The organism is Caballeronia temeraria, from assembly GCF_001544795.2.
GTDB classification, from domain to species: Bacteria; Pseudomonadota; Gammaproteobacteria; order Burkholderiales; family Burkholderiaceae; genus Caballeronia; species Caballeronia temeraria.
The window spans coordinates 55,474-235,370 of record NZ_FCOI02000009.1; the positions used below are offsets into that span (position 1 = coordinate 55,474).

The 179,897-nt window shown below is 63.2% G+C and carries 188 protein-coding genes and 3 riboswitches (1 of these 191 running past the window's edge); of the genes, 113 read left to right on the forward strand and 75 right to left on the reverse strand.

All coding sequences use genetic code 11. The features are described 5' to 3' along the window. The 5 genes from uvrA to AWB76_RS15245 all read left to right on the forward strand — a co-directional run. Positions 1 to 4,276 carry the 3' portion of an excinuclease ABC subunit UvrA gene (uvrA, locus tag AWB76_RS15225; protein ID WP_096031306.1) on the forward strand. The gene continues 1,547 nt to the left of window position 1, outside the view, so only the last 4,276 of its 5,823 coding nucleotides appear in the window; its start codon lies beyond the left edge, outside the window; it ends in the stop codon at positions 4,274 to 4,276. Beyond that, a complete protein-coding gene (locus tag AWB76_RS15230; protein WP_061160963.1) occupies positions 4,273 to 4,692 on the forward strand; it encodes an ACT domain-containing protein in 420 nt (139 codons plus the stop codon). The genes uvrA and AWB76_RS15230 overlap by 4 nt, the downstream gene beginning before the upstream one ends. Positions 4,693 to 4,703: 11 nt before the next feature. After that, positions 4,704 to 5,984, forward strand: coding sequence for a DUF445 domain-containing protein (locus AWB76_RS15235; protein WP_061160964.1), 1,281 nt, complete (start codon positions 4,704 to 4,706; stop codon positions 5,982 to 5,984). A gap of 682 nt (positions 5,985 to 6,666) precedes the next feature. Beyond that, positions 6,667 to 8,601 carry an amylo-alpha-1,6-glucosidase gene (locus tag AWB76_RS15240; RefSeq protein ID WP_061160965.1) on the forward strand — a complete coding sequence of 645 codons (1,935 nt, stop codon included), beginning with the start codon at positions 6,667 to 6,669 and terminating at the stop codon, positions 8,599 to 8,601. A gap of 77 nt (positions 8,602 to 8,678) precedes the next feature. Next, positions 8,679 to 11,417, forward strand: a complete 2,739-nt coding sequence (locus AWB76_RS15245) for an MGH1-like glycoside hydrolase domain-containing protein (RefSeq protein WP_061160966.1) — start codon at positions 8,679 to 8,681, stop codon at positions 11,415 to 11,417. A 142-nt stretch (positions 11,418 to 11,559) separates the two neighbouring features. Here the strand turns inward: AWB76_RS15245 and AWB76_RS15250 are convergent, their stop codons facing one another. Beyond that, positions 11,560 to 11,763: a hypothetical protein gene (locus AWB76_RS15250; protein WP_157696131.1), complete on the reverse strand. Its 204-nt coding sequence runs from the start codon at positions 11,761 to 11,763 to the stop codon at positions 11,560 to 11,562. Between the two features lie 116 nt (positions 11,764 to 11,879). After that, positions 11,880 to 14,195: an FdhF/YdeP family oxidoreductase gene (locus AWB76_RS15255; protein ID WP_061160968.1), complete on the reverse strand. Its 2,316-nt coding sequence runs from the start codon at positions 14,193 to 14,195 to the stop codon at positions 11,880 to 11,882. A 150-nt stretch (positions 14,196 to 14,345) separates the two neighbouring features. Between AWB76_RS15255 and AWB76_RS15260 the strand changes: the two genes are divergently transcribed. Genes AWB76_RS15260 through pdxR form a run of 3 tightly spaced genes read left to right on the forward strand, consistent with a single transcriptional unit; the run spans position 14,346 to position 17,566 of the window. Next, positions 14,346 to 15,797 (forward strand): aminotransferase-like domain-containing protein, encoded by a 1,452-nt coding sequence (locus AWB76_RS15260; protein WP_061160969.1) that lies wholly within the window; start codon positions 14,346 to 14,348, stop codon positions 15,795 to 15,797. After that, the gene (locus AWB76_RS15265; RefSeq protein ID WP_061160970.1) at positions 15,794 to 16,066 is read left to right on the forward strand and encodes a helix-turn-helix domain-containing protein; all 273 of its coding nucleotides are present in this window, start codon (positions 15,794 to 15,796) and stop codon (positions 16,064 to 16,066) included. The genes AWB76_RS15260 and AWB76_RS15265 overlap by 4 nt, the downstream gene beginning before the upstream one ends. Before the next feature lie 48 nt (positions 16,067 to 16,114). Continuing rightward, positions 16,115 to 17,566 carry a MocR-like pyridoxine biosynthesis transcription factor PdxR gene (gene pdxR, locus AWB76_RS15270; RefSeq protein ID WP_061160971.1) on the forward strand — a complete coding sequence of 484 codons (1,452 nt, stop codon included), beginning with the start codon at positions 16,115 to 16,117 and terminating at the stop codon, positions 17,564 to 17,566. Positions 17,567 to 17,576: 10 nt separating this feature from the next. On the opposite strand, the gene AWB76_RS15275 is transcribed toward pdxR, so the two are convergent. From AWB76_RS15275 to AWB76_RS15290, 3 genes are all read right to left on the reverse strand, one after another. Beyond that, positions 17,577 to 18,716 carry a TAXI family TRAP transporter solute-binding subunit gene (locus AWB76_RS15275; RefSeq protein ID WP_082864449.1) on the reverse strand — a complete coding sequence of 380 codons (1,140 nt, stop codon included), beginning with the start codon at positions 18,714 to 18,716 and terminating at the stop codon, positions 17,577 to 17,579. Between the two features lie 195 nt (positions 18,717 to 18,911). Then, positions 18,912 to 20,813, reverse strand: coding sequence for a zinc ribbon domain-containing protein (locus AWB76_RS15280; RefSeq protein WP_061160972.1), 1,902 nt, complete (start codon positions 20,811 to 20,813; stop codon positions 18,912 to 18,914). A gap of 691 nt (positions 20,814 to 21,504) precedes the next feature. Beyond that, positions 21,505 to 23,088, reverse strand: a complete 1,584-nt coding sequence (locus AWB76_RS15290; RefSeq protein WP_061160974.1) for an aldehyde dehydrogenase (NADP(+)) — start codon at positions 23,086 to 23,088, stop codon at positions 21,505 to 21,507. Positions 23,089 to 23,252: 164 nt separating this feature from the next. On the opposite strand from AWB76_RS15290, the gene AWB76_RS15295 reads away from it, so the two are divergent. Continuing rightward, positions 23,253 to 24,188 (forward strand): LysR family transcriptional regulator, encoded by a 936-nt coding sequence (locus AWB76_RS15295; protein WP_061160975.1) that lies wholly within the window; start codon positions 23,253 to 23,255, stop codon positions 24,186 to 24,188. Positions 24,189 to 24,191: 3 nt separating this feature from the next. On the opposite strand, the gene tam is transcribed toward AWB76_RS15295, so the two are convergent. After that, positions 24,192 to 24,971 (reverse strand): trans-aconitate 2-methyltransferase, encoded by a 780-nt coding sequence (tam, locus tag AWB76_RS15300; protein WP_061160976.1) that lies wholly within the window; start codon positions 24,969 to 24,971, stop codon positions 24,192 to 24,194. A 102-nt stretch (positions 24,972 to 25,073) separates the two neighbouring features. On the opposite strand from tam, the gene AWB76_RS15305 reads away from it, so the two are divergent. Both AWB76_RS15305 and AWB76_RS15310 read left to right on the forward strand, forming a co-directional pair. After that, positions 25,074 to 25,994, forward strand: coding sequence for a LysR family transcriptional regulator (locus tag AWB76_RS15305; RefSeq protein ID WP_061160977.1), 921 nt, complete (start codon positions 25,074 to 25,076; stop codon positions 25,992 to 25,994). A gap of 191 nt (positions 25,995 to 26,185) precedes the next feature. Continuing rightward, a complete protein-coding gene (locus AWB76_RS15310) occupies positions 26,186 to 27,415 on the forward strand; it encodes a sensor histidine kinase (RefSeq protein ID WP_061161123.1) in 1,230 nt (409 codons plus the stop codon). A 62-nt stretch (positions 27,416 to 27,477) separates the two neighbouring features. Here AWB76_RS15310 and ahpF read toward each other — a convergent pair whose 3' ends face one another. Next, on the reverse strand, positions 27,478 to 29,064 hold the full coding sequence (gene ahpF / locus AWB76_RS15315) for an alkyl hydroperoxide reductase subunit F (protein WP_061160978.1): 1,587 nt from the start codon (positions 29,062 to 29,064) through the stop codon (positions 27,478 to 27,480). Positions 29,065 to 29,211: 147 nt separating this feature from the next. Then, positions 29,212 to 29,775, reverse strand: a complete 564-nt coding sequence (gene ahpC, locus AWB76_RS15320) for an alkyl hydroperoxide reductase subunit C (RefSeq protein ID WP_061160979.1) — start codon at positions 29,773 to 29,775, stop codon at positions 29,212 to 29,214. Between the two features lie 216 nt (positions 29,776 to 29,991). Between ahpC and AWB76_RS15325 the strand changes: the two genes are divergently transcribed. Further along, the gene (locus AWB76_RS15325) at positions 29,992 to 30,687 is read left to right on the forward strand and encodes an NADPH-dependent F420 reductase (protein WP_208606571.1); all 696 of its coding nucleotides are present in this window, start codon (positions 29,992 to 29,994) and stop codon (positions 30,685 to 30,687) included. A 140-nt stretch (positions 30,688 to 30,827) separates the two neighbouring features. Further along, complete coding sequence (gene ribA / locus AWB76_RS15330; protein ID WP_061160980.1) at positions 30,828 to 31,496, forward strand: GTP cyclohydrolase II; 669 nt, start codon at positions 30,828 to 30,830, stop codon at positions 31,494 to 31,496. A 17-nt stretch (positions 31,497 to 31,513) separates the two neighbouring features. Here ribA and AWB76_RS15335 read toward each other — a convergent pair whose 3' ends face one another. The 4 genes from AWB76_RS15335 to AWB76_RS15350 all read right to left on the reverse strand — a co-directional run bounded on the left by AWB76_RS15335 (position 31,514) and on the right by AWB76_RS15350 (position 36,690). After that, positions 31,514 to 32,248 (reverse strand): 2OG-Fe(II) oxygenase, encoded by a 735-nt coding sequence (locus AWB76_RS15335; RefSeq protein WP_061161125.1) that lies wholly within the window; start codon positions 32,246 to 32,248, stop codon positions 31,514 to 31,516. An 82-nt stretch (positions 32,249 to 32,330) separates the two neighbouring features. Beyond that, positions 32,331 to 32,825 carry a hemerythrin domain-containing protein gene (locus tag AWB76_RS15340; RefSeq protein WP_061160981.1) on the reverse strand — a complete coding sequence of 165 codons (495 nt, stop codon included), beginning with the start codon at positions 32,823 to 32,825 and terminating at the stop codon, positions 32,331 to 32,333. Between the two features lie 120 nt (positions 32,826 to 32,945). Continuing rightward, positions 32,946 to 35,267, reverse strand: coding sequence for an ATP-dependent DNA helicase (locus AWB76_RS15345; protein WP_061160982.1), 2,322 nt, complete (start codon positions 35,265 to 35,267; stop codon positions 32,946 to 32,948). A 19-nt stretch (positions 35,268 to 35,286) separates the two neighbouring features. Next, a complete protein-coding gene (locus tag AWB76_RS15350) occupies positions 35,287 to 36,690 on the reverse strand; it encodes an aminotransferase-like domain-containing protein (protein ID WP_061160983.1) in 1,404 nt (467 codons plus the stop codon). A gap of 134 nt (positions 36,691 to 36,824) precedes the next feature. On the opposite strand from AWB76_RS15350, the gene AWB76_RS42705 reads away from it, so the two are divergent. From AWB76_RS42705 to AWB76_RS15365, 4 genes are read left to right on the forward strand one after another with little or no spacing between them, the layout of a single operon-like run. After that, the gene (locus tag AWB76_RS42705) at positions 36,825 to 36,953 is read left to right on the forward strand and encodes a hypothetical protein (protein WP_268811676.1); all 129 of its coding nucleotides are present in this window, start codon (positions 36,825 to 36,827) and stop codon (positions 36,951 to 36,953) included. Then, the gene (locus tag AWB76_RS15355) at positions 36,950 to 38,518 is read left to right on the forward strand and encodes an FAD-binding oxidoreductase (RefSeq protein ID WP_061160984.1); all 1,569 of its coding nucleotides are present in this window, start codon (positions 36,950 to 36,952) and stop codon (positions 38,516 to 38,518) included. Before AWB76_RS42705 ends, AWB76_RS15355 begins: the two co-directional genes overlap by 4 nt. Further along, positions 38,515 to 38,865: a hypothetical protein gene (locus tag AWB76_RS15360; RefSeq protein ID WP_061160985.1), complete on the forward strand. Its 351-nt coding sequence runs from the start codon at positions 38,515 to 38,517 to the stop codon at positions 38,863 to 38,865. The genes AWB76_RS15355 and AWB76_RS15360 overlap by 4 nt, the downstream gene beginning before the upstream one ends. 54 nt (positions 38,866 to 38,919) lie before the next feature. Next, entirely contained in the window at positions 38,920 to 39,288 is a 369-nt protein-coding gene (locus AWB76_RS15365; protein ID WP_061161126.1) for a DOPA 4,5-dioxygenase family protein, read from the forward strand. A gap of 61 nt (positions 39,289 to 39,349) precedes the next feature. Here AWB76_RS15365 and phaP read toward each other — a convergent pair whose 3' ends face one another. Next, entirely contained in the window at positions 39,350 to 39,916 is a 567-nt protein-coding gene (gene phaP, locus AWB76_RS15370) for a TIGR01841 family phasin (RefSeq protein WP_063936355.1), read from the reverse strand. Between the two features lie 616 nt (positions 39,917 to 40,532). Between phaP and AWB76_RS15375 the strand changes: the two genes are divergently transcribed. Then, a complete protein-coding gene (locus AWB76_RS15375; RefSeq protein WP_082864450.1) occupies positions 40,533 to 40,748 on the forward strand; it encodes a helix-turn-helix domain-containing protein in 216 nt (71 codons plus the stop codon). A 14-nt stretch (positions 40,749 to 40,762) separates the two neighbouring features. Here AWB76_RS15375 and AWB76_RS15380 read toward each other — a convergent pair whose 3' ends face one another. Beyond that, entirely contained in the window at positions 40,763 to 41,701 is a 939-nt protein-coding gene (locus AWB76_RS15380) for a DMT family transporter (protein WP_061160988.1), read from the reverse strand. A gap of 298 nt (positions 41,702 to 41,999) precedes the next feature. Between AWB76_RS15380 and AWB76_RS40920 the strand changes: the two genes are divergently transcribed. Next, a complete protein-coding gene (locus AWB76_RS40920; protein WP_157696132.1) occupies positions 42,000 to 42,164 on the forward strand; it encodes a hypothetical protein in 165 nt (54 codons plus the stop codon). Between the two features lie 210 nt (positions 42,165 to 42,374). Next, positions 42,375 to 42,581 carry a hypothetical protein gene (locus tag AWB76_RS15385; RefSeq protein WP_074171357.1) on the forward strand — a complete coding sequence of 69 codons (207 nt, stop codon included), beginning with the start codon at positions 42,375 to 42,377 and terminating at the stop codon, positions 42,579 to 42,581. Positions 42,582 to 42,603: 22 nt separating this feature from the next. Here the strand turns inward: AWB76_RS15385 and AWB76_RS15390 are convergent, their stop codons facing one another. Next, a complete protein-coding gene (locus AWB76_RS15390; protein WP_061160990.1) occupies positions 42,604 to 43,035 on the reverse strand; it encodes a hypothetical protein in 432 nt (143 codons plus the stop codon). Between the two features lie 261 nt (positions 43,036 to 43,296). Between AWB76_RS15390 and AWB76_RS15395 the strand changes: the two genes are divergently transcribed. After that, on the forward strand, positions 43,297 to 43,674 hold the full coding sequence (locus AWB76_RS15395; RefSeq protein WP_061160991.1) for a hypothetical protein: 378 nt from the start codon (positions 43,297 to 43,299) through the stop codon (positions 43,672 to 43,674). A gap of 52 nt (positions 43,675 to 43,726) precedes the next feature. Here the strand turns inward: AWB76_RS15395 and AWB76_RS40925 are convergent, their stop codons facing one another. Next, positions 43,727 to 43,900, reverse strand: coding sequence for a hypothetical protein (locus AWB76_RS40925; protein ID WP_157696133.1), 174 nt, complete (start codon positions 43,898 to 43,900; stop codon positions 43,727 to 43,729). A gap of 293 nt (positions 43,901 to 44,193) precedes the next feature. Between AWB76_RS40925 and AWB76_RS15400 the strand changes: the two genes are divergently transcribed. Beyond that, entirely contained in the window at positions 44,194 to 44,484 is a 291-nt protein-coding gene (locus AWB76_RS15400; protein ID WP_061160992.1) for a hypothetical protein, read from the forward strand. Positions 44,485 to 44,547: 63 nt separating this feature from the next. Here AWB76_RS15400 and AWB76_RS15405 read toward each other — a convergent pair whose 3' ends face one another. From AWB76_RS15405 to AWB76_RS15415, 3 genes are read right to left on the reverse strand one after another with little or no spacing between them, the layout of a single operon-like run. Next, positions 44,548 to 45,585: a S1C family serine protease gene (locus AWB76_RS15405; RefSeq protein ID WP_061160993.1), complete on the reverse strand. Its 1,038-nt coding sequence runs from the start codon at positions 45,583 to 45,585 to the stop codon at positions 44,548 to 44,550. A gap of 54 nt (positions 45,586 to 45,639) precedes the next feature. Next, positions 45,640 to 46,515, reverse strand: a complete 876-nt coding sequence (locus AWB76_RS15410; RefSeq protein WP_061160994.1) for an ATP adenylyltransferase family protein — start codon at positions 46,513 to 46,515, stop codon at positions 45,640 to 45,642. Further along, on the reverse strand, positions 46,503 to 47,801 hold the full coding sequence (locus tag AWB76_RS15415; protein ID WP_061161127.1) for an L-fuconate dehydratase: 1,299 nt from the start codon (positions 47,799 to 47,801) through the stop codon (positions 46,503 to 46,505). Before AWB76_RS15415 ends, AWB76_RS15410 begins: the two co-directional genes overlap by 13 nt. Positions 47,802 to 47,934: 133 nt before the next feature. Here AWB76_RS15415 and AWB76_RS15420 point away from each other — a divergent pair, with 133 nt between their 5' ends. From AWB76_RS15420 to AWB76_RS15460, 9 genes are all read left to right on the forward strand, one after another. Further along, entirely contained in the window at positions 47,935 to 48,663 is a 729-nt protein-coding gene (locus tag AWB76_RS15420) for a GntR family transcriptional regulator (protein WP_061160995.1), read from the forward strand. Between the two features lie 51 nt (positions 48,664 to 48,714). Beyond that, a complete protein-coding gene (locus tag AWB76_RS15425) occupies positions 48,715 to 50,193 on the forward strand; it encodes an extracellular solute-binding protein (protein WP_061160996.1) in 1,479 nt (492 codons plus the stop codon). Between the two features lie 55 nt (positions 50,194 to 50,248). Continuing rightward, positions 50,249 to 51,397, forward strand: a complete 1,149-nt coding sequence (locus tag AWB76_RS15430) for a carbohydrate ABC transporter permease (RefSeq protein WP_061160997.1) — start codon at positions 50,249 to 50,251, stop codon at positions 51,395 to 51,397. Then, the gene (locus AWB76_RS15435; protein WP_061160998.1) at positions 51,397 to 52,434 is read left to right on the forward strand and encodes a carbohydrate ABC transporter permease; all 1,038 of its coding nucleotides are present in this window, start codon (positions 51,397 to 51,399) and stop codon (positions 52,432 to 52,434) included. Before AWB76_RS15430 ends, AWB76_RS15435 begins: the two co-directional genes overlap by 1 nt. 5 nt (positions 52,435 to 52,439) lie before the next feature. Continuing rightward, on the forward strand, positions 52,440 to 53,558 hold the full coding sequence (locus tag AWB76_RS15440) for an ABC transporter ATP-binding protein (protein ID WP_244173374.1): 1,119 nt from the start codon (positions 52,440 to 52,442) through the stop codon (positions 53,556 to 53,558). 87 nt (positions 53,559 to 53,645) lie between these two features. Beyond that, positions 53,646 to 54,155, forward strand: a complete 510-nt coding sequence (locus tag AWB76_RS15445) for a hypothetical protein (protein WP_061160999.1) — start codon at positions 53,646 to 53,648, stop codon at positions 54,153 to 54,155. A gap of 214 nt (positions 54,156 to 54,369) precedes the next feature. Next, a complete protein-coding gene (locus tag AWB76_RS15450; RefSeq protein WP_061161000.1) occupies positions 54,370 to 55,134 on the forward strand; it encodes a ParA family protein in 765 nt (254 codons plus the stop codon). Positions 55,135 to 55,150: 16 nt separating this feature from the next. Beyond that, positions 55,151 to 55,834 carry a methyltransferase family protein gene (locus AWB76_RS15455; protein WP_061161001.1) on the forward strand — a complete coding sequence of 228 codons (684 nt, stop codon included), beginning with the start codon at positions 55,151 to 55,153 and terminating at the stop codon, positions 55,832 to 55,834. Positions 55,835 to 56,022: 188 nt separating this feature from the next. After that, positions 56,023 to 56,925: a LysR family transcriptional regulator gene (locus AWB76_RS15460; protein ID WP_061161002.1), complete on the forward strand. Its 903-nt coding sequence runs from the start codon at positions 56,023 to 56,025 to the stop codon at positions 56,923 to 56,925. A gap of 3 nt (positions 56,926 to 56,928) precedes the next feature. On the opposite strand, the gene AWB76_RS15465 is transcribed toward AWB76_RS15460, so the two are convergent. The 3 genes from AWB76_RS15465 to AWB76_RS15475 all read right to left on the reverse strand — a co-directional run bounded on the left by AWB76_RS15465 (position 56,929) and on the right by AWB76_RS15475 (position 58,677). Continuing rightward, positions 56,929 to 57,093 carry an FmdB family zinc ribbon protein gene (locus AWB76_RS15465; protein ID WP_008353004.1) on the reverse strand — a complete coding sequence of 55 codons (165 nt, stop codon included), beginning with the start codon at positions 57,091 to 57,093 and terminating at the stop codon, positions 56,929 to 56,931. An 82-nt stretch (positions 57,094 to 57,175) separates the two neighbouring features. Then, on the reverse strand, positions 57,176 to 57,988 hold the full coding sequence (locus tag AWB76_RS15470; protein ID WP_061161003.1) for a mechanosensitive ion channel family protein: 813 nt from the start codon (positions 57,986 to 57,988) through the stop codon (positions 57,176 to 57,178). Positions 57,989 to 58,146: 158 nt separating this feature from the next. Next, a complete protein-coding gene (locus AWB76_RS15475; RefSeq protein WP_061161004.1) occupies positions 58,147 to 58,677 on the reverse strand; it encodes an Lrp/AsnC family transcriptional regulator in 531 nt (176 codons plus the stop codon). Between the two features lie 139 nt (positions 58,678 to 58,816). Here AWB76_RS15475 and mdeB point away from each other — a divergent pair, with 139 nt between their 5' ends. Then, positions 58,817 to 61,525 carry an alpha-ketoglutarate dehydrogenase gene (gene mdeB / locus AWB76_RS15480; protein WP_061161005.1) on the forward strand — a complete coding sequence of 903 codons (2,709 nt, stop codon included), beginning with the start codon at positions 58,817 to 58,819 and terminating at the stop codon, positions 61,523 to 61,525. Here the strand turns inward: mdeB and AWB76_RS15485 are convergent. Continuing rightward, positions 61,522 to 62,172, reverse strand: a complete 651-nt coding sequence (locus AWB76_RS15485; protein ID WP_061161006.1) for a phosphoribosyltransferase — start codon at positions 62,170 to 62,172, stop codon at positions 61,522 to 61,524. The two genes, mdeB and AWB76_RS15485, sit on opposite strands and share 4 nt — an antisense overlap. Before the next feature lie 362 nt (positions 62,173 to 62,534). Here AWB76_RS15485 and AWB76_RS15490 point away from each other — a divergent pair, with 362 nt between their 5' ends. From AWB76_RS15490 to AWB76_RS15500, 3 genes are all read left to right on the forward strand, one after another. Further along, complete coding sequence (locus AWB76_RS15490) at positions 62,535 to 63,737, forward strand: ammonium transporter (protein WP_061161007.1); 1,203 nt, start codon at positions 62,535 to 62,537, stop codon at positions 63,735 to 63,737. 60 nt (positions 63,738 to 63,797) lie between these two features. Further along, the gene (gene nadE / locus AWB76_RS15495; protein ID WP_061161008.1) at positions 63,798 to 64,655 is read left to right on the forward strand and encodes an NAD(+) synthase; all 858 of its coding nucleotides are present in this window, start codon (positions 63,798 to 63,800) and stop codon (positions 64,653 to 64,655) included. Between the two features lie 129 nt (positions 64,656 to 64,784). Further along, positions 64,785 to 66,983 (forward strand): hybrid sensor histidine kinase/response regulator family protein, encoded by a 2,199-nt coding sequence (locus AWB76_RS15500; RefSeq protein ID WP_061161009.1) that lies wholly within the window; start codon positions 64,785 to 64,787, stop codon positions 66,981 to 66,983. A 13-nt stretch (positions 66,984 to 66,996) separates the two neighbouring features. On the opposite strand, the gene AWB76_RS15505 is transcribed toward AWB76_RS15500, so the two are convergent. The 3 genes from AWB76_RS15505 to AWB76_RS41605 all read right to left on the reverse strand — a co-directional run bounded on the left by AWB76_RS15505 (position 66,997) and on the right by AWB76_RS41605 (position 68,963). Continuing rightward, positions 66,997 to 67,449, reverse strand: a complete 453-nt coding sequence (locus AWB76_RS15505) for a hypothetical protein (RefSeq protein WP_061161010.1) — start codon at positions 67,447 to 67,449, stop codon at positions 66,997 to 66,999. Continuing rightward, positions 67,450 to 68,721: a PQQ-dependent sugar dehydrogenase gene (locus AWB76_RS15510; RefSeq protein WP_061161129.1), complete on the reverse strand. Its 1,272-nt coding sequence runs from the start codon at positions 68,719 to 68,721 to the stop codon at positions 67,450 to 67,452. A 74-nt stretch (positions 68,722 to 68,795) separates the two neighbouring features. Further along, the gene (locus tag AWB76_RS41605; protein ID WP_167357757.1) at positions 68,796 to 68,963 is read right to left on the reverse strand and encodes a hypothetical protein; all 168 of its coding nucleotides are present in this window, start codon (positions 68,961 to 68,963) and stop codon (positions 68,796 to 68,798) included. Positions 68,964 to 69,188: 225 nt separating this feature from the next. Between AWB76_RS41605 and AWB76_RS15515 the strand changes: the two genes are divergently transcribed. Further along, on the forward strand, positions 69,189 to 69,371 hold the full coding sequence (locus AWB76_RS15515) for a hypothetical protein (protein WP_061161011.1): 183 nt from the start codon (positions 69,189 to 69,191) through the stop codon (positions 69,369 to 69,371). A gap of 65 nt (positions 69,372 to 69,436) precedes the next feature. On the opposite strand, the gene AWB76_RS15520 is transcribed toward AWB76_RS15515, so the two are convergent. The 6 genes from AWB76_RS15520 to ehuB form a co-directional block, all read right to left on the reverse strand. Next, the gene (locus AWB76_RS15520) at positions 69,437 to 69,817 is read right to left on the reverse strand and encodes a DUF3175 domain-containing protein (protein WP_061161012.1); all 381 of its coding nucleotides are present in this window, start codon (positions 69,815 to 69,817) and stop codon (positions 69,437 to 69,439) included. Next, on the reverse strand, positions 69,814 to 71,397 hold the full coding sequence (locus AWB76_RS15525) for an FAD-dependent oxidoreductase (protein WP_061161013.1): 1,584 nt from the start codon (positions 71,395 to 71,397) through the stop codon (positions 69,814 to 69,816). Before AWB76_RS15525 ends, AWB76_RS15520 begins: the two co-directional genes overlap by 4 nt. 85 nt (positions 71,398 to 71,482) lie before the next feature. Next, the gene (gene ehuA / locus AWB76_RS15530; RefSeq protein WP_374729930.1) at positions 71,483 to 72,337 is read right to left on the reverse strand and encodes an ectoine/hydroxyectoine ABC transporter ATP-binding protein EhuA; all 855 of its coding nucleotides are present in this window, start codon (positions 72,335 to 72,337) and stop codon (positions 71,483 to 71,485) included. Continuing rightward, complete coding sequence (gene ehuD / locus AWB76_RS15535) at positions 72,334 to 73,002, reverse strand: ectoine/hydroxyectoine ABC transporter permease subunit EhuD (protein WP_061161014.1); 669 nt, start codon at positions 73,000 to 73,002, stop codon at positions 72,334 to 72,336. Before ehuD ends, ehuA begins: the two co-directional genes overlap by 4 nt. Then, positions 72,999 to 73,682, reverse strand: coding sequence for an ectoine/hydroxyectoine ABC transporter permease subunit EhuC (gene ehuC / locus AWB76_RS15540; protein ID WP_208606572.1), 684 nt, complete (start codon positions 73,680 to 73,682; stop codon positions 72,999 to 73,001). Before ehuC ends, ehuD begins: the two co-directional genes overlap by 4 nt. A gap of 51 nt (positions 73,683 to 73,733) precedes the next feature. Then, entirely contained in the window at positions 73,734 to 74,588 is an 855-nt protein-coding gene (gene ehuB, locus AWB76_RS15545; RefSeq protein WP_061161016.1) for an ectoine/hydroxyectoine ABC transporter substrate-binding protein EhuB, read from the reverse strand. A gap of 239 nt (positions 74,589 to 74,827) precedes the next feature. Here ehuB and ehuR point away from each other — a divergent pair, with 239 nt between their 5' ends. From ehuR to AWB76_RS15575, 6 genes are all read left to right on the forward strand, one after another. Continuing rightward, positions 74,828 to 76,225 (forward strand): MocR-like ectoine utilization transcription factor EhuR, encoded by a 1,398-nt coding sequence (gene ehuR, locus AWB76_RS15550; RefSeq protein WP_061161131.1) that lies wholly within the window; start codon positions 74,828 to 74,830, stop codon positions 76,223 to 76,225. An 80-nt stretch (positions 76,226 to 76,305) separates the two neighbouring features. Next, positions 76,306 to 77,271: a hydroxyectoine utilization dehydratase EutB gene (eutB, locus tag AWB76_RS15555; protein WP_061161017.1), complete on the forward strand. Its 966-nt coding sequence runs from the start codon at positions 76,306 to 76,308 to the stop codon at positions 77,269 to 77,271. Positions 77,272 to 77,275: 4 nt separating this feature from the next. Then, a complete protein-coding gene (locus tag AWB76_RS15560; RefSeq protein ID WP_061161018.1) occupies positions 77,276 to 78,280 on the forward strand; it encodes a cyclodeaminase in 1,005 nt (334 codons plus the stop codon). Positions 78,281 to 78,291: 11 nt separating this feature from the next. Continuing rightward, positions 78,292 to 79,518, forward strand: a complete 1,227-nt coding sequence (gene doeA / locus AWB76_RS15565) for an ectoine hydrolase DoeA (protein WP_061161019.1) — start codon at positions 78,292 to 78,294, stop codon at positions 79,516 to 79,518. Positions 79,519 to 79,522: 4 nt separating this feature from the next. Beyond that, the gene (gene doeB / locus AWB76_RS15570) at positions 79,523 to 80,545 is read left to right on the forward strand and encodes a N(2)-acetyl-L-2,4-diaminobutanoate deacetylase DoeB (protein WP_061161020.1); all 1,023 of its coding nucleotides are present in this window, start codon (positions 79,523 to 79,525) and stop codon (positions 80,543 to 80,545) included. Between the two features lies 1 nt (position 80,546). After that, on the forward strand, positions 80,547 to 81,029 hold the full coding sequence (locus AWB76_RS15575) for an Lrp/AsnC family transcriptional regulator (RefSeq protein ID WP_208606573.1): 483 nt from the start codon (positions 80,547 to 80,549) through the stop codon (positions 81,027 to 81,029). A 556-nt stretch (positions 81,030 to 81,585) separates the two neighbouring features. On the opposite strand, the gene AWB76_RS40930 is transcribed toward AWB76_RS15575, so the two are convergent. Next, a complete protein-coding gene (locus AWB76_RS40930; protein WP_157696134.1) occupies positions 81,586 to 81,810 on the reverse strand; it encodes a hypothetical protein in 225 nt (74 codons plus the stop codon). Between AWB76_RS40930 and AWB76_RS15580 the strand changes: the two genes are divergently transcribed. From AWB76_RS15580 to AWB76_RS39200, 3 genes are all read left to right on the forward strand, one after another. Further along, positions 81,809 to 83,287 carry an NAD-dependent succinate-semialdehyde dehydrogenase gene (locus AWB76_RS15580; RefSeq protein WP_061161021.1) on the forward strand — a complete coding sequence of 493 codons (1,479 nt, stop codon included), beginning with the start codon at positions 81,809 to 81,811 and terminating at the stop codon, positions 83,285 to 83,287. The two genes, AWB76_RS40930 and AWB76_RS15580, sit on opposite strands and share 2 nt — an antisense overlap. Before the next feature lie 48 nt (positions 83,288 to 83,335). After that, complete coding sequence (locus AWB76_RS15585; protein WP_061161022.1) at positions 83,336 to 84,754, forward strand: aspartate aminotransferase family protein; 1,419 nt, start codon at positions 83,336 to 83,338, stop codon at positions 84,752 to 84,754. Between the two features lie 125 nt (positions 84,755 to 84,879). Further along, complete coding sequence (locus tag AWB76_RS39200; RefSeq protein WP_244173375.1) at positions 84,880 to 85,113, forward strand: hypothetical protein; 234 nt, start codon at positions 84,880 to 84,882, stop codon at positions 85,111 to 85,113. 64 nt (positions 85,114 to 85,177) lie between these two features. On the opposite strand, the gene pqqA is transcribed toward AWB76_RS39200, so the two are convergent. Beyond that, a complete protein-coding gene (gene pqqA / locus AWB76_RS42710) occupies positions 85,178 to 85,252 on the reverse strand; it encodes a pyrroloquinoline quinone precursor peptide PqqA (RefSeq protein WP_008353049.1) in 75 nt (24 codons plus the stop codon). Between the two features lie 264 nt (positions 85,253 to 85,516). Further along, on the reverse strand, positions 85,517 to 85,750 hold the full coding sequence (locus AWB76_RS15595) for a DUF2795 domain-containing protein (RefSeq protein WP_061161024.1): 234 nt from the start codon (positions 85,748 to 85,750) through the stop codon (positions 85,517 to 85,519). A 124-nt stretch (positions 85,751 to 85,874) separates the two neighbouring features. Between AWB76_RS15595 and AWB76_RS15600 the strand changes: the two genes are divergently transcribed. Then, on the forward strand, positions 85,875 to 86,114 hold the full coding sequence (locus tag AWB76_RS15600) for a hypothetical protein (RefSeq protein WP_061161025.1): 240 nt from the start codon (positions 85,875 to 85,877) through the stop codon (positions 86,112 to 86,114). Between the two features lie 14 nt (positions 86,115 to 86,128). Here AWB76_RS15600 and AWB76_RS15605 read toward each other — a convergent pair whose 3' ends face one another. Then, on the reverse strand, positions 86,129 to 89,044 hold the full coding sequence (locus AWB76_RS15605; RefSeq protein ID WP_061161026.1) for a sensor domain-containing phosphodiesterase: 2,916 nt from the start codon (positions 89,042 to 89,044) through the stop codon (positions 86,129 to 86,131). 177 nt (positions 89,045 to 89,221) lie between these two features. Then, positions 89,222 to 90,262 (reverse strand): GlxA family transcriptional regulator, encoded by a 1,041-nt coding sequence (locus AWB76_RS15610; protein WP_061161133.1) that lies wholly within the window; start codon positions 90,260 to 90,262, stop codon positions 89,222 to 89,224. A gap of 59 nt (positions 90,263 to 90,321) precedes the next feature. On the opposite strand from AWB76_RS15610, the gene AWB76_RS15615 reads away from it, so the two are divergent. Continuing rightward, entirely contained in the window at positions 90,322 to 91,011 is a 690-nt protein-coding gene (locus tag AWB76_RS15615; protein WP_061161027.1) for a DJ-1/PfpI family protein, read from the forward strand. Positions 91,012 to 91,071: 60 nt separating this feature from the next. Here AWB76_RS15615 and AWB76_RS15620 read toward each other — a convergent pair whose 3' ends face one another. Next, positions 91,072 to 91,494, reverse strand: a complete 423-nt coding sequence (locus tag AWB76_RS15620) for a GNAT family N-acetyltransferase (RefSeq protein WP_061161028.1) — start codon at positions 91,492 to 91,494, stop codon at positions 91,072 to 91,074. Positions 91,495 to 91,512: 18 nt separating this feature from the next. Next, positions 91,513 to 92,244 carry an ABC transporter substrate-binding protein gene (locus tag AWB76_RS15625; RefSeq protein ID WP_061161029.1) on the reverse strand — a complete coding sequence of 244 codons (732 nt, stop codon included), beginning with the start codon at positions 92,242 to 92,244 and terminating at the stop codon, positions 91,513 to 91,515. A gap of 89 nt (positions 92,245 to 92,333) precedes the next feature. Here AWB76_RS15625 and AWB76_RS15630 point away from each other — a divergent pair, with 89 nt between their 5' ends. Both AWB76_RS15630 and AWB76_RS15635 read left to right on the forward strand, forming a co-directional pair. After that, positions 92,334 to 92,843 (forward strand): cupin domain-containing protein, encoded by a 510-nt coding sequence (locus tag AWB76_RS15630; RefSeq protein ID WP_061161030.1) that lies wholly within the window; start codon positions 92,334 to 92,336, stop codon positions 92,841 to 92,843. Positions 92,844 to 92,904: 61 nt separating this feature from the next. Further along, positions 92,905 to 93,687 carry an IclR family transcriptional regulator gene (locus AWB76_RS15635; RefSeq protein ID WP_061161031.1) on the forward strand — a complete coding sequence of 261 codons (783 nt, stop codon included), beginning with the start codon at positions 92,905 to 92,907 and terminating at the stop codon, positions 93,685 to 93,687. A 14-nt stretch (positions 93,688 to 93,701) separates the two neighbouring features. Here the strand turns inward: AWB76_RS15635 and AWB76_RS15640 are convergent, their stop codons facing one another. Continuing rightward, on the reverse strand, positions 93,702 to 93,917 hold the full coding sequence (locus AWB76_RS15640; RefSeq protein ID WP_061161032.1) for a YXWGXW repeat-containing protein: 216 nt from the start codon (positions 93,915 to 93,917) through the stop codon (positions 93,702 to 93,704). A 219-nt stretch (positions 93,918 to 94,136) separates the two neighbouring features. On the opposite strand from AWB76_RS15640, the gene AWB76_RS15645 reads away from it, so the two are divergent. After that, on the forward strand, positions 94,137 to 95,816 hold the full coding sequence (locus tag AWB76_RS15645) for an FAD-dependent oxidoreductase (protein WP_061161033.1): 1,680 nt from the start codon (positions 94,137 to 94,139) through the stop codon (positions 95,814 to 95,816). Positions 95,817 to 95,824: 8 nt separating this feature from the next. Next, on the forward strand, positions 95,825 to 96,025 hold the full coding sequence (locus AWB76_RS15650) for a DUF2783 domain-containing protein (protein WP_061161134.1): 201 nt from the start codon (positions 95,825 to 95,827) through the stop codon (positions 96,023 to 96,025). Here AWB76_RS15650 and mobB read toward each other — a convergent pair. Beyond that, positions 96,004 to 96,546 (reverse strand): molybdopterin-guanine dinucleotide biosynthesis protein B, encoded by a 543-nt coding sequence (gene mobB, locus AWB76_RS15655; protein WP_061161034.1) that lies wholly within the window; start codon positions 96,544 to 96,546, stop codon positions 96,004 to 96,006. The genes AWB76_RS15650 and mobB overlap by 22 nt on opposite strands. Positions 96,547 to 96,730: 184 nt before the next feature. Between mobB and AWB76_RS15660 the strand changes: the two genes are divergently transcribed. After that, positions 96,731 to 99,253: an adenosylcobalamin-dependent ribonucleoside-diphosphate reductase gene (locus tag AWB76_RS15660; protein WP_061161035.1), complete on the forward strand. Its 2,523-nt coding sequence runs from the start codon at positions 96,731 to 96,733 to the stop codon at positions 99,251 to 99,253. Between the two features lie 43 nt (positions 99,254 to 99,296). On the opposite strand, the gene AWB76_RS41610 is transcribed toward AWB76_RS15660, so the two are convergent. The 3 genes from AWB76_RS41610 to AWB76_RS15670 all read right to left on the reverse strand — a co-directional run bounded on the left by AWB76_RS41610 (position 99,297) and on the right by AWB76_RS15670 (position 101,096). Beyond that, the gene (locus AWB76_RS41610; RefSeq protein WP_167357758.1) at positions 99,297 to 99,452 is read right to left on the reverse strand and encodes a hypothetical protein; all 156 of its coding nucleotides are present in this window, start codon (positions 99,450 to 99,452) and stop codon (positions 99,297 to 99,299) included. Positions 99,453 to 99,485: 33 nt separating this feature from the next. Beyond that, a complete protein-coding gene (locus tag AWB76_RS15665) occupies positions 99,486 to 99,851 on the reverse strand; it encodes a DUF4148 domain-containing protein (protein WP_061161036.1) in 366 nt (121 codons plus the stop codon). Between the two features lie 234 nt (positions 99,852 to 100,085). Next, a complete protein-coding gene (locus AWB76_RS15670) occupies positions 100,086 to 101,096 on the reverse strand; it encodes a LysR family transcriptional regulator (protein WP_061161037.1) in 1,011 nt (336 codons plus the stop codon). A gap of 218 nt (positions 101,097 to 101,314) precedes the next feature. Between AWB76_RS15670 and AWB76_RS15675 the strand changes: the two genes are divergently transcribed. From AWB76_RS15675 to AWB76_RS15695, 5 genes are all read left to right on the forward strand, one after another. Next, complete coding sequence (locus AWB76_RS15675; RefSeq protein ID WP_061161038.1) at positions 101,315 to 102,133, forward strand: alpha/beta hydrolase; 819 nt, start codon at positions 101,315 to 101,317, stop codon at positions 102,131 to 102,133. Between the two features lie 94 nt (positions 102,134 to 102,227). Next, complete coding sequence (locus tag AWB76_RS15680) at positions 102,228 to 103,424, forward strand: efflux RND transporter periplasmic adaptor subunit (RefSeq protein WP_061161039.1); 1,197 nt, start codon at positions 102,228 to 102,230, stop codon at positions 103,422 to 103,424. A 31-nt stretch (positions 103,425 to 103,455) separates the two neighbouring features. Next, positions 103,456 to 106,656, forward strand: coding sequence for an efflux RND transporter permease subunit (locus AWB76_RS15685; RefSeq protein ID WP_061161040.1), 3,201 nt, complete (start codon positions 103,456 to 103,458; stop codon positions 106,654 to 106,656). Between the two features lie 5 nt (positions 106,657 to 106,661). Continuing rightward, positions 106,662 to 108,161, forward strand: a complete 1,500-nt coding sequence (locus AWB76_RS15690) for an efflux transporter outer membrane subunit (RefSeq protein WP_061161041.1) — start codon at positions 106,662 to 106,664, stop codon at positions 108,159 to 108,161. Positions 108,162 to 108,317: 156 nt separating this feature from the next. Then, positions 108,318 to 108,557 (forward strand): hypothetical protein, encoded by a 240-nt coding sequence (locus AWB76_RS15695; RefSeq protein ID WP_061161042.1) that lies wholly within the window; start codon positions 108,318 to 108,320, stop codon positions 108,555 to 108,557. Between the two features lie 19 nt (positions 108,558 to 108,576). Here the strand turns inward: AWB76_RS15695 and ppk2 are convergent, their stop codons facing one another. Further along, positions 108,577 to 109,473 carry a polyphosphate kinase 2 gene (ppk2, locus tag AWB76_RS15700; protein ID WP_061161043.1) on the reverse strand — a complete coding sequence of 299 codons (897 nt, stop codon included), beginning with the start codon at positions 109,471 to 109,473 and terminating at the stop codon, positions 108,577 to 108,579. 232 nt (positions 109,474 to 109,705) lie between these two features. On the opposite strand from ppk2, the gene lhpI reads away from it, so the two are divergent. Both lhpI and AWB76_RS15710 read left to right on the forward strand, forming a co-directional pair. Continuing rightward, positions 109,706 to 110,644, forward strand: coding sequence for a bifunctional Delta(1)-pyrroline-2-carboxylate/Delta(1)-piperideine-2-carboxylate reductase (gene lhpI, locus AWB76_RS15705; protein ID WP_061161044.1), 939 nt, complete (start codon positions 109,706 to 109,708; stop codon positions 110,642 to 110,644). Between the two features lie 126 nt (positions 110,645 to 110,770). Continuing rightward, a complete protein-coding gene (locus AWB76_RS15710; protein WP_061161045.1) occupies positions 110,771 to 111,094 on the forward strand; it encodes a hypothetical protein in 324 nt (107 codons plus the stop codon). Positions 111,095 to 111,192: 98 nt separating this feature from the next. On the opposite strand, the gene hmuQ is transcribed toward AWB76_RS15710, so the two are convergent. The 3 genes from hmuQ to AWB76_RS15725 form a co-directional block, all read right to left on the reverse strand. Next, positions 111,193 to 111,507, reverse strand: coding sequence for a heme-degrading protein HmuQ (gene hmuQ, locus AWB76_RS15715; protein WP_061161046.1), 315 nt, complete (start codon positions 111,505 to 111,507; stop codon positions 111,193 to 111,195). 36 nt (positions 111,508 to 111,543) lie between these two features. Next, complete coding sequence (locus tag AWB76_RS15720; RefSeq protein WP_061161047.1) at positions 111,544 to 111,924, reverse strand: DUF1428 domain-containing protein; 381 nt, start codon at positions 111,922 to 111,924, stop codon at positions 111,544 to 111,546. A gap of 79 nt (positions 111,925 to 112,003) precedes the next feature. Next, on the reverse strand, positions 112,004 to 112,537 hold the full coding sequence (locus AWB76_RS15725; RefSeq protein ID WP_061161135.1) for a histidine phosphatase family protein: 534 nt from the start codon (positions 112,535 to 112,537) through the stop codon (positions 112,004 to 112,006). Between the two features lie 48 nt (positions 112,538 to 112,585). Further along, a riboswitch (cobalamin riboswitch) is annotated at positions 112,586 to 112,712 on the forward strand. A 29-nt stretch (positions 112,713 to 112,741) separates the two neighbouring features. Here AWB76_RS15725 and AWB76_RS15730 point away from each other — a divergent pair. Next, on the forward strand, positions 112,742 to 112,975 hold the full coding sequence (locus tag AWB76_RS15730; RefSeq protein WP_061161048.1) for a CbtB domain-containing protein: 234 nt from the start codon (positions 112,742 to 112,744) through the stop codon (positions 112,973 to 112,975). Positions 112,976 to 112,984: 9 nt separating this feature from the next. Continuing rightward, complete coding sequence (locus AWB76_RS15735) at positions 112,985 to 113,761, forward strand: CbtA family protein (RefSeq protein WP_061161049.1); 777 nt, start codon at positions 112,985 to 112,987, stop codon at positions 113,759 to 113,761. A gap of 36 nt (positions 113,762 to 113,797) precedes the next feature. Here the strand turns inward: AWB76_RS15735 and AWB76_RS15740 are convergent, their stop codons facing one another. From AWB76_RS15740 to AWB76_RS15755, 4 genes are all read right to left on the reverse strand, one after another. After that, on the reverse strand, positions 113,798 to 114,043 hold the full coding sequence (locus AWB76_RS15740; protein ID WP_061161050.1) for a DUF1289 domain-containing protein: 246 nt from the start codon (positions 114,041 to 114,043) through the stop codon (positions 113,798 to 113,800). Further along, entirely contained in the window at positions 114,040 to 115,338 is a 1,299-nt protein-coding gene (locus tag AWB76_RS15745) for a cobyrinic acid a,c-diamide synthase CobB (RefSeq protein ID WP_061161051.1), read from the reverse strand. The genes AWB76_RS15740 and AWB76_RS15745 overlap by 4 nt, the downstream gene beginning before the upstream one ends. A gap of 5 nt (positions 115,339 to 115,343) precedes the next feature. Further along, positions 115,344 to 115,946 carry a cob(I)yrinic acid a,c-diamide adenosyltransferase gene (cobO, locus tag AWB76_RS15750; protein WP_061161052.1) on the reverse strand — a complete coding sequence of 201 codons (603 nt, stop codon included), beginning with the start codon at positions 115,944 to 115,946 and terminating at the stop codon, positions 115,344 to 115,346. Between the two features lie 248 nt (positions 115,947 to 116,194). Beyond that, a complete protein-coding gene (locus AWB76_RS15755; protein ID WP_244173376.1) occupies positions 116,195 to 116,632 on the reverse strand; it encodes a cobalamin biosynthesis protein in 438 nt (145 codons plus the stop codon). Positions 116,633 to 116,666: 34 nt separating this feature from the next. Further along, positions 116,667 to 116,923: riboswitch (cobalamin riboswitch) on the forward strand. A 122-nt stretch (positions 116,924 to 117,045) separates the two neighbouring features. Here AWB76_RS15755 and cobW point away from each other — a divergent pair. The 4 genes from cobW (at position 117,046) to AWB76_RS15775 (ending at position 123,596) form a co-directional block, all read left to right on the forward strand. Next, the gene (gene cobW / locus AWB76_RS15760; protein WP_061161053.1) at positions 117,046 to 118,131 is read left to right on the forward strand and encodes a cobalamin biosynthesis protein CobW; all 1,086 of its coding nucleotides are present in this window, start codon (positions 117,046 to 117,048) and stop codon (positions 118,129 to 118,131) included. Between the two features lie 4 nt (positions 118,132 to 118,135). Beyond that, on the forward strand, positions 118,136 to 121,915 hold the full coding sequence (cobN, locus tag AWB76_RS15765; RefSeq protein ID WP_061161137.1) for a cobaltochelatase subunit CobN: 3,780 nt from the start codon (positions 118,136 to 118,138) through the stop codon (positions 121,913 to 121,915). An 8-nt stretch (positions 121,916 to 121,923) separates the two neighbouring features. Beyond that, positions 121,924 to 122,919: a magnesium chelatase ATPase subunit I gene (locus tag AWB76_RS15770; protein WP_061161138.1), complete on the forward strand. Its 996-nt coding sequence runs from the start codon at positions 121,924 to 121,926 to the stop codon at positions 122,917 to 122,919. 119 nt (positions 122,920 to 123,038) lie between these two features. Beyond that, positions 123,039 to 123,596: a vWA domain-containing protein gene (locus AWB76_RS15775; protein WP_061161054.1), complete on the forward strand. Its 558-nt coding sequence runs from the start codon at positions 123,039 to 123,041 to the stop codon at positions 123,594 to 123,596. Between the two features lie 10 nt (positions 123,597 to 123,606). Here AWB76_RS15775 and cobJ read toward each other — a convergent pair whose 3' ends face one another. From cobJ to cobG, 4 genes are read right to left on the reverse strand one after another with little or no spacing between them, the layout of a single operon-like run. After that, on the reverse strand, positions 123,607 to 125,262 hold the full coding sequence (cobJ, locus tag AWB76_RS15780) for a precorrin-3B C(17)-methyltransferase (RefSeq protein ID WP_061161055.1): 1,656 nt from the start codon (positions 125,260 to 125,262) through the stop codon (positions 123,607 to 123,609). Beyond that, positions 125,250 to 125,978, reverse strand: a complete 729-nt coding sequence (locus AWB76_RS15785) for a precorrin-2 C(20)-methyltransferase (RefSeq protein ID WP_061161056.1) — start codon at positions 125,976 to 125,978, stop codon at positions 125,250 to 125,252. Before AWB76_RS15785 ends, cobJ begins: the two co-directional genes overlap by 13 nt. Further along, positions 125,975 to 126,601 carry a precorrin-8X methylmutase gene (locus tag AWB76_RS15790; protein WP_061161139.1) on the reverse strand — a complete coding sequence of 209 codons (627 nt, stop codon included), beginning with the start codon at positions 126,599 to 126,601 and terminating at the stop codon, positions 125,975 to 125,977. Before AWB76_RS15790 ends, AWB76_RS15785 begins: the two co-directional genes overlap by 4 nt. Further along, positions 126,594 to 127,802 carry a precorrin-3B synthase gene (gene cobG, locus AWB76_RS15795; RefSeq protein ID WP_061161057.1) on the reverse strand — a complete coding sequence of 403 codons (1,209 nt, stop codon included), beginning with the start codon at positions 127,800 to 127,802 and terminating at the stop codon, positions 126,594 to 126,596. Before cobG ends, AWB76_RS15790 begins: the two co-directional genes overlap by 8 nt. Positions 127,803 to 127,929: 127 nt before the next feature. Further along, positions 127,930 to 128,118: riboswitch (cobalamin riboswitch) on the reverse strand. 76 nt (positions 128,119 to 128,194) lie between these two features. Here cobG and AWB76_RS15800 point away from each other — a divergent pair. From AWB76_RS15800 to AWB76_RS15820, 5 genes are read left to right on the forward strand one after another with little or no spacing between them, the layout of a single operon-like run. Then, positions 128,195 to 129,406: a bifunctional cobalt-precorrin-7 (C(5))-methyltransferase/cobalt-precorrin-6B (C(15))-methyltransferase gene (locus tag AWB76_RS15800; RefSeq protein WP_061161058.1), complete on the forward strand. Its 1,212-nt coding sequence runs from the start codon at positions 128,195 to 128,197 to the stop codon at positions 129,404 to 129,406. Positions 129,407 to 129,412: 6 nt separating this feature from the next. Continuing rightward, positions 129,413 to 130,510, forward strand: a complete 1,098-nt coding sequence (locus AWB76_RS15805; protein WP_061161059.1) for a cobalt-precorrin-5B (C(1))-methyltransferase — start codon at positions 129,413 to 129,415, stop codon at positions 130,508 to 130,510. Then, the gene (locus tag AWB76_RS15810) at positions 130,507 to 131,238 is read left to right on the forward strand and encodes a cobalt-precorrin-6A reductase (RefSeq protein ID WP_061161060.1); all 732 of its coding nucleotides are present in this window, start codon (positions 130,507 to 130,509) and stop codon (positions 131,236 to 131,238) included. The genes AWB76_RS15805 and AWB76_RS15810 overlap by 4 nt, the downstream gene beginning before the upstream one ends. Next, positions 131,235 to 131,960 (forward strand): precorrin-4 C(11)-methyltransferase, encoded by a 726-nt coding sequence (gene cobM, locus AWB76_RS15815; RefSeq protein WP_061161061.1) that lies wholly within the window; start codon positions 131,235 to 131,237, stop codon positions 131,958 to 131,960. The genes AWB76_RS15810 and cobM overlap by 4 nt, the downstream gene beginning before the upstream one ends. Before the next feature lie 7 nt (positions 131,961 to 131,967). Next, the gene (locus tag AWB76_RS15820; protein WP_061161062.1) at positions 131,968 to 132,372 is read left to right on the forward strand and encodes a DUF4186 domain-containing protein; all 405 of its coding nucleotides are present in this window, start codon (positions 131,968 to 131,970) and stop codon (positions 132,370 to 132,372) included. Positions 132,373 to 132,387: 15 nt separating this feature from the next. Here AWB76_RS15820 and AWB76_RS15825 read toward each other — a convergent pair whose 3' ends face one another. Next, complete coding sequence (locus tag AWB76_RS15825; RefSeq protein ID WP_061161063.1) at positions 132,388 to 133,128, reverse strand: TerC family protein; 741 nt, start codon at positions 133,126 to 133,128, stop codon at positions 132,388 to 132,390. A 300-nt stretch (positions 133,129 to 133,428) separates the two neighbouring features. Between AWB76_RS15825 and AWB76_RS15830 the strand changes: the two genes are divergently transcribed. From AWB76_RS15830 to AWB76_RS15835, 3 genes are all read left to right on the forward strand, one after another. Further along, complete coding sequence (locus tag AWB76_RS15830; RefSeq protein ID WP_061161064.1) at positions 133,429 to 134,583, forward strand: OpgC domain-containing protein; 1,155 nt, start codon at positions 133,429 to 133,431, stop codon at positions 134,581 to 134,583. A 162-nt stretch (positions 134,584 to 134,745) separates the two neighbouring features. After that, on the forward strand, positions 134,746 to 134,919 hold the full coding sequence (locus AWB76_RS38775; RefSeq protein ID WP_064506475.1) for a DUF1328 domain-containing protein: 174 nt from the start codon (positions 134,746 to 134,748) through the stop codon (positions 134,917 to 134,919). Positions 134,920 to 135,034: 115 nt separating this feature from the next. Next, on the forward strand, positions 135,035 to 136,891 hold the full coding sequence (locus AWB76_RS15835; RefSeq protein WP_061161065.1) for a sigma-54-dependent Fis family transcriptional regulator: 1,857 nt from the start codon (positions 135,035 to 135,037) through the stop codon (positions 136,889 to 136,891). Here AWB76_RS15835 and eutC read toward each other — a convergent pair. Together eutC and AWB76_RS15845 are read right to left on the reverse strand one after the other, a co-directional pair. Further along, on the reverse strand, positions 136,888 to 137,646 hold the full coding sequence (gene eutC / locus AWB76_RS15840) for an ethanolamine ammonia-lyase subunit EutC (RefSeq protein ID WP_061161066.1): 759 nt from the start codon (positions 137,644 to 137,646) through the stop codon (positions 136,888 to 136,890). The two genes, AWB76_RS15835 and eutC, sit on opposite strands and share 4 nt — an antisense overlap. Continuing rightward, positions 137,643 to 139,019: an ethanolamine ammonia-lyase subunit EutB gene (locus AWB76_RS15845; protein ID WP_061161067.1), complete on the reverse strand. Its 1,377-nt coding sequence runs from the start codon at positions 139,017 to 139,019 to the stop codon at positions 137,643 to 137,645. Before AWB76_RS15845 ends, eutC begins: the two co-directional genes overlap by 4 nt. A 133-nt stretch (positions 139,020 to 139,152) precedes the next feature. Here AWB76_RS15845 and mnmH point away from each other — a divergent pair, with 133 nt between their 5' ends. Together mnmH and AWB76_RS15855 are read left to right on the forward strand one after the other, a co-directional pair. Then, complete coding sequence (gene mnmH, locus AWB76_RS15850) at positions 139,153 to 140,217, forward strand: tRNA 2-selenouridine(34) synthase MnmH (protein ID WP_061161140.1); 1,065 nt, start codon at positions 139,153 to 139,155, stop codon at positions 140,215 to 140,217. A 34-nt stretch (positions 140,218 to 140,251) separates the two neighbouring features. Then, on the forward strand, positions 140,252 to 141,301 hold the full coding sequence (locus AWB76_RS15855; RefSeq protein WP_061161068.1) for a permease: 1,050 nt from the start codon (positions 140,252 to 140,254) through the stop codon (positions 141,299 to 141,301). 21 nt (positions 141,302 to 141,322) lie between these two features. On the opposite strand, the gene AWB76_RS41615 is transcribed toward AWB76_RS15855, so the two are convergent. The 3 genes from AWB76_RS41615 to AWB76_RS15865 are packed head-to-tail and all read right to left on the reverse strand — an operon-like array spanning position 141,323 to position 143,841. After that, complete coding sequence (locus tag AWB76_RS41615) at positions 141,323 to 141,460, reverse strand: hypothetical protein (protein ID WP_167357759.1); 138 nt, start codon at positions 141,458 to 141,460, stop codon at positions 141,323 to 141,325. Next, positions 141,438 to 142,439 (reverse strand): cytochrome d ubiquinol oxidase subunit II, encoded by a 1,002-nt coding sequence (gene cydB / locus AWB76_RS15860; RefSeq protein ID WP_061161069.1) that lies wholly within the window; start codon positions 142,437 to 142,439, stop codon positions 141,438 to 141,440. Before cydB ends, AWB76_RS41615 begins: the two co-directional genes overlap by 23 nt. 4 nt (positions 142,440 to 142,443) lie before the next feature. Then, complete coding sequence (locus AWB76_RS15865; RefSeq protein ID WP_061161070.1) at positions 142,444 to 143,841, reverse strand: cytochrome ubiquinol oxidase subunit I; 1,398 nt, start codon at positions 143,839 to 143,841, stop codon at positions 142,444 to 142,446. A 349-nt stretch (positions 143,842 to 144,190) separates the two neighbouring features. Here AWB76_RS15865 and ypfJ point away from each other — a divergent pair, with 349 nt between their 5' ends. The 3 genes from ypfJ to AWB76_RS15880 all read left to right on the forward strand — a co-directional run bounded on the left by ypfJ (position 144,191) and on the right by AWB76_RS15880 (position 147,338). Further along, positions 144,191 to 145,063, forward strand: coding sequence for a KPN_02809 family neutral zinc metallopeptidase (ypfJ, locus tag AWB76_RS15870; RefSeq protein WP_061161071.1), 873 nt, complete (start codon positions 144,191 to 144,193; stop codon positions 145,061 to 145,063). A gap of 196 nt (positions 145,064 to 145,259) precedes the next feature. Next, the gene (gene waaC, locus AWB76_RS15875; protein WP_061161072.1) at positions 145,260 to 146,255 is read left to right on the forward strand and encodes a lipopolysaccharide heptosyltransferase I; all 996 of its coding nucleotides are present in this window, start codon (positions 145,260 to 145,262) and stop codon (positions 146,253 to 146,255) included. 180 nt (positions 146,256 to 146,435) lie between these two features. Next, positions 146,436 to 147,338, forward strand: a complete 903-nt coding sequence (locus AWB76_RS15880; RefSeq protein ID WP_061161073.1) for a flagellar brake protein — start codon at positions 146,436 to 146,438, stop codon at positions 147,336 to 147,338. 21 nt (positions 147,339 to 147,359) lie between these two features. Here AWB76_RS15880 and AWB76_RS15885 read toward each other — a convergent pair whose 3' ends face one another. The 13 genes from AWB76_RS15885 to AWB76_RS15930 all read right to left on the reverse strand — a co-directional run bounded on the left by AWB76_RS15885 (position 147,360) and on the right by AWB76_RS15930 (position 154,375). Then, on the reverse strand, positions 147,360 to 148,013 hold the full coding sequence (locus AWB76_RS15885; RefSeq protein ID WP_061161074.1) for a DsbA family oxidoreductase: 654 nt from the start codon (positions 148,011 to 148,013) through the stop codon (positions 147,360 to 147,362). 64 nt (positions 148,014 to 148,077) lie between these two features. Further along, positions 148,078 to 149,205: a tyrosine-type recombinase/integrase gene (locus AWB76_RS15890; protein ID WP_061161075.1), complete on the reverse strand. Its 1,128-nt coding sequence runs from the start codon at positions 149,203 to 149,205 to the stop codon at positions 148,078 to 148,080. Continuing rightward, a complete protein-coding gene (locus tag AWB76_RS43055) occupies positions 149,195 to 149,455 on the reverse strand; it encodes an excisionase (protein WP_061161076.1) in 261 nt (86 codons plus the stop codon). The genes AWB76_RS15890 and AWB76_RS43055 overlap by 11 nt, the downstream gene beginning before the upstream one ends. Further along, the gene (locus tag AWB76_RS42715; RefSeq protein ID WP_279616410.1) at positions 149,403 to 149,528 is read right to left on the reverse strand and encodes a hypothetical protein; all 126 of its coding nucleotides are present in this window, start codon (positions 149,526 to 149,528) and stop codon (positions 149,403 to 149,405) included. The genes AWB76_RS43055 and AWB76_RS42715 overlap by 53 nt, the downstream gene beginning before the upstream one ends. After that, the gene (locus AWB76_RS15900; protein WP_061161077.1) at positions 149,525 to 150,022 is read right to left on the reverse strand and encodes a hypothetical protein; all 498 of its coding nucleotides are present in this window, start codon (positions 150,020 to 150,022) and stop codon (positions 149,525 to 149,527) included. The genes AWB76_RS42715 and AWB76_RS15900 overlap by 4 nt, the downstream gene beginning before the upstream one ends. Before the next feature lie 108 nt (positions 150,023 to 150,130). After that, positions 150,131 to 151,162, reverse strand: coding sequence for a hypothetical protein (locus tag AWB76_RS15905; RefSeq protein ID WP_063936352.1), 1,032 nt, complete (start codon positions 151,160 to 151,162; stop codon positions 150,131 to 150,133). 2 nt (positions 151,163 to 151,164) lie between these two features. Continuing rightward, entirely contained in the window at positions 151,165 to 152,028 is an 864-nt protein-coding gene (locus AWB76_RS15910) for a PD-(D/E)XK nuclease-like domain-containing protein (protein WP_061161078.1), read from the reverse strand. After that, entirely contained in the window at positions 152,025 to 152,225 is a 201-nt protein-coding gene (locus AWB76_RS15915) for a hypothetical protein (protein ID WP_061161079.1), read from the reverse strand. The genes AWB76_RS15910 and AWB76_RS15915 overlap by 4 nt, the downstream gene beginning before the upstream one ends. Continuing rightward, a complete protein-coding gene (locus AWB76_RS40935; protein WP_157696136.1) occupies positions 152,215 to 152,472 on the reverse strand; it encodes a hypothetical protein in 258 nt (85 codons plus the stop codon). The genes AWB76_RS15915 and AWB76_RS40935 overlap by 11 nt, the downstream gene beginning before the upstream one ends. A 286-nt stretch (positions 152,473 to 152,758) precedes the next feature. After that, positions 152,759 to 152,920, reverse strand: coding sequence for a hypothetical protein (locus AWB76_RS40940; RefSeq protein ID WP_157696137.1), 162 nt, complete (start codon positions 152,918 to 152,920; stop codon positions 152,759 to 152,761). Further along, entirely contained in the window at positions 152,917 to 153,231 is a 315-nt protein-coding gene (locus tag AWB76_RS15925; RefSeq protein ID WP_157696138.1) for a hypothetical protein, read from the reverse strand. Before AWB76_RS15925 ends, AWB76_RS40940 begins: the two co-directional genes overlap by 4 nt. A 100-nt stretch (positions 153,232 to 153,331) precedes the next feature. Next, positions 153,332 to 153,568, reverse strand: a complete 237-nt coding sequence (locus AWB76_RS40945; RefSeq protein ID WP_157696139.1) for a hypothetical protein — start codon at positions 153,566 to 153,568, stop codon at positions 153,332 to 153,334. 357 nt (positions 153,569 to 153,925) lie between these two features. Beyond that, positions 153,926 to 154,375 carry a hypothetical protein gene (locus tag AWB76_RS15930; RefSeq protein ID WP_061161082.1) on the reverse strand — a complete coding sequence of 150 codons (450 nt, stop codon included), beginning with the start codon at positions 154,373 to 154,375 and terminating at the stop codon, positions 153,926 to 153,928. A gap of 83 nt (positions 154,376 to 154,458) precedes the next feature. Here AWB76_RS15930 and AWB76_RS15935 point away from each other — a divergent pair, with 83 nt between their 5' ends. The 35 genes from AWB76_RS15935 (at position 154,459) to AWB76_RS16100 (ending at position 179,345) form a co-directional block, all read left to right on the forward strand. Continuing rightward, positions 154,459 to 154,764, forward strand: a complete 306-nt coding sequence (locus AWB76_RS15935; RefSeq protein WP_061161083.1) for a helix-turn-helix domain-containing protein — start codon at positions 154,459 to 154,461, stop codon at positions 154,762 to 154,764. Between the two features lie 194 nt (positions 154,765 to 154,958). Then, positions 154,959 to 155,804, forward strand: coding sequence for a hypothetical protein (locus AWB76_RS15940; RefSeq protein ID WP_061161084.1), 846 nt, complete (start codon positions 154,959 to 154,961; stop codon positions 155,802 to 155,804). Continuing rightward, entirely contained in the window at positions 155,791 to 156,429 is a 639-nt protein-coding gene (locus AWB76_RS15945; protein ID WP_061161085.1) for a DUF6475 domain-containing protein, read from the forward strand. The genes AWB76_RS15940 and AWB76_RS15945 overlap by 14 nt, the downstream gene beginning before the upstream one ends. Before the next feature lie 74 nt (positions 156,430 to 156,503). After that, on the forward strand, positions 156,504 to 156,749 hold the full coding sequence (locus tag AWB76_RS15950) for a hypothetical protein (RefSeq protein WP_061161086.1): 246 nt from the start codon (positions 156,504 to 156,506) through the stop codon (positions 156,747 to 156,749). Between the two features lie 359 nt (positions 156,750 to 157,108). Beyond that, positions 157,109 to 157,264, forward strand: coding sequence for a hypothetical protein (locus AWB76_RS41620; protein WP_167357760.1), 156 nt, complete (start codon positions 157,109 to 157,111; stop codon positions 157,262 to 157,264). After that, positions 157,261 to 157,701, forward strand: a complete 441-nt coding sequence (locus AWB76_RS15960; RefSeq protein ID WP_244173377.1) for a putative endonuclease domain-containing protein — start codon at positions 157,261 to 157,263, stop codon at positions 157,699 to 157,701. Before AWB76_RS41620 ends, AWB76_RS15960 begins: the two co-directional genes overlap by 4 nt. A gap of 1 nt (position 157,702) precedes the next feature. Continuing rightward, positions 157,703 to 158,095, forward strand: a complete 393-nt coding sequence (locus AWB76_RS15965) for a hypothetical protein (RefSeq protein ID WP_061161088.1) — start codon at positions 157,703 to 157,705, stop codon at positions 158,093 to 158,095. A 462-nt stretch (positions 158,096 to 158,557) separates the two neighbouring features. Beyond that, a complete protein-coding gene (locus AWB76_RS15970) occupies positions 158,558 to 158,761 on the forward strand; it encodes a hypothetical protein (protein ID WP_061161089.1) in 204 nt (67 codons plus the stop codon). A gap of 5 nt (positions 158,762 to 158,766) precedes the next feature. After that, a complete protein-coding gene (locus AWB76_RS15975) occupies positions 158,767 to 159,522 on the forward strand; it encodes a terminase small subunit (RefSeq protein ID WP_061161090.1) in 756 nt (251 codons plus the stop codon). Next, positions 159,512 to 160,966, forward strand: coding sequence for a phage terminase large subunit (terL, locus tag AWB76_RS15980; RefSeq protein WP_167357761.1), 1,455 nt, complete (start codon positions 159,512 to 159,514; stop codon positions 160,964 to 160,966). Before AWB76_RS15975 ends, terL begins: the two co-directional genes overlap by 11 nt. Next, entirely contained in the window at positions 160,963 to 162,999 is a 2,037-nt protein-coding gene (locus AWB76_RS15985; protein WP_157696141.1) for a portal protein, read from the forward strand. The genes terL and AWB76_RS15985 overlap by 4 nt, the downstream gene beginning before the upstream one ends. A gap of 8 nt (positions 163,000 to 163,007) precedes the next feature. After that, entirely contained in the window at positions 163,008 to 163,289 is a 282-nt protein-coding gene (locus tag AWB76_RS15990) for a hypothetical protein (RefSeq protein WP_157696142.1), read from the forward strand. A gap of 94 nt (positions 163,290 to 163,383) precedes the next feature. Next, positions 163,384 to 163,707, forward strand: a complete 324-nt coding sequence (locus tag AWB76_RS15995; RefSeq protein ID WP_167357762.1) for a hypothetical protein — start codon at positions 163,384 to 163,386, stop codon at positions 163,705 to 163,707. Continuing rightward, positions 163,704 to 164,867 (forward strand): hypothetical protein, encoded by a 1,164-nt coding sequence (locus AWB76_RS16000; RefSeq protein WP_061161095.1) that lies wholly within the window; start codon positions 163,704 to 163,706, stop codon positions 164,865 to 164,867. Before AWB76_RS15995 ends, AWB76_RS16000 begins: the two co-directional genes overlap by 4 nt. Before the next feature lie 11 nt (positions 164,868 to 164,878). Then, complete coding sequence (locus tag AWB76_RS16005; protein WP_157696143.1) at positions 164,879 to 165,391, forward strand: hypothetical protein; 513 nt, start codon at positions 164,879 to 164,881, stop codon at positions 165,389 to 165,391. Between the two features lie 61 nt (positions 165,392 to 165,452). Continuing rightward, positions 165,453 to 166,034: a hypothetical protein gene (locus AWB76_RS16010; protein WP_061161097.1), complete on the forward strand. Its 582-nt coding sequence runs from the start codon at positions 165,453 to 165,455 to the stop codon at positions 166,032 to 166,034. Positions 166,035 to 166,061: 27 nt separating this feature from the next. Continuing rightward, positions 166,062 to 166,208, forward strand: a complete 147-nt coding sequence (locus AWB76_RS40950) for a hypothetical protein (protein ID WP_157696144.1) — start codon at positions 166,062 to 166,064, stop codon at positions 166,206 to 166,208. Further along, on the forward strand, positions 166,205 to 166,417 hold the full coding sequence (locus AWB76_RS16015) for a hypothetical protein (protein WP_061161098.1): 213 nt from the start codon (positions 166,205 to 166,207) through the stop codon (positions 166,415 to 166,417). The genes AWB76_RS40950 and AWB76_RS16015 overlap by 4 nt, the downstream gene beginning before the upstream one ends. Before the next feature lie 130 nt (positions 166,418 to 166,547). Continuing rightward, entirely contained in the window at positions 166,548 to 167,669 is a 1,122-nt protein-coding gene (locus AWB76_RS16020) for a hypothetical protein (protein ID WP_061161099.1), read from the forward strand. A gap of 10 nt (positions 167,670 to 167,679) precedes the next feature. Next, the gene (locus tag AWB76_RS16025) at positions 167,680 to 168,609 is read left to right on the forward strand and encodes a hypothetical protein (RefSeq protein ID WP_061161100.1); all 930 of its coding nucleotides are present in this window, start codon (positions 167,680 to 167,682) and stop codon (positions 168,607 to 168,609) included. A gap of 53 nt (positions 168,610 to 168,662) precedes the next feature. Beyond that, entirely contained in the window at positions 168,663 to 169,193 is a 531-nt protein-coding gene (locus AWB76_RS16030; protein WP_061161101.1) for a hypothetical protein, read from the forward strand. Between the two features lie 65 nt (positions 169,194 to 169,258). After that, positions 169,259 to 169,765, forward strand: coding sequence for a hypothetical protein (locus AWB76_RS16035; protein ID WP_157696145.1), 507 nt, complete (start codon positions 169,259 to 169,261; stop codon positions 169,763 to 169,765). Next, positions 169,765 to 170,454 (forward strand): phage adaptor protein, encoded by a 690-nt coding sequence (locus tag AWB76_RS16040; protein ID WP_061161103.1) that lies wholly within the window; start codon positions 169,765 to 169,767, stop codon positions 170,452 to 170,454. The genes AWB76_RS16035 and AWB76_RS16040 overlap by 1 nt, the downstream gene beginning before the upstream one ends. Next, a complete protein-coding gene (locus tag AWB76_RS16045) occupies positions 170,438 to 171,058 on the forward strand; it encodes a hypothetical protein (protein WP_061161104.1) in 621 nt (206 codons plus the stop codon). The genes AWB76_RS16040 and AWB76_RS16045 overlap by 17 nt, the downstream gene beginning before the upstream one ends. A gap of 1 nt (position 171,059) precedes the next feature. Then, a complete protein-coding gene (locus AWB76_RS16050; protein ID WP_061161105.1) occupies positions 171,060 to 171,608 on the forward strand; it encodes a hypothetical protein in 549 nt (182 codons plus the stop codon). 2 nt (positions 171,609 to 171,610) lie between these two features. After that, positions 171,611 to 172,819: a collagen-like domain-containing protein gene (locus AWB76_RS16055; protein ID WP_157696146.1), complete on the forward strand. Its 1,209-nt coding sequence runs from the start codon at positions 171,611 to 171,613 to the stop codon at positions 172,817 to 172,819. After that, positions 172,819 to 174,465 (forward strand): hypothetical protein, encoded by a 1,647-nt coding sequence (locus AWB76_RS16060; RefSeq protein ID WP_061161107.1) that lies wholly within the window; start codon positions 172,819 to 172,821, stop codon positions 174,463 to 174,465. The genes AWB76_RS16055 and AWB76_RS16060 overlap by 1 nt, the downstream gene beginning before the upstream one ends. Positions 174,466 to 174,636: 171 nt before the next feature. Beyond that, a complete protein-coding gene (locus tag AWB76_RS16065) occupies positions 174,637 to 175,110 on the forward strand; it encodes a hypothetical protein (RefSeq protein WP_167357763.1) in 474 nt (157 codons plus the stop codon). Continuing rightward, positions 175,107 to 175,943: a hypothetical protein gene (locus tag AWB76_RS16070; RefSeq protein WP_157696148.1), complete on the forward strand. Its 837-nt coding sequence runs from the start codon at positions 175,107 to 175,109 to the stop codon at positions 175,941 to 175,943. The genes AWB76_RS16065 and AWB76_RS16070 overlap by 4 nt, the downstream gene beginning before the upstream one ends. 189 nt (positions 175,944 to 176,132) lie before the next feature. Then, positions 176,133 to 176,822, forward strand: coding sequence for a hypothetical protein (locus AWB76_RS16075; RefSeq protein WP_061161110.1), 690 nt, complete (start codon positions 176,133 to 176,135; stop codon positions 176,820 to 176,822). 10 nt (positions 176,823 to 176,832) lie between these two features. After that, positions 176,833 to 177,117, forward strand: coding sequence for a hypothetical protein (locus tag AWB76_RS16080; protein WP_157696149.1), 285 nt, complete (start codon positions 176,833 to 176,835; stop codon positions 177,115 to 177,117). After that, positions 177,110 to 177,619, forward strand: a complete 510-nt coding sequence (locus AWB76_RS16085) for a hypothetical protein (RefSeq protein ID WP_061161112.1) — start codon at positions 177,110 to 177,112, stop codon at positions 177,617 to 177,619. The genes AWB76_RS16080 and AWB76_RS16085 overlap by 8 nt, the downstream gene beginning before the upstream one ends. Then, positions 177,606 to 178,097, forward strand: coding sequence for a hypothetical protein (locus tag AWB76_RS16090; protein WP_244173378.1), 492 nt, complete (start codon positions 177,606 to 177,608; stop codon positions 178,095 to 178,097). Before AWB76_RS16085 ends, AWB76_RS16090 begins: the two co-directional genes overlap by 14 nt. Positions 178,098 to 178,441: 344 nt before the next feature. After that, positions 178,442 to 178,915: a hypothetical protein gene (locus AWB76_RS39215; RefSeq protein ID WP_157696150.1), complete on the forward strand. Its 474-nt coding sequence runs from the start codon at positions 178,442 to 178,444 to the stop codon at positions 178,913 to 178,915. Further along, a complete protein-coding gene (locus tag AWB76_RS16100) occupies positions 178,848 to 179,345 on the forward strand; it encodes a DUF4279 domain-containing protein (protein WP_244173379.1) in 498 nt (165 codons plus the stop codon). Before AWB76_RS39215 ends, AWB76_RS16100 begins: the two co-directional genes overlap by 68 nt. Positions 179,346 to 179,897 lie beyond the last annotated feature (552 nt).

Sequence of the window (179,897 nt, forward strand, 5' to 3'; positions counted from 1 at the left end):
TCTGACAACCGCGCTCGGCACGTCGCTCGTGAATACGTTGTTCGTGCTCGATGAGCCGAGCATCGGGCTGCATCCGCGCGATCTGAACCGCATCGTCGAGGCGATGCATCGTCTGCGCGATGCGGGCAACACGCTCGTTGTCGTGGAGCACGATCCATCGGTGATGCTCGCGGCGGATCGTCTCATCGACATGGGGCCGGGGCCGGGCGAGCGCGGCGGGCAGATTGTCTACGACGGCGCGCCCGACGACATCCAGACCACCGACACGCTGACCGGCGCGTATCTCGGCGGCCGCAAGCATGTGGCGCATGCGTCGAACTGGAATCGCCGCGTCGTCGATGCGAACACGCCGCGCCTCACGCTCGAAGGCGCGAGCGATCACAACCTGCGTGACGTGACGGTCGATATCCCGTTGCAGCGTCTCGTGTGCGTGACGGGCGTATCCGGCTCCGGCAAATCGACGCTGATCCAGGACGTGCTCGCGCCCGCGCTGATGCGTCATTTCGGCAAGGCCACGGAAGCGCCTGGCGCGTATCGCGATCTGAAGGGCGCGGAGCATCTGAGCGACGTCGTGTTCGTCGATCAGTCGCCAATCGGCCGCACGGCGCGCTCGAATCCGGCGAGCTATGTCGGCGCATTCGATGAAATCCGCAAGCTCTTTGCGAAGGCGCCGCTCGCGTTGCAGCGCGGCTATAGCGCGAGCATGTTCAGCTTCAATTCGGGCGACGGACGCTGCCCCACATGCGGCGGCTCGGGCTTCGAGCACGTCGAAATGCAGTTCCTGAGCGATGTCTATCTGCGTTGCCCGGATTGCGACGGACGCCGTTATCGCGCGGAAATCCTCGAAGTGAAGATCGAGCGCGGCGATCGTCAACTGAGCGTCGCCGATGTGCTCGAACTGACCGTCAGCGAAGCGGTCGCGCTGTTCGCCGGCGACAAGGAAGTGCTGCGCGTGCTGCAGCCGATCGTCGATGTCGGTCTCGAATACGTGAAGCTCGGCCAGCCCGTGCCGACGCTTTCCGGCGGCGAGGCGCAGCGTCTCAAGCTCGCGGGCTTCCTCGCGGAAACGTCGCAGGCGAGCAAGAGCGAAAGCCGTCTCTTCATGTTCGACGAGCCGACCACGGGCCTGCATTTCGACGATATCGCCAAGCTGATGCAGGCGCTGCGTCGGTTGCTCGAACGCGGTCATTCGCTGATCGTCATCGAACACAATCTCGATGTCATTCGCGCCGCCGACTGGATCATCGATCTCGGCCCCGAAGGCGGCGATGGCGGCGGGCAAGTCGTATGCGTCGGCACACCTGACGATGTTTCGGCGTGCGAACAATCGCATACGGGCCGCGCGCTGATCGAGTACGAAGAAGCGATGGCGCCGGGCGCGGCAGAAAAGCGCGCGGGCGTGCCGTTGCAGCTCGCGGCAGAAGTGGCGAGCGCGCGGCGCGCGTTGCAGGGCGAGAACGTCGTGCGCATCGTCAATGCGCGAGAGCACAATCTGAAGTCGCTCGATGTCGATATCCCGCACAACAAGTTCAACGTCGTGACGGGCGTGTCCGGCTCGGGCAAGTCGACGCTCGCGTTCGATATCCTCTTTCACGAAGGCCAGCGGCGTTACCTCGAATCGCTGAACGCGTATGCGCGCTCCATCGTGCAGCCGGCGGGCCGTCCCGAAGTCGATGCGGTATATGGCATTCCGCCGACCGTCGCGATCGAGCAGCGCCTGTCGCGCGGCGGACGCAAGTCGACGGTCGCGACGACATCGGAAGTCTGGCACTTCCTGCGCTTGTTGTACGTGAAGCTCGGCATCCAGCATTGCATCCACGACGGCACGCCGGTGCAATCGCAGAGTTCGGAGTCGATTGCCGCGCAGATCATGCGCGATTTCAAGGGGCAGCACGTGGGACTGCTTGCGCCGCTCGTCGTGAACCGCAAGGGCGTCTATACCGATCTCGCGAAATGGGCGAAGGCGCGCGGCAATACGCATCTGCGCGTCGACGGCGAATTCCTGCCCGTGAGTCCGTGGCCGAAGCTCGACCGCTTCCGCGAACATACGATCGAACTGCCGGTTGCGGATATCGTCGTGTCGGCGGATAACGAAGCGGAACTGCGGCGTCTGCTCGATGACACGCTCGAAATCGGCAAGGGCGTGATGCATCTTTGCGCGCCGCTCGATGACCTGCATGGCTCGTGGCAGGACGGCGCGCGCCGCGGCAACGAAGAAACGCGCGTGTTCTCGACAAAGCGCGCGTGCCCGGTATGCGGCACGAGTTATCCCGAACTCGATCCGCGCATGTTCTCGTACAACAGCAAGCATGGCTGGTGCAATACATGCGTCGGCACGGGCGTGAAGCTCACGCGCGAGCAGCGCGCCGCCTTCGACGACACGCTCTTCGCGCAGGACGATCGCGGACGCGAGCAGAGCATCGGATCGGTGGATCAGGAACCGGACGATATCGTCGATCAGCCGTGTCCGGATTGCGAAGGCACGCGTCTGAACGATGTCGCGCGCGCTGTCACGTTTGGCGATTATCCGATCACGGAAGTCGGACGCTGGACCGTCAGCGACACGCGCGAGTGGATTGCATCGCTGAAACTGAAGGGCCGCGATGCGGATATCGCACGCGACGTGGTCAGCGAAATCGAAGGGCGCCTACAGTTCCTCGAAGAAGTCGGGCTCGGCTATCTGAGCCTCGATCGCGCCGCGCCGACGCTCTCCGGCGGCGAAGCGCAACGCATTCGTCTTGCTGCGCAACTCGGCAGCAACCTGCAAGGCGTGTGCTATGTGCTCGATGAGCCGACCATCGGTCTGCATCCGCGCGACAACCTCATCCTGCTGTCCGCGCTCAGGAAGCTCAACGACAAGGGCAATACGCTCGTGGTCGTCGAGCACGATGAAGACACGATTCGCCGCGCGGATCACATCATCGATATCGGGCCGGGGGCGGGCAAGCGCGGCGGCACGGTGGTCGCGCAGGGCAACGTGACGGACCTCGCGGCGCACAAGGCTTCGCTCACAGGCCAGTTTCTCGCGAATCCGATCGTGCATCCGCTCCAGCCCCGACGCGACGTGCGCACGGGCACCGCGAAACGCGCTGCTGTTCCTGAGCAATGGCTGACCGTCGAAGGCGCGACGCTGCACAATTTGCGCAACGTGACGGCGAGCATGCCGCTGAATCGGCTCGTCGCGATTACCGGCGTGTCGGGCTCGGGCAAGTCGACGCTCGCGCGCGACGTGCTGATGACCAATCTGCTCGATGCCGTCGGCCGTTCGGTGCTGTCGTCGCCGGCGGTGCGGCGCGCGCGCAAGGCCGCGCAGGCCGCGGATACGGGCAAGCCCGGCACGAAATCGCGCGCCAGCGTGCTCGCACGCGAAGCGCCGCGTCCGAAGTTCGATGTCGCGCATGCGTGGCAGGGCTGCGCGGGCGTGACGGGCTTCGAGGCTATCGATCGCGTGCTCGAAGTCGATCAGACGCCGATCGGCAAGACGCCGCGTTCGTGCCCGGCGACGTACATCGGCATGTGGGACACCATCCGCAAGCTGTTCGCCGATACGCTCGAAGCCCGCGCGCGCGGCTATACGCCGTCGCGCTTCTCGTTCAACACGGGCGAAGGACGTTGCCCGGCGTGCGAAGGCCAGGGCGTGCGGACCATCGCGATGAGCTTCCTGCCCGACGTGAAGGTGCCCTGCGACGTATGTCACGGCCAGCGCTTCAATCCGGAGACGCTCGCGGTGACGTGGCGCGGCAAGAACATCGGCGAAGTGCTGACGATGGAAATCGACGAAGCCGTCGAGTTCTTCTCGTCGATGCAAAGCATCGCGCACCCGTTGCAATTGCTGTGCGATGTTGGCCTTGGTTATCTGACGCTCGGCCAGCCGTCGCCGACGTTGTCGGGCGGCGAGGCGCAGCGCATCAAGCTCGTCACGGAGCTGTCGAAGGTACGCGACGACATCACGCGGCGCGGCCAGAAGCCGCCGCATACGCTGTACGTGCTCGACGAGCCGACCGTCGGTTTGCACATGGCGGACGTCGCGAAGCTGATTCGCGTGCTGCATCGGCTGGTGGATGGCGGACATAGCGTGATCGTCATCGAACATGATCTCGATGTGATCGCCGAAGCCGACTGGGTCATCGATCTCGGGCCGGAAGGCGGCGTGAACGGCGGCACGATCGTCGCGCAAACGGACCCGGACACGCTTGCGACGCATCCGCGCAGTCATACGGGCGCGGCGCTGCGGCCGGTTCTGGGGCGCACGCGTCCCGCCGAGGATGCGGCATGATTTCCGATCTCGATACGCTCATCGCGTCGATGCAGCCCGAATTGCAGCCCGGCGTGTACGTGTTCGCGTCGCTGCCGCATGATGCGATGGTGACGGGCGCGGGCATCGTCGCGACGTTTCGCGAGCACGAGGGCTTGACGGTCGTGATGGAAGAAGACGCGGCGCGGACGGCGGGCATCGCGCCGCTGTTTCGCGCGGCGTGGATCACGCTGACCGTGCATTCGGATCTGAACGCGGTCGGGCTGACAGCGGCGTTCGCGCGGGCGCTCGGCGAGGCGAACATCAGTTGCAATGTGATCGCGGCGGCGTATCACGATCACATCTTCGTTCCGGTCGAAGAGGGCGCGCACGCCGTGCATGTCCTGCGAGATTTGCAACGCAGTGCTGGTAAGCTTTCGCCCTCATCAAAACCATGAAATCGACATAGATGGAAACGCAGGACAAAGCCGTCGCGCTGAAAAGAATGAAATGGTTCGCTGCCGCGCTGCTCGTCGCGGCGGGTGGCCTGTTTGCGCTCGCCAAAAGCCAGCACGATGCGGGCGTGTGGGCGTGGGTCTCGTCGTTCGCGGAAGCCGCGATGGTCGGCGCGCTCGCGGACTGGTTCGCGGTCGTGGCGCTGTTTCGCCATCCGCTCGGCGTGCCGATTCCGCACACGGCGATCCTGCCGGCGAACAAGGCGCGCGTCGCGGACAACCTCGCTGTGTTCGTGCGCGACCGCTTTCTCGGCACGGATGCGCTCGTCGCGCGCGTGAATGCGTTCGATCCGGCGAGCCGGCTGTCGATGTGGCTTGCGGAACCGAAGAACTCGGAGCTGCTCGGCAAGAAGGCGGTGACGGCGGTGGGCCAGTTGCTGTCTTTCGTCGACGACGAGCGCGTCAAGTCGATGCTCTACGACACGCTGCGCCGCCGCGCGGATACGTTCGATCTCGCGAGCGCGGCGGGAAGTGTGCTGTCGACGCTGACATCGGACCGGCGTCATCAGTTGCTGCTCGACGAGGGCCTGAAGCAGCTCGCCGGCTGGCTCGACAAGCCGGAAGTGCAGGAGATGCTGGCGACGCGCATTGTCGCGGTGGCGGGCGAGGAGTATCCGAAGCTCGTCGGCATGCTGGGTTTCGTCGGGCTGAACGCCGAGGATCTTGGCAACAAGTTCGCCGCTGGTCTGGTGCGCGGCGCGAATCAGTGGCTGCACGATGTGAGCAGCGACCCGGAGCATGAGCGTCGCAAGGCATTCGATGCGGCCGTCGAGCGATTTGTCGAACGGCTGAAGACCGATCCGGCGTTCAAGGCGCGTATCGATGAGCATAAGCGCGAATGGCTCGGGCGACCTGAGTTGCGGGGTTACGTGAACGGGCTGTGGGATGAGTTCATCGCGTGGCTCGATGCGGATATCCGGCGGCCGGATTCGTCGCTGCATGCGAAGGTCGTGGCGATGGCGGGTGGATTTGCCGAGGCGCTCGGCAGTGATCCGGCGTTGCGGGATTCGATCAACGAGCATATGCGGGATGCGTTGAAGGCGCTCGCGCCGGAGTTGCGCGATGGCATTGCGAAGCATATTGCCGCCACCGTCAAGCAGTGGGACGATGCTACGCTCGTCAGGGATGTTGAGTTGAATATCGGCAGGGATTTGCAGTTTATTCGCGTGAATGGGACGTTGGTGGGTGGGGCCGTCGGGATTTTGATTCACGCTGTGAGTGTGTTTGTGGGTTGAGTTTTTTTTGTTTTTTTCGCTGGGTCCCGTATTCGTGTTGGTCTATTAGCACTGCCCCTGTGCGGGGCGGCAGTCACTTTCTTTGCTGCTGCAAAGAAAGTAACCAAAGAAAGCAGCTCGTTCAGGCCCGCGGTCACACGTAGTTTGGGTAGTTCTCTCGTCCCCGATGGCACTCGCCTAAAGAGTGCCCTCATCACAATCACCGGGCTTGGCTCGCGCACGGTCTGCCGCCCAAAACCGTTCAGCGCGCTGGTTCAGCACCAAATGGCTCCTGCCCGCTTCGCGGCCGATGGGTCAATCGGGTCCGCGCGCGCTTCTTTGCTGATATCTCCATCTCATTGCAGGTGCCCTCCACTGGTTTCCCTTGTGGACTCCACGGCAGCGCGTAGCGCTGTGCCGGATGTATGATTGCTGAACCGGTGCCCTGAAACGACTAGCTAGTCAGACCGTGCGCGATCCAAGCCCGATGGGGCCTACGAGGGCACTCTTTAGGCGAGTGCCACTTTCAACGAGAGAACTACCCAAACTACGTGTGACCGCGGGCCTGAACGAGCTGCTTTCTTTGGTTACTTTCTTTGCAGCAGCAAAGAAAGTGACTGCCGCCCCGCACAGGGGCAGAGCTAATAGACCAAAAACAAACCGGGATCCGGCGAAACAACAAAGCCAAGAAACCAAAAAACCCATGACCCGCATCGACCGCACCGATCAAACCCCGATCGACGCCGCGCGTCTGGAAGACGAATGGCTGGAACCCGGTGCGAACGGCGGCTTCGCCTCCGGCACGGTGGGAACGATGCGCACCCGCCGCTACCACGCGCTGCTGCTCACCGCGACGCAGCCGCCCGCAGGACGCATGGTGCTGATCAACGGCATCGAAGCATGGCTCCGAACAGGCGATAAGCGCTTTCCTCTGACGATGCAGCGCTACGCCCCCGACGTGCTCTATCCGGACACATCAGCGAGCCTGCTTTCCTTCGATACCGACCCGTGGCCGACATGGCGCTATCGCGTCGACAACGATGCAGCGATCATCGTCGCCGAAGTATTCGTCGCGAAGGAAGCACGCCAAACCGTGCTGCGCTGGCGTCTCGAAGGCACATCGACAGCAGCGAAACTCGAAGTGCGTCCGCTGCTATCAGGACGCGACTATCACGCGCTGCATCACGAAAATCCGGCATTCTCCTTCGACGCCACCCTCGAAGGCGAACGCGTGCAATGGCAGCCCTATGCCGACCTTCCGACGATCTGCGTCACATCGAACGGCGCCTACGACCACGCGCCCGACTGGTATCGCAACTTTTGCTACGCACGCGAACGCGAGCGCGGACTCGATTTCACCGAAGACCTCGCGACACCCGGCGTCTTCACCTTCGACCTCTCGCGCGGCGACGCCATCATGATCCTGCACGACCACGCCGGCCACGACAAACCGTTCGAGGACAGCGCGCTCGCGCATGCATCGCATCTGGCATCGCGGGAAACGGAGCGCCGGGCGGCGTTCGGCTCGCGGCTCGCGCGCAGCGCCGATGCGTACGTCGTCACGCGCAACGTCGGCAAAACGATCATCGCGGGCTTTCCGTGGTTCACCGACTGGGGCCGCGACACCTTCATCTCGATGCGCGGCCTGCTGCTCGCCTCGGGCCGGCATCAGGAAGCGGAATCGATCCTGCTCGAATGGGCCGATACGATCTCCGAAGGCATGGTGCCGAACCGCTTCCCGGACAGCGGCGGTCTGCCGGAATACAACTCCGTCGATGCATCGCTGTGGTTCATCGTCGCCGTGCATGACTATCTCGCGACCGGCGACGCCCACGCCGCCACGACGAGCCGCCTGCAACGCGCCGCCGATGCCATTCTCGAAGGCTATTCGCGCGGCACGCGCTTCGGTATCGCCGCCGATACGGACGGTCTGCTGCGCGCAGGCGTCCCCGGCGTGCAACTTACGTGGATGGACGCGAAGGCGGGCAACTGGGTCGTGACGCCGCGCATCGGCAAGCCGGTCGAGGTGCAGGCGCTGTGGATCAACGCGCTGACGATCGCGAGCGCATGGAATCCGCATTGGCAGGCGCTGCGCGATCAGGCGCGGCTTGCCTTCGCGGCGCGTTTCGTCGATCCGGACACGCACACGCTTTTCGATGTCGTCGACGTGGATCACGAACCCGGCAAGATCGACCGCTCGATTCGTCCGAATCAGATCTTCGCGATCGGCGGATTGCCGTTTCCACTCGTCGATGGCGATATCGCGCGCGCTGTCGTCGGGCAGGCCGAAACGCAGCTTTTCACGCCGCTCGGCCTGCGCACGCTAGCGCCATCCGATCCGGCGTACAAGGCGCACTACGCGGGCGGCGTGCTGGCGCGCGACGGCGCGTATCACCAGGGCACCGTGTGGCCGTGGCTGATCGGCCCGTTCGTCGAGGCATGGGTGCGCGTGCATGGCGCGGACGGCGCGCGCGAGCGCTTTCTCGCGCCGCTCCATGCGCATCTCGATCGATACGGTCTCGATCACATCAGCGAAGTCGCCGATGGCGACGCCCCGCACACGCCCGGCGGCACGCCGTTCCAGGCGTGGTCGCTGGCGGAGCTGCTGCGCATCGACAAGCTGCTCGGGGACGCGTAGCCGCGCGTGCCGGCGTCAAAAACGCTAAATTACGAGTCTTGCCCGCCGTTCCGCACGCCGCCATCGAGGAGACGCCCATGTCGAAATCGCGCCCCGTCAACCAGCTCGACACCATCGAGGGCAAAAGGCTCCATTCGCCCGACTGCTCGCGCTGGCAGCGCTGGGGACCGTATCTGAGCGAACGGCAATGGGGCACGGTGCGCGAGGACTACAGCGAATTCGGCACGGCGTGGGAGTACTTTCCGCACGATCATGCGCGCAGCCGCGCGTATCGCTGGGGCGAGGACGGTCTAGCCGGCTTCGGCGACGACAAGCTCAACTGGTGCATCTCGCTCGCGCTCTGGAACGGCCGCGATCCGATCATCAAGGAGCGGCTCTTCGGCCTGACTAATCAGGAAGGCAATCACGGCGAGGACGTGAAGGAGCTGTACTTCTACATCGACGGCACGCCGACGCATTCCTACATGCGCATGCTCTACAAGTATCCGCATGCGGCGTATCCGTATGCCGATCTCGTCGATGAAAACGCGCGGCGCGGCGCCGACATGCCCGAGTACGAAGTGCTCGACACCGGTGTGTTCGACGACGAGCGCTACTTCGACGTTCAGGTCGAATACGCGAAGCACACGGCCGACGACATCCTGATGCGCGTGACAATCGAGAATCGCAGCGAGGTGTCGGCCGCGCTCGACGTGCTGCCGCAAATCTGGGCGCGCAATACGTGGTCGTGGAAGCCGACGCCGCTGAAGCCGTCGCTGAAGGTGGAGACGGTGCAGGGCGAGGGCACCTACGTACTCGCCGAACAAGGCGCCCATGAGCCGATGGTCGTCACCGCGTGGTCGCCGGATGCCGCGAATATCGAATGGCTGTTTTGCGAGAACGAGACCAACGTCAAGCGGCTTTTTCACATGGAAGGCACGGGGCCGTTCAAGGACGGCTTCAACGATTACATCCTTCAGGGCGACGAAGACGCGATCCGCCGCGACAAAGGCACGCGCGCCGCGGCGCATGCGCATCTCGAACTGGCGCCGCGCAGCAAGGCCGTGGTGTATCTGCGCTGGCGGCCCGAATCCGCGCCGGACGCGGTGCCGCTCGACGTCGACGGACTCTTCGCGCGCCGCCTCGCGGAAGCGGACGAGTTCTACGGCGCGCTGCAACACGATATCGCCGATGCCGATCAGCGGCTCGTGCAGCGTCAGGCGCTCGCGGGCATGTTGTGGTCGAAGCAGTACTATCAGTTCGACGTGACGCGCTGGCTCGACGGCGATCCGCTCCAGCCGAAGCCGCCGAAGCAGCGGCGCTCCGGACGCGATGCGGACTGGCGGCATCTGTGCAACGCGGACATCGTGTCGATGCCGGACAAGTGGGAATATCCGTGGTACGCGTCGTGGGATCTGGCCTTTCATGCGGCCGCGTTCGCGCTCATCGATCCGGAATTCGCCAAGCGCCAGTTGCTGCTGCTCGTGAAGGACCGCTATCAGCATCCGAACGGCCAGTTGCCCGCCTACGAATGGGCTTTCGGCGATGCCAATCCGCCCGTGCACGCGTGGGCGACGTGGCGCGTCTACGAGATCGATCGGGCGATCACCGGAAAGGGCGATCGCGATTTCCTCGAGCTCGTGTTCCACAAGCTGCTGCTGAACTTCTCGTGGTGGGTCAACCGCAAGGACGCCGACGGCAAGAACATCTTCCAGGGCGGCTTTCTCGGGCTGGACAACGTGGGCATCTTCGACCGCTCGTCGCCGCTGCCGACGGGCGGCCACATCGATCAGGCCGATGGCACCGCGTGGATGGCCGCCTATGCGCTCGACCTGATGCGCATCGCGCTCGAACTTGCGTACGCGAACAAGGTGTTCGTCGATATCGCCGTGAAGTTCTTCGAGCACTTCCTGTATATCGCGGAAGCGGTGAGCTGCGAGGACGACTGCGATACCGGCCTGTGGGACGGCGAGGACGAGTTCTTCTACGACAAGCTGCGCCTGCCCGATGGCACCAACGTGCCGATGCGCGTGCGCTCGATCGTCGGGCTGATTCCGCTTTTCGCGGTACACGTGCTGGAGCCGAAGGTGTATCGCTCGCTGCCGGAGTTGCGCGAGCGCCTGCACTGGTTCCTCGAACATCGCACGGATCTTTCGAGGCTCGTGTCGCGCTGGAACGTCTCGGGTCAGGGCAACAGCGTGCTGCTGTCGCTGTTGCGCGGACATCGCATGAAGGCGTTGCTCAGGCGCATGCTCGACGAAAGCGAATTCCTCTCCGATCACGGCGTGCGTGCGCTGTCGCGCGTGCATCTCGATAACCCGTTCGTCTTCTATCACAACAACGAAAGCTTCGGCATCCGCTATCTTCCGGCGGAATCGGACTCGCGCGTGTTCGGCGGCAATTCGAACTGGCGCGGCCCGGTGTGGATGCCGGTGAACTATCTGCTGATCGAATCGATTTACGAGTTCCATCGCTATTACGGCGACGATTTCCGCGTCGAATATCCGACGGGCTCGGGGCAGAAGTTCTCGCTCGCGCAGATCGCCGACGAACTCGCGCGCCGCGTGACTACGCTCTTTCTGCTCGACAAGAACGGCGAGCGTCCCGTGATGGCGGCGTATCCGCTGCTGCAGGCCGATCCGCGTTCGCGTGATCTCGTGCTATTTCACGAATATTTTCACGGCGATAACGGGCGCGGCGTTGGCGCATCGCATCAGACGGGCTGGAGCGGGCTGGTCGCGCTGCTGCTGCAACCGCATGCGACGGGACCGTCCGGCGTCGTGCCGCTCGCGGGCGAAGCCGATGCCGATATTCAGGAGTTCGCCGGGGCCAAGTAAGGCGTGGCGCGCGGTGGCGTTTCACGAAAGTCAAGAGTGAAACGCCTAAACCATAGTTCGGAATTATCTGGTGTTGTTGGCGGCGCTAACTGCGTAAGTTCGTTCAAACACGAACTCATGACAGTTTGGAGGACAACATGACTCACTCCATCAGCGCGTATTCCTTGAGCGGTTTCCAGATGGGCATGGGCGCCGGCGGCCGTGCCCGCGTCGAGCACGAACATTGCCCGCCGTTCGCCATCGTCATGTTCGTCTTCGCTCTCGCAATGCTGGGCGGCGTCTGGTCCAGCAGCCAGTTCGAGAGTTTCGCCGCCGGTTTGATCGCGTGGGCCGCGATCCTTACCATGCTGGGCGCATTCATCGACCGCCGGTTCAGCGGCGCGGCCGCGCTCGAGCGGCGCATTCGTCAGCGCGAGCGGGCGCGATGCCGCGCGCTGGGCGGCATTGCTTCGCGAAGCGGTTTCAGCCGGCAATGGCGCGACTGGAGGACGACAGCAACACAGGAATGGACTTCGATGTCGGCGTACCGGCGCCGTCCGCAACCGATGACAACGGCACGAGCGGGTTCGTCTCCGGATAGTACGCACCGAGGCAGCCGCGCGGAATGTCGTACTCGACCAGCTTGAATCCGTCCACGCGGCGCTCCACGCCGTCGTCCCATACGCTCGTGATGTCCACGAGTTCGCCCGGCTCGAAACCGAGCATGTCGATATCTTCGCGGTTCGCGAACAGCACGTGCCGTTGCCCGTACACGCCGCGATAACGATCGTCGAGGCCGTAGATCGTCGTGTTGTACTGATCGTGCGAGCGCGTCGTCATGAGCGTCATGAGGCGCTCGCCGTGCATGGCGCGGGCTCGGTGGATCGGCGTATCGACCGCGATCCGGTGCACGATGAATTGCGCCTTGCCGCTCGGCGTCTTCCAGACGCGGTCGCGCGAGGCCACGCCCAGATGGAACCCGCCCGGCTGCTTCAGGCGTTCGTTGTAGCGCTCGAAACCATCGAGCACTTTCTCGATGCCGTCGCGGATCAACGCGTAGTCGCCCGCCTGCGCGCGCCAGTCCACCTTGGCGGAGCCGAGCGTCGCATGCGCCATGCGCGCGACGATCGCCACTTCCGACAGCAGATTCGGCGAGGCCGGCTTGTTCATGCCGTAAGAGATGTGCACCATGCTCATCGAATCCTCGACGGACACGCCTTGCGGCACGCCGTTCTGAAGATCGATTTCCGTGCGGCCGAGCGTCGGCAGAATGAGCGCGTCGCGGCCATGCACGAGATGGCTGCGATTGAGCTTCGTCGTGATGTGCACGGTGAGGTCGCACGAGCGCATCGCTTCCCAGGTGCGCGGCGTGTCGGGCGTCGCGATCGAAAAATTCCCGCCCAGACCGATGAACACCTTCACCTTGCCTTCGAGCATCGCGTGAATGGTTTCGACGACGTCGTAGCCATGCTCGCGCGGCGGCTCGAAATCGTAGGCCGCGCCGAGGCGGTCGAGAAAAGCCTGCGTCGGCTTTTCCTCGATGCCGACCGTGCGGTCGCCCTGCACGTTCGAATGGCCGCGCACCGGGCATAGACCCGCGCCGCGCCGGCCGATATTCCCGCGCATCATCATCAGGTTCGAGAGCAACTGGATCGTCGGCACGGAGTTTTTGTGCTGCGTGAGACCCATGCCCCACGTCGAGATGACGGCGCGGCCTTGCGCGTAGATATCGGCGAGCTTCAGCAGATCGTCCATTTCCACACCCGATTCCGCGATGATCGCGTCCCAGCTTTCGGCGCGCAGATCGTCGGCGAAAGCGTCGAAGCCGGCCGTGTGCTCTGCGATGAAATCGACGTCGAGCACGCGCTCGCCGCCGTTTGCCAGCGCTGCATCGTCCAGTTCGATCACGCGCTTCGCCACGCCCTTGAGGAGCGCGAAGTCGCCGCCGACTTTCGGGCGGATGAACACCGAACTGATTTTCACGCCCTTCGGCGACAGCATGTCGAGCGTGTGCTGCGGGCTGGCGAAGCGTTCGAGGCCGCGCTCCTTCAGCGGGTTGATCGACACGATGGTCGCGCCGCGTTTCGCGCATTCGCGCAACTCGCCGAGCATGCGCGGATGATTCGTCGCCGGATTCTGGCCGAAGAGCAGCAGCGTGTCGGCGTGCTCGAAGTCGTCGAGCGTCACGGTGCCCTTGCCGATGCCGACCGTATGCGGCAGGCCGCGGCTCGTTGCTTCGTGGCACATGTTCGAGCAATCGGGGAAGTTGTTGGTGCCGTACATCCGCACGAACAACTGGTACAGAAACGCGGCCTCGTTGCTCGCGCGGCCCGACGTGTAGAACGCGGCGCGATCCGGATCGTCGAGTTTTTTCAGATGCGAGGCGATCAGTTCGAACGCATCGTCCCATTCGATCGGCACGTAGCGGTCGCGCTTCGCATCGTAGACGAGCGGATCGGTGAGCCGGCCATGCTGCTCCAGCTCGTAATCGGTCTGTGCCATCAGCGATGACACCGTGTGCTCCTCGAAGAACGCGGGCGTCACGCGCTTGCTCGTCGCTTCGGCGGCGACGGCCTTTACGCCGTTTTCGCAGAACTCGAAGGTCGAGCCGTGCTCGCGGTCGGGCCACGCGCAGCCGGGGCAATCGAAACCATCGGGCTGATTCTGCTTGAAAAGTGTCCTGTAGTTGCCGCCCGCCACCTTCTCCTTGACGAGGTTGATGGCGACCTGCTTCAGCGCGCCCCAGCCGGCGGCGGGATGCGTATAGGGTTCGATGCGCTCTTCGGGCTTTTTGAACATGGCGTGTCGGATGAGGCGATTAGCGTGCGATGTTCGAAGCGTACTGTGTTCCGAAACGCGTTCGGCACACAGAAAATGCGAAATAGAAGGGGTACAGTTGCGACGTTTTGCCCTAGACTGGGCGCATCGCGGTTAAAGGACGCCACTCACTTGAAGCTCTACGAGAAACTCGCCGATGAAATCGAGGAAGCCGTGCGGCGCGGCGTGTTCGCGGCGGGCGAGAAAATCGCGTCGGTGCGGCAGGCGAGTCAGCAGCACGGCGTGAGCATCAAGACGGTGCTGCACGCGTATGCGATTCTCGAAAGCCGTGGCATTCTCGAGACGCGTCCGCAGTCCGGCTATTTCGTGCGCGCGAAGCCGCAGGCGGGCGCGGCGCACAGCCAGCCGAAGCGCGTGATCGCGACGGCATTGGAAGTCGATGTGAGCCGCCTCGTGCTCTCGACGTTGCGCAGCATCCGCGCCCACGATGCCGTGCCGTTCGGCTCGCCGTATCCCGATCCCGAGCCGTTTCCGTGGCGGCGCATTAACCAGTACGCGAACGCGATCGCGCGGCGGCAAGCGAGCTGGAATCTCATCGACGATCTGCCGCCCGGCAATCCGCAGCTGATCCGCCAGATCGCGCGGCGTTACGCGGAAAACGGCGTGCCGGTCGATCCGGAGGAGATCGTCATCACTGTCGGCGCGACCGAGGCGATCAATCTGAGCCTGCAAGCGGTCGCGAAGCCGGGCGACACGGTCGCGGTCGAATCGCCGACGTATTACGCGATGCTGCACGCGATCGAGCGGCTCGGCATGCGCGCTATCGAGGTGCCGACGCATCCGGCGGAAGGCATCGACATCGAGGCTTTGGCGCAGATCATCGGGCAACAAACGATCGCCGCGTGCATGGTGATGCCGAACTTCCAGAATCCGCTCGGCTTTCAGATGCCGGACGAGCGCAAGCGTCAGCTCGTCGAGTTGCTGGCGGCGCACGAGATTCCCGTCATCGAAAACGATGTCTATCACGAGCTCTATTACGGCGATGCGCGGCCGTCGACGCTCAAGAACTTCGACACGAAAGGGCTCGTGCTGCATTGCGCATCGTTTTCGAAGAGTCTGACGGCGTCGTACCGGATCGGCTGGGCGATGCCGGGACGATTCCGCGCGCAGGTCGAAAAGCTCAAGTTCCTCAACACGCTGACGACGCCATCGGTGCCCCAGGTCGCGATCGCGGATTATCTGCGGCAGGACGGCTACGACCGGCATCTGCGACGCGTGCGCAAGCTGTATCGGCAGCAGTCGCGCATCATGAGCGCGATGGTCGAGCGCTTCTTTCCGGCGGGCACGCGCACCTCGGCGCCGCAGGGCGGTTACGTGCTGTGGGTGGAACTGCCGGAGCGCGTCGATTCGATGCGGCTTTATCGCGCCGCGCTCGACAGCGGCATCACGGTCGGACCGGGCTACATGTTCTCGACGCGCAATGCGTTCAGCCACTTCATCCGGCTCAATTACAGTTATCCGTGGACCGCGCAGAGCGAGGCGGCGTTGCAGCGGCTCGGCGAACTCGTCGGCGAGATCGGCGCGCGTCCGGGCAAGGATACGAACATGGGAGAACGCATATGAGCGATGACATCGATCCGGCGCTCGTCGCCGTGCTGACGCAGCTTTGGCGCGCGCGGACCGAAACGCCGGAGCGCGCGTGGTCGCTGGCGAAACTGGCGAAACAGTCCGGCTTGCCGATGAGCACGCTGCGGCGGCAATTGACGGGGATCGAGGACGCAGGGCTTGTGGAGGTGAGGGTCGGCGAGGATGGCGCGGGCAGCGCGTGGTTGACGGAGGAGGGCGCGGCGCTTTGCCGTGGCGTGTTCGGCGACGATGAAGCGGCTTCCTGAGTGCGCCGAGTGTGGTCATACTGAGGTAACCACTTCCGGCACGACACCTTGGACATCCACATCACCCTGCACGGCCGCCGCGACCTGACCGGCCAGATCTACGGCCAGTTGCGCGCGGGCATCATCGAAGGGCGGCTCGCCGCGAACGCGCGTCTGCCGTCCACGCGCGATCTCGCCGCGCAGCTCGGCGTCTCGCGCAAGACCACGCTCGATGTCTTCGAGCGGCTCATCGCCGAAGGTTTTCTGCGCACGCGCACGGGCGACGGCACGTTCGTCGCGGATGGCCTCACGCGGCTGCCATCCGCACGCGCCGAGCCGGTTTCAGCCCGCGCTCGCGCCACCGGCATCTGGCGCAAGATGCCCGAGCGCATGGCCATGCCGATGCCGCCCGCCCACGAAACGCTCGACTGCGACTTCCGTGGCGGCGTCACCGACAAATCGCTCTTTCCCTATGACGCGTGGCGTCGCTGTCTGAATCAGGCGCTGCGCACGCAGGCGCGCGCGGATGGCGGCGTCGCGGGCTATCGCGATCCGGGCGGCGAGCAGGCGTTGCGGCTCGGCATCGCGCGCTATCTCGCGTTCAGCCGCGCCGTCGTGTGCAACTGGCAGGACGTGATCGTGACGCAGGGCGCGCAACAGGCGCTCGACCTGCTCGCGCGCGTCACGATCCAGCCGGGCGATGTCGTCGCGGTCGAAGAGCCGGGTTATCCGCCCGCGCGGGCGCTGTTCGCGGCGCTCGGGGCGCGCATCGCGCATGTGCCGGTCGATGGCGAGGGTATCGTGGTGAAGAAGCTGCCGCGCAACACGCGGCTCGTGTACGTGACACCGTCGCACCAGTTTCCGCTCGGCATGCCGATGAGCCTCGATAGGCGCGTCGAACTGCTCGAATGGGCGGCGAAGCGCGGCGCGGTGATCGTCGAGGACGACTACGACGGCGAATTCCGCTTCGAAGGACGGCCGGTCGAATCGCTGAAAAGTCTGGATCGCGCGGGGCTCGTCGCGTATGTCGGCACGTTCTCGAAGACGGTTTTTCCCGATCTGCGGCTCGGCTACGTCGTGCCGCCCGCGACGCTCTCCAAGCCGCTCTGGAACGCGAAGCAGATTTGCGACTGGCACAGTTGCATGCTGACGCAAGCGGCGCTCGGCGCGTTCATGCTCGATGGCGAGTACGCGAAGCATCTGCGCCGCATGCACAAGGCCTACGCCGAACGCCGCGCGCTGTTGATCGAGCGTCTGCGAGGCGCGCTCGCGCCCTGGTTCGAGCCGCTGCCCGCGACGGCCGGCATCCATCTCGTCGCGCGGCTCGCCGGTTCGCTGCGGGAAGACGAAGTCGTCGCGGCGGCGCGCGCGGCATCGGTCGGGCTGTATGGGATTCGCGCGTTCTATGCGGGCGAGCCGGCGCAGCAGGGCGTGCTGCTTGGCTACGGCGGGACGAATGCCGATGCCATCGAGCGCGGCGCGACACGCCTCGCCGCGCTCATGCCGACGCTCGTCCGCTAGATTCGCGGCATCACTGATCGCACAGGAGCAGCAGCTTTTCCTGCGCGGAGCACGCCGCTTTCTTCGGCTTCTGCGCGGCCGCGTCCGGATCACGCGCGGCGACCTTGCGCGCCGGATTCTGCGACTGCTCGGCCGCCGCCGTGCGCTGCGCGATGCACGCGCGCAAGTGCTTTTCCATCGGCGGATAGTATTTCCAGCCCTTCGTGAGCGGCGGCAGTTCGAGATGCACCTGCTTCCACTTCGGATGGCCCTGCGCCTGCAGCGTGTCGAAGTTCGTACACAGCGAATCGGCGAACTTCGACAGCGCGCCGACCGTGCCGCGCAAGCCGTAATCGTAGGTCACGAGAAACGCTTTCACGGTGAGCGTCGGCGTGTCTTCCTGAATCCAGTTCGGATAGCTCGTCGTGCGGATCGTCGCCGGAAAGTAGGTCTGCTTCGCGCGCGCGGTTTCCTGCGCATTCGGATCGAGGCGCAGCAGCTTGATCTGCTTCAGCAGCTCGGGATTCATGTCCTGAAAGAGCTTCGCCGGCTGTCCCGCGACGATCACGGCCACGTCGATCTTGCCGACGATCAGCCGCGCGAGCGAATCCTCGTTGTTGAGGTGCTGCTCGCTGGCATCGGCGATCGGCTCGCCGAACATCAGCCGGTACAGCGTCTCCGCCGATTGCGCCGTGCCGCTGCCGATCGGCCCGACGCTGATGTTCTTGCCCTTGATCTCGTGGATGTATTTCATCGGCGAATCGGCGCGCGTGACGAAGTAAATCTCTTCGTCGTAGAGCGGCATGATGAGCCGCAGCGGCTTGATGATCTTGCCCGCATCGGCGTTGCCCGAGGTCGCCATGTCCATGTACGCCTGATACACGTCCGATTGCACCAGCGCGAACTTCACGCCGGGCTCGTAGCGCATGCGCTGCACGTTCTCCGCCGATCCCTTCGACGGCAGCACTTCCAGTTCGATGCCGGCCGGCTCGGCCACGTACTTCGACAAGTCCTGCCCGATCTGGATATACGTGCCGCGCTCCTGGCCCGTCGTGATCTTGTAGGGAATCGGATCGGCGGCGAAGCTCGATCCCGCTCCGATCAGCCCCGCGATGGCGAGAAGCGTCAGCGCGCCCCGTGCGGCGTTGCGCATGTATTTCGTGGTGAACATGATTGACCCTTAGTCTGAGTTGGACGGGTGCTTTTGAAACTCGCGCATTGCGGAAAACGCTCCGCGTCGCGCGCAATCTGCTCATGGCCGCTGACTGGCACGCCGCTCAAAACGCGAAGGTGCGTGGCGCGTGCTTGCCGTGCGTCGTTGTTGTCTCTGCGTGTTCTTGTACTTGCGTCGTTCTTATAGGTTTTTTCAGCGCGACGGCGGCTTCGAAGCCGAATCGCCGCCGCTCCAGCCGTATTGCTTGATGGCGCGCTCGAGTTCCTCGGACTTGTCGGAGTCGAGATGCGAGCCTGCCGGCATGTTGGCGAACTGGGGCGACGCGCCCGTGCTGGCAGTCGCCTGCGTGCTGCGCGTCGCGACGTTCGTCTGCGCGACCGGTTGCGCCACGGCGGCGGCGGGCGGACGTGGCACGGCTGCCTGCATCGTGGCCGTCGAGGGCGGCAACGCGCTGCTCTGACTGCTGCCGGATTGCGGCGGGCGCGGCACGGGTGTGCGCGTGGCCGGCGCCTGTGCCTGCGGCTGCGGCGGATCTTCGCCAAGGTAGTACGCGCCGCGCGGATTGGCCGGACGGGCGGCCTGCTGCGGCGGCTCGTCGCCGAGATAGTAGGGCGCGCGCGGGTTCGCGGCCCGCGTGCTGGGCGCGGCGGAAGGCTGCGCGTCTTCGTCGCCGATATAGTAGGGCGCGCGCGCCGCCTGCGTGACGGGCGCCGGAGCGGGTTTGGCGGCGGCGGCCGGCTGGGACGGCGCGGGCGCCGCCGCTTGCGTCGTCGTTTGCGGTGCGGGCGCGGGCTTCGTCATCGTCGTGGCGATGGCAGGAGCGGCCGGCGGCGGCGTGATCGTCGTCGCGGTGATCGCGGCGGTCGCCGCCTGGCCGCGCGCGATCTTTTCTGCACGCGATTCGTACGCGGCTTCGTCGTCGGCCTGACGCGCGGCCGCGGCACTGCGCTGCGTGGTGCGCCGGTCCTGTGCCGGCTTCTGAGCGAACATATTCGGCCTCGCGCCCGCTGCAACGTTTGCCTGAGCGGGCGGCTGAATGGGTGCGGCCGCGCCGGCTCTCGGCTGCGCGGTCGCCGCCGTGTTCGTCGTATCCGGCGTATTCGCCACGTCCGCGGCGGGCGCCGTGCCCGGCATCCGTTTGGCGAGCGCGGCTTCTGCCGTTGGCGCGAGCCAGCCCGCGTGCGCGATCACGCGTTCGAGCATCACTTGCGACTCCATGTTGCTGCCGTCGAGCGCGAGCGCCTCGCCTGCGTTCTGCTGCACGCAGGCCCATGCGGAGGTCCGCTCGCACGCACGCGCGAGTTGCAGCGCGGCGTCGCGTTGCGCCTCGCGCTTGACGAGCTCGTCCTTCAGCGCTTCGTATTCCGCCCGCGCCTGTTGCTGCGCGGGAAGTACCTTGAGCCGCGCGCGGGCCGTCGCGAGATCGTGCTGATTCAACGCGGCGCGCACGTCCTGCAGCCCGTTGCCGGATGCGGGCGCGCGGATATCGGCCGGCGCGGGGGTATCGGTTGCGCCGCGCATGAGCGCGCCGACCTTGGAATCGATGACGCCCGAAACACTGTGATCGGCGGATGGCGTGCTGCCGGAGCCGCCATCGGAATCGCCGAGCTGGTAATAGAACATCGCGCCGAGCACCAAGGCGAGACCGCATGCGCCCGCAATGACGGTTTTCTTCGTGTTCCAGCGTTCGGAGGGCAAGGCGTCGGAATCGTTGCTGGAATCGGCATAGGCGTTGCGCGCGGATTCCTCGGCGCGGCGCGCACGATATTCCGCCGCCTTCTGCGCGATGCGCTCGCTTGCGCGCTCCGTCCAGCGCGAGCGCATGCCCGGCTCGACGCGCTCGTCGTCGCCGGAGCCGATCGATGCCGAAGCACCCGATGCGGACGCCGCCGCCGAGGCGAGCGGCGCCGAAGCAGCCTTTTCGAAAACGTTCGCGCGGGACTTGCCCGGCGCGGCCTCGCGCGCGTGGCCGAACGCGGCGCTGCGGTCGGCGCCGCAATTGGGGCAGCTGTCGGCGTTTTTGCGCACCGTGCTGCCGCACCGCTGGCAGACGACGGAGAACATGGATGCGGGAAACGTCAGACGCGTGGTCATGCTGGAGCCCTCGAAGGACATGTGCGTGAGGTTGCCAAAATCGCGTGGCCGCCAATGCGCGCCGAGTCGTCGCGCCTGGTCGCGGGAACGTAGTCCCGCGGCAGCAATCCTTCGTATTCTGTTCCCGCGCGGCGTGCGCCTGCGGAAAACGACATTCCGACTATGGTTCAACCACTATCGGACGTCAATTGCCTTTCGCACCTAGTCCGGGCCGACAGTTTAAGCGACTACACCATTGTGTTTCGCCGCGCCTCGTTTGGCGTCTGGACCGAAGCGTCCGGCGCATGGCCCTGATATCGATGTGAAAGCGTCGGATCGATGCACGTACAACGCCGGATCGGCTCGCGCAGAGCGCTTCGCTTCTCTCGCTCACAATATTTCTGACATTTTGGGATCGCGCCGGCGGTTTTGAACCGCCAATCCTTAGCCGTTAAACGACAAGGGCGCGCGACCGCCGGATAAGCCACTGATGTCAAAGCGATTCGCGCGTGTCATGAAGCGTTGTAACGCGCCCACGCGGGGCGCTTAAACGCGGATTGGCCGCGATCTTCGGCAATTTTCGCGAGATTGATACGGATTCCGAAGCATTGTCCGAAACGAACGGCTTTCGTGTTTCGGGCGATGTCGCCAAGTACAAAAAGGCCGCGGCGCGAACGTCGCGCCGCGGCCTTCATCGGCCTGACAGGCGGCCTTACTCGGCCAGGTGCAGCTTGCCGTCGATACGGCGGTTCAGCCCGAGCGGATTGGCCGTCTTGAGCGCGTCGGGCAACAGCGCGTCAGGCAGATCCTGATAGCTCACCGGACGCAGGAAGCGGTTGATCGCGAGGCTGCCGACCGACGTCGAGCGGCCATCCGCCGTCGACGGGAACGGGCCGCCGTGCACCATCGCGTGACCGACTTCCACGCCCGTGCCGAAGCCGTTCACCAGCAGACGGCCCGTGCGGCGCTCGAGCGCGGGCAGGACGCGCTTGGCATCGGCGTAATCCGCTTCGTCGATGTGCAGCGCCGACGTCAACTGGCCTTCCAGCGATTCGACGAGCTCGAGCATCGTCGCGAGATCCGGGCAGCGCACGACGAGCGACGACGCGCCGAAAATCTCTTCCTGGAGCGCGTGGCTGTTGCGGAAAGCGTCGGCAGTGGTGACGAACAGCGCCGACTGGCCCTGATTGTCGCCCTTCGCCTCGACGCCGCGCGCGGCGGTCGTCACGTTGGCGTGTTCGGCGGCACGCGACACGGCGCCTTGGTATGTCTTGCAGATGCCCGGCGTGAGCATGGTCTGCGCGGCCGTTTCCTGCAATGCAGCCGATGCCGCCGCGATGAACGCGTCGAGATCCGGACCGTCGACGGCGAGCACGAGACCCGGATTCGTGCAGAACTGGCCGGCGCCGAGCACGAGCGACGAAACGAACGCCTTGGCGATGGCTTCGCCGCGATTCTTGAGTGCGTTCGGGAACAGCAGAACCGGGTTGATGCTGCTCATTTCCGCGTAGACGGGAATCGGTTCGGTGCGCGCTGCCGCGATCTTCATGAGCGCCGTGCCGCCGCCGCGCGAACCGGTGAAGCCCGCCGCCTTGATGCGGTTGTCCGCCACGAGACCCTGGCCGACGTCGCGGCCGCTGTCGAACAGCAGCGAGAACGTGCCTTCCGGCAGGCCGCAGTCCTTCACGGCCTTCTGCACCGCGCGGCCGACGAGTTCCGCCGTGCCCGGATGCGCCGAGTGCGCCTTGACGATGACCGGGCAGCCCGCGGCGAGCGCCGAAGCCGTGTCGCCGCCGGCCACCGAGAATGCGAGCGGGAAGTTGCTCGCGCCGAACACGGCGACCGGGCCGACGCCGATATGGCGCAGACGCAGATCGACGCGCGGCAGCGGCTTGCGCTCGGGTTGCGCCGGATCGATGCGCACGCCGAGGAAGTCGCCGTTGCGGACGACATCAGCAAACATGCGCAGCTGGCCGACCGTACGGCCGCGCTCGCCTTCGAGACGCGCGCGCGGCAGGCCGCTTTCGATCATGCAGCGCTCGATCAGGTCATCGCCGATATCGAGAATATTCTGCGCGATCGTTTCGAGGAACTTCGCGCGCGCTTCGGGCGCGGTTTCGCGATAGACGTCGAACGCGGCCCACGCGAGGGCGCAGGCGCGGTCGAGGTCGGCGAGCGTCGCGCCGCCGAAAGCCGGTTCGATGGCCGCGCCGGTCGACGCGTTGACGGCCTTGATCGAGCCGTTCGAGCCGAAGACCGATTCCTGACCGATGAGCAGGTTGCCAGTGAGTTGCATGATGTCTCGTCCTTGCTTGGAGTGATTCGCGGCAGCCGCGCGTACAGGTTGTACGATGACTGCATCATGCCCGACTATACGGCCTCGCGCGGGCGCCTGTATAGTGAAACCTTTCCATCGCTTGATCGCTTTTTGGAATCACCCGCCCTCCCGCAGGCCGAAGGATGAAGAACACGCTCGATGTATTGATGTCGCGGCTGCGCATGAAGCAGTTGCAATTGCTGATCGCACTGGACGACCACAAATCGCTGCACAAGGCGTCGAGCGCGATGGCGATGACACAATCCGCGGCGAGCAAGGCGCTCGCCGAACTTGAATCCATGCTGGAAGCGCCGCTGTTCGAGCGCGCGAAAAGCGGGCTGATTCCGAATCCGTTCGGCCGCTGCGTGGTGCGTTACGCGCGCGTTCTGGCCGCCGATCTGAATGCGCTCTGTCAGGAAGTCGCGCAGATTCGCGCGGGCACGGGCGGGCGGTTGACCGTCGGCACGATCATGGGCGCGGTGCCCGGCGTCGTCGCGCCGATCGTCAACGACATGCACGCGAAGCATCCGGATCTGGCCATCGAAATCGTCGAGGATACGAGCGCGCGCATGCTGCCGATGCTCGACGACGGCCGCGTCGATCTCGTGATCGGCCGCTCGAGCGTGTCCGATCAGCCGACGAAATATCACTATCAGCCGCTCGCGGACGAGCCGCTGTGCATCGTCGTCGGTCAGGGGCACGAGCGCACGGGCGAGCGCCAAGTCGGTTTCGCGGATCTCGCCCGTTACCGCTGGGTCACCTATCCGAGCTACATGCCGATGAGCGCGCTGCTCGAACGCGAACTCGATCTCGCCGGACTGCCGATGCCCTCCAATCCCATTTCCACCGCCTCGCCGCTCATGACGGTGACGCTGCTGCAGGAAAGCGCGGAACTCGTGTCGATTCTCCCGGCGAGCGTCGCGAAGGTGTTCGAGCGCCACGGCATGCTGCGGATTCTGCCGGTGCGCATGAAGTCGAAATCGCAGACATACGGCATCGTCACGCGCAAGGGCGGCGAGTTGTCGCCGGCGGCGCGGCAGTTCGTGCAGATGCTGCGCGAACAGAGCCGCCCGCATTGAACGTCAGCGCGTCGCGACGATGAAAAGTCGCGGGAAGGGCAGGAGCACGCTGCCGTCGTCGAAAACCGGGTATGCGGTTTTCAGGCCTTGGCGATAGCGGTCGAGAAACGCGGTCGTTTCCTGTGCGTCGAGCCTCGCGAGGAACGGCCGCAGCCCCGTGCCCTTGAACCATTCGATGAGCGCATCGACGCCGCCCGCCAGCGGATGATGGTACGTGGTGCGCCACACGTCGACGCGCGCGCACAGCGGCTTGAGCATCGCGTAATACCAGTCCGCCCGAAAACGCGTCGTCCGCTCCGCGCCTTTCAGTTTGTCGCGCCACGGGCCGTCGGCGGCGGCTTCGCGCATCAGCCGGTGCGCGGGCTCGTCGAGATTGTCGGGCATCTGCACGGCGAGCTGCCCGCCGTCCGAGAGCTTGCTGACGAGCGACGGGAACAGCGTCTCGTGATCGGGCACCCACTGCAGCGCGGCGTTCGCGAGGATCAGGTCGAACGGTCCATCGGCGCGCCACGCGGAAATATCGGCGAGCGCGAATTCGACTTGCGCGAGACGCTTCCTGGCTGCGTCGATCATGTCGCTCGAATTGTCGATGCCGATCACGCGCGCGTGCGGCGCATGCGCGGTCAGCGTTTCGGTCGAGTTGCCGGGGCCGCAGCCCAGATCGACCGCCGTGTGCGCGGCGGCTGCGTTCGTCGCGTTCAGAAGATCTCGGACCGGGCGCGTGCGCTCTTCCTCGAACAGCGAATATTGGCGGGCTTGCCAGTCAGCCGATGATGTCGTCATACGTGCTCCGTTCGTTGCGTGTGATCAGGACAGCCGCGATTCTGAACCCGGCCGTTGCCCCGCGTAAAACGAATTTATGCTGCGGATTATTTGGTTTTTCTTATGAAAATCGACACGCTGGGCGTGCAGGCGTTCGTCGCCATCGCCGATCAGGGTAGCTTCAGAGGCGCGGCCGAGCGCCTCAATATCACGCAGACCGCGATTACGCAGCGTTTGCAGAAGCTCGAGGAGTATCTCGGCGTGCCGCTGATCGAGCGCACGACGCGCTCCATGAATCTCACCGAAACGGGACGCATTTTCTTGCCACAGGCGCGGCGTCTGCTCGCCGAATTGTCTGCCGCGCTGATCGAAATCCGCGAGACGGGCATGGCGCAACGCGGCGATGTGTCGATCGCGTGCGTGCCGACCGTCGGCGTGCAATATCTGCCGCGCGTGTTGCGGGCGTACGCCGCGCGCTATCCGCACAACCGCATCCGGATTCTGGATCACGCGTCGTCGGCGGTTGCGCAGGCCGTGCTGCATCGGGAAGTGGAGTTCGGCATCAAGATCGCGGGCGAGCATCATCCGGATCTGCAGACCGAGCCGCTCGTTGCGGACAGCTACGTGCTCGTTTGTCATCGCGATCATCCGCTCGCGCGGCGCAGGCGCATTGCGTGGCGCGCGCTGTCGGACTATCCGCTGATCCTCGCCGGCGATATCAGCGGCAACCGCGCGCTGATCGATGCCGCGCTGGACGGCAGCGGCATCGAACTGCATTCGTTCTACGAAGTGCAGCGCAGTTCGACGGCGCTCGGACTCGTCGCCCAGCGCGTCGGGGCCGCGGTCGTGCCAGCGCTGGCGATCCAGAAGGACGCGTATCCGACCGTGCGCGCGATCGAACTCGTCGAACCGGCGATCACGCGCTCGCTTGTGCTCGTGACGCGCAAATCGGCGTCGCTGTCGCCCGCGGCTCAGGCGCTTTACACGATGCTCGCGAATTCGCGCGACGGCAATGTGAAGGAAATACTGAATCCAGCGGACTAGCGCGTTTTCGGGGGAAAGTCTCGGAAACTTCAAGAGAAAACTCGGGAATGCGCCTTCGACGAAGGCATCCCGCCTATACTGGCGAAGCATTCGCGGGCGGTTCCGGGTGACACCGGGAATTGATTTCGACTGCATATTACGATCACCATGCGCGCCGCGCGCCGGCGCCTTCAGCACTCGGGGATTCGCAGATGGGCGACACGTCAGTCGGCGGCTTGAAGGGTCTCGTGGCCGCATTGCGCGGCCAGCAAGACGCGCTCACCGAGCGGTGGATGAAGCTCGTGTTCGGCGATCAGGAAGTCGAACATTCGGACCAGCTCACCTACCGGCAACTCGCCGACCATCTGCCGAGCATCTTCGACGAAATCTGCATCGTGCTGGAATCGCGCAATCTGCGCGACCAGGAAGGCGCGATCGAGCGCGACGCGCGTCAGCACGGGCAATGGCGCTGGCAGCAGGGTTATCGCGTCGATGAACTGGTGCGCGAGCTCGATCTGTTCCGTCAGGTGCTGCTGCTTGCCATCGGCGAGTACGCGGGCGCGCACGCGGATTTTTCGCGTGAGGACGAAGAGCACGCACGCCTCATGACCGATGAAGTGGTGAGCTTCGTCACGCTCGCGTCGATCCGCGAGGCGATCGGCGAGCGCGATCGCAAGATCGACGAATACACCGGCATGCTGGAGCGCGCGAATTACGAGCTGACGTTGCGGCAGAAGCTCATCAGCGATCTGTACGAAACGCGCATGCAGATCACGCGGCGCGTCGCGCACGATCTGCGCAACTTCCTCAACGTGTTCTCGACAGCGCTGCAACTCGCCACGCGTTCGGCCGCGAAGCGTGAGACGGCGCTCGGTCTCGCGAGCCGGCAGGTGGCCGACATGGCCACGCTCGTCGATGAAATGGTCGAGTACTCGAAAGTGCTCGGCGACGATTCGGTGCTGATCGTCGAACCGTTCGATATCCTCGGTCTCTTCGACGAACTGATGCAGGCGTGCCGCGTCTCGACGGAATCGAAAGGTCTGAAGCTCGTCGGCCATCTCGATCCCGGGCTCGGCGCGGTGACGTCGAACCGGCTGAAGGTGAAGCAGGTCGCGCTGAATCTGCTGTCGAATGCGATCAAGTACACGTCGTCGGGCGAAATTCTGCTGTCGATCGCCACGGTGCCGGGCGATCGCTGGAAGCTGCTCGTCGCTGATACCGGCGTGGGCATCAGCGCGGCGGACCAGGAGCGCGTGTTCGAAGAATTCGAGCGCGCTGCCGATGACGACATTCCCGGCGCGGGGCTCGGGCTTGCCATCGTCAAGGAATTGTCGCGGACGCTGGGCGGCGAGTTGCGGTTCCAGTCGTCGAAGGGACACGGCAGCGTGTTCGAAGTGACGTTCCCGCTGGTGCTCGAACCGAAGGCCGCCGAAGGGCAATGAACAAAAAAAAGCGAACGGGTCGCCCCGTTCGCCTTCCGGTCACTACGACGCCTGATTGACGCTCAGGCCGCCGCTTCTTCTTCGACCACTGCTTCGTCTTCCACCGACGTGCGGATCAGATGATCGAACGCCGAGAGCGCCGCCTTCGCGCCTTCGCCGACCGCGATCACGATCTGCTTGTACGGCACCGTCGTCACGTCGCCCGCGGCGAACACGCCCGGCACCGAGGTTGCGCCCTTCGCGTCGACGACGATCTCACCGTGCTTCGACAACTCCACCGTGCCCTTCAGCCATTCGGTGTTCGGCACGAGGCCGATCTGCACGAACACGCCTTCCAGCTCGACGTGATGGCTCGCGCCCGTCGCGCGGTCCGTGTAGGTGATGCCGTCGACCTTCTTGCCGTCGCCGGAAATCTCCGTGGTTTGCGCGTTCGTGACGATCGTCACGTTCGACAGGCTGCGCAATTTCTTCTGCAGCACGGCGTCGGCGCGCAGTTCGGTGCCGAACTCGATCAGCGTCACCGCCGAAACGAGGCCGGCGAGGTCGATCGCCGCTTCCACGCCCGAGTTGCCGCCGCCGACCACCGCGACGCGCTTGCCCTTGAAGAGCGGGCCGTCGCAATGCGGGCAGTACGCCACGCCGCGTCCGCGATATTCGCGCTCGCCCGGCACGTTGATTTCGCGCCAGCGCGCGCCCGTCGACAGAATCACGGTCTTCGCCTTGAGCACCGCGCCGCTCGCAAGATGAATCTCGTGGATGCGGCCCGGCACGAGCTTCTCGGCGCGCTGCACGTCCATGATGTCGACTTCGTAGTCGTTCACGTGCTGCTCCAGCGCGACCGCGAACTTCGGTCCTTCGGTTTCCTTGATGGAGACGAAGTTTTCGATCGCCATCGTGTCGAGCACCTGGCCGCCGAAGCGCTCGGCGACGACACCCGTCGGGATGCCCTTGCGCGCCGAGTAGATCGCGGCTGCGGCGCCCGCCGGTCCGCCGCCGATGATCAGCGTGTCGAACACCGGCTTGTTCTCGAGTTCCTTCGCCGCACGCGCCGATGCGCCCGTGTCCAGCTTCGCGAGAATTTCCTTCACGCCCATGCGGCCGGAGCCGAAGCTCTCGCCGTTGACGAACATCATCGGCACGGACATGACCTGGCGTTCCTCGACTTCCTGCTGGAACAGCGCGCCGTCGATCGCGACATGCTTGATGCGCGGATTGATGATCGACATCACGTTCAGCGCCTGCACGACTTCCGGGCAGTTCTGGCACGACAGCGAGAAATACGTCTCGAAGGCGAAGTCGCCGTCGAGATTTTTGATCTGCTCGATGGTGGCGTCGTCGAGCTTGATCGGATGGCCGCCGGCCTGCAACAGCGCAAGCACGAGCGACGTGAATTCGTGGCCCATCGGGATGCCGGCGAAGCGGATGCCCGCAGCTTTGCCTGCCTCACCGATGGTGAAGGACGGACGACGCGCGCTGGCGTCCTCTTTCTCGACGACGCTGATCTGCGCAGACAGCGAAGCGATTTCGTCGAGCAGGCTTTTCAGCTCGCGCGACTTGTCGCTGTCGTCGAGGAAGGCGACGAGTTCGATCGGCCGGGTGACTTTTTCCAGATACGCTTTTAATTGATTCTTGAGATTGGCGTCGAGCATGGCGATGTCCGTTCCTTGACTTGGGGTGTTGCGGACGTGCCGCGCCACAGCGCTGCAAAAAAGCGCAGCGCTGGACGAACACGTTTTCTGGGTGAACCTGCCGCTGAACCGCGGCAGGTTCGATACAGCGCTCGTGAAGTACGAGACTTAGATCTTGCCGATCAGGTCGAGCGACGGGGTCAGCGTTTCTGCGCCCGGCGTCCACTTGGCGGGGCACACTTGACCCGGGTTCTTCGCGATGTACTGAGCAGCCTGTACCTTGCGGAGCAGTTCGCCTGCGTCACGGCCGATGCCGTTGTCGTGCACTTCGCACAGCTTGATCTCGCCTTCCGGGTTGATCACGAACGTGCCGCGCAGCGCCAGGCCTTCTTCTTCGATCAGAACGTCGAAGTTGCGCGAGATTGCGAGCGTCGGGTCGGCGAGCATCGGATACGTGATCTTCTGGATCGTGTCCGACGTGTCGTGCCATGCCTTGTGCGTGAAGTGCGTGTCGGTCGAAATCGAGTAGATTTCCACGCCAAGCTTCTTGAATTCTTCGTAGCGGTCAGCCAGGTCGCCCAGCTCGGTCGGGCACACGAACGTGAAGTCGGCCGGGTAGAACACGAACACCGACCACTTGCCCTTCAGGCTTTCATCGGTGACGGTCACGAATTCGCCATTGTGATAGGCGGTTGCTTTGAACGGCTTGACTTGACTGTTGATGATGGGCATTACCAGTTTCCTTTTGGAGTGGTGTTGAAGAAGTAAGTGAACTATACAGGAAAGCTATCGTACCTGCGAAGTGGATTGATTTTATTGTCGGGATAGCTTCGGCCTATCGCGCCGATATTTCACGTTTTCCCGCATGAGGCATTCTGATTGCGTTGGCCTTCACAGGTTCCTCAAAAGGACTTGGATGCTTTCACTTTCATTTCAAGAGAGGCAGTTATGAAAATAGGAATTATCGGCGCCGGAAATATTGGCTCTGTGCTCGCATTGCGCTTCGGTGAGAACGGACACGACGTGCGCATCGCCAACTCGCGCGGGCCGGCGTCGCTTGCGGATATCGAACGCGAAACCGGCGCGACGGCGGTCGAGGCGCGCGAGGCGGTCAAGCATGCCGATGTCATCGTGGTGACGATTCCCGAGGCGAAGGTGCCGAATCTGCCGAAGGACCTGTTCGCGGGCGTGCCGGCGAGCGTCGTCGTGATCGATACGGGCAATTACTATCCGCAGCAGCGCGACGGGCGGATCGACGGCATCGAGAAGGGCACGCCGGAAAGCCGCTGGGTCGAACAGCAGATCGGGCGGCCGGTCGTGAAGGCGTTCAACAATATTTACGCCGACCACCTGAAGAATCGCGGCAAACCTGCGGGCACGGCGGGGCGCATCGCGCTGCCGGTCGCGGGCGACGACGCAAAGGCGAAAGCCGTCGTGATGAAGCTCGTCGATGAAATCGGCTTCGATCCAATCGATGCCGGCGCGATCGACGATTCCTGGCGTCAGCAGCCCGCAACGCCCGTCTATACCGGCGATCTCGACGCCGCCGGCGTGCGCGCGGCGTTGCAGCAGGCCGATCCGGCGCGCAAGCCCGAATGGCGCGCGACGGACAAGAGCCCGGGCACGTTTGACCAACCCGCGTAAAAAGCGCAAGGCCGTAAGCGCGGGAACCCGCGCGCGCCATGAGACAATCTGCAAACTTTCCCGATGGGCTTTACCATGACGAACCGGGCTGGCGCGATTCGAATGCCGCCGCCCGGCGTCGTGGACTCGCAGATTGACCTATGAAAACCGCTTCTCCCCCGCAGGATGTGCAGGACCCGCAACACCGCTTCGGCGAATGCGACGAATGCGCGGATGTCGAACTCGTGGCGACCGCCACCATTCCGACGCGCTACGGCACCTTTGATTCGTACGTCTATCGCGTGAAGCATACGGACGTCGAACACATCGCGTTCGTGATGGGCGACGTGAGCAACGGCGACTCCGTGCTGACGCGCCTGCATTCCGAATGCGTGACCGGAGACGTGTTCGGCTCCTACCGGTGCGACTGCGGCGAGCAGCTCGATCTGGCGTTGCGCTATATCGCCGCGGAAGATCGCGGGATTCTGCTGTATCTGCGCGGGCATGAAGGGCGCGGCATTGGTCTCGCGAACAAGATTCGCGCGTATGCATTGCAGGAGCAGGGGCTCGATACCGTCGATGCGAACCTGCATCTCGGCCTGCCCGACGACGCCCGCGAATACGATTCCGCCGCCGCGATCCTGCGTTCGATGAACGTGAAGTCGGTGCGCCTGATGAGCAACAATCCGTCGAAATTCGACACACTGCTCAAGCACGATATTCCCGTCTCCGAACGCGTCGCGCTCGCCATTCCGATGCGCGAGGAAAACGAACGCTACATCAAGACGAAGCAGGCGCGCTTCGGGCATTACTTCGACGAGAACGAGTAAGCACGATCAAGGCGCGCTCACTGCGCGTCGTGAAAAATCACCCCGAGCATATGCCGCCGCCCCGCACGCAGACGGCTCACGCCATGCTTCATGTTCACGCGATACGGCCCGCGCGTACCCTGCACGGGCCGATGATGCACGGCAAAGAACACCGCATCGCCTTGCGCTAGCGGCACCACTTCCGCGCGCGACTGCATGCGCGGCCGCTGCTCGGTCATCACGAATTCGCCGCCGGTGAAGTCGCGGCCGGGCGCCGAGAGCAGGATCGCCATCTGAAGCGGAAAGACGTGCTCGCCGTACAGATCCTGATGCAGACAGTTGAAATCGCCGGGCACGTAGCGCAGCAACAGCGGCGTCGGCCGCGTCTGCCCGGCGCGATGACATCGCTCGATAAACGCTTCATGCTCGCGCGGATAGCGCGTCTCGATGCCCATCACCTCGTTCCACCGGTTCGCCACCGGCGCAAGATGCGGATAGACCGCGCGCCGCACATGCTCCAGCGTATCGGGCAGCGGATAAGCGAAGTATTTGTATTCCCCGCGCCCGAAGCCGTGGCGTTCCATCACGACGCGGCTGCGAAAGATGCCGTCGCGATCGTACAGCGCGGCGAGCGCTTCGCATTCGTCGCGTGAGAAAAGCGCGGGCGCCGTGGCGCAGCCGTCGCTGTCGAGCTGTGATTCGAGATCGGCCCAGTCGAGCGCGTCGATGCGTTCGCCGATATCGTCGGCCGTCGTGCGTTCGAGCACCTTCATGTCATGTCCCCGGATAAGCGTGAGTTCGACTGAAGTGTGCGCCAGCCGCGCCACGCACGCACTCCGCATCTTGCTGCGCAATTCAAAGTGCGATCGCGGGCTCCTCGAAGCGCGCCGCGAGCACGGCCTTGCGCGCGGACATCGTCGCGCCCATCGCGACGAGATCGATCTGCGTCGCGCGCACGGCCGGAAATAGCGTGGTTTCCTCTTCTACGATGTGATGCGCCGCGTTCTCCCTGAGCGATGTGAAGCTCGCGTCGAAACCGTCTTCGCCGGCGCTCAGGTTTGCGAGCCGTTCGATCATCGACGTCATCAGAAAATGTTCGACGTAGGCTTCGTCCACGTCGATACGGCGGTTCGCGGCGAGCGCCTTCTGCGCAACGGGATACAGCATTTCTTCCTCGACGATCGCATGGATCGTCAGCAGCGCGCACGCGCGTTGCACGAGCCTGTTCTTGCGTTCGAAATCGTTGCGATCGGTGCGTTCGAAGGCCTCGAATAATTGTTCGATGGCGCGGTGATCGGCTTCGAGCATGTCGAGCGCATCGGTGGGTCGCGGTGTCTGAGCGGCAGACATGTAGGTTCTCCAATTAGGGCTCTCTCGGCGCGGTGGGAACATCTGTGTGTTCGTTGAGGTGCCGGAAGCCAGCAAGACAAATGCCCGCGATTGACCAGTTAACGGCGGCGGCGCGCGCGTCTAAAGAGTCTGATCGTTCGATTCTTTCAGGTCACGTTGGCGCAGCACTTTCACCTGCCACCACGCGGGCAGCAGACGCCGCACTTCGGCGCGCGCGAAGCGGTCGTCGATCAGATAGAGCACGCCGCGATCGAGCGGCCCGCGGATCACGCGCCCGGCCGCCTGCACGACTTTCTGCAAGCCGGGAAAAAGATACGTGTACGCGTAGCCCTCGCCGAACGCCTCGTGCATGCGCGCTTTCATTTGCTGATTGACGGGGTTGAGCTGCGGCAGTCCGAGCGTGGCGACAAACGCGCCGATGAGCCGCGTGCCGGGAAGATCGATCGCCTCGCCGAACGCGCCGCCCAGCACCGCGAAGCCGATGCCGCGCCCATCGGCGACGAAGCGTTCGAGAAACTCGCGTTGCGCTGCCTCGCTCATGGCGCGGGACTGCTGCCAGCACGGAATCGACGGATGACGAAGCGCGAGCGCCGTCGCCACCTGCGTCAGATAGTCGAAGCTGCTGAAGAAGCTCAGATAGTTGCCCTCGGCGCGGAAGAACTGCGCGGCGATGAGATCGGCGATGCGATCCACCGAGCGTTCGCGGTCCCGATAGCGCGTGGAAAGATCGGCGATCGCGCGCACGTCGAGCTGATCGGCGGAGAAGGGCGATTCGACGTCGATCCGCACGCTCGATGCCGGCAAGCCGAGCGTATCGGCGTAGAAGTGCGCGGGCGTGAGCGTCGCGGAAAAGAGCGCGACGCTATGAGCGCGCGCGAATCGCGGCGCGAGATGCGGCGCCGGAATCACGTTGCGCAGGCATAGCGTGGCGTTGCGCTTCTTCGCGCTCGAACTTGCGCCGCTCAGCGTGATATCGAAGATCGAATGCGAACCGAAACGCTCCGCGATGCGCGTGAAATGCACCGCGTCGAAATAGAAGCGCAGGGTGTCGGGCGTAAAGGCGTCGGGCTGTTCGCCTAGCGTTTCCGTCATCAGCGAAACGGCTTGACCGAGCGCGGCCAGAAAGCGCGCGGGCGGCTCCGTATGCGCCGCGTATTCGATGCCCGTCGCGTGCTGCTCGCTGGCCGTTTCGCCCCAGCTTCGCGCGACGCGTCCGAGCGCGCGCTTGAGCACGGGCGGCGCGCCGCGGCGCATCGCGTTGAACGCGGCCTGATCGAGCGTCGCCGAATACATGCCGCGCGCGCGTTCGACGAGGTTGTGCGCTTCGTCGACGAGCACGGCCACGCGCCAGCGATTCGCCTCCGCGAGCGCGAAGAGCATCGCGCTGATGTCGAAGTAGTAGTTGTAATCGCCGACGATCACATCGCTCCAGCGCGACAACTCCTGGCTCAGATAGTACGGACAGACCGCGTGCCGGCGCGCGACCTCGGCCACCGCTGCGCGATCGAGCTGCGTGCATTCGAGCGCGTCGGCGCGCGCATCGGCTAAACGGTCGTAGAAGCCGCGCGCGAGCGGACACGATTCGCCATGACACGCGCGATCCGGATATTCGCAAGCCTTGTCGCGCGCGACGAGTTCGACGACGCGCAAGGGTTTCGCGGCGAGCGTCGTCAGCGCATCGAGCGCGAGTTGCCGTCCCGCGCTTTTCGCGGTGAGAAAGAAGATCTTGTCGAACTGCTGGCCCGGCCACGCCTTGAGCAGCGGAAAGAGCGTGCCGACCGTTTTGCCGATGCCCGTCGGCGCTTGCGCGGCGAGACACCGCTTCGACGCCGCCGAGCGATACACCGCTTCCGCGAGCGCGCGCTGGCCGGGGCGGAAATCGGCGTGGGGAAACGCGAGCGTTTTCAACGTTTCGTTGCGCGCCGCGCCGTGCGCCAGTTCCTGCCGCGCCCACGCGATAAAGCGCTCGCACTGCGCCTCGAAATGCGTGGCGAGCGCGGCGGCCGTCTGCGTTTCGACGAGCACGCTCTCGGTCTCGTCGACGATATCGAAATACACGAGCGCGATCTCGATGGCTTCCAGCCCGAGCTTGCTGCACATCAGATGCCCGTAGACGCGCGCCTGCGCCCAATGCAGATGCCGATGATTCTCCGGCATCGAATCGAGCTTGCCGCGATGCGTCTTGATCTCTTCGAGCCGGTTGCGCGCGGGATCGTAGCCATCCGCGCGGCCGCGCACGCAGAGCGGCCCCGAGGTTTCCGACAGCGAGATTTCCTTTTGATAGCCGGCCGGCCGCCGGTTCGTCACCGTCACATGGCCCGCGACGCCTTCCTGCGCGCTCGGCGTCGGCGTGAAGCGCAGATCGAGATCGCCCTGTTTCGCCGTGAACTCGCACAGCGCGCGCACGGCGACGGTGTAGGCGGGCTCGGGTACTGTATGCATGTACAGCAGTCTAGCAGCTTCAACACGCCGCGCGCAGCAGCGCTCCGAGCGTTTTCATCGCGCTTTCGATCTGCGGCGACCACGGATGACCGAAGTTGATGCGCACGAAATTTCCGTATGCGTGACGCGCGGAGAAGATCGGCCCCGGCGTCACGTTGATGCCGTGTTCGAGCCCGCGCCGATGCAACTGCATCGCGTCGACATGAGCGGCGAGTTGCAGCCACAGGAAGTAGCCGCCGTCGGGCCGCACGAACGCGACATCCTGCGGCAGCCAGCGCGCGATGGCGTCTTCCATCGCGTCGCGTTGCGTGAGAAGCGCGCCGCGCAGCTTGCGCAGGTGCTTGTCGAAGCCGCCGTGCTGCAAGTAATCGGCGACGCCCGCCTGAATCGGGATGCTGGTCGAAATGCTCGTCATCAGCTTGAGACGCCGGATCGCGCCGGCGAAGCGGCCCGCCGCGACCCAGCCGAGCCGGTAACCGGGCGCGAGCGTCTTCGAGAGCGACGCGCAATGCATCACGAGCCCGTTTGTATCGAAGGCTTTCGCGGGCGGCGGACGATCCTGCGCGAAATGCAGCTCGCCGTAGACATCGTCTTCGATGAGCGGAACCTCGTGCTTCGCGAGCAATGCGACGAGCGCGCGCTTCTTCTCGACCGAGAGCGTCGCGCCCGTCGGATTCTGAAAGTTGGTCATGAACCAGCACGCGCGCACCGGATGCTTGTCGAGCGCTTCGGCGAGCACATCGAGATCGAGACCGTCGTGCGGATCGACCGGAATCTCCACCGCGCGCAAGCCGAGATGCTCGACGGCCTGCAACGCGGCATAAAAGCACGGCGACTCGATCGCGACGACATCGCCCGGCTTCGTGACGGCCATGAGGCAGAGCGTGAGCGCTTCCATCGCGCCGTTCGTGACGATGAGTTCTTCCATCGGCTGCGCGATACCCATGCCGATATAACGCAGCGCGATCTGCCGGCGCAACGCCTCGTTGCCCGGCGGCATGTCGATCACGGTGCTCCACGGATCGAGCATGCGCGTCGCGTGCGCGAGCGACTTCGCGAGCCGCTGCAACGGAAAGAGCGACGGCGACGGAAACGCGGAACCGAGCGGCACGACATCCGGACGCTTCACGGCATCGAGCACGGAGAACACGAGACTGCTCACGTCGATGGGCGCGGGTTCCGCGAGCGTCGCGTTCTCTTTCGGCGCGACGGCGGCGCCAGGCGCGACGTAATAGCCGGAGCGTTCGCGCGCGCGAATCAAGCCCCATTCTTCGAGCAGGTAATACGCGCGAAAGACCGTCGATTGCCCGACACCGTATTGCGTCGTCAGATGCCGCACCGAAGGCAGCCGCGCGCCGACGGGCAAGCGGCCCGCTCGAATCTCGGCGGCCATCGTGTCGGCAAGGGCTTGGTAGCGCTTCATCGCGTGCGTGGGTGAGAGGGCGCGAAATTGTCTCATACGGATTCTCGAAGGAATATCCGCGCCTCGCCGCGCGTTTAATGGACAAGCGGCTTAATCGCCGCGCCTGGCTTTTCAATCCTTTCGGAGGTGGTTTCATGAAGCTCGCCAGAATCGCAACCGTCATGCTCGCGCTGCTCGCCGGTCTCCTTGCAGGCTGTCAGACCGATGGCTCCTCAGGCGCATCGGGCACGACATCGAACAGCGGCAGCAGCGGCGGCTATTGAGCACGCACACGCTGCCGCCGGGATTGCCGCCGGCGCAGTTTCGCGCGGCGCTCGCGGCGTTCACGTCGGCGCTCGGCAGCGATGCGGTGCGTGCGGACGATATCGCTTCGTATCTCGATCCGTTCGCGCCCGGCGATGCCTCCACACACGCGCCGTCCGCCGTCGTATTGCCGAAGGATGTCGATGGCGTGCGCGCGGCGTTGGCGGTCGCGAATCGATATCGCGTGCCGCTCTGGACCGTATCCACGGGACGCAACTTCGCTTACGGCGGCGCCGCCCCGCGCATGAACGGCTGTGTCGTGCTCGACTTGCGGCGGATGAACCGCATCATCGAAATCGACGAGACGCTGGGCTACGCGCTCGTCGAGCCGGGCGTGACGTATTACGACCTGCATCGCGCGCTCGGCACGCCGCGGCGTTTCTGGCTCGATCCGCCCGCCGCCGGTTGGGGCAGCGTGATCGGCAACACGCTCGAACGCGGCTATGGCACGACGCCTTACGGCGATCACGCGGCGAATCAGTGCGGCATGGAGGTCGTGCTCGCAAATGGCGATGTCGTGCGCACCGGCATGGGCGCGATGTCGTCGAGCCGCGACTGGCAGGTGTTCAAGGGCGGTTTCGGGCCGTCGTATGACGGCATGTTCATGCAGTCGAACTTCGGCGTCGTCACGAAGCTCGGCATCTGGCTCATGCCCGCGCCCGAGGGCTACATGATCTGCCGCTATGCGTTCGCAAGAGATGACGATCTTGAGCGCATCGTCGATACACTGCGGCCGCTCAGGATGGACGGCACGATTCAAAGCAACGCGGTGATCGAAAGCGCGGTGCGCTGGGCGGCGGGCGTGTCGACGCGCAAGCAATGGTTCGACGGCACCGGCGCGATGCCCGACGAAGCCATCGACGTCATGGCGCGCAAGATCGGCATCGGGCGCTGGAATCTGCGCTTCTGCCTGTACGGGCCGCATGCGCTCGTGCAGGCGCGGCGCGACATCGTGCATGCGCGCTTCGCGGCGATCGCGGGCGCGACGCTCTTCGAGATGCCGTATCGCGATGCATCGGTCGAGCCGGAAGGCGGCGGCGATCGCGCGCAAGTCGGCATCCCGGGTCTCGAAGCGTTCAGCTTGCTGAACTGGCGTGGCGGCTCGGGCGCGCATATCGATTTTTCGCCGGTTTGCCCGCCCATCGGACGCGATGCCGTGAAGCAGGTCCGCATGGTGCGCGAGCGCGCCGCGCAATTCGGCTTCGATTACTACGGCGGTTTCACGGCGGGCGAGCGCGCGATGCATCACATCTTCGCGGCGATTTTCGATCGCGACGATCCGAAACAATCGCACGATGCCGGCGCGCTGATCGAAACGCTCATCCGCGATGCGGGCGCGGCGGGCTACGGCCAATATCGCGCGCATCTTTCGTACATGGACCTTGCCGCCGCGCAATACGATTTCAACGATCACGCGTCGATGCGGCTTGCGAACACGATCAAGACGGCGCTCGATCCAAACGGCATTCTGTCGCCGGGCAAGCAGGGCATCTGGCCCGCAGATCGCGGGGAAAAAGACCGATGACGACGACACGGCGCACGTTTCTCATCGCGACGGGATCCCTGCCGTGGATGCCGTTCGGCGGCGCGATGCGGCCATCGACGCGCACGTGGGTCGTCGACGAAGGTTTGCCGCAAAGCCGCGTGCTCGTGCGGCGCGCGCATCTGACGGGCGCGCGTATCGCGTCCCTTTCGGGCGATGCGGGCTGGCTGTGGATCGAACGCCTGTCGTCGTCGCAGGCGATCGGCGGCATCACGCGATTTGCCGATGCATTCGTGCTGTCACAGCTCGGCGCGGACAACGGCATGCGCGCGACGCGTCATCGGGCCTTTGACAACGGCGCCGTGCTCTGGACGATCGAGCGTTGCTGAAAGCGGTTCGCTAAAATGGCACGCGTCTCAATATTGCCGCGCACGGATGAAACGATGAACGCCACGGACACACGCACGATCGCCGACTGGCACGCGCATATCTATTTCGATGCCGCGAGCCGCGACGCCGCGTGGCAGCTTCGGCTCGTGATCGAGCAACGGTTCGCGAGTGAATTGCAGGGCGGCGCGCTGCGTCTCGGCCGTTTTCACGAACGGCCGGTCGGACCGCATCCGATGTGGTCGTTCCAGCTCGGGTTCGGCGATGAACTGCTCGCGCCGATGCTCGCATGGCTCGCGCTGAACCACGGCGCACTCGATGTCTTCATGCATCCGAATACGGGAAACGCGCTCGTCGATCATCGCGATTCGGCGGTGTGGATCGGCCGTTCGCACGAACTCGTGCTGAAAAGTCTGGGCGGCTGAAAGCGTACGCAAAAAAGAAAAAGGCGGACCGCGTCCGCCTTTTTCCGAAACAGCGGGGCGCTTACTTTTTGGCGCTGGCCGTTTTCGGCGACACTGCGCGCACAGCCGTCTGGCTTGCGACGGTGGCGTCGTTCTGCGCGGCTTCGACCACTTGCTTCGCGGCTCGCTTCGCTGCTTCGTAAGCCGAATTCGCCGATTCTGTCGCGGCATCGATCGCGGTCCGCCACGCCGTCACGACGGCTTCGCTGCCGACGGGCGCGTTGCTCGCGAGACTTTCGACGAGCGCCTGCACATTGCGCTGCGACTTCTCGATCTGATCCTGCGCCGCTTCCATGTAGCCGCCGCGCACGCCCGCCGCGATTTCATAGACGCCGAGCCAGTACGCCTGCACGCGCTGGGCGCTGTCTTGCAGATGCTGGTTCTGAAGCGCGAAGAATTCCTGCGGATCGCGCACGGAAAGCGTTCTGGCGACGAGCGCCTGATGCTCGTCGAGCGCCGTCCTGATGGTGCGCACGTTCAGGTCGATCAGCTTCTCGAAACCCCCGACGGCTTGTGCGGCGACACCGAAGGTCGTGTCGACACCCGCCTTTTGTGACGCGATTACATTTTCCGGTGCAAGACTGCTCATGCTCGACTCCATAAGGAAGTGTCCAATTGATTGCCCGATGAATTTGTGCAATGCAGCGAACGACCCATTTTAAGGCAAGCGCGTGAAGTGTCAATTACGTTTTCCCGGCTTGACTTTAAATCATTCCACCGATTAATCAAAAATCGCGGTGATGCAAAGGCAAATGAGAAGGCCTATTAACGGCAATGAGTTTGTCCGGACATCACATAATCCGAACGATCATTTGATTTTCGGCAATATTGCCGAAAAAGAAAAATCCCGACCAGTCCGGAAGGCGAATGCCCGTTCGATAAAACCCCGCTCGCCCAATGGATATGCGCATCTCATCGTAAACACCTAAGCCAAATCGTCGCGAATGCGTTGTTTCCCCACTTGACGCATTGATGTGTCAATTGAAAGAATCTCGCACTGCAACACGCGCGATGGAGACACGGTATCACACGGTATTCCTGTCACTGCTCCGTCATCGTGAATCAGTAGGATTCACCTCGCGCGAAACAGCCGGCGCTGAACGGCATAAATATATAAATCGAGAGATTGAAAGAAAATGGGGCGACATTCCCAAACCCTTGGCCACCTTGAACGCAGTCACGAAGACAACGCTTTGCGGCGCGCCATGGCCGCACGACTCGACCGGGCCTTGCAGAAGGCCAACGTCAGTTCCGCAAAAGCCGCCGGCTGGCTCGACGTAAGCGAGCACGACGTGCAATTCTGGCGGCGCGGAATCACGGTTCCGCCGTTCGCGGCATTTAACCGCATCGCGAAGACGCTCGACATCGATCCGCACTGGCTCTGCACGGGCCAGGCGCAGCACGCGCATTCCGCCGACTGAGCGTTTTCCGAACGTCAGACTTCCGTCGATACGGCCGGCGCCGGCTTGCGTCCATGCAGGACCACGGTGCCGATGCCGCTCGCCGCGATCACGCACATGCCGATCGCCATCCAGAGGTCCGGCGCCTGTCCGAACAGCAGCCAACTGAAGAGCGCGGCGAACGCGAGCTGACCGTAGCCGAGCGGCGTCAACACGGAGAGCGGCGCGCGTTTCATCGCCTGCAACATGAGTCCGTGGCCGGTGGTCGCCATCGTCGCCATGAAGACGACCAGCAGCCAGCTTCCGAAGCGCACCTGCGCGATCGCGGGCAGCGTCTCCGCCTGATCCATCCACACGAGCACGCACAGCATGAGGGTCGCGACGAGCGCCGTGAGGAAGTTGGTCGTGATCGCATCGTCGACGCGTGAAAGATGGCTCGACACCACCTGAAAGCACGCGAACGACGTCGCCGCGCCGATCGGATAGATCACGGTCCAGCTGAACTGACTGCCGCCCGGGCGCACGACCAGCAGCATGCCGATGAAACCGACCGCGACCATCGCCCATTTGCTGCGCGGTACGTCGTCCTTCAGCACGAGCGCGGCGAGCAGCGTGGAGATGAGCGGCGCGAGCATCGCGAGAGACGTGGTGACCGGCAGCGGCAGATGCCGCAGGCCCGCGAACGTGCATGCGGAATTGGTCAGCAGCAGCACGGCGCGCACGATCTGCAGCTTCACGCTGCCTGTGCGAAAGAGCCCGAACGCACGGCGGCGCACTTGCCACACGCCCATCACGATCATCTGAAACAGATAGCGCACCGAGAGTAGCGCCAGCAGAGGGACCGCGGTGCCGATCAGCTTGACGGTGGAGTCGCTTGCCGCGAAGGTCGCCGTCGTCAGGATCATGATGACGATACCGGCGCCGCTGTTATCGGTATCAATCCGGTATCGCGCCTTGCCCTCTAAGGTTGCCATCGAACTCTCATGTAGTGAATGAACGGCTTTTTTAGGCCGTTGCTTCAATTCTCCCGACAACCCAGGGCGCTGGCAAGGCGACAGTAAAGTTCTTTTCCGCCGTGTTGTGCATAGGTCACGACGCTGTAAATGTACTAGACGGTTCGAACAATCGCGTGCTTCGCGCATTGGACATGATGAACCGGTCGTGCTATTCGACGCTGATTCTCATATCGATTTAAGACGCGGATTAGAGCTTTCCTAACGTCCACTCTCTACTATGACTTCAACGCCGAACAACACAGAACGAGCAGCCGCCATGCAGAAGAAACGTCTCTTCCTTGCCGCCGCGATCATGTCGATGAGCCTGATCGTGTTCATGTCGATGAATAGCGGTCCGAGCGCTGCCGGCATGTTTTCAATCACCCGTGCGGCGCCGCAGCAGATGTACGCGATCGATTCGATCGTGATGTTCGAGCAGTGAGGTGTCGGCGGTAAGAAAAGCAGTCGGGTAGCAATGCAGTACGAAAGAGCCGGACGCATGCGTGAGCATCCGTCCGGCTTTTTCATGCTCGTGTAAAACACGTTCGAACAAGCATGCGCGCCCGCACATTATTTCGCTCAAACGTCTTGCGCCCGAGGATTTGCGGCCTACACTTAAAGTAGTTTCTCAACTGCTTCGAAGGAGGCAACAATGAGAACGAGAACTCGCGAAGTGGTGCGCATGCTCGCGACCTTCCGCCATTCGGCGCATTGCCGAAGTTTGCGCGCGGCCGCGGCGGCGCAGGAAGCGCGCGATCTCGCCAACGAGCCTTCACCCGACGATGCCCCGGAAGAGGACGAGCGTGCCGAACCCGACATGCCGTCCCTCATCCGCAAGCCGCGTCCGGGGATGCATTGAGGCGCATCAAGGCGCGTTCGCTTCACACGCCTGCCGGATTCCTGAATGGCGAAAAGCGCCAGTGGCCGCTCGCATCCTTCACCGCGATCGCGCCATGCTCGTGCAGCACCTCGCCGACGGCGCCCGGTTTGATGTCATCGGTCATGCGAATGACGAGCAAGGTGCGCTGCGGCGTGGTGTCATCGGCGTACGGCGTGGGCGGGCGCTGTGCCACTGGCTCGTGCGGCACGAACCGGTTGCACGCGCCGATCACGCCCTGATGCTCGCCATGTGCGGCGTACTCGGCGTCATCCTCGTCGTGCGCGGGCGGCAGAAGCGCATCGATGTCGATTTCGCCGCGTCCTGCCCGGTAAAGATGCGCGTCGTCGCGTCGTAATCCTGCGAGCTGCAATGCGCGAAGCGCGTCGTGTCCATCCCGATAGGATGCGAACACCCCTACTATCACCTGATTCATCGTCGCCCCCTCTGTCGGTCAGCATCGATATACGCGGACCAAGCAACCGATGCCATCTGCGCGGTCTTTCATTTCGTGTTTCGCGCTCTTCGATTCTTCAGAAGAACTTCAGCAACGCGCGTTCCCGCATGAAGGTTTTGAAAGCGATGCCGGCGATGATCAAATCGTCCGCAGGTTGCGACCCTAACGGCTATCACCTAAAGTAACTGAGCTTCTATCCCGGATCCGCGCGTCACACGACGCGCTCTTCGCGAGGTTCGAATGACTGCCAAAGCCTGTGCCTGGGTTCTCGTGCTGATGGCAGGGTCCGCCGCAGCGGCGCCGTGCTACAACGACGGCGATGTCGTCACGCTCGAAGGCACGGCGACTCGCCAGGCCTCGCATGAAGCCGATGCCTCCGCGAAGCCCGCGTGGGTGCTTTCGCTATCGAGCCCGGTATGCGTAGTGAGTGCTAGCACGGGACAAGGCGGCGGGCGGCAGCAATCGAATGTGTCGGCGGTGCAGATCATCGATGCGACGCCCACCGAGAACGCACGCATCCAGCTGACGGGCAAGCTCGTCACGGGCAATGTCAGCAGCTACTACGCGGTGCCCACCGCGATCTGGGTGCTCAAGCAGCGGGTGCTGTCGGGACAATAGTTCCGCTCGCCCGCATGGGCGATGCATCGAAACCCGCGAGAAGTGCGAACGATCAGGCGGCTTTCGCGTGAGCCTGAGAGCGCCAGTATTCGGCGACGACAATATGCAGCGGCTGATTGTCGAGCTTGCGTTCCTCGGCGAACCGCATGATGGCGTCGAGCTGTGCGCCGGTGCAGCGGAATGCTTCGCGGCGCGTGGCCGTCTGGTTTTTCTTGTGCGTGGTCATGGCAATCCTTTTCTAGGACCTTCCCCGACAGGGCAGGCTCGTTCGACGGGGCGGCCCGTGCGCGCGAACACTGTCTGCTGCTTCCCTATTAAGCCGTAGCCGCGCATGCGCGACCGGCTGTTAGCGCACATAGCCGTCGAGACATCGCAAGAAGCGCAAAGCGCGGGCCAGATCGCGCCAGCGCTTCACTCGCTTCGTTTGCTTTCGCCGCTGGAATAAACCTTTCGGCTGCGCCGTTTAGCATGCGTGAACCCGCGCTGGAGTCGAGATGCGGGACGAGGGAGGAGGAGCCTGTGAGCGTCGATCAACACGCGCAGAAGGAGCTCGCGCACATTGGGCGGATGATCGCGGAACTGGAGCGGCTCGCGACCGACGCGCGCGGTGGGCCAACGCGATATGCCGTCATGCGGCAGGAGTACTGGCAGCGGCGCATCGATGCGCTGACGATCACGTCGACGAACGCACCGTTGCGTCGCGATGCCGCCGCGCTGCGCGAGCGTCTGGCCGACGTTTTCGCCGATGCGCACGAACGCAACACGGGGCACGCGGGAGACCCGGCGCGGGAGACCGGCAGCAGAAAATGAAGCGAAGCGATGCGCGTGGCGGCGCGTGTGCATGAAAGCATGAAAGCACGCGCCGCCTCCGCGTCAACCCGTCTGCTCGACGGGCGTCACGTCGATATCGAGCTTCTGCGTGCCGCGCAGCACGGCGATGTTCACCGGCTTGTCGATGCGAGATGCATCCAGCGTGCGCTGCAAACTATCGACGCTATCGACGGCGATATCATCCACCGCGACGATCCGGTCGCCCGTGCGCAATCCCCCGATTGCGGCCGGACTGCCTTTCACGATCTCCATCACATGCACGCCGCTCGGCGACGCGAGCGCGAAAAAGCGCTGCACGCGCCGCGAGATCGGCGTCGTCGTGCCCGCCACGCCGATATACGCGCGCCGCACGCGCCCGTGCGCGAAGATCTGCATGATGACCCACTTCGCCGTATCGATCGCGGTGGCGAAGGAAATGGCCTGCGCGCCGGAGATGATCGCGGTATTCACGCCGATCACTTGCCCTGCCGAATTGATGAGCGGCCCGCCCGAATTGCCGGGATTGAGCGCGGCGTCGGTCTGGATGACATCGTAGATCATGCGGCCCGATGTCGAGCGCAGCGTTCGCCCGAGCGCGGACACGACGCCCGTCGTGACGGTCTGCGCGAGCCCGAGCGGATTGCCCACCGCGATCGCGATCTGGCCGACGCGCAGGCTGCCCGAATCGCCCAGTTCGACATGCGGCAGCGGCTCCGGCGAGCCGATGCGCAGCACCGCGAGATCGCTCGCGGGATCGTCGCCGACGAGATCGGCATCGAAGCGCGCGCCGTCGGCGAGCGTGACGACGATATGCGTCGCGCCGTGCACGACGTGGCTATTGGTCAGCAGATAGCCGTCCGGCGTGAAGATAAACCCCGAGCCCGTGCCGCCGACATGGCGGCGCGCGCCGCGTGCGTCGGCGAGCTGACGCTCGACTGAAATGAATACAACGGCTTGCTGCACGCGCTCGAGCGCGCCGATGACCGTGCGCGAATACGCGTCGAGCAGGGCGCTATCGTCGATACGGCCGAGCGGGGCGGAGGGCGCGGCGTCCTGCGCGCCGCGCGCAAGATCGTCGATGAATTGAGGCCGGCTTCCCATGTTCCTTGAACTCCCGATGTCTGGAAGCCGACATGCGGGTCGCCGATGCCTATTTCAAGAGATCGTTGCGTTTGCAAGCAGTTTCATCGGCCCGAGCGTTTCGACGACATCGCGCTGCGCGTCGTCGCGCACGAAGAGCGAGCCCGCGAAGCCGAGCGCATTGACCGCGACGCCCTCGACATGCGACACGCTGCGCGGCACCGCAAGCATCCAGCGGCGTGTGACGAGCAGGTTATAAGGCGCGCTCTGATGCGCGATGCCCATGACATCGAGCGGATGCACGCCGATCGCGTCCAGCAGTTGCAGATAGGTTGCGTGCACGTTCGCGATGCTGTCGTCGTCGAGCCATGCGGCCGCGTGCGCGAACGCGAGTTGCGGCGCGCGAAAGATGCCGTGCGTGCGCGCTGCTTCGATAGCGGATTCGATCGGCAACGCGTGGCCATCGAGCGGCAGCGGCACCATCTGCAAATGCTTGTGCGGCTGACTCGATCCAGCGACCGTGCCGCCGTTATAGAAGCCGAGTCCATCGAAGCGATCGAGGCACGCAAAGAGCGCGGCGAAATCAGCTTCGCCGATGAGCGCTTCCTGCTGCTCGAAGTCCGTCGTCACGATCAGCAGATGATGCGCGAGCACGTTGAACTTGTTGAGCAGGAGAAAGTGCCGTTCGCCGATATCGCCGACACGCAGCGCTTCCTCGCATGGCGAAAACGGATCGCGCCATTCGCTCGCGGCATCGGCGGCGGACTTCGCCGCGAGCTTCGACGCCTGCTCCTTGCGCGCGATGTTCGCGGCCTGGCGCACGAGAAAGCGCACGCCGTGGTCTTCTATCACGCTTTGCGCCGTATCGAACGAACGCAGCGCGCCGCATGCGAGCGCGCGTTCGGTCTGCGCGGCAACGTCCTGCCATGAAGGGGCGTTCATGTGCGCCATGCTTCTCCTTTCTGGAATTCGTATCGTTCGAGCGATGCCGCGTGCATTTCGATGCTGTAGCCGGGCGCTTGCGGAGGCATATAGCGTCCGTTCCGGATGACGACGGGATCGAGGAAGTGTTCGTGCAGATGATCGACGTATTCGAGCACGCGCCGATCGAGCGAACCCGATACGCAGATGTAATCGAACAGGGAAATATGCTGCACATACTCGCACAAGCCGACGCCGCCTGCATGGGGACACACCGGCACGCCAAATTTCGCGGCCATCAGCAAGACGATGAGCACTTCGTTCAGACCGCCGAGACGGCAGCTATCGATCTGACAAAAGTCGATGGCTTGCGCTTGCAGCAGTTGCTTGAAGATCACGCGATTCTGGCAATGTTCGCCCGTTGCGACGCCGATCATCGGTGCAAGACGCTTGCGGATCGCGGCGTGGCCGAGCACGTCGTCCGGACTCGTGGGCTCTTCGATCCACCACGGATCGAACTCGGCGAGCCGGCGCATGTTCGCGATGGCTTCATCGACTTCCCATACCTGATTCGCGTCCATCATCAGCTTGCGCTCCGGGCCGATCTCTTCGCGCAGAATGCGCGCGCGGCGGATGTCTTCATCGAGATTGCCGCCGACTTTCTGCTTGAAATGCGTCCAGCCCGCCGCCACGCCTTCGCGTGCGAGGCGGCGAATCTTGTCGTCGTCGTAACCAAGCCAGCCGGCGGATGTCGTGTAAGCGGGAAAGCCTTGCGCGAGCATTTCCTTTTCTCGTTCGCCGCGTGTGGCATGCAGGCGCTTCAACAGCGCGAGCGCTTCGGATGGCGTGATCGCGTCGGTCACATAGCGGAAGTCGAGACACGCGACGAGCTGTTCCGGACTCATGTCGACGAGCAGTTTCCACACGGGCTTGTTCTCGCTCTTCGCCCGGAGATCCCAAACGGCGTTGACGACCGCGGCGGTCGCGAGATGAATCACGCCTTTCTCGGGGCCGATCCAGCGCAACTGACTATCCGATGTAACGGCACGCCAGAACCCGCCCATATTCGCCGCGATCGCTTCGATACTTTTGCCGACGACGAGCGGCGCCAGCGCCTCGACCGCCGCGACGACGACCTCGGTGCCGCGCCCGATCGTGAACGTTAGGCCATGACCCGCGAGTCCGGGCGCATCGGTTTCGAGTATCACGTAGGCAGCCGAATAATCGGGCGCGGCGTTCATCGCGTCGGAGCCATCTAGCGAGCGCGAAGTGGGAAAGCGGATGTCGCGTACGGAGAGCTTCGTGATGCTGGTCATGGTCATCTCCTCGGTTTCAACGGAGTCCTTCATACAAGCGCGAATATGCTGCAATGCAAGGCCCGAAACGACATTGACAACGCGTGTTTCACCTCCTAGCCTGCTAGCATGTTAGTGCGAAAACAAGGGCGGCGTGAGCTCATCGAGGAATGAAAACAGTCTTGCCGCCGACCCTTACCGCGCATTGCCCCGCTTGCACGGTTCGGAGCGTGGCAGCCTCACCGACGCGGTCGAGGAGGCGCTGCGCGCGGCCATCGTCAATCTGGCGATGGAGCCCGGCATGATGATCGACAAGCTCGCCGTATGCGAGCGCATGGGCGTATCGCGCTTTCCGGTTTCGTCCGCACTGGCGAAGCTCGCGGCCGCGGGTCTCGTCGAAGTTCTGCCGCAACGCGGCACGCGCGTCATGCCCATCGTCATGCACGACATACGACAGCATCTGTTCATTCGCAGCGCGCTCGAAGTGGAGACCGTGCGCTCGCTTGCGTCCGCTTGCGACGACAACACGCTCGACGCGATCGACGCCAATCTCGAACGCGAACACGATGCAGTGCAGCAAGGTCTGCGCCGCGAGTTTCATCTGCTCGATCTCGCGTTTCATGAGTTGCTTCTCGATGCGATCAATCTGCCGCGCGTGAAGGAGATCGTCGCGGCATCGCGCAATGCGCTCGATCGCGCGCGCCGTCTGATGGCGAGTCCCGAGCGCCACGCGCATACGCTCGCGGAGCATAGACGTATCGCCGCTGCGATTCGCGCACGAGACGGAGAAGCCGCTGCTCGCGCGATGCACGTTCATCTGGATGAAGTCGTCGCGGAGTTGCGGCGCTTTTCCATCGAAAGACCGGATTTGTTCAGGGAGTAGGAGACAAGGAAAGACAAGAAGCGCAGTCAACCGCAATGGAGGAGACAGACCATGAACCTGTTCAAGCAAGCGGGCGCCGTGACGGCGCTTGCGGCCGCATGTCTCGCAGCGACGCCTGCAATGGCGGCCGAGGACTTCAAGGGCGTGACCATCAACGTGATGACCTTCGTCGGACCGCAGATCGCCGAGCCGCTGCAACGCCGCGCGCCCGATTTCGAGAAGCTGACGGGCGCGAAGGTGAACGTGCTGACGGTGCCGTTCTCCGATCTCTATCAAAAGCTGTTGACGGACTGGGCTTCGGGCACGAACTCCGTCGATGCGGCCGTATTCGCGCCGCAGTGGATGGTCGATTACACGAAGGGCGCCTTCCTTGAAGACCTCACGCAGCGCGTTGCGAAGGACACGGCGTTGAAGGAAGACGACGTGATGCCCTTCTTCGTCGACTTCTCGCAGAAGTACAACGGCAAGACCTATCTCGTCGCGCTCGACGGCGATTTCCAGATGGTCTATTACCGCACGGATATTCTTCAGCAGCTCGGCAAGGAGCCGCCGAAGACCTGGGACGATTACCTCGACATCGCGAAGGCGGCCAATGGCAAGGTATTCGGCGGCGACGGCAAGCCGGTCGCGGGCTCGTGCATTTCGAAGAAGCGTAACGCGCAAGCGTATTGGGCGATCATCTCCATCGCGGGCGGTTATCTGCAATCGAAGGGCACGGCGCAAGGCGCGTTCTTCGATCCGCGCAATTTCAAGTCGCTCGTGAACAACGACGGCTTCAAGGAAGCGCTGCGTGTCTACAAGGAATCGACGACGTACGGGCCGCCCAACGAAATCAATCTCGATGTCGGCGATACGCGCAGCGCGTTCATCTCCGGTCATTGCGCATTGACGCTCGACTGGGGCGACGTCGGCGTGCTCGCCATCGATCCGAAGCAATCCAAGGTGATCGACAAGGTCGGCGCGGTGATTCTGCCGGGCTCGCGCAAGGTGGTCGATCGCGACACGGGCAAGCTCGTGCCGTGCGACAAGACACGCTGCCCCTATGCGATCGACGGCGTGAATCACGCACCGTTCGCGGCATTCGGCGGCTGGTCGGGCGGCATCAACGCGAAGGCGAAGCCGAAGGTGAAGGACGCAGCCTACGCGTTCCTGTCGTTCATGAGCCAGCCGGCGCAATCGAACGTGGATGTGACGATCGGCGCATCGGGCTTCAATCCTTACCGGCGCTCGCAATTCACGGATATGTCGGCGTGGAAGAAAGCGGGCATGAGCGACGCGGCCGCGAAGTCGTATCTCGGCGCGATTCAACAGAGCCTGCAAAGCCCGAACATGATCATCGATCTGCGCATTCCGCAGAATCAGCGCTATGAACAGGTCGTGCTCGATACGGCGGTCGCGCGCTTCGTCGCGGGTGAAATCGATGCGGACGCGACGATGAAAGCCATCGACAGCGGCTGGAGCGAAATCACCGACGATCTCGGCAAAGACACCCAGTTGCGCGCATACAAGGCGTCGATCGGCGCGAAGTAAGGGGCAAGGGCGAGCGCGCCGATTCGCTGCGCGCTCGCCTCATCATGGAGACAGGATGAATACGCAGTCGCACGCATCGTCCGTCATTGCGAACGAACAAGGCTCGCGCGCGCGCGTCGCGAACTGGCTCGACCGGCAGGCGCCCTTCGTGTTCGTGCTGCCGACCGTGCTGCTGATTCTCGCGTTCTCCATCTTTCCGCTCGTGACCTCGGCTTATCTTTCGCTCACGCGGTTCGAGCTGGGCGAGGGCGGCTATCAACTGACGTTCACGGGCCTGCGCAATTACGTGCGGCTCTTTTCAGGCAGCCAGCAATATCACTTCACCGGCGTTTTTCGCGCGCCGGGCATCGTCAGCATTGCCACGATGGTGGCGGCTGTCCTTGCGGTGATCTTGTGGTTCTATCGCTACTTCAAAAGCGAACATCGCTCGATAATGGGAACGCTCGGCCGTCTGATCGCGGCGGCCGCGTTTCTCGCGCTCGTGTGGCTCGCGGCGAACACGCTCGGTGGCGGCGGCGCGCTCGGCAGCCTCATGGTGACGATCTTCTATGTCGTGCTCGGCGTCGCACTGCAATTTCTTCTCGGGCTCGGCCTTGCCTATCTGTGCACGCTGCCGCTCAAGGGCGGGCGTTTCTTTCGCCTGCTGTTCTTTCTGCCGCTGATGGTGACGCCTGTCGGCATCGCATACATGTTCCGCATGATGGCCGATACATCCGTCGGCCCGCTCGCGCCGTTGTGGTCGTGGCTCGGCCTCGGCCAGATCGCGTGGGCGGCGGACCCGTGGCTCGCGCGGCTCGTCGTCGTGATCGGCGATACGTGGCAGTGGGTGCCGTTCATGTTCCTCGTGATGCTCGCGGCGCTAGAAGGCACGTCGCGCGAACAGATCGAGGCGGCGCAACTCGATGGCGCATCCGCGTGGCGCGTGTTCCGCGATGTCACATGGCCGTCGATCGCGCCGGTTGCTGCAAGCGCCGTGCTGATCCGTCTGATCGAAGCGTTCAAGATCGTCGACTTGCCGAACGTGCTGACCAACGGCGGACCCGGCATCGCCACTGAATCGATGACGCTGCATGCGTTCATCGAATGGCGCGCACTGAATCTCGGCGGCGCATCGGCGGTGGCTTACATGCTGTTCTTCGTATCGACGATCGCATGCGTGTCGTTCTTCCAGTTCGTCGTGCGGCGCGCGCGGGGAGATCAGTGATGAGTTCGCTGAAACGCTGGTTCGTGCCCGCGCGTCTGGACGAGTTGCCGGTCGGCGCGAAGGCGATCGCTTATGTGCTGCTCGGGATATGGTCGCTTGTCGTGCTGTTTCCGCTTTACTGGATGGCGATCACGTCGTTCAAGCTGCCGGTGGATGTATCGACGGGACCGTTCTACATTCCGTTCGTCGACTTCAAGCCGCATCTCGACGCGTGGCATTACATCTTCGTCGATCTCGGGCCGGACACGTATCGGCCTTATATGAATTCGCTGGTCATCGCGTCGTGCGGTACGGCGGCTTCCGTGTTTCTCGGTTCGATGGCCGCCTATGCGCTCGCGCGCATCGAGTATCGGCCACCCGTCGCGGCGGTCGGTCTCGGCGTGCTGTTGATCGCGTTGCTGATCGCGGCTGTCGCGTGGGGTCATGTCGATCTGCGCATTGCGCTTGCTGTTGCATTCGCGCTCTTCTTTCTGGTGTTGCGCCCGATCGTGCGGCGCGCGCGCAGACATTTGAACAACGACGACATTCTGTTCTGGGTCGTGTCGCAACGCATTCTGCCGCCCGTCGTCACGGTGATCCCGATCTATCTCATCTTCAAGGATGCCGGACTGCTCGACACGCATCTCGCGCTCATCATCACGTATGCGACCGCGAACTTGCCGATCGTCGTGTGGCTCATGTTCGATTTCTTCGATGGCGTGCCGCGCGAGATCGAAGAGAGCGCGCAGATCGACGGCGCGACGCGCTTCTCGATTCTCTTCGGCATCGTGTTGCCGCTCGTCGCACCGGGTCTCGTCGCGACGAGTCTGCTCGTGCTGATTCTCTCGTGGAACGAGTACCTTTTCGCGCTCTTTCTGACGACAGCGAAAGCGCAGACGATGCCGCTGCTCGTTGCCGCGCAGAATGCGACGCGCGGTCCGCAATGGTGGAACATGTCGGTGCTGATACTCATCATGATCCTGCCGGTGATGCTGCTGACGCTGACGCTGCAGCGCTTCATCGTGCGGGGCATTCTCGTGGGAGCCGTGAAAGGATGACGGTCATGGATAGCGAGGCGGTGAAGGTCGACGACGCCCGCCTGACGAAGATCGCGGCGGCGCGCCAGTCGAAGAGCGTGTCGTTGAGAAACGTCGGCAAGATGTTCGGCGATACGCGCGTGTTGCGAGACCTTTCGCTCGATGTGCAGGCGGGCGAATTCCTCGTGCTGCTGGGCGAATCGGGCTGCGGCAAGACGACGGCGCTGCGCATCGTCGCGGGGCTCGAGTCGGCGACGGAAGGTGCCGTGTTCGTCGGCGATACCGATGTCACGCATCAACTGCCGCGCGATCGCGATGTCGCGATGGTGTTTCAGTCGTATGCGCTCTATCCGCACAAGACGGTGTTCGAGAACATCGCGTATCCGCTCATCGTGAGAAAGCGCCCGAAAGCCGAGATCGCTGCCGCCGTGCGCGAAGTGGCCGCGAGCGTGCAACTGGAGCCATTGTTATCGCGCTTGCCGCGTCGGTTGTCGGGCGGACAGCGTCAGCGCGTGGCGCTCGCGCGTGCGATCGTGCGGCGGCCTGCTGCGTTTCTGATGGACGAGCCGCTTTCCAATCTCGATGCCAAACTGCGCGGCCATATGCGCGCAGAACTCAAGCACATGCAGCATGAGCTCGGCATCACGACGATCTATGTCACGCACGATCAGATCGAGGCGATGACGCTTGCGCATCGTGTCGCGATTCTCGACAAGGGCGCGCTGCAGCAACTCGATACGCCTGCGCGCATCTATTCGGATCCGGCGAATCTTTTTGTGGCGGGTTTCATCGGTTCGCCGCCGATGAACTTTCTGCGCGGCACGCTCACGCAGGGACGTTTCGATGCTTCCGGTATCTCGCTTGCCACGCCGGTTCGTCATGAAGGCAAGATGACGCTCGGCGTGCGTCCGGAGGAATGCTCGCTCGTGGCGGCAGGCGAAGGCGAATTGCAGGGGCGCATCTATTCGGTGGAGCTGATCGGCGATCATTCGCTCGTCACGATGAACGTCGGCGAGCAACAGGTGGTCGTGAAGGTGCCGAATACTTTCGCGGGTGAAATTGGCGGTGCTGCGGGTGTGCGTTTGAATCGCGAGCGCATTTATTTCTTCGATGAAAGCGGTGCGCGCATTCGCCAAACCGTTTGATATCCGTAAGCCTTTTTGCGTGAGGCAGAGCGTTCCTGTGCGTGTCGTCTATATTGGATTCATGGCGATCCGATAGGGAGGTGCGAGATGAGGCGCATCTATTTTCTGCTTCCGAGTGTGGCGAGCGCAAAGGGGATCATCGACGAGCTGTTGCTCAAGCGTATCGAATGGCGGCATATCCATGTGCTTGCGCGGCCTCACGAGCCGCCGGAGGACTTGCCGCAAGCGACGCTGGTTCAACGTAGCGACCTTCTGCCTGCGCTCGCGCGCGGAACGGCTGCGGGCGGGGTGACGGGGGTGCTGGCAGGACTCGTTGCGATGGCGTTTCCGCCGGCGGGTTTGACGATCGCGGGCGGTGCGGTTGTTTGCATGACACTGGCCAGCATGGGGTTTGGCGCGTGGGCCGCGACGATGATCGGAGTCGGGATTCCGAATACGCGGTTGCGGCGGTTTGAACATGCTATTGAAGATGGCGAATTGCTGATGATGGTCGATGTGCCGAAGGATCGTGTCGAGGAGATTGAAGCGCTCGTCAAGAGTCATCATCCGGAGGCCGATGTCGAAGGGGCCGATCCTACGATTCCGGCGTTTCCTTGATATTTTTTGTTTTTGCCGCCGGATCCCGTTTTCTTTGTGGTCTGTTAGCCCCGCACAGGGGCAGTGCAAATGGACCAAAACGAAAACGGGATCCGGCGAAAAAAACAAAAAGGGCGCAAATTCTGATGCGATAAGATCACACGCGCGAAAACCGATCAACGTACAGAACGCAATAAAAAGAACGAGCGTTCCAAATACCGAGGAAGAAACCCCGATGCGCCGTGTGGTCTTCAATCAAAAGGGTGGCGTAGGCAAATCCACCATCGTTTGTAATCTCGCCGCGATCAGCGCTTCCCGCGGTCTGCGCACATTGGTCATCGACCTCGACCCGCAGGGCAACGCAAGCCAGTACCTCCTAGGCGCAGAATCCCGCGAGGCCCAGCCAAACCTTGCAAGCTTCTTCGAATCCGCATTGAGCTACAGCTTTCGCGAGCCGGCCTTCGAGTCATTCATCCACTCGACGCCGTTCGAGAACCTCGACATCGTGCCGTCGCACCCGAGCCTGGAAGCGCTGCAGAGCAAACTCGAATCGCGCTACAAGATCTACAAACTGCGCGATGCATTGAAGGGCCTGCAACAATACGATGCCGTTTATATCGACACGCCGCCCGCGCTCAACTTCTTCACGCGCTCCGCATTGATCGCAGTCGAGCGCTGCCTGATTCCATTCGATTGCGACGACTTCTCGCGACGCGCGCTCTATTCCGTGCTCGATAACGTGCAGGAAATCCGCCACGATCACAATCCGGATCTGAGCGTCGAAGGCATCGTCATCAACCAGTTCCAGCCGCGTGCGAGCCTGCCGCAGCAACTCGTCGACGAACTGCGCGGCGAAGATCTGCCCGTGCTCAATTCGCACCTCTCGCTCTCCGTGAAAATCCGCGAGAGCCATCAGCACGCGCGTCCGATGATCTACCTCGAACCGCGTCACAAACTCGCGCAGGAATATGTCGCGTTGCACGAGGAACTGAACGGCTGACACGCGGCTTCTTTTCATGTCGGTCACAGCGAAAGTCGCGCTTGCGGCCATCGTCGAAGCCGCGTTGTTCATCGCGTTGCTCTTCGGCGCGGCAGGCACGCTCGAATGGGGCGCGGGCTGGGCGTGGATGGCCCTGATGTTCGGCGGTGGCGGCGTCGTGACCGTGCTCATCGCGCGGCGCGATCCCGCGTTGCTCGCCGAACGCATGCGCTCGCCGATGCAGCCCGATCAGCCGCTCTGGGACAAGGTCTTTCTCGTCGCGATGGGCGTGCTGTGGTGCGCGTGGCTCATCCTGATCGGCCTCGACGCCGTGCGCTTTCGATGGTCCGTCATGCCGCTGTGGCTCGCGTCGGTGGGATCGGCGCTCGTCGCGGTATCGTTCTGGCTCGTCGCGCGCGTGTTTCTCGAGAACACGTTTCTCGCACCCGTCGTGAAGATTCAGACCGAGCGCGGGCATCGCGTCATATCGAGCGGGCCGTATGCGGTCGTGCGCCATCCGCTTTATGCGGCCGCTGGCATCATGATTCCCGCGAGCGCGCTCGTGCTCGGCTCGTGGTGGGGCCTCGCGGTCTCCGCGCTTCTGCTCGCGGGACTCGTCTGGCGCACCGTGATGGAGGAGCGCGAACTCGTCGCGCATCTCGAAGGCTATGCGCAATACGCGCAACGCGTGCGCTATCGGCTCGTGCCTTTTGTCTGGTAAGCGCTTTTTGCACGAGGTTTCGGGAATAAATCGGCGTCATGCACGTTCATGCAGAAGACAGGCGCAATCCGTCGCGCCTTCCTTCTCGTTCGAACATGAATATGACGACCGTTCCATCGCAGGCTTCGCATTCGTCTCTCTCGGGGACTTCATCCGGAGCATCTCCATCGACAGAAAGTCTCTCCGGCATGGTCGCGTTCGTGCGCGCGGCGGAGTCGGGCAGTTTCGTGGCGGCAGGGCGCGCGCTCGGGCTGTCGGCGTCGGCGGTGGGCAAGAGCGTGATGCGGCTCGAAGCGAAACTCGGCGTGCAACTGCTCAATCGCACGACGCGCAGGATCGGCCTCACGCACGAAGGCGCGCGCTTTTTCGCGCGCTGCAAACGCATGCTCGCGGATCTCGAAGAGGCGGAGAGCGAGCTGTTTCATTCGACGTCGTCGCCACGCGGACGGCTGCGCATCAGCGCGCCATTGCTCGGCACGCGCCTCTTGATGCCGCTCGTGCCGGAATTTAGGCGGCGTTATCCCGACATCGAACTGGATATCGATTTCAGCGATCGCGTGGTCGACATCACGCAGGAAGGCTATGATGCCGTGATTCGCACGGGGCGTCTCGCCGATTCGCAATTGCTCGCGCGGCCGCTCGCGCAATACGGGCCAGTGGTGATCGGATCGCCCGCCTACTTCGCGGGTCACGGCGAACCCGCGACGCCCACCGATCTCGAAGGCCACGCGTGCATTCGCTTTCGTTCTCCGGCGAGCGGCCGTCCCGAGCCGTGGCGTTTCGCGCGCGACGATCACACGTTCGCGATCGATCCGCACGCGACGCTCACGTTCAACGACATGGAAGCCGTGCTCGCTGCGTGCATTTCTGGCCTGGGGCTTGCGTGCGTGCCGGACTTCATTGCGAAGAGCGCGATGGAAGGCGGCATGCTGCGCGCGGTGCTCGGCGCGCATATGCGCACGGAGGGCGTGTTCCAGATTCTATGGCCGCCGAGCCGTCACGAAGCGCCGCGCCTGCGCGCGTTCATCGATCACGTCGCGCAACGGCTGGGCGGTTTGCCATCGCACGAAGTCCGCTTTCGCGCGGCGTAGGAATCAGCTTTTCTTCGTGGTCTTTGCGACGAACGGCGCGGGCGCGTGCGCGACTTTCTCGCTGCCGCACTTGGGGCATTTGAGTTGCACCGTTGCGTGTTCGACGATGTGCTCCGCGTGCTCGAAGGTCTCGCCGCAATCCTGACAACGGTATTGATAAGTCGGCATGGCATCCTCCCGCGCGCGACCGGTGATCCGGCGCAAGCCACGCCGGTTCCACTCATTCTAGTTCAGCAATCGCGCGCGAAAATCAGTTCAGGACACGGCGCACGAGCGGCGTTTCCGGCGTCGGATAGCCGGCTTGCTTGAATGTTTCGATAATCGCGCGATTGGTGTCGAAATAGACCTGCCAGTAGTCGCTGGTATTGGTATAAGGGCGCACGCACAGGAGCGGTCCTTCCGGCGTGAAGGACAGCACTTCGACGTCCGGCGGCGGCGTCGTCGCGACGTTCGGGATCTTTGCGACCGCTTCCTTCAGACGCGCGATGGCATCGAGCGGATCGACGCCATTCGCGATCTTCGCCGTCAACTCGACACGCCGATGCGGCAGCGAGCTGAAATTCCAGATCGTGTCGGAGAAGATCTTGTTGTTGCCGACGATCGCCGCGACGTTGTCGGGCGTCGTGATCGTCGTGCCGAAGAGACCGAGCTCGGTGACGGTGCCGGTCACGCCGCCCGCGGTTACGAAGTCGCCTACTTTAAACGGGCGCAGCACTTGCATGAACACGCCCGCCGCGAAATGCGCGAGCAATCCGCCCCACGCTGTGCCGATGGCAAGACCGAAGCCCGCGAGCAACGCGGCGAAGGACGTGGTCTGAACACCGAAAACCTGCAGAATCGCGAGGATGAGCAGCAGATTGAGAATGACGCCGACGATCGAGCCGAGATAGTGCGCGAGTGTGGGATCGACGCGGCCATTGCGCGAAAGAAGCTTGCGCATCGCGCTCGTGACGAGGTTGATGAGCCAGCGCCCGATGATCCACAGCGCAATCGCGCCGATGACCATGATCGCAAAGTCGACGCCGCGCGTCATGATGAATACACGTACGGTTTCGAGGTTCATGTCTTTCTCGCGTGCGTGATACTTCGTCAGAGGAACACGTCAAGCCGGGAAAACATGCCGCATGGGCCACTCGAGTTATAGCCGATGCACCGCGTCATCGCAAGAATTACAGGAGCGTTTAGATTTAATCGGAAGGATCGACTATATCAGTCGCGCATTCACGTCCATTCGGCTTCGTCGGCATTCGGATCGGGCAGGGTAAGTCCGGATGCGGGCAAGGGCAGCGCCGTCTTGTAGCGCACTTGTTTGAGCGCGAAGCTCGAACGAATATTGGCGACGCCCGGCATCTTCGTGAGCCGCTCCAGAATGAATCGTTCGAGCGCGGCCACATCGGGCAAGACGACACGCAACAGGTAATCGGCATCGCCTGTCATCAGATAACACTCCATCACTTCGGGCCGCTCGCTGATAGCCTGCTCGAAGCGCGCGAGCGCATCTTTTATCTGCTTTTCCAGACTCACCTGAATGAACACGTTGATGGAAAGCCCGAGCGCTTCCGGGTTCAGCAGTGTCACGTGCTGCTTGAAAAGCCCCGCTTTTTCCAGTGCGCGCACGCGATTGAAGCAGGGCGTCGGCGAAAGATTCACCGCGCGTGCAAGTTCGGCATTGGTGATGCGCGCGTTCTGCTGAAGCTGATTCAATATGCCGATGTCGATGCGATCGAGGCGCTGCCTGGCGTTTGCCGTCATAGTCGAAAGATTCCGGTTTTTGGCGTTTTCGAAGAATAAACACACTACCGTAAAGCGCGGCGGCAGCCAAATGAGACGCACATTCTGCGCATCAATGGTTATGCTTGAACGAATTCTCTAGCCAACGCGGAGTCGCGCCATGACCGACTTGTCGAGCGGTACCAAGCAGCTTCTTTCTATTGCCAAAGGACGTGAGGACATCGATCCCGGCGAAACCGCCGAATGGCTGGAAGCGCTCGATGCGGTCGTGACTCACGTCGGCCGCGAACGCGCGCAATATCTTTTCGACAGGCTCGCGGAGCACGCGCTTTCGGTGGGCGTCGAATCGGCGCGGGCGCGCGCGACGCCTTATGCGAATACGATCCCCGTCTCGCAGCAGCAGCCTTATCCCGGAAATCTCGACATCGAGGAAAAGCTCGCCGCCGTGCTGCGCTGGAACGCGCTCGCGATGGTCGTGCGCGCGAATCGCGCCTATGGAGAACTCGGCGGTCATATCGCAAGCTATGCATCGGCGGCGGATCTTTTCGAAGTCGGCTTCAATCATTTCTTTCAGGCCGCGAATGAAAACAATGGCGGCGATATCGTCTATTTTCAGCCGCATTCGTCGCCGGGCGTCTATGCGCGCGCGTTTCTCGAAGGCTTTCTCAACGAAGAACATCTGAAGCACTATCGGCGCGAGATTGCGGGGCCGGGCCTGTGCTCTTATCCGCATCCGTGGCTGATGCCCGATTTCTGGCAATTCCCGACCGGCTCGATGGGCATCGGTCCGATCAATTCGATTTATCAAGCGCGCTTCATGCGCTATTTGCAGAACCGGAGTCTGCTGCGCACTGAAGGGCGCAAGGTGTGGGGCTTTTTCGGCGACGGCGAAATGGACGAGCCGGAATCGATCGGCGCGCTGTCGCTCGCGGCGCGAGAGCAACTCGATAACCTCGTGTTCGTCATCAACTGCAATCTGCAGCGGCTCGATGGTCCTGTGCGCAGCAACGGACGCATCGTCGATGAACTCGAAGCGCAATTCATCGGCGCGGGCTGGAATGTGATCAAAGTCTTATGGGGATCGGACTGGGATGCGCTGTTCGCACGCGATCGCAGCAATGCTTTATTGCGCGCATTCGCGAATACCGTCGACGGTCAATTCCAGACTTTCTCGGCGAATGACGGCCGCTATAACCGCGAGCGTTTCTTCGGACAGAATCCGGAACTCGCGGCGCTCGTCGCGCATATGTCGGATGAAGATATCGACCGCTTGCGCCGCGGCGGCCACGATGTGCGCAAGCTTCACGCCGCTTATGCGAAGGCGCTTTCGCACAAAGGTCAGCCGACCGTGATTCTCGCGAAGACGATGAAGGGCTTCGGCATGGGCACGGTGGGACAGGGCCGCATGACGACGCATCAGCAGAAGAAGCTCGATCTCGACGATCTCAAGCAGTTCCGTGATCGCTTTCGCCTGCCGCTGTCCGATGACGATGTCGAACAGCTCAAGTTCTATAAGCCCGCCGATAACGCGCCCGAGATGCGCTATCTGCATGAGCGTCGCGCGGCATTGGGTGGTTATCTGCCGCGTCGTCGCGCGAAGGCATCGCAAGGCATCACGCCGCCTGCGCTCGATACGTGGGGCCAGTTCGCGCTCGACGCTTCCGGCAAGGAGATGTCGACGACGATGGCCTTCGTGCGCATGCTCGGCAGCCTGTTGAAGGACAAGACGCTCGGGCCGCGCGTGGTGCCCGTGGTCGCCGACGAGGCGCGCACGTTCGGCATGGCGAACCTCTTCAGGCAAGTGGGCATCTATTCGCCGCTCGGTCAGTTGTACGAGCCGGAGGATATGGGCTCGATGCTCTATTACCGCGAGGACACGCGCGGGCAGATTCTCGAGGAAGGCATTTCGGAGGCGGGCGCGGTGTCGTCGTGGATTGCGGCTGCGACGTCATACAGCGTGCACGATTTGCCGATGCTGCCGTTCTACATCTATTACTCGATGTTCGGCTTTCAGCGCATCGGCGATCTGATTTTCGCGGCGGCGGATCAGCGTTCGCGCGGCTTTCTTATCGGCGCGACGGCGGGGCGCACGACGCTCGGCGGCGAAGGCTTGCAGCATCAAGATGGCACGAGCCATCTGTCTGCATCGACGATTCCGAACTGCCGCGCTTACGATCCCGCGTTCGCTTATGAAGTCGCGGCCATCGTCGATGAAGGCATGCAGGAGATGATGGAGCGCCAGAACGACGTGTTCTATTACGTTACCGTGACGAACGAAAATTATGCGCAACCGTCCGCGCCCGGCGGTTCACTGGATGCGCACACGCGCGAAGGCATTTTGCGCGGCATCTATCGAATCGATGGCGACACGGATGCGCAAGTGCAATTGCTCGGCTCCGGCGCGATTCTCAACGAAGCGATCGCCGCGCGCGCGATGCTGAAAGAAGACTGGAATATCGATGCCGCCGTGTGGAGCGTGACGAGCTATACGGAATTGCATCGCGATGGTGCGTCATGCGAGCGCGCGGCGCGTCTCAACGACGACGATGCAAACATGCCCTTCGTCACGCATGCACTCGAAGACACTCGCGGACCGGTGATCGCAGCAACGGACTACGTGCGCGCCGTGCCCGAACTGATTCGCGCCTATGTGCCGCGCCGCTATGTGACGCTCGGCACTGATGGCTTTGGCCGCAGCGACACGCGTCAATCGTTGCGCGAGTTCTTCGAGGTGGATCGCGTGTCGATCGTCATTGCCGCGTTGAAATCGCTCGTGGACGAAGGTGTCATCGAGAGGCAGACACTGAAGGCCGCGCGCGAAAAATACGGCAAGACGCAGGAAGCGCACGAACCGTCCTGGATGCGTTAAGCGTTCTTGCGCGCCGCATCGAGCAACTCGCGCACTTCGTCATCGCTCGTCTGATCGAAGTCGATATAGAACTGCCCGACGCCGAAGTATCGATGCGGCCGCATCACGCAGACGAATTCGTCGACGATATCTTCAACGCGCGCTTCTGAATCGAGCGGCGCAACCGGCAGCGCCGCGACGATCTTCGATGGATGCGCATGGCGTAAGGACATCGCCGCGGCTTTCATCGTTGCGCCGGTTGCCATGCCGTCATCGACCACGATCGCGACGCGGCCGCTCACGTCGAGCGGCGGCATGTCGCCACGATAAAGCGTCTCGCGCCGCGCGAGTTCGGCGCGTTCTTTCGCGATCACGCGATCCAGCTCTTCTTTTCCGACGCCCGCATATTCGACGATGCGCTCATCGAGATAAAACGCATCGCCAGATGCGATCGCGCCCATCGCGAGTTCCGGCTGCATGGGCACGCCGAGCTTGCGCACGACGAGCACATCGAGCTTCGCGCCCAACGCGCGCGCGACTTCATACGCAACGGGCACGCCGCCGCGCGGCAATGCGAGCACGGTCACATCGTTGCGGCCCGCATACGCGCGGAGATGCTGTGCGAGCGCGCGGCCCGCTTCTCTACGGTTCTCGAATACTGAATCCATGTCGCTTGTCCTTTCAGTCACGATGCGCGAGGAAACGCGTCGCGCCGTCGAGACCACTTCGTTTCACGCGAATCAGACTTCAGCATAGTCGCCGTACGATTCGAACGCGCGCCGCATCGCATGCTTGCTACTGCCATACGATCACCATTCGTATTGAAATATTTGGCTCATAACCGGTGCATTGAATGCGGTGAAACGGGGCATTGCACCAAGAACGGGCGAATCTAAAACGGTGCAAAGAAAACGTGTTGCACCATGCTAAGCCGCGTCATTCAAAGCGCTTGCACCGTTTCGATACTATTTGCGCCAACTTGGCCCGGAACTTGCAAATTAGCGCCTCTTTCAAACCGACCGCTCGAATCATGCAGGCACTCCAATCCGGACCCGATACTCTTTTTCTGCTGTTAGGCGCCGCAATGGTGCTTGCGATGCATGCGGGTTTTGCTTTCCTCGAACTTGGCACGGTACGGCGCGAAAATCAGGTGAATGCGCTCGTGAAGATCCTCGTGGACTTCGCAGTATCGACGCTCGCATATTTCTTCATCGGCTACAACATCGCGTACGGCGTGCAGTTCATGCATAGCGCCGATATCCTCGCCGAACACAACGGCTATGCGCTCGTGCGCTTCTTCTTCCTGCTGACTTTCGCCGCGGCGATTCCGGCGATCGTGTCGGGCGGCATCGCGGAGCGCTCCAAGTTCAATCCGCAATTGTTCGCGACCTGCGTGATCGTCGGCTTCATTTATCCCTTGCTCGAAGGCGTTGCATGGAACGAACGCTTCGGCATTCAGGGCTGGCTGACGCACGCGTTCGGCGCGCCGTTTCATGATTTCGCCGGCTCGGTGGTCGTGCATGCGTTCGGCGGCTGGGTCGCGTTGCCGGCCGTGCTGCTGCTCGGGCCGCGTCACGGGCGCTATCACAAGGACGGACGCATCGCCGCGCATCCGCCTTCGAGCATTCCGTTTCTCGCGTTGGGCGCGTGGGTGCTCGCGGTCGGCTGGTTCGGCTTCAATGTGATGAGCGCGCAGACCGTCGACAAGATCAGCGGCCTCGTCGCGGTGAACTCGCTAATGGCGATGGTCGGTGGCACGCTCGCCGCATGGGTGGCGGGTCGCAACGACCCAGGCTTCACGTACAACGGGCCGCTCGCGGGTCTCGTTGCGGTATGCGCGGGTTCGGACCTCATGCATCCGCTCGGCGCGTTGATCGTCGGCGCGGTCGCGGGCGTGCTTTTCGTACAGATGTTCACGTGCGTGCAGAACCGCTGGCGCATCGATGACGTGCTCGGCGTGTGGCCGCTGCACGGCATGTGCGGCGCGTGGGGCGGCATCGCAGCGGGCATCTTCGGGCTCAAGACGTTCGGCGGCATCGGCGGTGTGTCGATCTGGTCGCAACTCATCGGCACGGTGGGCGCGGTGGCGCTCGCGCTCGCGGGCGGCGCGGGGGTGTATGGCGCGATCAAGATGACGGTCGGTTTGCGGCTCGACCGCGAAGAAGAGTTCAATGGCGCCGATCTCGCGATTCATCGCATTTCGGCTACGCCGGATCGTGAAATGGCCGGCTGAGACAGAGACTCGCGCTTTGCTGTAGGGTAACGATTTCCTCAAGCCACGCGAGCACTCACGATGTCGAACGATCACGCGTCGCGCCAGCCCGGCATCATCGAAGAATTGAAGGTTGCGCCGGTCTTCGATATCGGCACGGATCGCGAACGCCGCATCGCGTTCCTCGCCGATTATCTCGAGGCGCAGAAGCTCAAGCGCTATGTGCTCGGCATCAGCGGCGGCGTGGATTCGTCGACGGCAGGGCGCCTTGCGCAACTCGCGGTCGAGTGTCTGCGCGCGCGTGGCGTCGATGCGCGCTTCATCGCGATGCGTCTTCCCTATGGCGAGCAGCACGACGAAGCCGATGCGCAACGCGCGCTCGCGTTCATTCGCCCCGATGAAACGCTCACCGTCAACGTGAAGCCCGCTGCGGACGCCATGCGCGAGTCGCTCGCGGCATCGGGTGTGCTGTATCGCGATGAAAAGCACGAGGACTTCGTGCTCGGCAACATCAAGGCGCGCCAGCGGATGATCGCGCAATATGCGGTGGCCGCGGCGCACTCGGGCGTCGTGATCGGCACCGACCATGCGGCCGAATCGCTGATGGGCTTCTTCACCAAGTTCGGCGATGGCGCCGCCGACGTGCTGCCGCTTTACGGCCTGAACAAGCGCCGCGTGCGCGCGCTCGCGGCATCGCTCGGTGCGAGCGACGAAATCGCAAGCAAGGTGCCGACTGCCGACCTGGAAACGCTCACGCCGATGAAGCCCGACGAAGACAGCTACGGCATCGGCTACGAGGACATCGACGATTTTCTCGAAGGCAAGCGCGTCTCCGATGAAGTCTATTCGACCATCTATCGCTTTTATGACGCGACCCATCACAAGCGCGTCCTGCCGATCACGCCCTATGACGACTGGCCCAGGCATGCGCTTCGCTGAATAAGAATGAAAGCCGGCGGCCACTGACGTGCTCGCCGCGTTAAAAGAGAACGCCGTTCTTATTCGTCATATCGCTCCGACGACGCGCCGGTTACGATATACCGGTCGACTTCTTCGGAGACGCGACGCTTGGACTCCACAGAGACCGCGACATTCGATCTGCCGCTGCCCGCGCGCAACTTCGCCTCGATGCGAAGGATGCTGCTGGTCGTATTGGGCGCATCGATCGTGATTCCGATCACGTGCCTTTGCATCTACGGCTATTACGATCATCAGCGCCGCTTTGCCGATGCGCGTGAACTGACCGAGCGCCTTACGCGCGTCGCCAACGAGCACGCACTTAAAGTGATCGATCTGAATCAGCAATTGGAGACGCGTATCGTCGATCTGCTCGGCGACACCGACGACGCGCTCATCAAAAGCCGCGAAGAAGGGCTGCATCGCACGCTCGACGACATGAGCGGCACGCTCGCGCAAATTGCGGCGATATCGGTGTTCGGCGAGAAGGGCGCGTTGCTCGCGAATAGCCGCTGGTTTCCCGCGCCTTCCGTCTCGATCGAGGATCGCGACGACTTTCAATCCGCGCGTGCGGTCGCACCCGTTACGTACTTCTCGCTGCCATTGCGCGGCAAGGTGACGCGCTCGGACGTATTCACGACGACGATGGGTCGCATCGGCCAGAACGGGCGGTTTATGGGCGTCGTGTCGATCGCGTTGAAGCGCAGCTATCTCACCGACTTCTATCGCGAGCTCGCGGCGGGTGATAGCGCGGTCGTCATCGGGCTTTATCGCCGCGACGGCAATATTCTCGCGCGCTTTCCGGCAAGCATGGACAGCACGCAGCCTGCAACGAACACGCCTTTTACCAGCGCATTCCGCAACAACGAGCTTTACGGCAGCCTACGCATGCGCTCGAGCGTCGATCACGTCGACCGGCTGCTCGCCTTCAGGCGCGTAGGCGATTATCCGCTCTATGTGTCGACGGGTTATGCCGTTTCCGCGGTCGACGCACGCTGGCGCAACAACCTCATGCTCGTCGCGACGATCGCGCTCGTGCCTTGCATCGCGGTGTGGCTGCTGATCCTCTTTTCGATTCGAAGGCTCGACGCCGAACAGGCCGCATGGGAGCGCTGGCAGGCTGAAGTCGCGACGCGTTTGTCCATCGAGGCATCGAGCCGGCAATGGCGGCGCATGGGCGCGCTCGGCAATCTCGTCGCGAACGTCGCGCACGACTTCAACAATCTGCTGATGGTGGTCGGCTCGAACATGGAGCTTGCGCGGCGCAAGCGCTTCAACGATGTCGAAAGTGAAGTGCTCGCGGTGGAGCGCGCCACGGCGGGCGCGGAATCGCTCGCCCGGCGATTGATGAGCGTCGCGCGCAAACAGCCGCTGAAACAGGAACTCGTCGATCCCGCCGACTGGCTGCGCAGTGTGCTCGATCTCGTGAAGAAATCGGTGCATCCGTCGGTGATGGTGACGCTGGAGCTGTCGCCCGATCTCTGGAACGTGATGGCCGATCCGGTCGAACTGGAGCTCGCGCTCGTGAATGTCGCGATGAATGCGAGCGATGCGATGCCACACGGCGGGCGCGTGCTGATCCGCTGTCAGAATGCGCGCGTGCGCGGCGCGGAAACGGATATTCCCGATGGCGAATACGTGCTCGTATCGATCACGGACAACGGAGAAGGCATGACCGAGCACGTGCGACGCCGCGCATTCGAGCCGCTTTTCACGACGAAGCAGCACGGCGCGGGCACGGGCCTCGGTCTCACACAGGTGCTGGCCGCATGCGAACAGGCGGGCGGCACGGCGCGCATCACGAGCGTGCCCGGCTCGGGGACGACCGTGCGTCTCTATTTGCCGCGCCATCATGGGCCGGTGCCGAAGGAATCGAAAGCCTATATGCCGCCCGATGTCGCGGTGCCGGTCATCGCGCCTCCGCCGGATGAGGAAGAGGACGAGCCGTTGCGCGGCACTTCGGTGCTGCTCGTGGAAGACAACGCGGACGTTGCTGCGGGCGTGACGGCGGTGCTCGAAGTCCTCGGCTGCGCGGTGCATCACGAGGAAAGCGCGGATGCGGCATTCGCGCTATTGGGCGAGGGCTACGGCTTCGATCTCGTGCTGTCCGACGTGCAGATGCCGGGCCGCATGAACGGCATCGATCTCGCGGAGCAGATCATGGCGCGTCTGCCTTCGCAGAAGCTCATGCTGATGACAGGCTATGCCGACGAACTCGAACGCGCGAAACATCTCGGCGTGCCGATTCTCGCGAAGCCTTTCGATATGGACGATCTGCTGAAGCTGATTGCGCCCGGCGTCGCGCATTGATCGCGAAGCATGGCTAGCCTTTAACGGCACGCGCGCCGACGAGCGGGTTGAACCCCGCGCGCTTCGGCTGCGCTGTTTGTGCGTTCTTCTTCGCGGCTCGCGTCTTCGAAGGCGGCGATAGTTGCGTCAGCAAGTCTGCATCGTCCTCGGCTTCTGTTTCTTCGTCATCGGCCTGAGACTCGATGTTGCCCGCGAGATGCTCGACCACGGATAGGAAATCCTTGCGCGCATTCTTCAGCGCGCGTCCCGGCATCATCACGAGCACGACGGCTTCATGCACCGTATGTCCATCGACGGTGTGCAGCGCGCCTTCCTCATACCAGTCGATGTCGCTAGCCGCGTAAGCCGCGACGACGTGATGCAGCACGGCTGGCGACATCACGCCTGCATCGTAAAGGCCGACGATCTGCCTTTCCATGAGCGCGAAGAGGCTCTGCGCGCGGTTTCGGGGTTTCCTCGCGGCCATTCACTTCGCGGCGGGCGCGACCCGCCACACTGTATTGCCGACATCATCGGCGACGAGCAACGCGCCTTTGCCATCGATCGCAACGCCAACGGGACGCCCGAGCGCATGGCCATCCGACGACAGAAAGCCCGTCAGAATATCTTCGGGCGGACCGGAAGGCTTGCCGTTCTCGAAGGGCACGAAGATGACCTTGTAACCGCTTCTCGGCTTGCGATTCCACGATCCATGCTGACCGATGAACGCGCCATTGCGATAGTGTTCCGGAAACGCGTCGGCATCGTAAAACGCGAGTCCGAGCGAAGCGGTATGCGCGCCGATCGCATAGTCCGGCGCGACTGCGGTTTGCACGAGATCCGCACGCTGCGGCTTCACGCGCTCATCGACATGCTGGCCGTAATAGCTGTACGGCCAGCCATAGAACGCGCCATCCTTCACCGATGTCAGATAGTCCGGCACGAGGTCGTTACCGAGTTCGTCGCGCTCGTTCACGACGGTCCATAGCACGCCGCTTTGCGGCTGCCATGACATGCCGTTCGGGTTGCGCAGACCTGTTGCAAAGAGGCGCGATTGTTTCGATTCGATATCCACTTCCATGATCGCCGCGCGGCCGTTCTCTGCACCGATGCCGTTTTCCGCCGCGTTGCTGTTCGAGCCGATCGTCACATACAGCTTCTTGCCATCGCGGCTCGCGATGATGTTCTTGGTCCAGTGATGGTTGATGTCACCCGCAGGCAGGTCCACGAACTTCTCGCCGGGCGTCGTGATCTGCGTCGCGCCGGTTTCGTATTTGAAGCGCAGAATCGCGTCGGTATCCGCAACGTAGAGATCGTCGCCGACGAGCGCCATGCCGAAGGGCGAATGCAGCTTGTCGATGAACACAGTGCGCGTTTCGGCGATGCCGTCGCCATCGGCATCGCGCAGCAGCACGATGCGATCCGGGCTAGCCACGCCCGCGCCCGCGCGCTTCATCACCTTCTTCATCACGAAGCCTTTGAGGCCGGCGTTTTCATCGTGCTGCGCAGGCGCATTGCTTTCGGCGACGAGCACATCGCCATTGGGCAGCGTCGCGAGCCAGCGCGGATGTTCGAGGCCCGCGGCGAACGCAGTTACATCGAAGCCGGCGGGCGCGATTGGCTTCTGATCTTGCCCCCAGGGTTTCGCCGGCGCGATGTTCACTGTCGGCATCAGCGATTTGTGCGGCGCGGGCAAGGCAGGATTCGGGCCGAAGTCCTGCGCGTAGTCGTCCGCAGTGGCTGCGCCGCTCGCGACCATCAGCGCGAGCGCGATCGTAGACGCACGGAACGTCGGATGTATATTCAAGCCTGACTCCTGAGCGAGAGGCCGATTCAGCCGCCGCCGATGCCCTGCGTCACCTTGCCGGTGCCGCCGCAGGTCTTGCAGTCGGCGCCGCCGAGTTTGCCCGAGCCATTGCAGTCCGGACACGTATCTTCGCCCGAACCGGGCACGCCGGGTTCGGCTTCGTCGCCGGGATTGAGGGGAGGGTCTTGCGACATGGCCATCTCCGAAGTTTGAACGGTTTGAATCGCTTTCACCCTGAGCAAGCGACGTTCCTCGCACCTTTGCAAGGCTTGCACTCGTCTGGCAGATTTTGCACGCACGCCGCGCTTATCGAAGCGCAGAAGGTTGCTTGATACGCGGATGTCCGTTCTGGTACGCGTGATGCTCCGATCAAGATCGTCACGCGATATTCTGCGCGACGATATAGCCAGGAGGACTTCATGAGCGGAAATCAAAAGCAAACGGGCAATCAGCCTTCGACGCCCAATCAAGCGAATCCTTCGCAAAAGCAGCACGGTCAGCAGGAAAGGTCGCCTGGGCAACCGCAGCAGGATCAGCAAAGCGGTCAACGACAGCAGAATCAGCCGTTGCCGCAGCACAAGGGCGGCCAGCGTCAACCTTGATTTTTTTCGACGTAGCAGGAAGCAACGCGCGCGGTTTCGTCTCGGCGAATCGGCGCGCGAATCGCTTACGGCTTGCGTCCGAACGCTTCGCGCAAGCGTTTTTTCGCGCGCTCCAGCGTACTTTTGCGAGACTTCGGCAGATTGCGTCCCGCGCGATTGATATAGAAGTTGAGCATCGACATCGCCGATTGAAACGGCGATCCCTTGCGGCGCGTGCTGCGTGTCGATGAGCGTTTGAGCGAATCGGCTATTTCCTGCGCATTGCCGGTCTTGAAGACATCGCGTTGAATGTCCATTGCATCGCTCGTTTCCATCACGTGATGCGACCAGCGACGCGCGGACCGCTCCGGCTTCTTGCGCCCGCTCGCGAGTGAATGCCGTTGCCGCGTGCTGGGCCGCTTGCCGCTGCTCTTCTTTTTTGCCGCTGTCTTTGCGCTCGTTGTCATAGCCTTTCCTCAACGCTCTTTCCGATGTTCGCGATGCGGCGCGCATCGTCGAGCGTGAGCGGCTCGCGCATCGCTTCGGCGAGGCGGCATATGGCGGCATCATGCTCGCATGCGACGACCGCGCCCACACGTCCATCCTTCAGCAGATACGCGATGAAATGCTGCGCATCGAGATCGCCGTCTATTTCGATGTTGTCCGGCTCCTGCACGTATCCAACATAGTCGAAGGTCTTCTCGTAGTGGTACGTCCAGAAGTAGGGCACGCCCACGTACGTGCGCGCGCTGCCGGCCATGTTGTAAGCAGCGACGCGTGCATGCTGTTGCGCGACGCGCCAATGCTCGATGCGCACGGTCTGGTTCGAGCGCGGCAACGGAAAGCGCGCGACATCGCCTGCTGCATAGAGCGCGGGCGCGGCGAGCATGGAACGATCGACGTTGATGCCGCCGTCGTCAGTGAGCGCGACGCCCGACAGAAACGACGTCGCGGGATCGACGCCCGTGCCGGCCAGCACAAGATCGGCTGCGATCTTTTCACCGGAATCGAGGATCACTTCGCTCACCACATTGCCGCCCCTGAATGCGCTGACATGCGCGTTCATATGAAACGTCACACCGTTTTTCTCGTGCAGCTTTTTGAACATCTCGCCGATGCGCTCCCCGAACTGCTTCGCGAACGGCACTTTGCCCGGCGCAACCACGGTCACGTCGACGCCGCGCTTCCTCAGACATGAAGCCGCTTCGAGCCCGATGAAACTCGCCCCGACGATCACCGCGCGCTTGCGTCCTTCGAGCGATGCGAGAATCGCGCGCGCATCGTCACGTGTGCGCAAGAGGTGTACGTGGTCGAGATTCGCGCCGGGCATCGTGAGTGGCTTCGGCACGCCGCCCGTGCAGATGAGCGCGGCGTCGTAATCGATCTTGTGTCCGCTCGCGAGTTCGACCTGCCGGGTGGCCACGTCGAGATGAACGGCCGGCGATTCGTTGCGCTCGATATCGTGCTTCGCGAAGAAATCGGCATCGAGCAAAGAGGGAACATCGTCGGGCGGCATATCGCCCGCGAGCGTGAACTTGCTGAGCGACGTGCGATCGTACGGCTCGCGCGCATCATCGCCGACGAGCACGACGCGCCCATCGAAACCGGCTTCGCGCAACGCCGAACATGCGGCCGCTCCCGCCGCGCCCGCGCCGACGATGAGCATGGTCCGGCTTTCATTGGCGCGCTTCTGCGATGTCTCGCCGCGCTCGACGGGCTGCGTGGAGACATACACGTCGCCGTCTCTGATCGTCGCTTCATAGCGTGTCAGGGCTTTCAATGGCGGCGGCTCGACGAGACTGCCGTCGCTGACCTCGAACGTGCCCTTGTGCCACGGACACACGATGCGCCCATTGCAGATCGCGCCTTCATCGAGCGGGCCGCCCGCGTGCGGACATTCGGCGGTATAGGCGCGCACGTTCTCGCCATCGCGCACGAGCAGGATGGGGACTTCCTTCGCGTGCTCGCCTTCGCCTTTGACGCACACGCGTGTGCCGCGCTCGGCGGACAGATCCGCGAGACGCGCGACTTTCTGGGTGGGGGACATCACACTCTCCGGTGACTGAAGCATCTGAAGCGTCAGGCCATGCGAAGAGCGCGGAGCAATTATCGGACCGCGATGAAACGCCTGGTCAAAGCGCTTCGGTCACCGCGCGCAGGAACTGCCGCGTGCGCTCATGCTGCGGCGCAGAGAAGAACTGCTGCGGCGGCGCCTGCTCGATGATCTTGCCTTGCGAGAAGAAGCACACGCGATCCGCGAATTCCTTGGCGAAGCCCATCTGATGCGTGACCATCAGCATCGTCAGATTGTGTTCCTCGCCGAGACGCCGAATCACGTTGAGCACTTCGCCGCATAGTTCGGGATCGAGCGCGGACGTCACTTCATCGAACAGCATGATCTTCGGCCGCATGGCGAGTGCGCGCGCAATCGCGACGCGCTGCTGCTGTCCGCCCGACAATTGTGAAGGATAGTGCTCGCACTTCTCCGCGAGGCCCACGAGCGACAGCAACTCACGCGCACGTTCGGTCGCTTCCTTCCTTGAGAGGCCGAGCACGCTCATCGGCGCTTCGATCGTATTCGCGAGCGCGGTCATGTGCGGAAAGAGATTGAAGCTCTGGAACACCATGCCGATCTTGCTGCGCACCTGACGAACATGTCGCGGCGATGCGGGTACGAGCTTGCCGCCGCGCATTTCGTGCGTGAGCGGCTGGCCGTCCACTTCGATGACGCCATCGGTCAACGGGTCGAGCGTCATCAGGACACGCAGCAGCGTGGACTTGCCCGAGCCGCTCGGACCGATGATCGCCACCTTCTCGTTGGACGCGACATCGAGATCGAGGCCGTCGAGCACGGTAAGCGCGCCGTAGCGCTTGGTGACGTTGCGAAAGCGCACCATCGGCGTGTTCGCACTGGCATCGGCCGCACGGCCAAGCGCCGGGTCGAGGTCTCGTTTCATCTGCTGCTCCTGATATTGAGTCGCGGTCATGGCAGCCTCACGCGCCGTTCGAGATGACGCACGCCCGAAGCGAACGTCACGCTGATGATGAGAAAGAAGATCCCGGTCATCGTGATCGGTTCGAGATAGCGAAAGGTCTCGGAGCCGATGTTCTTCGCCTGCTGCATCAGTTCGACGACAGTGATCGCGGAGAGCACCGGCGTGTCCTTGAACATCGCGACGAGATAGTTGCCGAGCGCGGGAATCACCGGGCGAATCGCCTGCGGCAGAATTACGCCCGTATAAGTGCGCCAGGGCTTCAACGACAGCGCGCACGATGCTTCCCATTGCCCGCGCGCGACGCCATTGAGTCCCGCGCGATACACCTCGGACACATAGCATGCGTAATGGACCGCGATGCCGAGCGTGCCGGCCATCAGCGCGGACATCGTGAAGCCGTAAAGCGGCGCGACATAGAAGAGGACGTACACCTGAATCAGCAGCGGCGTGCTGCGAATGAATTCGATGAAGAGCGCAGTGGTCTTCGCGAGCGGCGCGAAATCGCTGCGCCGCATGATCGCGAGAAGAAGGCCGAGCACGAGCGCGATGGCGAAGCCGACGAGCGTGATGCCGATCGTATACGCCGCCGCGCGCACGAGTTCGGGCAGGATATGCAGCGCATATTTCACATCGAAGAGTTGACCCAGCGACGTCATGATGCAGCCCTCGGAACAGTGCGGCGGATGGCGACATGACTGCTCACGCGCCGCTCGAACACGCGCATCACGGCGACGATCACTTGCGCAAGCACGAAGTAGATAAGGAGCGTGAGCCCGAAAATCTCCGCTGTCTTGAAGGTCGATTCGTCGAGCTGGCGCGCACGGAACGTGAGATCCGAAAGCGTGATCAGCGAGACGAGCGACGTGCCTTTCAACAGTTCGATCATCAGGTTCGTTGCGGGCGGCAGTGCGTTGATCATCGCCTGCGGCAGCACGATACGCCGCAGCCGCGCGCTGGCGGGCAAGTTCAGCGCGAGCGCCGCTTCGTATTGCCCGCCCGGCACGGAGCGCAGCGCACCGCGCAGAATCTCCGAGCCATACGCGCCATAGTGCAAGCCGAGACCGACGATAGCGACCGTGAACGGCGTGAGTTGCACGTTGAACGGCGGCAGCGGCAGCACGAAGAAGAGCCAGAACAATTGCACGAGCAGCGAGGTGCCGCGAAACACTTCGACATACACGTTGCCGATCCAGCGCACGACGCGATACGGCGCGGCGCGCAGCGCCGTCGCGACACCCGCCATGACGATCGCGAGCAGGATGCTGATGACGGCGATCTGGATCGTGACGAGCGTGCCCTTCATCATCAAGGGCAAAAGCTCATTGAGGTCACTCATGACGGTTCCTCGCTAATGGATGAACGCTGTGCGTCGCTTATACATGGATGTTTAGCCGGCGCACAGTTCCGGCGCTTTCTTCGTCGTCACATTGGACTTGTCGAAGCCGAAGGGCGCGACCGTCTTCAGATGATCGTCGGTGCCGAGCCACTGATGCAGTTCCTTGTTCACGGCATCGCGCAGGTCGGTGTCGTCGGGGCGGAACGCGAGCGCGCCATAGCCGGTGTGCTTCGGATCGTCGTTGAACTGCTTGAGCGCCTCGACGGTCGAGCCGCCCTTTTCGGCAAGACCCTTCATCGTCAATGCGGTGCCGACGGCTGCATCGGCGCGGCGTGCACGCACTGCTTGCAATTGCGCGGTGGTGTCCGGAACCTGCAGGATCTGGTCGTCCTTGATGCCTGCCTGACGCGCGTAACCCAGTTCGGCCGTACCTGCCATCACAGCAAGTTTCGTGTCCGGTTGCTTCGCGACATCGGCATAGCTGTGCAGGTTCCTTGGATTGCCCTTCATGGTCAGCAGCGTGTCGGGAATCTGATATTGCGGATCGGCGAACGCCACTTGCTTGCAACGCTCGGGCGTGATGTACATGCCCGCCGCGATCACGTCGAAGCGGCCGGCCTTCAGGCCCGGAATCAATGCACCCCATTCGGTCAGCACCGCATCGACCTTCTTCACGCCGAGCTTGGCGAAGACTTTCTTCGCGATCTCGGGCGATTCGCCGGTCACGGTGCCATCGGGCGTCGTATAGGCGAAGGGCGTTTCGTTCGCATAGCCGATGCGCACCTCGCCCGTGCGCTGAATGCGCTGCAACGTGGTTTCCGCGCTTGCGCTCGTGGCATAGGCGGCAAGGCTCGCAGCCGCGACGCACGCCGCCGCCAGCATTCCAGACAGTCGCTTCGTGTTCATATCGTTCCCGTAGTAGTGGTGGTTCTCAAGCGTGGTCGAGTCAGGGCCGTTCAATAGCGGCGAAACGTGCGAGAGGCAGCGGAAACCCTTACTCCGCAGGGCTTTGAAGCGACTCGCAATGCAGCCACCGACGCAGAATACAAAGCCATATATTTGTTCCGATTGCTCTAGGACAATTATTTTCACGCGCGCTTTTGGGCCACTATGGCGCATGGAACCAGGCATGCGAGGAGCAGGACGTGAATGAAAAATGGCGCGACGCCGTGCGCACGGTGCAGGGCGTGCAGTCCAAATACAAACGGCTCGTCAAGGCGATGGCCGCCGACATAGAAAGCGGCGCGCTCGCATCCGGCGAGCGTTTGCCGCCGCAGCGCGAAGTAGCGGCCGATCTCGCGATCAGCGTGCAGACCGTTACCAACGCTTATAAAGAACTCGAAAGGCAAGGGCTGATTCGTTGCGAGGTCGGACGCGGCAGCTTTGTCAGCGCGCGCGTGACCGAGACGATGTCCAATTACATGCTGGACACCGCCGAGCGCTCGGTTGTCGATTTTTCGATCGCGCGCATCGTGCATACGCCCGAGCATGACGCGATGTGGCGCAAGGTCTGCGCGACGTTATCGACCATCGAGGATCAGCCGTGGATACGTGCGTTCAGGCCCATCGCGGGCTTCGACAGTCATCGACAAGCCGGTGTCGAATGGCTCGCTTCGCTCAACATGCCCGCGAAAGTGGAGACGCTGCTCGTCACCAATGGCGTCGCGCATAGCATCTTTCTTGCGCTTGCCAGCATCGTCGGGCCGGGCGATACGGTGCTCTGCGAAAGCCTCACGGATCACGGTGTGATCGGCTCGGCGAATGTGCTGGGGTTTACGCTCAAAGGCTTGGAAATCGATGAGCACGGCATTCGTCCGGAGCACTTCGAGGAAGTCTGCGACAGCGAACGCGTGAGTGCGCTCGTGTGCACGCCGACGCTGAACAATCCCACGGTCGCGATGATGCCCGATTCGCGCCGCCGCGCGATTGCGCGCATCGCGGAACGCTATGGCGTGTATGTGATCGAGGACGATGTCTATGGCGCGCTGCCCGCGAAGACGCAGACGCCCATCGCGAGTCTCATTCCGGAGCTTGCGTTCTACTGCACGAGCATGACGAAGTCCGTATTGAGCGGCTTGCGCACCGGCTTCATGACGGTGCCGCGGCGTCTCGCGTTGCGTGCGGAAAGCGTGTTGCGCGTGAGTTGCTGGATGGCGACATCGCCCATTGCGGAAGTGACCGCGCGCTGGATCATGGATGGCACGGCGCAACGTCTCGTGGAGATTCAACGCGAGCGGCTCGCGGCGCGTCAGGCGGTAGTGCGCGAAGTGCTCGGCGAGTATGTGCTCGGGAGTCATCCGAACGCGTTGTCGGTATGGCTGCGGGTGCCCGATGAATGGGAAGCAGAACGCATCACGCGCGAACTGCGCAATCGCAATATCGCGGTGACGTCGCCCGACCCGTTTCTCGTGCGCGGCGCGGACCGGCCCAATGCGGTGCGCTTGTGCGTGGGCGCTGAAGTCGGCGAGAGCACGTTTCGCGGCGCCGTGGAAACGATGGGCGAAGTATTCGGACAGTACCCGCACGTGCATGACTTCAACTAAATGAACTAGGACAATCGAAAACGATTTTTTAGGACATTAGACTGAGTTGCATCGATCGTTCAAACGCACCTCAGCCTCACATGTCCGCACTCACGCTCGCCGATGTCTACCGCGCCCGCCAGCGCATCGAAGGCCGCGCGCTCGCAACGCCGCTGGTTCTTTCGCAGTCGCTTTCGCGCATGGCGGGCGTGCCCGTACATCTGAAGCTCGAAACGTTGCAACCCACGGGCAGCTTCAAATTGCGCGGCGCGACCAATGCGCTCGCGCAGATCGCGGAGCAAGGCTGCAAGCGTGTCGTGACGGCATCGACGGGCAATCATGGCCGCGCGGTTGCGCATGCGGCGCGCGCGCTCGGCATCGAAGCGGCGGTGTGCATGTCCTCGCTCGTACCCAAGAACAAGGTCGATGCGGTGGCCGCGCTCGGTGCGCGTGTCGTCATCGTCGGCAAGAGTCAGGACGATGCGCAAATCGAAGCGCAACGTCTCGTGCGTGAAGAAGGCTATGCATTCGTGCCGCCTTTCGACGATGAACGCGTGATCGCGGGACAGGCCACCATCGGCCTCGAAATTCTCGAAGCGCTGCCCGATGCGGCAAGCATCGTCGTGCCCTTGTCGGGCGGCGGGCTTTTCAGCGGCGTCGCTTTCGCTGCGAAGAACATTCGTGCGAGCGTGAAGATGATCGGCGTGTCGATGCAGCGCGGCGCCGCCATGCATGCGAGCCTCGCGGCAGGCAAGCCCGTGTTCGTCGATGAACTCGAGACGCTCGCGGATTCGCTCGGCGGCGGTATCGGCCTCGACAACCGGCATACGTTCACCATGACGCGCGATCTCATCGACGATGTCGTGCTGCTCGATGAAATATCGATCTCGCGCGGCATCGTGCATGCGTATCGCGAGGAACGGCTCGTCGTCGAAGGCGCGGCGGCGGTCGGCATCGCGGCGGTGCTCGATGGCGCGATTCCTGTGGATCGCGGGCCGATCGTCATCGTGGTGAGCGGCAGCAACATCGATATCGAAACGCATCGCCGCCTCATTGGAGCAGCCTGAACTCATGTCCAACATCGATACCTCCACCGTGCTGCTCGGGCAGGCGCAATTGCGCAAGCTCGTGCCGCTCGACCTCGACGCGATCGAACAAGTCGAAGCGGCGTTCAAGTCGCTCGCGACCGAAGCCGTCGCGATGCCGCCGATCCTGCGTCTCGACATTCCCGAGCACGCCGGCGAAGTCGACGTGAAAGCCGCTTATCTACCGCGCTTTTCGAGTTTCGCGATCAAGGTGAGCCCGGGCTTCTTCAACAATTCATCGCTCGGGCTACCGAGTCTGAACGGCCTGATGCTCGTGCTGTCCGCCCGCACGGGTCTGACGGAAGCCGTGTTGCTCGACAACGGTTATCTCACCGCCGTGCGCACCGCTGCGGCGGGCGCGGTTGCATCGCGCTGGCTCGCGCGCAAGGAGGCGAAGCGCGTTGCGATCATCGGCGCGGGCGAACAGGCGCGTTTGCAGTTGAAGGCGTTGCGTCTTGTGCGCGACATCGAACATGTCACCGTATGGGCGCGCGATGGGAAAAGCGCGCAACAGTTCGCGCGTGATTGCGAAGACCTGCCATGCGATGTCGCCGACAGCGTGAATCAGGCGCTCAAGCATGCCGACATCGCCATCACGACGACGCCGAGCCGCGAGCCCTTGATTCATGCGCGCGACCTGCATCCCGGCTTGCATATCACCGCGATGGGATCGGATGCGGAGCACAAGAACGAGATCGCACCGGACGTGTTCGCCCACGCGCGCTATGTATGCGACCGCTTGCAGCAAGTGCGCGTGCTAGGTGAGTTGCATCACGCGATCAAGGCAGGCGTGACGGATGCTGATGCATCGTTTGCCGAACTCGGCGACGTCATTGCGCAAAAGGCGCCGGGCCGCGCGAGCGACGACGAGATCACCGTGTGCGATCTGACCGGCACCGGCGCACAGGACACCGCGATTGCAACGCTTGCGATTCAGCGTGCGCGCGCGGCAGAGGCAGGAACCATTTTCCATAACGACGTGACCGCTTGATAGAGGGGACGATGTCCGAAATCATGCAACAGAAGCAGCCGGATGAACGAGGGGCGCCTGTGGTGCGTCTGCCGTTCGAACGCAGCGAATACGATGCGCGTATCGCGAAGACGCGGCGCGCGATGGAGAAGGCGGGCATCGATCTGATGATCGTGACCGACCCGACCAACATGGCGTGGCTCACCGGCTACGACGGCTGGTCGTTCTACGTGCATCAATGCGTGCTGCTCGCGATGGACGGCGATCCGGTCTGGTACGGACGCGGGCAGGATGCGAACGGTGCGAAGCGCACGGTGTTCATGTCGCACGAGGATATCGTCGGCTATCCGGATCATTATGTGCAGTCGCAGGTGCGCCATCCGATGGATTACCTGTCCACCGAAGTGATCGCCGCGCGTGGCTGGGATAAAAAGCGCATCGGCGTGGAGATGGACAACTACTACTTCAGCGCGAAGGCGTATGCGTCGTTGACGCAGCATCTGCCGAACGCGAAGTTCGTCGATGCAACCGCGCTCGTCAACTGGCAGCGCGCGGTGAAGTCGCCGCGCGAGATCGACTATATGCGTGTGGCGGCGCGTATCGTCGAGAAGATGCATGCGCGCATTCTCGACAAGGTCGAGCCGGGCATGAAGAAGAGCGATCTCGTCGCGCAGATTTACGAGGCGGGTATTACGGGCGTCGAAGGTTATGGCGGCGATTATCCCGCGATCGTGCCGCTGCTGCCGACCGGCTCCGATGCCGCCGCGCCGCATCTCACGTGGGACGACTCGACGTTCACATCGAACGCGGGCACGTTCTTCGAAATCGCGGGATGCTTCAAGCGCTATCACTGTCCGCTCTCGCGAACGGTGTATCTGGGCAAGCCGCCGCAGCATTTCATCGAAGGTGAAAAGGCGGTTGTCGAAGGTATTGAAGCGGGTCTTGCGATGGCGAAGCCGGGCAACAAGACCGAGGATATCGCCAATGCTTTCTTTGCTGTGTTGCGCAAGTTCGGCATCGAGAAAGATAGCCGTTGCGGTTATCCGATCGGCGCAAGTTATCCGCCGGACTGGGGCGAGCGCACGATGAGTCTGCGCCCCGGGGACAAGACCGTCCTCGAACCCGGCATGACGTTTCACTTCATGCCGGGGCTGTGGCTCGACGACTGGGGCCTCGAAATCACGGAGAGCATCCTGATTACGGACACTGGCGTCGAGACCTTCTGCAATACGCCTCGCAAACTGTTCGTGAAGGAGTAGTACGATGCGCGCGTCACCGATCAGCCCGACCGTCGATTTCGATGCAGAGGGCGAACAGCACGGCTTTCTGAAGCTGCCGTATTCGCGCAACGATTCCGCGTGGGGCGCGGTGATGATTCCGGTCACGGTGATCAAGCGCGGCGATGGACCGACCGCGCTGCTCACGGGCGGCAATCATGGCGACGAATACGAAGGGCCGATCGCGCTGGCGAAGCTCGCATCGACGTTGAAGGCAGGCGATGTAAATGGTCGTGTAATCATCGTCCCATTCATGAACTATCCGGCGTTCCGGGCGGGGTCGCGCACCTCGCCGATCGACGCGGGCAATCTGAACCGCAGCTTTCCCGGCAAGCCCGATGGCACGGTGACCGAGAAGATCGCGGATTACTTTCAGCGTCATCTATTGCCGCTCGCCGATTACGTGCTCGATATCCACGCGGGCGGCCGCACGCTGGACTTTCTGCCGTTTGCCGCGATACACGTGCTGAACGATGCGACGCAGCAATCGCGTTGCGAAGCCGCGATGCGTGCGTTCGGCGCGCCGTATTCGATGCGCATGCTCGAACTCGACAGCGTTGGTCTTTATGACAGCGCGGCCGAGGAAGCGGGCAAGGTGTTCGTATCGACGGAACTGGGCGGTGGCGGTTCCTCGACGGCGAAGAGCGTCGCGGTGGCGGAGCGCGGCGTGTATGGGTTTCTCGCGTATGCGGGCATCATCGAGAAAGAGGTGGTTCGCGGCGAAGCGCGCACGACGACGCTGCTCGATATGCCGGACAGCTCGTGCTACACGACGAGCGAGCATACGGGCTTGCTCGAAATGTGCCGTGATCTCGGAGATAGGGTGAGAGCCGGCGATGTGCTTGCGCGCGTCTATGACGTTACGCGCACGGGCGCGGCGCCGGTGGAATATCGTGCGAAGCGCGATGGATTGCTCGCGGCGCGGCATTTTCCGGGCCTCGTGCAAACGGGCGACACCGTGGCTGTGGTTGCGGATATCGTCGAACGCAACATTGCTGTGAGCGTGTAAGTTGATCAAGCTCGATCGCTACGATCTGGCCATTCTGCGTATTCTTGCGCGTGATGGCCGAATTACGAAATCGCGCCTGGCGGAGGAGGTCAATTTGTCGATCTCGCCTGCGTGGGAGCGTGTGAAGAAGCTCGAAGACAGCGGACTCATCAAGGGTTATCGCGCCGATATCGACTGGACGGCTGCTTTCAAGGGCAGCCGTATCGTCGTTGAGGTGACGCTTTCGCGTCATACTGCGCAGGATATGCGACGCTTCGAAGAGCGCGTGGCGGCGGCTTCTGAGATCGTGCAGTGTTATGCCACCGGAGGTGGCGTGGATTATGTGCTGCACGTCGTGGCGCGGGATATCGATCACTATCAGCGGTTTATCGATTCTCTTCTTGTCGAGGAGCTTGGGATCGAGCGGTACTTTACTTATATCGTTACTAAGATCGTTAAGAATGCTAATGAGGGGCCGGTGGATTGGGTTGATGAATCGGTTTGATTTTTTTTCGCCGGATCCCGTATTCGTGTTGGTTTATAAGCACTGCCCCTGTGCGGGGCGGCAGTCACTTTCTTTGCTGCTGCAAAGAAAGTAACCAAAGAAAGCAGCTTTTTAGGCCCGCGGTCACACGTAGTTTGGGTAGTACTCTCGTCCTCGGTGGCACTCGCCTAAAGAGTGCCCTCATAGGCCCAATCGGGCTTGGCTCGCGCACGGTCTGTCGCTCCGCACCACATAACAAATTGGTTCAGCACCAAATGGCTCCGGCCCGCTGCGCGGCCGACCGGTCAATCGGGTCCGCGCGTGCTTCTTTGCTGACGCCGCCATCTTTTTGCCGGTGCCTTCGACTGGTTTCCCTTGCATACCGGGCGGCAGCGCGAAGCGCTGTGCCGGAACTCTTTCGTGCTGAACCAGCGCCCTAAAACGACTAGCTAGTCAGACTGTGCGCGATCCAAGCCGGGTAATTGTGATGAGGGCACTCTTTAGGCGAGTGCCACCGAGGACGAGAGAACTACTCAAACTACGTGTGACCGCGGGCGTATCGAGCTGCTTTCTTTGGTTACTTTCTTTGCAGCAGCAAAGAAAGTGACTGCCGCCCCGCATAGGGGCAGTGCCAATAGACCGACAAGAAAACAGGATTCCACAGAAGCCCGAAAAACCCCATCCCCCTCGGACAAGAAACAGAAAAAACACCACCCACATCCAACGACAACAAAAAGTTCCCACCGAGCAAGCCCTTTAAAGTAGACACATCAAACGCAAGCTTGGGCAAGGAGACAAACATGCTGCTGGGCCATCCTGTTCTATTCAAATCGCTTTGTTATATCGACGGCCGCTGGGTTCACAGCGATAGCGCCGCATCCATTGCAGTCACCAACCCCGCCGATCAAAAAATCATCGGTCACGTGCCGATGCTCGACAAACAGCAAATCATCGCCTCCGTCGATGCAGCCGATCGCGCGTTCCAGTCATGGCGCTGGATGCCGCAACAGAAGCGCAGTGCGCTGCTCCTGCGCTGGCATGAACTCATCATGCGTCATCAGTCGGACCTCGCCGGCATTCTGTCGCTCGAACAAGGCAAGCCGCTCGCCGAATCCAAAGGCGAGATCGCCTACGCGGCGAGTTTCATCGAATGGTTCGCGAACGAAGCGAAACGTCTCACGGGCCGCACCATTCCCACGCATATCGATGGCGCGCATCTCGGCACCGTGATGGAGCCGGTCGGCGTCGCCGCACTGATTACGCCGTGGAATTTCCCGGTCGCGATGATCACGCGCAAGGCCGCCGCCGCAATCGCCGCAGGCTGCACCGTCGTCGTCAAGCCCGCGCATGAAACGCCGTTCTCCGCGATCGCGCTCGCACAGCTCGCGGAAGAAGCAGGCTTCCCGCCGGGCGTCTTCAACGTAGTCATCGGCGAGCCGCAAATGGCGATGGAAACGCTCGTCAGCGATACGCGCGTGCGCGCCGTCAGCTTCACCGGTTCGACGCGCGTCGGCGGTCTCGTTGCAAAGACTGCAGCGCAAGCGGGCATCAAGAAGCTCGCGCTGGAACTCGGCGGCAATGCACCTTTCATCGTCACGGAAGATGCAGACCTGGAACAGGCCGTGCGCGTCGCAGTAGGCGCGAAGTTTCAAACCTCGGGTCAGGATTGCTGCGCTGCAAACCGCATTCTCGTTGCGCGTCCGCTTTACGAGCAGTTCGTCGAGCGCTACACCGAAGCGGTCAAAGCGCTGAAAGTAGGGACGGCATTCGAAGCAAACGTCGATATCGGTCCGCTCATGCATCAGGCCGCATTCGATGCAACCGTCGCGCGGGTCGAGGATGCGAAAGCGCAGGGCGCACGCGTCACCGTTGGCGGCAAGGCGCATGCGCTCGGCGGGTGGTTTTATGAACCGACCGTCATCGCCGATGCCAAACCAGGCATGCGCATCTACGACGAAGAGAACTTCGCGCCCATCTCCGCGATTTCCCCGTTCGATACGCTCGATGAAGCCGTCACGCGCGCCAACGACACCGAATACGGCCTCGCCGCGTATGTCTGCGCGAACCGCATCGACACGATCTTCCAGCTCGTGCGTCGACTCGACTTCGCGATGGTGTCGGTCAACGGCGTGAAATTCACCGGTGCACCGATTCCGTTCGGCGGCATGAAGTCATCGGGGCTCGGGCGCGAAGGCGGTGCGGAAGGCTTCGAGCCCTTCGTCGAAACGAAATACTTCTGCCTCGGCAATCTCGGCCTGCCGCTCACGAGCGCGGCCTGAAAGAAGCCTCTTTAAAGACACGCATTACCGAATATCAAGGAGAAGCATATGACCCAGCAGATTCAATCGCTCGAGCAACTGTTCGCCGAAGACCGCGCGCACTTCATGCATCCGTCCACGCATGCGCACGATCACGCGAAAGGCGCGCTGCCCGGAAAGATCGTCACGGGCGCGAAGGGCATCCGTATTCAGGATCATCAAGGCAAAAGTTATATCGATGCATTCGCGGGTCTCTATTGCGTGAACATCGGCTATGGCCGCACCGAAGTGGCCGAGGCGATCTACGAGCAGGCGAAGAAGCTCGCGTACTACCACACGTATGTCGGTCACTCGACGGATACGATCATCGAATTGTCATCGCGCATCATCGACTGGTCGCCTGAAGGCATGAAGAAGGTGTACTACGGCATGTCGGGATCGGATGCGAACGAAACGCAAATCAAGATCGTCTGGTATTACAACAATGTGCTCGGTCGTCCGAACAAGAAGAAGATCATTTCGCGTGAGCGGGGTTATCACGGATCGGGCATCGTGACGGGCAGCCTCACTGGTCTGCCGAGCTTCCATCAGAACTTCGATCTGCCGATCGATCGCGTGAAGCACACGGTGTGTCCGCACTGGTATCGCAAAGCGCCCGCCGGCATGAGCGAAACGCAGTTCACCGCCTATTGCGTGGAAGAACTGGAAAAGCTCATTGCTAAGGAAGGCGCCGATACGATCGCCGCATTCATCGCAGAACCGGTGATGGGGACGGGCGGCATCATTGCGCCGCCGCAAGGCTATTGGGAAGCTATCCAGACTGTGCTCAAGAAGCACGACATTCTTCTGATTTCCGATGAAGTCGTCTGCGGCTTTGGCCGTCTCGGCTCGAAGATGGGCGCGCAGCATTTCGGCATCAAGCCCGACCTCATCACGGTTGCAAAGGGTCTGACGAGCGCGTATGCGCCGCTGTCGGGCGTGATCGTCGGCGAAAAGGTGTGGGACGTGATCGAAAAGGGCTCGCAGGAATATGGCCCGATGGGTCACGGCTGGACGTATTCGGGGCATCCGATCTGCGCGGCCGCAGCGATCGCGAATCTCGACATTCTCGAACGCGAAAACCTTACGCAAAATGCCGCCGATGTCGGCGCGTATTTGCAGCAGCAATTGCACACGGCGTTCGATGGACATCCGCTCGTCGGCGAAGTGCGCGGCGCGGGCATGCTCGCGGCACTCGAATTCATGGCCGACAAGGACGCGCGAAAGCCGTTCGATGCGGCGCTGAAGGTTGGCCCGAAGGTATCGGCGGCCGCGCTCGAGCGCGGTGTTATTGCGCGTGCAATGCCGCATGGCGATATCCTCGGCTTCGCACCGCCGCTCACCACGACGCGTGAAGAAGCGGATGAAATCGTCGGTATCGTGAAGCAGGCCGTCGATGCGGTGGCGAACGAAGTGATCGGTTCGGCACTCGCTACGCAAGCGATCTGAATTTCTCGCAGTAGCAGTAGTGGTGGCAGAGGCCCGCGAAGCATCGCGGGCCTTTCTTCTTTTGCACGCGAGTGGAACGCGCGTTGCTCAATCTATTGCGATGCCCCATCGAAAGGAGAGTCACGATGAGCGAGAGCGAAGAGAAACGTCATCAGCAACCGCATTCCGCGCCTAATCCGAATGCGGCGGAAATTGAACCAGAGAACCGTCGGCTCGATCGACATCCGCATCAGACGGCGGAAGTTCCCTATGGATCGGGCAACGAGCCCGAGATAGCCGGAAAGGGTGGTCTGGACGCACAGAACGCGGATCGGCCTGACCCTGAGAACAAACATACGGAGCCGATACGCAAGAACTGACACATCGATTCGATGTACCTATAAAACAAAACGGCCACCAATGTGGCCGTTTTGTCATTTCCGATTAGCGCGTCGCGATATACATCGTAATTTCAAAGCCGAAGCGCATATCGGTGAAACTCGGGGTTTCCCACTTCATAGAGCCTCCTTGTGCATTGATTGGCCAGACGGATGCCAAGCCATTGCGCGGTTCATCTGTTGCAGGCGCCGTGCAAAGCCGCGCACCCCAAATCGACGCACTTTTAATCCTAGCGCGAAACGCCGGTGACGCGATTGGAAATCTCACCGGCGTTCATTTAATTTATTTATAGCGGGCGCTATCTGCGGCTTTCAAATCCGTATTGCTCAGATGATTGCCCTCGCAGCGATCAACTGCCGCATTGCGGAATTGGTGCACGACGTATCATTCAACGCGCATTGCTTCGCGCAGCACTGCATCAGCACTATCGAAATTTCGATCGGTCATCTTGTTGAGGACGGCCATGACTTCGCCATCCGCGCCATTGCTTTTCGCAAGCGTCAGTAGTTTTTCCTTGCCCATCGGATAGTTCGCGCCCTTGAGCACGCGCTCGATCTCTTCCGTGCGCGGCTCGTCCGGATGCCGGTGATTCTGCGAATGCGCGGGATGCTGTGCCATTTCGGCCTCCTTTCTCGTTTCGACGGTAAGGCTTACGAATCAGCAACACGCATACCCGTCATCGGGATCGCTTGATGCTTGTTCATCGATACGATCAAACAAAAAGAGCGAGGTAAAGCGCACCATGGCTATTGAAGCAGACCGCATCTCCGACACCGAAATCAAGGTCGGCGACACCATCTACACCTTCGACGCAAAGGGCATCGCCGACGGCTTTCTGCAATGCCTCATCAGCGATTCGATAGAGACGTGTGCGAAGAATCACGCACCTGTTTCGACGCGCGCTGCCCATGCCGATGAAAGCGGCGAGCCGAAGCGCGAACCGGGCAGCATCATTTCGCCTTCATTGGGCGGCATGCCTTGATGCACGACGCGCACTCATAGCGCTGCGCTTGCTGTGGTCGATCGCGGCGCGAGCGATGCGCGTGTGAGTGCGTCGAGCGGCAACGGCTTGTCGAAGAAGTAGCCTTGGGCCTGCGCGGCGCCCATGTCGCGCAGCACGGCGAGCGTCGCCGCATCTTCGACGCCCTCCGCGACGAGCGTCAGATCGAGTGATTCGGCCATACGCACGATTGCGCGCACGATCGCTCGACTGCGCGGGCTTTCGGTCAGTTCGAGAATGAACGACTTGTCGATCTTGAGGCCCGTGAACTGATACTGATGCACGTAACTGAGCGACGAAAAGCCCGCGCCGAAATCGTCGAGGACAACGGACATGCCGTTGTCCGCGAGTCGCTGCATCGTGCGCCGCGCGAGATCCGGCTCGGCGACGAGTGCGCCTTCGGTCAGTTCGAGGCACACACGCGAAGGCGAGACGCGATAGCGCCGCAAAAGCGCAAGCACGTCATCGGCGAATTCGGGGCGCGTCATGCTGTAGCTGGAACAGTTCACATGCACCGGGGGCCAGTGCGCAAAACGCGCATTGGAGAGAATCTCGGCGACGCGCTCCAGCATGTAAAGATCGAGCCTGCCGATGAGCCTCAATCCCTCCACCGAAGGAAGAAACTCGCCCGGCCCGACGATATGACCATCGGGTTGATGCCAGCGGATCAATGCTTCAAGCGCGACGATCTCGCCGCTTTTCACATCGACGATCGGCTGGAAGTAGGGCAGCAATTCGTCGTTGCGCTTGATCGCGTTGCGCAAGGCGCCTTCGCGTTCCACCTGGTCCGACACCTGGCGTCGTAGTTCCTGATTGAACACGACGAAGCTGTCGCGCCCCGCGTTCTTCACGCGATACATCGCGGTATCGGCATCGCGCAGCAGATCGGTGGGTTCGGTGTGAAACTGGCTATCCGCACTCACGATGCCGATGCTGCACGACGAAAACACGACATGCTCTTCGATATGAAACGGCAGATCGAACGCGGCGAGAATGCGCTTCGCGATCGATACCGCATCGCGCACATGGGCGTTCGGCGATAGCACGGCGAATTCGTCGCCGCCCAAACGTGCGAGCAGATCCGTCGAGCGCAGGCAATCGCGCAAACGCGCAGCGGCCTGCACGAGCAGCATGTCGCCGAAATGATGGCCGAGGCTGTCGTTCACGACCTTGAAGCGATCGAGGTCGATGAACATCACCGAGAGTTGATCGCCGCGCGTCTGATAGTCCTGCCATGCGCCGCGCAGTTTGTGCATCAGATGGCTTCGATTCGGCAAGCCCGTCAATGAATCGTGCGAGTTTTCATAGAGCAATCGCGCGTTGACGTCGTCGAGTTCGCGCGTGCGCGCCTGCACACGCGCTTCGAGTTCGAGATTCGCGGCATGCAGCGCTTCGGCATCGCGACGACGCGAGAGCGCCGTATCGATATGCCGCGACACGAAGGTCAGCAACTCCTGATCGCGCAGCGAATAGCGCACGAGCGGCGAATAGCTCTGCACGGCGAGCACGCCACGCACGACGTCGCCATCGAAGAGCGGAATGCCGAGCCACGAGCGCAGACGCACTTCGCTATGCTCGATCTCGAACGCGCCTTCTTCGATGAGACGCAACGCTTCCGAATGATCGATGAGCCGCGGACGCCGCTCACGGATCACAAACTCGGTGAGCCCGCGTTGTCTGCGGCGCGGCGCGGGGCGTTCCTGCACGATCTCATCGACGTAATAGGGAAACGACACTTCGCCCGTTTCCGTTTCGAATAGCGCGACATAGAAGTTGCGCGCGTAGAGCAATTCGCCGACGATGCCGTGCAGGCTGCGAAAGAACTCCATCATGTCGCCGGGCCGGCTCGACAATTCTGCGATCTGGTAGAGCGCAGCTTGCAAATGCTCCGAACGCTCGCGCTCCGCGATGCCATGACGCAGCGCCGCGTTGAGCTTCGATAACTCGGAGGTGCGTCGCGCGACCTGCTCTTCGAGATCGGCGCGGTGCAGGATACGGTCGAGCGCCATCGCGACGTGACGCGCAACGACGAGAAAGAGCGCGCGATCCTCGGCGGTGCAAATACGCGACACGTCGTACACCTGCATCGCGAGCATGCCGAACACTTCGTCGCTCGCGTTCTTGAGCGGCGCGCCCATCCAGAACTCCGGGCGATCGCCGATGCAATAGAAGCGGCCCGCGCGCTCGGCCGCGCGGATATCGGCAGCGGTGATGAAAAGCGGTTGCGCACTCGTGAGGACTTGCCCGGTCATCGAAAGCCGCGCCGGATTCAGGATGTCGTAGTTCTCGGCTGCGACCACATCCGTATCGATCACATCGGCGTAATACGGATAGGTGATCTTGCCGGTCTTGCGGTCGTAGAGCGCGAGATAGAAGTTCTCTGCGTCGATGAGCGTGCCGAGCCGTTCATGCACGCCGCGCAGAAAATCGGCGCGTTCGGGCACCGAGCTCGCGAGATACGCGATTTCGTAGAGTACGCGTTGCGTGAGCTGCGCGCGTGCGAGGGCATCGGCCTGTACGCGCTCGCCGAGCGTGCGCGCGAGTTCGGCGAGATGCGCATCGTCGCGATGCGTGGCCGGCGCGAGCAGCCAGCCGAGCACGCTCTCGCCGCGCCCGGTCGGCCAGCAGTGCCAGCCGCGCGCGGCGCACATGTCCGCGAGCCGTTCCTCGGCGATGCTGTGCGGCCATGCCTGCGAGTCGGATGCATCACCGCGGCGCTCCAGATGCAACTGTTCGCCCGCGCGATACCACGCCCACTGCTGCGGGCAGCCTACGGCGGCGGCCTCTCGCAGCAAGGCGTCGATCGATGACGCGACGCTCGCGAAAATCTTCTCGTCAGTCGCCGCTACGCTTGCAGGTTCGAGCGCGGTTGCGCGGGCAAGCTGCGCGTCGTACGCAGGAAACACACTCATCGGCGCTCCAGGCCATATGTCCGCCACGTCGGGCGGGTCTCGTTCAGCGGCTGCGCTCGCACGCCGCGCGGGGCGCGCGTATCAAGCAAACGTTCTTAAAGGGGTAACGGCAGGGAGCTTACAGGCTTGAGTACGTAGAACAAAAAAAGCCGACACGCCGGGCATGCACGCGGGCATTCATGCCGGATTCGCAGCCGCGTCGCTGTCGTGTCCGGTAAATCTCTCGCGATAGGCCTGCGGAGACACGCCGAGTGAACGCAAAAAACCGCGCCGCATCGTTTCCTCGGTGCCGAACCCGCAGCGCGCGGCGACACGTTTCACGGGAAGCGCCGTATCGCCGAGCAGACGGCGGGCGGCTTCGAGGCGCATGCGCTCGATCGAGCGCGCGGGCGTGGTGCCGGTCTGCGCGCGGTAATGGCGCACGAAGCTGCGTTCGCTCATGCCCACGCGCGCGGCGAGCACGCCGACCGACAGATCCGTCGCGAGATTTTCCGCGATCCACGCATGCAGCTCGCCGAAGCGTTCCCCCGATTTTTGCAGCGAGAGCGCCGCGCTGAATTGCGCCTGTCCGCCGGGACGCTTGAGGAACACGACGAGATGACGCGCGACATCGAGCGCGAGCGTGCGCCCGAGATCGTCCTCGACGAGCGCGAGAGACAGGTCGATGCCCGCCGTGACGCCTGCGGAAGTCCATACGTCGCCGTCGCGGATGAAGATCGGATCGGGCTCGACTTGAATCGCCGGGAAGCGCGTGGCGAGTTCCGCGCAACGCGTCCAGTGCGTCACGGCGCGACGTTCGTTCAGCAGGCCGGCGGCGGCGAGCAGAAACGCGCCGGTGCAGACCGACGCCGTGCGCCGCGCGTGCGTCGAGCGTGCACGCACCCAGTCGACCAGTTCGTGATCGTGCACCGCCTGATGCACGCCCCAGCCGCCCGCGACGATCAACGTGTCGCATGCTTCGCTCGCATCGGGCAACGATTCGCCGACGAGCCCCAGTCCCGCTGACGCGTTCACCGTGCCGCCGCGCGCGACGACGCGCGGACGATATGGCCGTGGCAGACCCGCCGCGACCGCCAGATCGTTCGCGGAGGCAAATACCTGCAACGGACCGGCGACGTCGAGCAACTGGACGTCGGGGAAAGCGAGCACGTCGATGGTGCGCATGGCGGTCTCCCGGAATATTGGCGGAAAACGTGGGTTACGTGTCAATTTCGCCATAGCGTAGCGGCGTAGCATCGGTTCGTCCACTGCAAAAAACATCGATCAAGGAGAAGACGATGACGCTACACATCGGCCTGTTGCTGTTTCCGCGCGTGCAGCAACTCGATATGACCGGCCCCTACGACGTGTTCGCGCACATGGCTGACACCAAAGTGCATCTCGTCTGGAAGTCGCGCGAGCCGGTGAGATCGAGCGCCGGCATGTTCCTGACGCCCGACGCGACCTACGCCGATTGCCCCGCGCTCGACGTGCTGTGCGTGCCGGGCGGCTCGGGCGTGGGCGATCTGATGGAGGACGAGGAAACGCTCGCGTTTTTGCGCGAACAGGCGGCGGCCGCGCGCTACGTGACGTCGGTTTGCACCGGCTCGCTCGTGCTGGGCGCGGCGGGACTCTTGCGCGGCAAACGCGCGACGACGCACTGGGCTTATCACGAATTGCTCGCGAAATTGGGCGCGATTCCGGTCCGCGAACGCGTGGTGCGCGACGGCAATCTGTTCACGGGCGGCGGCATCACGGCGGGTATCGATTTCGCGCTGACGCTGGCGGCGGAACTCGTCGGCGAGCACGAGGCGCAGGCGATTCAACTACAGATGGAATACGCGCCGGCGCCGCCGTTCGATTCGGGCGATCCGCAACACGCGCCCGAGTCGGTCGTAACGGACGTTCGCGAACGTTGCGCGCCATCACTGGCGGCACGCGGCGCGATCACGGCGCGCGTCGCGGAGCGCTTGAAATCGCATGCGTAATGCAAAACGCATTATTCAGAATGGTTCTATGCATGCGAAATGCAAAATGCCGCCAGATGACTAGAAGCGCTTCTGCATGAAATAGCGCGGCTGGCCCGCATGAAAATCGGCGAGTTCGCCGAAAAGCGCGTAACCGCAGCGCGCATAGAGCGCGCGCGCCGCGGGATTGATCGTGTCGAGCCAGGCAGCGCGGCAGCCGCGCTTTCTCGCCTCGACTTCGGCGGCTTCGAGCGCGCGCGTGCCGAGTCCGGCGCCGCGCGCGTCTTCGCGTATCCACAGCCATTTCACGAAGAGCCAGTCCCACGCAGTGTAGCCCGCGAGCCCGCCGAGAAAATCGTCATCGCGATAGAGCGACACCGCCAGGTCGCGATGATGGCTCGGGCCGAGCTGCGCGCGGTTGAATGCGGCAAGTCCGCCCGCGACGTCGTGCACGAAGCTCGCGTCGATCCAGTCGGTGACGGCGAGGGTGACGTCGGCGGTCATCGCAAAGAGCGCGCCGTTTTATGCTGCCGGCGCAACCGATGCGCCCTTGATGCCGTGCCTTGCGAGTGCCTGCGCGACGAAGCCCGAGCGCTTCACATCCTCCACGAAGTCTCGGAGATAAAGCGCGGCATCGTCGCCGCGTTTTTTCGGCAAGCCCATAGCCTGCTGGATCACCATGAAGCGTCCGTCGAGCAGGCGCAATCCGGGCGTGCGTGCCGCGTCGGCTTCGAGTTGCTGCTTCACGCCCGCCGCGACTTCGAGGTTGTCGCGCAGAAAGGCATCGACCACGGCCTGCGATGATTCCGTTCGCACGATCTGCGCATGCCTGATCTCGCGCGTGAGAAAAAGATCGTATGCGCTGCCCTTGCCGACCATGATGCGATTGCCGGCGCTGTCGACATCCTCGTTGCGCGTGAGCGGCGATGCATCGCGCACGAGATAACAGCCTTCGATCAGCACATACGGCGCGGTGAACGCGATGCCCGCGCCGCGCAGCGGATCGATCGCGAAGAAGCCGATGTCCGCGCTTTCGTTCGTGACGGCTTCGACGGACTCGGCGGCTCTGTCGAACGATGTGAATGCGACCGGCACGCCGAGCCGCGATGCGAGCTCGCGCGCGATATCCACCGATACGCCGCCGGGTTCGCCGCTATCGGTGCGATGCGCGAGGATGGGATTGCCGAGATTGATCGAGGCGCGCAGCGTGCCGGTGGGCGCGAAAGCGTCGAGCAAGGAAGAGGAAAGAGTCATGGCATTCGTCGATGAGTTGAAGGGTCATGGCGACACGAGCAATCCGGTGCAGAATACGCGAACCGCAACCGCTCTGCCAAAGGAACGACATGCAACGCGCAAGCATCGACAGCAGGGAATTGATTCAGCGTCTGAAGCTCGAACCGCATCCGGAAGGCGGCTTCTTTTGCGAGACGTATCGCGCGAACGGCAAGGTCGTGCGCGAAAGCGAACAAGCAATGCGCTCGGCGTCCACCGCGATCTATTTCTTGCTATGCGACGGCGCGCATTCGTCATGGCATCGCATTCGCTCCGATGAAGACTGGCACTTCTACGCAGGCGATCCGCTCGACGTGCATGTGCTCGATGCGAACGGCACGCTCGTCACGCATCGGCTCGGCAATGCGCTCGAACATGCGGATGCCGTGTTTCAGGCGGTCGTCGAAGGGGGAAACTGGTTCGCGGCCGAATGTCACGATGCCGAAGGCGCGGCGCTCGTCGGCTGCACGGTTGCGCCGGGCTTCGAGTTCAGCGAGTTCGAACTTGCCGTGCCGGGCGCACTGGAAGCGCGCTATGCGCAGCATCGCGAGCTGATCGAACGCCTCAACCCCAAAGTATGACGATTCGCACGAGAGTGCGGTTATCATCGCGCGCATCGTCGACAACAACACAAGGTCAGGCATGAGCGCAGTGCGCCGCGGGATTCAATCGATCGAAGTAGGTGGAGCGCTTTTGCGCGCGCTCGTGGATCATGGCGGCCCGATGCTGCTCGGCGATCTCGCGAAGAAGGCGGGCATGCCGTCGGCGAAGGCGCATCCGTATCTCGTGTCGTACGGCAATCTCGGCCTGATTCAGCAGGACCCTGCTACTGGCCGCTATGAACTCGGTCCGTTTGCGTTGCAGATGGGTTTGATCAGTCTGCAACGCGTCGATCCGGTGCGCCTCGCGATTGCGGAAGTCGCGAACATGACGCCGCGCATCGAGCATACGGTCGCGCTCGCGAGCGCGGGCAGCTATGGACCGACCATCGTTCACATCCAGCAGGCGAGCGTCCCTATTCATGTGACGATGCGCACGGGCACGGTCATGTCGCTGCTGCAAACTGCCACGGGCCGCGCATTCGCCGCGTATCTGCCGCCAATGACCGTCGATGCGCTCATCGCGATCGAGCGCGCGGGTGCGTTGCAGGTCGGCGCGCAACGTCATGATTTCACGCGCGCGCAGATCAACGCGATGCTCGCCGAAGTGCGCGAGCACGGCATCGCGCGGGCCGTCGACGAACCGGTGACCGGCATCAGCGCAATGAGCGCGCCGGTGTTCGATCACACGCGCAATATCGTGCTCGCGATCACGGCGATTGGCCCGAGCGGCTCCTTCGATGGCGCATGGAACGGCGACATCGCGACAGCGCTGCACGCCTGCGCGCAACGCGTATCGAAGATGCTCGGCTTCGTCGCGGCCTGATCGGCGTCGCGCGGTCAAACCGGCCGCCAATGTCCCGGCACCCACTGCCAGTGGTTGCCTTCCCATCGATAGTGCCCCTTCACCCAGCGATACCCCGTCGCGGGCGGCGGCGGCATGACTTCCGCCACGGGCGCGGGCTGCGGCGGATGCGCGGGTTCGACGACGCAACCCGACAACAGCACGCCTGCGGTCATCGCGCTGACCAGCATCAGTGAAGCCTTCGCTTTCATACGTTTTCATCCTCCAATGTTCATATGGGATTCACGGCGTTTGCTCGCCGTATCCCTTGAACGCGCGCGCCTTCGGAAAACCGTCGCACGAGCTTGTAAGCGGATGTAAGTGCCGGCTGTGGCATTCGGGTAAACCTAAATTCAACAGTGTAAAACGACTTGTACAATGATGAATAGCTAACCAAGGAGCGAAGCAATTCGCACGATGGAGACGATCGAATGTCGGTGAACTACGCCAGTCTGCGTTTCGAATACGAGCGCGCGCCCGATCACGATGCGCCCGCGTCATCGCCTTATCCCGTTGCCATCGTCGGCGCAGGTCCGGTCGGGCTGGCCACGGCCATCGATCTCGCGCAGCAGGGCGTGCGCACCGTGCTGCTCGACAACGACGACACCGTATCGAGCGGCTCGCGCGCAATCTGCTTCGCCAAGCGCACGCTCGAAATCTTCGATCGCCTCGGCTGCGGCGACCGGATGATCGAGAAGGGCGTGAGCTGGAATGTCGGCAAGGTTTTTTTGCAGGATGAGCTTGTCTACACGTTCAATCTTCTCCCGGAAACAGGTCATTCGCGGCCCGCGTTCATCAACCTGCAGCAGTACTACGTCGAAGGCTTTCTCGCCGAACGCGCGATGCAACTGGAGCAGTTGCAATTGCGCTGGAAGAGCAATGTCATCGGCGTGACGCAGCATGAGGATCACGTCGAGTTGCAGATCGAAACGCCCGATGGCGTGTATCCGCTGAAGGCGCAATACGCGATCGCCGCCGATGGCTCCCGCAGTGCGATGCGCAAGCTTCTCGGTCTCGACAGCCACGGCCGCACGTTCAAGGATCGCTTCCTGATCGCCGATGTGAAGATGAAGGCGCCGTTTCCGACCGAGCGCTGGTTCTGGTTCGATCCGCCGTTCCATCGCAACCAGTCGGTTCTGTTGCATCGTCAGCCGGACAATGTGTGGCGCATCGATTTTCAGCTCGGCTGGGATGCGGACCCGGTCGCGGAGAAAGCACCCGAGCGCGTGATTCCGCGCGTGAAGGCACTGCTCGGCGATGACGCCGAATTTGAACTGGAATGGGTGAGCGTGTACACGTTCTCGTGTCTGCGCATGGATGATTTCAGGCACGGGCGCATCATCTTCGCGGGCGATTCCGCGCATGGCGTGTCGCCGTTCGGCGCGCGCGGCGCAAATAGCGGCGTGCAGGACGCGGACAACCTCGCGTGGAAGCTGAAGCTCGTCGTGAACGGCGATGCGCCGCATACGCTGCTCGACACCTACGCGTCCGAGCGTGAATATGCAGCCGATGAAAACATCCTCAACTCGACGCGCGCCACCGACTTCATCACGCCGAAGAGCCCTGTTTCAAGGCTCTTTCGCGATGCGACGCTCAATCTCGCGAAGGATTGCGCCTTCGCGCGGCGCATGGCGAACAGCGGGCGGCTCTCGGTGCCCGCGGTACTGCGCGATTCGACGCTCAACACGCCCGACAATGAAGGCGATGCCTTCGCTTGCGCGATGATTCCGGGCGCGCCGTGCGTGGATGCGCCCGTGCGCGTCGATGACCGCGATGCCTGGCTCTTGCCGCAGACGCACGGCGGCGCATTCACGGGCATCTATTTCTGCGGGCTGGGGCACGGCCCCGAAGTCTGCGCCAAAAGCCTTGCTGGCCTGGCGAACGGGCCGCTTCCCGTGCGTGCGCTTATCGTCGTGCCGAGAGGCATGATGTGCACGGTGCCGGGCGTGACGGTGGTGGAAGATGTGGAAGGCATGGTTGCGCATCGCTTCGATGCACGGCCCGGCACGTTCTATCTGCTGCGTCCGGATCAACATGTATGCGCGCGCTGGCGCGCCTTCGATGCGGCATCGGTGACGGCCGCGGTCAAGCGTGCAACCTGCAACGGATGATGAATCGTATGAAGCTCAATCTCGAACTGAATATCGCGGATCACGACGCGTTCTACGAGCGCTTGATCGACACGCACAACGGGCTTTCCGATGAAGCCAGCCACATGCTCAACGCGAAGCTCGTGTTGCTGCTCGCGAATCACATCGGTGATAACGACGTGTTGAAAGAAGCGCTGGCGATGGCGCGTCACGGCCTCGCCGCGAGCTGATCGTTCAGTACGATGCCCATGCGTTCGCAGATAAATTTACCGATGCTCGCGATGTCGTTCAGATCGAGCACCGGCAAGTTCGAATCGATCGCGGCGGCGTCATCGGTGGCGATCGCAATGATCTCCACATCCGTTTTGTAGAGCGGATCGCGGCCGGCGGAAGGCCGCACGACCTCGATGCGCGGCATCGTTTCGCGCGCGAATCCTTCTACGATCACGAGGTCCGCGTGCGACAGCCGCGCGGCCAGTTCGCGAAGCGGCGGCTCCGCGTCGCCATTCAGCTCACGCACGATCGCATACCGGAACGGCGATGCGATCAGCACTTCCCCCGCGCCCGCGCGACGAAAGCGCGCACTGTCCTTGCCCGGCGGCTCGAGTTCGATCGAGTGATGACTGTGCTTGATGACATTGACCGTGATGCCGCGAGCGCGCAGCCACGGCAACAGTGCTTCGATCAAAGTGGTCTTGCCCTGTCCCGAGCGGCCCGAAATGCCGACGAGCGGCGGATGAAGCGAGTCCATGCGAATGGTCGGCTGATTGTTCTGGTTTCGATCAAGCGAGTTTAACGGGTCGATAGCGAGCGCGGAGAAATCGCGCTATCGTCGGGCATTGCCTTTGCGGCACGTTACGCTTTCGCACGAGAGCAGGATTCCGACCCCATCGCCTGAAACGTGCGCGAAGCCCAGCAATCAAAGGATCTCCGACATGGCCGAAGATAATCCCAGCACCGCGCTCGCACCGCAGCAGTTTTCCATCGACGTGATGCTCGAAAAGTATGCCAAGGGCGACGAGACGCGCGTCGAGGATATTTATCGACGTGTGGCGCGCGGTGTCGCGCATGCCGAGCCGCAAGAGGCGCGCGCGAAGATCGAAGCCGAGTTCGTCGATAACTTCAGACGCGGCGCGCTCGGTGCCGGGCGCATCATGAGCGCGGCGGGCGCGGGCATCGACGCCACGCTCATCAACTGCTTCGTGCAGCCCGTCGGCGACGCGATACAGGGCGTCGACAGCAACGGGCTGCCTGGCATCTACGTCGCGCTGTTGCAGGCCGCCGAGACGATGCGTCGCGGGGGCGGCGTCGGCTATAACTTTTCCGCGATCCGTCCGCGAGGCGCGCGCGTGCATTCGACGGGATCGGCCGCTTCGGGCCCATGCAGCTACATGGATGTATTCGATGCATCGTGCCGCACGGTCGAGAGCGCCGGTTCGCGGCGCGGCGCGCAGATGGGCATTCTCGATTGCTCGCATCCCGATCTGCTCGAATTCATCGCGGCCAAGCATACGAAAGGGCGCTGGAACAACTTCAACGTATCGATCGCGGTGACCGACGAGTTCATGCAGGCCGTCGCCGACGATGCCGCATGGCAACTCGTGCACAAGGCCGAGCCATCGCCCGCTCAACGCGCGGCCGAGGGCATGCATCAGCGCGAAGACGGGATGTGGGTCTATCGCGAAGTGCAGGCGCGCGAAGTGTGGAACACGATCATGCGCTCGACCTACGATGTCGCCGAGCCGGGCGTCGTGTTCATGTCGCGCATGAACGACGACAACAACCTGCGCGCCATCGAAGCGATCCGCGCAACCAATCCATGCGGCGAGCAGCCGCTGCCCGCATACGGCTGCTGCAATCTCGGCCCGCTCAATCTCACGCGTTTCGTGCATGATCCGTTCGCGCAGATGCGTGGCGGCGCGCCATCGTTCGATTGGGACGGCCTCGCGCGCACGACGCGCACGCAAGTGCGTTTCCTCGACGATGTACTCGACGTCACGCTCTGGCCGCTCGACGAACAGGCGCGCGAAGCGGCGGCGAAGCGGCGTATCGGCGTGGGCTTCACGGGACTGGGCGATACGCTCGTCATGCTCGGCCTGCGTTATGACGCGCAGGAAGGACGCGACTTCGCGACGCGCGTCGCCCGCACGATGCGCGATGAAGCGTATCGCGCATCCGTCGAGCTCGCGAAGGAGCGCGGCAAGTTTCCGCTCTTCGATGCGAAGCGCTATCTGGAAGAAGGCACGTTCGCTTCGCGCTTGCCGGACGACATCAAGCGCGCGATTCGCGAGCACGGCATTCGCAACAGCCATCTGCTCTCGATCGCGCCGACGGGCACCGTGAGCCTTGCGTTCGCGGACAACGCGTCGAACGGCATCGAGCCTGCGTTCTCGTGGACATATCAGCGCACCAAGCGCATGGCGGACGGCTCGCGTCAGACCTTTGCCGTCGAAGACCACGCGTATCGGCTGTATCGCGAGATGGGCGGCGACGTGAACGCGTTGCCCGACTATTTCGTGAGCGCGCTGGACATGTCCGCGCACGATCACATGGAGATGATGGCGGCGGTGCAGCCTTTCGTCGACACGTCGATCTCGAAGACCGTGAACGTGCCCGCCGATTATCCGTTCGACAAGTTTCAGGATCTCTATTTCGAAGCATGGCGGCGCGGCCTGAAGGGGCTTGCGACGTATCGGCCGAACGAGACACTCGGCGCGGTGCTGTCCGTCGCGCCCGCGGAAACGCCGAGCGATTCGCCGGACCCCGAGCTCGATCTCGATCCGCTGCGCATTGCGATCGATCATCGGCCGAAAGGGGAGTTGCCCGCGATCATCGAAAAGGTCGAGTATCTGACGCAGGCGGGCAAGAAGTCGCTGTATCTCGCGGTGTCGTTCATCGAAGTGACGGGGCGCATCGGCGGCGAGGACGTGACGATCGAGCGGCCCATCGAGTTCTTCATTCCTACCGGGCAACGCGACGAATCGCAGCAATGGATCACGGCGACAATGCGTTCAATTTCGCTCGCGGCTCGCGGCGGCTTCGCGGCGCGCACGCTTCAGGATATGCGCAAGGTGTCGTGGGATCGCGGACAAGTGCGTCTCGGCGATGTCGAACGGCTCGACGGACATCGCAGTCCGCGCTGGCACGATTCGGAAGTGGCGGCGTTAGCTTATGCGATCCAGCAGATTCTTTATCGACGCGGTTTTCTCGATGCAGAAGGAAACCAGGTACCGTCGCGCGTGCTTGCGCGCAAGGGTGCCGATCGCGCGCCGCATCCGGTAGCTATAGACGATGAAGGCGACGAAGTATCCGAACGTCCCACGCAAGGCGAAATCGATCCACATAGCCTGCCCCTCATGCACGGCCGTAAATGCGCGACGTGCGGTGCAAATGCAGTGATCCGCAAGGACGGCTGCGACTTCTGCACGGCATGCGGCGAAATCGGCGCGTGCGGTTGAGTTCAATAAAAAAGGCGCGGGCTTTTGGGTCCGCGCCTTGATCTCACGCCCAATGCGAGCGTTCAGTACCTTCCTGCTTCTTCTCTTGCTCAACGCCCGACGATTGCGCCGTGTGATGCGTGAACGGATGCCACACCGGCGTATGCGTAGGGAGTTCGTCGAGAAGCGAGAACTGATCGAGTGATGTGTTTTCGAACATGATGACCTCTTGAATCCATTGCTGACGGCGCGATCAACGCGTCGTCACAGTGCCTTGCGTTGCCGAGCCATTCGCATACTCGACGATCTCGCGGTTGCGCGCTTCCGCCTGCGCCGCATCGCGTGTGCGTTGGTCGCTTTGCGCGGCGACGGCATCGCCCCACATGCTGCGTTCCGGATAGGTGTTGCGGTTCAATGCCGGCAACGAGCCGTTCGAATACGCGGCCGCGAGTTCGGCACGCACTTGCGCTCGTGTCTTGGGCGTATCGCTCGCAGTGGTTTGCGTCTGAACCTGATACGTGCCTGCGTGGCCGATGCCCTGGCCGCTCTGCGCGAAAGCCGTAGTCGTGACGACAGCGGAGATGGCTGCGAGAGAAAATCCCGTGATGAGCTGTTTCATGCTTGCGACTCCTTTCATTCCGATGCAGCGTGCGGGCAAATGCGGATTGCATTCGGCGTTGTGCGTGCTGCGTTGGGAACGAATGTAGTCGCGGGCTACGTGCGGATAAATGCCGTATCGGCGAATAGATTTATCGATTTCGGCGAATAATCGCCCGGAGGCTTGCTGCGCGGGGTTCTGACGGGCACGGCAAACGTCATGTGTTTGCCGTGCCCTTATGCGGAAGAGGGATAACTACGCGACGATATCCTCGGTGCCTGCGACTTCCGGCGTGCCGTGCCGCACGAGTGTCGGCGACGGCGTGCTCGTCGGCAGGCAGCGCTCTTCCGCGTCCTTCTGACCTTGCAGAAGCGGGCAGCGCTCGAACAACTCGGCGGCCCAGTCGACGAACACGCGCACCTTCGGCGACAGGTGCCGGTTATGCGGATACACCGCGGAAATAGGCATCGGCAGCGGATTCCATTGCGGCAGCACTTCGACGAGTTCGCCTGCGCGCAGATACGGCAACGCCATGAAACGCGGCACCTGAATGATGCCGACGCCCTTCAGGCCGCAGCTCAAATACGCTTCGGCATCGTTCACCGCGATCATGCCGCGCATCTTCACTTCGATGGTTTCATCGTCGACGACGAAATCCATGTCCATGATGCGGCCCGTGCGGCTCGAAAAATAATTCACCGCCGTGTGATTCTGCAAATCGTCGATGGTTTTCGGCGTGCCGTTGCGTTCCAGATATTGGGGCGCCGCGACCGTTACCCCCTGAAACACGCCGATGCGCCGCGCGACGAGACTCGAATCCTGCAGCGTGCCGACGCGAATCACGCAATCGACGCCTTCCTGAATGAGATCGACCGGCTTGTCGCCGAAGCCCATCATCAGTTCGATGTCGGGATAGCGCGAGTGGAAATCGCATAGCTGCGGCATCACGATGAGCCGCCCGATCGCACCGGGCATATCCACGCGCAGCTTGCCGTGCGGACCTTTTCCGTTGGTCGAGAACGAGCCTTCCGCTTCCTCGATGTCCGCGAGAATGCGCACGCAACGCTCGTAATACGCGGCGCCGTCCGGCGTGAGATTGAGCCTGCGCGTCGTGCGCTGAAGCAGCCGCACGTTCAGATGCGCTTCAAGATTCTGGATGATCGTCGTGACCGAAGCGCGGGGCAGACTGAGCGTGTCCGCTGCGCGGGAAAAGCTGTTGGTGTCGACGACGCGGGTGAAGACCTGCATTGCTTGTAGCCGATCCATGTTCTCTCACCTTCCTTGCCTTGCGACGCACTCAATTAAGTGCGCGCTAAAGAATGACCGAAAGAACAATCGCGAGGGATAACCACGATTGTTCGGTGCGACCGAATTGTGTTGCCGGATTATAGGCATTTATTAAAAAAGGCGCGGACTCCAGAATTCGCAGCATCGCAACTTACGCGTGAAGGCCTTGCGGCAGCGGCCTCGCACTGAGAATAACCATGGCATCACTGTTGGATCTGGAGTCGACTCCGCGCTTGTGCATCGAAGATGTGCACATCACGGGACACGCGCAGCCGATCACGCTGCGCAGCTATCGTCCCGCATCGGACGGCACCCTCCTGCCCATCGTTCTTTACTTCCACGGCGGCGGTTTTATTCGCGGCGGACTCGACGATGCCGATATCGCCGCAGCGACGATCGCACGCGATACGCCCGCGTGGGTCGTATCGGTCGGCTATTCGCTCGCGCCGAAGTTTCCGTTTCCCGCCGGGCCGGAAGACGGCTATCGCGCGGCGCAATGGGCCGTCGCGAATGCGCGCGCGCAGCGTGCGGACCCGCAGCGCATCGGCATAGCGGGGCATGACGCGGGCGGCAATCTCGCGACGTGCGTCTCGGCCATCGCACGTGATCGTGGTGATATTCGCATGTCCGCGCAAGCCCTGCTCGCGCCCTTGCTCGATCCGAGCATGACGCGCCTCGCCGACGAACGCAAAGTGCTGTGCCCCGATTTCGAAGCATGCGAATGCGCGCAGTGGTATCGCGCGTATCTGCCGAATCCGTCGCAACGTCTGCATCCGTATGCCGCGCCGCTCGAATCGCGCCGTCTCGCTGGACTGCCCGCCGCGATGATCGCGAGTGCCGAGCACGATCTCCTGCATATCGAAGCGGAGAAATACGCGGGCGAGCTGATCGCAGCGGGCGTGCCGACGGAAGTGACGCGTCATGGCAAGACGTCGCATCAGGCGCTTGCCGCGCATCCCGACGCGCTCGCGGATGTCGTCGCGTTCTTCAAGAAGCGCCTGGCACGCGCGAAATAAGCGCAAAAAGCAGACGCGAAAAGCAGAGCGCAAGAATCGGCACGCCAGCCACGCACCAGACAACAACAATCTCAACGCAACCGGAGCCTTCACCATGTTATTCACTCGCAAACGCATCTACGCCGCGCTAGGCGCGGCGCTGATCGTCGCAGGCGCGGGCGGTTATACCGCTTTGCGCGGGCACGGCGATTCAGCGATGAACGAAGCCAAAGCCGCCGCGCACAGTCCGACCGCGACCGAAGTGGACGTCGCGGCCGTCGTATCGAAGACCATCACCGACTGGCAAAGCTACTCGGGCCGGCTCGAAGCGGTCGATCACGTCGACATTCGCCCGCTCGTGCCGGGCACGATCGTCGCCGTGCATTTCAAGGACGGCCAGCTCGTGAAGAAGGGCGATGCGCTCTTCACGATCGATCCGCGCCCCTACGAAGCCGAAGTGGATCGCGCACAGGCGCAGCTCGCGGCGGCGCAGGCGCGCAACGGTTATACGTCGACGGATGCGGCGCGTGCGGAACGCCTGCTCGCCGACAACGCGATCGCCAAGCGCGATTACGACGAGAAGCAGAACGCCGCGCGCGAGGCCGTCGCCAACCTGAAGGCCGCGCAGGCTGCGCTCGAAACCGCGAAGATCAATCTCACGTACACGCATATCGTCGCGCCCGTGGCGGGCCGCGTGTCGCGCGCGGAACTCACGGTCGGCAATATCGTGTCGACGGGTGCGAACGCGCCTTTGCTCACGACGCTCGTGTCGGTCTCCCCGATCTACGCATCGTTCGATGTCGACGAACAGACGTATCTGCGCTATCTCGGCCGCGATGCAGGCAGCTCGGTGCCCGTGTCGCTCGGTCTCGCGAACGAGGAGGGCTATTCCCGTGAAGGTGTCGTCGATTCCGTCGACAACCGGCTCGATACGACCTCCGGCACGATCCGCGTGCGCGCGCGCTTCAACAATCCGGACGGCACGCTGGTACCGGGTCTCTATGCACGCGTGAAGGTCGGCGGCGGCACGCCGCATCCGGCCGTGCTCGTGGAAGACGAGGCTATCGGCACCGATCAGGACAAGAAGTACGTGATGGTCGTCGACAAGGACAACCGCGTGCAGTATCGCGAAGTCACGCTGGGCCAGACGCACGAAGGCCTGCGCGTGATCTCGAAGGGCCTGCAGCCGGGCGAACGCATTGTCGTGAACGGCTTGCAGCGCGTGCGTCCCAACGATGTGATCAAGGCCAACAACGTCGCGATGAATGACGACGACAAAACGCCTGCCGTGAAGACGGCATCCGCGCAATGATGCGCGTGATCCGCAACAGACAGAACTCGTCATGAACATATCCAAATTCTTCATCGATCGCCCGATCTTTGCGGGCGTGCTATCGGTGGTCGTGCTGCTGGCGGGCATCATCGCGATGTTCAAGCTGCCGATCTCCGAGTATCCGGAAGTCGTGCCGCCTTCGGTCGTCGTGCATGCGCAGTATCCAGGCGCGAACCCGAAGGTGATCGCGGAGACCGTGGCCTCGCCGCTCGAAGAGCAGATCAACGGCGTCGAGGACATGCTTTATATGCAGTCGCAAGCCAATAGCGACGGCAATCTCACGACGACGGTCACGTTCAAGCTCGGCACGGATCCGGACAAGAACACGCAACTCGTGCAGAACCGCGTGAACCAGGCACTGCCGCGTCTGCCGCAGGACGTGCAGCGTCTCGGCGTGACGACGATCAAGTCGTCGCCCACGCTGACGATGGTCGTCCACCTGAACTCGCCCAATGGCCGCTACGACATGACGTATCTGCGCAACTATGCGCTGATCAACGTGAAGGACCGGCTCGAACGCATCGCGGGCGTGGGCGAAGTGCAGTTGTGGGGCTCGGGCGATTACTCGATGCGCGTGTGGCTCGATCCGCAAAAGGTCGCGCAGCGCGGCATGACGGCAACCGATGTGGTCAACGCGATTCGCGAGCAGAACGTGCAGGTCGCGGCCGGCGTGATCGGCGGCTCGCCGACGTTGCCGAACGTGCCGCTGCAACTGAATGTGAATGCGCGCGGCCGCTTGCAGAACGAGTCGGAGTTCCGCGACATCGTGCTGAAGACTTCGCCCGATGGCGCGGTCACGCATCTCTCCGATGTCGCCCGCGTCGAGCTGGCTGCATCGGAATATGGTCTGCGTTCGTTGCTCGACAACAAGTCGGCGGTTGCCATCGCAATCAATCAGCAGCCGGGCGCGAACTCGCTGCAGATTTCCGACGAAGTGCGCAAGACGATGAAGGAGCTGAAGGCGGACATGCCCGCCGGCCTCGAATATCAGATCGTCTATGACCCGACGCAGTTCGTGCGCTCCAGTATCGAAGCGGTGATTCATACGCTCGTGGAAGCGATCGCATTGGTCGTGCTCGTCGTGATCGTGTTCCTGCAAACGTGGCGCGCATCGATCATTCCGTTGCTCGCGGTGCCGGTGTCGATCGTCGGGACGTTCTCGCTGCTGCTTGCATTCGGCTTCTCGATCAATGCGTTGTCATTGTTCGGGATGGTGCTCGCGATCGGTATCGTCGTCGACGATGCGATCGTGGTCGTCGAGAACGTGGAGCGCAACATCGAGGCGGGCTTGTCGGCAAGAGACGCCACCTATCAGGCGATGCGCGAAGTGAGCGGACCAATCATCGCGATCGCGCTCACGCTGGTCGCCGTGTTCGTGCCGCTCGCGTTCATGTCGGGTCTCACGGGCCAGTTCTACAAGCAGTTCGCGATGACCATCGCCATCTCGACGGTGATCTCCGCGTTCAATTCGCTGACGCTGTCGCCCGCGCTCGCCGCGCTGTTGCTGAAGGGCCACGACGAGCCGAAGGACTGGCTCACGCGCGGCATGGACCGCGTGTTCGGCGGCTTCTTCCGCGGTTTCAACAAGGTCTTTCATCGCGGCTCGGATGCGTACGGCAAAGGTGTGAAGAGCGTCATCAACCGCAAGGCATTGATGATGGTCGTGTATGCCGTGCTGCTCGGCGGCGCGGTGCTGATGGGCAAGGTCGTGCCGGGCGGCTTCGTGCCCGCGCAGGACAAGGAGTATCTGATCAGCTTCGCGCAGTTGCCGAACGGCGCATCGCTCGATCGCACGGAAGGCGTGATTCGTCAGATGAGCGATATCGCGTTGAAGCAGCCGGGTGTGGAAAGCGCGGTCGAGTTCCCGGGCTTGTCGGTGAACGGCTTCACGAACTCGTCGAGCGCGGGCATCGTGTTCGTCACGCTCAAGCCCTTCAAGGAGCGCGTGCATGACAAGGCGTTGTCGGCGAACGCGATTGCGGGTGCGCTGAATCAGAAGTACGCGGGCATCAAGGGTTCGTTCATCGCCGTGTTCCCGCCGCCGCCGGTGCTCGGCCTCGGCACGCTCGGCGGCTTCAAGATGCAGCTCGAAGATCGCGGCGCGCTCGGCTATGCGGCGCTCGCCGATGCCACGCAGGCGTTCATCAAGCGCGCATCGCAGACGCCGGAACTGGGACCGACGTTCTCGAGCTATCAGATCAACGTGCCGCAGCTCAACGTCGATCTGGATCGCGTGAAGGCGAAGCAGCTTGGCGTCTCGGTGACCGACGTATTCGACACGATGCAGGTCTATCTCGGCTCGCTCTACGTGAACGACTTCAATCGCTTCGGACGCGTGTATCAGGTGCGCGTGCAGGCGGATGCGCCGTTCCGCGCGAATCCGGAAGACATCGGCCTGCTGAAGACGCGCAACGCGAATGGCGACATGGTGCCCTTGTCGTCGCTCGTGAAGGTGACGCCGACATACGGTCCCGAGATGGTCGTGCGCTACAACGGCTACACCGCCGCCGACATCAACGGCGGTCCTGCACCGGGCTATTCGTCGGGTCAGGCGCAGGCAGCGGCGGAGCGTATCGCGGCGGAAGTGCTGCCGCGCGGGATCAAGTTCGAATGGACCGATCTCACGTATCAGCAGATCCTCGCGGGCAACGCCGCGCTGTGGGTGTTCCCGATCAGCGTGCTGCTCGTGTTCCTCGTGCTCGCCGCGTTGTATGAAAGCCTGACCTTGCCGCTCGCCGTGATCCTGATCGTGCCGATGAGCATTCTGTCGGCGCTGCTCGGCGTGTGGCTCACCGATGGCGACAACAACATCTTCACGCAGATCGGCTTGATGGTGCTGGTGGGCTTGTCGGCAAAGAACGCGATTCTGATCGTCGAGTTCGCACGCGAGCTGGAGATGCAGGGACGTTCGATCGTGCAGGCCGCGATCGAAGCGAGCCGGCTGCGTCTGCGCCCGATCCTGATGACGTCCATCGCGTTCATCATGGGTGTGGTGCCGCTCGTGCTGTCGACGGGCGCGGGCTCGGAAATGCGTCATGCAATGGGCGTCGCGGTGTTCTTCGGCATGTTGGGCGTGACGCTCTTCGGTCTGATGCTGACGCCGGTGTTCTACGTGATCCTGCGCAAGCTCTCGCGCACGGAGCACGTGACGGACAAGCACGGCTCGCATCCGCAGATGCGCGGTATCAGTGCTTCGGTTGAAGCGCAGTGAGGTGAATGATGAATAAGCTGCATGTTTTATCGAGTCTGATGGCGTCGTTGTTGCTGGTCGCGGGCTGCTCGCTCGCGCCGACCTACGAGAAGCCCGATGTCAACGCGCCGTCCGCGTACAAGGAAACGCCGCAAAAGACGCTCGATGCATCGGAAGCGGGTACGTGGAAGACCGCGCAGCCTTCCGAAGAGATGATGCGCGGCGAATGGTGGACGATCTTCGACGATGCCACGCTCAACGATCTGGAAAAGCAGGCGCAGGACGCGAACCAGAACCTGAAGGCGGCGGCCGCGCGCGTGAAGGAAGCGCGCGCGATCAACCAGACGGCGCGTGCCGGGCTGTTCCCGACGCTCGATGCGGGCTTCGGCCCGACGCGCGAGAAGCTCTCGCCGGCATCGCAGTTGCTGCCCGCCGATAGCAACGTGCCCGCGCAAACGCTGTGGCGCGCGCAAGCCAGCGCGTCGTACGAAGTCGATTTGTTCGGCCGCGTGTCGAACACGGTGCAGGCCGCGAACGCCGATACGCAGCAAAGCGAAGCGTTGTTCCGTTCGGTTCAGTTGGCATTGCAGGCGGACGTCGCGCAGAACTACTTCAATCTGCGCGAGCTCGATGCCGAAACCGATGTCTTCACGCGCACCGTGCAATTGCGCGAGGAAGCGCTGAAGCTCGTGCAACGACGCTACACCGAAGGCGATATCAGCGAGCTCGACGTGGCGCGCGCGAAGTCCGAACTCGCGACGGCGCGTTCGGATGCCATGACGGTGCAACGTCTGCGCGCGGCATCGGAACATAGTCTCGCGGTGCTGCTCGGCAAGTCGCCCGCCGAGTTCTCGATGGCCGCGAACCCGCTCAAGCCGGTGACGGTGCGTGTGCCGCCGGGATTGCCTTCGGCGCTGCTCGAACGTCGACCGGATGTGGCGGCGGCGGAGCGCGCGATGGCGGCGGCCAATGCGCGTATTGGCGTGGCGAAGGCGGCGTTCTTCCCGTCGCTCACGCTGACGGGATCGGGCGGCTTCGAATCGGCAACGCTCGGCGATCTCTTCAAGTGGTCGAGCCGCACGTTCCTGCTCGGGCCGTTCGCGGGCACGGCGCTGAATATCCCGATCTTCGATGGCGGCCGTCGCAAGGGCAATCTCGCGAATGCGCGTGCGGTGTATGAAGAGGATTCCGCGAGCTATCGTCAGCAGGTGCTCGTCGCGTTCCGCGAGGTCGAGGACAATCTGTCGGATCTGCGGATTCTCGAAGATCAGACCGCGACGCAGGACGATGCGGTGAAGGCGTCGGTGCGTGCGGCGCAGCTATCGCGCACGCAGTACACCGAAGGCGCGGTGAACTATCTCGACGTGATCGATGCGGAGCGCACCGTGTTGCAGACGCAGCGCGCATCGGTGCAGTTGCGCGGCACGCAGGCGGTATCGACCGTAAATCTGATCCGCGCGCTGGGCGGCGGCTGGGGCGATGCAAAGCCTACGCCGGTGCCCGAGCCGAGTCTCGCGCAGAAGTAACCTGAACATGGCCCTGCATCGCGCAGGGCCATTTTTTCTTCAAGCGGGCCGGCGTCAAAGCCGATTGTTCGTCTCCCGGAACATATGTCTTCACCTGCGGGGCGTTTATCCGCGCGGCTCAAATCCATAGAATTCTAATCATGGGATAGGGAGCCGATGATGAAAGACTTGATCGCAAGACAACTGTATCAGCCGGCGGTGGTCTTGCCACTGTTGCTGTTGACGCGCCTGATGGTCACGCTCGACTTCAATCTCGCGCAAGTGATGTTCGTGATGGTGCTGCGAGGTTCGCAGCAAGCGTATCGGTTCGCGCTGCGTCATGCGGTTTCGGCGACTTCGCGTCAGCGCACGATCGCGGGCGTCGTGAAGCATCTGCCCTGCAATAACTGCTGCTGACGCATCGCGTTATCGACGCTCAATACACTTCGGGAACGTACATCTCATCCGGCACGGGCTGGCGCAGATAATCGGGATTGAACACGCGGTCGGGCAGTTCGATCGGCTGATGGTCGACGTCGTGATACGGCACCTGACTCAGCAAGTGGTGAATGCAGTTCAGGCGCGCGCGCTTCTTGTCGACGGCATGGACGACCCACCACGGCGCTTCCGGAATGTGCGTGCGCTGAAGCATCACTTCCTTGGCCGCCGTATACGCTTCCCAGCGGCGTCGGCTTTCCAGATCCATCGGGCTCAGTTTCCACTGCTTGAGCGGATCTTCGATACGCGCCTGAAAGCGAATCTCCTGTTCGTCGTCGGTGATCGAGAACCAGTACTTCACGATCTGGATGCCGCTGCGCACGAGCATCTTCTCGAACTCGGGAACCGAGCGGAAGAATTCCTCATACTCCTCGTCGGTGCAGAAGTTCATCACGCGCTCGACGCCCGCGCGGTTGTACCAGCTCCGGTCGAACAGCACGATCTCGCCCGCCGCGGGCAAGTGCGACACATAACGCTGGAAATACCATTGCGTGCGCTCGCGATTGTTCGGCGCGGGAAGGGCGGCAACGCGGCACACGCGCGGATTCAGCCGCTGCGTGATGCGCTTGATCGCGCCGCCTTTGCCCGCCGCATCGCGTCCCTCGAACAGCACGACGAGCCGATGCCCCTCGTTCACGACCCAGTCCTGCAACTTCACGAGCTCGCCCTGCAGACGAAACAGCTCGCGGAAATAGGTCTTGCGCAACTGACGGTCTTCATCGGAAAAGGTCGATTCGCCGTCCAGGAAGCGATCGTCGACCTCCATCTCGAACTCTTCGTCGTAGCTGTCGATGATGTCGGCGTGGAAGCGGCGCTGTTTTTCCGTCGTGTTCATGAAGGGCTCCGTGGCGTTCTTGGGCTGCCGCCGTCGTGCTGACTGCTCGCGGCGCGGGACGGCCGATTATGCCGACATTCGATGGCAGTCATATGACAGCGGCTCATTCGATCATTGTAGTGAGCGATGCACCGCGTTATGACACGGCGCTGCGCACCGTTAGAATGTTCCGGCACTTCGATGGCATTTTGAAGTTCGATTTCATCTTCCATGCACACAGCGAGCGACCGCAATGACCGCAATGATCCAGAGTTTCGACGAAACCCAGACTGCGCGCCTCGTGCCTTATGACCGGCTCGTGGACACGCTCGCCGCGACGATGCTCGACTACGCGACGGGCCGCATCGTGAGTCCGGAGCGCATGGTCGTGCCGATCGACGGCGGCGTGATGCTGTCGATGCCCGCGAGCGCCGCCGATCTCGCGATGCACAAGCTCGTGAATGTCTGCGCCGGCAATGGCGCGCTCGGCCTGCCGACGATCCACGGCCAGGTCACCGCCTACGACGCCAGGACAGGCGTGCCGCAATTCATGCTCGATGGCCCGACGGTGACCGGCCGGCGCACGGCGGCAGTCTCGATGCTCGCGATTCGCACGCTTCATTCCGCGCCGCGCGAAGTGCTCGTGATCGGCACGGGCAAACAGGCGGCGTATCACGTCGAGGCGCTCGCCGCCGTTTATCCCGATGCGCAGATTCTCGTGCAAGGCTCGCGTCCGGGTCGCGCGGGCGCGTTTTGCGCGTCGCATGCATCGGTGTCGAAGAAGCTCGCGGCGCTGGAAGAGGCCACGATTCCCGATTCGATCGATGTCGTCATCGCCGCAACCACGAGCAAAACGCCGGTTTATACGCTGCCGGCGCGCGCGGGGCGTCTTGTCATCGGCGTGGGCGCGTTCACTGCCGATGCCGCGGAGATCGGCGCCGCGACCGTGCACGCGAGCGAGCTTTACGTCGACGATCCCGCGGGCGCGCGCCACGAAGCGGGCGATTTCATTCTCGCGGGCATCGACTGGAATGCAGTGCACGGGCTGGCCGAAGCGCTCGCGGCATCGCCGAAAGCCATCGATGCCGCGCGTCCCGTGATGTTCAAATCGGTCGGCTGCGCCGCGTGGGATCTCGCGACGTGCCGTGTCGCGCGCGCGGTTTTGTCGGAGGAAAGCGGCAATTCGCGCTGAGTCGCGTAAGAAAAGAATCGCTTGGAACGGTACTTGCTGAAAGTCTGTTTAATGACAGAGGCGCCATGTGCGTCGAAGATAAACGGCGCGCAGCGCGCCACAGCAATCGAGCCAGCGAACAGACCCATGAACAGTCGATACGACAGCAAATGGCACCCGTGGATTCCGGCCCGCGACGACGGACGTGAAGGCGCGGGCGGCACGGCGGACGGGGCCCGCCGGACGCCTCCGCATGCGAGCGCGGCGCCGCCTGCGGCTTATTTCATATCGGTTCTGGAGCTTGCGACCGGCGAGAAGCTCGGCAACGACGAGCGTCTGCGCGCGGTCGCGATGCTCGAATCGCAATTCGGCGCGGGGCGGCCGCGCACGCTGAAGGAAGCGGTGCGCATCTGCGCGGCGGCGCTCGATTCGTCGACGTTGCAGCGCATGGCGCGCGGCGCGAAGGCTTAGAAAACGTCTGCCAAAATCCTGACGGACGAAGCGCGTTTTTTCACATGTGTGTAAAACGCACGTGCTCGCAGGACCTCGGACGCCCGCATCGAGCGCCTTTATTTGACGGTCTGAATCACTTCGAAACCCTCGAACTCCGGATGACCGAGATAGAGCTGGCGCGTCTCGCCGCCGGCATTGCGATGCGCGGCGCGAAACGCGTCGGAGCGCGTCCAGTCCTCGAAAGCTGCCTGATTCGCCCAGATCGTGTGGCTCGAATAGAGCACGTGATCGTCCCTGACCGGTCCTTTGAGCAGATGAAATTCGACGAAGCCGGGCACGTCCTTGAGATGCGTGTCACGGCTCGTCCAGAGGCGTTCGAAGTCGGCTTCGGCTCCGGGCACGATCTTGAAGCGGTTCATGGCGATATACATATCGATGCGTTTCCTTCGTGGTAAGCGGTCGAAAAATTAAATATCAGTCGCGGCGCTCAGTTCGACGATCGTCGTGAAGCCGCCGAAGAACATGCGCTGCGGATCGAACGGTGTCTCGCCGGATTCCATCATCGACTTGAGGCGCGGGTCTTCCATCACCTTCGCGTTGACGCTGTCGCGCTGCTCGCGCGATTCGTAGACGATATACGAGAACGCGACGGTCTCGCCTTCCTTCATCTGCACGCTCTGCGGAAACGACGTGACCTTGCCTGGCTTCACGTCGTCGGCGATAGTCTCCACGAATTGCAGCGCGCCGTGCTCCAGCCAGATCTTGCCGGCGGCTTCGGCCATCGCGCGATACGCCTCGATCTTGTCGAGCGGCACGGGTACGACGAATCCATCCACGTAGTGCGCCATCTGAGTCTCCTGAATTGATACGAAAGCGCGCCGCGTATGCGATGCGCTCGACGTTGGATCGATGCGTAAGGAACGAAGTTCAGACGGACGTGGCGCGTTCGAGCACGGTGGTCGAGAGCGGCGCGAGGTTCATCGCGTAGACGGACGTGAGCGGCTTGCCGAGCGCCTGCGCGAGCGCCACTTTCACGACGATCGCATGCGTGACGACGATGCAGCGCTCGCATCCCTTCAGCCGGTCGATGAGCGCGAGCCCTTCGGCGACGCGCGCCGCAAGCATCGCGACGCTTTCGCCGCCATGCGCACGAGCGTGCGGATCTGCGAGCCACGCGGCGACCTGTTCGGGCTCGCGCTCGCCCGTCTCGCGTATCGAGTGCCCGCGCCAACGGCCATAGTCGATGTCGTCGAACGCGGGAACGATGTCGAATGCATCCGCGATCCATGCCGCCGTCTCGCGCGCGACGCGTGCGGGGCTTGCGATCACGCGCGCGTTTCCCCGCGCACGCAAAGGCGCGAGTTGCGAACGTGCATCGTGTTCGGCGGGCTCGTCGCCGATGGGAAAGCGACCGGTTTTCATCGCGCGCGTGGCGGCGTGGCACAGAAGAATGAGTTCCAAGGGAATGGCGGGACGGATCGGAATCGTTTCACTTTGCAGCGGATCATCATAGAATGGCAAGCTTGCAGTGCGAGGAAGCCGGTGCAAACCCGGCACGGTCGCGCCACTGTATGCGGTTCGTCAACGCGAAAGCGCGGCGCCGCGAGTCAGACCCCGCTGCATGCTCTTCGTCAATCGGGACGCGCTTTTCCCTGGAGAACCACCATGAATGCTTCCAACGCGCCGGTCTTTTCCGCTCCGGTTTCCCCGTCGCTCCACGCACCCGTGCCCATTCCGGTGCGCGAAGTGCTGCCGTGGGCCGTCTTCATCGGCCTGATTCTTTTGATCGCGATCTATTTCGTCGGCGCCGAGCAAGGCGCGACGTCCATTTTCTCGGGCACGTACGTCCACGAATTCGTCCACGACGGCCGGCATCTGCTCGGCTTTCCGTGCCACTGAGGACGCGCGATGATTCGCACTTTGCTGATACGCGGCATGATCGCGGGGCTGGTCGCGGGCCTGATCGGCTTCGGATTTGCGCGTGCGTTCGGCGAGCCGTCGGTGGCGCAAGCCATCGCGTTCGAGACGCAGCATGAGCATGCGCACGAGCACGAACATGCCGATGCTGCGGCGCCCGCTGCGCATTCACACGATCACGGCGACGAGGAACTCGTCTCCCGCGATACGCAAGCGGGCCTCGGCCTCCTGACCGGCGTTGCGGTGTTCGGCACCGCGCTTGGCGGTCTCTTCTCGCTCGTGTTCGCGTTTGCCTACGGACGGCTCGGCGCGCTGCATGCGCGCGGCACGTCGGCGTTGCTGGCGCTGTTCGGCTTCGTGAGTGTCGCCATCGTGCCGTTTCTGAAGTACCCGCCGAATCCGCCTGCGGTCGGAAATGCCGAGACCATCGGACCGCGCACGGCGCTTTTCTTCGGTATGGTGGCGATTTCGATCGCGGCAGCGGTGTTCGCCGTGCATCTGCAACGGCGCATGGCGGCGCGGCACGGCGGCTGGAACGCGACGCTCATCGCGGCTGCGGCGTACATCGTCGTGATCGTGGTGGCGCAGGTCGCGCTGCCGCGTATCGATGAAGTGCCCGCCGATTTCTCCGCTTCGCTGCTGTGGAATTTCCGGCTGGCCGCGATCGGCATTCAGGCGCTGCTCTGGACGACGCTCGGTCTCGTGTTCGGCGCGCTCGCCGCGCGTGAGCTGGAGCGGCCGGCGGTGAGGCGAGTGGCTGCGGCTTGAACGGTTTTCGTTGCCGCTGACGAGGCCCGCGTTTCGTCAGGAACGCGGGCTTTTCGTTTGCGCTTTCGCCGCGCGTCGCGCGAGCAATTGATCGAAGAGATCGAGTTTCGCGGAATCGTCCATCGACCTGAACGTCTTGATCTCCTCGCGGCTCCTGAAACAGCCGAGGCATAAACCGGTTTCGGGATCGAGCTTGCAGACATCGGTGCAAGGCGAGCCGATGGGTTCCTGAGCTTTCGCGCGTTCGATCGTGAAGTCGAGCGTGTCTTGAGTCATCGTCATAGTGATTCGCCGCGAAAGAGCGCGGCGGCGGCCCTCGGATTCGACGGCCAGTAACCGTGCATATACGTGGCCGTCACCGGCCCGTGCCGATAGAGCGCTTCGCCCGCTGTGCCCGTGGTCGCGTGCGTTGCGTTGAGCACGGCTTGCATCGGCGTTTGCAGCGTCGAGTAATGGAATGTGTGGCCCGTCATCGCGCCGTGCATCGTGTCGATGCGCTGCATCGCGAGGCGCGATAGCTTGCGTTGCATCGCGGCATCGCCGGGGAGGATGCCGAGCATCGCGTGCCGCGTGCCTTCGACGTCGGTCAGCGTGTCGAGCAGATACAGCATGCCGCCGCATTCCGCGATCACTGGCTTCTGCTGCGCGACGTGCGCATCGATCGACGCGCGCGTGCGTTCGTTCGAAGCGAGCGTCACGGCGTGCAGTTCGGGATAGCCGCCGGGGAGATAGAGCGCATCGGCATCGTGAGGCGCGGGCTCGTCGGCGAGCGGCGAGAACGTGCTGATGCGCGCGCCCATCGCGACGAGCAAATCGACATTCGCCGGATAGACGAACGAAAACGCGGCATCGCGCGCGATGGCGATATGCATGCCGTCGAGCAGGCGCGGCGGCGCGGGCAGCGTCGCATCGTCGAAATGGACGGGCGGCGGAAAATCGGCCAGCGTGGTTTGCGCGATGGCATCGGCGGCGCGGTCGAGCCGCGCGTCCAGACCCGCGACTTCATCGGGCTGCGTGAGGCCGAGATGGCGCTCGGGCAATGCGATATCGTCGGCATTCGAAAGATGGCCGCAATAGCGCAGCCCTTCGGGGATGGTCTCCGACAACATCTGCGCATGCCGCGCCGATGCCACGCGATTCGCGAGCACGCCATGAAAGGGCACATCGTCACGATAACGCGCGAGGCCGAACGCGATCGCGCCGAAGGTCTGCGCCATGCCGTGCGCGCCGATCACCGCGAGCACGGGCACCTTGAACGTGGCGGCGAGATCGGCGCTGCTGGGCGTGCCGTCGAAGAGACCCATCACGCCTTCGATGAGAATGAGATCGGCCTCGCGCGCGGCCTTTGCGAGCAACGCGCGGCACGCATCGAGCCCGACCATCGACAGATGCAACGAATAGACGGGCGCGCCGCATGCGCGCTCGAGAATCATCGGATCGAGAAAGTCGGGGCCGGTCTTGAACACGCGCACTTTCAGGCCACGGCGCGTGTGATGGCGCGCGAGCGCGGCCGTCACCGTGGTCTTGCCTTGATGCGACGCGCTCGCGCCGATGAAAAGAGCGGGGCAGTCGGGCATCGCGTTCAGAACTCGACGCCGCGTTGCGCTTTCACACCCTGTTCGCGATACGGATGCTTGACGAGCCGCATCTCGGTGACGAGATCGGCAAGCTCGATCAACGCGTCGGGCGCATGGCGTCCCGTCACGACGACATGCAGCATCGCGGGCCGCGCCTTGAGCACGTCGAGGACTTCATCGAGCGGCAGATATTCGTACTTGAGCACGGTGTTCAGTTCGTCGAGCACGACCATCTGATACTCGCCGCTTTCGATCATGCGGCGCGCTTCGTTCCACCCTTTGCGCGCGGTGGCGATGTCGGCTTCGCGGTTCTGCGTGTTCCAGGTGTAGCCGTCGCCCATCGTGACGAAATCGCAATGCGCGATCGCGCCGAGGAAATCGCGCTCGGACGTATGCAGCGCGCCCTTGATGAACTGCACGACGCCGAGCTTCATGCCGTGTCCGAGCACGCGCACGGCCATGCCGAACGCCGCCGTGGTCTTGCCCTTGCCGTTGCCCGTATTCACGATCAGAAGGCCTTTCTCGTGATCGGCCGCGGCCTGCTTCTTTTCGTGGCCTTCCTTGCGGCGCTGGGTCATGCGCAGATGCGATTCGGTATCGGTTTTCACGGGATCTCCAGAGAAAGACGGCCGTATCGTACAACAGGCGGCGGCTTAATTCTGCGCTAACAGACGGTGTGCATCATGCAATCACACGATCACCGACTTCAGGAGCAAGGAAATGGACGCGCTCTACTTATATCTGGAACTCGTAGCGCTTATCGTGCTCGTCTGGCTGTGCCGCGACAAGTTCAAGCCGGTCGTGGCCAAGCCGATCGCCGAGAAGGCGCGCCCGCATCCGGCGACGAGACCGGTCTTCATGTTCCATCCGCGCGGGGCGCATGCATCATTGCGATCGCGACGGTTACGCCACAATCGATCGTCTTTGGCACGATGAGCGTTTGCGCGTTGCCCGCGAGCAGCGCGCAAGGCTCGCAAGCGCTGTCGACGTTCACATGCTTCACCGCATGTTGCGATATCGCCGTGCGCGGCGCTTGCGCGATTTCATCGGCGCTATAGAAACGCAGCGGCAGACCATGACACTCGCAAAACGCGAGCAAACCCGCTTCGGCGCGCTTGACGTCGATGCTCGCGATGACCGCGATATCGCGCCACTCAAGCGCGCCCAGTGCGCCGCGCACGGCCTGTTCGATCGCCTCGGCGCGCGTGCCGCGTCTGCAGCCGATACCCACGGCGAGGCGCATGACAGCGGGCTGATTCATGTGATCGATGACGGATTCCATGCGGACCGACATTACCACCTTTCTTGACGCTCGCGCCCGCCGGGCCTAGACTTTCACGCAGTTTTGGTGCTCGCGCGCGGATTCTCTCGCGCGCAGTTAAACGGGAAGCAGGGCGCGTTCCGTTCGATTCGTCGAACGCACGTCAACCTGCGCTGCCCCCGCAACGGTAAGCGATGCCCCGCGCGCGACGTTTTCATCGCGCTCCGGGAAGCCGGCTTCGAGGCCACTGCGCGTGAGAAACGCGCGGGAAGGCGAAGCGGCGTCGTCGTCAGCCCGGATACCGGCCAGACTTTCAGAGGGGATCGCGCTCGCGGGGATGCGACGCGGCCCATGATCCATCGAAGCGTGCGTTTCCCTGCTCATCCAGCCGCGTTGCCAGGCATCGCGCGACATGAAGCGCATGCACCTGAAGCCACGGAGCTACGATGCAAACCCGCAAGATTCCCGTCACGGTCGTGACCGGCTTTCTCGGCAGCGGCAAGACCACACTGATGCGGCATATCCTGTCGAACGCGCAAGGCAAGCGCATCGCGGTGATCGTCAACGAATTCGGCGAGCTCGGCATCGACGGGGAAATTTTGAAGGGCTGCGGCATCGGTTGCGACGACGAAGCCGGCTCCAAAGACCGCAATCTGTATGAACTCGCGAACGGGTGCCTGTGCTGCACCGTGCAGGAAGAGTTCTATCCCGTGATGGAACAGCTCGTCGAGCGGCGCGAGAGCATCGATCACGTGCTGATCGAAACGTCGGGGCTCGCGTTGCCGAAGCCGCTCGTGCAGGCGTTCAACTGGCCGTCGATCAAGAACGCGTTCACCGTCGATGCCGTCGTGACCGTGGTCGATGGTCCCGCCGCCGCGAGCGGTCAGTTCGCGGCGAATCCCGTCGCCGTCGATGCGCAACGCAAGGCCGATCCGAGTCTCGATCACGAATCGCCGCTGCATGAGTTGTTCGAGGATCAGTTGTCTTCGGCGGATCTCGTCATCGTCAACAAGACCGATCTGATGGATGATGCAGCGATGCAAAAGGTCGAAGCGCTCGTGCGGCCGGAGATTCCGCCCGAAGTGAAGATCGTGCCCGCGCAAATGGGCAAGCTCGATGTGCATACGCTGCTCGGCCTCGAATCGGCATCGGAAGAGACGATTCATTTGCGGCACGATCATCACGGCTCGACGGACGACGAAGGTCACGCCGACCATCATCACGACGAATTCGATTCGGTGGTTGTGCATGGCAGCGTCGAATCGCGCGAGCAGGCGTTGGCCGCGCTGCATGCGCTCGTCGAGCAGCACACGATCTATCGCGTGAAGGGTTTCGCGGCGTTGCCCGGCGCGGCGATGCGGCTCGTCGTGCAGGGCGTCGGGCGACGTTTCGACAGTTACTTCGATCGTCGCTGGCAGGCCGATGAAGCAACCACGCAAAGCCGCTTCGTGCTGATCGGCGAAGACCTCGAACGCGATGCGTTGCAGCGCGCGTTCGACGCCGCGCTCGCAAACGCACCCGTGCAGGCCTGACGCGATGCATCTGCTCCGCACGACACCGGGCGGCTTCGTCGACGACACGCAAGGCGTCATGCGCATCGATCAGACGAGCGCGCCGATCGTCGTGCTCAGTTCCGCGGATACGACGCTCGCCTTGCTCGCAAGCGTTTTTCCGCGCCTCGAAGCCGGTTTTCCCGACGTGCGGCTCGCGAATCAATCATTTCTGCGCCAGCCCGCATCGGTCGATTTCTATATCGACGATGTACTGCGTCACGCGAAGGTCGTGATCGTCGATCATCTCGGCGGCGAATCGTATTGGCCTTATGGCATCGAGCGGCTCGTCGCGCTCGCGAAAGAGCGCAAGCAGATGCTCGCGATGTTTTCGGGCGATCTGACCGAAGACCCGACTCTCATCGGCAAGAGCACGGCGGATGCGCAATTTTGCCGCGAACTGTCGCGTTATCTGCGCGAAGGCGGCGCGCGCAATGCGGAAGAGTTTCTGCGCATGATCGCGCATCGCGCGTTTGGTTTCGGGCGCGAGCCGCAGCCGCCTAGCCCGCTGCCTGCCGTTGCGATCTATCATCCCGAGCGCGATATCGCGGTCATCGAAGACTGGCAGGCGCGCTGGACCGAAGGCGCGCCCGTCGCCGCGATTTTGTTTTATCGTGCGCATTTGCAGTCGGGCAACACGGCCGTCTTCGATGCCCTCATCGAAGCGCTCGAAAAAGAAGGCCTGAATCCGCTGCCGATCGCGATTTCGTCGCTCAAGGAGAGCGTGAGCCGCGAAGTGGTCGAGCGTCTATGTGCGGAGCATCGTGCATCCCTGGTATTGAATACGACGGCGTTTGCGGCGAGCGTCATCGGTGAGGATGACGAAGTATTCGAAGTCGCGAGCGATGCGCCCGTGCTGCAAGTCATTCTGAGCGGCGGCAATCGCGACGACTGGCAGAAGGACGATCAAGGCTTGAATTCGCGCGACGTCGCAATGCACGTTGCGCTGCCCGAAGTCGATGGACGCATCATCACGCGCGCCGTGAGCTTCAAGGGACTCGCGTATTACTGCAAGCATACGCAAGTGGACGTCGTGCGCTATCAGGCCGATACGGAGCGCGTGCGTTTCGTTGCGGAACTGAGCCGGCGATGGTGCGCGCTGCGTCATACGTCGAACGCGCAGAAGCGCATCGCGCTCGTGCTCGCGAACTATCCGGCGAGCGAAGGACGCATCGGCAATGGCGTGGGACTCGACACGCCCGCATCCACGATCAACATTCTGTCGATGCTGGCGCGCGAAGGCTATCGCGTCGGCGACATTCCGGCGAACGGTGACGCGCTCATCGCCGCGCTGACCGAAGGCGTGACCAACGATCCCGTCGTGCGCGACTTGCGTCCCGCGCTGCAGAGTCTGTCGCTCGATGACTATCTCGACGCATATCGCACGCTGCCCGCCGATGCGCGCGCCGCGCTGGAAAAGACCTGGGGCGCGCCGGAAGACGATCCGACCGTCAGGCGTGGACGCTTCATGATCGCGGGCTATCGTTGCGGCGAAGTCTTCGTCGGCATTCAGCCTTCGCGTTCGCGCGAGCGTAACGATTACGCGAGCTATCACGATGCCGAGCTCGTCCCGCCGCATTCGTATCTCGCGTTTTATTTCTGGCTGCGCGTGCGCTTTCAGGCGGATGCGCTCGTGCATGTCGGCAAGCACGGCAATCTCGAATGGCTGCCGGGCAAGAGCGTCGCGTTGTCCGCGTCTTGCTGGCCGGATGCGATTCTTGGGCCGATGCCGCATCTCTATCCGTTCATCGTGAACGATCCGGGCGAAGGCAGTCAGGCGAAGCGCCGCGCGCAGGCCGTAATCATCGATCATCTGATGCCGCCGCTCACGCGTGCCGAAAACTACGGGCCGTTGCAGGATCTCGAACGCCAGGTTGACGAGTACTACGAAGCATTGATGGTCGATGTACGCCGCGCGAAGCTGCTGCGCAAGTCGATACTCGCGAATATCGTCGAGAACCGGCTGCACGAGGAACTCGGGCTCGATGCGCCACGCGACACCGTGGGCGAAGACGCATTGCTCACGCGCGCCGATGCCTATCTCTGCGAGCTGAAGGAAGCGCAGATTCGCGACGGCCTGCACGTCTTCGGCGTCTCGCCACAAGGCGTGCAGCGGCGCGACACGCTGCTCGCGCTGGGCCGCTTTCCGATCGGCGACGGGCAGGGCGCGAACGCGAGCCTCATCACGGCGATCGCGCGCGATCTGCAATTGCCCGATGCCTTCGATCCGCTCGATGCCGACTGGGCCGCGCCGTGGAGCGGGCCGCGTCCGCAAGCGCTCGTCGATGTGATCGATGCGCCTTGGCGTCATCAGGGCGATACGCGCGAGCGTCTCGAATCGTTAGCAATGCAACTCCTGTCCGGCGATGAAACCGCAGCGCCCGGCCCGCATGCATCGCTCGTGCTCGAACGCTTGCGTGGCGATGTGCTCGCACGGCTCGACGCATGCGGTCCGCAAGAACTGACGCAACTAAAGCGCGGTCTCGAAGGACGTTTCGTGCCGCCCGGTCCGAGCGGATCGCCTTCGCGCGGCAGGCCCGATGTGCTGCCCACGGGCCGCAACTTCTATTCGGTCGATACGCGCGCGTTGCCGACGCAGGCCGCCTGGTCGCTCGGCGTGAAGTCGGCGAATGCATTGGTCGAGCGCCATGTGCAGGATCACGGCGACTTTCCGCGCGCGATCGGCTTGTCGGTCTGGGGCACGGCGACAATGCGCACCGGCGGCGACGACATCGCGCAGGCATTCGCGTTGATCGGCGTGCGGCCGAAGTGGGCGGCGGGCAGTCATCGCGTGACCGACTTCGAGATACTGCCGATCTCCATCTTCAATCGGCCGCGCATCGACGTGACGTTGCGTGTGTCGGGCTTCTTCCGCGATGCTTTCGCGAACCTCATTCATCTCTTCGATGCAGCGGTTCAGGCCGTAGCCGAACTCGATGACGAACCCGCCGACGTCAATCCGATTCGCGCACGCATCCAGCGTGAACGCGACGAGCTGATCGCACGCGGCATCGACGTGAAGGAAGCGCGGCGCCGCGCGGGCTGGCGCGTGTTCAGCACGAAACCGGGCGCATACGGCGCGGGTCTGCAGGAACTCATCGACGCGAAGCAATGGCAGACCGATGCGGATCTTTCCGCCGCGTATCAAAGCACGGGCGGCTACGCGTATTCGCAATCGGGCGATGGCGTCGAGGCACACGCGAGCTTCGGCATGCGGCTCTCGACGCTCGATGTCGTGCTGCAGAATCAGGACAATCGCGAACACGATCTGCTCGATTCGAACGACTATCACCAGTTTCAGGGCGGCATGGTGGCGGCCGTGCGTTATCTCTCGGGCCTTCAGCCGCAGACGTATAACGCGGATCACAGCAATCCGGCCGCGCCGCGCGTGCGCACGCTGAACGAAGAGATCGCGCGCGTGGTGCGTTCGCGCGTGGTCAATCCGAAGTGGATCGATGGCGTGAAGCGTCACGGTTACAAGGGCGCGTCCGAGCTTGCGGCAACCGTCGATTATCTGTTCGGCTATGACGCCACCGCGCGCGTCGTGTCGGATCATCAATATGCGCTCGTGACCGATGCGTATGTGAACGACGCCGACACGCGCGACTTCATCACGCAACACAATCCGCACGCGCTGCAATCGATCTGCGAGCGTCTGCTCGAAGCGATGCAGCGTGGTCTGTGGCAGCAACCCGCTGGCTATCGCGAGCAGGTCGAACGACATTTGCTCGATATCGAACAGCGTATCGAAGGCCGACAGTCTTGAACGAATCCATGTCATCTCCGGTATTTCCCTTCGCGGCGCTCGTCGCGCAAAAGCCCTTGCAACAAGCGCTTTTGCTCGCGGCAGTCGATCCTTCGATCGGCGGCGTGCTCGTGAGCGGGCCGCGCGGCACGGCGAAATCCACCGCGGCGCGCGCGCTCGCGGAACTGCTGCCCGAAGGGAAGCTCGTGACCTTGCCGCTTGGCGCGAGCGAGGAACAATTGATCGGCACGCTCGACATTCAAAGCGCATTGCGCGACGGCGGCGTGAAGTTTTCGCCGGGTCTGCTCGCGAAGGCGCATCTGGGCGTGCTGTATGTCGATGAAGTGAATCTTCTGCCGAATCCGCTCGTCGATCAGTTGCTCGATGTCGCGGCGAGCGGCGTGAACATTGTCGAGCGCGATGGCATTTCGCATCGGCATGATGCGCGCTTCGTGCTGATCGGCACGATGAATCCGGAAGAGGGCGAGTTGCGTCCGCAATTGCTCGATCGCTTCGGCCTGATGGTCGAGATGAGCAATTGCTTCGATGCCGACGTTCGGCAACGCATCGTCAAATCGCGCCTTGCATTCGATACCGACCCCGATGCATTTCGCGCGCGGCATCGAGATGAACAGACATCACTCGGCGAGCGCATTCATGCGGCACGCGCGGCGCTTTCGTCATTCGATTTCGACGATGCGGTCCATTCGCGCGTGAGTGAGCTTTGCATCGACGCGCACGTGGATGGCCTGCGCGCGGATATCGTGATGTTGCGCGCGGCGCGTGCGTTGGCGGCACTCGAAGGCGCATCGAGCGTGACCGTTGCGCATGTGGAGCGCGTCGCGGATGCGGTGCTGAAGCATCGTCGACGAGAGACCGATGCGCCTTCGCGTGAACCGGCAGGCCGCGAGTCCACATCGTCCGATGTTGGCTCGGCGCAATCCGATTGGGGCTACATGCCGCCAGAGCCAACGGGCACCGCGAAGGTCAAGCAAGTGAGGCCGCTCGCCGCAAAAAAAGCCTGAACCATCGAAGGCTCGACGCGGATGCCTTCGACGCGGGGCATCGCCTTCGATGGAAACAAGCGCAGACAAAAGGCCGCTACGCGACGCGCGAAGGCGAGCGAAGTGGATCGATCGACTGGATGGCGACGTTGCGCGCGAAACGTGCCGCGCGTCTCGATGCGCAACATCTCCGATACCGTCGCACGCGAAGCGACGGTGCGGTGCTGCATTGCTTCGTCCTCGATTGTTCCGGTTCGATGCTCGCGGGTGAACGGCTTGCGCGCGCGAAGGGAATGCTCGTCGCGTTGTTCGATCGCGCGTATCGCGAACGGGCGGAAATCGCGCTCGTGTGTTTCGGCGGCGGACGCGCGGATGTGCGTCGTCAGCCGGGCGCGGCGCACTGGTTCAATGAACGCTGGGTGACGCCGATCGGCGGCGGTGGCGGCACGCCGCTCGCGCTCGGGCTGGCCAGCGCGTCGACCGTGCTCGAACGAGCGGCGCGGCGCAGGCCCTCACAGCGACGTTGTTTGTGGTTGCTGACCGATGGTCGAACGAACGAGCAACCGCATGCGCCGCGCGCGGCGGATGAGATCGTCGTCGTGGATTTCGACGAAGGCGCGATTCGGGCTGGACGCGGCGAAACACTGGCGCGCGAATGGAACGCGCAATATTTCACCGCCGACGCGCTGACGAGCTAAAACGCGCGGCCTATTCGTACCATCGCGGCGTATAAACCCACTCTCCGACGACACGCGTCGTCGACGATCCGACGATCACCATCGTGCGCATATCGACGAGTTCGCTTTTCAACTCGCCTAGCGTGACGACGCGCAACGCTTCCGCCGGTCTCCCGATATCTCTTCCGAGCACGACGGGCGTTTGCGCACCCCGATACTGTCTGACGATCTCGATAGCGCGATCGAACTGCCACGGACGCGCCTTCGACAACGGGTTATAGAACGCCATCGCGAGATCGGCCTCGCCCGCATGCGCGATGCGTTTCTCGATCACGCTCCACGGCTTCAGGTTATCCGACAACGACAGCACGCAGAAGTCATGTCCCAGCGGCGCGCCCGCGCGCGCGGCCGTCGCGAGCGATGCCGACACGCCCGGCACGATCGCCAGCTTCACCGCGTTCCATTCGGGATGTGCGGCGTGTCCTTCGTCGAGTGCTTCGAGCACGGCAGCGGCCATCGCGAACACGCCCGGATCGCCCGACGACACCACGACCACGCGGCGTCCTGCGCTCGCCAGTTCGAACGCGTGGCGCGCGCGCTGCAGTTCTTCGCGATTGTCCGTCATGTGCACGCGCTGTTCGTCGCGGAACGGGCCGGCCATACGCACATAGGTTTCGTAGCCGAGCACGTCTTGCGCGTCGTTTAACGCGTTTCTGGCCGCGGGCGTCATCAGTTCCGCGCTGCCGGGGCCGAGTCCGATCACCGTCAGCGTGCCGCGCGCACGGCCGATCGACTGCGCTTCGATCGGCGCATCGCTTACATGCAAAGCGATACCTTCTTTCGCATCGATGACGTCGAACGGCGCGGCATCGCAGAAGCGTAGCGGCACATGCAATGCGCGCGCCGCATCGTGGAGCGATTTCGACGTCATGTGACGCGCAGGCGCTGTCAATGCCGCAAGCGCGAGCGGCGCGAGGCCGCGTTCGCGTAACGCGGCACGTACGCGCTCGGCGATGTCATCGTCGCGCGAAATGTCTTCGATCCACGCAAGCACGCAACGCGGATGAATCACGAGGCTGTGTTCATCGTGCGTGGCGAGCGGCGTGATGCGCACGGCAAGACGCGCATCGCCGGCGCGGGGCAGGGCGGCATCGTCGAGCCAGGGCGCGTGACCTTCGATGCGTGTCGTCGCTCCCGCCAGCAAGTCGGACACGAAGCGCTTGCCTTGCTCGATATCCGAAAGCGCATAACCTTCGGGCGGCGCAAGCAGACATTGGCCGAAGCGCAATTCGCCGCTCGTCGTGATCGCGGGCGCGACTTGCAACGCCGCGCCGATCTCGCGCGCCAGCACGTTCACGCCGCTCATGCCGCCGAGCAAGGGCACGACCGCGCTGCCATCCTGCGCGACGGCGAGCACCGGCGGCTCGCTGCCCTTGTCGGCAAGACACGACGCGAGCGCGCGGATTACGATGCCCGCGGAACACAGCGCGACGATCGGCGCACCCGACGCATACAACTCACGTAGGTGCGCGCCGAAATCCTCATAGGCAATGTCGGCGTTCACGCGGCTCGCGAGTCCATGCACGCGCGAATCCGGAAAGCGCGACTGAATGCGTCGCGCAGTATCGAGCGCGCTCGCACCGAGCACGACGATCGCCAGCGGCAACGAAGCACTCACGCGCGCCATTTTTTCCCCGGCACGACGAGCAGCGAAAAATACGGCGACGCCATCGGATCGACTTCATCGAGCGGCACGATGCGCTGATTGGCCATCGTCGCGCGCTCGACATACAGCGCGCGATCATCGAGTCCGAGGTCGCCGAGCACGCGCCGCACTTTCTCGAAGTTGCGCCCGAGCTTCATGATGACGGCCGCATCGGCCGCTTCGAGCCGACGCTTCAGATCATCTTCCGGCAGCACGCCCGACAGCACCGACAGACTCTGATTGCGATACACGAGCGGCACACCGAGCACGGCCACGCCGCCGAGCATCGAGCACACGCCCGGCACGACTTGCGCTTCGAAGCGCGCGGCGAGACGATCGTGGAGATACATGTACGAGCCGTAGAAAAACGGATCGCCCTCGCAGATCACGGCGACATCGCGGCCCGCTTCGAGATGACCGGAAATCGTGAGCGCGGCTTCGTCGTAGAACGCGCTGATGATCGTCTCGTAGCAGAGCGGCGGTTCGAGCGCTTCGGTCGTTACCGGATAGACGAGCGGCAGGCGCGTCTGCGTATCGTCGAGATGCGATTCGATGATGCCGAACGCATTGCCCCTCTTGCCCTTCGCGACGAAATACGCGACCACCGGCGCGGCCTTCAGCAAACGCAGCGCCTTCACGGTGATCAGCTCGGGATCGCCCGGGCCGACGCCCAGTCCAAAGAGACATCCGCGATTCATTCGGCCTCCGAAGCAAGTGCGTTCACTGCTGCCGCCGCCATCGCGCTGCCGCCGCGCCGGCCGAGCAGCGCGACGTAGTGCACGCCGCGGCTGTCGGCGGTGAGCATCGCCTTGGATTCCGCCGCGCCGATGAAACCGACCGGAAACGCGAGAATGAGCGCGGGCTTCGGCGCGCCCGCATCGATCATGTCGAGCAGATGAAAGAGCGCGGTCGGCGCATTGCCGATCGCGACGATCGCGCCCTCCAGTTGCGGCCGCCATAGTTCGAGCGCGGCGGCCGAGCGCGTGTTGCCCATCGCGCGGGCGCGCTCGGGAATCGACGGATCGCTCAACGTGCAGATCACGCCGTTATCGGCGGGCAGCCGCGCGCGCGTGATGCCTTCGGCGACCATGCGCGCGTCGCAAAGAATCGGCGCGCCCGCTGCGAGCGCTTTTCTTCCGGCGATGCCCGCGCCTTCGGAGAAGCGCAGATCGTTCACGATATCGACCATGCCGCATGCATGGATCAATCGAACGGCGAGCTTTTCCAGATCGGCGGGAATGGCGGCGAGGTCGGCTTCGGCGCGGATCGTCGCAAAGGACTGGCGATAAATCTCCGCGCCGTCGCGGATGTAATCAAGCATCGGCATGGCTCCGGGCGAGCCGTTCGGCTGCCTCTTCGATGGTCAGGTTGCGCGCGACGGCTCGTGCGTCGCGATGCAAGTCGTATTGCCCCGGCGCGACGGCGTAGAGCGTCACCGGAACGGGATGCGCCGCTGCGCACGAGCGCTCGCAGCCGCTCAAGTGCACCTGTGTCTCGTCGTGCGACGAAGGCAGCAGCGCGGCGAGACGATGCGCATCGGCTTTGGTATCGGCGCGGCTTTTTGCGCAGCCTTCCGAACCCGCGCACGCGATGAGCCTCGCGAGCGGATCGCGCGCGTGGGTCGCAAGGCCGAGCGCGCGCAAGTGTTGCAGCACGTCAGGCGCTGCGTGCGCCGGGATGCCCGGTATCAGCACGCTTTGCCACGGTGTCATCGTCAGGCGGCTCTCGGCGTGTGCTTCGGCGAGATCGGCGAGGGCGTCGAGCGTCGTCGCGTCGAGACGGCCGAGCGGCGTTTGCGCGCCCGCGTACCACGTCGCGCGATGCGGCTCTTCGTGCGCGCCGAGTCGCAGCGATGCATCGGTGGGTGCGCGTCGCCATGTGTCGACGTTCGCATCGAAACGAAAGGCTTCGACGAAACGCGCGATGCCGATGCGCGCCAGCAGATCGCGCATGCGATGCTCGTCAGGCGTGGCCCGCGCGAGAAATTCGCGCAGCATGTCCACGACGAATGTCACCAGATCATCGCGATCGATCGCGCCGAGCGGACGCTGCCGTATCGTTCCCGCAAGGCCGAATGCGAAGCGCGCGCCGTCGTCGATGGATGAAAGCCACAGGTCGTGCGGATGATCGAGCATCGCGAGGCGCTCGCCGGCATCGAGCTGCAACGCGAATTTCGGCGATAGCGCGTGCAGCGACGCATCGGCCTGCATCGCATCGACGATATCGGCGGCGAGCGCGCGCGTGCCGTCGCTCGCGAGCGGGCTCAGCATCACGTTGCGGATGTCGTCGCCGCCAGCCGTCGACGGGCCGAGGCCCGCATCCAACGCGATGTCGATGAGCGCGGCGTGGGCATCGTCGCGAATGCCGCGCAGTTGCAGGTTCGCACGATTGGTCACTTCGATCACGCCCGAGCCGCAATCACGCGCCGCGCGCGCGACGGCCCGCGCCGCGTGCGCGCTCAGAACGCCGCCCGCGAGGCGCAGGCGCGCGAGCCCGCCGTCGCGCGCGGGCACGATGCGCATCAGGCCCGGGCACGCGGAAGCGCGTGGAGCGGTCGAAAGCGATGAGCGGTCAGAAGAATTCAAATGCGTGACCCGTTGGTCTTCGCGCGTGATGAGCGAACCGGTACACCCCGCCCGGTCGGCGTCGCGCAAATGCGGTGAGTCGGCAGGTCTCTTGGCTGGCAGGTCGACATCCGCGCCGGCCTTCCCGGTAAAAACCAGTGGCAGTGGAGCGCGGACTCGCTGCGTACAATTGCGGGGGCAGCCACAGTTTTGCTGTGTTCCCTTTTAAGCCCTCGGTCTAACGACTCCGGGCGCCGACGGACCTGTATTATGCCCGCTTTTCTCGACCCTCCGAACGCTTCCGGCAAGCATCCGGCAGCGCAATCGGAATCGCAAACAGGAGGCCGCGCATGTCGAACTGGCTGACCGTGGTGGGAATCGGCGAAGACGGCTGGCACGGGCTTTCCCGCGCCGCGCGCCGCGTGCTGCTCGAAGCCCAGTCGATTCACGGCGGCGAGCGCCATCTCGCGCTGCTGCCCGTACGCATCGCCGCGCGGCGCACGCCGTGGCCGAAACCTTTTTCGCTCGATGCCGTGCTCGCCGAACGCGGCGACGGCAAGACGCGCATCTGCGTGCTCGCGAGCGGCGATCCGATGTGCTTCGGTGTCGGCGCGACGCTCGCGCGCGAAGTCGCCAACGGCGAAATGCGCGTCATTCCAGCGCCGTCGTCGCTGTCGCTCGCGGCGTCGCGATTGCGTTGGGCGTTGCAGGACGCGGTGTGCGTGTCGCTCGTCGGCCGGCCGGCCTCGTCGCTGCTCGCGAGCCTGCATCGGGGCGTGCGCCTGCTCGTGCTGAGCGCCGACGGCACGACGCCCGCCGCCGTCGCCACGCTTCTCACCGCGCATGGCTTCGGCGCGAGCCGCATGACCGTGTTCGAGCATCTCGACGGACCTAACGAGCGGCGCGTCGACGAGCGTGCCGATGACTGGCGCGAGCCCGTCGTCGCGGCGCTCAATCTCGTCGCGATCGAATGCCGCACGCACGCGGGCCACGCCGGGCCGCCGCTCACGCCGGGTCTCGCCGACGACGCCTATCGCCACGACGGCCAGCTCACGAAGCGCGACGTGCGCGCCGTCACGCTCGCGCGCCTCGCGCCGCAGCCGGGCGAACTGCTGTGGGATGTGGGCGCGGGCTGCGGCTCGATCGGCATCGAATGGATGCGCGCGCATGGCGCGTGCCGCGCGATCGCGATCGAGGCGAACGAGAGCCGCCAGCGTCTCATCGAATACAACCGCGATGCGCTCGGCGTGCCCGCGCTGCAACTCGTCCGAGGCGAAGCGCCCGCCGCGCTCGACGGCCTGCCCGCGCCGGATGCCGTGTTCATCGGCGGGGGATTGACCGTGCCGGGCGTGCTCGATGCGTGCTGGGCGCGTCTGCGTCAGGGCGGACGGCTCGTCGCGAATGCGGTGACGCTGCAAAGCGAGGCGGCGCTCGTCGAATGGCGCGCGCGGCATGGCGGCGAGCTGACGCGCATCGGCGTGGCGCACGCGGAGCCGCTCGGCAGCTTCGATACGTGGCGCCAGGCGCTGCCGATCACGCTCCTGCACGCGAGCAAGGCGTGATGCGTCATGCGTGAAGAAACGCCGGAAAAAGCCGCGCCGCTGCGCAGCGGCTACACGACCGGAAGCTGCGCGACCGTGACGAGTCTCGCGGCCGCGCGCCTCTTGCTGCTCGGCGAGACGAGCGAGCGCGCGGAGATCGTCCTGCCGAAAGGCCAGCGCGTGACGATGACGCTCTCGTTCTGCCGCCGTTTGCCCGATGACTTCGCCGCAGCCGAAGCCGGTGTCATCAAGGACGCGGGCGACGATCCCGACGTCACGCACGGCGCGCTCGTGTTCGCGCGTGTGCGTCTGTCGGACGAACCCGGCGTGCGGTTTCACGCGGACGCGGGCGTCGGCACGGTGACGCGCGCGGGGCTCGCGCTCGCCATCGGCGAACCGGCGATCAATCCGGTGCCGCGCACGATGATGACCGGGCATCTGGAATCGCTTGCTGAAAGCGTCGGCTATCGCGGCGGCTTCGAGGTGAGCATCGGCGTGGAAAACGGCGAGGCGCTCGCGCTTAAGACGATGAACCCGCGCCTCGGCATCGTCGGCGGTTTGTCGATCCTCGGCACGACCGGCATCGTCAGACCATTTTCGTGCTCGGCGTATATCGCGTCGATTCATCAGGGCATCGATGTGGCGCGGGCAAATGGATACCGGCATATCGCCGCGTGCACCGGCAATCAGAGTGAGGACGCGATGCGCGCGCGATACGGCCTGCCCGACATCGCGTTGATCGAAATGGGCGATTTCGCGGGCGCGGTGTTGAAGCACTTGCGCCGCGCGAGCGTCGACAAGCTGAGTCTGTGCGGCGGTTTCGGCAAGCTCTCGAAGCTGGCGGCGGGGCACATGGATCTGCATAGCCGCAATTCGAGCATCGATCTGCCGATGCTCGCCGTCTGGGCCGCCGATGCGGGCGCGAGCGTTTCGCTCCAGGCGTCGATCCGCGCGGCGAACACCAGCCAGGAAGCGCTCAAGCTCGCGCACGCCGAAGGCATCGCACTCGGCGATGTCGTCTGCCGGCGCGCGCGCGATGTCGCGCTCGACGTGCTGCCGCCGGGCATCGAGGTCGAGACCTTCGCGATCGACCGGCAGGGCAATATCGTCGGGAGCGCGGCATGACGCGCGTGCTTCTGCTCGGCGGCACCGGCGACGCGCTCGCGATCGCGCGCGCGCTTCCCGCCGCGCATGTCTACAGTCTCGCGGGCCTCGGGCGCGTGCCGGGCGATCTGGCGTGCGCGGTGCGCGTCGGCGGTTTCGGCGGCATCGACGGGCTCGTGCGGTATCTGTGCGATGAGCACATCGCGCTCGTCGTCGATGCGACGCATCCGTACGCCGCGCAAATGAGCCGCCACGCGTCCGACGCCTGCGCGCGCGCCGACGTGCCGCTCTGGGCGGTGCGCCGTCCGGCGTGGCAGCCGCAAGCGGGCGACGACTGGCGCGAGGCTTTGGACTGGCGCGACATCGTCGAACGGATCGCGCCGTTCGAGCGGCCGCTTTTCACGCTCGGGCGCGAGGCGCTCGCGCATCTGCACGAGATTCCCGCGTCGCAGCACTGGACCATTCGCTGTCTCGACGCGCATCCGGGCAACGAGCGCGCGAGCATCATCGATGCGCGCGGCCCGTTCGATCTCGACGGCGAGCGCGCCTTGTTCGATGCGGCACGCATCGATGTCGTCGTCAGCAAGAACAGCGGCGGGCGGGCGACCGAGGCGAAACTCGCCGTGGCGCGCGAGCGTGGCTTGCCGGTCGTGATGCTGACGCGGCCCGCGCTGCCCGACGCCGCCCGGACTTTCGACGATGCCGCCAGCGCCCGCGACGCGCTCCAACACTGGCTCAACAGACCATGACCGTTTACTTCATCGGCGCCGGACCGGGCGATCCCGAACTCATCACCGTCAAGGGGCAGCGGCTTATCCGCACGTGTCCCGTGATTCTTTACGCCGGCTCGCTGGTGCCGGCGCAAGTGCTCGACGGTCATCGGGCGCTGACATGCATCGACACGGCCGAACTCGATCTCGATGCGATCGTCGCGCTTCTGCGCGAGGCGCACGCGAACGGCCACGACGTGGCGCGGGTGCATTCGGGCGATCCGTCGCTGTATGGCGCGATCGGCGAGCAGATGCGCAGGCTCGACACCCTCGCGATTCCCTACGAAGTGGTGCCGGGCGTGACGGCGACGGCGGCATCGGCGGCGGCGCTGAAGCGCGAACTGACGCTGCCCGGCATCTCGCAGACCGTGATCCTCACGCGCTATGCCACGAAAACATCGATGCCCGAAGGCGAAAGCCTCGCGGATCTCGCGTGCCATCGGGCGACGCTCGCCATCCATCTTGGCGTGCGGCATATCGAGCGCATCGTCGCCGATCTCGTGCCGCATTACGGCGCGGATTGTCCCGTCGCGGTCGTGTTTCGCGCGAGCTGGCCGGACGAGACGCGCGTCGAGGGCACGCTCGCGGACATCGCATCGAAAGTCCGCGCGGCGGGCATGGAGCGCACGGCGATGATCCTCGTCGGACGCGTGCTCACCGCCGACGGCTTCGCGGACTCCACGCTCTATGCGAAGGACTGATCACGCGATGCGCGAGCTCGACGCCGTGTTCGATGCGCTCGCGAAATCGGCCTTCCGGCGCCGCTTCGCGCTCGGCGTGCGGGAAGGGAAATATCTGCGGGAGAAGGGCGTCGATACGGTCGTCGCGCAGGCGCACGAGCTGATCGGCAAGCGGCTCGCGCCGCAGGCGCCCTTTAACGACGGCAAGCAGACGCCGTTTCGCGGGCATCCGGTGTTCATCGCGCAGCACGCGACCGCGACATGCTGCCGCACGTGTCTTGCGAAATGGCACGGCATCGCGGCGGGCAAGGCGCTCGACGAGGCTGAGCGGCAACATGTCGTCGATGCGATCGAACGCTGGCTGCGCGCGCAGCCGCTGCCGGCCGCGAAACCGGACGCGCCCGATCATCCGCAGGGCGAATTGCCGTTCTGAATCGGGGTCGGCCCGCTATCCCCGCGCGCGCGCCTTCGCCCGCCGCGCCAGCATGTTCAACCCTTCGACGAGCGCCGAGAACGCCATCGCCGCATAGATATAGCCCTTCGGCACGTGCGTTCCGAAGCCTTCGGCAATCAGCGTCATGCCGATCACGAGCAGAAAGCCGAGCGCGAGCATCACGATCGTCGGATTGCGTTCGATGAATCGCGACAACGGCCCGGCGGCGAACAGCATCACGGTCACGGCGGCGATCACCGCGACGAACATGATCGGAATGTGCTCGGTCATGCCGACCGCCGTCACGATGCTGTCGATGGAAAACACGAGATCCAGCAGCAGGATCTGGCCGATCGCCGACATCGGCGTCAGACGCTTGCCCGATTCCCCTCCGGCGTGCTCTTCGGCGTCGTGCGTGACGTGATGGCGGATTTCCGTCGTCGCCTTCCAGACGAGAAACACGCCGCCCGCGATGAGAATCAGGTCGCGCCAGGAAAAGCCGTGTCCGAACGCTTCGAAGATCGGCGTCGTGAGCCGGACGATCAACGCGACCGTGCCGAGCAGGCCGAGCCGCATCACGAGCGCGAGCGCAATGCCGATGCGCTGCGTGCGTTCCCGGTGCGCCGCGGGCAGCTTGTTCGTCAGGATGGAAATGAAGATGAGGTTGTCGATGCCGAGCACGACTTCCATGACGACGAGCGTCGCGAGGGCGGCCCAGGCGGCGGGATCGGCGAGAAGAGCAACAAGATAGTCCATGGTCCGGGATTCGTTCGACAGGTGAGGGCGAGATATTAGCCGGTTCGGCGTCAAAAATGAAATGAACTTGAAAGCTTGTGTGTGATCGAAATGCTGCCTGAGTGAAGCGGCGGCGAGCGCCAGTCAGATTGATGGCAAGTTTTTGCTTGTTGCCCACAAATACCGGATTTGAAACGCATATTTGCGTCTGTTCCGATGATGCATCGCCGCATTTACGGGTAAACTCCTATGCTTTCGTGCCGCGCGTCCGCGGCCGCCCGTCCAACCTCCTGTTGCCGCAGGACATCGAGCTAGAGTCGCATGCAGGGAAAATCGAAACGTCTTGTCGAGCTGGACTTCTTTCGGGGACTGGTGCTGCTGATCATCGTCGTCGATCATATCGGCGGCAGCATGGTGTCGCGCTTCACGCTTCATTCGTTCGCGCTGAACGACGCCGCCGAAGTCTTCGTGTTCCTCGGCGGTTTCGCCACCGCGACGGCCTACGTGTCGCTCGCCGAGCGCCGCTCCGAGAGCGCGGCGCGCGTGCGCTTTCTCAAGCGCGCGTTCGAGCTGTATCGCGCGTTCCTCGTCACGGCGGCGCTGATGCTCGTCGCGTCCTTCCTGCTGCGGCCCTTTTTCGGGCACGCGCCGAATCTCGCGCTGCACGACCTCGACAGCCTGATGTCGCAGCCGGTGTCGTCGATTGCGCAGATTCTCACATTCGAGCGTCAGCCGTATCTTGCCGCCGTCCTGCCGATGTACGCGCTCTTCGCGCTCGCGGTGCCGCTCATGCTGCCGCTCGCGCGCAGCAAGCCTTGGCTGCTGCTGGCCTTCAGCCTCGCGTTGTGGGCGTGCGCGGCGCAGATCGGCGAATACATGCCGTCCGTCGACGACAATCTCTGGGACTTCAATCCCGCCGCCTGGCAGTTGATGTTCGTGCTCGGCGTGCTGGCGCGCTGCCAGCCGATTTACCAGCGCGTGAGCGCGAACCGCTTCGGCTGGATCGTGAGCGCGGGCGCCGTCGCGCTGGTTGCGGGCATGGCCTATTACAAGCTGCTCGTGCTGCCGCCCGTGCTGGATAGCGCGTTCAAGCGCGATCTCGCCGGTCCGCGCGTCGTGAATTTTCTCGCTATCGCGTGGATCGCGGCGAATCTCGCGCGCTACGGCGTCGTGAAGGCGCTGGCGCAGCGCCTGCCGTGGGTCGGCGCACTGGGGCGCGACGGCATGGTGTCGTTCGTCGCGGGCGCCGTGATTTCGCTCGTCGTCGATTCGATTCTCTTCACCCTCACCGACGGCCTCATCAACGTGCCGGCCGGACTCGCGGCGGACGCCATCGCGATCGGCGCGCTGCTCGCCGTGCCGCAGGTGCATCAGCGGATCACGAACTGGCTCGGCACGCGCCAGCCGGCGCCGGTTGCCGCCGCAGCGCCCGTGCCCGTCGCGGCTGCGGACAATCGGACGCGCGGCGTGCGCTGAGGCCGGTCGAAGCGGGCAGTTCGCTGTCCGCTTTTATTTTGCTTCCATGACGCAACTAACGGTCTGGATTTGTCGCCACCTTTGACCAAAATCGGGGTCAGTGAGACTCTGAGGCACGCGCCTTGCATCTAGGGGTCATCACGACAATAAACCGGACCTGCCATGCTCAAGCTTGCCATTCTCTTCGCGATCATTTCCGTCGTCGCCGGTTTTTTCGGCTTTACGCGCGTGTCATCCGGCGCGGCGGGTATTGCCAAGATCTGCTTCTTTATCTTCCTGATCCTGTTCGTCGTGTTCCTGGTCATCGCGATCAGCGCGGGCTCGCTCGTCCTGTAGCGCCGGAAGTCGCCGCGCACACCGCGTGATTCCTCGAATCGACCCGCGTGCCGCGACGGTGTTACATTGCCCCGAGGAGACATTCACGCGACAGTGAATCGAAAAGGAGGAGGCGATGCAGCATGCCATCGGCGCGGCCTTGCAGCCTGCGCAACACGACGTCATCCGTCATTCGCACGAGCGCTCGGCCACGTTCGGCCTGGTCGAGTCGATGCGTCCGGATTACGCCGTGCTGTCGGGCGCGGAACTCTCGGTCAGGCTCGATGAAAGCCGCGCGCTCTTCGCGCATGCGCTGCCGGTGATGGAAACGCTGTACGCGCAGATCGCCAACACGCACAGCATGATCGCGCTGACCGACGCGAGCGGCCTGATTCTGCATTCCCTCGGCGACGACGATTTTCTCGCCCGCGCAGAAAAAGTCGCGCTGCGGGCGGGCGCGCTGTGGAGCGAGGAGCATCAGGGCACCAATGCGATCGGCACGACCATCGCCGAGCGCACCGCCGTCACTGTCCACGGCGACCAGCACTATTTGCGCGCGAATCACTTTCTGACCTGCTCCAGCGTGCCGATTCTCGATCCGCACGGCAATCTCTCCGGCGTGCTCGATGTCACCGGCGATCGCCGCGGCTATCACCAGCACACGATGGCGCTCGTGAAAATGTCTGCGCAGATGATCGAGAACCGCCTGATCGCGAGCGGTTTCGCCGATGGCCTGCGCATTCGCTTCCACAGCCGGCCCGAGTTCATCGGCACGTTGATGGAAGGCATCGCCGTCTTCGATCTCGACGGGCGGCTGCTCTGCGCAAACCGCAGCGCGCAGTTCCAGCTCGGCCTCGAACTCGGCGCGTTGCGTTCGCAGTCGCTCGATGCGCTGTTCGGCGAACGCGCCGATGCCCTCATCGCGTGCGCGGGCGAAGCGCCTTTGCGGCTCGAACTGCATAGCGGCGTCGCAGTGTTCGCGAGCGTGGATTTTCATGCGCGTGCGGCGTCGAATGTTGCGATTGCGACGAGCGCGGTCGCCGTGCGCGAGCAGGCAGGTTCGAGCCTCGCCGAACTCTGCACCGGCGATCCGCAGATCAACGACATCGTCGCGCGGGTGCGCAAGGTCGTCGGCAAGAACATCGCAATTCTGATCGGCGGCGAGACGGGCGCGGGCAAGGAAATGCTCGCGCGCGCCATTCATGCCGATTCGCCGCGCCGCGCGGGGCCGTTCGTCGCGGTGAACTGCGCGTCGCTGCCGGAGACGCTGATCGAATCCGAGCTCTTCGGCTATGCGCAGGGCGCCTTCACGGGCGCGGCGAAGCGCGGCGCGATCGGCAAGATCGTGCAGGCGAGCGGCGGCACGCTTTTTCTCGACGAAATCGGCGACATGCCGCTCGCGATGCAAAGCCGCCTGCTGCGCGTGCTGCAGGAGCGCGTCGTCGAGCCGCTCGGCGCTGCGCGCGCGGTGCCGGTGGATTTCATGCTCGTCTGCGCGAGCAACCGGAAGCTGCGCGAATGCGTTGCGCAGGGCGGATTCCGCGAGGATCTGTACTACCGCATCAACGGGCTTTCGGTGACGCTGCCGCCGCTCGCCGGACGCACGGATCTGCATGCGGTCGTCGACAAAATTCTGCGCCGCGAGTGCTTCGCGGGCCGCGCCGTCAGCATCGACGACGAAGTGTTCGCGCTCTTCGCGCGCCATCCGTGGCCGGGCAATCTGCGGCAGTTGAGCAATGTCCTGGGCACGGCATCCGCGATGCTCGACGATCACGAGACGCAGATTCGCGTCGAGCATCTTCCGCACGATTTTCTCGATGAGCTCGGCGAGCGCGTTCAACTCGATGACGCGCCCGCGAGCGGCGCACGTCTCGTCGATATCGAAGCGAGCGCGGTGGCGGCGGCGCTCAAGGCGCACGACGGCAATGTGTCGGCGACGGCGCGCGCGCTCGGCATATCGCGCACGACGCTGTATCGCAAGTTGCGCGTCTAGGCTTCGAGCCGTCCCGCATCCGGCGCCGGCAGCGCGCCGCTATGATCCTTCAGGCCGACGCCCGTGAGTTTCAGCCTGCGCGCTTCGTCGAGCAGCCACATCAGCTTGAACGCGGCGGTCTCGTAATCGAGTCCTTCGGGGCGCACGTTCGAGATGCAGTTGCGCTCGGCATCGTGGCGTCCCGCGCGCGGCGCCCAGGTCACGTACAGACCGAGGCTGTCGGGCGAGCTGAGTCCCGGCCGCTCGCCGATCATCACGACGACGATCCGCGCCCGTAAAAGCTCACCGATGCGATCGCCGAGCGCGACGCGCGCCTGCGTCGCGATCACGACCGGACCCACGCGAAAGCCGCCGAGCTGCGCACGCAGGATCGCGAGCAAGGGCGCGGCGTGACGTTGCGCGGCGAAGGCCGACAAACCATCGGCGGCGACGAAAACGAGTTCGCTGTCCGATGGATACGCTTCGAGCCGCTTCGCGCTGTCATCGTCGAGCAGGCGGCCCAGGTCCGGACGGCGCAGATAATGATCGCGATCGGGCGCGGCGCTGCGCGCGTCGAGCGTATCGAAACCGGCGGCGCGGATCGCATCGCGCAGTGCGGCCGTATCGAGCGGCTGATGCACGGCGTCGCGCGCCTGCGCATGCGCGAGTTCGAACGCGAGCAACGGCGCGGTCGGCAGACTGCTGCCCGCGCGGCCGAGTGCGATGCGCGCGTTCGTGAAGCGGCGCAGCGATTCCCAGGCGTCGGCGTTCGTCATGAGTCGATCCATTCGAGCAGAGGTTGCGTGGGCGCGGCGAGCAGGTCGCCGCGCGCATCGGTGACGCGCATTTTCGCGAGCCACGCCTCGAATTCCGGCGCGCGTTTCAGGTTCAGCGCGCGGCGTATATAGAGCGCGTCATGGAACGATGTGCTCTGATAGTTGAGCATGACATCGTCCGCGCCGGGCACGCCCATGATGAAGTTGACGTTCGCCACGCCGAGCAGCGTGAGCAGCGTGTCCATGTCGTCCTGATCCGCTTCGGCATGATTCGTGTAGCAGATGTCGCAGCCCATCGGCACGCCGAGCAGCTTGCCGCAGAAATGATCTTCGAGTCCCGCGCGGATGATCTGCCGTCCATCGTAGAGATATTCCGGGCCGATGAAACCGACCACGGTATTCGTCAGGAGCGGTTCGAAGCGGCGCGCGACCGCATACGCACGCGCCTCGCAGGTCTGCTGGTCGACGCCATGATGCGCATTCGCCGACAGCGCGCTGCCCTGGCCTGTCTCGAAATACATGACGTTATCGCCGACGGTGCCGCGCTCGAGCGACAACGCCGCGTCGCGCGCTTCCTCCAGCAACGCGAGCGACACGCCGAAGCTCGCGTTCGCGCGCTCGGTGCCCGCTACCGACTGAAACACGAGATCGACGGGAGCGCCTTGCTCGATGGCCGCGAGCGTGTTGGTGACGTGCGTGAGAATGCACGACTGCATCGGCACGTCGTAGCGCTGGCGGAAGTCGTCCATCATCGTGAGCAGCTTGCCGATGGCCGCGGGCGAGTCCGATGCCGGATTCACGCCGATGACGGCATCGCCGCAGCCGTAGAGCAGGCCGTCGAGCATCGATGCGGCGATGCCCTTCGGATCGTCGGTCGGATGATTCGGCTGCAGGCGCACCGAGAGATGGCCCGGCAGGCCGATCGTCGTGCGAAAGCGCGTGACGACCGGGCGTTTTCTCGCGGCGAGGATCAGATCCTGATTGCGCATCAGCTTGGACACGGCGGCGGCCATTTCCGGCGTCACGCCCATCGCGATGCTTTCGAGCGCGGCGGTATCGGTGCTGTCGGCGAGCAGCCACTCGCGCCATCCGCCGACCGTCAGGTGCGCGATCGGCGCGAAGGCCTCGCGCGAATGCGTGTCGACGATGAGCCGCGTGACTTCGTCATCCTCGTAGGGGATGAGCGGCTCGTCGAGAAACGCGGCGAGCGGCACCTGCGCGAGCGCCATTTTCGCGGCGACGCGTTCTTCTTCCGTCGCCGCCGCGATGCCCGCGAGCTCGTCGCCGGAGCGGCGCGGGCTGGCGCGCGCGAGCAGCGTCTTCAGATCGTCGAAGCGGTAGCGGCGCGCGCCGATCGTCTCGTGATAGCTCATCGCTCTCTCTCGAAGCACCGATTCAAGCACTTTAGCCGCTTTCGCGTTCCGGCCAAAAATGCGCTTCCGGGCCGAAATCCGCCCGCATGCGATAATTTTTCGCTCAATTCAGCCCAAAGCCGCCAGCCAGCCCGTGAAAAACCTGCTCGTTTCCGTCGATCGTCTGAGCGATTTCGATGAAATCGTCGACGTCCGCACGCCGCTCGAATTTGCCGAGGATCACATTCCCGGCGCGATCAACGCGCCCGTGCTCAGCAATGAGGAGCGCGTGATCGTCGGGACGATGTACAAGCAGGTCTCGCCGTTCGAGGCGACGCGCGTCGGCGCGGCGATGGTCGCGCGCAATATCGCGATGCATCTCGACACGATCTTCGCCGACAAGCCGCGCAACTGGCGTCCGTTGATTTATTGCTGGCGCGGCGGCAAGCGCTCCGGCTCGATGACGACGTGGCTCAACATGATCGGCTGGCAGGCGCGCCAGCTCGACGGCGGCTACAAGAGCTACCGGCGCGACGTGATCGACCGGCTCGGCGCGCTGCCCGCGCGTTTTCGCTATGTCGTGCTGATCGGCCATACGGGCAGCGGCAAGACGCGGCTTCTGAAGGCACTCGATGCGGCCGGCGCGCAGGCGCTCGATCTCGAAGGGCTGGCGGCGCATCGCGGATCGCTGCTCGGCGCGCTGCCGGGCCGTCCGCAGCCGACGCAAAAGGCGTTCGATTCGGCGCTCGTCGAGACGCTTTCGGGCTTCGATCCCGCGAAACCGGTGTTCGTCGAAGCAGAAGGGCGGCGCATCGGCTCGATCACGCTGCCCGACGCCGTGCTCGACCGCCTGCACGCGGCGTCGTGCGTGCAAGTCGAGGCGCGGCGCGAGGACCGCATCGCGTTTCTGCTGCAGGACTACGGGCATCTCTTCGACGACCCCGCGTTCTTCAAGTCGCAATTGTCGAAGCTCGTCGGGCTGCATAGCCGAGAGCGCGTCGAACACTGGCATCGGCTGATCGATGACAATGCGCGCGCCGAGCTTTTCGCCGAACTCATCGACCGTCATTACGATCCCGCGTATGGACGCAGCAGCCAGGCGCTCTATACGGAACTGCCGCACGCGGCGCACGTGCTGTTCCGTCCGAACGACGCGGACAACGTCGATCAGGCGAAAGCCTTGCTCTCGCGGCTCGCCGAGACGACGCCCGCACTCTGACCCAATTTCATCACTCGACTCGACAGAAAAAGATATGACCACGCTTCGACAACCTCGCGTCGCGCTCGGCTGGATGGTGTTCGTGCTGATCGCCGTCGTGGGCCTGTTCTACGTGAAATGGTTTCCGTACTACAACCGCGCGTTCGTCGCGGCGAGCCAGCATTCGATCGGCAAATCCATCTTGATGGGCACGTCGGCGAGCGCGCCGGAGCCGTCGTGGCAAGCTGCGCTCGATTACGCGATGGCCTACGGCAAAGCGATCTGGCAGGCGATGGTGCTCGGCCTCCTGCTCGGCTCCGCGGTGCAGGCGCTGATCCCGCCGCGCTGGGTCGCGCGCGCGCTCGGCGAGCACAACTTCGGCAGCGTCGTGAACGGCGGCCTCATGTCCTTGCCCGGCATGATGTGCACGTGTTGCGCGGCGCCTGTCGTTGCCGGTCTGCGCGCGCGTGAGGCGGCGCCCGGCGCGGCCGTCGCGTTCTGGCTCGGCAATACGGTGCTCAATCCGGCGGCGCTGGTTTTCATGGGCTTCGTGCTCGGCTGGCAGTGGACCGGTTTGCGGCTCGTGCTCGGCGTGCTGATGGTGTTCGGCCTCGGCTACGCAATCAACCGCATGGTGACGCCGGCGCAGGCGGCGGCATCGCGTCAGACGCTCGCGAAGCTCATCGAAGAGGATGAGCCGGGCACGGCGTTTTCGCGCTGGATCAAAATCCTCGGCCGCATGACGCTGCGGCTCGTGCCGGAGTACATCGTGCTCGTGCTGCTGCTCGGCGCGGCGCGCGCGTGGCTCTTTCCGCACATCGGTCCGGATATCGGCAACGGCATGCTGTGGATCGCCGCGTTCGCCGTCGCCGGCACGCTCTTCGTGATCCCGACCGCGGGCGAAGTGCCCATCATTCAGGCGATGTTGTCGCTCGGTATGGCGGCGGGACCGGCAGGCGCCTTGCTGATGACCTTGCCGCCCGTCAGCGTGCCCTCGCTCGCGATGCTCGCGCGGTCGTTTCCGCCGCGCGTGCTGGCGTTCGTGGGGATTTCCGTCGTGGTGTTCGGGATCGTAAGCGGCGTGATCGCGGCGGCGTTGTTTTGAGGACGCCGAGGGCGCGCGGCATCAATGTATCGCCGCCCCCGCCTTGATCAGCAGCTTGAACGGCAGCGCGAGCAGCATCGCGCCGCCGACGCCCGCCATCCACAACGCCACGAACCAGAACACCTTCCGCGCGCGCTCAATGGTAGTGATGTTCGCCATGACGCACTTTTCCTCTGAAGACCCAATAGCCTAGCGTCGTATAAGCGACGATCACAGGCAGAATCACCGCCGCGCCGACGATGGTGAAGAGCTGGCTCGAACGGGGCGCGGCCGCGTCCCAGATCGACACGCCGGGGAAAATCTCGTGCGGCGACACGCTCAGCACCAGACCCGAGTAGCCGAGAAACACGAAGCCGAGCGCCACCGCGAACGGCCGCTTCTCGTGACGCGATTCGATCGAGCGATGCATCGCCCACGCGCAAACCCCGACGAGCACCGGCACCGGCAACATGCGATAGAACCACGGCGAATCGAACCAGCGCGACGCGATGCCCGCATCCTGCAACGGCGTCCAGATGCTGACGACCGCAATCGTCGCGAGCTGCAGAACGGTCAGCGGCCACACCACGCGATACATGCGCCGCTGCAGATCGCCTTCGGTTTTCGCGATCAGCCAGCACGCGCCGAGCAGCGCATACGTGACGACGAGCGCACCGCCCGTGAAGATCGAAAAGGGCGTGAACCAGCCGAAGGCATCGCCGGAAAAGCGGCCATCGGCGACGGGAATGCCGTCGAGGAACGCGCCCAGCGCCACGCCCTGAAAGAACGTCGCGCCCGCCGATCCGCCAATGAACGCGAGATCCCACATAGGCTTCGTGCGCTGCGCCTTCGCGCGAATCTCGAACGACACGCCGCGAAAGATCAGGCACACGAGCATCAGCACGAGCGGCAGATAGAGCGCGGACAGCACAGTGGAATAGACCATCGGGAACGCGGCGAAGAGGCCCGCGCCGCCGAGCACGAGCCACGTTTCGTTGCCGTCCCAGACGGGCGCGACGGTGTTCATCATCACGTCGCGATCGTGTTGATCGGGAAAGAACGGAAAGAGAATGCCGATGCCAAGGTCGAAACCGTCGAGCACCACGTAGAGGAACAGGCCGAACGCGATGATCGCGGCCCAGGCGAGGGTGAGGTCCATATTCTTATGCTCCTTCGATGGACTGATGCGGAAGACTGAGCGGACGTCGCGCGCTGCCGCCGGACAAGTGCGTCGGCTCGCCCGGCAGCGCGGGGCCGTGACGCAGCAGCTTCAGCAGGTAGTAGATGCCGGTGCCGAACACGATCGTGTAGACGATCACGAACGCGAGCAGCGACACGCCGACCTGCTGCGCCGTGACGGGCGACACGGCATCGGCGGTGCGCATCACGCCGTAGACGACCCACGGCTGACGGCCGGCTTCGGTCGTGACCCAGCCCGCGAGCAGCGTGATGAAGCCGGTCGGACCCATCGCCAAAGCAAAGCGATGGAACCAGCGCGCATCGAACAGCTTGCGCTTGCGATGCAGCCACCACGCCGCGAACGACATCGCGATCATCAGCACGCCGAGTCCCGCCATCACGCGGAAACTCCAGAACACGAGCGTCGAGTTCGGGCGATCTTCCTTCGGAAATTCCTTCAGGCCGCGAATCTCGCCGTCCCAGCTATGCGTGAGGATCAGGCTGCCGAGATGCGGAATCTGCACGGCGTATTTCGTCGTTTCGGCTTCCATGTCGGGAATGCCGAAGAGATTGAGCGCGGTGCCGCCTTTCTCGGTGTCCCAGATACCTTCGATCGCCGCGATCTTCGCCGGCTGATGTTCGCGCGTATTGAGACCGTGCGCGTCGCCGACGAGCGCCTGGATCGGCGTCAGGGCGAGCAGCAGCCAGAGCGACATCGAAAACATCTTCTTGATGGCGGGATCGCGCCGGCCTTTCAGCAGATGCCATGCACCGGTTGCAGCCACGACGAGCGCCGCGACGATGAACGCCGCGATTGCCATGTGCGCGAGCCGGTACGGAAACGACGGATTGAAGATGATCGCCCACCAGTCGACCGGCACGACATGATCGCCCTCGATGCGAAAGCCCTGCGGCGTCTGCATCCAGCTATTGGACGCGAGAATCCAGAACGTGGAGATGATCGTGCCGATGGCGACCATCAGTGTCGCGCCGAAATGCGCCTTCGGCCCGACCTTGTTCCAGCCGAACAGCATGATGCCGAGGAAGCCCGCTTCGAGGAAAAACGCGGTCATCACTTCATAGGTGAGCAGCGGCCCGGTGATCGGACCGGCGAAGCTGGAGAAACCGCCCCAGTTGGTGCCGAATTCGTACGCCATGACGACGCCCGACACGACGCCCATGCCGAACGCGACGGCAAAGACCTTCGACCAGAAAAGACACAGTTCCTTGTAGACCGGCTTGCCGGTTTTGAGCCAGGCGCCTTCAAGCACCGCGATGAAGCTCGCGAGCCCGATGGAAAGCGCCGGAAAAATGATATGAAACGAGACGGTGAACGCGAACTGGATACGCGCCAGATCGAGTGCTTCGGGAGTCGAATGCATGATGACTTGTGCCTTGAAATTTCACGCTATGTGACGGGCCGGAGCTTAGCGCCATTTCAAGAAACTGTTGCGCTGCGTCAGGGAATCTGCATTGCGCGCAAATGCCGCAGTGGCAAGGGTTCGGCGGCCGTATCGAATTGATTTGACGGGAATTTCAAGACGGCGGGATGGTGCGGTGCGGCAAGTGCGCGCACGCGTTTTCGCGACAATCGACCGCACTGATGCGCCGCACGCGAAAGGTCGGTTCAGAAAGAACTTTTACGATGTCCCGGCACGAGACGTGCGATGCGCGCGGGTACCATAATGGCTTTTGCACACGCGCCGCGCGCGAGTAGGAAGGAGAAGCATCATGCGCCTCGATGACCAACAAGAAAGTCAGAATGTCGAAGACCGGCGCGGCGGCGGCGGCTTCCGCATGGGCGGCGGATCGATCGGTATCGGCACGATCGTCGTGGCGATCGCCGCATCGTATTTCTTCGGCATCAATCCGATGACGATCATCAATGGCGCGCAGATGTTGCACGGCAACGCGCCGCAACAGCAGGCCGCGCCCAGCAACGCGCAACCGGCCACCGATCCCGGCGCGGTGTTCGTGCGCCGCGTGCTCGGCAACACGGAACAGACGTGGCAGCACATCTTCCGCGCGCAGTTCAACCAGGACTATCCGGCGCCGCGGCTCGTGATGTTCTCGGGCGCCACGCAGACCGCGTGCGGCACAGGACAGGCGGCGATGGGCCCGTTCTATTGCCCGAACGACCGCAAGGTGTACATCGATCTTTCGTTCTATCGCGAGTTGCGCGACCGTTTCGGCGCGGGCGGCGATTTCGCGCAGGCGTATGTGATTGCGCATGAAGTCGGGCATCACGTGCAGAACGTGCTCGGCATCATGAACAAGGTTGATCAGGCGCGCTCGCGCATGACGCGCGAGCAGGCAAATGCGCTGTCGGTGCGCGTCGAGTTGCAGGCGGATTGCTTCGCGGGCGTCTGGGCCGCCGTCGCGCAACGCGACAATGCGAAGCTGATGGAGCCGGGCGATTTCGAGCAGGGATTGAACGCCGCAGGCGCGATCGGTGATGACCGTCTGCAGCAGCAGTCGCAAGGGCGCGTCGTGCCCGAGGCGTTCACGCACGGCACGAGCGAGCAGCGTCAGCGCTGGCTGCGGCGCGGCATGTCATCGGGCGATATCGCCCAGTGCGACACCTTCTCCGCGCGCTCGCTCTAGCCGGGGCTGCGCCACGCGGCGACCCGCCGGTTTGAATTAGGCTATTCTGAATTTCCCGCCGCATCTGTTTTCCGGATCGCGGCTTACAAACGCTGACAGTGCGTTTGTCTCAAATTCATTAGAATCGCTGCTTTTCCGGGGCCGGCCCAGCACGTCGCTGGGCCGCGATGCGCGCCGGAGCACTCTCGTAATTTCCATGAAGCGAATTCTGATCGTCAAAGTCACGTCGCTCGGCGATATCGTCGAGACGCTACCGGTCGTTGCCGATCTGCGGCGCGCGTTCCCGTCCGCCACAATCGACTGGGCCGCCGACGCCGCCTTCGCCGATATCATCCGCTGGAATCCGGGCGTCGACCGGGTGCTGAGCGCGCCGTTGCGCAAGTTCAAGAAAGCGCGCAACTGGAACGATCTGAAGGAGATCGGCGCGTCGATCGGCGAGCTGCGCGCCGAAAAATACGATGTGATTCTCGATATCCACGGCGTCTACAAGAGCGCGATCATCGCGTTCATCGCGCGTGGCCGGCGTCGCTATGGCTATCAGAACAAGGACCTCGGCGAGCTCGGGGCGGCTTTCGCGTACAACGCGCGATTCGGTCCGCGTCCGCTCACGGATGCCTGGCGCGGCATGCGCGTGAGCGTTTCCGACGCGCTCGGCTATCGGCTGGAAGATACGCCGGACTTTAATATCCGCTTGCCGGCGCCCACGCGCGAGCTGAACATTCCGCGCGATGCGCGCATCGCCATGCTGTTTCATGCAACGTCGGCGGACGTGAAGAAATGGCCGAAGGACCATTGGGGCGAAGTCGGACGCTGGCTCGCCGCGCGCGGCTATTCGATCGCGCTGCCGTGGGGAACGGAGCGCGAGCAGGGCGAAGCGCAAGCCATCGCGGGGCTCGTGCCGGGCGCGCTCGTACTGCCGAAGCTCTCCGTCGTGGAGTGCGCGCACTGGATTCAGGCGTCGGAGCTCGTCGTCGGTACGGACACGGGGCTCGTGCATCTTGCGCACGCTCTGCAACGCCGCACGGTCATGCTGTTCGCCGCCACGTCGCGCGAGCATTTCGGCGTGAACGATCCGGGCCGTTCAGTTTCTATCGGCGATGAAGGCGCGCCGCCCGATGTGCCGCAAGTGCTGGCCGCAATAGAAAGCGTGACGATTCCTCAGTCGACGGAGTCCGGCGCGACCATTCGTTGAGCGCGTATATCTCATAAAAAATGTTATGCGCATAAAACTTCTACCGTCAAATTGGGCGGTAGGAAGTCCATGACACATCGAAATGATGGATGCGCTAACGTAAAACTTGCCGTACAACACTTGACGGCAAACTCGGCAAGCACGACGATTGCGGAAAACACTTAAGAATCGTCCGATAAGATGACCGAAGAAACCGCCGTTGATGCGCGCCAGTCGATGGTGCGCCTGGAACCTTCCGAGATTCCGCTGGGTGCATCGCTCGAATGGCCGATCGTCGCCGCCGATGGCGCGACACTTTTCGACGCGGGCACGGTCGTGCCGGACGCCCCGGCGCTCGAATTCATGCTGCGGCATTTCGAGCCGCATCGCGTGATCCAGGAGCCGGTCACGAGTGCACCGGAGGAAGAGGCGGCGAAGGACGGGCCGCTGACGCTCGAGGACATCGGTCTCACCATCGGCGCGCGGGTCGGCTTGCGCGGCACCGGCGGCACGGGCTCCGCGATGTACGCGAGCCGCGTCATCGGCTTTTCTACGCCGCGCCGCAAGGGCGAGCGCTCGCTTTTCGTGACGCAACCCTTGATGACGGGATTCAACCCACTCGATCTGACGCTCGGCGAGCAGGTCGATCTGGTCGCGCTCACCGGACGCGGCGTGTTTCGCTTCGCCTGCACCGTCGACGCCACCTGCCGCGAGCCGTTCAATTACGCGGTGCTGTCGGCGCCGGGCGCGATCCGCCGATTGCGCACACGCAAGTTCGCGCGCATGCCGACGCGCCTCGCGGCGCATTTCGCCACCGAAGGCGGGCCGCCAGGCGCGCTGCAACTAGGCCGCGTGAGCGACATCAGTCCGTATGGCATGTCGCTGACCGTCGCGAATCCGTCTGCGCACATGGGCGACCGTCTGCGACTGTCGTTTCAGTTCAGGACCGATGGCGTCGAGGTCAAGATCGAGACCGTCGCGATCGTGCGCCATGTCGGCACGATCGATCCGGCCGATGGCAGCGCGGCGTACGGGCTCGAATTCGAAACGCTCGAACCGTCGCAGCGCATTGCGCTGAAATCGTTCATGGCCGAGCACACCTAGGATCGCGCCGGCCGCGAGGCTTCAGACGCCCGGGAAGCCGTCGGGAAACAGGCGCTCCACGGCTGCTTCGAAATGCTGGATCGGCGCTGCGCCGCGCAGTGCGATCGGCGGCGGCGGTTCCTGCTGGCCGGGCGCGGGCTCGCGCGACAGCACCGCGAACGGTACGCCGGTCACGCCCAGTTTCTTCGCGAACTCTTCGTCTTCGATCACGAGATCGGTGTACGTGCCGTCATCGAGCGCTTCTTCGAGCAGTTCCGGATCGACGCCGCAGGTCGCCGCGATGTCGAGCAGCGCGTCGGTATCGCCGATATCGATGCCTTCCTCGAAATACGCCTTGAAGATCGCGCGATGCACGAGATCGAAACGGCCGGATTCGCGCGCGAACATGGCGGTCTCGAAGGCCTTGCGGCTGCGCGGCGTGACCGGCGGCATGCGCATCGTCACGCCGCGTTCTTCCGCGAGCGGGCGCACCGAGTTTTCCCACGATTCGACGATTTTTTCGTCGTTGGGATCGACGAGCGGCGTCGGCTCGGGGCGCAATTCGAACGCGTGCCAGCGGATTTCAACCGCGTCGCCGTAGGCGTTGCGGAACTGGTCAAGCACAGGTGTCTCGAGATAGCAGAACGGACACGCGAAGTCCGACCAGACGTCGATGAACAATGTAGGGCTTGTCATATAAGGCTTTCCGGGCACTCGTCCAAAATTCGTCCAAAATTCGTTCAAAACACTGTCCAAAATTTTAGCCGACTTTGACTTTCACCTCGGTCCACTCACGTCCTCGGCTGTCGCGGTAGAGCGCGGTCATTTCGGGCGATTTGTGACCGAGCAAAGCCTGCGCGAAGTCCGCGCCATGCTGTTCCGTGTAGAGCCGTGCCGCCAGCGACCGCAGTTCATGAAACGTTACGGGCGTTTTGCCGTCGGGCGCAACGAGTCCGGCAGCGTCGCGCATGGCCGCGAAACGCGTGCTCAATGTCGCAGGCTTGCACGCATCGCCCGGCCTGCTGCCCCCGCTCGTTGCGATGAAGTGAATCACGTACTTCGAAACGACCGTGTCCCGACATCTCTTCAGCACGTCGCCCAGCGTCACACCGAGCACATCCAGGCGCAGATCGAGCGGAATGCGCAACTTGGACCGGTGACCTTCCTTGCCCTTCGATTGCTCCACCCACAGAAATCCATCGTGGATCTGATCGAAGCGCATCTTGGCGATATCCTCTCTGCGCTGCCCACAGACGAGCGCCAGCTCGATCGCGTTTGCAATCCAGCGGTGTCGCGGCTCTTCTCGCGCCTTCGCGATCAACTGCTTGTATTCGTCGAGCGTAAGGCGGCTCCGCGTGACGCCGGCCGTCCTGGGTTTGAAAACGGCGTCGACGGGACTGCGTCCCGAGTCAACGAAGCCGCGTTCGATCGCCTGGCGAAAGACATCAGCGAGGCGCGATCGATAGGCGATCGCCGCGTAAGAGCCGCGCTGCTCCTGTACGTCGCGAAGAAAATCCGCGACTTCCCTGGGACGTACCGCAGCAATCGCCTGAGACGCGAAGGCGGACGCGCGAATGCCCTTGAGCTGTGAGCGCATCCCGACGGCGCTGTGCCGGTTCTGTGGCAGATTCTCGCGCTCATACTCAAGACACCATTCAGCGAAGCTAATGCCCGCGCCATCGATTTTCTGAAGAAGCGATATGTCGCCGCGCCGCCGCAACAACTCGGCGTTCGCCGTCCGCACTTGCGCCGTCGCGAGTTTGAAGTCTCGGCCGAGACCGATGGTCCTGCCATCATCGGGGTTACGGAACCAGAAATAACCCGCCGCGTTTTGATACAGATTCGCCGGCCACGCGCGACGTGCCGCCTTTCGTCTTCTAGCGGCCACCGATCATCCTCTCGAGCTGACTGGCTACCGGATCTTCATAGGAGGCGTCTGGAGCGCAGAAATATCGATGGCCTATCTTCTTCGGAGGCGGAACGATCTTTCCGTCTCGAATCCAGTTGAGAAGCGTATTGCGATGTGGACAGTGCTTTCCGAAGACTTCGACTGCCCAATCGGCGACAGGGACCAGGCGCGCCATCTCAACCTCCGCGAGCGCGTGCGCCGCGCGCGAATCGACGGGTGACCGCACCATTGCATCTCAGCGAGTCGATCTCGTCAGGCAGCGCGACCGCGAGTTCGCGAAGCTGTTTGTAGCCGATCGTCATGCCGCCACCTCCCGCCCGGCGTAGTACGCCACGTCACCGGCCACTGCGACGAGCGCCATTTCGCCCGTCGTGTGTGCGAGCAGGTCGGCGACTGTTTGATCGAAGCGCGGATGATCGAGCGGCACGCGCGCTTTCGCGAACATCCGCGCCACGATCTGCTCGGCCTGCGCGCGCGTCATATCGACGAGCACGCGCTGTCCTTCGTGCGGGACGTGATGCGGCGCGATGTCGTCGTTCGCTGTGGCGTGCATCAACGTGACATCGCCGCACGACGGGCAGGGGATCGCGAACGGTGCGCCGCCGTCGCGGCTGTTCCAGAGGCGTTCGCGGTGCCCACACGTGCACGCGTACCACATCAGCGCGTGTCCGGCGGAGTGGAGCAGGGAGACGTCGGCCGCCGCCTGTGCGGCGCTCTTGCCCACGCGTTGCAGCAGTTTGCGATGCGCGCGCTCGTCGGCGCGGCGGTCCTTTCGGTTTTGAAGAAATGGATGCATGTTTGTGTCAAAAAAGCCGGGCGCAGGACGAGCCGCCCGTCATCGAGGATTGCAATACCGGCTTCGAGGCAAACACCGGTCTCGACGGTGCCGGCGGCCCGCAGTTCGTTACGCGGACAGCGCCGCGAGGCATTCGTTGTAGACGTCGAGCGCGGGTTGCTGGTCGTCCTCGGGCAGCGAGCCGATCATCGAAGCATCGGCGCTGAGCGTGTCGATGTCCTTGCGGGAGCGCATCAGATCGATAAGTTGCTGGGGCGCGAACTCGGGCGCGTTGCTCTGCGGGGCCTGCTTCGGCGCTTTCTTGCCGCTCGCCTGTTTCGCGATGTCCTTGAGCGTCGTCGATTCGCCCGTGGTCGCGGGTTGCTCCATCTCGAACCACTCGCCGGGCGCGCTCATGCCGTCGCGCAGGCTCGCATAGATGCGCTTCAGCGTCACGACCTGCGCCGGCTGGATCGATTCGAGGCGACGCTGAATGCGCTTCTCGACGTGCTCCTTCGTCACGCCGAACTGCTCGAAGGCGGTGACGATCTTCTGGATGCCTTCCGGGCTGACATCCGCCTTCGTGTTGAGCGTGACGTTCGCCTGCTGCATCGCGGCGTCGACGACGTCGCCCGGGATCTGCGCGAGAATGCAGGCGCGCACGCGGCGCTGCGCCTGATTCGCAATCAGTTCGTAGATGTCGCGCTCCTCTTTTAATTTGTAGCCGCCGCTCTTCGTATCGCGCCAGTGCCGCACGATGAACTGCAGTCGCTTCGACGTGCGGCTCTCCAGATCGACGCAGAATGCCTCGACTTCAGAAAACGGAACGCCGGTTGCATCGACGCCGCGCGAGCGCTCGCGGAACCCGTGTTCGATGTTTCCCCACTGCTGCGCCATCGCTTCCGCCGCGCGGATGCTCGGCCCGCTGATGTCGGAGCCGCCGCGGCTGAACTGATACTGGCTCTGCTCGGCGAGCGTCAGGCGCGTGAACGCGTTGAGGATGTTGTCCATGTTCCTGACGACATCGCGCGGGAACTGCTGCGCCATCAGATATTTCACCTGCGTTTCGGCGAGCTCGCGGCTCTGGTCCTGGCGCGCGCCGGCGGTGTCGGTGACGACGGTTTGCCTTGTTCCGAATGGCGATGCAACGAGTTCGGTCATATTCAATCCTGAAACGCCCACGAGGGCAGGGTGATCAAAGAAATCTCTTTCGAGTAGCCGGGCCATTCGCCGGTCTCGACGCAGCGCGCATACGTCCGCAGGTTGCGCTGATATTCCGCGCGGCCCTGCGCCTTCGAGGGATCGTCGAGCATCATTGCGTGCGCGGCATAGGGCCATTCGGTTTCGACGGCGACGAAGATGAACGCGAGCACGTCACGCCCGCTGGCCGCGGCATAACCATCGGTGTAGAAGGCGTCCTGCACGTGGTAACGCTTGCGCGCCGCCTGCCGTGCGAACTCGCTCGCTCCGGCGCTGCTGAATGTTTTCACGTCGACGAGAATCGCAGCGGCGTCGGTCGCCTCGTAGATCCAGTCCGGCCGGCAGCGGCACGCGACGCCGGTCTCGGGATCGCGCCAGAACGCGCTCACTTCAGCGCGTCCGCGCGACAGCGCCTCGCGGATATCCGGCAGCGCGCGCACCGATTCAGCCTGGCGCATCGCCGCGTCGTATTGCCCGGGCGATATCACGGTGACGCCCTGCGTGCGCTCGTTGAATTCGCGCCACCACGCCATTGCGCGGATGCTCGCCTCCGAAGGTTTCGCTGCATGCCACTGCGCGTCGGTCGGGCGGCGCGGCGCATCGTTGGGGATCGTCACGTAGCGCTGCGCGAATTCATCGGGCTCCAGAATCGCGCAGTGCGCCAGATTGCCCTCGAGCTGTCCGGCGCGCTCACGCGGCGCCGGCCGATTCGGATCGCGGTGCAGCGCGAAAAAATGCGCGGGCGAAACGTGCAGATCGTCGAGTCCCGACTTCGAGACGTCGGGGAGTGCGTGATACTGCTCGATCGTGAGGTCGGACCGGATCAATGCGACTTCCTGCGCGCGTCGGCGTGGCCCTGGCGGTACGCGAAGTCGTCTTCGAGCGGCCCGCTTCCGCGCATGGCATCTCGCCAACCGCGCTGATGCGCGCGAATCATGCGGGCCTGGAAGTTAGCAAGGCACTCGACGAGCGCGCCACCCGGCAATGCGCGCAGCCCGGACGGTGTCGTGATTTCACGCGACATGACTGCCTCCCGCAGGACCAAAAAACGCGACGATGTCCGGATGGCGACGAGGGACGATTTCGGCAAGTTTCTGAGCGCGATTTCGCGCTTCTTGCTCGACGAGCGGAACGCGCCGTGTCTTCGACTTCTGCGTGGCATCAGGCTTATCGCCGAGCGCCCAAATGCGGGACGGTCGACCGGTCGATCGCGGCGGCACGATCTCCACGACATGCACGAGCTTCGGCTTCATGCGGTGCAGGCGCACCATGCGTGAGTTGATCGCGTTCGGTGTCTCCCCGAGGACAGCGGCGAGTTCGGTCGCCTCGGCGCGCCCGAGTTGTTTCAGTGCTTCGAGTGTCTGACGTCGCGTCTCCGAAAAATTCGTACGCTGCGACGCATGTTTCGCCTTGCTCAAAATCAGTCGTACTCCTTAAATAGTCCGATGCGTTCAATCGGTCGCAAACTTGATGTTCCAGTTCACACATTCGCGCGTCCTGCTGTCGATGCGCCCGCCGGATCATCGTGCCTGGAACCGGCGCTAGGGCGGCCGCCGATCAAACCGCGGCTACAGCACGGAGGCAGTGCTTCACAGTCCAGATGCTGGCACGGATGTTTGCTCTTGCCTCGTTGAGTTCGATGTCGGTGACCGACATTTCGAGGGCATCGCGCGCGGCTTCGAGCGTGTCGAGCAGCTTCTGCATGTCGTGCTTGCTCATGCGTCCTCCGCAGGTTCGCGCAGTCGCGCTTTGAATTCGGCAATTTCGCGGTCCACCACCGCGTTGAACGCGCTGCGCATGATGAGAACGATCGTCGAGTTGTGCTCCGCCGTGTCACCGTTGCACAGCGCTTCCATCAGCGCGCTATGCCGGCCCTCGGGCATGTCGTCGAGCGCATCGAACACTTCGTGTTCAAGCACTTCCAGACTAATTGCTGCGCGGAGCTGCTCGTCGTCAACGACGTCGAAACGTGCAAGATCACGATCGATTGCGCGGTCGCGCATTGCTTCGGTTCGCGGAATGGATTGCATGGCTCACCCATCTTTCGTGACACGCAGCGCGGGACGCGCGGGTGGTGTCGATGGCTTAATAATACCAAATAGTATTGATGTGTCAACACCAAATGGTAATTTAACTTTCGTCGCGGGAGAGAAAGGCCGCGGTCTCAGTGAGCGCGTTGATCGCCAGCATTCTGTTTTGGCGATAAGTTCCAGAGCGACTCACGCGGTGCGTGCCGTCTTCGTTCGGCACAATCAGGATGTGATTCTTGGGAAGTTCAGGAGGAGGCGGAGGCGTGCTGGCGCCTGACGTGCCACTGCCGTGACGCGGTCGACGCGAAAAAAACGCCCTACCGTCGATGACTGTCATCACACGCGTCCTCGGCATGCCAAGGCGACGGCTTGCGATACGGTCCTTGCTGAATTTGTCCGGTGGAGACGATGCGCCGTGCCGTGGAGCGGGCTGAAGTGTGCTTCTGAGTTAGTTAGACAGCTCACTTGTTTTTGGAATATTTCGCTCAAACCGGATAAATATGAAGCATAAATTACTCGGTTATACCGCGAAATGGCAGCGGATATTGTTGGTGGGTAGCCTAATTGTCAGCACGCAGCGTAAAGAATTGTCAGCGCGCAATTATTGGCGAACAGGATGATTTGGTGCGCTCAACCCGACACTTTGAGGGCCCGGGTGCCGCGGCAGAAAAGAAAAGAGCCGCTTTCGCGGCTCTCAGCATGCTTTCTTTTTCGTTGCGATTGATCGGGGTCTCCCGACGGAAAAAGACTCAACCTCGTCCCCAAAGCCCTCTTCCGTGTGTTTGATCGCGGCGCTTGCACGCTTCGCGCGCAGCACCTTTTCCAGAACTTCGATAGCCGTCACGAGATCGTTTTCGCTGACGGAATCCAGAGCGGCGATGATCGCTCCGGCCTGTGGGCTGACGTAGCCCGCGCCGTGCGCCTGTTTTTCGTCCCGAGCCTCGTCCAGCCAGCCCTCCGGGAGATGGAGCGCGACCTCGATCTTTCGGGCCTTTTTCTCGCCGAACGACTTCCTGCCTCCCAGGATTCCGGAAATCTCGCTCTGGTTTTCGCCGGACGCGCGCAGAAACTCGGCCTGACTGCCCTCGTACTGAGCGTCGATGAGTTCGCGCAAGCGAAGTCGGCGGATGTCGGCAAGGTTCATAGAGAAATTATCCGATCCTATTACTAAAAGGTAAAACACCAAAAAGTATCTAAATAAGAGAACCGTTTGGTAATATTCTTCGTATGGATACTCTTCGAACATTTCTCAACAGCCTTGCGCCGGACGAGCAGGATCGGTTTGCCGCGGATTGCGGCACGTCGCTCGGCTACATCCGCAAATGTATCAGCGGTGGCGGACGGTTCAGCGCAGCGCTTTGCATCGCTATTGAGCGAAAGGCGCGAACCGCGCAACCGGATCTCATCGTGCGTTGCGAAGATCTGCGCCCCGATTTGCTCGACGACTGGCTGTATATGCGAAACAGCGGGTGCGCGGAGGTCGACAGCGCCCAGGGAATCTCAACGCCGATCACGGCAGGGGAGATGGCGTGAAGCGGTCAGCCCCCCGTAGTGGAGGGCACCGTCGGAACGACCCGGCGCACCGGAGCGCCGTGCCCGGACGTGAACCACGTAGAGCCGCGCATTCCCTTGAACTCACGATTCGCTCGCCGTGACCGCGAGCGCGCACAGTAGCTATGGCCCGTATTCGTTCGATCAAACCAGAATTTTGGACTGCAGAGCAAGTCATGGACTTGTCACGCGATGCGCGGCTCGCCTTCATCGGCCTGTGGAATTTCTGCGATGACGCCGGCATCCATCCGGCGAAACTGAAGACACTGAAAGCCGAGGTCTTTCCGGCAGATGACCTGACCGGCGACGATGTTCGCCGAATGGTCGACGAATGCATCGCGGTCGGTCTCGTTGACGAGTACGACGTGGACGGAGAGTTCTACTGGCTCGTCACCGGCTGGCACCACCAGAAGATCGAGAAGCCGAGTTTCAAACATCCCACGCCGGACGGCACGTACCCGGACGGCGCGGCGAAGCGCCGGCAAACCCGCATGAAAGCGCAAAAATCGTCGACTGTGCATGGAGCAGTCGGCGACGAGTCGGCGCGCGATGGCCGAGTCGTCGCCGAACCCTCACCCCCGGAGAGGAGCGGAGAGGAATGGAATGGAGAGGAATGGAGTAAGGAGGTTCCAGGAAGCGCTGAAGATGCGCGTGCGCGCGGGCGCGAAGGAACGCCGCCTTCGGCTGATCGCGCTGTCGACATCGCGGTGTACTTGCGTCGGCGGGGCGTGATTGGCGCGAACAGCGCGAACCCCAACATCGCTGCGTGGGCAGATGACCTCAGGGTGACAACGGAGATTCTCGATGCAGGGCTGTCCGTTGTCGCTTCGCGCAATCTCAGCAAGGCGATCGGACCGAACTATCTCGCGCCGATCATCGGTGATCTGTTGAATCCGAAGGCATCGGCGAAAGCGCGCGGCGCTCGGCAGCGTGAGCAGCCGAGCCGTCAGGAGACGTTGGAGCGCCGGAATCGAGAAGTCGCCGAGCAAATCGCAAGGGAGTATCAGGATGCAAACCACTGAAATCGGCCGCTTCACGGCGATGCTTTCGGACGTCTATGCCTTTTACGGCAAAGAACTGTCGGCGTTCGCCGGGCGCGTCTGGACGCAGGCGATGGGTCCGTTCGACCTCGAGGCCGTCGCCGATGCGCTCAACCGCCATCTGCTGAATCCGGACGCGGGCCAGTTCCTGCCGAAGCCGGCGGACGTCGTGCGAATGCTTGATGGCGGCACGCAGGACGCGGCATTGCTCGCGTGGTCGAAGGTCGATCGCGCGTTGCGCGAGGTGGGCGCATATCGCAGCGTCGTCTTCGACGATCCTGTCATCCATCGCGTGCTGACGGACATGGGTGGATGGATTCCTCTGGGTCAGAAAACGGAAAACGAATGGCCATTCGTGCGGAACGAATTCGTCAATCGGTATCGAGGGTATCGGATGCGCAGCGAGGTGCCCGCTTATGTGCCGGTGCTGACGGGCATTGCCGACGCGCAAAACACGCGGACCGGGCAGCGCAGTCAGGAGCCGATTCTGATCGGCGATGCGGCCGCGGCGGAGCGAGTTTTCAGAAGCGGTTCTGACCAGCCTCTGCTGGCAGTGACGCCGCGCAGTGCGCCCGTCACGGCATTGGCCGATGCGGTCGCCGCGTGAATACGCAGGCAAGGAGGGCGAGGACATGAACCCGAGCGTCGCGGACGGGTGCTGGTCGTCGTCGGGAGACTGAAATGAACGTCACGCAACTCGCGGGTTCGCTGCCGCGCGATCCGCGATTCCGCGAGTGGATGTCGGACTGTTGCGGGCAGACCCTCGACGAATCCGGATGCGCGCAGATGATTCGCGAGTTCTGCGGCGTGACGAGTCGGCGGGAGATCGCGACGGATGCGCAGGCAACGGCAGCATTCGAGCAGTACGTGCGAAGGCCGTTCGTGAGATGGCGAGAGCAGCGGGATGCGGAACGGATTCATGGATGAATGGGCACGGGTGCATCGGCTCGTCGCGACGCTTGGCACGCGCTGAAGTCGAAGTTTCTCGAAGGAGCGCCCTGAATTGTTCAGGTGATGCTCAGAAATGTTCAGGTGATGTTCAGGTACATCACGATGCGGTTTGATTTACAGAACGGCGCAGGCGCCGGATTCAATACGAGGTAGGCATGAACGCCCCAACGAGGTACCGCCAGAGCAACGAGGCTCACGAAGACGCCGGCCCCTCAACCGGCAAGAGGGTTGCTCTCGCATCCGCGCCGGCGTCGGCATCGATCGAGATGACCGACTTGAGCTTCAAGACGGGACGACAATCGCAAGCCCTGCGAAAGAGGCGATCGACGCGCGCCATGATCGGACTGCTCCTGCAGATTGTCGGCGCGCTCTTCGTTGGTCTCGCAGTGCTGGGTTCGCTTGGCGTGATCGACATGCGCGTGTGCATCTCGAGCGCGGGCGGGTGTAATGCGCCGGCGCCCGTCGGCTCGGCCGGAAGGATGCGCGCGTGAGCACGCTCATCGGCACGAAGATTCGCGGTGCGACGCGCACGCTGCGCTCGCGCAAGGCCGCGCCACTCGAGCCGTCGCAACGCAAGATGGTCGGTGCGAAGACACCGACCGCGCCGAGTGCGCTGGAGGAAGCGTTCGCGCTTCAGGTGCGCGCGGCGAAGTTGCCGGCGCCGGTGCGCGAGCATCGGTTCCACCCGACGCGGCGCTGGAGGTTCGATTTCGCGTGGCCGGTATCGCGCATCGCGGTCGAGATCGAAGGCGGTACATGGAGCGGCGGGCGACACACACGCGGCAGTGGATTCGAGGCGGACTGCATCAAGTACAACGCGGCGGCTGTCCTCGACTGGCGCGTGCTGCGCGTGACGGGTTCGATGGTGAAAGACGGTTCGGCGCTCGCAGCAGTGCGCCAATTGTTGAGTGAGACTTTACGGGGATAGCATGCAGACGGACGAGATCGACGACCTGCTGGTGGACTGGTACGGGTGGAGCAGCACATACCAGGGTGTCGCGGGCTACGCGCGCACGGACGCGACGTGCCGCGGCTTCCGGATCAGCCGGCAGTGGGATGACCTGTCGGACACGGTCGACGCCCAACTGCGTGAGAGCGTCGGCAAAATTGTCGAGCCGATCGTCGAGCGCCTCGACATTCGGCTGCGGATCGCGGTGAACACGGCGGTGCGCAACTTCAGAGCCGGGCGCACGGTGTTTCGGAATCCGCGCTATCCGGAAACGCAGGACGCGGACTATGCGAAGGCGAAGCAGGTGATGAGGCCGCAACTCGCGGCCCGGAATCTTGTTCGGGGCCTTGTAAACCCGGAGAAAATTTCGTAGTATCTGCGCCGAGGGGAGAGTTGCGTCTGACGAAAACGCGGCTGTGGCGTAGGTCGATCGAAATAGCACCGCAACGCACTGCTAAGGCGGCGACGAAAGGTTCGATCTCTAGCCGCAAACCCGCATTCAAGTCCAGCGCATCCACCCGCAATACATTCCGCCCAGACAGCTCACGCCTCTGGGCGTTTTTCATTTCCGCGAGCGTCGTTTAGCAATCGGGATGGACTGCATATATTTGTCGCCCTGTCGGTTGTCGCGGGTTTTCGCCGCAACTAAATCCGTGAGGCAAGCCGCCAGAGGAATTCGCCAGGAGTCCAGAGGCCTCGCTTCGGAAGACGCGAGCGAAGCGTTCGCAAGGGCACGAAGATTTCTATAGCCATGACGACAGTCAGCCTGCGAAATGATCCGAAGCCTGATCACTGGCACACGCTCACCTTACCATTGGAGAATCCTGCGAATGGGATGCCCCTGCAAAAAGCGGCTGCCTCCGCCGCCGCCGAAGAAGCGATGAAGCTGAATCCTTGTGATCGCGACGACAGCCGCATCGGCCGTGCGCTCGTGTGGCTCACGCTCGGTACGGACTGCCGGTGTTGCATCGGCACGCGGATCGTGGTGGCGTCGATCATTGGACTGGCTGTCGGGGCGGCGCTCGGCAGGCTGCTTTAAGCAAAATGGCGACGGCCAAACAACTCCGGTTCGTCGACGAGTTCATGGTCGACCGCAACGCCTCGCGCGCGTACCAGGCGGCGGGCTACACGGCGAAAGGAAATTCGGCGGAAGTCGCAGCATGCCGGCTGCTGCGTGATCCGGAGATTCAGGCACTCGTTGAGCAACGCGAGGCCGATCTGCGTGAACGCGTCGAGGTTCGGCAGGAGCAGGTCGTCGACTTGCTGTGGGACATCGCGCGCGCCGATGCGAACGATCTGATTCAGCACCGGCGGCTGTGCTGCCGCTACTGCTACGGCGATGGTCATCGATATCAACGCACCGCAGGCGAGCGCGAACGCGACGTCGCGTTGTGGGAAGCCGAGCAGCGCGAAGCACAAGACGATGCACCCGTGACCGCCTTCGACGAGATGGGTGGCATCGGTTATCACAAGCTGAAAGCGCCCAATCCGGATTGCCCGGAGTGCTTCGGCGAGGGCGTCTCCGACATCTTCATTCCGGACACGCGCCTACTGACCGGTCCGGCGCGCACGCTGTACGCCGGCGTGAAGGTCATGAAAAACAGCATCGAAGTGAAGATGCATTCACGCGTCGATACGCTGAACAAGGTCGGGCAGCACCTCGGCATGTTCAAGGAGGTGCACGAGCACCGGGGCGCGGTCGGCATTGTCGACGTGTCGGAGCATGTCACCGCGGACATGAAAGAGCGTGTCGCGAAGGAAATGTTGCGCGGCGCAGGGTATGCATTCGATGACGAGTGAAGAGACGAGCACGATGCTGGTCGCGGCGCGCGACAGCCTGATCGTCTACAGCCTCATGGTCGACGCGCGATACCGCGCGAACAGGTTTCACCGCTTCCTGGCGGCGGCGCTGGAGAAAGCGGTCACCGAGGGACGTGGGCGAATCATGGTGTTCGCACCGCCGCAGCACGGCAAGAGCGAGATCGTCAGCCGCAAGCTGCCCGCGTGGATTATGGGACGTCATCCGGACTGGCCGATCATCGCGGCGAGCTACGGCGATGATCTGGTCGAACTGAACGGCGGCGCCGTGCGCGGGATGGTCGCGTCTCCGATGCATCGGGCGATCTTTCCGGAATCGCAGATCGACCCGAGCAACAGCGCGAAGCGCGACTTCAAGACGACCGCGAGCGGCCACTATCTTGGTGTGACGATTCGAGGCGGGGGCACCGGTTTTCCGGCTCGCTGCATGTTGATCGACGATCCGTTCAAGAGCCGCGCTGAAGCCGAATCCGGCACGTTCCGCGAGCACGTAAAGGACTGGTATCGCTCGGTCGTGTCCACGCGACTCGCCGAGGACTCGATCCTCATCGTCATGCACACGCGCTGGCATGAGGACGATCTCGCGGGCTGGCTGCTGCGCGAGCACGCACACGAAGACTGGACCGTCATCAACCTGCCTGCGATCGCCGAGGAAGATGACGCGATGGGACGCAGACCCGGCGAGCCGCTCGTGCCCGAGCGCTTCAGCGCGAAAGCGCTTGATCAGAAGCGCATCACGGTGGGCAGCCGCGAGTGGGTGGCGCTTTATCAGCAGCGGCCGGCGCCGAAAGGCGGCGGCGTGTTCCGAAAAGACTGGCTCAAGTTCTACGAGCAGAAGGACTTGATGCGTGCAGTCTGGATGATGAACAGATATCTGTTGATCGATCCGGCGCGCACGCAGAAGAAGACGAGCGACTACACGGCGATCATCGTCGTGGGTCTGCATGTCGATGGCAATTACTATCTGATCGATGCGATCTACGACCGCCTCACGCTGAAGCAGCGCGGGGAGACCGTGATCGACATGCATCGCAAGTGGACGCCTGCGCTGACCGGCTACAAGCGGACCGGCCACGAGCAGGACATCGAATACCTGAGCGAGGTCCAGGGCCGAGAGAACTATCGGTTCGGCGTCGTAGCGCTTGCCGAAAGCGGCTCGAAAGAGGACCGCATCAAGCGCCTTGCGCCGAATTTCGAGGCGGAGAAGTGGTGGTTCCCTCGAACGATGTGGAAGACAGGAAGCGACGAACAGCCGCGCGATCTGATCGCTCAGTTCATCGACGAGGAATACGCCGCATTTCCAGCCGGCAGGCACGACGACTTTCTCGACTGCCTGTCCGGCATTAAAGATATCGACGCGCGCTGGCCGATGGGCGCGCCGCAACGAAGCAGAAGCAAAAGCAAAAGCGAGGGATTTATCGTATGAGCGTCTCCCTGATCGGGATGAAGGCGAAGCCCGGCAGGGAGCTGCCGCCACCCGGCGCGCGCTTTCCTGACGTTGTCGAGGAACAGGCGAGTGCGCCGATCGCGGATCTGGCCGCATACGTGCGTGAATGCTTCGACGCGAATCAGCGGCACCGCCAGTCGTCCGGCATCGAGGAAGTCATTCTGCAATGCACCCGGCAGCGCAATGGCGAATACGATCCCGACGACAAAGCGAAGATGGGCAACGTCGACGTCTTCATCAACGTGACGGGGCTGAAGTGCCGCGCCGCGGAGTCGTGGCTGAAGGACGTGCTGGTCAATGTCGAAGCTCAACCGTGGACCATTTCGGCTACGCCGATTCCCGAGTTGTCGGCCGACCTGATTTCGCAGGTCGAACAGCTCGTGAGGGCGGAGATCGTGGCGCGCGGTTATGCGAGTCCGTCGCTTGATTCCGCACGCGCGAGGGAGTTGAAGAAATCCGCACTCGACGCGATGCAGCAGCTCGCGGCGGACGCGTGCAGCCGCATGAGCGACAAGATCAACGACCAGCTCACGGAAGCGAACTGGAAGGCGGTGTTCGAGCAGTGGCAATCGGACATCGTGACGTACCCGGCGGGCATCATCAAGGGGCCGGTCGTGCGCACGCGGCGCGCGCTGCGCTGGATCGGCAACGAGCTGATTCCGGACAGCGAGGCGGCGCTCGCAGTCGAGCGTGTCGCACCGATCGACTTCTATCCGTCCGCTGAAGCGACGAATCCGCAGGACGCGAACTCGGTGATCGAGCGCATGCGGATGACGAAAGCGAAACTGTACGAGTGCATCGGCCTGCCGCACTTCGATGAAGCCACGATTCGTCTGTGTATCGCGGAGTTCGAATTCGGTTTCCGTGACTGGTTGTCGAGCGATGCCGCAGTCGCTCGCGACGAGAAGAAAGACGGCGCGCTCTGGGGCGACAGCGAGACGATCGACGTGCTCGATTTCTGGGGGCGCGTGCAGGGCAGCAAGCTGATGGAGTGGGGCGTCAGAGTCGACGATCCCGAGGCGCAGTACGAAGCGAATGTGTGGCTCGTCGGCGACTACGCGATCCGCGCGCTGCTGAATCCCGATCCGCTCGGCCGGCGGCCGTACCACAAGACGAGCTTCAATCGGTTGCCGGGTCAGTTCTGGGGCGAAGGCGTGCCGCAGATGATTCGCGACATTCAGCGCTCGGCGAACGGTGCGGCAAGGTCGCTGTTGCGAAACATGGCGTACGCGAGTGGCCCGATGGTCGAAGTCGACATCGATCGCATGGATGACTCCGAGGACGATCCCGAGAAGATCGTGCCGTGGAAGGTCTATTTCGTGAAGCCGAGCAGCGCGCCGGGCGGCAGCAGTGCCGTGCGGTACGTGGTCGCGCCGAGCATTGCGGGCGACCTGATGAGCATCTTCAATCGCTTCCTGCAACTTTCGGACGACTACAGCGGAATCCCTGCGTACACGTACGGCAATCCGCAGGTGGGCGGCGCAGGCGCGACGATGGGCGGCCTTTCGCTGCTTTACGGCGGCGCACTGAAGGGCATCAAGTCGGCGATCATGAATATCGACCGCGACGGAATCGAGCCGCTCATCACGCAGATGTGGACGTTCAACATGCTGTTCGATCCGGACATGTCGCTGAAGGCCGATGCGAAGGTCGTGGCGAACGGCGCCGAAGGCATCTTGCAGCGAGAGCAGGGACAGGCGCGCAGCATCGAGACGCTTCGGACGATTACGCCGTATGTGCAAGGCGGCGCGATTCCGCCGCAGGCTGTGCAGGACATTCTGCGGCAGTGGCTGTCGGGTCAGGGCTTCGATGTCTCGCACTGGTTCCCGAACAGTGGAATCGATTCAGAGATCGCGGCGGCGATGGGCGCCCAGACCGCGGTCAACGCAGCACCGCAACCTGGTCCTGTCCCCGGTACGCCCCCGCCGGCGCTCGACGGGCGACAAGCGTCAGTCCTGCAGGTGCAGCAGCAAAGTCAAATACCGGCCCCACCAGGGGCCGCTTCTTTTTGAGGATCACGATGAGACTGGATGGCTACCCCGTGGAAGCGGGTGATCGGGTCTACGACCTTTTCTTCGGCGACGGTGTCGTGAAGAACCTTTTGCCGGACGGCCGGGCGAACGTGGCCTTCGGCGTGCGCTCGTTCACGTACGACGAGCGCGGCGTCGGGCAGCACGGCCGCCGGTCGCTGTACTGGCACAACCCGATCATTCTCGTGCCGCAGAAGGACGACGCGCAGTGGGCGCTTCAGCGACGCCTGAACACGGCGATCGCGAACGAACTTCAGCCGGGCCGGGTGTGACATGGCGATCCAAACGATAGCCGGTCACAACGGACTGCGCGCAGCGGCCGATAGCGATCAGTGGCTGCTCTTCGGGCCGTTCAGCGAATCGAACGTGTCGCGCAATGTCGAAGTGGGCGCAGTGCCGATCGTCGTACGTGCGTTTAACCTGCAGGCCGAAGATGTCGTTCTCGTCGAAATGATCGATGGCGACGGCGCCGGTTCGATGTTTTCTCCGTTCTGCCCGTTCGACGGGCAGTCGACCCTGACGATGAAGCGCAATGTCTTGCCGATCGGCTTGCCGGGGCGGTATCGCTTCGTGCTTCAGCGAACGGACGGCGGCTCACCGGCGCTCGGACTGGTAACGGTGCGCGCGTCGCAGGCACCGATGTCGCATGAGTTCCTGGGCGCCTACCTGAAGTGCGGGAGCAGCACATGAGCCTGAACGGCGGCGGCGCAAGCCGCACGAAGCGCACGGCGTTCATGGATGTGCAGGAGTTGTTCGGCGCGCAATCCGTGAGCGAGGTTTCGCCCACGATTCAGGTCGACGACGAGCCCTACATCATCCGCGCGCACGGCCTGGGTGCGGGCGAAAGCGTCGCGGTCGAGATGGTCGATGGACCGGGCGAGGGCAAGTACACAACGCCCTACATGATGAACGGTTGTCAGGTCAGGTTGACGCGCAAGTGCAACCTGACGGTCATCGCGATTCCGGGGCGCTATCGCCTTATTTTGAATGGCGCAGTCGGCGTCGCGTATGTGACCGCGATCAAAGCGTCGACGACGCACGAATATCTTCTTGGAGCAATGAACATGGGTGGCTGCTGCGGCGAATCGCCGACGACACTGCCGCCGTCCGGTCCTGCCGGCGGCGATCTGACTGGCACGTATCCGAATCCGCAGATCATCGGGCTCAGCGCGATCTCGCGCATCCTCGGCGACGCGAACGCCAAGACGCTGCTGGAACAGTCGATCAAATCGCTGTTTCCGGCCGTGAACGCGGGCGACGTCGCGGGCGCGATCTCGAGGGACGCGAATGCTCAGGCGACGTTGGCAAATGCGCTGTGCGGCGCGCTCGCGTGCTGCATCGATGACGCCACGAAGCAATGGCAGCGAACGGACGATGAGATCGCTGGCGTCCTGAAGCGCTGCGACGGATCGAAACACGTCGCGGGCAACGCATTGCCGACGTGCCAGGAAGTCGACGACAAGATCAGCCAGGCGGTCGGCGGCGTCACGGTCGATAAGTTTCTCGACCTCGTTCAATACGATCCTGCGACGCACACCCTGACGCTCGCGGTGCAAGGTGGCGAGACGTTCACCGTGAATCTCAGCGATCTGGTTCCGGTGGTCGCAAGCTCGCAGAGCATCAATGGCGATGGGACTGCAGGCGCGCCGTTGTCGGTTCGCGTGAAGGCCGGTGGCGGCATCACGATCGCGTCGGATGGCCTGGCCTTATCGCCGGGCGCAGCATCGGCGCCGAACACGAGTTCCGGCGACGAACTGCCGACGGCAATCTACGGCGCTCGCGATGCCTTGCTGGGCAAGCCCGATGGCTGGATGTCGATCAATGGCAAGCGCGTGCCGTACTGGAACTGAGGATAAGCATCATGACCACGAAAACTCCGATCGTGCTCGACAACGGCAAGCACGTGCCACTCGCAGATGGCGACACTTTGCCTTCAAATGGGCAACCCTCCGTGCGCTTTTCGATAACCCTGCGATCGGGCGAAATGGAGGTATTCAATTCCGGCTACGACGTCTGGAATGGCCAGTGGGGACTCGGGAATTGGGGCGACAAGAGTGCGACGATCGATGCATCGACCGGCGCAATTGTCGTTCCAGTCGGCGGGATGTATCGGGTGACCGGAATGATGTCCGGGACGGCCGCTGCGAACGGTACCATTTCGGGCTATTTGAATCAGCCTAAGGACATATGCGGGGACCCTGCGTACCCGCATCCGTACTACTTCGGATGCAGAACGGCCGTTTCTGCTGGTTTATGCATTTTGCCGTTCGCGGGGGTCGTCGGGGTGGGTACAGGGAATAAATTTTCGCTCTATCTGGCGCACAATTTCCAACTGTCTGGTGACAGCCATTTGAACTTCGAATTGATCGCCTGATGCCATGAACAACTCGAAATCCACTCCCAAGCCGCGCTGAGGTAGGTGATCTATGTCAGCTATGAGCCCGATCGTCCTAAACGACGGCAAGCATACCCCGCTCTCGAATGACGACACGCTGCCGGCGAGCGCAATCCCAATCTCCCAGGATGCGGGCAATACGTTAGCACGGCACGATGACGGTCTGTATGTACCGCAATCAACGCCGAAGATTCTGGTGGCCTTTTCGATTGCGCTTCGTCCGGGCGAGATGCAGGCGTTCAACTCTACGTTCAACGTCTGGAACGGCGAGTACGGGCTGGGCAATTACGGAAGTCAAGCAGTGACGATCGATGCGACCACGGGGGCGGTGATCGTGCCTGTCGAGGGCATGTATCGGATGACCGGCATGATCGTCGGATCGGTCAATCCCGGAGGTTCGGCGTCGGCGTATATCAATAGCGCGAGAAATGAGATCAGCGATCCTGCGTACCCCTTCCCGTTTTATACCGGCTGCGCGACTACGCTGGCGGCGGGACAATGTACGTTCGGCTTTACCGGGCTTGTTGGCCTGAGTCCGAATCGAAAGTTCTCCATATATCTATCGAACAACCTGTCGCCAAATGATCCGTACTGCCGTTTGAGTTTCGAATTGATTGGCTGACTTCGAGCAAGCATCGAGGAGAGGTTAATGAGCAAATCCCCATCCACACCCAAGCCGCGCGTCCTCGAAAAGGTCGTGAAAATCAAAACGCCGATCGTCAAGGCGCGTGCAAAGCAGGTCTCGGTAAAGCGCCCCGTCACGCGATCGTGCAACTGCGGCGGCGGGCTGAAGTGAAGCGTCCCACAGATCGGCAGCGCGCAGCAATCGACAGCCTCCAGCGCAACGGCGATGCGTATCGATCGTTTCTGGAGTGGTTGCACGAAGTGCGCGTCGACGTGCTCGCAGAGTGCGCGCGCATGGATGACGACATCCAGATCCGCCGCCTCCAGGGCGAAGCCCGCTGCCTTGCCGATCTGATTTCAACGCTGAAGCCGAAAGACTGACTTCAACGACATTCGAACGCGCCGACCAGCAGAAATGCTCGTCGGCTTTTTTGTTGCCCGCGATTTCGCTGCTCGCTCGCGGGCGTTTTTCATTTGTGACTTCCGCTTTGCGCGGCTCACGGAGTAAATCATGGCAACACGACTGCCGCGCCATCTGCGCGGAAAATTCAGCGACACCGACGGCGCACCGATCCTCACGACCGATCCGGCTGGCGATGACGCCACTTCCGGCACGGGCGCAATGCTTATCGATACGCCAGATGCAAGCACCGGCGACGCGCAACCGTTCGACACGACGGGCGTGACGTTGACACACGTGACGACGATCAAACCTGACGACGATCTGCCGCCGGGCCGCAGCGCAGACGCAAGGGATGTCCCGGCCGAAGCGGGTTCCGGCGATGCGAACTATCGACGCATGGAAGGGCGATACAAAGCCCAGATCAAGCGTCTCGAGGATCGCATCAACGAGTTGACCGAACACGCACGCGGCACGGGCGCGATTACCGACATGCTCATGGAGGCGCGGCGCGAGCTCGCAGAGCTGCGCTCGGGCGACGCTCCGAACGGCGCGTCGGCGCGCGCGGCAGCGATCAACGAGCCGCAGGTGCCGAAGCTTCCCGAGCTTACGGACGACGAACTCGCCATGTACGGCGAGTTCGCACCGGTCGCCGACAAGCTGATCGCGCGGGCACAGGCGCCGCTGCTCGCCAAGCTTGCAGAGATCGAGCGAAGCAGCGGTACGCTCGGCGAGCGGCTGGGGCGATCGGAAGAACAGCGCTTCGTCGACCGCGTCGGTGCGGCAGTCGGCAACATGGACGCGATCACCGCGGCGCCCGAATGGCAGGAATACCTCGAGCGCGATATCCCGTTCGCGGGAATGAAGATTGGACGGGCCTTGCTCGACGCGCATACCGCGCGCGACCTCAATCGCATCACGTCGATCTTTCATGGTTTCCGCGAAGCGCACAGCCACTTCGCGGATGACGTTCAGAACGCAACCGGCACGAACGGCGCAGTCCGCGGTATGCAGGCGCTCAACCAGGCGCAGCGTTCCGGGCTCGCGCAATTCGCAACACCCAACCGAACTGCCGCGAATGGCAGCGGCACGCCCAGGCCGCGCTTCAAGGATTCCGACTACCGCAACAAGGCCGCGCAAATGCGAGCCGGGCGGTTGACGAAGCAGGAGTTCATGCAGTTCGAAAACGATTTTCTTGAGGCCAAACGGGCGGGCCTCGTTGCTAAAAATTAGGAGTTGAAACATGAAGAGTTCCGCTGGATACAGTCAGTACGCGGACGCCCTGATTACCCCGCAGTTCGGCGATCGCCTGATCGCGCGCGGCTACTGCGACTTCGTTTCCGGTGATATCACCGACACGGACTATACGGGCGACCTGAGCAAGTGCGGTGATCAGATCACGTACTTCATCGAACCCGACGTCGAGATTCACGACTACCAGAAGAACGGCGTCGTCAAGCCGCAGGAACTGGAAAGCGAGTCCGTGACGATGGTCGTGGACCGCGCGAAGTATTACTGCGTGAAACTGGACCGCGTCGACGAAAAGCAGGTTTGCTTCATCGATGACTGGACGAACGCGTTCCTGAAGCGCGCCAGCTACAACATGAAGCGCCTCATCGACCCTGAAGTCCTGATGCGCATGGCGATCGAAACGGCGCCGACGAACAAGGGCATGGACGCCGGCAAGGAATCGCAGTCGCAGGATCTCGGCGAAATCGGCAATCCGGTGCCGATCAGCGCGCTGAACATCATCGAAGTGCTCACGCGCCTCGATGTCGTGCTGCGTGAATCGTGCCGCTGGGAAGACGGCGCGATGTTCGTCGTACTGCCGAACATCGCGCGCAATGCGCTGATGGCGTCCGACCTGAAGGCCGCGTACCTCACGGGACAAGCTCAGTCGCCGCTGCTCAACGGCAAGTTCCCGCTCGTCATCATGGGCTTCAACGTGTACTTCACGGACATGGTGCCGAAGGTGCTCGACGTGGCGACGGGCAAGCAGGCGTACTGGATCGTTGCGGGCAATCGCAAGGCGACCGGCTTCGCTCAACAGCTCGAAGACCACGAGATCATCAACATGGAGAACTCGTTCGGTAAGTACTACCGCGGACTCTGGGTGTATGGCTCGAAACCCTTCTTGCCTGACGCGCTCGCCGCGCTCTACGCCACGTTCTGATCGACGATGCGCGGCATTGGTCGCGCATGCCTATAACGCACAGGAGTTACCTCATGTACCACCCGCTTTATCACGGCGGCAACGCCGTGCGCAATCCGGCTCAGGAGATGTATCCGGCCGCGACGCTAACGGTCGGCGATCATCTGACGCAGGCGGCGCACAAGGCGCCGGTCGCTTTCTCGAACACGCGTCTTTTCGACTTCAGCCAGAAGGACGGGCGCCGGCAAGCCGGGCTTCAGCAATATCTGAATCGTCAGGTGTCGAACGGCACGCCGCTGAAAACGGGCGACATCATCGGCGCGTGTGCGATCGGTGCGGGCTCGCTGCTGATCGGCTACGCGTGGGGCGTCGAGAATCCGGCCGACGGCGTCGCATTCAATATCAAGACGCACTTCGGCGGCCAATTGCTGGAAAACGTCAATGCCTCGTCGATCAACTCGAACGGCGCAATGCTCAAGACGCCGGTCTGGCTCAAGGACAACGAGATTATCGACGTCGAACTGACCAACTGGCCGACGACCGTGCCGAACGATCTGCGCTTCTGGGTGACGCCGATTCTGTTCGTGCCGCAGCGCGGTAACTGATCGACGCTACGCCGCAACCTTTGGGCCGCGCCAAGTGCGCGGCCTTCTTCCTTCAGGAGAAGAATATGGCGAAAACATTCGCTTATCGCGACGGTCACGGGACCATCTATCCTCCGCATCCGGCGATGCTCGCGCAACCCGGCCTCGTGCCAGGTCAGTACGACACCGAGACGAAGACGTTCACGCCGACGGGCAACCCCCAGCAGCAGACCGGAAGCATCATCACCGACGCTGGCTTCGGCGGACACCAGAAGGTGCTTTCGGGCCTCGGCGAGGATAAGGGCGCCAACACGGCGCCCCTCCGCGCGGGCGTGGCCTTCACGCTGCCGGCCGATCACGCCGACGCAGGCGCGCGCGCTGTCGAACTCGAGCAGCAGCTCGCGGAAGAGCAGGAGCGCAGTCGCGCCTTGGCCGCGCAGATCGAGATGTTGAGCATCCAGACTTCGCAGGCCGCTTCGACCGTTGAGCCCGACGCGAACGCCAGCGAGAAACAGGACGAAGCGACGAGCAACGACGCGGCGGCGAATACGTCGGCCAGCACCGGCTCGAAGCGCGTGCGTAAGACGAGCTGATGGCGACCGTCGGCGATCTTGCGCTGGAAGTCGCGGCGCTGCTGAACGATGCCGAGTCCGGGTACGAGTTCATTCGCTGGACCGAAGCCGAGCTGATCGAGTATGCGAACGACGGCGCGGCGCAAGTCGCCTCGCTGCGCCCGGACGACTTCGCGTCATCGCAGGAACTGACGCTTCAACCCGGCGCGCGGCAGACGTTGCCCAATGACGCGACACACTTCTACCGTGTCGACGGTACGCTCGACCAATACGGCGGCGTCGTCGGCATGCCGTCGGCGACCGACTACGGCGCAACGCGTATCGCCGCGTCATACTTCGACGACCTCGCGTGCGCGGCGTGTCGCAGCGGCGCTTATACCGTGCGCTCGTTTTCGTTCGACCCGACTTCTTCGCGGAGCTTTTTCGTCGATCCGCCGGTGCCCGCGGGCAAGCCGGTCAAGATCATGGTGACCTACGCCGCCGCGCTTGCGCGGGCGCAGGCCGACGATCCGCTGCCATTGCCTGAGCGTTACCACAACGCGGTGATCGAATGGATGCTCTACCGGGCCTTCTCGAAGGACACGGAAAGCGCGAGCGCGGCGAGTCACGCACAGGAGCATTTCGGTGCTTTCAACACGTTGGTCGCCGCATCGCAACAAGTCGACGATCGATATGACCGCAACGGAGGCATGAATGTCCGGACTCGTTGATCGCGTATCGCTCGATGTGTTCCTGCCCTTCGTGATGGCGGGTGCGCGCGGTCTGCCCGAATCAATGGCGCTCGCGTACATCCGGCAGGCGTGCATCGAGTTCGCGCAGCGCAGTAACATCCTGCGCCGCCGCGCCTTTATCGACATGCAGTGCGGTGTTACGGACTACCCCGTCTGGCCGGACGATTGCGAAGAGATCGCGCGCATCAACGCGGTGCGCGTTGGGCTGACGACGTATCGCGGCACGCGCGACACGATCGACCTGTGCCATTGCGGCTCGCGCTTCACGGTGCGCGACGGTTTGCTGCATCTTCCGACACCGCCGCACGGCGACCAGCCGCGCGCGGTCGAAGTTCGCTTCTGTGCGAAGCCCGCGCAGACGGCGTGCGAGGTCGACGCGATTCTGCATTCCGACTGGCAGGACGCGATCGAAGACGGCGCGCTCGCACGGATCTACCAATTGCCCGGCTACGAATTCACGCAGCCGATGCTCGCGACAACACGCGCAAGGAGCTTCTACGAGAAGATCGCGCGTGCCCGCGTGCGGGCGCTGAAGAGCGACACGTCAGCGACGCCGTTCGCCGTTGCTCCTTCCTTCATCTGACATGCGCCGACCCTCCCTCATTCGCCTCGACCGCTCGGTTGCGCAGACGGCGTTCGCGATCTCCGCGGCATGCGCGTGCGATGCGCCGCTGGAAAATGTGTCGATCACGCTGTGTCGCGCGGGGGCCGTCGAGCGGTGCGACGCGTGCCGAACCGATTACGGGGCGCACATGCTGCTCGCGACCGGCGTACATGGCGTGCGTCCCGTGCGCCGCTCCTGCGGTTGCCGTGTGCCCGAACACGTGCTGCGCCAGTGCGCAATCGAGCAGGACGACGATGGGCGTTACGTCTTCGCCTGGGACGCGCGCGTGCGCTCTCTGCCGGCCGGACTGTATCGCGCCGCGTTCACCGTCGGCTGTGCGCCGTGCGGCGAACTGCTCATGCAGATTCAGGACGACTGCGCCGTGACGGGCGCGGAGGACATCGCCTTCGATCGCGGCTGCGGGCCGGTCGATCCGACACAACCGTGGTGCGCGTCGCATGCGGCATCGTGCTGTGCGCCGACACCTGTTATCTACGTTCCAACCTACGACGTGCCGAGAGGCTGCTGATTATGTTTCGACCGATGGTGGGCTTCCAGGCCAGCCTGAAATGCAAACTTCAACCCGATGATGTAACGCTGCCGCTCTTTGCCGCCGACATCGCGAAGATCGCGGCCGCGCTGACGCAGACCGGCGATTACACGCGATTGTGGGTGATGGGCTCGCGCGCTCACGAGATCGTCAAGGTCACGGGTATCATCGACAGCGCTGTCATGATCGAGCGCAGTGACGAGAGCACGTGCGCGATCACGGCGCCGCTCGGTTCATGCGTGTCGTTCGTCTGGACGCAGCAGTGCGTCGCAGACTTCGTGCAGCAAGGCTGCGGCGGCGCCGAACCGGCCGTGTGCGAGGTGCTCGCCGGTTCGAATCGCGTCACGGTCACGAAGAGCGAATGCAGCGTGACGATCGACCGCCCGGCGTGCAGCGGAACGTCGTGGCGCGCGGGTAACGTAGAGTTCGCGCAGGACAGCGGTGGCTGCATCAGCGCCACGCCGCTCAAGACTCAACTCGGCGACGGCGAGTACGTCAACGCAAACGTGACCATCCGCGATGGCTACATCACGGCGATCGCTTCGGGCACGAATATCGTGTACACCGGCGGCGGTTGCTGCGACGGCGGGAGCGGTGGCGGCAGCGGCACGCAAGGACCGCCCGGGCCACAGGGTCCGCAAGGTCAACCCGGCCCGCAAGGCGTGCAGGGAAAGCAGGGCGTCGCTGGTCCGCAAGGTCCGCAGGGCCCGGCCGGCGCGGGAGGCACACAAGGAGTAGCGGGTCCGCAAGGACTCTCGGTTCTCAACGGTGCTGGCGCTCCGGCAGGGAGCGTGGGCAACAACGGCGAGTTCTACATCGACACGCTCGCGTCGACGATCTATGGTCCGAAGACGTCGAGCGGCTGGGGCGCCGGCGTGTCGCTCATCGGGAAGACCGGTGCGCAGGGCCCGGCGGGCGCCGATGGCGCGGTTGGTCCGGCAGGCCCGGCGGGCGCCGACGGCAAGCAGGCGAACTGGTCGCTCGTGCAGAGCGGTGGCGTGATCTACATCATCGGTCCGGTTGGTCTTTCCTTCTCGGTTGAGTCTGCGACGGGCGTGCAGGTGAGTACGGGCGGCACCATCCCGACCGGCGGCCGCTACGCTCAGCCGTATAGCACCGGCGCTGCGCCTACAGCGTTGTTCATCAAGTCCGGCGGCCTGTACGTGGGCTGCGGAACGGTGTCGATCTGATGGCGGTGCAGCGTTTCAATCGTTTCGGTGGCGTGCTGCCGCGCTACGACGCGACGCTGCTGCGCGAGAACATGGCGGCATCGGCCGAGAACGTGAAGCTGTGGCACGGCCGCCTCGAACCGTTCCGTCGCCCGGCGCCGCGCGAGACGGCCGACGTCGGATGCGTGCGAACGATGCATCGCTTTGGCTGCTGCTGGCTCGCGTGGGACGATCCGTGTGTCGAGGTGGCCGAGTGGCTGCCGACGTGCGAGCGCGTCTACGTCACAGGCGCCGCGGCGTATCCGATCGTCGCCGAGATGCCGGACGACGGCTGCGCGATGGACTGGAAGCGCGTCGGGCTGCCCGTGCCGGCCGACGCACCCACGGCGATCGCGCTCGATACAGCGAAGCCCGAGTTCACGACCAGCAGCCGCGCGTACGTCTACTGCTACCTGAATTCGTTCGGCGAGGAAGGCGCGCCGAGTTATCCGAGCGATGAGCTCCTCGACTGCGCAGAAGGCGGGCGCGTGCAGGTCTACATTCCTGCGCCGCCGGCGGGATGGGACATCGCGGGCATTCGTCTGTATCGACTCGCGGAGGGTTTCAACGACGGCACGCAGGCGGCCGCGCCCACAACGACGGCGTACCTGTTCGTCGCCGATCTGCCGCCGACGGCCCAACAGTACGTCGACGCCGCCACGAGCGACACACTCGGCGAGCCGATGCTGTCCGAGCAGTGCACGCCGCCGCCCTACGACCTCGAGAACATCACGCAGTTGCCGGACGGCGTGCTGGCCGCGTCGCGCGGCAACGAAGTCTGGTTCTGCGAGCCGTATCAGCCGCAGGCGTGGCCCATCGACTACGTTCTCGCGCTCGACGACCACGTGAAGGCGTTGAAGTGGCAGGGCGGCGTACTGTACGCAATGACCGACGGTCATCCGTACGCGATCGCCGAAGACTGCGCGGACGGTCAGTGCTGCCGCAAGGTCTTTCGCTTTCCGAAGCCGGCGCCGATCGTCTCACGCAAGAGCGCGGTGCAAACGCCGGGCGGCGTGGTGTACGCATCGCTGACCGGTCTCGTTCTTCTGTCCGGGCAGAGCATCAACCAGATTACCGGCCCCTGGTATGCGAGCGACGACTGGCAAGCGCTGCTGCCGCACACGATGGTCGGCGCGATCATCGAGGGGCAGTACGCGGCATTTACCTGCAAGAGCGGTTTCCTGTTCGATCTGCGCGACGGCACCGAGAACGACGGAGCGCAGAACAACGATCTCATGCCGCTCACGCTCACGCCGAATGCGCTGCACACCGGGCGCGACGGCAAGCTGTATCTGGCGTTCGGCAACATCATCCACGAATGGGATGCCGGCGCGGAGTTCATCCCGTATCGCTGGCGCAGCTTTACGCTGGCAGCGCCGGGGCAGATGAACTTTGCGGCGGCGAAGTGCACATTTGCGGATTACCCGTGGCCGCGCATGGCTCCGTTCGGCGTGCAGCTCCGATTCATCACGGACGGGCGCGTCGTTTACGGACGCGAGCTGAAGCATTCGAATCCGGTTCGGCTGCCATCGCAACAACGCAGGCTGGATTTTGCGTTGGAGGTCGAAGGCGTCGAGACAGTGCGCGAGATCAAATTCGGGACGAGTGTCGCTGACTTGGCGACGTGACGCATCGAGGCCGTGTGCTCGGGGGAGATGCAGGGACGCGCGATCGACTCGTCGACAAGGTATGCGAAGGTTTCGAATGCGATGCGAATACGCGATAATCCGGCGTGAGGGCCAAGTTGCGCCCGCAAATTCCCAAACCCGCTTCGGCGGGTTTTTTCATTTATGGACCTCATGAGCACGCGGATCTTTCAGCAGCAGGATGTGAGTTATCGACACATTCACGACACGATCAACATGCTGTCGGCGGCCGCGCGCGAAGCCGACCCCGATGCGCAACCTGATGCGGTGAAGGCCGTTCAGGCAATCACCGCAGCCGTGACGGGCGCACGAAAGGACATCTACTTCGCCGTCGTCGAGGTCAACGGCATCACTGCCGGATTCATTGGCGGCGTGCTCTCGCCCTTCGTTTTCGAAGAAAGAACGTTCGTCCAGGACATCCTTGCGTACGTGAAGCCCGAGCATCGCGATACACATGCTGTCCGCGATCTCGGAAAGGCATTTGCCAACTGGTGTTTCGATATGGGCGCGTACGAAGTGCGCGGCTACCTGACCAACGGCGAGAATGCCGAACGTCTCGCTGGCGCGGCAGTGCGCGACGGCTGGAAGACGACCGGCAAGATCATCACACTGAAACGGAGTGAATGATGGGTGGCGGTGCTGATGCGGTTGCAATCACAAACTGGCAGCAGATGGAGCAGCCGCTTGGGTCCGGCGTTCTCTATGGTGTTAATCAGGTCTGGGAAAATCAGCAGGCGAACGCCGACGTTTGGGCACGGCAGGCCGTTTTCAACGACGACAAGTGGCGCGAGCAGCAGAAGTATCTCGCCGAGGCTTCGGCTACCCAGCAGAAGGAAGGGTGGGCTACCTGGTTGGGCGCCCAAACCGGTTACGCCATCGCGCAAACGCTTCTCGCTGACAACGCGCTTAAGGCTGCCCAGGATCAGGCTGAAAAGCAGTACGACATTGCCAATCGTCAGCAGCTCATCGCCGAGCAGGAGTACGCGCGTTACAGCGAGCACTTCGCTCCGTGCGAGAACGCCACGGTCGACGAAGAGTGCGCGCGCCCCGAATACACCGAGCCGATTGAAGACGAGGCGAATCGCGCGGCGGTCGACATTCGCGTGCAGTTCGGCAATGTGCGGCAGCAGCTTGACCGTCGGCGCAATCGCTACTGCATCGGCGCGTACTTCGCCGCGGACCGCACGCTTGCGATCGAGCAGGCGCGCGCCGTTGGCGAGGGCAAGGAGCGCGCACGGCGCTATCTCGAAGACCGCCAGTTCAACCGCCAGTTCAAGTACTTCGACCGCAAGATGGCAATCCTCAATCTTGGGCGCGGAATCAAAGCCGACGCAACCAGCATCTTCGGCAATGCCGCACAGACTTTCGATCGCGGCGGCGAGATTGAAATCGCCGCCCGGAATAATTTCAATAGCGCGGTCCTTTCGTCGATCGGCGGCGTATTGGGCATGCGCAAGTAGACCTTCGCAACACTTTCAGCCGGATCGTCGCCGGGCACGCGCAGCAGCGCGAACGCGGGCGGCGCGAGCAGCGACAGCATACCGACGGCCGCCGGCCTCGTTACCTTTTCGTCGTCCGGCGTCTGGCCCGGCGACTCCGGAATGATGAGGTCGGGCGGACCCGGCCACGGCTAAAACGTTGGAACAATCATGGGCTACTACCGAATTGCGAATCTCGCGGCTGACGTCGACGACGCGCTGCCGTCCCGTCTGCACGCGCAGAATCCGATGCAGGACAACTATCTCAGCGCGTACGGCATGCCGGAGCAGAAGCTCCCGTCGGATGTGAACGCTCTAAACAAATCGATCAACCACGACGCGGGGCGGGCCGCACACGGCGATCTCGTCGATGCGAAGGCGAATTCGTTCGCTGCCGATGCGTTGATCGGCCGCATCAATCTGCAGAAGCTACTGGCTGACCGGTTCCTTGCGCAGGCGCTCGCTAGGGCTTCCGATCTGGGCATGACGAATCTCGTCGATGTCGCGAAGTTCGTGGTGCATCAATTGTCGATGCTGCCGCCCGAGCAGGTCACGGCGAATCCGTACCTGCAAATGATGCGGCAGGACTATTTGAGACAGACGCAGCCGCGCGTGACGCATCGCGGCGCAGCGCCTGGCGGCGATATCGAACTGTCGACGCAGACCCACGGACATGGGCTGCACGGCTACGACGTGGCCGTCAATGTCGACGATGAAGGAGATGTTTTTCCTGCGAATTCCGCTGACTCGATGCAGCAAAGCCAGGCTGACGCCGACGCACCGCAACCCTTGCGCAGGCCTGGGCCGCGCGCATACAGCGCCGACGATCTTGCGACGTTGAAGCGCCTTGGTCTGGCTTAGCGAGTTCGGCATGACCAGCGATCCCCGTGACGACCAGCATCGCCAACCGCCAGCAGGACAGCCCGGGCAGAGTGTGCGCGCGGCGTATGGCATGGGCAACGGCGACGATTCCGATATCGACGACGTGATCGCTTCACGCTATGGCGTGCAACCCGGCGCGCTCTCGAAGTCCATGCAGCGACAGCAGCAGGCGCCCGACGCCCACGATGCGCAGCAACAGCACGCCTCTGACGCGAAGCGTGCCTTCGCGCATTGGCTCGAAAACTACGTTAAGAACATCGTCAAACATGCCTGACAATCTCGATTTCGATTTCGATTACGACTCGACTGACGTGCTCGACACGTCTGCTTCGTCGCCAGAGCAGTTGTACAACGTGTCGCCCGCGGCGATACAGCCGCAGACAACCGACGCAGGACCGGAAGCGCCTCCGTCGGCGGCGTACAATGCGGCCGATTATTTTAACGATGGATCGAGCGGCTCCGCGAATCGCTCTCAATCATCGGACGGCGATCAAGCGACGGTCGCGCCGTATCTCGCGCAATCGTCGCTCGCTGACGCACAGCCGTTCGAGTATCATCCGGATGACCTGAGCGGGAACGTTGATGTCCTGGCTGGCGGCGAAGGAACACCCGGTAATAATCAAGCACAGAATAAGCAGTGCAGAGCCGTGGTTACGGCATTGAAACTCAACAAAGATCAAGCGCAACAGCTACACCTGGAGATCAGTAAGCAGCGTATGGGGTATCACGAGATCATGGAGTGCGCGAAGGATATGTTTGGAGATGCAGGTGACTGATACGAAAAGCGAGATTACGCGACGCCTTTCAGTACTTATCGGACTCGATGTCAGCGCGGTCAGCCATGCGGCAGATATGCTTACTATGCATTTTGGCCCACAAAGGCAGTACGTAACGCCTAGAGGCACCGTCCTGGAAGGCGGCACATGGGCATTGCATGTTCAATGTTCCTGGCGGCTTACGCGGGCCGGAGTCGTAGTGGCAACTCAGGCTGTGCTTGCTGGCTCTGATGACGCCGCGCATTTCGGTTCGAGTTGGCTTGACACACTGTTGGTGAAGGAGGGAGCAGTGATTGTGAAAGGCATATCGGCAACGAAATCAGGCGGGCTGCAACTGGCCATGTCAAACGGCTTTTGTCTGGAAGTCGTTTCGGATACTGTGCCGGATGAGGAAGATTGGCGGCTCTTCGAACTGCGCAGTGACGCGAAGCATTTCGTCATCGAAGGTGGAAAAATTGACCCTTGGTCCTTGTCTTAACGCCGGAATAGCATCCTTGCATCGAGATAATGAAAAGGCTCGCTTGTGACGTAATCCGCGATTTCCGACGGGCGGTGCGCCGCAAAGCAATAGCCAACGTCTATGAGGCTTGCGTGAGCCGTCTCGGTTGTCGTGCCGCGCACTTCCGCCGCCGGTCGTAACACTCAACGCATAGCAAACATCATCAAGCCGCCTTCGGGCGGCTTTTTTTATTTGGGAGATCGCACGAATGACGTTGGGGCAAGGCGTTAGACCGCTCGGTGGACTTGGCAGTGCGAACGACTACAGGAAGAACATCGTCAAGAATGTCTGACAATCTCGATTTCGATTACGACTCGAATGACGTGCTCGACACGTCTGCTTTGCAACCGGGGCAGGTGTACAACATGTCGCCCGCGGCGATGCAGCCGCAGACAACCGACGCAGGACCGGAAGCGCCTCCGTGGTCGGCTTACAACCTGGCCGATCACTTCAACGATGGATCGAGCGGCTCCGCGAATCGCTCGCAATCATCGGACGGCGATCAAGCGACGGTCGCGCCGTATCTCGCGCAATCGTCGCTCGCTGACGCACAGCCGTTCGAGTATCATCCGGATGACCTGAGCGGCGACGCTACTGAACTCGCGGCCAGTACTAACAAACCGCGGTACGCCGCGAAGATGCTTGGCTACGACCAACACACCTTCAGCGACATGCTTCATCGATTCAAGCCCGAAAACGGACTCCGCGGGGATGACAACGTGATCTTCCATGACGATGGAAGTGTGGAATTTAACAAACGAATTCTCGATGACAACATCCATGACTATGCGCCCTGAAGCACGCACCGGTAAGGAGCCGCATGCACGCGCGCACGCGACCCTCGTTATTTCCGGTGATTCAGTCGAACCTGAATACTGGACGCGATATTTTGGGGTGACGCCGAGTAGCGTTCGAACGAAAGGGCAGTGCTACCGGTATCCGTCCGGCAAGATCAGCACCCGGCCGGCAACGACCGGCTACTGGGCGTTCGGAAGCAAGACGGCCATTCGCAGCGATCAACTTGCGCCCCATCTTGCATGCCTGACAGAGACGCTGGCCTTGCCACGCGTCGATCTGCGCGAACGGTTACAGGCGCAGGGCGCGGAAGTGGCCCTTTGGTGCTTCTGGATCAACGATACTGGCGACCGTGTGCCGGACGTGCCAGACGAGATTCGCGCCATGATGGACGCCATTGGCGGAACCATCGAGATTGACGAGTATCAATAAGCCTCTTCTCGCGCGGCAGCTTCTTGTGTTGCCGCGTCTCTTTCTCGAGCGGGACCCTTCGACTCCTGCGCGTACCCGAGCGCGAACCTCGGACCTCCTTGAATTGGCATCACCCATAGTCAACGCCTGAGCGCATTGATATTGACCAGCGGGCCGTGAGTGTAATCGCACTCACGGCCCGCGTTCGGTTTACGAGCTGAAACTTGCCTCTTTAGCGGCCTTTACCTGGCTTGCGTGAGCCGTCTCGGTTGTCCTGCCGCGCACTTCCGCCGCCAGTCGTAACACTTAACCCATAGCCACCATCATCAAGCCGCCTTCGGGCGGCTTTTTTTATTTGGGAAATCGCACGAATGACGTTGGGGCAAGGCGTTAGACCGCTCGGTGGACTTGGCAGTGCGAACGACTACACGAAGAACATCGTCAAACATGCCTGACAATCTCGATTTCGATTACGACTCGACTGACGTGCTCGACCCGTCTGCTTCGTCGCCAGAGCAGGTGTACAACATGTCGCCCGCGGCGATGCAGCCGCAGACAACCGACGCAGGACCG

Excerpts from the sequence above, each read along its gene's own strand:
- AWB76_RS15230 (WP_061160963.1), top strand. The coding sequence starts at position 4,273 with ATGATTTCCGATCTCGATACGCTCATCGCGTCGATGCAGCCCGAATTG.
- AWB76_RS15235 (WP_061160964.1), top strand. The coding sequence starts at position 4,704 with ATGGAAACGCAGGACAAAGCCGTCGCGCTGAAAAGAATGAAATGGTTC.
- AWB76_RS15240 (WP_061160965.1), top strand. The coding sequence starts at position 6,667 with ATGACCCGCATCGACCGCACCGATCAAACCCCGATCGACGCCGCGCGT.
- AWB76_RS15245 (WP_061160966.1), top strand. The coding sequence starts at position 8,679 with ATGTCGAAATCGCGCCCCGTCAACCAGCTCGACACCATCGAGGGCAAA.
- AWB76_RS15250 (WP_157696131.1), bottom strand. The coding sequence starts at position 11,763 with ATGGTAAGGATCGCGGCCCACGCGATCAAACCGGCGGCGAAACTCTCG.
- AWB76_RS15255 (WP_061160968.1), bottom strand. The coding sequence starts at position 14,195 with ATGTTCAAAAAGCCCGAAGAGCGCATCGAACCCTATACGCATCCCGCC.
- AWB76_RS15265 (WP_061160970.1), top strand. The coding sequence starts at position 15,794 with ATGAGCGATGACATCGATCCGGCGCTCGTCGCCGTGCTGACGCAGCTT.
- AWB76_RS15275 (WP_082864449.1), bottom strand. The coding sequence starts at position 18,716 with ATGTTCACCACGAAATACATGCGCAACGCCGCACGGGGCGCGCTGACG.
- AWB76_RS15280 (WP_061160972.1), bottom strand. The coding sequence starts at position 20,813 with ATGACCACGCGTCTGACGTTTCCCGCATCCATGTTCTCCGTCGTCTGC.
- AWB76_RS15290 (WP_061160974.1), bottom strand. The coding sequence starts at position 23,088 with ATGCAACTCACTGGCAACCTGCTCATCGGTCAGGAATCGGTCTTCGGC.
- AWB76_RS15295 (WP_061160975.1), top strand. The coding sequence starts at position 23,253 with ATGAAGAACACGCTCGATGTATTGATGTCGCGGCTGCGCATGAAGCAG.
- tam (WP_061160976.1), bottom strand. The coding sequence starts at position 24,971 with ATGACGACATCATCGGCTGACTGGCAAGCCCGCCAATATTCGCTGTTC.
- AWB76_RS15305 (WP_061160977.1), top strand. The coding sequence starts at position 25,074 with ATGAAAATCGACACGCTGGGCGTGCAGGCGTTCGTCGCCATCGCCGAT.
- AWB76_RS15310 (WP_061161123.1), top strand. The coding sequence starts at position 26,186 with ATGGGCGACACGTCAGTCGGCGGCTTGAAGGGTCTCGTGGCCGCATTG.
- ahpF (WP_061160978.1), bottom strand. The coding sequence starts at position 29,064 with ATGCTCGACGCCAATCTCAAGAATCAATTAAAAGCGTATCTGGAAAAA.
- ahpC (WP_061160979.1), bottom strand. The coding sequence starts at position 29,775 with ATGCCCATCATCAACAGTCAAGTCAAGCCGTTCAAAGCAACCGCCTAT.
- AWB76_RS15325 (WP_208606571.1), top strand. The coding sequence starts at position 29,992 with ATGAAAATAGGAATTATCGGCGCCGGAAATATTGGCTCTGTGCTCGCA.
- ribA (WP_061160980.1), top strand. The coding sequence starts at position 30,828 with ATGAAAACCGCTTCTCCCCCGCAGGATGTGCAGGACCCGCAACACCGC.
- AWB76_RS15335 (WP_061161125.1), bottom strand. The coding sequence starts at position 32,248 with ATGAAGGTGCTCGAACGCACGACGGCCGACGATATCGGCGAACGCATC.
- AWB76_RS15340 (WP_061160981.1), bottom strand. The coding sequence starts at position 32,825 with ATGTCTGCCGCTCAGACACCGCGACCCACCGATGCGCTCGACATGCTC.
- AWB76_RS15345 (WP_061160982.1), bottom strand. The coding sequence starts at position 35,267 with ATGCATACAGTACCCGAGCCCGCCTACACCGTCGCCGTGCGCGCGCTG.
- AWB76_RS15350 (WP_061160983.1), bottom strand. The coding sequence starts at position 36,690 with ATGAAGCGCTACCAAGCCCTTGCCGACACGATGGCCGCCGAGATTCGA.
- AWB76_RS42705 (WP_268811676.1), top strand. The coding sequence starts at position 36,825 with ATGAAGCTCGCCAGAATCGCAACCGTCATGCTCGCGCTGCTCGCCGGT.
- AWB76_RS15360 (WP_061160985.1), top strand. The coding sequence starts at position 38,515 with ATGACGACGACACGGCGCACGTTTCTCATCGCGACGGGATCCCTGCCG.
- AWB76_RS15365 (WP_061161126.1), top strand. The coding sequence starts at position 38,920 with ATGAACGCCACGGACACACGCACGATCGCCGACTGGCACGCGCATATC.
- phaP (WP_063936355.1), bottom strand. The coding sequence starts at position 39,916 with ATGAGCAGTCTTGCACCGGAAAATGTAATCGCGTCACAAAAGGCGGGT.
- AWB76_RS15375 (WP_082864450.1), top strand. The coding sequence starts at position 40,533 with ATGGCCGCACGACTCGACCGGGCCTTGCAGAAGGCCAACGTCAGTTCC.
- AWB76_RS15380 (WP_061160988.1), bottom strand. The coding sequence starts at position 41,701 with ATGGCAACCTTAGAGGGCAAGGCGCGATACCGGATTGATACCGATAAC.
- AWB76_RS40920 (WP_157696132.1), top strand. The coding sequence starts at position 42,000 with ATGCAGAAGAAACGTCTCTTCCTTGCCGCCGCGATCATGTCGATGAGC.
- AWB76_RS15385 (WP_074171357.1), top strand. The coding sequence starts at position 42,375 with ATGAGAACGAGAACTCGCGAAGTGGTGCGCATGCTCGCGACCTTCCGC.
- AWB76_RS15390 (WP_061160990.1), bottom strand. The coding sequence starts at position 43,035 with ATGAATCAGGTGATAGTAGGGGTGTTCGCATCCTATCGGGATGGACAC.
- AWB76_RS15395 (WP_061160991.1), top strand. The coding sequence starts at position 43,297 with ATGACTGCCAAAGCCTGTGCCTGGGTTCTCGTGCTGATGGCAGGGTCC.
- AWB76_RS40925 (WP_157696133.1), bottom strand. The coding sequence starts at position 43,900 with ATGACCACGCACAAGAAAAACCAGACGGCCACGCGCCGCGAAGCATTC.
- AWB76_RS15405 (WP_061160993.1), bottom strand. The coding sequence starts at position 45,585 with ATGGGAAGCCGGCCTCAATTCATCGACGATCTTGCGCGCGGCGCGCAG.
- AWB76_RS15410 (WP_061160994.1), bottom strand. The coding sequence starts at position 46,515 with ATGGCGCACATGAACGCCCCTTCATGGCAGGACGTTGCCGCGCAGACC.
- AWB76_RS15415 (WP_061161127.1), bottom strand. The coding sequence starts at position 47,801 with ATGACCAGCATCACGAAGCTCTCCGTACGCGACATCCGCTTTCCCACT.
- AWB76_RS15425 (WP_061160996.1), top strand. The coding sequence starts at position 48,715 with ATGAACCTGTTCAAGCAAGCGGGCGCCGTGACGGCGCTTGCGGCCGCA.
- AWB76_RS15430 (WP_061160997.1), top strand. The coding sequence starts at position 50,249 with ATGAATACGCAGTCGCACGCATCGTCCGTCATTGCGAACGAACAAGGC.
- AWB76_RS15435 (WP_061160998.1), top strand. The coding sequence starts at position 51,397 with ATGAGTTCGCTGAAACGCTGGTTCGTGCCCGCGCGTCTGGACGAGTTG.
- AWB76_RS15440 (WP_244173374.1), top strand. The coding sequence starts at position 52,440 with ATGGATAGCGAGGCGGTGAAGGTCGACGACGCCCGCCTGACGAAGATC.
- AWB76_RS15445 (WP_061160999.1), top strand. The coding sequence starts at position 53,646 with ATGAGGCGCATCTATTTTCTGCTTCCGAGTGTGGCGAGCGCAAAGGGG.
- AWB76_RS15450 (WP_061161000.1), top strand. The coding sequence starts at position 54,370 with ATGCGCCGTGTGGTCTTCAATCAAAAGGGTGGCGTAGGCAAATCCACC.
- AWB76_RS15455 (WP_061161001.1), top strand. The coding sequence starts at position 55,151 with ATGTCGGTCACAGCGAAAGTCGCGCTTGCGGCCATCGTCGAAGCCGCG.
- AWB76_RS15460 (WP_061161002.1), top strand. The coding sequence starts at position 56,023 with ATGGTCGCGTTCGTGCGCGCGGCGGAGTCGGGCAGTTTCGTGGCGGCA.
- AWB76_RS15465 (WP_008353004.1), bottom strand. The coding sequence starts at position 57,093 with ATGCCGACTTATCAATACCGTTGTCAGGATTGCGGCGAGACCTTCGAG.
- AWB76_RS15470 (WP_061161003.1), bottom strand. The coding sequence starts at position 57,988 with ATGAACCTCGAAACCGTACGTGTATTCATCATGACGCGCGGCGTCGAC.
- AWB76_RS15475 (WP_061161004.1), bottom strand. The coding sequence starts at position 58,677 with ATGACGGCAAACGCCAGGCAGCGCCTCGATCGCATCGACATCGGCATA.
- mdeB (WP_061161005.1), top strand. The coding sequence starts at position 58,817 with ATGACCGACTTGTCGAGCGGTACCAAGCAGCTTCTTTCTATTGCCAAA.
- AWB76_RS15485 (WP_061161006.1), bottom strand. The coding sequence starts at position 62,172 with ATGGATTCAGTATTCGAGAACCGTAGAGAAGCGGGCCGCGCGCTCGCA.
- AWB76_RS15490 (WP_061161007.1), top strand. The coding sequence starts at position 62,535 with ATGCAGGCACTCCAATCCGGACCCGATACTCTTTTTCTGCTGTTAGGC.
- nadE (WP_061161008.1), top strand. The coding sequence starts at position 63,798 with ATGTCGAACGATCACGCGTCGCGCCAGCCCGGCATCATCGAAGAATTG.
- AWB76_RS15505 (WP_061161010.1), bottom strand. The coding sequence starts at position 67,449 with ATGGCCGCGAGGAAACCCCGAAACCGCGCGCAGAGCCTCTTCGCGCTC.
- AWB76_RS15510 (WP_061161129.1), bottom strand. The coding sequence starts at position 68,721 with ATGGTCGCGAGCGGCGCAGCCACTGCGGACGACTACGCGCAGGACTTC.
- AWB76_RS41605 (WP_167357757.1), bottom strand. The coding sequence starts at position 68,963 with ATGTCGCAAGACCCTCCCCTCAATCCCGGCGACGAAGCCGAACCCGGC.
- AWB76_RS15515 (WP_061161011.1), top strand. The coding sequence starts at position 69,189 with ATGAGCGGAAATCAAAAGCAAACGGGCAATCAGCCTTCGACGCCCAAT.
- AWB76_RS15520 (WP_061161012.1), bottom strand. The coding sequence starts at position 69,817 with ATGACAACGAGCGCAAAGACAGCGGCAAAAAAGAAGAGCAGCGGCAAG.
- AWB76_RS15525 (WP_061161013.1), bottom strand. The coding sequence starts at position 71,397 with ATGTCCCCCACCCAGAAAGTCGCGCGTCTCGCGGATCTGTCCGCCGAG.
- ehuA (WP_374729930.1), bottom strand. The coding sequence starts at position 72,337 with ATGACCGCGACTCAATATCAGGAGCAGCAGATGAAACGAGACCTCGAC.
- ehuD (WP_061161014.1), bottom strand. The coding sequence starts at position 73,002 with ATGACGTCGCTGGGTCAACTCTTCGATGTGAAATATGCGCTGCATATC.
- ehuC (WP_208606572.1), bottom strand. The coding sequence starts at position 73,682 with ATGAGTGACCTCAATGAGCTTTTGCCCTTGATGATGAAGGGCACGCTC.
- ehuB (WP_061161016.1), bottom strand. The coding sequence starts at position 74,588 with ATGAACACGAAGCGACTGTCTGGAATGCTGGCGGCGGCGTGCGTCGCG.
- eutB (WP_061161017.1), top strand. The coding sequence starts at position 76,306 with ATGTCCGCACTCACGCTCGCCGATGTCTACCGCGCCCGCCAGCGCATC.
- AWB76_RS15560 (WP_061161018.1), top strand. The coding sequence starts at position 77,276 with ATGTCCAACATCGATACCTCCACCGTGCTGCTCGGGCAGGCGCAATTG.
- doeA (WP_061161019.1), top strand. The coding sequence starts at position 78,292 with ATGTCCGAAATCATGCAACAGAAGCAGCCGGATGAACGAGGGGCGCCT.
- doeB (WP_061161020.1), top strand. The coding sequence starts at position 79,523 with ATGCGCGCGTCACCGATCAGCCCGACCGTCGATTTCGATGCAGAGGGC.
- AWB76_RS15580 (WP_061161021.1), top strand. The coding sequence starts at position 81,809 with ATGCTGCTGGGCCATCCTGTTCTATTCAAATCGCTTTGTTATATCGAC.
- AWB76_RS40930 (WP_157696134.1), bottom strand. The coding sequence starts at position 81,810 with ATGTTTGTCTCCTTGCCCAAGCTTGCGTTTGATGTGTCTACTTTAAAG.
- AWB76_RS15585 (WP_061161022.1), top strand. The coding sequence starts at position 83,336 with ATGACCCAGCAGATTCAATCGCTCGAGCAACTGTTCGCCGAAGACCGC.
- AWB76_RS39200 (WP_244173375.1), top strand. The coding sequence starts at position 84,880 with ATGAGCGAGAGCGAAGAGAAACGTCATCAGCAACCGCATTCCGCGCCT.
- AWB76_RS15595 (WP_061161024.1), bottom strand. The coding sequence starts at position 85,750 with ATGGCACAGCATCCCGCGCATTCGCAGAATCACCGGCATCCGGACGAG.
- AWB76_RS15600 (WP_061161025.1), top strand. The coding sequence starts at position 85,875 with ATGGCTATTGAAGCAGACCGCATCTCCGACACCGAAATCAAGGTCGGC.
- AWB76_RS15605 (WP_061161026.1), bottom strand. The coding sequence starts at position 89,044 with ATGAGTGTGTTTCCTGCGTACGACGCGCAGCTTGCCCGCGCAACCGCG.
- AWB76_RS15610 (WP_061161133.1), bottom strand. The coding sequence starts at position 90,262 with ATGGCGAAATTGACACGTAACCCACGTTTTCCGCCAATATTCCGGGAG.
- AWB76_RS15615 (WP_061161027.1), top strand. The coding sequence starts at position 90,322 with ATGACGCTACACATCGGCCTGTTGCTGTTTCCGCGCGTGCAGCAACTC.
- AWB76_RS15620 (WP_061161028.1), bottom strand. The coding sequence starts at position 91,494 with ATGACCGCCGACGTCACCCTCGCCGTCACCGACTGGATCGACGCGAGC.
- AWB76_RS15625 (WP_061161029.1), bottom strand. The coding sequence starts at position 92,244 with ATGACTCTTTCCTCTTCCTTGCTCGACGCTTTCGCGCCCACCGGCACG.
- AWB76_RS15630 (WP_061161030.1), top strand. The coding sequence starts at position 92,334 with ATGCAACGCGCAAGCATCGACAGCAGGGAATTGATTCAGCGTCTGAAG.
- AWB76_RS15635 (WP_061161031.1), top strand. The coding sequence starts at position 92,905 with ATGAGCGCAGTGCGCCGCGGGATTCAATCGATCGAAGTAGGTGGAGCG.
- AWB76_RS15640 (WP_061161032.1), bottom strand. The coding sequence starts at position 93,917 with ATGAAAGCGAAGGCTTCACTGATGCTGGTCAGCGCGATGACCGCAGGC.
- AWB76_RS15645 (WP_061161033.1), top strand. The coding sequence starts at position 94,137 with ATGTCGGTGAACTACGCCAGTCTGCGTTTCGAATACGAGCGCGCGCCC.
- AWB76_RS15650 (WP_061161134.1), top strand. The coding sequence starts at position 95,825 with ATGAAGCTCAATCTCGAACTGAATATCGCGGATCACGACGCGTTCTAC.
- mobB (WP_061161034.1), bottom strand. The coding sequence starts at position 96,546 with ATGGACTCGCTTCATCCGCCGCTCGTCGGCATTTCGGGCCGCTCGGGA.
- AWB76_RS15660 (WP_061161035.1), top strand. The coding sequence starts at position 96,731 with ATGGCCGAAGATAATCCCAGCACCGCGCTCGCACCGCAGCAGTTTTCC.
- AWB76_RS41610 (WP_167357758.1), bottom strand. The coding sequence starts at position 99,452 with ATGTTCGAAAACACATCACTCGATCAGTTCTCGCTTCTCGACGAACTC.
- AWB76_RS15665 (WP_061161036.1), bottom strand. The coding sequence starts at position 99,851 with ATGAAACAGCTCATCACGGGATTTTCTCTCGCAGCCATCTCCGCTGTC.
- AWB76_RS15670 (WP_061161037.1), bottom strand. The coding sequence starts at position 101,096 with ATGGATCGGCTACAAGCAATGCAGGTCTTCACCCGCGTCGTCGACACC.
- AWB76_RS15675 (WP_061161038.1), top strand. The coding sequence starts at position 101,315 with ATGGCATCACTGTTGGATCTGGAGTCGACTCCGCGCTTGTGCATCGAA.
- AWB76_RS15680 (WP_061161039.1), top strand. The coding sequence starts at position 102,228 with ATGTTATTCACTCGCAAACGCATCTACGCCGCGCTAGGCGCGGCGCTG.
- AWB76_RS15685 (WP_061161040.1), top strand. The coding sequence starts at position 103,456 with ATGAACATATCCAAATTCTTCATCGATCGCCCGATCTTTGCGGGCGTG.
- AWB76_RS15690 (WP_061161041.1), top strand. The coding sequence starts at position 106,662 with ATGATGAATAAGCTGCATGTTTTATCGAGTCTGATGGCGTCGTTGTTG.
- AWB76_RS15695 (WP_061161042.1), top strand. The coding sequence starts at position 108,318 with ATGATGAAAGACTTGATCGCAAGACAACTGTATCAGCCGGCGGTGGTC.
- ppk2 (WP_061161043.1), bottom strand. The coding sequence starts at position 109,473 with ATGAACACGACGGAAAAACAGCGCCGCTTCCACGCCGACATCATCGAC.
- lhpI (WP_061161044.1), top strand. The coding sequence starts at position 109,706 with ATGACCGCAATGATCCAGAGTTTCGACGAAACCCAGACTGCGCGCCTC.
- AWB76_RS15710 (WP_061161045.1), top strand. The coding sequence starts at position 110,771 with ATGAACAGTCGATACGACAGCAAATGGCACCCGTGGATTCCGGCCCGC.
- hmuQ (WP_061161046.1), bottom strand. The coding sequence starts at position 111,507 with ATGTATATCGCCATGAACCGCTTCAAGATCGTGCCCGGAGCCGAAGCC.
- AWB76_RS15720 (WP_061161047.1), bottom strand. The coding sequence starts at position 111,924 with ATGGCGCACTACGTGGATGGATTCGTCGTACCCGTGCCGCTCGACAAG.
- AWB76_RS15730 (WP_061161048.1), top strand. The coding sequence starts at position 112,742 with ATGAATGCTTCCAACGCGCCGGTCTTTTCCGCTCCGGTTTCCCCGTCG.
- AWB76_RS15735 (WP_061161049.1), top strand. The coding sequence starts at position 112,985 with ATGATTCGCACTTTGCTGATACGCGGCATGATCGCGGGGCTGGTCGCG.
- AWB76_RS15740 (WP_061161050.1), bottom strand. The coding sequence starts at position 114,043 with ATGACGATGACTCAAGACACGCTCGACTTCACGATCGAACGCGCGAAA.
- AWB76_RS15745 (WP_061161051.1), bottom strand. The coding sequence starts at position 115,338 with ATGCCCGACTGCCCCGCTCTTTTCATCGGCGCGAGCGCGTCGCATCAA.
- AWB76_RS15755 (WP_244173376.1), bottom strand. The coding sequence starts at position 116,632 with ATGTCGGTCCGCATGGAATCCGTCATCGATCACATGAATCAGCCCGCT.
- cobW (WP_061161053.1), top strand. The coding sequence starts at position 117,046 with ATGCAAACCCGCAAGATTCCCGTCACGGTCGTGACCGGCTTTCTCGGC.
- cobN (WP_061161137.1), top strand. The coding sequence starts at position 118,136 with ATGCATCTGCTCCGCACGACACCGGGCGGCTTCGTCGACGACACGCAA.
- AWB76_RS15770 (WP_061161138.1), top strand. The coding sequence starts at position 121,924 with ATGTCATCTCCGGTATTTCCCTTCGCGGCGCTCGTCGCGCAAAAGCCC.
- AWB76_RS15775 (WP_061161054.1), top strand. The coding sequence starts at position 123,039 with ATGGCGACGTTGCGCGCGAAACGTGCCGCGCGTCTCGATGCGCAACAT.
- cobJ (WP_061161055.1), bottom strand. The coding sequence starts at position 125,262 with ATGGCGCGCGTGAGTGCTTCGTTGCCGCTGGCGATCGTCGTGCTCGGT.
- AWB76_RS15785 (WP_061161056.1), bottom strand. The coding sequence starts at position 125,978 with ATGAATCGCGGATGTCTCTTTGGACTGGGCGTCGGCCCGGGCGATCCC.
- AWB76_RS15790 (WP_061161139.1), bottom strand. The coding sequence starts at position 126,601 with ATGCTTGATTACATCCGCGACGGCGCGGAGATTTATCGCCAGTCCTTT.
- cobG (WP_061161057.1), bottom strand. The coding sequence starts at position 127,802 with ATGCGCATCGTGCCCGCGCGCGACGGCGGGCTCGCGCGCCTGCGCCTC.
- AWB76_RS15800 (WP_061161058.1), top strand. The coding sequence starts at position 128,195 with ATGTCGAACTGGCTGACCGTGGTGGGAATCGGCGAAGACGGCTGGCAC.
- AWB76_RS15805 (WP_061161059.1), top strand. The coding sequence starts at position 129,413 with ATGCGTGAAGAAACGCCGGAAAAAGCCGCGCCGCTGCGCAGCGGCTAC.
- AWB76_RS15810 (WP_061161060.1), top strand. The coding sequence starts at position 130,507 with ATGACGCGCGTGCTTCTGCTCGGCGGCACCGGCGACGCGCTCGCGATC.
- cobM (WP_061161061.1), top strand. The coding sequence starts at position 131,235 with ATGACCGTTTACTTCATCGGCGCCGGACCGGGCGATCCCGAACTCATC.
- AWB76_RS15820 (WP_061161062.1), top strand. The coding sequence starts at position 131,968 with ATGCGCGAGCTCGACGCCGTGTTCGATGCGCTCGCGAAATCGGCCTTC.
- AWB76_RS15825 (WP_061161063.1), bottom strand. The coding sequence starts at position 133,128 with ATGGACTATCTTGTTGCTCTTCTCGCCGATCCCGCCGCCTGGGCCGCC.
- AWB76_RS15830 (WP_061161064.1), top strand. The coding sequence starts at position 133,429 with ATGCAGGGAAAATCGAAACGTCTTGTCGAGCTGGACTTCTTTCGGGGA.
- AWB76_RS38775 (WP_064506475.1), top strand. The coding sequence starts at position 134,746 with ATGCTCAAGCTTGCCATTCTCTTCGCGATCATTTCCGTCGTCGCCGGT.
- AWB76_RS15835 (WP_061161065.1), top strand. The coding sequence starts at position 135,035 with ATGCAGCATGCCATCGGCGCGGCCTTGCAGCCTGCGCAACACGACGTC.
- eutC (WP_061161066.1), bottom strand. The coding sequence starts at position 137,646 with ATGACGAACGCCGACGCCTGGGAATCGCTGCGCCGCTTCACGAACGCG.
- AWB76_RS15845 (WP_061161067.1), bottom strand. The coding sequence starts at position 139,019 with ATGAGCTATCACGAGACGATCGGCGCGCGCCGCTACCGCTTCGACGAT.
- AWB76_RS15855 (WP_061161068.1), top strand. The coding sequence starts at position 140,252 with ATGACCACGCTTCGACAACCTCGCGTCGCGCTCGGCTGGATGGTGTTC.
- AWB76_RS41615 (WP_167357759.1), bottom strand. The coding sequence starts at position 141,460 with ATGGCGAACATCACTACCATTGAGCGCGCGCGGAAGGTGTTCTGGTTC.
- cydB (WP_061161069.1), bottom strand. The coding sequence starts at position 142,439 with ATGGACCTCACCCTCGCCTGGGCCGCGATCATCGCGTTCGGCCTGTTC.
- AWB76_RS15865 (WP_061161070.1), bottom strand. The coding sequence starts at position 143,841 with ATGCATTCGACTCCCGAAGCACTCGATCTGGCGCGTATCCAGTTCGCG.
- ypfJ (WP_061161071.1), top strand. The coding sequence starts at position 144,191 with ATGCGCCTCGATGACCAACAAGAAAGTCAGAATGTCGAAGACCGGCGC.
- waaC (WP_061161072.1), top strand. The coding sequence starts at position 145,260 with ATGAAGCGAATTCTGATCGTCAAAGTCACGTCGCTCGGCGATATCGTC.
- AWB76_RS15880 (WP_061161073.1), top strand. The coding sequence starts at position 146,436 with ATGACCGAAGAAACCGCCGTTGATGCGCGCCAGTCGATGGTGCGCCTG.
- AWB76_RS15885 (WP_061161074.1), bottom strand. The coding sequence starts at position 148,013 with ATGACAAGCCCTACATTGTTCATCGACGTCTGGTCGGACTTCGCGTGT.
- AWB76_RS43055 (WP_061161076.1), bottom strand. The coding sequence starts at position 149,455 with ATGGTGCGGTCACCCGTCGATTCGCGCGCGGCGCACGCGCTCGCGGAG.
- AWB76_RS42715 (WP_279616410.1), bottom strand. The coding sequence starts at position 149,528 with ATGACGATCGGCTACAAACAGCTTCGCGAACTCGCGGTCGCGCTGCCT.
- AWB76_RS15900 (WP_061161077.1), bottom strand. The coding sequence starts at position 150,022 with ATGCATCCATTTCTTCAAAACCGAAAGGACCGCCGCGCCGACGAGCGC.
- AWB76_RS15905 (WP_063936352.1), bottom strand. The coding sequence starts at position 151,162 with ATGACCGAACTCGTTGCATCGCCATTCGGAACAAGGCAAACCGTCGTC.
- AWB76_RS15915 (WP_061161079.1), bottom strand. The coding sequence starts at position 152,225 with ATGTCGCGTGAAATCACGACACCGTCCGGGCTGCGCGCATTGCCGGGT.
- AWB76_RS40935 (WP_157696136.1), bottom strand. The coding sequence starts at position 152,472 with ATGGTGCGCCTGCACCGCATGAAGCCGAAGCTCGTGCATGTCGTGGAG.
- AWB76_RS40940 (WP_157696137.1), bottom strand. The coding sequence starts at position 152,920 with ATGAGCAAGCACGACATGCAGAAGCTGCTCGACACGCTCGAAGCCGCG.
- AWB76_RS15925 (WP_157696138.1), bottom strand. The coding sequence starts at position 153,231 with ATGCAATCCATTCCGCGAACCGAAGCAATGCGCGACCGCGCAATCGAT.
- AWB76_RS40945 (WP_157696139.1), bottom strand. The coding sequence starts at position 153,568 with ATGACAGTCATCGACGGTAGGGCGTTTTTTTCGCGTCGACCGCGTCAC.
- AWB76_RS15930 (WP_061161082.1), bottom strand. The coding sequence starts at position 154,375 with ATGAACCTTGCCGACATCCGCCGACTTCGCTTGCGCGAACTCATCGAC.
- AWB76_RS15935 (WP_061161083.1), top strand. The coding sequence starts at position 154,459 with ATGGATACTCTTCGAACATTTCTCAACAGCCTTGCGCCGGACGAGCAG.
- AWB76_RS15940 (WP_061161084.1), top strand. The coding sequence starts at position 154,959 with ATGGACTTGTCACGCGATGCGCGGCTCGCCTTCATCGGCCTGTGGAAT.
- AWB76_RS15945 (WP_061161085.1), top strand. The coding sequence starts at position 155,791 with ATGCAAACCACTGAAATCGGCCGCTTCACGGCGATGCTTTCGGACGTC.
- AWB76_RS15950 (WP_061161086.1), top strand. The coding sequence starts at position 156,504 with ATGAACGTCACGCAACTCGCGGGTTCGCTGCCGCGCGATCCGCGATTC.
- AWB76_RS41620 (WP_167357760.1), top strand. The coding sequence starts at position 157,109 with ATGATCGGACTGCTCCTGCAGATTGTCGGCGCGCTCTTCGTTGGTCTC.
- AWB76_RS15965 (WP_061161088.1), top strand. The coding sequence starts at position 157,703 with ATGCAGACGGACGAGATCGACGACCTGCTGGTGGACTGGTACGGGTGG.
- AWB76_RS15970 (WP_061161089.1), top strand. The coding sequence starts at position 158,558 with ATGCCCCTGCAAAAAGCGGCTGCCTCCGCCGCCGCCGAAGAAGCGATG.
- AWB76_RS15975 (WP_061161090.1), top strand. The coding sequence starts at position 158,767 with ATGGCGACGGCCAAACAACTCCGGTTCGTCGACGAGTTCATGGTCGAC.
- terL (WP_167357761.1), top strand. The coding sequence starts at position 159,512 with ATGACGAGTGAAGAGACGAGCACGATGCTGGTCGCGGCGCGCGACAGC.
- AWB76_RS15985 (WP_157696141.1), top strand. The coding sequence starts at position 160,963 with ATGAGCGTCTCCCTGATCGGGATGAAGGCGAAGCCCGGCAGGGAGCTG.
- AWB76_RS15990 (WP_157696142.1), top strand. The coding sequence starts at position 163,008 with ATGAGACTGGATGGCTACCCCGTGGAAGCGGGTGATCGGGTCTACGAC.
- AWB76_RS16000 (WP_061161095.1), top strand. The coding sequence starts at position 163,704 with ATGAGCCTGAACGGCGGCGGCGCAAGCCGCACGAAGCGCACGGCGTTC.
- AWB76_RS16005 (WP_157696143.1), top strand. The coding sequence starts at position 164,879 with ATGACCACGAAAACTCCGATCGTGCTCGACAACGGCAAGCACGTGCCA.
- AWB76_RS16010 (WP_061161097.1), top strand. The coding sequence starts at position 165,453 with ATGAGCCCGATCGTCCTAAACGACGGCAAGCATACCCCGCTCTCGAAT.
- AWB76_RS40950 (WP_157696144.1), top strand. The coding sequence starts at position 166,062 with ATGAGCAAATCCCCATCCACACCCAAGCCGCGCGTCCTCGAAAAGGTC.
- AWB76_RS16020 (WP_061161099.1), top strand. The coding sequence starts at position 166,548 with ATGGCAACACGACTGCCGCGCCATCTGCGCGGAAAATTCAGCGACACC.
- AWB76_RS16025 (WP_061161100.1), top strand. The coding sequence starts at position 167,680 with ATGAAGAGTTCCGCTGGATACAGTCAGTACGCGGACGCCCTGATTACC.
- AWB76_RS16030 (WP_061161101.1), top strand. The coding sequence starts at position 168,663 with ATGTACCACCCGCTTTATCACGGCGGCAACGCCGTGCGCAATCCGGCT.
- AWB76_RS16035 (WP_157696145.1), top strand. The coding sequence starts at position 169,259 with ATGGCGAAAACATTCGCTTATCGCGACGGTCACGGGACCATCTATCCT.
- AWB76_RS16040 (WP_061161103.1), top strand. The coding sequence starts at position 169,765 with ATGGCGACCGTCGGCGATCTTGCGCTGGAAGTCGCGGCGCTGCTGAAC.
- AWB76_RS16045 (WP_061161104.1), top strand. The coding sequence starts at position 170,438 with ATGTCCGGACTCGTTGATCGCGTATCGCTCGATGTGTTCCTGCCCTTC.
- AWB76_RS16050 (WP_061161105.1), top strand. The coding sequence starts at position 171,060 with ATGCGCCGACCCTCCCTCATTCGCCTCGACCGCTCGGTTGCGCAGACG.
- AWB76_RS16055 (WP_157696146.1), top strand. The coding sequence starts at position 171,611 with ATGTTTCGACCGATGGTGGGCTTCCAGGCCAGCCTGAAATGCAAACTT.
- AWB76_RS16060 (WP_061161107.1), top strand. The coding sequence starts at position 172,819 with ATGGCGGTGCAGCGTTTCAATCGTTTCGGTGGCGTGCTGCCGCGCTAC.
- AWB76_RS16065 (WP_167357763.1), top strand. The coding sequence starts at position 174,637 with ATGAGCACGCGGATCTTTCAGCAGCAGGATGTGAGTTATCGACACATT.
- AWB76_RS16070 (WP_157696148.1), top strand. The coding sequence starts at position 175,107 with ATGATGGGTGGCGGTGCTGATGCGGTTGCAATCACAAACTGGCAGCAG.
- AWB76_RS16075 (WP_061161110.1), top strand. The coding sequence starts at position 176,133 with ATGGGCTACTACCGAATTGCGAATCTCGCGGCTGACGTCGACGACGCG.
- AWB76_RS16080 (WP_157696149.1), top strand. The coding sequence starts at position 176,833 with ATGACCAGCGATCCCCGTGACGACCAGCATCGCCAACCGCCAGCAGGA.
- AWB76_RS16085 (WP_061161112.1), top strand. The coding sequence starts at position 177,110 with ATGCCTGACAATCTCGATTTCGATTTCGATTACGACTCGACTGACGTG.
- AWB76_RS16090 (WP_244173378.1), top strand. The coding sequence starts at position 177,606 with ATGCAGGTGACTGATACGAAAAGCGAGATTACGCGACGCCTTTCAGTA.
- AWB76_RS16100 (WP_244173379.1), top strand. The coding sequence starts at position 178,848 with ATGACGATGGAAGTGTGGAATTTAACAAACGAATTCTCGATGACAACA.